This is a genomic window from Luteimonas sp. TWI662, from assembly GCF_039673825.1.
Classification (GTDB): Bacteria; Pseudomonadota; Gammaproteobacteria; order Xanthomonadales; family Xanthomonadaceae; genus Luteimonas.
Genome location: NZ_JBDJMI010000001.1, coordinates 113,574 through 335,114, shown reverse-complemented (window position 1 = coordinate 335,114; position 221,541 = coordinate 113,574). Strand labels below are relative to the sequence as shown.

Annotated in this window: 225 protein-coding genes, 6 tRNA genes and 2 pseudogenes; 160 read left to right on the top strand and 73 right to left on the bottom strand. The window is 68.4% G+C overall.

Annotation, left to right across the window (positions count from 1 at the left end):
- Positions 1-124 precede the first annotated feature (124 nt).
- A complete protein-coding gene (locus tag ABE488_RS01675; protein ID WP_346446837.1) occupies positions 125-346 on the top strand; it encodes a hypothetical protein in 222 nt (73 codons plus the stop codon).
- A 127-nt stretch (positions 347-473) separates the two neighbouring features.
- Here ABE488_RS01675 and prfA read toward each other — a convergent pair whose 3' ends face one another.
- Positions 474-1,556 (bottom strand): peptide chain release factor 1, encoded by a 1,083-nt coding sequence (gene prfA, locus ABE488_RS01670; protein ID WP_346445210.1) that lies wholly within the window; start codon positions 1,554-1,556, stop codon positions 474-476.
- Entirely contained in the window at positions 1,534-2,832 is a 1,299-nt protein-coding gene (gene hemA, locus ABE488_RS01665) for a glutamyl-tRNA reductase (RefSeq protein ID WP_346446836.1), read from the bottom strand. Before hemA ends, prfA begins: the two co-directional genes overlap by 23 nt.
- Positions 2,833-2,925: 93 nt before the next feature.
- On the opposite strand from hemA, the gene ABE488_RS01660 reads away from it, so the two are divergent.
- The 42 genes from ABE488_RS01660 (at position 2,926) to ABE488_RS01455 (ending at position 29,879) form a co-directional block, all read left to right on the top strand.
- On the top strand, positions 2,926-4,620 hold the full coding sequence (locus tag ABE488_RS01660; protein WP_346446834.1) for a tetratricopeptide repeat protein: 1,695 nt from the start codon (positions 2,926-2,928) through the stop codon (positions 4,618-4,620).
- A complete protein-coding gene (gene lolB, locus ABE488_RS01655) occupies positions 4,617-5,294 on the top strand; it encodes a lipoprotein insertase outer membrane protein LolB (protein WP_346445213.1) in 678 nt (225 codons plus the stop codon). Before ABE488_RS01660 ends, lolB begins: the two co-directional genes overlap by 4 nt.
- Entirely contained in the window at positions 5,291-6,166 is an 876-nt protein-coding gene (ispE, locus tag ABE488_RS01650) for a 4-(cytidine 5'-diphospho)-2-C-methyl-D-erythritol kinase (protein ID WP_346446833.1), read from the top strand. The genes lolB and ispE overlap by 4 nt, the downstream gene beginning before the upstream one ends.
- 69 nt (positions 6,167-6,235) lie before the next feature.
- Positions 6,236-6,311: transfer RNA gene (locus ABE488_RS01645), tRNA-Gln, on the top strand.
- 66 nt (positions 6,312-6,377) lie between these two features.
- Positions 6,378-7,337 (top strand): ribose-phosphate diphosphokinase, encoded by a 960-nt coding sequence (locus tag ABE488_RS01640; protein WP_346445215.1) that lies wholly within the window; start codon positions 6,378-6,380, stop codon positions 7,335-7,337.
- A gap of 83 nt (positions 7,338-7,420) precedes the next feature.
- Positions 7,421-8,074 carry a 50S ribosomal protein L25/general stress protein Ctc gene (locus tag ABE488_RS01635; RefSeq protein WP_346445216.1) on the top strand — a complete coding sequence of 218 codons (654 nt, stop codon included), beginning with the start codon at positions 7,421-7,423 and terminating at the stop codon, positions 8,072-8,074.
- Between the two features lie 52 nt (positions 8,075-8,126).
- Entirely contained in the window at positions 8,127-8,711 is a 585-nt protein-coding gene (gene pth, locus ABE488_RS01630; RefSeq protein ID WP_346445217.1) for an aminoacyl-tRNA hydrolase, read from the top strand.
- 85 nt (positions 8,712-8,796) lie between these two features.
- Positions 8,797-9,888: a redox-regulated ATPase YchF gene (gene ychF / locus ABE488_RS01625; protein WP_346445218.1), complete on the top strand. Its 1,092-nt coding sequence runs from the start codon at positions 8,797-8,799 to the stop codon at positions 9,886-9,888.
- A 209-nt stretch (positions 9,889-10,097) separates the two neighbouring features.
- A complete protein-coding gene (locus ABE488_RS01620; RefSeq protein ID WP_346445219.1) occupies positions 10,098-11,165 on the top strand; it encodes an isoaspartyl peptidase/L-asparaginase in 1,068 nt (355 codons plus the stop codon).
- A 139-nt stretch (positions 11,166-11,304) separates the two neighbouring features.
- A tRNA-Tyr gene (locus ABE488_RS01615) sits at positions 11,305-11,390 on the top strand.
- Positions 11,391-11,452: 62 nt separating this feature from the next.
- Positions 11,453-11,526: transfer RNA gene (locus ABE488_RS01610), tRNA-Gly, on the top strand.
- A 37-nt stretch (positions 11,527-11,563) separates the two neighbouring features.
- Positions 11,564-11,639 (top strand) — tRNA-Thr (locus ABE488_RS01605).
- 95 nt (positions 11,640-11,734) lie between these two features.
- On the top strand, positions 11,735-12,925 hold the full coding sequence (gene tuf / locus ABE488_RS01600; protein WP_346446831.1) for an elongation factor Tu: 1,191 nt from the start codon (positions 11,735-11,737) through the stop codon (positions 12,923-12,925).
- Between the two features lie 434 nt (positions 12,926-13,359).
- Positions 13,360-13,671 carry a 30S ribosomal protein S10 gene (gene rpsJ / locus ABE488_RS01595; RefSeq protein WP_047137645.1) on the top strand — a complete coding sequence of 104 codons (312 nt, stop codon included), beginning with the start codon at positions 13,360-13,362 and terminating at the stop codon, positions 13,669-13,671.
- Positions 13,672-13,682: 11 nt separating this feature from the next.
- Positions 13,683-14,336: a 50S ribosomal protein L3 gene (gene rplC, locus ABE488_RS01590; protein WP_241945547.1), complete on the top strand. Its 654-nt coding sequence runs from the start codon at positions 13,683-13,685 to the stop codon at positions 14,334-14,336.
- 11 nt (positions 14,337-14,347) lie between these two features.
- Positions 14,348-14,953, top strand: a complete 606-nt coding sequence (gene rplD, locus ABE488_RS01585; RefSeq protein WP_346443300.1) for a 50S ribosomal protein L4 — start codon at positions 14,348-14,350, stop codon at positions 14,951-14,953.
- Positions 14,950-15,249 carry a 50S ribosomal protein L23 gene (gene rplW, locus ABE488_RS01580; RefSeq protein WP_183426252.1) on the top strand — a complete coding sequence of 100 codons (300 nt, stop codon included), beginning with the start codon at positions 14,950-14,952 and terminating at the stop codon, positions 15,247-15,249. Before rplD ends, rplW begins: the two co-directional genes overlap by 4 nt.
- 10 nt (positions 15,250-15,259) lie before the next feature.
- Positions 15,260-16,087 (top strand): 50S ribosomal protein L2, encoded by an 828-nt coding sequence (gene rplB / locus ABE488_RS01575; protein ID WP_047137641.1) that lies wholly within the window; start codon positions 15,260-15,262, stop codon positions 16,085-16,087.
- 6 nt (positions 16,088-16,093) lie between these two features.
- Positions 16,094-16,366 (top strand): 30S ribosomal protein S19, encoded by a 273-nt coding sequence (gene rpsS / locus ABE488_RS01570; protein ID WP_047137640.1) that lies wholly within the window; start codon positions 16,094-16,096, stop codon positions 16,364-16,366.
- A 10-nt stretch (positions 16,367-16,376) separates the two neighbouring features.
- Positions 16,377-16,769 carry a 50S ribosomal protein L22 gene (rplV, locus tag ABE488_RS01565; RefSeq protein WP_047137639.1) on the top strand — a complete coding sequence of 131 codons (393 nt, stop codon included), beginning with the start codon at positions 16,377-16,379 and terminating at the stop codon, positions 16,767-16,769.
- The gene (rpsC, locus tag ABE488_RS01560) at positions 16,770-17,507 is read left to right on the top strand and encodes a 30S ribosomal protein S3 (RefSeq protein WP_047137638.1); all 738 of its coding nucleotides are present in this window, start codon (positions 16,770-16,772) and stop codon (positions 17,505-17,507) included. It begins immediately after the preceding gene.
- A 2-nt stretch (positions 17,508-17,509) separates the two neighbouring features.
- Positions 17,510-17,923, top strand: a complete 414-nt coding sequence (gene rplP / locus ABE488_RS01555; RefSeq protein WP_183426251.1) for a 50S ribosomal protein L16 — start codon at positions 17,510-17,512, stop codon at positions 17,921-17,923.
- Positions 17,923-18,111 carry a 50S ribosomal protein L29 gene (gene rpmC / locus ABE488_RS01550; protein WP_047137636.1) on the top strand — a complete coding sequence of 63 codons (189 nt, stop codon included), beginning with the start codon at positions 17,923-17,925 and terminating at the stop codon, positions 18,109-18,111. The genes rplP and rpmC overlap by 1 nt, the downstream gene beginning before the upstream one ends.
- Before the next feature lie 10 nt (positions 18,112-18,121).
- On the top strand, positions 18,122-18,382 hold the full coding sequence (gene rpsQ, locus ABE488_RS01545) for a 30S ribosomal protein S17 (RefSeq protein WP_047137635.1): 261 nt from the start codon (positions 18,122-18,124) through the stop codon (positions 18,380-18,382).
- A gap of 13 nt (positions 18,383-18,395) precedes the next feature.
- Positions 18,396-18,764 (top strand): 50S ribosomal protein L14, encoded by a 369-nt coding sequence (gene rplN / locus ABE488_RS01540; RefSeq protein WP_047137634.1) that lies wholly within the window; start codon positions 18,396-18,398, stop codon positions 18,762-18,764.
- Between the two features lie 17 nt (positions 18,765-18,781).
- The gene (gene rplX, locus ABE488_RS01535) at positions 18,782-19,099 is read left to right on the top strand and encodes a 50S ribosomal protein L24 (protein WP_047137633.1); all 318 of its coding nucleotides are present in this window, start codon (positions 18,782-18,784) and stop codon (positions 19,097-19,099) included.
- A gap of 11 nt (positions 19,100-19,110) precedes the next feature.
- Positions 19,111-19,653 (top strand): 50S ribosomal protein L5, encoded by a 543-nt coding sequence (gene rplE / locus ABE488_RS01530; protein ID WP_346443295.1) that lies wholly within the window; start codon positions 19,111-19,113, stop codon positions 19,651-19,653.
- Between the two features lie 9 nt (positions 19,654-19,662).
- On the top strand, positions 19,663-19,968 hold the full coding sequence (rpsN, locus tag ABE488_RS01525; protein ID WP_346443294.1) for a 30S ribosomal protein S14: 306 nt from the start codon (positions 19,663-19,665) through the stop codon (positions 19,966-19,968).
- A gap of 144 nt (positions 19,969-20,112) precedes the next feature.
- A complete protein-coding gene (rpsH, locus tag ABE488_RS01520) occupies positions 20,113-20,508 on the top strand; it encodes a 30S ribosomal protein S8 (RefSeq protein ID WP_183426249.1) in 396 nt (131 codons plus the stop codon).
- 15 nt (positions 20,509-20,523) lie between these two features.
- Positions 20,524-21,051, top strand: a complete 528-nt coding sequence (gene rplF / locus ABE488_RS01515; RefSeq protein ID WP_183426248.1) for a 50S ribosomal protein L6 — start codon at positions 20,524-20,526, stop codon at positions 21,049-21,051.
- 134 nt (positions 21,052-21,185) lie between these two features.
- Positions 21,186-21,542 (top strand): 50S ribosomal protein L18, encoded by a 357-nt coding sequence (gene rplR / locus ABE488_RS01510; protein WP_183426247.1) that lies wholly within the window; start codon positions 21,186-21,188, stop codon positions 21,540-21,542.
- Between the two features lie 165 nt (positions 21,543-21,707).
- Positions 21,708-22,247 (top strand): 30S ribosomal protein S5, encoded by a 540-nt coding sequence (gene rpsE / locus ABE488_RS01505; protein ID WP_346443292.1) that lies wholly within the window; start codon positions 21,708-21,710, stop codon positions 22,245-22,247.
- A complete protein-coding gene (gene rpmD, locus ABE488_RS01500) occupies positions 22,240-22,437 on the top strand; it encodes a 50S ribosomal protein L30 (RefSeq protein WP_346443290.1) in 198 nt (65 codons plus the stop codon). The genes rpsE and rpmD overlap by 8 nt, the downstream gene beginning before the upstream one ends.
- 4 nt (positions 22,438-22,441) lie before the next feature.
- A complete protein-coding gene (rplO, locus tag ABE488_RS01495; protein WP_183426245.1) occupies positions 22,442-22,876 on the top strand; it encodes a 50S ribosomal protein L15 in 435 nt (144 codons plus the stop codon).
- Between the two features lie 6 nt (positions 22,877-22,882).
- On the top strand, positions 22,883-24,232 hold the full coding sequence (gene secY / locus ABE488_RS01490; protein WP_241945554.1) for a preprotein translocase subunit SecY: 1,350 nt from the start codon (positions 22,883-22,885) through the stop codon (positions 24,230-24,232).
- Positions 24,233-24,709: 477 nt separating this feature from the next.
- Positions 24,710-25,066: a 30S ribosomal protein S13 gene (gene rpsM, locus ABE488_RS01485; RefSeq protein WP_346443288.1), complete on the top strand. Its 357-nt coding sequence runs from the start codon at positions 24,710-24,712 to the stop codon at positions 25,064-25,066.
- Between the two features lie 12 nt (positions 25,067-25,078).
- Positions 25,079-25,471: a 30S ribosomal protein S11 gene (gene rpsK / locus ABE488_RS01480; RefSeq protein WP_047137623.1), complete on the top strand. Its 393-nt coding sequence runs from the start codon at positions 25,079-25,081 to the stop codon at positions 25,469-25,471.
- A 15-nt stretch (positions 25,472-25,486) separates the two neighbouring features.
- The gene (gene rpsD / locus ABE488_RS01475; RefSeq protein WP_183426242.1) at positions 25,487-26,119 is read left to right on the top strand and encodes a 30S ribosomal protein S4; all 633 of its coding nucleotides are present in this window, start codon (positions 25,487-25,489) and stop codon (positions 26,117-26,119) included.
- Between the two features lie 55 nt (positions 26,120-26,174).
- The gene (rpoA, locus tag ABE488_RS01470) at positions 26,175-27,173 is read left to right on the top strand and encodes a DNA-directed RNA polymerase subunit alpha (RefSeq protein ID WP_047137621.1); all 999 of its coding nucleotides are present in this window, start codon (positions 26,175-26,177) and stop codon (positions 27,171-27,173) included.
- A gap of 185 nt (positions 27,174-27,358) precedes the next feature.
- Positions 27,359-27,736 (top strand): 50S ribosomal protein L17, encoded by a 378-nt coding sequence (gene rplQ / locus ABE488_RS01465; RefSeq protein ID WP_183426241.1) that lies wholly within the window; start codon positions 27,359-27,361, stop codon positions 27,734-27,736.
- Positions 27,737-27,911: 175 nt separating this feature from the next.
- Positions 27,912-28,436, top strand: coding sequence for a disulfide bond formation protein B (locus ABE488_RS01460; RefSeq protein ID WP_346443285.1), 525 nt, complete (start codon positions 27,912-27,914; stop codon positions 28,434-28,436).
- 48 nt (positions 28,437-28,484) lie between these two features.
- Positions 28,485-29,879: a 3-deoxy-7-phosphoheptulonate synthase class II gene (locus ABE488_RS01455; RefSeq protein ID WP_346443283.1), complete on the top strand. Its 1,395-nt coding sequence runs from the start codon at positions 28,485-28,487 to the stop codon at positions 29,877-29,879.
- A 642-nt stretch (positions 29,880-30,521) separates the two neighbouring features.
- Here ABE488_RS01455 and ABE488_RS01450 read toward each other — a convergent pair.
- Genes ABE488_RS01450 through typA form a run of 3 tightly spaced genes read right to left on the bottom strand, consistent with a single transcriptional unit; the run spans position 30,522 to position 33,390 of the window.
- Positions 30,522-30,980: a DUF2127 domain-containing protein gene (locus tag ABE488_RS01450; RefSeq protein WP_346443282.1), complete on the bottom strand. Its 459-nt coding sequence runs from the start codon at positions 30,978-30,980 to the stop codon at positions 30,522-30,524.
- Positions 30,980-31,564 carry a 2'-5' RNA ligase family protein gene (locus tag ABE488_RS01445; RefSeq protein ID WP_346443280.1) on the bottom strand — a complete coding sequence of 195 codons (585 nt, stop codon included), beginning with the start codon at positions 31,562-31,564 and terminating at the stop codon, positions 30,980-30,982. Before ABE488_RS01445 ends, ABE488_RS01450 begins: the two co-directional genes overlap by 1 nt.
- Complete coding sequence (gene typA, locus ABE488_RS01440; RefSeq protein WP_346443278.1) at positions 31,561-33,390, bottom strand: translational GTPase TypA; 1,830 nt, start codon at positions 33,388-33,390, stop codon at positions 31,561-31,563. The genes ABE488_RS01445 and typA overlap by 4 nt, the downstream gene beginning before the upstream one ends.
- A gap of 153 nt (positions 33,391-33,543) precedes the next feature.
- Between typA and ABE488_RS01435 the strand changes: the two genes are divergently transcribed.
- From ABE488_RS01435 to prpE, 6 genes are all read left to right on the top strand, one after another.
- Positions 33,544-34,038 carry a peptidylprolyl isomerase gene (locus tag ABE488_RS01435; RefSeq protein WP_346446830.1) on the top strand — a complete coding sequence of 165 codons (495 nt, stop codon included), beginning with the start codon at positions 33,544-33,546 and terminating at the stop codon, positions 34,036-34,038.
- A 50-nt stretch (positions 34,039-34,088) separates the two neighbouring features.
- Positions 34,089-34,496, top strand: coding sequence for a hypothetical protein (locus ABE488_RS01430; protein WP_346443274.1), 408 nt, complete (start codon positions 34,089-34,091; stop codon positions 34,494-34,496).
- Positions 34,454-34,870 (top strand): hypothetical protein, encoded by a 417-nt coding sequence (locus tag ABE488_RS01425; RefSeq protein ID WP_346443273.1) that lies wholly within the window; start codon positions 34,454-34,456, stop codon positions 34,868-34,870. Before ABE488_RS01430 ends, ABE488_RS01425 begins: the two co-directional genes overlap by 43 nt.
- Positions 34,871-35,015: 145 nt before the next feature.
- Complete coding sequence (locus ABE488_RS01420; protein ID WP_346446829.1) at positions 35,016-36,215, top strand: aminotransferase class I/II-fold pyridoxal phosphate-dependent enzyme; 1,200 nt, start codon at positions 35,016-35,018, stop codon at positions 36,213-36,215.
- A 69-nt stretch (positions 36,216-36,284) separates the two neighbouring features.
- Positions 36,285-37,271, top strand: coding sequence for a malate dehydrogenase (locus ABE488_RS01415; RefSeq protein ID WP_346446828.1), 987 nt, complete (start codon positions 36,285-36,287; stop codon positions 37,269-37,271).
- 176 nt (positions 37,272-37,447) lie between these two features.
- Positions 37,448-39,349 carry a propionate--CoA ligase gene (gene prpE / locus ABE488_RS01410; protein WP_346446827.1) on the top strand — a complete coding sequence of 634 codons (1,902 nt, stop codon included), beginning with the start codon at positions 37,448-37,450 and terminating at the stop codon, positions 39,347-39,349.
- Positions 39,350-39,424: 75 nt separating this feature from the next.
- Here the strand turns inward: prpE and ABE488_RS01405 are convergent, their stop codons facing one another.
- Entirely contained in the window at positions 39,425-40,615 is a 1,191-nt protein-coding gene (locus ABE488_RS01405) for a citrate synthase family protein (protein ID WP_346446825.1), read from the bottom strand.
- Between the two features lie 128 nt (positions 40,616-40,743).
- Between ABE488_RS01405 and prpB the strand changes: the two genes are divergently transcribed.
- The 5 genes from prpB (at position 40,744) to prpF (ending at position 47,247) form a co-directional block, all read left to right on the top strand.
- Positions 40,744-41,628: a methylisocitrate lyase gene (gene prpB, locus ABE488_RS01400; RefSeq protein ID WP_346446823.1), complete on the top strand. Its 885-nt coding sequence runs from the start codon at positions 40,744-40,746 to the stop codon at positions 41,626-41,628.
- Positions 41,629-41,728: 100 nt separating this feature from the next.
- The gene (gene prpC, locus ABE488_RS01395) at positions 41,729-42,892 is read left to right on the top strand and encodes a 2-methylcitrate synthase (protein WP_346446822.1); all 1,164 of its coding nucleotides are present in this window, start codon (positions 41,729-41,731) and stop codon (positions 42,890-42,892) included.
- 49 nt (positions 42,893-42,941) lie between these two features.
- Complete coding sequence (gene acnD / locus ABE488_RS01390; RefSeq protein ID WP_346446821.1) at positions 42,942-45,554, top strand: Fe/S-dependent 2-methylisocitrate dehydratase AcnD; 2,613 nt, start codon at positions 42,942-42,944, stop codon at positions 45,552-45,554.
- 65 nt (positions 45,555-45,619) lie between these two features.
- On the top strand, positions 45,620-46,048 hold the full coding sequence (locus ABE488_RS01385) for a DUF559 domain-containing protein (protein ID WP_346446820.1): 429 nt from the start codon (positions 45,620-45,622) through the stop codon (positions 46,046-46,048).
- A 5-nt stretch (positions 46,049-46,053) separates the two neighbouring features.
- Positions 46,054-47,247 carry a 2-methylaconitate cis-trans isomerase PrpF gene (prpF, locus tag ABE488_RS01380; protein WP_346446819.1) on the top strand — a complete coding sequence of 398 codons (1,194 nt, stop codon included), beginning with the start codon at positions 46,054-46,056 and terminating at the stop codon, positions 47,245-47,247.
- A 24-nt stretch (positions 47,248-47,271) separates the two neighbouring features.
- Here prpF and ABE488_RS01375 read toward each other — a convergent pair whose 3' ends face one another.
- The 6 genes and pseudogenes from ABE488_RS01375 to ABE488_RS01350 all read right to left on the bottom strand — a co-directional run bounded on the left by ABE488_RS01375 (position 47,272) and on the right by ABE488_RS01350 (position 53,744).
- Positions 47,272-47,886 carry a glutathione S-transferase N-terminal domain-containing protein gene (locus ABE488_RS01375; RefSeq protein WP_346446818.1) on the bottom strand — a complete coding sequence of 205 codons (615 nt, stop codon included), beginning with the start codon at positions 47,884-47,886 and terminating at the stop codon, positions 47,272-47,274.
- 59 nt (positions 47,887-47,945) lie between these two features.
- On the bottom strand, positions 47,946-48,431 hold the full coding sequence (locus ABE488_RS01370; RefSeq protein ID WP_346443255.1) for a cell wall hydrolase: 486 nt from the start codon (positions 48,429-48,431) through the stop codon (positions 47,946-47,948).
- Between the two features lie 485 nt (positions 48,432-48,916).
- Positions 48,917-50,953: an NADPH-dependent 2,4-dienoyl-CoA reductase gene (locus tag ABE488_RS01365; RefSeq protein WP_346446816.1), complete on the bottom strand. Its 2,037-nt coding sequence runs from the start codon at positions 50,951-50,953 to the stop codon at positions 48,917-48,919.
- A 157-nt stretch (positions 50,954-51,110) separates the two neighbouring features.
- Positions 51,111-52,130 (bottom strand): zinc-binding alcohol dehydrogenase family protein, encoded by a 1,020-nt coding sequence (locus ABE488_RS01360; RefSeq protein WP_346446815.1) that lies wholly within the window; start codon positions 52,128-52,130, stop codon positions 51,111-51,113.
- Positions 52,127-52,519, bottom strand: a pseudogene (locus tag ABE488_RS01355) (aldo/keto reductase); the annotation flags it as partial. The pseudogene ABE488_RS01355 and the gene ABE488_RS01360, both read right to left, overlap by 4 nt.
- A gap of 28 nt (positions 52,520-52,547) precedes the next feature.
- A complete protein-coding gene (locus tag ABE488_RS01350) occupies positions 52,548-53,744 on the bottom strand; it encodes an MFS transporter (protein WP_346446813.1) in 1,197 nt (398 codons plus the stop codon).
- A 99-nt stretch (positions 53,745-53,843) separates the two neighbouring features.
- Here ABE488_RS01350 and ABE488_RS01345 point away from each other — a divergent pair, with 99 nt between their 5' ends.
- The 4 genes from ABE488_RS01345 to ABE488_RS01330 all read left to right on the top strand — a co-directional run bounded on the left by ABE488_RS01345 (position 53,844) and on the right by ABE488_RS01330 (position 57,785).
- Entirely contained in the window at positions 53,844-54,788 is a 945-nt protein-coding gene (locus ABE488_RS01345; RefSeq protein ID WP_346446812.1) for a LysR family transcriptional regulator, read from the top strand.
- A 245-nt stretch (positions 54,789-55,033) separates the two neighbouring features.
- A complete protein-coding gene (locus ABE488_RS01340; protein ID WP_346443245.1) occupies positions 55,034-56,107 on the top strand; it encodes an OmpA family protein in 1,074 nt (357 codons plus the stop codon).
- Positions 56,108-56,452: 345 nt separating this feature from the next.
- Positions 56,453-56,938, top strand: coding sequence for a hypothetical protein (locus ABE488_RS01335; protein ID WP_346446811.1), 486 nt, complete (start codon positions 56,453-56,455; stop codon positions 56,936-56,938).
- A 73-nt stretch (positions 56,939-57,011) separates the two neighbouring features.
- Entirely contained in the window at positions 57,012-57,785 is a 774-nt protein-coding gene (locus ABE488_RS01330) for a pseudouridine synthase (RefSeq protein ID WP_346446810.1), read from the top strand.
- A 30-nt stretch (positions 57,786-57,815) separates the two neighbouring features.
- Here ABE488_RS01330 and kbl read toward each other — a convergent pair whose 3' ends face one another.
- The 3 genes from kbl to tdh form a co-directional block, all read right to left on the bottom strand.
- On the bottom strand, positions 57,816-59,009 hold the full coding sequence (kbl, locus tag ABE488_RS01325) for a glycine C-acetyltransferase (RefSeq protein WP_346443239.1): 1,194 nt from the start codon (positions 59,007-59,009) through the stop codon (positions 57,816-57,818).
- A 31-nt stretch (positions 59,010-59,040) separates the two neighbouring features.
- Positions 59,041-59,601: a hypothetical protein gene (locus ABE488_RS01320; protein ID WP_346446808.1), complete on the bottom strand. Its 561-nt coding sequence runs from the start codon at positions 59,599-59,601 to the stop codon at positions 59,041-59,043.
- A 131-nt stretch (positions 59,602-59,732) separates the two neighbouring features.
- Positions 59,733-60,767, bottom strand: a complete 1,035-nt coding sequence (gene tdh / locus ABE488_RS01315) for an L-threonine 3-dehydrogenase (protein ID WP_346446806.1) — start codon at positions 60,765-60,767, stop codon at positions 59,733-59,735.
- A gap of 167 nt (positions 60,768-60,934) precedes the next feature.
- Between tdh and ABE488_RS01310 the strand changes: the two genes are divergently transcribed.
- From ABE488_RS01310 to ABE488_RS01270, 9 genes are all read left to right on the top strand, one after another.
- Complete coding sequence (locus tag ABE488_RS01310) at positions 60,935-63,097, top strand: S46 family peptidase (RefSeq protein ID WP_346446805.1); 2,163 nt, start codon at positions 60,935-60,937, stop codon at positions 63,095-63,097.
- A 124-nt stretch (positions 63,098-63,221) separates the two neighbouring features.
- Positions 63,222-63,875, top strand: a complete 654-nt coding sequence (locus tag ABE488_RS01305; protein WP_346446804.1) for a hypothetical protein — start codon at positions 63,222-63,224, stop codon at positions 63,873-63,875.
- Positions 63,876-64,014: 139 nt separating this feature from the next.
- Complete coding sequence (locus ABE488_RS01300; protein WP_346446802.1) at positions 64,015-64,659, top strand: histidine phosphatase family protein; 645 nt, start codon at positions 64,015-64,017, stop codon at positions 64,657-64,659.
- Positions 64,656-65,930: a bifunctional tetrahydrofolate synthase/dihydrofolate synthase gene (gene folC, locus ABE488_RS01295; protein WP_346446800.1), complete on the top strand. Its 1,275-nt coding sequence runs from the start codon at positions 64,656-64,658 to the stop codon at positions 65,928-65,930. Before ABE488_RS01300 ends, folC begins: the two co-directional genes overlap by 4 nt.
- Positions 65,931-65,987: 57 nt before the next feature.
- A complete protein-coding gene (locus tag ABE488_RS01290; protein WP_346446798.1) occupies positions 65,988-66,959 on the top strand; it encodes an SPOR domain-containing protein in 972 nt (323 codons plus the stop codon).
- 79 nt (positions 66,960-67,038) lie between these two features.
- The gene (gene purF / locus ABE488_RS01285) at positions 67,039-68,505 is read left to right on the top strand and encodes an amidophosphoribosyltransferase (protein ID WP_346443227.1); all 1,467 of its coding nucleotides are present in this window, start codon (positions 67,039-67,041) and stop codon (positions 68,503-68,505) included.
- An 8-nt stretch (positions 68,506-68,513) separates the two neighbouring features.
- Positions 68,514-69,329 carry a ferritin-like domain-containing protein gene (locus ABE488_RS01280; RefSeq protein WP_346446796.1) on the top strand — a complete coding sequence of 272 codons (816 nt, stop codon included), beginning with the start codon at positions 68,514-68,516 and terminating at the stop codon, positions 69,327-69,329.
- A gap of 308 nt (positions 69,330-69,637) precedes the next feature.
- Complete coding sequence (locus tag ABE488_RS01275; RefSeq protein WP_346446794.1) at positions 69,638-69,826, top strand: DUF6229 family protein; 189 nt, start codon at positions 69,638-69,640, stop codon at positions 69,824-69,826.
- Positions 69,827-69,991: 165 nt separating this feature from the next.
- Positions 69,992-72,895 (top strand): type 2 lanthipeptide synthetase LanM family protein, encoded by a 2,904-nt coding sequence (locus ABE488_RS01270; protein WP_346446792.1) that lies wholly within the window; start codon positions 69,992-69,994, stop codon positions 72,893-72,895.
- Between the two features lie 70 nt (positions 72,896-72,965).
- Here the strand turns inward: ABE488_RS01270 and lpxH are convergent, their stop codons facing one another.
- Positions 72,966-73,700: a UDP-2,3-diacylglucosamine diphosphatase gene (gene lpxH / locus ABE488_RS01265; protein ID WP_346446790.1), complete on the bottom strand. Its 735-nt coding sequence runs from the start codon at positions 73,698-73,700 to the stop codon at positions 72,966-72,968.
- Between the two features lie 95 nt (positions 73,701-73,795).
- On the opposite strand from lpxH, the gene gltX reads away from it, so the two are divergent.
- Together gltX and ABE488_RS01255 are read left to right on the top strand one after the other, a co-directional pair.
- Positions 73,796-75,199, top strand: coding sequence for a glutamate--tRNA ligase (gene gltX / locus ABE488_RS01260; RefSeq protein WP_346446788.1), 1,404 nt, complete (start codon positions 73,796-73,798; stop codon positions 75,197-75,199).
- A gap of 136 nt (positions 75,200-75,335) precedes the next feature.
- Positions 75,336-75,833, top strand: coding sequence for a transcriptional repressor (locus ABE488_RS01255; RefSeq protein WP_346443221.1), 498 nt, complete (start codon positions 75,336-75,338; stop codon positions 75,831-75,833).
- A 142-nt stretch (positions 75,834-75,975) separates the two neighbouring features.
- Here the strand turns inward: ABE488_RS01255 and ABE488_RS01250 are convergent, their stop codons facing one another.
- The gene (locus tag ABE488_RS01250) at positions 75,976-78,216 is read right to left on the bottom strand and encodes a TonB-dependent receptor (RefSeq protein WP_346446786.1); all 2,241 of its coding nucleotides are present in this window, start codon (positions 78,214-78,216) and stop codon (positions 75,976-75,978) included.
- A 73-nt stretch (positions 78,217-78,289) separates the two neighbouring features.
- On the opposite strand from ABE488_RS01250, the gene ABE488_RS01245 reads away from it, so the two are divergent.
- Positions 78,290-78,685: a MerC domain-containing protein gene (locus tag ABE488_RS01245; RefSeq protein WP_346443217.1), complete on the top strand. Its 396-nt coding sequence runs from the start codon at positions 78,290-78,292 to the stop codon at positions 78,683-78,685.
- 109 nt (positions 78,686-78,794) lie between these two features.
- Positions 78,795-78,977 (top strand): 30S ribosomal protein THX, encoded by a 183-nt coding sequence (locus ABE488_RS01240; RefSeq protein ID WP_346446784.1) that lies wholly within the window; start codon positions 78,795-78,797, stop codon positions 78,975-78,977.
- Between the two features lie 131 nt (positions 78,978-79,108).
- Here ABE488_RS01240 and ABE488_RS01235 read toward each other — a convergent pair whose 3' ends face one another.
- Complete coding sequence (locus tag ABE488_RS01235; protein ID WP_346446783.1) at positions 79,109-80,329, bottom strand: dipeptidase; 1,221 nt, start codon at positions 80,327-80,329, stop codon at positions 79,109-79,111.
- A 23-nt stretch (positions 80,330-80,352) separates the two neighbouring features.
- Positions 80,353-81,576: an imidazolonepropionase gene (hutI, locus tag ABE488_RS01230; RefSeq protein WP_346446782.1), complete on the bottom strand. Its 1,224-nt coding sequence runs from the start codon at positions 81,574-81,576 to the stop codon at positions 80,353-80,355.
- Positions 81,577-81,785: 209 nt separating this feature from the next.
- Between hutI and ABE488_RS01225 the strand changes: the two genes are divergently transcribed.
- Positions 81,786-83,033, top strand: a complete 1,248-nt coding sequence (locus ABE488_RS01225) for a formimidoylglutamate deiminase (RefSeq protein ID WP_346446781.1) — start codon at positions 81,786-81,788, stop codon at positions 83,031-83,033.
- Positions 83,034-83,130: 97 nt separating this feature from the next.
- A complete protein-coding gene (ubiM, locus tag ABE488_RS01220; protein WP_346446780.1) occupies positions 83,131-84,315 on the top strand; it encodes a 5-demethoxyubiquinol-8 5-hydroxylase UbiM in 1,185 nt (394 codons plus the stop codon).
- 64 nt (positions 84,316-84,379) lie between these two features.
- Here the strand turns inward: ubiM and ABE488_RS01215 are convergent, their stop codons facing one another.
- The 3 genes from ABE488_RS01215 to ABE488_RS01205 all read right to left on the bottom strand — a co-directional run bounded on the left by ABE488_RS01215 (position 84,380) and on the right by ABE488_RS01205 (position 87,799).
- The gene (locus ABE488_RS01215; protein ID WP_346443207.1) at positions 84,380-84,916 is read right to left on the bottom strand and encodes a methylated-DNA--[protein]-cysteine S-methyltransferase; all 537 of its coding nucleotides are present in this window, start codon (positions 84,914-84,916) and stop codon (positions 84,380-84,382) included.
- A complete protein-coding gene (locus tag ABE488_RS01210) occupies positions 84,913-86,433 on the bottom strand; it encodes an AlkA N-terminal domain-containing protein (RefSeq protein ID WP_346446779.1) in 1,521 nt (506 codons plus the stop codon). Before ABE488_RS01210 ends, ABE488_RS01215 begins: the two co-directional genes overlap by 4 nt.
- A gap of 88 nt (positions 86,434-86,521) precedes the next feature.
- Positions 86,522-87,799: an ectonucleotide pyrophosphatase/phosphodiesterase gene (locus tag ABE488_RS01205; protein ID WP_346443203.1), complete on the bottom strand. Its 1,278-nt coding sequence runs from the start codon at positions 87,797-87,799 to the stop codon at positions 86,522-86,524.
- 214 nt (positions 87,800-88,013) lie between these two features.
- Here ABE488_RS01205 and ABE488_RS01200 point away from each other — a divergent pair, with 214 nt between their 5' ends.
- The gene (locus ABE488_RS01200; RefSeq protein ID WP_346443201.1) at positions 88,014-88,331 is read left to right on the top strand and encodes a hypothetical protein; all 318 of its coding nucleotides are present in this window, start codon (positions 88,014-88,016) and stop codon (positions 88,329-88,331) included.
- A 63-nt stretch (positions 88,332-88,394) separates the two neighbouring features.
- On the opposite strand, the pseudogene ABE488_RS01195 reads toward ABE488_RS01200, so the two are convergent.
- Positions 88,395-89,039, bottom strand: a pseudogene (locus ABE488_RS01195) (ThuA domain-containing protein).
- 219 nt (positions 89,040-89,258) lie between these two features.
- Here ABE488_RS01195 and hutU point away from each other — a divergent pair.
- From hutU to ABE488_RS01155, 8 genes are all read left to right on the top strand, one after another.
- Entirely contained in the window at positions 89,259-90,932 is a 1,674-nt protein-coding gene (gene hutU / locus ABE488_RS01190; RefSeq protein ID WP_346443197.1) for a urocanate hydratase, read from the top strand.
- A 139-nt stretch (positions 90,933-91,071) separates the two neighbouring features.
- On the top strand, positions 91,072-92,784 hold the full coding sequence (locus tag ABE488_RS01185; protein WP_346446778.1) for a leucine-rich repeat domain-containing protein: 1,713 nt from the start codon (positions 91,072-91,074) through the stop codon (positions 92,782-92,784).
- A gap of 127 nt (positions 92,785-92,911) precedes the next feature.
- Positions 92,912-93,376, top strand: coding sequence for a peptide-methionine (R)-S-oxide reductase MsrB (msrB, locus tag ABE488_RS01180; protein WP_346443194.1), 465 nt, complete (start codon positions 92,912-92,914; stop codon positions 93,374-93,376).
- A gap of 127 nt (positions 93,377-93,503) precedes the next feature.
- Positions 93,504-94,877, top strand: coding sequence for an MFS transporter (locus ABE488_RS01175; protein WP_346443192.1), 1,374 nt, complete (start codon positions 93,504-93,506; stop codon positions 94,875-94,877).
- A gap of 148 nt (positions 94,878-95,025) precedes the next feature.
- Positions 95,026-95,394: a hypothetical protein gene (locus ABE488_RS01170; protein ID WP_346446777.1), complete on the top strand. Its 369-nt coding sequence runs from the start codon at positions 95,026-95,028 to the stop codon at positions 95,392-95,394.
- Positions 95,395-95,708: 314 nt separating this feature from the next.
- The gene (locus ABE488_RS01165) at positions 95,709-96,224 is read left to right on the top strand and encodes an MgtC/SapB family protein (protein ID WP_346446776.1); all 516 of its coding nucleotides are present in this window, start codon (positions 95,709-95,711) and stop codon (positions 96,222-96,224) included.
- A 91-nt stretch (positions 96,225-96,315) separates the two neighbouring features.
- Positions 96,316-97,131, top strand: coding sequence for a hypothetical protein (locus tag ABE488_RS01160; RefSeq protein ID WP_346446775.1), 816 nt, complete (start codon positions 96,316-96,318; stop codon positions 97,129-97,131).
- A 272-nt stretch (positions 97,132-97,403) separates the two neighbouring features.
- Positions 97,404-97,640, top strand: a complete 237-nt coding sequence (locus ABE488_RS01155) for a hypothetical protein (protein ID WP_241945614.1) — start codon at positions 97,404-97,406, stop codon at positions 97,638-97,640.
- 54 nt (positions 97,641-97,694) lie between these two features.
- Here the strand turns inward: ABE488_RS01155 and ABE488_RS01150 are convergent, their stop codons facing one another.
- The 4 genes from ABE488_RS01150 to ABE488_RS01135 form a co-directional block, all read right to left on the bottom strand.
- The gene (locus ABE488_RS01150) at positions 97,695-97,958 is read right to left on the bottom strand and encodes a hypothetical protein (RefSeq protein ID WP_346443185.1); all 264 of its coding nucleotides are present in this window, start codon (positions 97,956-97,958) and stop codon (positions 97,695-97,697) included.
- Between the two features lie 153 nt (positions 97,959-98,111).
- Positions 98,112-98,360, bottom strand: a complete 249-nt coding sequence (locus tag ABE488_RS01145) for a hypothetical protein (protein ID WP_346446774.1) — start codon at positions 98,358-98,360, stop codon at positions 98,112-98,114.
- A gap of 98 nt (positions 98,361-98,458) precedes the next feature.
- Positions 98,459-98,854, bottom strand: coding sequence for an MAPEG family protein (locus ABE488_RS01140; protein ID WP_346446773.1), 396 nt, complete (start codon positions 98,852-98,854; stop codon positions 98,459-98,461).
- 23 nt (positions 98,855-98,877) lie between these two features.
- On the bottom strand, positions 98,878-99,417 hold the full coding sequence (locus ABE488_RS01135) for a type 1 glutamine amidotransferase domain-containing protein (RefSeq protein WP_346446771.1): 540 nt from the start codon (positions 99,415-99,417) through the stop codon (positions 98,878-98,880).
- A 178-nt stretch (positions 99,418-99,595) separates the two neighbouring features.
- Between ABE488_RS01135 and ABE488_RS01130 the strand changes: the two genes are divergently transcribed.
- The 6 genes from ABE488_RS01130 (at position 99,596) to ABE488_RS01105 (ending at position 107,838) form a co-directional block, all read left to right on the top strand.
- On the top strand, positions 99,596-101,983 hold the full coding sequence (locus ABE488_RS01130; RefSeq protein ID WP_346446986.1) for a DEAD/DEAH box helicase: 2,388 nt from the start codon (positions 99,596-99,598) through the stop codon (positions 101,981-101,983).
- Between the two features lie 10 nt (positions 101,984-101,993).
- The gene (locus ABE488_RS01125; RefSeq protein ID WP_346446769.1) at positions 101,994-102,866 is read left to right on the top strand and encodes a ribonuclease H-like domain-containing protein; all 873 of its coding nucleotides are present in this window, start codon (positions 101,994-101,996) and stop codon (positions 102,864-102,866) included.
- Between the two features lie 452 nt (positions 102,867-103,318).
- Positions 103,319-104,650, top strand: a complete 1,332-nt coding sequence (locus ABE488_RS01120; protein WP_346446768.1) for an amino acid permease — start codon at positions 103,319-103,321, stop codon at positions 104,648-104,650.
- Positions 104,647-105,336, top strand: a complete 690-nt coding sequence (locus tag ABE488_RS01115) for a class I SAM-dependent methyltransferase (protein WP_346446767.1) — start codon at positions 104,647-104,649, stop codon at positions 105,334-105,336. Before ABE488_RS01120 ends, ABE488_RS01115 begins: the two co-directional genes overlap by 4 nt.
- Before the next feature lie 73 nt (positions 105,337-105,409).
- Positions 105,410-106,423, top strand: coding sequence for an alpha/beta hydrolase (locus ABE488_RS01110; protein ID WP_346446766.1), 1,014 nt, complete (start codon positions 105,410-105,412; stop codon positions 106,421-106,423).
- Positions 106,424-106,536: 113 nt separating this feature from the next.
- The gene (locus ABE488_RS01105; RefSeq protein ID WP_346446765.1) at positions 106,537-107,838 is read left to right on the top strand and encodes a hypothetical protein; all 1,302 of its coding nucleotides are present in this window, start codon (positions 106,537-106,539) and stop codon (positions 107,836-107,838) included.
- A 30-nt stretch (positions 107,839-107,868) separates the two neighbouring features.
- On the opposite strand, the gene ABE488_RS01100 is transcribed toward ABE488_RS01105, so the two are convergent.
- Positions 107,869-109,707, bottom strand: coding sequence for an ABC transporter ATP-binding protein (locus ABE488_RS01100; protein WP_346443169.1), 1,839 nt, complete (start codon positions 109,705-109,707; stop codon positions 107,869-107,871).
- 129 nt (positions 109,708-109,836) lie between these two features.
- The gene (locus ABE488_RS01095) at positions 109,837-110,865 is read right to left on the bottom strand and encodes an NADP-dependent oxidoreductase (protein WP_346446763.1); all 1,029 of its coding nucleotides are present in this window, start codon (positions 110,863-110,865) and stop codon (positions 109,837-109,839) included.
- Between the two features lie 77 nt (positions 110,866-110,942).
- Here ABE488_RS01095 and soxR point away from each other — a divergent pair, with 77 nt between their 5' ends.
- Positions 110,943-111,398, top strand: a complete 456-nt coding sequence (gene soxR, locus ABE488_RS01090) for a redox-sensitive transcriptional activator SoxR (RefSeq protein WP_346446761.1) — start codon at positions 110,943-110,945, stop codon at positions 111,396-111,398.
- Between the two features lie 60 nt (positions 111,399-111,458).
- Here soxR and ABE488_RS01085 read toward each other — a convergent pair whose 3' ends face one another.
- The gene (locus ABE488_RS01085) at positions 111,459-113,138 is read right to left on the bottom strand and encodes a DUF2207 domain-containing protein (RefSeq protein WP_346446759.1); all 1,680 of its coding nucleotides are present in this window, start codon (positions 113,136-113,138) and stop codon (positions 111,459-111,461) included.
- A gap of 284 nt (positions 113,139-113,422) precedes the next feature.
- On the opposite strand from ABE488_RS01085, the gene ABE488_RS01080 reads away from it, so the two are divergent.
- Positions 113,423-113,935, top strand: coding sequence for a DUF4019 domain-containing protein (locus ABE488_RS01080; protein ID WP_346446757.1), 513 nt, complete (start codon positions 113,423-113,425; stop codon positions 113,933-113,935).
- Between the two features lie 55 nt (positions 113,936-113,990).
- Here ABE488_RS01080 and ABE488_RS01075 read toward each other — a convergent pair whose 3' ends face one another.
- Positions 113,991-114,212, bottom strand: a complete 222-nt coding sequence (locus ABE488_RS01075) for an RNA-binding S4 domain-containing protein (protein WP_346443160.1) — start codon at positions 114,210-114,212, stop codon at positions 113,991-113,993.
- 195 nt (positions 114,213-114,407) lie between these two features.
- Here ABE488_RS01075 and ABE488_RS01070 point away from each other — a divergent pair, with 195 nt between their 5' ends.
- A complete protein-coding gene (locus ABE488_RS01070; protein WP_346446756.1) occupies positions 114,408-115,499 on the top strand; it encodes a sensor domain-containing diguanylate cyclase in 1,092 nt (363 codons plus the stop codon).
- Here the strand turns inward: ABE488_RS01070 and ABE488_RS01065 are convergent.
- On the bottom strand, positions 115,489-116,430 hold the full coding sequence (locus tag ABE488_RS01065; protein ID WP_346443157.1) for a DMT family transporter: 942 nt from the start codon (positions 116,428-116,430) through the stop codon (positions 115,489-115,491). The two genes, ABE488_RS01070 and ABE488_RS01065, sit on opposite strands and share 11 nt — an antisense overlap.
- 76 nt (positions 116,431-116,506) lie before the next feature.
- Entirely contained in the window at positions 116,507-117,097 is a 591-nt protein-coding gene (locus tag ABE488_RS01060; protein ID WP_346446754.1) for a Fe-Mn family superoxide dismutase, read from the bottom strand.
- A gap of 116 nt (positions 117,098-117,213) precedes the next feature.
- Between ABE488_RS01060 and grxD the strand changes: the two genes are divergently transcribed.
- The 5 genes from grxD (at position 117,214) to ppnN (ending at position 123,909) form a co-directional block, all read left to right on the top strand.
- Positions 117,214-117,534: a Grx4 family monothiol glutaredoxin gene (gene grxD, locus ABE488_RS01055; RefSeq protein WP_241945631.1), complete on the top strand. Its 321-nt coding sequence runs from the start codon at positions 117,214-117,216 to the stop codon at positions 117,532-117,534.
- Positions 117,531-118,289: an SDR family NAD(P)-dependent oxidoreductase gene (locus ABE488_RS01050; protein ID WP_346446752.1), complete on the top strand. Its 759-nt coding sequence runs from the start codon at positions 117,531-117,533 to the stop codon at positions 118,287-118,289. Before grxD ends, ABE488_RS01050 begins: the two co-directional genes overlap by 4 nt.
- Positions 118,286-118,885: a YhgN family NAAT transporter gene (locus ABE488_RS01045; protein ID WP_183426170.1), complete on the top strand. Its 600-nt coding sequence runs from the start codon at positions 118,286-118,288 to the stop codon at positions 118,883-118,885. The genes ABE488_RS01050 and ABE488_RS01045 overlap by 4 nt, the downstream gene beginning before the upstream one ends.
- Before the next feature lie 259 nt (positions 118,886-119,144).
- On the top strand, positions 119,145-122,405 hold the full coding sequence (locus tag ABE488_RS01040) for a TonB-dependent receptor (RefSeq protein ID WP_346443150.1): 3,261 nt from the start codon (positions 119,145-119,147) through the stop codon (positions 122,403-122,405).
- Positions 122,406-122,520: 115 nt separating this feature from the next.
- On the top strand, positions 122,521-123,909 hold the full coding sequence (ppnN, locus tag ABE488_RS01035; RefSeq protein WP_346446751.1) for a nucleotide 5'-monophosphate nucleosidase PpnN: 1,389 nt from the start codon (positions 122,521-122,523) through the stop codon (positions 123,907-123,909).
- Between the two features lie 24 nt (positions 123,910-123,933).
- Here ppnN and ABE488_RS01030 read toward each other — a convergent pair whose 3' ends face one another.
- A complete protein-coding gene (locus ABE488_RS01030; protein WP_346446749.1) occupies positions 123,934-124,953 on the bottom strand; it encodes a histidine kinase in 1,020 nt (339 codons plus the stop codon).
- A 136-nt stretch (positions 124,954-125,089) separates the two neighbouring features.
- Between ABE488_RS01030 and ABE488_RS01025 the strand changes: the two genes are divergently transcribed.
- The 6 genes from ABE488_RS01025 to ABE488_RS01000 are packed head-to-tail and all read left to right on the top strand — an operon-like array spanning position 125,090 to position 131,684.
- The gene (locus ABE488_RS01025; RefSeq protein WP_346446747.1) at positions 125,090-125,629 is read left to right on the top strand and encodes a GspH/FimT family pseudopilin; all 540 of its coding nucleotides are present in this window, start codon (positions 125,090-125,092) and stop codon (positions 125,627-125,629) included.
- Positions 125,620-126,123: a type IV pilus modification protein PilV gene (gene pilV, locus ABE488_RS01020; RefSeq protein WP_346446745.1), complete on the top strand. Its 504-nt coding sequence runs from the start codon at positions 125,620-125,622 to the stop codon at positions 126,121-126,123. Before ABE488_RS01025 ends, pilV begins: the two co-directional genes overlap by 10 nt.
- A complete protein-coding gene (locus ABE488_RS01015) occupies positions 126,120-126,974 on the top strand; it encodes a prepilin-type N-terminal cleavage/methylation domain-containing protein (RefSeq protein ID WP_346446743.1) in 855 nt (284 codons plus the stop codon). Before pilV ends, ABE488_RS01015 begins: the two co-directional genes overlap by 4 nt.
- Positions 126,975-126,991: 17 nt before the next feature.
- Entirely contained in the window at positions 126,992-127,537 is a 546-nt protein-coding gene (locus ABE488_RS01010; protein WP_346446741.1) for a PilX N-terminal domain-containing pilus assembly protein, read from the top strand.
- A gap of 17 nt (positions 127,538-127,554) precedes the next feature.
- On the top strand, positions 127,555-131,253 hold the full coding sequence (locus tag ABE488_RS01005) for a PilC/PilY family type IV pilus protein (RefSeq protein WP_346446740.1): 3,699 nt from the start codon (positions 127,555-127,557) through the stop codon (positions 131,251-131,253).
- Between the two features lie 2 nt (positions 131,254-131,255).
- Positions 131,256-131,684 carry a type IV pilin protein gene (locus ABE488_RS01000; RefSeq protein WP_346443137.1) on the top strand — a complete coding sequence of 143 codons (429 nt, stop codon included), beginning with the start codon at positions 131,256-131,258 and terminating at the stop codon, positions 131,682-131,684.
- Positions 131,685-131,860: 176 nt separating this feature from the next.
- On the opposite strand, the gene ABE488_RS00995 is transcribed toward ABE488_RS01000, so the two are convergent.
- Both ABE488_RS00995 and ABE488_RS00990 read right to left on the bottom strand, forming a co-directional pair.
- Positions 131,861-131,937: transfer RNA gene (locus tag ABE488_RS00995), tRNA-Asn, on the bottom strand.
- A 91-nt stretch (positions 131,938-132,028) separates the two neighbouring features.
- On the bottom strand, positions 132,029-132,556 hold the full coding sequence (locus tag ABE488_RS00990; RefSeq protein WP_346446738.1) for a GspH/FimT family pseudopilin: 528 nt from the start codon (positions 132,554-132,556) through the stop codon (positions 132,029-132,031).
- Positions 132,557-132,735: 179 nt separating this feature from the next.
- Between ABE488_RS00990 and uvrB the strand changes: the two genes are divergently transcribed.
- The 6 genes from uvrB (at position 132,736) to nadS (ending at position 145,054) form a co-directional block, all read left to right on the top strand.
- The gene (gene uvrB, locus ABE488_RS00985) at positions 132,736-134,769 is read left to right on the top strand and encodes an excinuclease ABC subunit UvrB (RefSeq protein WP_346446736.1); all 2,034 of its coding nucleotides are present in this window, start codon (positions 132,736-132,738) and stop codon (positions 134,767-134,769) included.
- Positions 134,770-135,090: 321 nt separating this feature from the next.
- The gene (locus ABE488_RS00980; RefSeq protein ID WP_346446984.1) at positions 135,091-143,703 is read left to right on the top strand and encodes a glucoamylase family protein; all 8,613 of its coding nucleotides are present in this window, start codon (positions 135,091-135,093) and stop codon (positions 143,701-143,703) included.
- Positions 143,700-143,957 carry a hypothetical protein gene (locus tag ABE488_RS00975; protein WP_346443131.1) on the top strand — a complete coding sequence of 86 codons (258 nt, stop codon included), beginning with the start codon at positions 143,700-143,702 and terminating at the stop codon, positions 143,955-143,957. Before ABE488_RS00980 ends, ABE488_RS00975 begins: the two co-directional genes overlap by 4 nt.
- Before the next feature lie 2 nt (positions 143,958-143,959).
- Complete coding sequence (locus ABE488_RS00970; RefSeq protein WP_346443129.1) at positions 143,960-144,301, top strand: hypothetical protein; 342 nt, start codon at positions 143,960-143,962, stop codon at positions 144,299-144,301.
- Between the two features lie 148 nt (positions 144,302-144,449).
- Complete coding sequence (locus ABE488_RS00965; RefSeq protein ID WP_346443127.1) at positions 144,450-144,764, top strand: hypothetical protein; 315 nt, start codon at positions 144,450-144,452, stop codon at positions 144,762-144,764.
- The gene (gene nadS, locus ABE488_RS00960; protein WP_346443126.1) at positions 144,764-145,054 is read left to right on the top strand and encodes a NadS family protein; all 291 of its coding nucleotides are present in this window, start codon (positions 144,764-144,766) and stop codon (positions 145,052-145,054) included. The genes ABE488_RS00965 and nadS overlap by 1 nt, the downstream gene beginning before the upstream one ends.
- Positions 145,055-145,354: 300 nt before the next feature.
- On the opposite strand, the gene ABE488_RS00955 is transcribed toward nadS, so the two are convergent.
- The 20 genes from ABE488_RS00955 to ABE488_RS00860 all read right to left on the bottom strand — a co-directional run bounded on the left by ABE488_RS00955 (position 145,355) and on the right by ABE488_RS00860 (position 155,494).
- Positions 145,355-145,789 (bottom strand): hypothetical protein, encoded by a 435-nt coding sequence (locus ABE488_RS00955; RefSeq protein WP_346446734.1) that lies wholly within the window; start codon positions 145,787-145,789, stop codon positions 145,355-145,357.
- The gene (locus ABE488_RS00950) at positions 145,789-146,940 is read right to left on the bottom strand and encodes a tyrosine-type recombinase/integrase (protein WP_346446733.1); all 1,152 of its coding nucleotides are present in this window, start codon (positions 146,938-146,940) and stop codon (positions 145,789-145,791) included. Before ABE488_RS00950 ends, ABE488_RS00955 begins: the two co-directional genes overlap by 1 nt.
- 165 nt (positions 146,941-147,105) lie before the next feature.
- Positions 147,106-147,330: a hypothetical protein gene (locus ABE488_RS00945; RefSeq protein WP_346446731.1), complete on the bottom strand. Its 225-nt coding sequence runs from the start codon at positions 147,328-147,330 to the stop codon at positions 147,106-147,108.
- Positions 147,331-147,477: 147 nt separating this feature from the next.
- Complete coding sequence (locus ABE488_RS00940) at positions 147,478-147,693, bottom strand: hypothetical protein (protein WP_346446729.1); 216 nt, start codon at positions 147,691-147,693, stop codon at positions 147,478-147,480.
- A 1-nt stretch (position 147,694) separates the two neighbouring features.
- The gene (locus ABE488_RS00935; protein ID WP_346446728.1) at positions 147,695-148,027 is read right to left on the bottom strand and encodes a Lar family restriction alleviation protein; all 333 of its coding nucleotides are present in this window, start codon (positions 148,025-148,027) and stop codon (positions 147,695-147,697) included.
- Entirely contained in the window at positions 148,020-149,225 is a 1,206-nt protein-coding gene (locus ABE488_RS00930) for a hypothetical protein (RefSeq protein ID WP_346446726.1), read from the bottom strand. The genes ABE488_RS00935 and ABE488_RS00930 overlap by 8 nt, the downstream gene beginning before the upstream one ends.
- A complete protein-coding gene (locus ABE488_RS00925) occupies positions 149,222-149,836 on the bottom strand; it encodes a 3'-5' exonuclease (RefSeq protein ID WP_346446725.1) in 615 nt (204 codons plus the stop codon). The genes ABE488_RS00930 and ABE488_RS00925 overlap by 4 nt, the downstream gene beginning before the upstream one ends.
- Positions 149,837-149,853: 17 nt before the next feature.
- On the bottom strand, positions 149,854-150,330 hold the full coding sequence (gene ssb / locus ABE488_RS00920) for a single-stranded DNA-binding protein (protein ID WP_346446723.1): 477 nt from the start codon (positions 150,328-150,330) through the stop codon (positions 149,854-149,856).
- Positions 150,314-150,718 (bottom strand): HNH endonuclease signature motif containing protein, encoded by a 405-nt coding sequence (locus ABE488_RS00915; protein WP_346446721.1) that lies wholly within the window; start codon positions 150,716-150,718, stop codon positions 150,314-150,316. The genes ssb and ABE488_RS00915 overlap by 17 nt, the downstream gene beginning before the upstream one ends.
- Positions 150,718-151,305 (bottom strand): lambda exonuclease family protein, encoded by a 588-nt coding sequence (locus ABE488_RS00910; RefSeq protein WP_346446716.1) that lies wholly within the window; start codon positions 151,303-151,305, stop codon positions 150,718-150,720. Before ABE488_RS00910 ends, ABE488_RS00915 begins: the two co-directional genes overlap by 1 nt.
- 95 nt (positions 151,306-151,400) lie before the next feature.
- A complete protein-coding gene (locus ABE488_RS00905) occupies positions 151,401-152,207 on the bottom strand; it encodes an ERF family protein (RefSeq protein WP_346446714.1) in 807 nt (268 codons plus the stop codon).
- Entirely contained in the window at positions 152,204-152,419 is a 216-nt protein-coding gene (locus tag ABE488_RS00900; protein WP_346446713.1) for a hypothetical protein, read from the bottom strand. The genes ABE488_RS00905 and ABE488_RS00900 overlap by 4 nt, the downstream gene beginning before the upstream one ends.
- Positions 152,416-153,408, bottom strand: coding sequence for a hypothetical protein (locus ABE488_RS00895; protein ID WP_346446712.1), 993 nt, complete (start codon positions 153,406-153,408; stop codon positions 152,416-152,418). Before ABE488_RS00895 ends, ABE488_RS00900 begins: the two co-directional genes overlap by 4 nt.
- A 245-nt stretch (positions 153,409-153,653) precedes the next feature.
- Positions 153,654-153,833 (bottom strand): hypothetical protein, encoded by a 180-nt coding sequence (locus tag ABE488_RS00890; RefSeq protein WP_346446711.1) that lies wholly within the window; start codon positions 153,831-153,833, stop codon positions 153,654-153,656.
- A 12-nt stretch (positions 153,834-153,845) separates the two neighbouring features.
- Positions 153,846-154,025: a hypothetical protein gene (locus ABE488_RS00885; RefSeq protein ID WP_346446709.1), complete on the bottom strand. Its 180-nt coding sequence runs from the start codon at positions 154,023-154,025 to the stop codon at positions 153,846-153,848.
- Positions 154,016-154,207 (bottom strand): hypothetical protein, encoded by a 192-nt coding sequence (locus ABE488_RS00880; RefSeq protein ID WP_346446707.1) that lies wholly within the window; start codon positions 154,205-154,207, stop codon positions 154,016-154,018. Before ABE488_RS00880 ends, ABE488_RS00885 begins: the two co-directional genes overlap by 10 nt.
- Positions 154,197-154,451, bottom strand: coding sequence for a hypothetical protein (locus tag ABE488_RS00875; protein WP_346446706.1), 255 nt, complete (start codon positions 154,449-154,451; stop codon positions 154,197-154,199). The genes ABE488_RS00880 and ABE488_RS00875 overlap by 11 nt, the downstream gene beginning before the upstream one ends.
- Positions 154,452-154,548: 97 nt before the next feature.
- Entirely contained in the window at positions 154,549-154,851 is a 303-nt protein-coding gene (locus ABE488_RS00870) for a hypothetical protein (protein WP_346446704.1), read from the bottom strand.
- A complete protein-coding gene (locus tag ABE488_RS00865; protein WP_346446702.1) occupies positions 154,848-155,174 on the bottom strand; it encodes a hypothetical protein in 327 nt (108 codons plus the stop codon). The genes ABE488_RS00870 and ABE488_RS00865 overlap by 4 nt, the downstream gene beginning before the upstream one ends.
- Positions 155,171-155,494, bottom strand: a complete 324-nt coding sequence (locus ABE488_RS00860; protein ID WP_346446700.1) for an HNH endonuclease signature motif containing protein — start codon at positions 155,492-155,494, stop codon at positions 155,171-155,173. Before ABE488_RS00860 ends, ABE488_RS00865 begins: the two co-directional genes overlap by 4 nt.
- A 700-nt stretch (positions 155,495-156,194) precedes the next feature.
- On the opposite strand from ABE488_RS00860, the gene ABE488_RS00855 reads away from it, so the two are divergent.
- Positions 156,195-156,611 carry a DUF4760 domain-containing protein gene (locus ABE488_RS00855; protein WP_346446698.1) on the top strand — a complete coding sequence of 139 codons (417 nt, stop codon included), beginning with the start codon at positions 156,195-156,197 and terminating at the stop codon, positions 156,609-156,611.
- Between the two features lie 283 nt (positions 156,612-156,894).
- On the opposite strand, the gene ABE488_RS00850 is transcribed toward ABE488_RS00855, so the two are convergent.
- A complete protein-coding gene (locus tag ABE488_RS00850) occupies positions 156,895-157,575 on the bottom strand; it encodes a S24 family peptidase (protein WP_346446696.1) in 681 nt (226 codons plus the stop codon).
- 82 nt (positions 157,576-157,657) lie between these two features.
- Between ABE488_RS00850 and ABE488_RS00845 the strand changes: the two genes are divergently transcribed.
- The gene (locus ABE488_RS00845) at positions 157,658-157,894 is read left to right on the top strand and encodes a hypothetical protein (RefSeq protein WP_346446695.1); all 237 of its coding nucleotides are present in this window, start codon (positions 157,658-157,660) and stop codon (positions 157,892-157,894) included.
- Positions 157,895-158,064: 170 nt separating this feature from the next.
- Here the strand turns inward: ABE488_RS00845 and ABE488_RS00840 are convergent, their stop codons facing one another.
- Together ABE488_RS00840 and ABE488_RS00835 are read right to left on the bottom strand one after the other, a co-directional pair.
- The gene (locus ABE488_RS00840; protein WP_346446693.1) at positions 158,065-158,286 is read right to left on the bottom strand and encodes a hypothetical protein; all 222 of its coding nucleotides are present in this window, start codon (positions 158,284-158,286) and stop codon (positions 158,065-158,067) included.
- Between the two features lie 64 nt (positions 158,287-158,350).
- Positions 158,351-158,482 (bottom strand): hypothetical protein, encoded by a 132-nt coding sequence (locus ABE488_RS00835; RefSeq protein WP_346446692.1) that lies wholly within the window; start codon positions 158,480-158,482, stop codon positions 158,351-158,353.
- A gap of 93 nt (positions 158,483-158,575) precedes the next feature.
- Between ABE488_RS00835 and ABE488_RS00830 the strand changes: the two genes are divergently transcribed.
- The 9 genes from ABE488_RS00830 to ABE488_RS00790 are packed head-to-tail and all read left to right on the top strand — an operon-like array spanning position 158,576 to position 162,706.
- Positions 158,576-158,956, top strand: coding sequence for a hypothetical protein (locus tag ABE488_RS00830; RefSeq protein WP_346446691.1), 381 nt, complete (start codon positions 158,576-158,578; stop codon positions 158,954-158,956).
- Positions 158,953-159,303: a hypothetical protein gene (locus ABE488_RS00825; protein ID WP_346446690.1), complete on the top strand. Its 351-nt coding sequence runs from the start codon at positions 158,953-158,955 to the stop codon at positions 159,301-159,303. Before ABE488_RS00830 ends, ABE488_RS00825 begins: the two co-directional genes overlap by 4 nt.
- Positions 159,300-160,328: a hypothetical protein gene (locus ABE488_RS00820; protein ID WP_346446688.1), complete on the top strand. Its 1,029-nt coding sequence runs from the start codon at positions 159,300-159,302 to the stop codon at positions 160,326-160,328. Before ABE488_RS00825 ends, ABE488_RS00820 begins: the two co-directional genes overlap by 4 nt.
- Positions 160,291-160,566 (top strand): hypothetical protein, encoded by a 276-nt coding sequence (locus ABE488_RS00815; protein ID WP_346446687.1) that lies wholly within the window; start codon positions 160,291-160,293, stop codon positions 160,564-160,566. Before ABE488_RS00820 ends, ABE488_RS00815 begins: the two co-directional genes overlap by 38 nt.
- Complete coding sequence (locus ABE488_RS00810) at positions 160,563-160,694, top strand: hypothetical protein (RefSeq protein ID WP_346446686.1); 132 nt, start codon at positions 160,563-160,565, stop codon at positions 160,692-160,694. The genes ABE488_RS00815 and ABE488_RS00810 overlap by 4 nt, the downstream gene beginning before the upstream one ends.
- Positions 160,691-161,122 (top strand): recombination protein NinB, encoded by a 432-nt coding sequence (locus ABE488_RS00805; protein WP_346446685.1) that lies wholly within the window; start codon positions 160,691-160,693, stop codon positions 161,120-161,122. Before ABE488_RS00810 ends, ABE488_RS00805 begins: the two co-directional genes overlap by 4 nt.
- Positions 161,119-162,060, top strand: a complete 942-nt coding sequence (locus tag ABE488_RS00800) for a site-specific DNA-methyltransferase (RefSeq protein WP_346446684.1) — start codon at positions 161,119-161,121, stop codon at positions 162,058-162,060. The genes ABE488_RS00805 and ABE488_RS00800 overlap by 4 nt, the downstream gene beginning before the upstream one ends.
- Positions 162,057-162,425, top strand: coding sequence for a Ref family recombination enhancement nuclease (locus ABE488_RS00795; RefSeq protein ID WP_346446683.1), 369 nt, complete (start codon positions 162,057-162,059; stop codon positions 162,423-162,425). The genes ABE488_RS00800 and ABE488_RS00795 overlap by 4 nt, the downstream gene beginning before the upstream one ends.
- Positions 162,422-162,706: a hypothetical protein gene (locus tag ABE488_RS00790; RefSeq protein ID WP_346446682.1), complete on the top strand. Its 285-nt coding sequence runs from the start codon at positions 162,422-162,424 to the stop codon at positions 162,704-162,706. Before ABE488_RS00795 ends, ABE488_RS00790 begins: the two co-directional genes overlap by 4 nt.
- Here the strand turns inward: ABE488_RS00790 and ABE488_RS00785 are convergent, their stop codons facing one another.
- From ABE488_RS00785 to ABE488_RS00775, 3 genes are all read right to left on the bottom strand, one after another.
- Complete coding sequence (locus ABE488_RS00785) at positions 162,707-162,916, bottom strand: hypothetical protein (RefSeq protein ID WP_346446681.1); 210 nt, start codon at positions 162,914-162,916, stop codon at positions 162,707-162,709.
- Positions 162,917-163,020: 104 nt separating this feature from the next.
- Positions 163,021-163,335, bottom strand: a complete 315-nt coding sequence (locus ABE488_RS00780; RefSeq protein ID WP_346446680.1) for a hypothetical protein — start codon at positions 163,333-163,335, stop codon at positions 163,021-163,023.
- 3 nt (positions 163,336-163,338) lie between these two features.
- On the bottom strand, positions 163,339-163,611 hold the full coding sequence (locus tag ABE488_RS00775; RefSeq protein ID WP_346446679.1) for a hypothetical protein: 273 nt from the start codon (positions 163,609-163,611) through the stop codon (positions 163,339-163,341).
- A 316-nt stretch (positions 163,612-163,927) separates the two neighbouring features.
- Between ABE488_RS00775 and ABE488_RS00770 the strand changes: the two genes are divergently transcribed.
- The 18 genes from ABE488_RS00770 (at position 163,928) to ABE488_RS00685 (ending at position 182,529) form a co-directional block, all read left to right on the top strand.
- Positions 163,928-164,320, top strand: a complete 393-nt coding sequence (locus ABE488_RS00770; protein ID WP_346446677.1) for a hypothetical protein — start codon at positions 163,928-163,930, stop codon at positions 164,318-164,320.
- A 4-nt stretch (positions 164,321-164,324) separates the two neighbouring features.
- Positions 164,325-164,525 carry a hypothetical protein gene (locus ABE488_RS00765; RefSeq protein WP_346446675.1) on the top strand — a complete coding sequence of 67 codons (201 nt, stop codon included), beginning with the start codon at positions 164,325-164,327 and terminating at the stop codon, positions 164,523-164,525.
- 3 nt (positions 164,526-164,528) lie between these two features.
- Positions 164,529-165,011 carry a hypothetical protein gene (locus ABE488_RS00760; protein ID WP_346446673.1) on the top strand — a complete coding sequence of 161 codons (483 nt, stop codon included), beginning with the start codon at positions 164,529-164,531 and terminating at the stop codon, positions 165,009-165,011.
- A complete protein-coding gene (locus ABE488_RS00755; protein ID WP_346446671.1) occupies positions 164,998-166,602 on the top strand; it encodes a hypothetical protein in 1,605 nt (534 codons plus the stop codon). Before ABE488_RS00760 ends, ABE488_RS00755 begins: the two co-directional genes overlap by 14 nt.
- A gap of 31 nt (positions 166,603-166,633) precedes the next feature.
- Positions 166,634-168,883, top strand: coding sequence for a hypothetical protein (locus ABE488_RS00750; RefSeq protein WP_346446669.1), 2,250 nt, complete (start codon positions 166,634-166,636; stop codon positions 168,881-168,883).
- A gap of 22 nt (positions 168,884-168,905) precedes the next feature.
- Positions 168,906-170,060 carry a hypothetical protein gene (locus ABE488_RS00745; RefSeq protein WP_346446667.1) on the top strand — a complete coding sequence of 385 codons (1,155 nt, stop codon included), beginning with the start codon at positions 168,906-168,908 and terminating at the stop codon, positions 170,058-170,060.
- A 152-nt stretch (positions 170,061-170,212) separates the two neighbouring features.
- Positions 170,213-171,256, top strand: a complete 1,044-nt coding sequence (locus tag ABE488_RS00740; protein ID WP_346446665.1) for a phage major capsid protein — start codon at positions 170,213-170,215, stop codon at positions 171,254-171,256.
- 44 nt (positions 171,257-171,300) lie between these two features.
- Positions 171,301-171,555 (top strand): hypothetical protein, encoded by a 255-nt coding sequence (locus ABE488_RS00735; protein ID WP_346446664.1) that lies wholly within the window; start codon positions 171,301-171,303, stop codon positions 171,553-171,555.
- A gap of 11 nt (positions 171,556-171,566) precedes the next feature.
- Positions 171,567-172,091: a hypothetical protein gene (locus tag ABE488_RS00730; RefSeq protein ID WP_346446662.1), complete on the top strand. Its 525-nt coding sequence runs from the start codon at positions 171,567-171,569 to the stop codon at positions 172,089-172,091.
- A 72-nt stretch (positions 172,092-172,163) separates the two neighbouring features.
- Entirely contained in the window at positions 172,164-172,751 is a 588-nt protein-coding gene (locus tag ABE488_RS00725; protein ID WP_346446661.1) for an Ig-like domain-containing protein, read from the top strand.
- Entirely contained in the window at positions 172,751-173,869 is a 1,119-nt protein-coding gene (locus tag ABE488_RS00720) for a hypothetical protein (RefSeq protein ID WP_346446660.1), read from the top strand. The genes ABE488_RS00725 and ABE488_RS00720 overlap by 1 nt, the downstream gene beginning before the upstream one ends.
- Positions 173,869-174,654 (top strand): hypothetical protein, encoded by a 786-nt coding sequence (locus ABE488_RS00715; protein WP_346446659.1) that lies wholly within the window; start codon positions 173,869-173,871, stop codon positions 174,652-174,654. The genes ABE488_RS00720 and ABE488_RS00715 overlap by 1 nt, the downstream gene beginning before the upstream one ends.
- Positions 174,651-176,468 (top strand): hypothetical protein, encoded by a 1,818-nt coding sequence (locus ABE488_RS00710; RefSeq protein ID WP_346446657.1) that lies wholly within the window; start codon positions 174,651-174,653, stop codon positions 176,466-176,468. Before ABE488_RS00715 ends, ABE488_RS00710 begins: the two co-directional genes overlap by 4 nt.
- Before the next feature lie 14 nt (positions 176,469-176,482).
- Positions 176,483-176,971, top strand: coding sequence for a hypothetical protein (locus tag ABE488_RS00705; RefSeq protein ID WP_346446656.1), 489 nt, complete (start codon positions 176,483-176,485; stop codon positions 176,969-176,971).
- Between the two features lie 2 nt (positions 176,972-176,973).
- Positions 176,974-177,594: a hypothetical protein gene (locus tag ABE488_RS00700; protein ID WP_346446655.1), complete on the top strand. Its 621-nt coding sequence runs from the start codon at positions 176,974-176,976 to the stop codon at positions 177,592-177,594.
- Complete coding sequence (locus tag ABE488_RS00695) at positions 177,594-178,262, top strand: hypothetical protein (RefSeq protein WP_346446654.1); 669 nt, start codon at positions 177,594-177,596, stop codon at positions 178,260-178,262. Before ABE488_RS00700 ends, ABE488_RS00695 begins: the two co-directional genes overlap by 1 nt.
- Positions 178,262-179,587, top strand: a complete 1,326-nt coding sequence (locus tag ABE488_RS00690) for a hypothetical protein (protein WP_346446653.1) — start codon at positions 178,262-178,264, stop codon at positions 179,585-179,587. The genes ABE488_RS00695 and ABE488_RS00690 overlap by 1 nt, the downstream gene beginning before the upstream one ends.
- A complete protein-coding gene (locus tag ABE488_RS00685; RefSeq protein ID WP_346446652.1) occupies positions 179,587-182,529 on the top strand; it encodes a hypothetical protein in 2,943 nt (980 codons plus the stop codon). The genes ABE488_RS00690 and ABE488_RS00685 overlap by 1 nt, the downstream gene beginning before the upstream one ends.
- Here ABE488_RS00685 and ABE488_RS00680 read toward each other — a convergent pair.
- A complete protein-coding gene (locus tag ABE488_RS00680; RefSeq protein ID WP_346446651.1) occupies positions 182,467-182,679 on the bottom strand; it encodes a hypothetical protein in 213 nt (70 codons plus the stop codon). The two genes, ABE488_RS00685 and ABE488_RS00680, sit on opposite strands and share 63 nt — an antisense overlap.
- 59 nt (positions 182,680-182,738) lie before the next feature.
- On the opposite strand from ABE488_RS00680, the gene ABE488_RS00675 reads away from it, so the two are divergent.
- From ABE488_RS00675 to ABE488_RS00650, 6 genes are all read left to right on the top strand, one after another.
- Complete coding sequence (locus ABE488_RS00675; RefSeq protein ID WP_346446650.1) at positions 182,739-183,272, top strand: hypothetical protein; 534 nt, start codon at positions 182,739-182,741, stop codon at positions 183,270-183,272.
- Entirely contained in the window at positions 183,269-183,595 is a 327-nt protein-coding gene (locus tag ABE488_RS00670) for a hypothetical protein (protein WP_346446649.1), read from the top strand. The genes ABE488_RS00675 and ABE488_RS00670 overlap by 4 nt, the downstream gene beginning before the upstream one ends.
- Positions 183,592-184,089 (top strand): lysis system i-spanin subunit Rz, encoded by a 498-nt coding sequence (locus ABE488_RS00665; protein WP_346446648.1) that lies wholly within the window; start codon positions 183,592-183,594, stop codon positions 184,087-184,089. Before ABE488_RS00670 ends, ABE488_RS00665 begins: the two co-directional genes overlap by 4 nt.
- Positions 184,090-184,242: 153 nt before the next feature.
- Positions 184,243-184,992 (top strand): hypothetical protein, encoded by a 750-nt coding sequence (locus tag ABE488_RS00660; RefSeq protein WP_346446647.1) that lies wholly within the window; start codon positions 184,243-184,245, stop codon positions 184,990-184,992.
- A complete protein-coding gene (locus ABE488_RS00655) occupies positions 184,989-186,779 on the top strand; it encodes a hypothetical protein (RefSeq protein ID WP_346446646.1) in 1,791 nt (596 codons plus the stop codon). The genes ABE488_RS00660 and ABE488_RS00655 overlap by 4 nt, the downstream gene beginning before the upstream one ends.
- Positions 186,780-186,963: 184 nt before the next feature.
- On the top strand, positions 186,964-187,302 hold the full coding sequence (locus ABE488_RS00650) for a hypothetical protein (protein WP_346446645.1): 339 nt from the start codon (positions 186,964-186,966) through the stop codon (positions 187,300-187,302).
- 131 nt (positions 187,303-187,433) lie between these two features.
- On the opposite strand, the gene ABE488_RS00645 is transcribed toward ABE488_RS00650, so the two are convergent.
- Positions 187,434-187,508, bottom strand: a tRNA-Val gene (locus tag ABE488_RS00645).
- Between the two features lie 144 nt (positions 187,509-187,652).
- A complete protein-coding gene (locus tag ABE488_RS00640) occupies positions 187,653-190,373 on the bottom strand; it encodes a TonB-dependent receptor (RefSeq protein ID WP_346446644.1) in 2,721 nt (906 codons plus the stop codon).
- A gap of 214 nt (positions 190,374-190,587) precedes the next feature.
- Between ABE488_RS00640 and ABE488_RS00635 the strand changes: the two genes are divergently transcribed.
- Both ABE488_RS00635 and ABE488_RS00630 read left to right on the top strand, forming a co-directional pair.
- A complete protein-coding gene (locus tag ABE488_RS00635; protein WP_346446642.1) occupies positions 190,588-193,191 on the top strand; it encodes an alpha-amylase family glycosyl hydrolase in 2,604 nt (867 codons plus the stop codon).
- A gap of 192 nt (positions 193,192-193,383) precedes the next feature.
- Complete coding sequence (locus ABE488_RS00630; protein WP_346446641.1) at positions 193,384-194,481, top strand: YncE family protein; 1,098 nt, start codon at positions 193,384-193,386, stop codon at positions 194,479-194,481.
- 93 nt (positions 194,482-194,574) lie between these two features.
- On the opposite strand, the gene ABE488_RS00625 is transcribed toward ABE488_RS00630, so the two are convergent.
- Positions 194,575-196,779 (bottom strand): TonB-dependent siderophore receptor, encoded by a 2,205-nt coding sequence (locus tag ABE488_RS00625; protein ID WP_346446640.1) that lies wholly within the window; start codon positions 196,777-196,779, stop codon positions 194,575-194,577.
- A gap of 174 nt (positions 196,780-196,953) precedes the next feature.
- Between ABE488_RS00625 and ABE488_RS00620 the strand changes: the two genes are divergently transcribed.
- A complete protein-coding gene (locus ABE488_RS00620) occupies positions 196,954-197,883 on the top strand; it encodes an oxygenase MpaB family protein (RefSeq protein ID WP_346446638.1) in 930 nt (309 codons plus the stop codon).
- A 24-nt stretch (positions 197,884-197,907) separates the two neighbouring features.
- Here the strand turns inward: ABE488_RS00620 and upp are convergent, their stop codons facing one another.
- Positions 197,908-198,540, bottom strand: a complete 633-nt coding sequence (upp, locus tag ABE488_RS00615) for a uracil phosphoribosyltransferase (protein WP_346446982.1) — start codon at positions 198,538-198,540, stop codon at positions 197,908-197,910.
- A gap of 115 nt (positions 198,541-198,655) precedes the next feature.
- Positions 198,656-201,469, bottom strand: a complete 2,814-nt coding sequence (locus ABE488_RS00610; protein ID WP_346446637.1) for a TonB-dependent receptor — start codon at positions 201,467-201,469, stop codon at positions 198,656-198,658.
- Between the two features lie 262 nt (positions 201,470-201,731).
- Here ABE488_RS00610 and ABE488_RS00605 point away from each other — a divergent pair, with 262 nt between their 5' ends.
- The 3 genes from ABE488_RS00605 to ABE488_RS00595 are packed head-to-tail and all read left to right on the top strand — an operon-like array spanning position 201,732 to position 204,906.
- On the top strand, positions 201,732-202,871 hold the full coding sequence (locus tag ABE488_RS00605) for a phytase (protein WP_346446635.1): 1,140 nt from the start codon (positions 201,732-201,734) through the stop codon (positions 202,869-202,871).
- Positions 202,872-202,891: 20 nt separating this feature from the next.
- Positions 202,892-204,277, top strand: coding sequence for a metallophosphoesterase family protein (locus ABE488_RS00600; RefSeq protein WP_346446633.1), 1,386 nt, complete (start codon positions 202,892-202,894; stop codon positions 204,275-204,277).
- Positions 204,274-204,906: an inorganic diphosphatase gene (locus tag ABE488_RS00595; protein WP_346446632.1), complete on the top strand. Its 633-nt coding sequence runs from the start codon at positions 204,274-204,276 to the stop codon at positions 204,904-204,906. Before ABE488_RS00600 ends, ABE488_RS00595 begins: the two co-directional genes overlap by 4 nt.
- Positions 204,907-205,014: 108 nt before the next feature.
- Here the strand turns inward: ABE488_RS00595 and ABE488_RS00590 are convergent, their stop codons facing one another.
- Positions 205,015-206,445, bottom strand: coding sequence for an amidohydrolase family protein (locus ABE488_RS00590; protein WP_346446630.1), 1,431 nt, complete (start codon positions 206,443-206,445; stop codon positions 205,015-205,017).
- 139 nt (positions 206,446-206,584) lie between these two features.
- A complete protein-coding gene (locus tag ABE488_RS00585) occupies positions 206,585-208,084 on the bottom strand; it encodes an aminotransferase class III-fold pyridoxal phosphate-dependent enzyme (protein ID WP_346446628.1) in 1,500 nt (499 codons plus the stop codon).
- A gap of 180 nt (positions 208,085-208,264) precedes the next feature.
- Between ABE488_RS00585 and ABE488_RS00580 the strand changes: the two genes are divergently transcribed.
- The 6 genes from ABE488_RS00580 to secF all read left to right on the top strand — a co-directional run bounded on the left by ABE488_RS00580 (position 208,265) and on the right by secF (position 214,541).
- Positions 208,265-208,696, top strand: a complete 432-nt coding sequence (locus ABE488_RS00580; RefSeq protein ID WP_346443303.1) for an Lrp/AsnC family transcriptional regulator — start codon at positions 208,265-208,267, stop codon at positions 208,694-208,696.
- Positions 208,697-208,791: 95 nt separating this feature from the next.
- Complete coding sequence (queA, locus tag ABE488_RS00575) at positions 208,792-209,841, top strand: tRNA preQ1(34) S-adenosylmethionine ribosyltransferase-isomerase QueA (RefSeq protein ID WP_346446626.1); 1,050 nt, start codon at positions 208,792-208,794, stop codon at positions 209,839-209,841.
- Positions 209,842-210,018: 177 nt separating this feature from the next.
- On the top strand, positions 210,019-211,155 hold the full coding sequence (tgt, locus tag ABE488_RS00570; protein ID WP_346446624.1) for a tRNA guanosine(34) transglycosylase Tgt: 1,137 nt from the start codon (positions 210,019-210,021) through the stop codon (positions 211,153-211,155).
- A gap of 116 nt (positions 211,156-211,271) precedes the next feature.
- Positions 211,272-211,610: a preprotein translocase subunit YajC gene (gene yajC, locus ABE488_RS00565; RefSeq protein WP_183426274.1), complete on the top strand. Its 339-nt coding sequence runs from the start codon at positions 211,272-211,274 to the stop codon at positions 211,608-211,610.
- A gap of 71 nt (positions 211,611-211,681) precedes the next feature.
- The gene (gene secD, locus ABE488_RS00560; protein ID WP_346443100.1) at positions 211,682-213,565 is read left to right on the top strand and encodes a protein translocase subunit SecD; all 1,884 of its coding nucleotides are present in this window, start codon (positions 211,682-211,684) and stop codon (positions 213,563-213,565) included.
- Between the two features lie 13 nt (positions 213,566-213,578).
- Entirely contained in the window at positions 213,579-214,541 is a 963-nt protein-coding gene (gene secF, locus ABE488_RS00555) for a protein translocase subunit SecF (protein ID WP_346446622.1), read from the top strand.
- A gap of 186 nt (positions 214,542-214,727) precedes the next feature.
- Here secF and ABE488_RS00550 read toward each other — a convergent pair whose 3' ends face one another.
- Positions 214,728-215,558, bottom strand: coding sequence for an inositol monophosphatase family protein (locus tag ABE488_RS00550; protein WP_346446620.1), 831 nt, complete (start codon positions 215,556-215,558; stop codon positions 214,728-214,730).
- An 86-nt stretch (positions 215,559-215,644) separates the two neighbouring features.
- On the opposite strand from ABE488_RS00550, the gene ABE488_RS00545 reads away from it, so the two are divergent.
- Positions 215,645-216,433: an RNA methyltransferase gene (locus ABE488_RS00545; protein ID WP_346446618.1), complete on the top strand. Its 789-nt coding sequence runs from the start codon at positions 215,645-215,647 to the stop codon at positions 216,431-216,433.
- Between the two features lie 21 nt (positions 216,434-216,454).
- On the opposite strand, the gene ABE488_RS00540 is transcribed toward ABE488_RS00545, so the two are convergent.
- On the bottom strand, positions 216,455-217,072 hold the full coding sequence (locus ABE488_RS00540; protein ID WP_346446616.1) for an exopolysaccharide biosynthesis protein: 618 nt from the start codon (positions 217,070-217,072) through the stop codon (positions 216,455-216,457).
- 10 nt (positions 217,073-217,082) lie between these two features.
- Positions 217,083-218,390 (bottom strand): hemolysin family protein, encoded by a 1,308-nt coding sequence (locus tag ABE488_RS00535; protein WP_346446614.1) that lies wholly within the window; start codon positions 218,388-218,390, stop codon positions 217,083-217,085.
- A 249-nt stretch (positions 218,391-218,639) separates the two neighbouring features.
- Here ABE488_RS00535 and ABE488_RS00530 point away from each other — a divergent pair, with 249 nt between their 5' ends.
- The 4 genes from ABE488_RS00530 to ABE488_RS00515 all read left to right on the top strand — a co-directional run bounded on the left by ABE488_RS00530 (position 218,640) and on the right by ABE488_RS00515 (position 221,508).
- Positions 218,640-219,266, top strand: coding sequence for a DUF47 family protein (locus ABE488_RS00530; protein ID WP_183426139.1), 627 nt, complete (start codon positions 218,640-218,642; stop codon positions 219,264-219,266).
- A 13-nt stretch (positions 219,267-219,279) separates the two neighbouring features.
- Positions 219,280-220,407, top strand: a complete 1,128-nt coding sequence (locus tag ABE488_RS00525) for an inorganic phosphate transporter (RefSeq protein WP_346446613.1) — start codon at positions 219,280-219,282, stop codon at positions 220,405-220,407.
- Positions 220,408-220,490: 83 nt separating this feature from the next.
- A complete protein-coding gene (locus ABE488_RS00520) occupies positions 220,491-220,802 on the top strand; it encodes an MGMT family protein (protein ID WP_346446981.1) in 312 nt (103 codons plus the stop codon).
- Between the two features lie 58 nt (positions 220,803-220,860).
- Complete coding sequence (locus ABE488_RS00515) at positions 220,861-221,508, top strand: rhomboid family intramembrane serine protease (protein ID WP_346443850.1); 648 nt, start codon at positions 220,861-220,863, stop codon at positions 221,506-221,508.
- Positions 221,509-221,541 lie beyond the last annotated feature (33 nt).

The window sequence follows — 221,541 nt, the reverse complement described above, 5'->3', positions numbered from 1 at the left end:
GCCGAGGCCACGGGCGTCAGTATTTTCCTACGGGCAGTGAAGGAGAAATCTGACAGCGCATGTGCGTTGCATCCGCGATGGTTGACTTGGCGAGCCATCCGGTTCGTTTGCATGGAGGAGCATCATGAAGAGACTGGGTCTGCGATTGGCTCTCGTGTGTGCGGTCGCTGCGGTCGCCTCGGGCAATGCCAGCGCGATCGAGGGCACGCCCTGCACAGCTGGGCAGGAGAACGCATACGTGCAGACGGGGCCATACGGTTACAAGGTGTACCAGTGCCTGGGTGTGTGGACCTACCTGTACGAATGCGATGAGTCTGGCTATTGCTTCATCGCCAATCCTGGCTGATCCGCGGCGCGGCATTCGGGCTCTGACTTGGTCAGGGCCCCGTCGCTCGGGCGTGCGGACGTAGCTGGCGCCGCAAGTCGCAACTCCGGGTCGTCGAAATGTGCACGCTAAGGCGGCTCGCTCAGGCTCACTGCGCGGTCAGCTGCGCCAGCGCGTCGGCCTGGTGTTCCTGCGACAAGCGGTCGACGAGGGGTTCGAGCTGGCCCTCGAGCACGTTGGGCAGGTCGTAGAGGGTGAGGCCGTCGACCCGATGGTCGGTGATCCGGCCCTGCGGGTAGTTGTAGGTGCGGATGCGCTGGCTGCGGTCTCCGCTGCCGACCTGCAGTCGGCGGATCTGCGCCGTCGCGGCCGCGCGGCGTTCGGCCTCGGCCTCGGCCAGCATCGCGCGCAGCCGCTTCATCGCCTTGTCGCGGTTGGCGTGCTGGCTGCGTTCGGTCTGCGACTCGACCACGGTGCCGGTGGGCACGTGGGTGATGCGGATCGCCGAGTCGGTCTTGTTGACGTGCTGTCCACCCGCGCCCGAGGAGCGGAAGGTATCGACCTTCAGGTCGGCCGGGTTGAGCACGATATCGGTGGCCTCGTCCTCGATCGGAATGATCGCCACGGTTGCCGCCGAGGTGTGGATCCGCCCTTGCGATTCGGTCTCGGGCACGCGCTGCACACGGTGGGTGCCCGACTCGAACTTCAGCCGCGCGTAGGCGCCGGCGCCCTCCACGCTGGCAACGATCTCGCGAAAGCCGCCGTGCTCGCCGGGGCTGGCCGATTCGACCTCGACCCGCCAGCCGCTGCGCTCGGCGAAACGCTGGTACATCCGGAACAGATCGCCGGCGAAGATCGCGGCCTCGTCGCCGCCGGTGCCGGCGCGGATCTCCAGGTACAGGCCGCCCTCGTCGCGGGCGTCGCGAGGGACCAGCAGCGCGAGCAGTTCGGCCTCGAGCGCCTCGAGCCGCGCGGTCGCCGCAGCGATCTCCTCTTCTGCGAGTTCGCGCAGGTCCGCGTCGTCGAGCATCGCGCGCGCAGCCGCAAGGTCGGCATGGGCGGCCCGTTCCTGCGCCAGCGCCACCGACAGCGGTTCGAGCTGGGCGAACTCGCGCGACAGCGCACGGTAGCGGGCCTGGTCGGCGACCGTGGCCGGATCGGAGAGCAGGCGTTCGACCTCGTCGCGACGCTCGGCCAGGGCCTCGAGCTTAGCGCGCAGGGTCGGCAGCATCGGCATCGGTCCGGGCGGGGGCAGGCGGCAGCAGCCGGTCGAGGCTGTCGGCCAGTGCGTCGTCGCCGCGCAACGCGGCTTCGCGCAGCGCGGCGGTAGGCAGGTGCAGCAGCCGGTTGGTCAGGGTGTGGGCAAGCAGCTCGAGCACCGCCTCGGGGGGCTGCCCGGCTGCCAGTTGTTGGCGCGCGCGCGCCAGCGAATCGCTGCGGATCGCGTCGCCGTGCGCGCGCAGCCGCTTGACCGGAGCCAGCCGCGCGCTCGCCGCACGGGTTTCGCCGTAACGGCTGACCTGCAGGTCGATGATCGCCTCGGCATCGTTCGCGGCCTCGCGCCGGCTGCGCCGGTTGTCGTCGAGCGTGCGTTCGAGGTCGTCAACCGTGTACAGGAACACGTCGCGCAGATCGGCGACATCGGGTGCGATGTCGCGTGGCACGGCGAGATCCATCAGCAGCATCGGGCGGTGCTTGCGCGCGGCCAGTGCGGCGGCGACCTGTGGCCGGGTCAGCACCGGCTCGCGGCTTGCGGTGGCCGAGAACACGATATCGGCCAGAAACAGGTGGCGGTCGATCTCGTCGAGCGGCAGCGCGATGCCGCCGTGCCGTGCCGCCAGTTCCTGGGCGTGGGCATAGGTCCGGTTGGCGACCAGCAGCCGTTTGACCTTGGCCTGCGCCAGATGCCGTGCCGCCAGTTCGATGGTCTCGCCGGCGCCGACCAGCAACACCGCCGAATCGGACGGCCGCGAGAACGATTCCTGCGCCAGCCGCACGGCGAGCGAGGCGACCGACACCGGGCTGTTGCCGATCCGGGTTTCGCTGCGCGCGCGCTTGGCGGTCACGAACGCATGCTGGAACACGCGGTCGAGCTCGCCGCCCAGCGTGCCGGCGCTGCGTGCGGTGGCCCAGGCCTGCTTGACTTGGCCGAGGATCTGCGGCTCGCCGAGCACCAGTGAGTCCAGCCCGGTCGCGACCCGGAACAGGTGGCGCACCGCATCGTCGTCGCGATGGCGGTAGAGATAGGCGTCGAGCGAACCGCCGCCGGTGCCGCCGTCCTGGTCGGGATGGGCGCCCAGCCAGTGGGCCAGCGCGCTGCCGTCGTCGTCGGCCACCGCGTAGAGCTCGGTGCGGTTGCAGGTCGACAGCAGCGCGACCTCGCGCACCAGGGGCAGCGATTTGAGTTCGGTCAGCGCCGTCTGCAGCGCGTCCCCGGAGAACGCGACACGCTCGCGCAAGGCGACCGGCGCGGTCTGGTGGTTGATGCCGAGGGCGTACAGACTCATGGGCTGGCGGGCTCTCCGGGGATGGCGCATCCCGTTCAGGCGCTTGCGATAAGCTTCCGGTGAAGCGCCCATTTTACGGCCCGGTTGCCCCAGATGCCCGTTTTCGATTCCATTCCGGTCGCCCGATTGCGTGCGGCCCTGCTGGTGCCGTTGCTTGGCCTGGCCTGCGTGGCACAGGCGCAACGCCCGTCCGAGACCGCCGACCCGCTCAGGCGCGACGTGCTGGGCGCCACGCTGGCCGGTGAGTTCGCGGTCCAGGCCGGGCGTCTGGACGAGGCCGCCAATTGGTATCTGGACGCAGCCCGCCACTCGGATGGCGATGCCGGGCTGGCCGAGCGGGCGACCCGCATCGCGCTGCTCGCTGGCGATGACCGTCGCGCTGGTCAGGCGCTGGATCTGTGGCGTCGTCATGCGCCTCAGTCGCTGCCGATGCGGGCTGCCGAGGCGACGCTGTCGCTGCGTAATGGGCGCGACCGCGCTGCGCGACGCCAGCTCGAAGCCTTGTTGCGCAGTGGTGATCCCACCGGCTGGCGCCATGCCTTTACGGTGTTGTCGGGCGGCGGCCGCGACCCGCAGCAGGCGGCGCGGTTGCTTGAGCGGATCGTCGCCGACGGCGCGATTCCCGATGAGTTGCAGGCATGGATGGCGTTCGGCGGTTTGGCCCAGCGCCTCGATCGTCCCGACTTGACCGAACGTGTTCTCGACAACATCGTCGCGCGCTTCCCTGGCGAGCCGCGGGTCGCACTGCTGCGGGCCAGCCAACTACGCGAATCCGGTCGTACCGACGAGGCCCGCGCGGCGCTGGCGGCGATGGCCGAGGCGGCGCTGGCCGCGCCCGACCTGCGTCTGGCGATCGCAAGCGAGTACGAGGCGATGGGCGATCTCGACGCCGCCGAAGCCACGCTGGCCAACGGGCCGCAGGACGGGCGCACCTATGTGCTGCGGGCCTCGCTGCTCGCCCGCGCCCAGGACAAGACGCGGCTGGGGGCGCTGTACGAGGAGGTCAAGGCCGTGGCGCTGGCGCCCAATCCCGCGCAGCGCCTGCTGCTGGGGCAGATGGCCGAGTACCTCGAACAGTACGATCAGGCGCTGGAGTGGTACGACGCGGTGCCGGGCGGCGAAGAACGCTTCCAGGCCAGGCTGCGCGGCGCCCGGGTATTGCACGAGTTGGGGCGCCGGGACGAAGCCTGGGCGCGCTTGCGCGCGCTGCAGGCCGACGGCGCTGCCGATGACGAGTTCCGCCGCAGCGCCTACCTGCTGGAAGCCGAGCTGCGCCAGTCGGCCGACGATCCGGCCGAGCTCGATGCCTACAACCGCGGGCTGTCGGCGATGCCCGACGACCCGGCCCTGCTTTACGCACGCGCCCTGATGTGGGAGCGCCGAGACGACATTCCGCGCGCCGAGGCCGACCTGCGCCGGTTGCTGGTGGCCGAGCCGGAGAACGTGGCCGCGCTCAATGCGCTGGGTTACACGCTGGCCGACCGCACCACCCGTTACACCGAGGCGCTGGAACTGATCGACCGCGCGCGCGTGGCCGAGCCCGACAACGCCGCGATCGTCGACAGCTACGGCTGGGTGCTGCACCGGCTGGGGCGCAATGCCGAGGCGCTGGTGGAGCTGCGCCGGGCCTATTCGATGATGAAGGACGCGGAAGTCGCTGCGCATATCGCCCAGGTGTTGTGGGCGAAGGGGCGCCGCGATGAGGCCCGCAAGTACTTCGAGGAGGCGCGCGCCATCGACCCGGAGAACCGGTCGCTGCTGCGTGCGCTGGAAGTCACCGGCGCATGAGGCGCTGGCGTGGGATGGCGATGCTCGCGGCGATGGTCGCGCTGTCGGCCTGCACCAGCGTTCCGGTCCGGCCGCCCGCCGAGGTCGTGCGGCTCGACGCCGACGCGCGGGCGGCGGCCGATGCCCGGCTCGCCGCGCGTGAGGCGGCAGTGCGCGCCCTGTCCGAGTTCGGCTTCGCCGGGCGCGTCGCGATGTCCAACGGTCGCGATGGCGGCAGTGGCCGCATCGAGTGGCAGCAGCAGGGCGCGCGCTATCGCGTCGTGCTCAGTGCGCCGGTCACGCGCCAGAGCTGGCAACTGCAGGGCGGGCCGGAAGGCGCGCGGATCGACGGCCTGGACGGCGGCCCGCACGAACGTGCCGATGTCGGGCAACTGCTGTGGGAGACCACCGGCTTCGAGATCCCGGTGGCGGCAATGGCCGCCTGGGCGGCCGGCGCGCGCGCTGACGCCGCACTGTCGGGCGAGGCCCAGGTCGACTACGACGCCGCGGGGCGGCTGGCACGGCTGCACCAGGACGGCTGGACGATCGACTACCTGGAATGGCAACCCGAGACTGCCGGGGCGCTGGCGCTGCCGACCCGCGTGAATGCCGCGCGCGGCACTGCGCGGGTGCGGCTGGTGGTCGATGCCTGGACGCTTCCCGACGTCGCGCCGGCAGCGCCCGTGACGCCATGACCCCGCGGGACGAGGCCGGCTGGTCCAGTTGGCCGGCTCCGGCCAAGCTCAATCTGTTCCTGCGGATCACCGCCCGGCGCGCAGACGGCTACCACGCCTTGCAGACGGTGTTCCGGATGCTCGACTGGGGCGACACGGTGCGCCTGCGGCTGCGAGACGATGGCCAGGTCCGCCGGATCGGTGCCTCGGTCCCGGGTCTGTCGGAGGACGATGATCTCGTTGTGCGCGCGGCGCGATCGCTACAACGTGCGGCCAATTGCACGCAAGGCGTCGATATCGCCGTCGAAAAGCAAATCCCCACGGGTGCAGGGCTGGGCGGCGGATCGTCCGATGCAGCGACTGTGCTGCGTGCGCTCGACCGGCTGTGGGACACCGGCGTGGGCGAGGATCGGCTGGCCGCGCTGGGGCTGGCGCTGGGGGCCGACGTGCCGGTCTTCGTCCGCGGGCGCAATGCCTGGGCCGAGGGGGTGGGTGAGACGTTGACGCCGGTGGCGCTCGAGCCAGCCTGGTATCTGCTCGCCGACCCCGGCGTGCACGTGAACACCGCGGGTCTGTTCCAGGCCCCTGAATTGACGCGAAATGCCCAGCCCGCGACAATGGTCGACTTCGTTTCAGGTGCATCGCTCGGCAACGCGTTCGAGCCGGTCCTGCGGCGCCGCGAACCTGCCGTCGAGGCGGTGTTTGCTGCGCTCGCAACGATCGGCACGCCGCGCCTGACCGGGACGGGCAGCGGCTGCTTCGTCGAATTCGCGACCCGCGAATCCGCCGAGGCCGCCCAGGCGCAGGTCGCATCGCGGGTTCAGACCCGCGTCGTCGCCGGTGCCGCCCGCTCGCCGCTGCTCGACGCACTGGAAATGGAGATCCGGAGTTAGGGATTGGAGATCTGGAGGGCCTGGTGCCTGCCCGATTCCTGATCCCCGATCTCCAGTCCTGTTCGCCATAGGGGCGTCGCCAAGTGGTTAAGGCACCGGGTTTTGATCCCGGCATTCGCAGGTTCGAATCCTGCCGCCCCTGCCATGCCCGTGCGCGCGTGCGTGCGCGGTCCTTCCATCCGCTCGGTCAGAGCGACGCGGAATCTCCGACATGAAAGAAGAACGCAATCTCCTGATCTTCTCGGGCAACGCCAATCGCCCGCTCGCCAAGTCCGTCTGTCGCGAGTTGGGCGTGCGCCAGGGGCGGGCGCTGGTGTCCACGTTCTCCGACGGCGAGGTGCAGGTCGAGATCGAGGAAACCGTGCGCCGCCAGGACGTGTTCGTCCTGCAGCCCACCTGCGCACCCTCGGCCGAGAACCTGATGGAGCTGCTGGTGCTCATCGACGCGCTCAAGCGCGCATCGGTCTCGAGCGTCACCGCGGTGATTCCGTACTTCGGCTACTCGCGCCAGGACCGCCGGCTGCGTTCGAGCCGTGTGCCGATCACTGCCAAGGTCGCCGCGCGCATCATCACCGCTGCCGGCGCCGATCGCGTGCTGACGGTCGACCTGCACGCCGACCAGATCCAGGGGTTTTTCGACATCCCGGTCGACAACGTCTATGCCTCGCCGTTGCTGCTGGCCGACATCTGGCGCGCACACGGCACCGACAACCTGATCGTCGTGTCCCCGGACGTCGGGGGCGTGGTGCGCGCGCGCGCGATCGCCAAGCGCCTGGACGATGCGGAGCTGGCGATCATCGACAAGCGCCGTCCGCGTGCGAACGTCGCCACGGTGATGAACATCATCGGCGACGTGCAGGGCAAGACCTGCGTGCTGGTCGACGACATCGTCGATACCGCCGGTACGCTGTGCGCCGCCGCCGCCGCGCTCAAGGCGCAGGGGGCCATCAAGGTCGTCGCCTACTGCACGCACGCGGTGCTGTCGGGGGCTGCGATCGACAACATCAACAAGTCCCAACTCGACGAAATGGTCGTCACCGACACCATTCCGCTGTCGGAGGCTGCGCGCAACTGCGCGCGCATCCGCCAGCTCAGCGTCGCCGAACTGCTCGCCGAGACGATCCGCCGGATCGCGTTCGGCGAGTCGGTCAGTTCGCTCTACGTCGACTGACCTGCTGCAACGTCTCGTCTGGTCGCGGACGAGACGCATCACCGCCGCGAGGCGGTTCCAACCTAGAAAAAGTGAACACCAACATGGCTACCACGCATGAAATCAAGGTGCAGCGCCGCGAGGACGAGGGGAAGGGTGCGAGCCGCCGCCTCCGTCACGCCGGTGAAGTGCCTGCCGTCGTCTACGGCGGCGACCTCGCACCGGTGAGCATCAAGCTCAGCCACAACGATGTCTGGCTCGCCAGCCAGCACGAGTGGTTCTACGCGTCGATCCTCGACCTGAGCCTCAACGGCGACGTCCAGAAGGTGCTGCTGCGCGACATGCAGCGTCACCCGTTCAAGCAGCAGATCCTGCACCTGGACTTCCAGCGCGTGAACGACAACGAGGTGATCAAGACGGCGGTGCAGCTGCACTTCCTCAACGAGGAGACCTCGCCGGCCGGCAAGGCGGCCGACGTGATCGTCATGCACGAGCTCACCGAAGTCACCGTGACCTGCCTGCCCAAGGACCTGCCGTCCTCGATCGAGGTCGACCTGGCCGATCTGGCTGTCGGCGACATCATCCACCTCTCGGCGCTGAAGCTGCCCAAGGGTGTGGAGATTCCCGAGCTGGCGCTGGGTCCCGATCACGATGTGGCCGTCGTCGTCGCCAAGCACGGTCGCGTCGAAGCCGAGCCGGAAGAGGGCGAGGGCGCATCGGCCGACGTGCCGGCGACCAAGGCCGCGAAGGACGAGTGATTCCGTCCAGGACGCGTGCGCCCGTCGGCGCGCGCGTCCAGGCGGCGTTGCAATGACGACCGGTCTGCAATTGATCGTGGGGCTGGGCAATCCCGGTCCCGAGTACGCGCGGACCCGGCACAACGCCGGGTTCCGCGTCGTCGACGAGCTCGCCGCACGTGCCGGCGAGGCCTTCGGCATCGATGCCAAGCTGTTCGGCGAGACCGCGCGGGTGCGGATCGGCGGTCATGACGTGCGGCTGCTGAAGCCGGCGACCTTCATGAACCTGAGCGGCAAATCGGTGCTGGCCGCGCAGCGCTTCTGGAAGATCGATCCCGAGTGCACGCTGATCGCCCATGACGAACTCGATCTGCCGCCCGGTGTGGCCCGGCTCAAGTTCGACGGCGGGCATGGTGGCCAGAACGGCCTGCGCGACACGATGCGGCTGCTGGGGCACGGTCGGTTCCATCGCCTGCGTATCGGCATCGGCCATCCCGGCCACCGCGACAAGGTCACGCCCTGGGTGCTGGGCCGACCGAGCGTCGAGGACGACATCCTGATCGGCCGCGCCGTGGACGACGCGATCGACGCACTGCCGCTCGCGCTGGCGGGCAATGTCATGGACGCGATGACGCGGCTGCATACGGCGAAGCCGTAATTGGTGATTGGCGATTCGTCGCGGCATGCGCCGGCTTGTTCGAATCCCCAATCACGAATTACGAATCACGAATCACGGACGCGCCATGGGCATCAAATGCGGCATCGTCGGCCTGCCGAACGTCGGCAAGTCGACTCTCTTCAATGCGCTGACCAAGGCGGGTATCGCTGCGGCCAACTTTCCGTTCTGCACGATCGAGCCGAACGTCGGCATCGTGCCGGTACCGGATCTGCGCCTGAACGCGCTGGCGACGATCGTCAAGCCGCAGAAGGTGCTGCCAACGGCGGTCGAGTTTGTCGACATCGCCGGGCTGGTCGCCGGCGCGGCCAGCGGCGAGGGCCTGGGCAACAAGTTCCTGTCGCACATCCGCGAGGTCGATGCGATCACGCACGTCGTGCGCTGCTTCGAGAACCCGGACGTCATCCACGTCAACAACAAGGTCGATCCGATCGCCGACATCGAGACGATCGATACCGAACTGGCGCTGGCCGATCTCGATTCGGTCGAGCGCGCGCTGCAGCGCGCCGAGCGTTCGGCCAAGACCGGCGACAAGGAGGCGAAGGTCCGCGCCGAGGTGCTCGGCCGCGTGCACAAGGGGCTGGCCGACGGTCAGCCGGTACGGTCGCTCAAGCTGTCGGACGACGACCGCGCAGCGATCCGCGATCTGTTCCTGCTCACGGCCAAGCCGGTGCTGTACATCGCCAACGTGCTCGAGGATGGCTTCGAGAACAATCCGCACCTCGACGCGGTGCGCGCGCGCGCGGTGGGCGAGGGCGCCGAGGTTGTGCCGGTGTCGGCAGCGATCGAAGAGGAGCTGTCGCAGCTCGACGACGCCGACCGTGATGCGTTCCTGGCCGATCTCGGGCTCGACGAGCCAGGCCTGAACCGGGTGATCCGCGCCGCCTACGGCCTGCTGGCGTTGCAGACCTACTTCACTGCCGGCGTCAAGGAAGTGCGGGCCTGGACGGTGAAGATCGGTGCGACCGCGCCGCAGGCCGCGGCGGTCATCCATACCGACTTCGAGAAAGGCTTCATCCGCGCCGAGGTCGTCGGCTACGACGACTTCATCCGCTACGGCGGCGAATCGGGTGCCAAGGAGGCCGGCAAGTGGCGCCTGGAAGGCAAGGAGTACATCGTCAAGGATGGCGATGTGATGCACTTCCGCTTCAATGTGTGATCGCTGCTGCGTGGGCTCTCGCGTGTGAACTCCACGATGTGAGTCCGCGGCGGCGATCTCGCCAAAGGCGTCCTTCGGGGCGCCTTTGGCGCTTCTGGCGTCGCGGCGCGTCCGAGCGCGAGGGCCGCGCCGCGTCGCATGTCGGCTCGGTACGTCCCGGCGGCGTGTCGCGCCTACACTCGGGGTTTCGTCACACCACCGGAATCCCAATGCGCGCACTTGCCCTGTCCGCCTGCCTCCTGCTGTCGAGCGCGGCCATCGCCCCCTCCCTGGCCGCCGCGTCCGACGCGGCCCCGGCCCCTGCTGTCGCCGGTCCGGTGCTGGCGATCCACGGCGGCGCCGGCGTCGTGCGCGGCAACCTGACGCCCGAGGAAGAAGCGTCGGCGCGCGCGGCGTTGACCCTGGCGCTGCGCACCGGCCACGCCTTGCTGCGCGAGGGGCGGCCGGCGCTCGATGCGGTGGTCGCGGCGGTCACCGTGCTCGAGGACGATCCGGCGTTCAACGCCGGCCGTGGCGCGGTGTTCACCCACGAGGGGCGCAACGAGCTCGACGCCTCGCTGATGGACGGTGCCACGCGCGCCGCGGGCGCGGTCGCGGGCGTGCGACGGATCCGCAATCCGATCCAGCTCGCGCGTCGGGTCATGGAGGACTCGCCACACGTGATGCTGATCGGCGAAGGCGCCGAAGCGTTCGCGCAGTCGCAGGGCGTCGAACTGATCGATCCGGCCTGGTTCCGGACCGAGAAGCGCTGGCAGCAGTTGCAGAAGGCCCGCGCCGAAGGGGCGGCGGCCGAGCGCGCGGCGAGCGTCGTCGCCGATGACCCGCTGCGCTACTTCGGAACCGTCGGCGCGGTCGCGCTCGACGCGCGCGGTGCGCTGGCCGCGGCGACCTCGACCGGCGGCATGACCGACAAGCGCTGGGGGCGGGTGGGCGATGCGCCGGTGATCGGTGCCGGGACCTGGGCCGATGCGCGGTGTGCGGTCTCGGGCACCGGCTGGGGCGAGTTCTACATCCGCAGCGCCGCCGCGCATGCGATCTGCAGTCGCGTCGGGCTGTTGGGCGAGAGCATCGACGAGGCGGCCGCCGCGGTGATCGACCGGGAGATCCCGGCGATGGGCGGCAATGGCGGTGCGATCGCGCTCGATGCCACCGGCCACGTCGTCATGCCGTTCAATACCGAAGGCATGTATCGGGGCTGGATCGGTGCCGATGGCGTGCCGCATGTCGCGATCGGGCGCGACGATGTGGCCGTAGAGGATGGCGCGCCGGCGCGTTGACCGGTACTATGCGCGCCCCGCCATCGCGTACCGCAGGTACCGGGGCGGGGCAGCCTGGCTCCATCGCATCGCGACGTTGACAGGAAGGGAAACTGGCCCCAAAATCGCGGGCTGTTTTCACCGGCAACGCGAAATCGCCGGAGGGATACCCAAGCGGCCAACGGGGGCAGACTGTAAATCTGCTGGCTTACGCCTTCGGTGGTTCGAATCCACCTCCCTCCACCATCTTGCAGTCCGGTGGAACGAACAAGCAGTGCGACAGGTTGTGCGGCAGGCTGGATCCCGGTGCGGGAGTAGTTCAATGGTAGAACCTCAGCCTTCCAAGCTGATGGTGCGGGTTCGATCCCCGTCTCCCGCTCCATTGACGGCTCCGGCCGCATCCAGAGGTTGAAATCGTTGCTCACGTAGCTCAGTCGGTAGAGCACCTCCTTGGTAAGGAGGAGGTCGAAGGTTCGATTCCTTTCGTGAGCACCATATATGCGGATCCTTCCGCGAAGAGCCCGGCCATTCATGGCCGGACTTTTCATTAAGGCAGTCAATTCACAAACGTTCAGCGAGACAAGGCAGCCATGGCAAAGGGTAAGTTCGAGCGCACCAAGCCGCACGTCAATGTCGGCACGATTGGTCACGTCGACCACGGCAAGACGACGCTGACGGCGGCGCTGACGAAGATCGGCGCCGAGCGTTTCGGCGGCGAGTTCAAGGATTACTCCTCGATCGATGCGGCGCCCGAAGAGAAGGCGCGCGGCATCACGATCTCGACCGCGCACGTGGAATACGAGAGCCCGACGCGCCACTACGCGCACGTCGACTGCCCGGGCCACGCGGACTACGTCAAGAACATGATCACCGGTGCGGCGCAGATGGACGGCGCGATCCTGGTGTGCTCGGCCGCTGACGGCCCGATGCCGCAGACGCGCGAGCACATCCTGCTGTCGCGTCAGGTCGGCGTGCCGTACATCGTCGTGTTCCTGAACAAGGCCGACATGGTGGACGACGCCGAGTTGCTCGAGCTGGTCGAGATGGAAGTGCGCGAGCTGCTGAGCAAGTACGAGTTCCCGGGCGACGACACCCCGATCATCTCGGGTTCGGCGCGCCTGGCGCTGGAAGGCGACCAGTCGGAGATCGGCGTGCCTGCGATCCTGAAGCTGGTCGAGGCGCTGGACACCTGGATTCCGGAGCCGGAGCGCGACATCGACAAGGCGTTCCTGATGCCGGTCGAGGACGTGTTCTCGATCTCGGGTCGCGGCACGGTGGTCACGGGCCGTATCGAGCGCGGCATCATCAAGGTCGGCGACGAAATCGAGATCGTCGGTATCCGTCCGGTGCAGAAGACGACCGTCACGGGCGTGGAGATGTTCCGCAAGCTGCTCGATCAGGGCCAGGCGGGCGACAATGCCGGTCTGCTGCTGCGCGGCACCAAGCGTGACGACGTCGAGCGTGGCCAGGTGCTGGCCAAGCCGGGTTCGATCAAGCCGCACACCGACTTCGAGGCCGAGGTGTACGTGCTGTCGAAGGACGAAGGCGGCCGTCACACGCCGTTCTTCAAGGGCTACCGTCCGCAGTTCTACTTCCGCACCACCGACATCACCGGTGCGGTCGAGCTGCCGGAAGGCACCGAGATGGTGATGCCGGGCGACAACGTGAAGATGGTGGTCACGCTGATCAACCCGGTGGCGATGGACGAAGGCCTGCGCTTCGCGATCCGCGAAGGCGGCCGGACCGTCGGCGCCGGTGTCGTGGCCAAGATCATCAAGTAAGCCGATAGCCCACGCGTTGGGCTTGGACGCAAGCGAGCGGACCGGTCCTCCGGTCCGTTCCGGTTTTCGCAGGGCAGGGGCTTGCGCCGGCCCTGCGGTACCCGCTAGAATGCAAGACCCTCGCGGGTTGGCTGATCCACGCCAGCCCGCGACATTGCGAAATGAGGTGCAGGATGCCCTCGTCTTCGCCAGACACGGAAATGTCGCGAGGCTGCGCTCCACCCGTTCCGAAGGTCTTCGGAGCACGATGGGATGGAGCGGGTTATTGCGTCTGCAATTCCAGGTCTGGGCGGATCGGGCGACCGATCTGCCTTTCGTTTTTCCAGGGAAAGGCCCCGGGGCGCGGGTGAATGCTCCGGTCAGCCACGATTTCACAGGGGTTCCGCGCACCCAGCCGCGGGCCCGTCGCTCTTTTAACGAAGGATATTTCCGTCATGACGGACCAAAAGATCCGGATCCGCCTCAAGGCGTTCGATCATCGTCTGATCGACCGTTCGGCCAGCGAGATCGTCGAAACCGCGAAGCGGACAGGCGCCCAGGTGCGCGGCCCCATCCCGCTGCCGACCAAGATCGAGCGTTACACCATCCTCACGTCGCCGCACGTCGACAAGGATGCGCGTGACCAGTACGAGACCCGCACGCACAAGCGCGTGCTCGATATCGTCGACCCCAACGACAAGACCGTGGACGCGCTGATGAAGCTCGAGCTCGCGGCTGGCGTCGACGTCCAGATCAAGCTGACCTGAGGGCCGCCACCATGACCGCGAAGATTCATTCGTTGGGCATCGTCGGCCGTAAGGCCGGCATGAGCCGCGTGTTCACCGAAGACGGCAAGTCCGTGCCGGTGACGCTGATCGAAGCCACCCCCAACCGTATCACCCAGGTGAAGACCCCCGAGACCGACGGCTACAGCGCCGTGCAGGTCACCGCCGGCAGCAAGCGTGCCGTGCTGGTCAACAAGCCCGAAACCGGTCACCTCGCCAAGGCGAAGGTCGAAGCCGGCCGTGGCCTGTGGGAGCTGCGCGTGGCCGACGACAAGATCGCCGACTTCAGCGTCGGCGGCGAGATCCGCGCCGACATCTTCGAAGTGGGCCAGCTCGTCGACGTCCAGGGCGTCACCAAGGGCAAGGGCTTCCAGGGCACGATCAAGCGCTGGAACTTCAAGATGGGCGACGCCACGCACGGTAACTCGCTGTCGCACCGCCAGCCCGGTTCGCTGGGCCAGCGCCAGACGCCGGGCCGCGTGTTCCCGGGCAAGAAGATGTCGGGCCACATGGGTGCCGACGTCCAGACGACGCAGCGCCTGCAGATCGTCAAGGTCGACGCCGAGCGCGGCCTGATCGCGGTCAAGGGCGCCGTGCCGGGCGCGCCGGGCGGCGACGTGATCGTGCGTCCGTCGAGCAAGGCATAAGGAGTAGCACGATGGAACTCGCAATCAACAACAGCAGCAGCAAGCTGTCGGTCTCCGACGCCGTGTTCGGCCGCGATTTCAGCGAGGATCTGGTTCACCAGGTCGTCGTCGCCTATCGCAACGCCGGCCGCGCCGGCACCAAGGCCCAGAAGACCCGTTCGGAAGTCAGCGGCACGACCAAGAAGTCGAAGAAGCAGAAGGGCGGCGGTGCACGTCACGGCGCCCTGACCGCTCCGATCTTCGTCGGCGGTGGCGTGACCTTCGCGGCCAAGCCGCGCAGCTTCGAGCAGAAGGTCAACCGCAAGATGTACCGCGCGGCGATGTCGGCGATCCTGTCCGAGCTCAACCGTCAAGGCCGTCTGACGATCGTCGAGACGTTCGACCTGACCGAGACCAAGACCAGCGGCATGATCGCCAAGCTCAAGGAATTCGACCTGGGCAAGCGTCCGCTGATCGTGACCGAAGACGCGTCCGAGCACCTGTACCTGTCGGCACGCAACCTGCCGTACGTCGAGATCCGCGACGTGCAGGGCCTGGATCCGGTCGCGCTGGTCGGCGCCGATTCCGTGCTGATCACCACCGATGCGGTGAAGAAGATCGAGGAGTGGCTGGCATGAACGACGCCAAGCTCTATGAAGTGATCCGTGCGCCGCGCGTGTCCGAGAAGACCGCGCGCCTGCAGGAACTGTCCAACCAGTACGCGTTCGAAGTGTCGACGGTCGCCACCAAGGCCGACATCAAGGCCGCGGTCGAGAAGCTGTTCGACGTCAAGGTCGAGGCGGTCAACGTCGTCAACGTGAAGGGCAAGAACAAGTCCTTCCGTCAGCGCCAGGGCAGCCGCGGCGACTGGCGCAAGGCCTACGTGAAGCTGGCCGATGGCCAGTCGATCGACGTCATGAACGCGAAGGTCTGAGGAAGCCCCGATGCCATTGATGAAATTCAAGCCCACGTCCGCCGGTCGCCGCTCCGCGGTCCGCGTCGTGCACCCCGAGCTGCACAAGGGTGCGCCGCACGCCGCGCTGGTCGAGAAGAAGAGCAAGTCGGGTGGTCGCAACCACCACGGCCGGATCACCACCCGCCACATCGGCGGCGGTCACAAGCAGCACTACCGCATCGTTGACTTCAAGCGCGACAAGGAAGGCATTCCGGCGCGCGTGGAGCGCATCGAGTACGACCCCAACCGCACCGCGCACATCGCGCTGCTGGTGTACGTCGACGGTGAGCGCCGCTACATCATCGCCCCCAAGGGCCTGAAGGCCGGCGATCAGGTGATCGCGGGTTCCGACGCGCCGATCAAGACCGGCAACACGCTGCCGCTGCGCAACATCCCGGTCGGCTCGACGATCCACTGCATCGAGATGAAGCCCGGCAAGGGCGCGCAGATCGCGCGTGCCGCCGGTGCTGCCGTCCAGCTGATCGCCCGTGAGGGCGTCTACGCGACGGTGCGCCTGCGTTCGGGCGAAGTGCGTCGGGTGCCGTCGGAGTGCCGCGCCACGATCGGCGAGGTCAGCAACGACGAGCACAGCCTCGAGAAGCTCGGCAAGGCCGGCGCCAAGCGCTGGCGCGGCGTCAAGCCCACCGTCCGCGGTGCGGCGATGAACCCGGTCGACCATCCGCACGGCGGTGGTGAGGCCCGCGCCGGACAAGGCAACCCGCACCCGGTCACCCCGTGGGGCGTGCCGACCAAGGGTTACAAGACCCGCCATAACAAGCGGACGCAGCAGTTCATCGTGCGCGACCGTAGGAGCTGATAGACCATGGCACGTTCACTCAAGAAGGGTCCGTTCGTCGACCACCACCTCATCAAGAAGGTCGAGGCCGCCGGCACCAACACCAAGAAGCCGATCAAGACCTGGTCGCGCCGCTCGATGGTCCTGCCGGAAATGGTCGGCTTCACGATCGCCATCCACAACGGCAAGAACCACATTCCGGTGCTCGTCAACGAGAACATGGTTGGCCACAAGCTCGGCGAGTTCGCCCTGACCCGGACGTTCAAGGGTCACGGCGGCGACAAGAAGTCGGGCAGGTAAGGAGCGCACAATGGACAAGGCAACGAAAGCCCGCCTCGAAGAGCAGAAGCGCGCTCGCACCGAGGTCAACAAGCGCACCGCGATCCTGCGGACCGCGCGCATCTCGCCCCAGAAGGCCCGCCTGGTCGCCGACCAGGTCCGCGGTCTGCCGGTCGAGCGCGCCGTCGGCCTGCTGAAGTTCTCGGACAAGAAGGCCGCGCACCTGATCAAGAAGGTCGTCGAGTCGGCCATCGCCAACGCCGAGAACAATGCCGGCGCCGATGTCGACGAGCTGAAGATCGCCACCATCACGGTCGACGAAGGTCCGACGCTGAAGCGCTTCATGGCGCGCGCAAAGGGACGCGGTACCCGCATCCTCAAGCGCACCAGCCACATCACCGTCGTCGTGGGAGAGGGCAAGTAAATGGGTCATAAAGTTCATCCCACCGGTATCCGCCTGGGCATCGCCAAGGACTGGAACTCCAAGTGGTACGCCGGCAAGAAGGAATACGCCGAGTACCTGGCCGCCGACCTGAAGGTCCGCGAGATGCTGCGCAAGCGCCTGGCGCAGGCCGGCATCAGCAAGATCCTGATCGAGCGTCCGGCCAAGACCGCGCGCGTGACGATCCACACCGCCCGTCCGGGCGTGGTGATCGGCAAGCGCGGCGAGGACATCGAGAAGCTGCGCAAGGACGTGAGCCAGATGATGGGCGTTCCGGCGCACATCAACGTGACCGAGGTCCGCAAGCCGGAGCTCGACGCGCAGCTGGTCGCCGAGTCGATCGCGCAGCAGCTCGAGCGCCGCATCATGTTCCGTCGCGCGATGAAGCGTGCGGTCGGCAATGCGATGCGCCTGGGTGCGCTGGGCATCAAGGTCAACGTCGCCGGCCGCCTCAACGGCGCCGAGATCGCACGTTCGGAGTGGTACCGCGAAGGTCGCGTGCCGCTGCACACGCTGCGCGCCGACGTCGACTACGGCTTCGCCGAGGCCAAGACGACCTACGGGATCATCGGCATCAAGACCTGGATCTACAAGGGCGAGATCTTCGATTTCTCCCAGGTCGGCCAGGAGAAGCAGGACGACACGCCGCGCGGCGAGCGTGGTGACCGCGGAGACCGCGAGCGCCGTGGTCCGCGTCGTGAACGCGAGGCGAGGGACTAATCATGCTGCAACCCAAGCGAACCAAATACCGCAAGATGCACAAGGGCCGTAACGAAGGCCTGTCGTGGAGCGGCAACGCCGTCAGCTTCGGCGAGTACGGCCTGCGGGCCACCGCGACCGGCCAGCTGACCGCGCGTCAGATCGAAGCCGGTCGCCGGACCATCAGCCGTCACGTCAAGCGCGGCGGCAAGATGTGGATCCGCGTGTTCCCGGACAAGCCGATCACAAAGAAGCCGATCGAAGTCCGAATGGGCTCGGGCAAGGGCGGCGTGGAGTACTGGGTCGCCCAGATCCAGCCCGGCCGCATGATCTACGAGATCGAGGGCGTCGAGGAGACGGTGGCACGCGAAGCGTTCCGCCTGGCTGCCGCCAAGCTTTCGGTCACCACCCAATTCGTGACCCGGACGGTGCGCTGATGGCTACGACCAAGGAACTCCGCGAGAAGTCGGCAGAAGAGCTGCAGTCGCATCTGCTCGAGCTGCACAAGGAGCGTTTCTCGCTCCGCATGCAGAAGGCGACCGGTCAGCTGACCAAGACGCACGAAGCCCGTCGGGTGCGCCGCGAGATTGCGCGCGTCAACACCCTGATCGGCCAGAAGAAGTAAGGACCCGACCATGAATACCGAGAAGAAGCAGCGCACGGTCCAGGGCCGCGTGGTCAGCAACAAGATGGACAAGACCGTCACGGTGCTGGTCGAGCGTCAGGTCAAGCACGCCCTGTACGGCAAGTACATCAAGCGTTCGACCAAGCTCCACGCCCACGACGCCGAGAACGCCTGCCAGGAAGGCGATCTGGTGAAGGTCGTCGAGATCGCGCCGATGTCCAAGACCAAGAACTGGCGTGTGACGGAAATCGTCGCGCGCGCGGCCGAATAACGAGGAGCTCGAAATGATCCAGATGCAGAGCCACCTCGATGTGGCCGACAACAGCGGTGCCAAGGAAGTGATGTGCATCAAGGTGCTCGGCGGCTCCAAGCGCCGCTACGCCGCGATCGGCGACATCATCAAGGTGTCCGTGAAGGAAGCGATTCCGCGCGGCAAGGTCAAGAAGGGCGAAGTCTACGACGCCGTCGTGGTGCGTACCCGCAAGGGTGTGCGCCGTCCCGACGGTTCGCTGATCCGCTTCGATGGCAACGCCGCGGTGTTGCTCAACAACAAGCAGGAGCCGATCGGCACCCGCATCTTCGGGCCCGTGACCCGTGAGCTTCGTTCCGAGAAGTTCATGAAGATCGTGTCGCTCGCTCCCGAAGTGCTCTGAGCGGAGAGAACACGAACATGGCCAATCGAATCAAGAAGGGCGACCACGTCATCGTGATCGCCGGCAAGGACAAGGGCAAGCGCGGCGATGTGGTGCGCGTGGTCGGCGACAAGGTCGTCGTCTCCAACGTCAACCTCGTCAAGCGTCACACCAAGCCCAATCCGCAAGCCGGCCAGGCCGGTGGCGTGATCGAGCGCGAAGCTCCGATCCACGCTTCGAACGTGATGCCGTTCAACCCTGCCACCGGCAAGGGCGAGCGCATCGGAACCAAGAAGCTCGAGGATGGACGCACGCTGCGCGTGTTCCGCTCGAGCGGTGAGGCGCTCGACGCCTGAGGATGCTCAAAATGACGACCCGTCTGGAACAGTTCTACAAGGATGAAGTGGTGCCGAAGCTCATGGAGCAGTTCGGTTACGACAACATCATGCAGGTCCCGCGCCTGACCAAGATCACGCTCAACATGGGCGTGGGCGAAGCGGCCGCGAACAAGAAGGTGCTCGAGAACGCCACTGCCGACATGGCCAAGATCAGCGGCCAGAAGCCGCTGGTGACCAAGTCGCGCGTGTCGGTCGCCTCGTTCAAGATCCGCGACGGCTGGCCGATCGGTTGCAAGGTCACGCTGCGCCGCAACCGGATGTACGAGTTCCTCGACCGTCTGGTGAACGTCTCGCTGCCGCGCGTGCGCGACTTCCGTGGCGTGTCGGGCCGTTCGTTCGATGGCCGCGGCAACTACAACATGGGCGTGAAGGAACAGATCATCTTCCCGGAAATCGACTTCGACCAGGTCGACGCGATCCGCGGCATGGATATCGCCATCACCACCACCGCACGCACCAACGAAGAAGCCAAGGCACTGCTCGAAGCCTTCCGCTTCCCGTTCCGCAACTGAGGAAAGCACATGGCAAAGACGTCCATGGTCAACCGCGAGGTCAAGCGGACCAAGCTGGCCAAGCAGCATGCCGAGAAGCGTGCGGCGCTGAAGAAGATCATCAGCAGCCAGACCGCGAGCTACGAGGAGAAGATCGAGGCCGCGACCAAGCTGCAGAAGCTGCCGCGCGACTCCTCGCCCTCGCGCCAGGTCAACCGTTGCGCCCTCACGGGCCGCCCGCGTGGCGTGTACAGCAAGTTCGGCCTGGGCCGCAACAAGCTGCGCGAAGCCACGATGCGCGGCGACGTGCCGGGCCTGCGCAAGGCCAGCTGGTAATCGAGCGGGCGGGGTACGGGTCTGGCGTTCCGGCGCCGGGCCTGTACAATACCGCCCCTCACGCTGTACCCCGGCCGGGCCACCGGTCGGTTCAAAACTAGAATTCGCGAAAGCGGATATCGGTGCACTCAGAAGGTAATCATCATGAGCATGACTGATCCCATCGCCGACATGCTGGTCCGCATCAAGAATGCGGCAGCGGTCGGCAAGCAGACGGTGAAGATGCCGTCGTCCAAGATCAAGGTCGCCATTGCCACCGTCCTCAAGGACGAGGGGTATATCGGCGATTTCCGCGTGACCGAGAACGGCGCCAAGGCCGAGCTCGAGATCGTCCTCAAGTACTACGAAGGCCGCCCGGTGATCGAGCGCCTGCAGCGCTTCTCGCGTTCGGGCCTGCGTCAGTACCGCGGCAAGGATGCGCTGCCCAAGGTCCTCAACGGGCTCGGCATCGCCATCATCTCCACCTCGAAGGGCATCATGACCGATGCGCAGGCGCGCCAGCAGGGCGTCGGCGGTGAAGTCCTGTGCTTCGTGGCCTAAGGGAGTAAGCGCACAATGTCCCGCGTCGCCAAGAAGCCCATCGCCCTGCCCAAGGGCGTCGAACTCAACATCCAGCCCGAGCTGGTCAGCGTCAAGGGCCCGAAGGGCACACTGTCGCTCGCCAAGCCGGCGTCCATCGAGGTCAAGGTCGAAGACGGCACTGCGCTGCTGTCGGCCGCCGACCCGTCGCAGATCGCCCTGACCGGGACCCTGCGCGCGATCGTCGCCAACATGGTCCACGGCGTGTCCGAAGGTTTCGAGCGCAAGCTCGAGCTCGTCGGCGTCGGTTACCGTGCCGCGGTCCAGGGCAAGGACCTGAACCTCTCGCTCGGGTTCTCGCATCCGGTCGTGTTCCAGGCGCCCGAAGGCATCACCCTCAGCACCCCCACCCAGACCGAGATCCTGGTCCAGGGCGCGGACAAGCAGATGGTCGGCCAGGTCGCGGCGAAGATCCGTGGATTCCGTCCGCCGGAGCCCTACAAGGGCAAGGGTGTGAAGTACTCCGACGAAACCATCATCCGTAAGGAAGCCAAGAAGGCGTAAAGGCCGGGAATCGGTATGGGAAAATCCGGCTGCACGCCAGGCACCGTCAGGTGCGCGCCTGCCCCGCCGCGTTTTCCCACGCCCCAAGCCCGACTTCTGTGTCCAGGCCGATCCGCTTCCACGAGGTCACCATCATGAGCATCAAGAACACCGCCCGCCTGCGTCGCGCCAAGTCGACCCGTGCGCGCATCCGCGAACTGGGCGTGCCGCGCCTGTCGGTGCTGCGCACCGGCCAGCACATCTACGCCCAGCTGTTCAATTCGGACGGCTCGAAGGTCCTGGCTTCGGCCAGCACGACCCAGAGCGATGTCCGCGAGGGTCTGAAGAACGGCAAGAACGCCGACGCTGCAGCCAAGGTCGGCCGTGCCATCGCCGAGAAGGCCAAGGCTGCGGGCATCGAGCGCGTCGCGTTCGATCGTTCGGGCTACCGCTACCACGGTCGCATCAAGGCGCTGGCCGATGCTGCGCGCGAGGGCGGCCTGCAGTTCTGATCCAAGCTGTCGGCGCCGCGCCTGATGCGCGGCGTCGCCTGACGCGCCGGCACGCGATGTGTCGGACGCCCGCGGCCTTCTGTGCCGCGTCCGCGTTCCACCGCACCAGACCACAACGCCAAGCGGCCTAAGCCGTACATCATTTCTCCAATACAGGCATCCAAGATGGCAAACGAAAGGGATAACCGCGGGCGCGACCGTAATCGCGACCGCGAAGAGCTCGACGACGGCATGATCGAGAAGCTGATCACGGTCAACCGCGTCAGCAAGACCGTCAAGGGCGGTCGCCAGTTCACGTTCACCGCGCTGACGGTCGTCGGCGACGGCAACGGCAAGGTCGGTTTTGGCTACGGCAAGGCGCGCGAAGTGCCGGTCGCGATCCAGAAGTCGATGGAGCAGGCCCGCAAGAACCAGAAGTCGGTCGATCTCAACGGCAGCACGCTGTGGCACACGGTCAAGTCGCGCCACGGTGCGGCGAACGTGTTCATGCAGCCTGCCTCCGAGGGTACCGGCGTGATCGCCGGTGGCGCGATGCGCGCCGTGCTCGAGGCGGTCGGCGTGAAGGACGTGCTGGCCAAGGCGGTGGGTTCGCGCAATCCGATCAACCTGGTGCGCGCGACGATTCGCGGCCTGTCGGAGATGCATTCGCCGGCGCAGATCGCGGCCAAGCGCGGCAAGAAGCTGGAGGACATCACCCATGGCTAAGAACGAAGCCGCTGGCGGCACCGTCAAGGTGCGCCTGGTGAAGGGGCTGCGCGGCTCGCAGGCCAAGCACCGTCTGTCGGTCAAGGCGCTGGGCCTGAGCAAGCTCAACGACGTGCGCGAACTGAAGGACAGCCCGCAGGTCCGTGGCCTGATCAACAAGGTCCACTATCTGGTTCGGGTCGAGGAGTAATCACATGAAGCTCAACACTCTCAAGCCCGCACCGGGCGCCCGCACCGAGCGCACCCGCGTCGGTCGCGGTATCGGCTCGGGCCTCGGCAAGACCGCCGGCCGCGGCCACAAGGGTTCGTTCGCGCGTTCGGGCAAGGGCAAGATCAAGGCCGGCTTCGAAGGCGGCCAGATGCCGCTGCGCAAGCGCCTGCCGAAGGTCGGCTTCCGTTCGCGCCTGAAGAACGACACCGCCGAGGTCTTCCTGTACCAGCTCGAAAAGCTCGAAGGTACGGTCGATTTCGCCGCGCTGCGTGCCGCCAAGCTGGTGCCGGCGACCGCCAAGCGCGCCAAGATCGTCAAGAACGGCGAGATCGGCAAGGCGCTGACCTTCAAGGGCCTGCTGGCCACCGCTGGCGCCCGTGCGGCGATCGAAGCGGCTGGCGGCAAGGTCGAGGAGTAATCGCCGATGTCGCGGAGCGGCAGCGCAATGGGCGGGGTTGGCGCCGGGCTCGGTAAGTTCACCGAGCTCCGCCAGCGCCTGCTGTTCGTGCTCGGGGCCCTGATCGTCTATCGCATCGGGTGCTTCATCCCGGTCCCGGGCGTCAATCCCGAGGCCATGCTGCAGCTGATGGAGCAGCAGGAAGGCACGATCGTGGACATGTTCAACATGTTCTCCGGTGGTGCGCTGTCGCGCTTCAGCCTGTTCGCGCTGAACGTGATCCCGTACATCTCCGCGTCCATCGTCATGCAGCTGCTGGTGCAGGTGGTGCCGAGCCTGAAGGCCATCCAGAAGGAAGGCGAGTCGGGCCGTCGCCGCATCACCCAGTGGTCGCGCATCGGTGCAATCCCGCTGGCGATCTTCCAGTCGGCGGGTATTGCGGTGGCGTTGCAGAGCTCGGGCGCCAACAACGGCATCCCGGTCGTCTACTCCCCGGGCATGGGCTTTGTGCTGACCGCGATCGTCGCGCTCACCGCCGGTACCATGTTCCTGGTCTGGCTGGGCGAGCAGGTCACCGAGCGCGGTATCGGCAACGGCGTGTCGCTGATCATCTTCGCGGGCATCGTTGCCGGCCTGCCGGGTGCGGTGTTCGGCACGATCGAGTCGCTGCGCAATGGCGACATGAGCCCGATCGCGGCGATCCTGCTGGTGGCGGTCGTGCTGGCGGCGACGTTCTTCGTGGTGTTCGTCGAGCGTGGCCAGCGCCGGATCACGGTCAACTACGCGCGCCGCCAGGGCGGTCGCAATGCGTATATGAACCAGACCTCGTTCCTGCCGCTCAAGCTGAACATGGCGGGCGTGATCCCGGCGATCTTCGCCTCCTCGATCATCATGTTCCCGGCGACGGTTTCGACCTGGTTCGGCGAGGCGGGCTCCGCGACCTGGCTGCAGCGCCTGGCGCAGGCGATGTCACCCGGCGAGCCGCTGTACGTGCTGCTGTTCGGCGGCCTGATCGCCGGTTTCGCGTTCTTCTATACCGCGCTGGTGTTCAACTCGCAGGAAACGGCCGACAACCTGAAGAAGTCCGGCGCGCTGATTCCCGGGATCCGACCGGGCAAGGCGACGGCCGACTACATCGACGGCGTGTTGACCCGTTTGACCGCGGTCGGCGCGGCCTATCTGGTGCTGGTCTGTCTGCTGCCGGAGTTCATGCGCGCCGAGTTCGGCAGTTCGTTCCACTTCGGCGGGACGTCGCTGCTGATCGTCGTGGTCGTGGTGATGGATTTCATTGCCCAGGTCCAGTCGCATCTGATGTCGCACCAGTACGAAAGCCTGCTCAAGAAGGCCAACCTCAAGGGTGGCTCGCGCCCCCGTTGAGGTCTGGAAGTCCGGTGTCGCCCCGCAGGCTGGGGCGGCATGGGACCCCGGCCCCGCCGCCTGCGTGCGGTGGGCGCCGGTTGGTGGTATGCTGCTTGGCTGCCGCCGGCGCTTCGTGCGCTGGCACAGATTCTTCGCGGTCCGGGACTCTCCCCGGCATCGCACGTCTCGCCCGGCAGGGCGGGGCACGGGTTCCGGACACACGCGCCGGGACCCAGGATGGGCGACTCGCGCGGCGGTCTCGGGCGCGAGTGGTGCAGGGTGATCCGCACGCCAGAGTAGCGCGCGGGGCAGTTCGGGGAGTCGTCCCCGGTTGCCGCCCCGGTACCGTCGCCGGAGCATGGGCACACTCCCCATGCCGGGTCGAGCCGCTGTGTCGGGGCGCGACTTCAAGAAGGTCCGAGGCCTTGCTATCATTTCATGTTCCCTTTTGTCGGGATTGAACCCCCGGCAGCCCCAACAGTTGGAGATCCGCGCATGGCGCGTATTGCAGGCGTGAACCTGCCTGCCCAGAAGCATGTCTGGGTCGGGCTTCAGAGCATCTACGGCATCGGCCGTACCCGGTCGAAGAAGGTCTGCGAATCCGCGGGCGTCGAGGCCACCACCAAGATCCGCGACCTGTCGGAGCCGGAAGTCGAGCGCCTGCGCGCCGAGGTCGGCAAGTACGTGGTCGAGGGCGATCTGCGTCGTGAGATCGGTATCGCGATCAAGCGTCTGATGGACCTGTCGTGCTACCGCGGCCTGCGCCATCGTCGCGGCCTGCCGCTGCGCGGCCAGCGCACCCGGACCAATGCCCGTACCCGCAAGGGTCCGCGCAAGGCCATCAAGAAGTAAGGAATCCTATTCATGGCCAAGCCCTCCGCAACCAAGACCAAGAAGAAGATCAAGCGCGTCGTCACTGACGGCATCGCGCATGTCCACGCTTCGTTCAACAACACGATCGTCACGATCACCGACCGCCAGGGCAACGCGCTCTCGTGGGCGACCTCCGGCGGTGCCGGCTTCCGCGGTTCGCGCAAGTCGACCCCGTTCGCAGCCCAGGTGGCTGCCGAGAAGGCCGGTAAGGCCGCGCTCGACTACGGCGTCAAGTCGCTGGAAGTTCGCATCAAGGGCCCGGGTCCGGGTCGTGAGTCGGCCGTGCGTTCGCTCAACAACGTGGGCTACAAGATCATCAACATCATCGACGTGACGCCAATCCCGCACAACGGGTGCCGTCCGCCGAAGAAGCGTCGCGTCTAAAGGAGCGATCAAGAAATGGCTCGTTATATCGGTCCTACCTGTAAGCTCGCGCGCCGCGAAGGCGCCGACCTGTCGCTCAAGAGCCCGACGCGTGCGTTGGATTCCAAGTGCAAGCTCGAGCAGAAGCCCGGCCAGCACGGCGCCGGCAACACCCGTCGCGGCAAGCTGTCCGACTACGCCACCCAGCTGCGCGAGAAGCAGAAGGTCAAGCGCATCTACGGCCTGCTGGAGCGTCAGTTCCGCAACTACTACAAGAAGGCCTCGACCAAGAAGGGCAACACGGGTGAAAACCTGCTGCAGCTCCTCGAGACCCGCCTGGACAATGTCGTCTACCGCATGGGCTTCGCCGTCACCCGCCCGGCCGCGCGCCAGCTGGTGTCGCACCGCGGCGTCACGGTCAACGGCCAGCCGGTCAATCTGCCGTCGTACCAGGTCAAGGCCGGCGACGCGATCGCGCTGTCGGAGAAGGCCCAGAAGCAGCTCCGCGTCCAGGAAGCACTGACGGTGTCCTCGTCGATGGACCTGTCGCCGTCGTGGGTCGAGGTCGACTCGAAGAAGTTCAGCGGCGTGTTCAAGGCCGTGCCGGACCGTGGCGACCTGCCGGCAGACATCAACGAAGCGCTGATCGTCGAGCTGTACTCGAAGTAATTCATTCAGGCCTCCGCGCCCCCCGGCGCGGACGGTCTCCAGGAGACACACAAACATGACGGCTACCGCCAACCAGGTACTGCGTCCCCGTGGCCCGCAGATCGAACGCCTTGCCGGCAACCGTGCAAAGGTCGTGATCGAGCCGCTGGAGCGCGGTTACGGGCACACGCTGGGCAACGCCCTGCGTCGCGTGCTGCTGTCGTCGATTCCGGGCTTCGCGATCACCGAAGTCGAGATCGACGGCGTGCTGCACGAGTACAGCACCATCGAGGGCCTGCAGGAGGACGTGCTCGAAGTCCTGTTGAACCTGAAGGACGTCGCGATCCGCATGGGCACCGGCGAGAGCGCGACGCTGTCGCTGTCGAAGTCGGGCCCGGGTGTGGTGACCGCCGCCGACATCAAGACCGACCACAACGTCGAGATCCTCAACGGCGAGCACGTGATCTGCCATCTGACCAAGGATGCGTCGATCAACATGCGCCTGAAGATCGAGCGCGGTTTCGGCTACCAGCCGGCCGCCGCCCGTCGTCGTCCCGACGAGGAGACCCGCGCGATCGGTCGCCTGATGCTCGATGCGTCGTTCTCGCCGGTCCGCCGCGTCGCCTATGAGGTCGAGGCCGCCCGCGTCGAGCAGCGCACCGACCTCGACAAGCTGGTCATCGACATCGAGACCAACGGCACGATCGATGCCGAGGAAGCCGTGCGCACCGCCGCCGACATCCTCACCGAGCAGCTGTCGGTGTTCGGCGACTTCACGCACCGCGACCGCGGTGCCGCCAAGCCGCAGACCCCGGGCGTCGATCCGATCCTGCTGCGCCCGATCGACGATCTGGAGCTGACGGTGCGTTCGGCCAACTGCCTCAAGGCCGAGAGCATCTACTACATCGGCGACCTGATCCAGAAGACCGAGGTCGAGCTGCTCAAGACGCCGAACCTGGGCAAGAAGTCGCTCACCGAGATCAAGGAAGTGCTCGCGCAGCGCGGCCTGGCCCTGGGCATGAAGCTCGAGAACTGGCCGCCGGCCGGCGTCTCCAGCCACGGCATGCTTGGCTGATGCAACACGCGAAAAGGCGCGTCCTCGAAGGACGCGCCTTTTCGCACATCGCCAGACGGGCTTCGAGGCCCGCGGCGATCGCCGGTGACGGATTGCCGGCTTCGGACCATCCGCAGTCCAAGTCACAACGCCAGGATGGCGACAACGATGTCCAACGACCCACCATTGACTGAAGGATCCATCCCATGCGCCACCAGAAAGCCGGTCGCAAGTTCAACCGTACCAGCGCCCATCGCGAAGCGATGTTCCGCAACATGGCCGCCTCGCTGATCAAGAACGAGCTGATCAAGACCACGCTGCCCAAGGCCAAGGAACTGCGTCGCGTTGCAGAGCCGCTGATCACGCTGGCCAAGGTCGACGGCGTCGCCAACCGCCGCCTCGCGTTCGCGCGTCTGCGCGACAAGGAAGCGGTCGGCACCCTGTTCACGACGCTGGGCCCGCGGTATCAGTCGCGTCCGGGTGGCTACCTGCGCATCCTGAAGGCGGGTTTCCGCGCCGGCGACAACGCGCCGATGGCCTACGTCGAGCTGGTCGATCGCCCGCAGGCCGACGCCGCCGAGTAAGGCTGGCCGATCGGGCATCGCCCGGTCCTTGCCGTTTGGAAAGCCCCGGCCATGCCGGGGTTTTCTGCGTTTTGGGCGCGCTCGCGCGGCGACGGCCCGTCGCTTTGCGCAGCAGGCCTTTGGCTTTCGCCGCTGCGGCGGGATAATCGCCGACGTCCCTTCCTGGCCCATCTCCATGAATCCACTGCGCTGGTCGTTCCGCACCCTGATGCTCGCCGGCGGTGTTGCCTGCTTTGCGCTGATCGGCTTTGCGATCTACTCGCAGCTGCAGTGGGGATTGCAGCCGTGTCCGTTGTGCATCTTCCAGCGCATCGCGTTCGCGGCGCTGGGCCTGGTGCTGCTGGTCGCCGGGGCGCATGCGCCCAAGGGGCAGGGCGGACGCCGCATCTACGGCCTGCTGGGCCTGGCGGCGGCCGCGGTCGGTATCGGCATCGCCGGGCGCCATGTCTGGCTGCAGATGCATCCGCCGGGCTTCGTGACCTGCGGTGCGCCGTTTGCCTTCATGCGCCAGACCATGGACACGCCGACGCTGATCCAGAAAGTGCTGACCGGCAGCGGCGATTGCGGCACGATCGACTGGACGTTCCTCGGTCTGTCGATGCCCGCCTGGAGCCTGCTGTGGTTCGTATTGCTGGGTGCGGTCGCGGTGTATGCCGCATGGCGCCCGCGCCGCGGCGCCCATGCGCGCGGCCGAAATTGACGCGGCGCAGCAAACTGCGATGATGTGCGCTCGCACGAGGATGTTCCCATGCCCGCTTCCGCCGAACGCAGCCTGCGCCCTGTGACCCTGCCCGACGAATGGGCCCCCGAAAGCTGGCGCAGCCGTCCCGCTGCGCAGCTGCCCGTTTATCCCGATGCCGAGGCGCTGGGCGAAGTGCAGGCCGAACTGCGGGCGTTGCCACCGCTGGTGACCTCCTGGGAGATCCTGAGCCTGAAGCAGCAGTTGGCCGAAGCGCAGGACGGCCAGCGCTTCGTGCTGCAGGGGGGCGATTGCGCCGAGCACTTCGGCGACTGCACCTCGGAGATCATCTCCAACCGCCTGAAGGTGCTGCTGCAGATGAGTCTGGTGCTCGTGCACGGGATGCGTCTGCCGGTGGTGCGGGTCGGGCGGTTCGCGGGCCAGTACGCCAAACCGCGCTCGGCCGATACCGAGGTGCGCGATGGCGTCGCCCTGCCGAGCTATCGCGGCGACGTGGTCAACGCGCCGGCATTCACTGCGCAGGCGCGCACGCCCGATCCGCGCCGCATGATCAAGGCGCATGCGCGCTCGGCGATGACGATGAACTTCGTTCGCTCGTTGATCGACGGCGGTTTCGCCGACCTGCATCACCCCGAGTACTGGGGGCTGGATTGGGTGGGGCATTCGCCGCTGGCCGAGGAGTACCAGCGCATGGTCTCGGGGCTGGGCGATGCGGTGCGTTTCATGGAAACGCTGGCCGGTACCCAGGTGCACACGCTCAAGCGCGTCGATTTCTACACCTCGCACGAAGCGCTGCTGCTGCCCTACGAGGAGGCGCAGACGCGCCAGGTCCCGCGCCAGCGGGGCTGGTTCAATCTCAGCACGCATTTTCCGTGGATCGGCGTGCGCACCGCAGCGCTCGACGGCGCGCACGTCGAGTACTTCCGCGGTTTGCGCAATCCGATCGGGGTCAAGGTCGGCCCGACCTCGACGCCGGACGAGCTGTTGCGCCTGATCGACCTGCTCAATCCCGACGACGAGCCGGGGCGCCTGAGCCTGATCCACCGCATGGGCGCGACCAAGATCGCCGAGCGCTTGCCGGCGTTGCTGGACGCGGTCCAGCGCTCCGGCCGCCGCGTGCTGTGGATCTGCGACCCGATGCACGGCAATACCGAGTCGACCCGCAACGGCTTCAAGACCCGGCGGTTCGACAACATCCGCAGCGAGATCGAGCAGGCGTTCGATCTGCACGCCGCGGCCGGCACCCGCTTGGGCGGCGTGCATCTGGAGTTGACCGGTGAGGACGTCACCGAGTGCATGGGCGGTGCGCGTGCGCTGACCGAGATCGATCTGGAGCGCGCCTACAAGAGCCAGGTCGATCCGAGACTCAACTACGAGCAGGCGTTGGAGACGGCGATGCTGATCGTGCGCAAGCGCGCACAGGTCGGCCGCGCGGTGGGGTGAGTCGCGTTGGCGGCTGCGTGAGTGCAGTATCCGCGTAGAGCGGCATCCCTAAAGGAGAGGCGGTTGCCGTCCGAAGAGCACCTCGGGCGTCATCGTCAGTCGCCCTGAGGGGCGTGCTCAATGACGAGAAATCGGATTCGACTTCGACGAAGTCGTAGACACTCGCGGCAACTGCCGACCAGCAGGCTCGGCTCTGGACGGGCATCGGCCTGCCGGCCGGAAGCCGTTTTTCCCTCGGTCAAGGCCGCTTTGCGGCCCGGCCCGGCGCAGCGCGCCGTGCGTTCGTGCGGGCGCGCGGCAGTGCCGCGCAAGTAATCCCCACTCACCCTGCCTTGACTCGGGCGCGCGCCATCCATGGCGCGCTCGGCGCGACCACCGGCCGCCAGTCCGCTGCCGACGGCTTTCAGATCGTGCTTTCGTCAAGAACGAGCGCATTGCTTGCTTGAAAGAAGGGATGATCCCCGAGCCGCAGTGCGTTGTGCCGGCTGGGGGTTGCGCAGAGCGGGCCATGGATGGCCCGCGGCGGCGAGTCAGCCATGGATGGCTGCCGAGCCGAGGAGTAACCCCCGGCCGGCGCAACGCTGTTTCCGAAGTCGAGTGCGAGACGCGGCCGCAGCAATCAGTCCGCGCTGCGAGGTTGCTTCAGCCGCCCGCGCGTCGCCGGTACAGATCGCGCGCCAGTACAAGCACGATCAGCAGATTGAGCAGGAACACGCCCCAGGTCATCCAGTCGGGGTGGTGCCAGAGCGCGTAGATCTCGAACGGCAGATACGCGGCGGCGCCGATGACGCCCAGCCACGACGCCCAGGCGCGGTGCCACCACAGGCCCCAGCCTTCGAGCAGGCGCATGGCCGCGTAGATCAAAGCGACGGCAATCGCGATATGCAGTGTCTGCGGTGTGATTGCATCGAGCAGATCCATGCCGAAGCGATCGGCATCCGCGCCGAAGCGCGCGAGCACGCGTTCGACCTGGTGCTGCAGCGCGTCGGGCCCGATCGCCGCGAGGCCGGCGGCGATGACCAGGGCGATGGTGCCCTTGCCGGCCTCGAACAGGGCGATCGCACGCAGGCCGTTGTGGGGAGGTGTGATGTCGTCGGCCATCAAAACAGCGCGTCCTGGCGAGGCGGCGGGGGCAGGGAGGCGCCGGTCAGCGGCCAGCCGCCGAGCGCTTCGTAGCGACCGCCGGGATTGAACAGCAGTTCGAAGGTGTCGACCGTCAACGAGCCGATGTCGCAGTCTACGGCGTCGAGCCAGGGCTGCGCGTCGAGTCCCTTCGGCAGATAGGCCATCGTCACGTGCGGCTGGGTCGTCACCTGCGCCGGCGTGATGCCGCAGCGGCGGATCGCATCACGCGTCGCATCGCACAGCGCCTGCACGGCCAAGCAGCGGTGCGGCAAGGCCACGACGGCGCCGGACTGGCGCCAGTAGACGAGCCGCTGGAGGGTGAGCGTGTGCGGCGGGATGCGGGCTGCGGCAGCTGCGAACGCGTCCAGCAGTGCCGGCGTCGCAAGATGGCCTACGTCGTGGCCGATGAAGCAGAGCGTGGCATGCCACTGGTCGGCGCGCCGCAGTTGCAAAGAAGGCGCGCCCGATGGGCGCGCCTCCTGCAGGCGTTGCGACAGCGTCGCGAGCGCCGCCCGACCGCCGGCGCCGGGCCGCCACCCCGGGAACAGCGCCTGGCTCACGCGGCGCGGGAGGCGCGCTTGCGGTCGCTCTCGGTCAGCAGCTTCTTGCGCAGCCGGATTTCCTTCGGGGTGACTTCGACCAGCTCGTCGTCCTCGATGAAATCCAGAGCCTGCTCGAGCGAGTACTTCAGCGCCGGGGTCAGCTTGATCGCGTCGTCCTTGCCCGAGGCGCGGACGTTGGTCAGCGGCTTGCCCTTGATGACGTTGACCGTCAGGTCGTTGTCCTTGGAGTGGATGCCGACCAACTGGCCCTCGTAGACATTGTCGCCTTCGGCCGCGAACAGCCGGCCGCGTTCTTCCAGCGGGCCGAGCGAGTAGGCCGGCGTCATGCCCGGCGCATTGGCGATCATCACACCGTTGTTGCGCTTGGCGATCGGGCCGGTCTCCTTCGGGCCGTAGTGGTCGAAGACGTGGAACAGCAGGCCCGAGCCCTGGGTCAGGGTCTTGAACTCGTTCTGGAAACCGATCAGGCCGCGCGCCGGGATCATGTAGTCCAGGCGCACGCGGCCCTTGCCGTCGGGCTCCATGTTCTTGAGCTGGGCCTTGCGAGTGCCGAGCTTTTCCATCACGCCGCCCTGGTGCTGCTCCTCGATGTCCACCACGAGCTGCTCGACCGGCTCCATCAGCTGGCCGTCGATCTCCTTGATGATCACTTCCGGGCGCGACACGGCCAGCTCGTAGCCTTCGCGGCGCATGTTCTCGATCAGCACCGACAGGTGCAATTCGCCGCGGCCCGAGACCAGGAACTTGTCGGCGTCGGCAGTCTCCTCGACCTTCAGCGCGACGTTGTGCAGCGTCTCGCGCTCCAGGCGCTCGCGGATCTGGCGGCTGGTGATGAACTTGCCGCCGCTATGCTCCTTGCTGCCGGCGAACGGCGAGTTGTTGACCTGGAAGGTCATCGAAATCGTCGGTTCGTCGACGGTCAGCGCCGGCAGCGCCTCGGGGGTGTCGAGCGCGCAGACGGTGTCGGAGATCGACAGGTCCTGCACGCCGGCGATCGCGACGATGTCGCCGGCCTGCGCCTCCTCGACCTCCACGCGCTCCAGGCCCAGGAAGCCCAGCACCTGCACGACCTTGCCCTGGCGCTTCTTGCCTTCGCGGTCGACGACGCTCACCGGCATGTTCTTCTTCAGCTTGCCGCGTTGGATGCGGCCGATGCCGATCAGGCCCACGAAGTTGTTGTAGTCGAGCTGACTGATGCGCATCTGGAACGCGCCGTCGATGTCGACATCGGGGGCCGGCACGTGCTGCATGATCGCCTCGTAGAGCGGGGTCATGTCGCCCGAGCGGACGCTGTCGTCCAGGCTGGCGTAGCCGTGCAGCGCCGAGGCGTAGACGATCGGGAAGTCGAGCTGCTCGTTGGTCGCGCCGAGCTTGTCGAACAGGTCGAACACCTGGTCGATGACCCAGTCGGGGCGTGCGCCGGGGCGGTCGATCTTGTTGACGACGACGATCGGCTTGAAGCCCATCGCGAACGCCTTCTGGGTCACGAAGCGCGTCTGCGGCATCGGCCCGTCCATCGCGTCGACCAGGATCAGCACCGAGTCGACCATCGACAGCACGCGCTCGACCTCGCCGCCAAAATCGGCGTGCCCGGGGGTGTCGACGATGTTGATGCGGTTGCCCTGCCAGTTGATGGCGGTGTTCTTGGCCAGGATCGTGATGCCACGCTCCTTTTCCTGGTCGTTGCTGTCCATCACGCGCTCGGCGAGCACGGTGCGTTCGGACAGGGTGCCCGACTGCTTGAGCAGCTGGTCGACGAGGGTGGTCTTGCCGTGGTCGACGTGGGCGACGATGGCGATGTTGCGCAGGCGTTCGAGAGACATGGGCAAGGCCGCACCTGGCTTGGACCTGGCGCGCTAGGGCAGTGGAGGAAGCCGGCTATCATACCTTGTCGCGCGCCGCGCGCGACAGGCGGCTTGAAATCGGCCATTGGGGCCGCATCCAGCCTGTCGGACCACCCCAACCCAGGATTCCCGATGTCCCTGCACGCCGTATTCGATACCGACCGTGGCCAGATCCAGGTCGAGCTGTTCGCCGACAAGGCCCCGCTGACCGTCGCCAACTTCGTCAACCTGGCCAAGCGCGGCTTCTACGACGGGCTGAACTTCCACCGCGTCATCGCCGATTTCATGGTCCAGGGCGGCTGCCCCGAGGGTTCGGGCCGCGGCGGTCCGGGGTATCGTTTCGAAGATGAAACGAAAAACGGCGTCAAGCATGAACGCGGCGTGCTGTCGATGGCCAATGCTGGGCCCAACACCAACGGCAGCCAGTTCTTCATCACCCACATCAAGACCGACTGGCTGGACGGCAAGCACACCGTGTTCGGCAAGGTGACCCAGGGCCTGGACGTGGTGGACGCGATCAAGCAGGGCGACGTCATCAAGTCGGTGAAGATCGAAGGCGACGCCGAGGCCGCGCTGGCCGCCAAGGCCGATCGCGTCGCGGAGTGGAACAAGACCCTCGCGGCGTGATGCAATCGGCAGGCCGGCGCATCGCCGGCCTGCCTGCTGCGAGGGACGCCATGACATCGTCTGTCCGCCTGCGATCCCTCGCGCTGCTGCCGGCCCTGCTGCTGGGCCTGGTCGCATGCGACCGCCCGTCCGACGGCGCGCAACTGGCCCCGTCCACCGGGTCTCCGGTGGCGCCGCAGCCTCAGGACCCGGCCTTCGAGCAGAGCCTGGAGGGCATCTGGCGTACCGGCAGTGCGCAGGGCGATGATGCGCAGACGGTCTACGCCATCGAGTACCAGGCGGGCTCCGGCCTGCGGATCCTGCGCGACGGTGCCTGGCTCGACGGCACCGTCGAGGACGTGGATCTCGACAATCAGACACTGGCCTTCCACATCGCGCGCGCATCCGGGCCAGCGAGACCGCCACGCTGCGCAAAGTGCGCGATCCGGCCGCCGGCGACGGCTTCACGCTGCGCCTGACCTGGGCGCAGGGGCAGACCGAGGAGCTGGGCTTCGTGCGCCGCCTCACCCCGCGCGATCGCCAGGAGATCACGCTCGCCGTCTCGCAGGCCGACCAGGTCCCGGCAGTGGCCTGCGAGACCGACGCCGCGCAGGGCAGCCTGCGCGCGACGCTCGTCTGCAACCACGACGAATTCGCCGCGCTCGACCGCAACCTGCATGCGCAACTGGTCGAACTGTCGGCGCGCTACCCCGACGGCGACCGCACCGCGGCGGTGGTGGTCCAGCAACTCGACGCTTGCACCACGCCGGCCTGCCTGCGCGAGGTCTATGCGACGTGGCAGGCCTACTTCGACGAGAACTACGACCTGGGCGACGTGCTGGACTACCTGTAGGCGCCAACAGTCTCCCTCCCGACGCCCGCGCGCCTTGGTCAGAGCGGCGACGTGGCGCGGCCGGGACGGGGCGCCGTGATACCATTTCGCGCCGGAAAAACCGCTCTCCAGCCGCCGGCCAGCCCTCCCCGAACGAGGTTGTGCGATGCTCCAGCTCGCTGCGCGCACCGGTCGCGCCAAGCCCAGCGCCATCATGCAGGTCGCCGAGAAGGCCAAGCGTCTGAAGGCCGAGGGACGGGACATCATCAGTTTCTCGATCGGCGTGCCGAACTTCCTGCCCGGCCCGCACGTTTACGCCGCCGCGCGCGACGCGCTCGACCGCGACAGCGGCCAGTACGGCAGCAACCGCGGCGGCGATGCGCTGCTCGATGCCTTCATCGGCCACCTCGACCGGATCGGCCTGCCGGGCTATACGCGCGCCCATTGCGCCAGCGGCATCGGCGCCAAGCACATCCTCTACACGCTGGCCGAAGTGCTGCTGGACGAAGGCGATGGTTTCGCGTTCGCCACGCCGTACTGGACGACCTATCTCGACATCGCGCAGATCGTCGGCGCCGACATCCGGCTGCTGCCGTGCCCGCCGGAGCAGGACTACAAGCTGACCCCGGCCCAGCTCGACGCCGCGCTGGCGCAGCGGCCCAAGGTCTTCCTGTTCAACAACCCATCCAATCCGACCGGCATGGTCTACAGCCAGGCCGAGATCGCCGCGCTGGCGGACGTGCTCGCACGCCATCCCGACACCTGGATCGTCACCGACGACATCTACAACGCGATGGTGTTCGACGGTATCGGCTATCACCACTTCGTGCAGGCCCGTCCCGAGCTGCGCGAGCGCACGATCTTCGTCGATTCGTTGTCCAAGACCTACGGCATGCCGGGCTGGCGCGTCGGCCTGCTGGCCGGCCCCGAGCGCGTGGCGACCGCCTTTGCGACGATGAACTCCAACCACATCACCAACGTGCCGGAGGTCGTGACCGCGGCCGCGGTCGCCGCGCTGTCCGGCCCTCAGGATGTGCCGACGGCCAAGTGCGCCGAATTCCAGGCGCGCCGCGACGTGGTGATGGCCGCGCTGGCGCAGATTCCGGGCGTCGTGTGCCCCAAGCCTGCCGGGGCGTTCTACGTGTTTCCCGATGTCAGCGTCGCGTTCGGCAAGTCGCATGGCGACTCGCGCATCGAGAACGATGTCGACCTGTGCAATGCGCTGCTCCAGGCCAAGGGCGTGGCCTGCGTGCCCGGCTCGGCCTTCGGCGAGCCGCGGGCGTTGCGTATCAGCTATACCTGCCCGGAGGCGCAACTGGTGCCCGGGCTGACCCGCATCCGCGAGTTCTTCGCGGAATTGACCTGAGCCGACGGCGCCGCCGCCCGGTTCGTCCCCACCCACGTGACCGTTCGATTTGATACGAGAGGAATGACGATGAAGAAGCCCGTCCGTGTTGCCGTGACCGGCGCAGCCGGCCAGATCGGCTATGCGCTGCTGTTCCGGATCGCCGCCGGCGAGATGCTGGGCAAGGACCAGCCGGTGATCCTGCAGCTGCTCGAACTGCCGATCGACAAGGCGCAGGCCGCGCTCAAGGGCGTGATCATGGAGCTGGAGGACTGCGCGTTCCCGCTGCTGGCCGGTACCGTCGGGACCGACGATCCGGAGGTCGCGTTCAAGGACGCCGACATCGCGCTGCTGGTCGGTGCGCGTCCGCGCGGCCCGGGCATGGAGCGCAAGGACCTGCTGCTGGAAAACGCCAAGATCTTCACCGCGCAGGGCGCCGCGCTGAACAAGGTCGCCTCGCGCGACGTCAAGGTGCTGGTCGTCGGCAACCCGGCCAACACCAACGCCTATATCGCGATGAAGTCCGCCCCCGACCTGCCGGCCAAGAACTTCACCGCGATGCTGCGCCTGGACCACAACCGCGCGCTGAGCCAGCTCGCCACCAAGGCCGGCGTGGCCGTGGGCGAGATCGAGAAGCTGATCGTCTGGGGCAACCACAGCCCGACCATGTACCCCGACTACCGCTTCGCGACCGTCGGCGGCGCCTCGCTGAAGGACAAGATCGGCGACGATGCCTGGAACGCCGACACCTTCATCCCGCAGGTCGGCAAGCGCGGCGCGGCGATCATCGAGGCGCGTGGCCTGTCGTCGGCCGCGTCGGCCGCCAATGCCGCCATCGACCACGTGCGCGACTGGGTGCTCGGCTCGAACGGCGAGTGGACCACGATGGGCATCCCGTCGGACGGCTCGTACGGCATACCCGAGGGCGTGATCTTCGGCTTCCCGGTGACCACCGAGAACGGCGCGTACACGATCGTTCGCGACCTGCCGATCGACGACTTCAGCCAGAAGGCCATCGACAAGACCCTGGCCGAGCTCGAGGAAGAGCGTTCGGGCGTTGCGCACCTGCTGGGCTGACCGGCACCGCGTTCGCCTCGCAAGGCCGGCCCTCGGGCCGGCCTTGTCGTCTCCGCCGCAGCGCGAGCCAGACGGCCGCCAGGCCCTGATGCGCGCGCGTACTAGACCAACGTCGTAGCGCGGTCGGTGCACCGCACGGACTAGCCTTCAGGCTCCTCCCATCCGAAGGCAGGGCCATGCGTTACGACGAGTTCCATCGCCGCTCCATCGAAGATCCTGAAGGGTTCTGGGGCGAGCAGGCGCAGGCGATCCACTGGCACAAGGCGCCCGAGCGGATCCTCGACGATTCCAAGCCGCCGTTTCGCAAGTGGTTCGTCGGTGGCCTGACCAATCTCTGCTACAACGCGGTCGACCGCCATCTCGAGACCGGCGGCGACCGCCTCGCGCTGGTCGCGATCTCGAGCGAGACGGGGCAAACGCGCGAGCTCAGCTATCGCCAGTTGCATCGCGAGGTCGTCGACTTCGCCGCGGTCCTGGTCGCACTCGGCGTCGGGCGCGGCGACCGCGTGGTGATCTACATGCCCAACATGGCCGAGGCGGTGTTCGCGATGCTCGCCTGCGCGCGGATCGGCGCGGTGCATTCGGTGGTCTTCGGCGGCTTCGCCGCGCACAACCTGGCGCTGCGCATCGACGACGCCAAGCCCGCGCTGCTGATCGCGGCCGATGCCGGCAGCCGCGGTGGCAAGGTCATCCCCTACAAGCCATTGGTGGATGCGGCGCTGGCGCAAGCGACCTCGCCGCCGCCGCGCGTGCTGATCGTCCACCGCGGGCTTGCGCCCGGCGGGTCGCGGGTCGAGGGACGCGACGTCGACTACGCCACGCTGCGCGCCGCGCATGCCGGCAGCGACGTGCCGGTCGAATGGCTGGAGTCCAGCGACCCCAGTTACCTGCTCTACACCTCGGGCACGACCGGCAAGCCCAAGGGCGTGCAGCGCGACGTCGGCGGCTACGCGGTTGCGATGGCGCTGTCGATGTGGGCGATCTACGACGTGCGTCCGGGCCAGGCGATGTTCTCGACCTCCGACGTCGGCTGGGCGGTCGGCCACTCCTACAACGTCTATGGCCCGCTGATCGCAGGTGCCACCGCGATCCTCTACGAAGGCCTGCCGACGGCACCCGATGCCGGCATCTGGTGGAAGATCTGCGCCGACTATGGCGTGCGCACGATGTTCTCCTCGCCGACCGCGATCCGCGTGCTGAAAAAGCAGGACCCGAAGTTCCTGCGCCAGTACGACCTGTCGGCGCTGCGGTATCTGTTTCTGGCCGGCGAGCCGCTCGACGAGCCGACCGCGACCTGGATCAACGCAGGCCTGGGCGACACGACGATCATCGACAACTACTGGCAGACCGAGACTGGCTGGCCGGTTCTGGCGCTGATGCCCGGGGTCGAGATGAAGCCGGTGAAATTCGGCTCGCCCGGACTGCCGACACCGGGCTACGACCTGCGCGTGATCGACGAGGCGACCGGCGAGCGCGTGCCGCCGGGCACCAAGGGCGTGCTGGTGATCCAGCCGCCGTTGCCGCCGGGCTGCATGACCACGGTGTGGAACGACGATGCGCGGTTTTTGTCGAGCTACTTCTCGCACTTCAAGGCGCTGGTCTACAGCTCGTTGGACTGGGCGAGCCAGGACGAGGACGGCTACACCTTCATCCTCGGGCGCACCGACGACGTCATCAACGTCGCCGGCCATCGCCTGGGCACGCGCGAGATCGAGGAGTCGGTGGCCAGCCATCCGGCCGTCGCCGAGGCTGCGGTGATCGGCGTGGCCGACGAGATCAAGGGGCAGGTGCCGATCGTGTTCGCGACGCTCAAGCAGGCCGCGTCCGACCCCCAGGCCCAGCATGCCACCGCCGGAGAGATGATGCGCACGGTCGCCGATCAGCTCGGCGCGGTGGCGCGGCCCGCACGGGTGTACGTGGTCGGTGCGCTGCCGAAGACGCGTTCGGGCAAGCTGCTGCGGCGCTCGTTGCAGGCCCTGGCCGAATCACGCGACCCCGGCGACCTGTCGACGCTGGACGACCCGAACGCGCTGGAGGAGGTGCGCCGGGTGCTCGCGCGCGGCGCCGATGCCGGATAAGCGTGGCCGCGTCCTTGCGTTGACGTCGACGCGACCCGTGGCGCGCGGCCGTGGCCAGCCCCGGCTGCCGCGCGCTCACTCCGGCTCGACGCCGGTGTAGCGCGCGCGGGGCCGGATCAGCCGGCCCAGCGCCTGCTGTTCCAGCGCGTGCGCCAGCCAGCCCGATAGCCGCCCGGCCGCGAACATCGCCAGCGCCGGCGTCGCCGGCAGGTCGTGGACGAAGCAGATCGCCGCCAGCATGCCGTCGATATTGGGCGGTCGGCCGCTGGTCTCGGCGGCCGCGGCGATGACGGTCTCGACCTGACGCATCCGCGGCGTGTCGCCGAGCGTGGCGCGCAGTCGCGCCAGCACATGCGCCGCGCGCGGGTCGCCCTCGGGATAGAGCACGTGGTGGAAGCCGGGCAGGTCGTCGCCGCGCTGCCAGCGCTCGGCGATGTAGCCGGCGGGCGAGGGCGCATCGCAGGCTTCCCGAATCAGCGCATGCGCACGCGCGGTCGCGCCGCCATGGCGCGGTCCCGACAGGGCGGCCAGACCCGCGCAGACCGTCGCGTGCAGGTGCGCGCCGGTGGACGCGACCACGCGCGCGGCGAAGGCCGAGACGTTGAGTTCGTGATCTGCGCACAGCACCAGGGTGGTCCGGACCAGATCCGCGAAGGCCGCATCGCCCGGGCGCCAGGCCTCGGCGAGCACCACGTGGACGGGCCGCGCATCGGGCGGGCCTGCGACCAGCAGCGCCGCATTCTGTCGCAGCAGCGTCGCCGCGATGCCACGTTTGGCGGCAGGCGCGGCGCTCAGGGAGTGGCGCAGGTCGGGCGCGAGCAGTGGCAGGACCGCCATCGCGCGTTCGATCGGCGGCAGGGTGGCATCGCCGGCGATCGTCGCGACCCGCGCCGGCCAGGGGTCGACGGCGGCATCGAACGGATCGCTGTCGCCGCAGTCCCACAGCAGCCGCGCCGTGTCCTCGAGCGTCGCCCCGGCCTCGACCATCGCCACCGCCGAACGCCCGCGGTAGTAGGGGCTGTCGGGCCGGATCAGCGAGATCCGCGTCTCCATGACCGGCAGGCCGCGGTCGAGGCTCTGTGCCGCGCCGCGGGCCGCGCCGCGCCCGGCGCGCTTGCGCTGGCGCAGGCGCTCCACGTCCTGGCGCAGATAGACGCGGCTGCGATGGTCCGGCCCCGGACGCGATTCCAGCAGGCCGCGGCTGACGTAGGCGTACAGGGTCGCGGTGCTGATGCCGAGTGCCGCGCAGGCCTCGGCGGCGGACATCAGATCGCCATCGTTCGCATTCACTGTGAATTCCGATGTATTGATTGATTCGATCAAGATTGATCAACCATTCGTACAGTGACACATTGCGCGTCATCGCGGTACACCGCAGTCCCGGAGTCGCATCGATGAGCACCCTGTCCGCTGGCGCCCGGTTCCGCGCCGCCCTCGCCGCCGAGTCGCCGTTGCAGGTGATCGGCGCGATCAACGCCAACCATGCGCTGCTCGCCCAGCGCGCCGGGTTCCAGGCGATCTATCTGTCGGGCGGCGGCGTCGCCGCCGGTTCGCTGGGACTGCCGGACCTGGGCATCAACACGCTCGAGGACGTGCTGATCGACGTGCGCCGGATCACCGACGTCTGCGATCTGCCGTTGCTCGTCGACATCGACACCGGGTTCGGGCCGAGCGCCTTCAACATCGAGCGCACGGTCAAGTCGCTGATCAAGGCTGGCGCTGCGGCCTGCCATATCGAGGACCAGGTGGGCGCCAAGCGCTGCGGCCATCGGCCGGGCAAGGAGATCGTGTCGCAGGGCGAAATGGTCGATCGGGTCAAGGCGGCGGCCGATGCCAAGACCGATCCCGATTTCTTCCTGATCGCGCGCACCGATGCGATCCAGGTCGACGGCGTGGATGCCGCGATCGAACGCGCAATCGCCTGCGTGGAGGCTGGCGCCGATGGCATCTTCGCCGAGGCGGCCTATGACCTCGACACCTACCGCCGGTTCGTCGATGCGGTGCAGGTGCCGGTGCTGGCCAATATCACCGAGTTCGGCAAGACGCCGCTGTTCACCCGCGACGAGTTGGCATCGGCGGGGGTGGCGATCCAGTTGTTCCCGCTGTCGGCGTTCCGCGCCGCCAACAAGGCGGCCGAGCTGGTCTATACCGCCGTGCGCCGTGATGGCCACCAGCAGAATGTCGTCGATGCGATGCAGACCCGCGAGGAGCTTTACGAGCGCATCGGTTACCACGCCTTCGAACAAAGGCTCGACGCGCTGTTCGCGGCAAATAAGTAGGTACCTGCCCAATGTCCTGCTGCGCTTGCCGGCTGGCGCGCGCAACAGGCGTTGAACAGGTTCCACGCGACTCCATCCAGGCATTCACCGGAGATCCCAGATGAGCGAGACCACTGCCACCACCGCCCCCGGCTTCAAGCCGAAGAAGTCCGTCGCGTTGAGCGGCACCGCCGCCGGCAATACCGCGCTGTGCACCGTCGGCCGCAGCGGCAACGACCTGCACTACCGCGGCTACGACATTCTCGATCTCGCGCGCACCAGCGAGTTCGAAGAGATCGCCTATCTGCTGGTCCACGGCAAGCTGCCCAACGAGGCCGAGCTGCGCGGCTACAAGGCCAAGCTCAAGTCGCTGCGCGGCCTGCCGGCGGCGGTCAAGGCGGCGCTGGAAGAGCTGCCGCCCTCCGCGCATCCGATGGATGTCATGCGCACCGGCGTGTCGGTGCTCGGTTGCGTGCTGCCCGAATCGGCAGACCACAACCATCCGGGCGCGCGCGACATCGCCGACAAGCTGATGGCCAGCCTCGGCTCGATGCTGCTGTACTGGTACCACTGGAGCCACAACGGCCGGGTCATCGACGTGGAGACCGATGACGACTCGATCGGCGGGCACTTCCTGCATCTGCTGCACGGCGTCCCGCCGCGCGAGTCGTGGGTCCGGGCGATGCACACCTCGCTGATCCTCTACGCCGAGCACGAATTCAATGCCTCGACGTTCGCCAGCCGCGTGATCGCAGGCACCGGCAGCGACCTGTATTCGTGCATCGCCGGCGGCATCGGCGCGCTGCGCGGTCCCAAGCACGGCGGTGCCAACGAAGTCGCCTTCGAAGTGCAGAAGCGCTACGACACGCCCGACGAGGCCGAGGCCGACATCCGCACGCGCGTGGAGAAGAAGGAAGTGATCATCGGCTTCGGCCACCCGGTCTACACCGTCAGCGATCCGCGCAACGTGGTCATCAAGGACGTCGCGCGGGAACTGTCCGACGAGGTCGGCAGCCGCAAGATGTACGACATCGCCGAGCGCCTGGAGACGGTGATGTGGGACATCAAGAAGATGTTCCCCAACCTCGACTGGTTCAGCGCGGTGAGCTACCACATGATGGGCGTGCCGACGGCGATGTTCACCCCGCTGTTCGTCATCGCCCGCACCGCCGGCTGGAGTGCGCACGTCATCGAACAGCGCATCGACGGCAAGATCATCCGCCCCAGCGCCAACTACACCGGTCCGGAGGACCAGCCGTTCGTGCCGCTGGCCGAGCGCAAGTAAGCGCCCATCCGCCTTCGGCATCAAACGTCCTTCTTCGAAGTAGCCAGCCATGAACAGCCAGCACCGCAAGCCCCTTCCCGGTACCGACCTCGACTGGTTCGACGCGCGCGAGGCGGTCGAGGCGCTGTCGCCCGGCGCCTACGCCCGCATGTCCTACACCGCTCGGGTACATGCCGAGAACCTCGTGCGGCGCTGCGATCCGGCGCTGCTCGACGATGCGCTGCGGCAGCTGATCGAACTGCGCCGCGACCTCGACTTCCCGTGGTATCCGGCGCGCGTGGTCTGTCACGACATCCTCGGCCAGACCGCGCTGGTGGACCTGGCCGGTCTGCGCGATGCGATCGCCGAGCAGGGCGGCGACCCGGCCAAGGTCAATCCGGTGGTGCCGGTGCAATTGATCGTCGACCACTCGCTGGCAGTGGAATGCGGCGGCTTCGATCCCGATGCGTTCGCCAAGAACCGGGCGATCGAGGATCGGCGCAATGCCGACCGCTTCGACTTCATCGACTGGACCAAGCGCGCGTTCCGCAACGTCGAGGTGATTCCGCCGGGCAACGGGATCATGCACCAGATCAACCTGGAGAAGATGTCGCCGGTGATCTACACCCAGCATGCGGCGGATGGGCGTGGCGTCGCGTTTCCCGACACCTGCGTCGGCACCGACAGCCACACCCCGCATGTCGACGCGCTGGGAGTCATCGCGATCGGTGTCGGCGGCCTGGAGGCGGAGAACGTGATGCTCGGGCGCGCGTCGTGGATGCGCACGCCCGAGATCGTCGGCGTGGAGCTGGCGGGTCGGCCCGGTCCGGGCATCACCGCGACCGACGTGGTGCTGGCGCTGACCGAGTTCCTGCGCAAGTCGAAGGTGGTCGGCGCGTATCTGGAGTTCCGCGGCCCGGGCGCGGCCGCATTGACCATCGGCGATCGCGCGACGATCTCCAACATGGCACCCGAGTACGGCGCAACCGCGGCGATGTTCTTCATCGATGACAACACGCTCGACTATCTGCGCCTGACCGGCCGCGACGACGCCCAGGTGCAGTTGGTGGAGACCTATGCCAAGGCAGCTGGCCTTTGGGCCGATGCGCTCGACGGCGCGCAGTACGAGCGTACGCTGCACTTCGACCTGACGAGCGTCGTGCGCAACATGGCCGGCCCTTCGAATCCGCACAAGCGGGTCGCGACCCGCGACCTCGTCGCCAGCGGCATCGCCGGCGCGTGGGAGATGCCCTCCGACGGCACGATGCCCGATGGCGCGGTGATCATCGCCGCGATCACCAGTTGCACCAACACCTCCAACCCGCGCAACGTGATCGCCGCCGGCCTGCTGGCGCGCAACGCGAGCGCGCGCGGTCTGCTGCGCAAGCCGTGGGTCAAGACGTCGCTGGCGCCCGGGTCGAAGGCGGTCGAGCTGTATCTGCGCGAGAGTGGCCTGCTGCCCGAACTCGAGCAACTGGGCTTTGGCATCGTCGCGTTCGCCTGCACCACCTGCAACGGCATGAGCGGCGCGCTGGACCCGGCGATCCAGCAGGAGATCATCGACCGCGATCTCTACGCCACGGCGGTGCTCAGCGGCAACCGCAACTTCGACGGCCGCATCCATCCCTACGCCAAGCAGGCGTTCCTGGCCTCGCCGCCGTTGGTGATCGCCTATGCGATCGCCGGTACGGTGCGCTTCGACATCGAGCAGGACGTGCTGGGGATCGATGCCGACGGCAACGCGGTCACGCTCAAGGACATCTGGCCCTCCGATGCGGAGATCGACGCGGTGGTCAAGGCCAGCGTCAAGCCCGAGCAGTTCCGCAGCGTCTACGGCCCGATGTTCAAGCTGCACGTCGATACCGGCGAGCGCGTCGCGCCGCTGTACGACTGGCGGCCGATGAGCACCTACATCCGGCGCCCGCCGTACTGGGAAGGCGCATTGGCCGGCGAGCGCACGCTGCGCGGCATGCGTCCGCTCGCAGTGCTGGGCGACAACATCACCACCGATCACCTGTCGCCGTCCAACGCCATCCTGGCCAGCAGTGCGGCCGGCGAGTACCTGGCGAAGATGGGCGTGCCGGAGGAGGACTTCAATTCCTACGCCACCCACCGCGGCGATCACCTGACCGCACAGCGGGCGACCTTCGCCAATCCCAAGCTGGTCAACGAGATGGCCGTCGTCGATGGCCAGGTCAAGCAGGGCTCGCTGGCGCGGATCGAACCCGAGGGCCAGGTCGTGCGCATGTGGGAGGCGATCGAGACCTACATGGCGCGGCGCCAGCCGCTGATCATCGTGGCCGGCGCCGACTACGGTCAGGGCAGCTCGCGCGACTGGGCCGCCAAGGGCGTCCGCCTGGCCGGTGTGGAGGCGATCGTGGCCGAAGGCTTCGAGCGCATCCACCGCACCAACCTGATCGGCATGGGCGTGCTGCCGTTGGAATTCGAGCCCGGGACCACGCGCCTGACGCTGGGCATCGATGGCACCGAGACCTTCGATGTGATCGGCGAGCGCACCCCGCGCGCGATGCTGACCCTGGCGATCCACCGCAAGGACGGCACGCAGCTCGCGGTCCCGGTGATCTGTCGTCTCGACACCGCCGAAGAAGTCTCGATCTACGAGGCCGGCGGCGTGCTGCAGCGCTTCGCGCAGGATTTCTTGGAGTCGTCAAAGGTCGCATGATCTGAGCCCCTCTCCCCTGGCGGGACTACGTGCCCGCCGGGGTAGAGGGGTTGGGGAGCGGGGGAGTGGATCAACGCGCATTTGCCAAGACGCTGCGTCGAAACATGACCGGAGCCGAGCTCGTGCTCTGGCGTCATCTGCGCGCCCACCGATTCGATGGACAGAAGGTCAGACGCCAGCAGCCGATCGGTCCTTACGTTGTCGACTTCGTGCATTTCGGTGCGCGTCCGATCATCGAGGCCGATGGCGGACAGCACGTCGAATCACCGAAGGACGCAGTTCGCGACGCGTGGTTGAATGAGCAGGGCTTCCAGGTGCTGCGCTTCTGGAATGACGACATCCTCAAGCGTCCGAGTCGGTGTTCGAAGCGATTTGGAATGCGTTGCGGGACGCCCCCCTCTCCCCGGCTCCTCTCCCACAAGGGGAGAGGGGAGACAAGCGCAATCCGATTCCTTTCCCGTGAGCGGGCGAGGCAACAGAAGCAGAGCGAGTGAATGACATGACCGATGCCCCGCAACTCCGCATTCCCGCCACCTACATGCGCGGCGGCACGTCCAAGGGCGTGTTCTTCCGGCTCCAGGACCTGCCGGCCGCGGCGCAGGTGCCGGGCGCGGCGCGCGATGCGCTGCTGATGCGCGTGATCGGGTCTCCCGATCCGTATGCCAAGCACACCGACGGCATGGGCGGCGCCACGTCGTCGACCAGCAAGTGCGTGATCATCGCCAAGTCCACGCAGCCCGGTCATGACGTCGACTATCTGTACGGCCAGGTGGCGATCGACACTGCGTTCGTCGACTGGAGCGGCAACTGCGGCAATCTGAGCACGGCGGTCGGTCCGTTCGCGATCGCCAACGGCTTCGTCGATCCTGCGCGCATCCCCCAGGACGGTACCGTCGCGGTGCGCGTGTGGCAGGCCAACATCGGCAAGACCATCGTGGTCCACGTGCCGGTGGCAGGGGGCCAGGTGCAGGAGACCGGCGATTTCGAACTCGACGGGGTGACGTTCCCGGCCGCGGAGATCGTGCTGGAGTTCGTCGATCCTGCCGACGAAGGCGACGGCGGCGGTGCGATGTTCCCGACCGGCCACCTCGTCGACGACCTCGAAGTGCCAGGTGTCGGGACGCTGCGCGCGACGATGATCAATGTCGGTATCCCGACGATCTTCATCGACGCCGCGGCGATCGGCTACACCGGCAGCGAACTGCAGGACGCGATCAACGGCGACGCGCAGGCGCTGGCGATGTTCGAGACGATCCGCGCGCACGGCGCGCTGCGCATGGGGCTCATCGGCGATCTCGCCGAGGCGTCCAAGCGCCAGCACACGCCGAAGGTCGCATTCGTGGCGCCGCCGCACGATCACGTGGTGTCGAGCGGCAAGGCGATCGCCACGGGGGACATCGACCTGCTGGTGCGCGCGCTGTCGATGGGCAAGCTGCATCACGCGATGATGGGCACGGCCGCCGTCGCCATCGCCACGGCGGCCGCGATTCCCGGCACGCTGGTCAGCGACGCGGCCGGCGGCGGGGCGCGCACGTCGGTGCGCTTCGGACATCCGTCGGGCACGCTGCGGGTCGGTGCCGAAGCGGTGCAGGTCGACGGCCGCTGGACGGTGGCCCGGGCGATCATGTCGCGCTCGGCGCGCGTGTTGATGGAAGGCGCGGTCCGCGTGCCTGCCGACACGCTGCCCGGCTGAGGCCGGGCAGCGCCGTGCCGGGGGCTAGAGGATGCCTTCGGCTGCCATCGCTGCGCGCACGCCCGGATCGGCCAGCATCCGCGCATCGAAAGCGTGCAGATGGTCGAGGCCGCCCAGGTCCAGTTTCAGGCGCTTGGCCCACTGCAGGGTCACGAACAGGTAGGGGTCGGCGATCGAGCGAGCGCCGACGAGGAAGTCGCGGCCTGCCAGCTGCGCGTCGAGGCGTTCATACAGGCCGCGGACCTTCCCCATGGCCTGCTTGCGCGTGCGGTCGATCGCGTCGGGATCTTCGAGGTACTTGGTACTGCCGAACAGCGGGTGGAACGCAGGATGCAGGTCGGCATTGAGCAGCCCGAGCCAGCGATTGACCTCGGCCCGTCCTTCTGGCGTGCCATCTCCACCCAGCCCGGCTTGCGGAAAGCGGTCGGCCAGATAGTTCAGGATCGCCGCGTTCTGGGTCAGCGCCCAGTCGCCGTCGACCAGCACCGGGACCGCACCGGCGGGATTGAGCGCCAGGAACGGCGGCGCTTTCATTGTCGTCGCGTCGACGACACGTACCTCGAACGGTGCACCGATCCAGCGCAGCGCGATGTGGTCGGCCAGCGAACAGGCGCCGGGCTTGGTGTAGAGCGTGAGCATGCAGCCTCCGGACTCGGGACGGGCGGCCATCATGCGCCCGGCGCGAGCTGCCGAACACCTCAGCCGCGTGCGGTCGTCGTCACGGGAGCGGCAGGCTGGGGACGCAGCCGCTGCACGCGCAGGAACGTGTGGTCGCCGATCGTCGCCACCGGCGGCGCGTGGCGCCATGCCGGGGCGGCGATGCCGTGCGCCATGAAATGGCTCGCACCGGGCACGATCTCGCGGCGCTCGGCGCGCGGCAGCGACCAGTTGCGCTCCGAGGCGAGGGCGACGTTGACCGCACGGGTCCACGCGCTGGTGTTCGCCAGCCGGGTCTGGGGCGAGAGGATGGTCGGTGCGAACTGCTTGCGCGCGGTGACGACCTCGCACATCGACTCGCCCCACAGCCCGCTTTCCTGGCGGCGCAGTGCGACTTCGGCGACGGCTTCCTGTCCGCGGACCGACTGGTCGCGGGCTTCGAGATAGACCGTCGTGCTCAGACAGAGCGAATCGGCGGCCGGCGGTGGCAGCACGGAGGCCAGCCACATCACCCATTCCAGTTTCATCGTTGACTCCTTGCTCCGTTGCGCCGTGTCGCGCCGTCTGATGCCCGAAGGCAGGAGCGGCGGCGACGTCGGCATGGCGTCTTGGGGAGGGCGGCGACTCTATGGCGCTTTCGCCCGGGCTCCGAACCGCGGGATCGCGGCCGGGCCGGTGTTCCGCCAAGGCGGGCGGAACGAGTTGGCGGCACGGTATCGGTGGTTTTTCGAATCGAACGTGAATACGCGGCACTGGTGCCGATCGCCGATCTGTGGCTGGACAGGGCGGAAACGGGGCCGTATTCAGCTTCAAGCACCGCCGGAAGCGGTATTGCTTGTGATCCATATTCCTGAACTTTCGTTCAGGTTCGCCAGGGGGCGTCGTGCGGAACAGGCCCGCATTCAGTCCGCTCACGGGTGCCCATCCCGCAGCAACCACCCACCGCGCAGTCGAGCATCGGCGATTGGGAGGCGTCGAGGGCGCATGTCGGCGCCCCGCGCACCAAGGGCCGCTACAGACGCGCTGCCAACGCGCTCGCCTGGGCGATCGCGCGCTTGGCGTCGAGCTCGGCGGCCACGTCCGCGCCGCCCACCAGGTGCACGACACGGCCGGCCGCCTGCAGCGCGTCGAGCAGGTCCCGTCGCGGCTCCTGGCCCGCGCACACCACCACGTGGTCGACCGGCAGCAACTGCTCGGTGCCGTCCACTCGGATGCGCAGGCCGTCGTCATCGACGCCCAGATACGCGACGCCGCCCAGCATCCGCACGCCCTTGGCCTTGAGCGTACTGCGGTGGATCCAGCCGGTGGTCTTGCCGAGTCGGGCGCCCGGGCGGCCAGGACTGCGCTGCAGCAACCAGACGTCGCGCGCCGGCGGCGACGGCGCGGCCGGGACCAGCCCGCCTGGTTGCTCGAAGCTCGGGTCCACGCCCCATTCGCGCATCCACGCCGCCGGATCGAGGCTGGGCGGCGTGCCGTTGCCCTCGACCAGGAACTCGCCGACATCGAAGCCGATGCCACCAGCGCCGATGATCGCCACCCGCGCGCCCGGCACGATCCGACCTTCGAGCACGTCGACATAGCCGGCGACCTTGGGATGGTCGTGTCCGGGGATGTCGATCGCGCGCGGGCGTACGCCGGTCGCGAGCACGACGACATCGAAGCCGGCGAGGTCGCTCGCCGTCACCGGGGTCGAGAGCCGCAGGTCGACCCCGGTCTCGGCGATGCGCTGGCCGAAGTAGCGCAGCGTCTCGTTGAACTCCTCCTTGCCGGGAATGCGCCGTGCCAGGTTGAACTGGCCGCCGATCGCCTCGGCCGCATCGAACAGCACCACGCGATGGCCACGCTGGGCGGCGACGGTCGCGCAGGCCAGCCCGGCCGGGCCGGCGCCGACTACCGCGATGCGCAGCGGCGTGGCCGCCGGGACGTAGTTGAGCTCGGTCTCCGCGCACGCCCGCGGATTGACCAGGCAGCTGGCGGTGCGGTTCGCGAACACGTGGTCCAGGCAGGCCTGATTGCAGGCGATGCAGGTATTGATGCGCGCAGGCGTGCCGGCGCGCGCCTTGGCGACCCAGTGCGGATCGGCCAGCAGCGGCCGTGCCATCGAGACCATGTCCGCGCCGCCGGCCGCGAGCACGCGCTCGGCGACATCGGGCATGTTGATGCGGTTGGTCGCGACCAGCGGCAGCTTCACATACGGGCGCAGCTTGGCGGTCACCCCGGCGAAGGCCGCGCGCGGGACCGAGGTGGCGATCGTCGGCACCCGTGCCTCGTGCCAGCCGATCCCGGTGTTGAGCAGCGTTGCCCCGGCAGCCTCGATCGCGCGGGCCTGCTGCACGATCTCGTCCCAGCCCGACCCCTCGGGTACCAGTTCGAGCATCGACAGGCGGTAGATCAGGATGAAGTCGTGCCCGGCGGCCTCGCGCACGCGGCGCACGATCTCGGTCGCAAAGCGCATGCGCTGCAGCACATCGCCGCCCCAACGGTCCCGGCGGCGATTGGTGCGTGCGCTCAGGAACTGGTTGATCAGGTAGCCCTCGCTGCCCATGATCTCGACGCCGTCGTAGCCGGCCTCGCGCGCGAGCTTGGCGGCGTGGGCGTAGGCATCGATCGTGCGTTCGACCCCGCGTGCGCTCAGCGCCCGGGGCGTGAACGGGTTGATCGGGGCTTTCAGGCGGCTCGGCGCGACCTGCAGCGGGTGGTAGGCGTAGCGGCCGGCATGCAGCAGCTGCAGGCAGATCTTCGCGTCATGGGCGTGCACCGCGTCGGTGACCGGGCGATGGCGCCGCGTTTCCCATCGCCACGACAGCTTGCCGCCGAACGGCTTGAGCCAGCCGGGGATGTCGGGCGAGAAGCCGCCGGTGACGATCAGCGCCACGCCGCCCTCGGCACGCTCGGCGAAGTAGCGCGCCAGCTTCGGGAAGTCGGCGGCGCGATCCTCCAGCCCGGTGTGCATCGAGCCCATCAGCACCCGGTTGCGCAGCGTCGTAAAGCCCAGGTCGAGCGGGGCGAGCAGGTGCGGATAGAGCGTGGAGTCGGCGGGCTGGCCCATGACTGGCGGCATGACATGGATACGCTGGCGTATGGATGCCGCAGGGTGCCGCGACCGGCGCCGCGGCGCAAGCGCCGCGGCGTCTCGGTTGCACGCCGAGCAGGCCGGACAAGGCCGGCCGGTCACTGGCGCCTGCGGCGTGGCGCGAGGCCTGCGATCAGCGCCAGCCGGCGACGGCGACCTTGCCGATGGTCGCGCCCGATTCGAGCAGCCGGTGCGCTTCGCGCAACGTGTCGGCACCGATCGGCGAGAGCGTGCGGCCGAGGGTGCCGCGCAGTCGGCCAGCATCGACGAGCGCGGCGACGCGCGCCAGGATGCGCCCGTGCGCATCCATGTCGGCAGTGCGGAAGCGCGGCCGCGCGAACATGAATTCCCAATGGATGCCGATGCACTTGGCTTTGTAGGGGTCGCCGATCTTCAGCGCGCCCGCTGGTTCGACGATCAGGCCGACGTGCCCCTGCGGCGCAAGCAGCTCGCCCAACGCATCCCAGTAGCGATCGGTATCGGCGAGGTTGAGCGCCGCGTCGACCTGGGTGTGGCCGAGCGCCTGCAACTGCGGCGCCAGCGGCTGGCGGTGATCGATCACGTGGTCGGCGCCGAGGTCCCGGCACCAGGCGATGCTGTCCTCGCGCGAGGCCGTGGCGATCACGGTGAAACCGGCCAACTTGGCCAGCTGGATCGCGATCGAACCCACGCCGCCGGCGCCGGCGATCACCAGCAGCGTCCTGCCGGCGCCGCCGTCTTCGAATGCATAGGGCATGCGTTCGAACAGCAGCTCCCAGGCGGTGATCGCGGTCAGCGGCAGGGCTGCGGCCTGCGCGAAGTCCAGCGTGCCGGGCTTGCGCGCCACCAGCCGCGCATCGACCACTTGGAACTGCGCGTTGCTGCCCGGTCGGGTGACATCGCCGGCGTAATAGACCGCGTCGCCGATCGAGAATCCGGTCACCTGATCGCCGATCGCCTCGACCACGCCGGCCGCGTCGTAGCCCAGCACGCGATGCGGTGCACCTTCCGGCAGCGGGGCCCGACGCAGCTTGGTGTCGACCGGATTGACCGCAACTGCTTCGATGCGCACGCGCAGGTCCTGCGGGCCGGGCGCTGGCAGCTCGAGGTCGAGTTCGACCAGCGCGTGCGGATCGTCGATCGGCAGCGGACGGGTGGTGGCGATGGCTTTCATGCGGGACTCTCCTGATCGGGGGCGGGGACTGGCGCCGGGCTGCGCTCGGCGAACTGCCCGTTCCAGTAAGGGTAGTAGGGATAGGGCGCCGGCACCGCGCTCGCGGCGTCCAGCCGGGCGACGTGCATCGGGTCCAGCGACCAGCCGGCTGCGCCCAGGTTCTCGCGCAGTTGCGCCTCGTTGCGCGCGCCCAGCCGCGCCGTCGAGACCCCGGGGCGCTGCAGCGGGCCGTTCAGCGCGATCTGGGGCACGCTGCGACCGGCGTCGGCGGCAACCGCGTCGAGCGCGTCGACGATCCGGTACCGCCGCGCGTCATCGACCGGTGGGGCGAATGCGGGGGTCGCATGCAGCCGACTGCCGGCCGGCAGCGGCTGGCCGCGACGGATCCGCAGCACGAGGGGCGATGTTGCGGGGGCATCAGCACGGCTGGATGGCGGCTGAGCGTGCACGTCGGAGCGCGATTGCCGACACGGCGACACCGGCCAGCGTGACCAGCGCCCCGGCCGTGCCCAACCGCTCCAGACCCCCGCCATGGCCGACGACGAGGCCGCCGAGCCAGGCGCCCGCCGCGTTGCCGAGGTTGAACGCGCCGATGTTGAGGCTCGAGGCCAGGTTGCGGCCTTCGTCGCCGGCGCGCTGCAGCACCCAGGCCTGCAGGGGCGCGACGGTCGCGAATGCGGCGACACCGAGCAGGCCGGTGGCGACCACCATCGCCGGGGCCTGATGCATCGCGGCGCCGAGAAGCGCGAGCACGGCGGCGAGCGCGAGCAGCGTGGCCGGGATCGCCGCCGCCGGTGCGCGGTCGGCGAAGCGGCCGCCGAGCAGGTTGCCGGCGATCATCCCGACCCCGAACACCAGCAGCACCGGCGAGACCGCGCGATCGGACAAGCCGCTCACCTGCACCAGGACCGGTTGGATGAAGGTGTAGACCGTGAACACGCCGGCATACCCCAGCGTCGTCGTCAGCAGGCCGAGCACCACCGGCGGCCGCGACACCGCCGCGAGCGCACGACGGACGCTGCCGGACGCAACGGTCGCGCGGTCGGCTGGCACCAGCGCCGCGATCACGAGCGTCGCCAGTCCGCCGATCGCGGCGACCGCCCAGAACGTGGCGCGCCATCCCGCATGCAGGCCCAGCCACGCGCCGGCCGGCACGCCGAGCAGGGTGGCGACAGTCAGGCCGGTGAACATCACCGAGATCGCGCGGGCGCGCCGCTCCGCCGGCACCAGGCCTGCGGCGACCACCGCGCCGACGCCGAAGAAGGTGCCATGGGCGAGCGAGGTGATCACGCGCGCGGCCATCAGCCAGCCGTAGTCGGGCGCCAGCGCGCAGGCCAGGTTGCCGAGCGTGAACACCGCCATCAGGCCGACCAGCACCGCCTTGCGCGGCAGCCGGTCAGTCGCGAGCGTGAGCAGCGGTGCGCCGACGAACACCCCCAGCGCATAACCGGAGATCAGCAGTCCAGCCGCGGGCAGGCTCACCTGCAGATCGGCCGCGACCTGGCGCAGCAGGCCCATGATCACGAACTCGGTGGTGCCGATGCCGAATGCGCCTGCGGTCAGTGCATACAGGGCCGCTGGCGTGCGGGAGGAGGGAGCGGAGGAGCGGGGCATGGTCGCGATCGGTGCGGGGGAGCGGCCATTCTCGAAAGCGACGATCCGGTGGAACAGGTTTAGGATCGACAAGTACTTTCAATCGGAAATTGAAGATCGATGGCGCGGCTCGACGACATCGCCCTGTTCCTGCGCGTGCTCGATCTGGGGTCGATCAGCGCGGCCGCGCGCGCCCTGGACCTGTCGCCGGCCGTGGCCAGCCAGCGCCTGAAACGCCTGGAGAGCACGCTCGGCGTGCGGCTGCTGCATCGGACCACACGCCGGCTCCACCCCACTGCCGAGGGCCGCGCACTGGCTTCGCGCGGGCGCGCGCTGGTCGACGACCTCGACAGCCTCGCCGCCGGCCTGCGCGAGAGTGGCGGGCGGGGCATTGCCGGCACGTTGCGGGTGACGATGTCGGCTTCGTTCGGACGCCAGCACGTCTCGCCGCTGCTGCCGCGATTTCTGGCCCGGCATCCCGAGCTGCGGCTGAGCGTGCACATGAGCGACCAATTGGTGGACCTGGTCCGGGCGGGCTTCGACCTGGCGATCCGGATCGGCGAACTGGACGACTCCCGACTGGTCGCACGCCCGATCGCTGCCAACGATCGCGTGCTCGTCGCCTCGCCCGACTACCTGCACCGGCGCGGACACCCGCACATGCCTGCCGACCTGGTCGATCACGACTGCCTGCTGCTGGTCGGCAGCCGCGGGCGCCAGGACCGGTGGCCGTTGCTCGACCGCGACGGCGTCCGCACCGAGGTCGCGGTGTCAGGGCGCATGGAAAGCACGCTCGGCGAGATCCTGCGCGATGCCGCGCTCGCAGGCGAGGGCATCGCGATGCATTCGGTGTGGCATGTCGCCGATGATCTGCGTGCGGGGCGACTGATCCGCGTGCTGCCGGGATACGCTCCGCCCGCGACCGGTATCCATGCCGTCATGCCCGAGCGCCGGCTCGTCCCGCCGCGCACCCGCGCATTCGTGGATTTCCTGGTCGAGGAACTGGGCCGCTCGCCGCCCTGGGCGGCAGCTGCCGAACACGCCGCCGCGCTCGAGGCCAGGTAAGCGTTAAGGACGTCTTGACGCCACGCCGACACCGAATCCAGACAATGCGCGCCGTTGGAAGTTCCCGCAGTAGCCCAAGGCTGGATGAACGGTAAGGCGTTGTTCCGTTGGAATCTTTCAACCGTTAGGTTAGTGTTAACGACGCCTTCACACAGCTGACTTTAGGCTATGTACCAAGGCGTGTGCGTTTGACGCCTCAAACCGATGCCATGACGCATTCCCCCTAGAACAGGAGCTGATACAACATGAATAAGAAACTCCTCTGCGCCGCGCTGCTCGGCGGCCTCGGCTTGGTGCAGGCCGCCAATGCCCAGGAGTTCGACGACCGCTGGTATCTGACCGGCTCCGTCGGCTACAACTTCCAGGCCGAAGATCGCCGCACCGACGACACCCCGTTCGTTACCCTCGGTTTCGGTCGTTTCATCAGCCCGAACTGGTCGATCGACGGTGAACTGAACTATCAGAACCCCGGTTTCGACAGCAGCGTCGAGGGTGCGAACCCCGACCTGAATTGGAGCCAGTACGGCGCCTCGATCGACTTCCGCTACCACTTCATCTCCGAGGGCCGTGGCTGGAACCCCTACCTGCTGGCCGGCGTCGGCTATCAGCGTTCGGAAGAGGAGTTCAACGCGTTCCCGAGCCCGAACTCGCCCGGCGAGCGTAAGGACGGCAACTTCGCTGCCAAGGTCGGTGCCGGTCTGCAGACCACCTTCGACAAGCGCGTCGCCGTGCGCGCCGAAATCGCCTACCGCGCTGATTTCAACGACAGCAGCATCGCCGCCAACGGTCCGCGTGACTGGGCCGGCTACCCGCACAACGCCAACGAGAGCTACTTCGGCGACGTGCTGGCCTCGGTCGGTGTCGTGGTGCCGCTCGGCCCGCCGCCGGCGCCTCCGGCTCCCCCGGCTCCGCCGCCGCCGCCGCCGGCTCCCGCCCCGGCTCCGCCGCCGCCGGCTCCGATCACCATCGATCTGAACGGCGTGAACTTCGACTTCGATCGTTCGACGCTGCGTCCTGACGCGGTGGCGATCCTGAACGAGGCCGTCGAGATCCTGCGTCGCTACCCCGAACTGCGCGTCGAGGTTGCAGGCCACACCGACTCGAAGGGTACGGACGCCTACAACCAGCGCCTGTCGGAGCGCCGTGCGAAGGCCGTGTACGACTTCCTGACCAGCAACGGCATCACTGCCGATCGCCTGGTCGGTCCGGTCGGCTACGGCGAGAGCCGTCCGATTGCGCCGAACACCAACCCGGATGGTTCGGACAATCCGGAAGGTCGCGCGCGCAACCGTCGCACCGAGCTGAACGTCCAGAACTAAGTCTGGCGCCAGCGAAGCAATACGAAGAAGCCCGGCTGATGCCGGGCTTCTTTTTGTCTCTTTTCCCACTGCGGAATGGGAAGAACTCGCGCGCCACTGCCGCGCGATGCACGTGTGTTGCGGGCTGCCGATCCGGTCCTCGACGGCGAAATGGAGGGTCGGCGCCGCACGCGCCCATGCGCCGAACGTTTTGATCGAGTGCACAGACGTCCCGGTCCTGCGGCGCGATCGCTGTAGGTGGGGCAGACACTCACCGAAGTGAATGCGCGAAAGCAGAATTTCCCTTGTCGGGCCGTAACTTGGCGCATATACTTCAGGCCAATTCGACTCCGGGGACCTCTGCCCATGCGCGCCATCGTGTTGACGACCCTGCTGGCCCTTCCGTTCGCCGGCCACGCGGCGGACTGCGCCGATCTCGATACGCGTGCTGCGCGCCCGTTGCAGACGACCGCACTGATGCCGCTGTCGCCGGAACTGGCGGCGCCCAGTTATCGACTCGGCACGACCGCGGTGCTGTCGCGTGCCTACGACGACGCGCAGTCGGTCGATCAGGTGCTGCTGCGCATGGAGATCGAGCGCTGCCAGAATGTCGCGATGGCCGCCGCAGCGGCGGGCGTGGTGAAGCCGGGCGATCCGTCGGCCTACGTCAAGCAGACCGAGTTCGACAATACGCCGTACCGGTTCAACATGACCCAAGGCGGCAAGCGCATGACCGCCGACGACTTCGACGCCTGGCTCAAGGCCAATGGCTACAGTGTCGGGCGTCGCGCGGACCCGAACGCACCGGTCGAAGCGGCGGCCGCCCCGGCAACCCCGACGCCGAGCGAGTGAGTGTCGCGCACCCCGATGCATCGATGACGACGGCCCGCGCGAGCGGGCCGTTCGTCCATGCGGCCGCAGGGCGATGAGCAGCCGGCCATTGCGCGGCCACGCAACGCCTCGTTACGGCATTGCGCGCATCCTGTCCAAGCGCGGCCTGTGCTCGCGCAGTGAGGCCGAACGCTGGGTGCGCGACGGGCGCGTCCGCATTGGCGGGCGTGTGGTCCGAGATCCCGAGTATCCGGTTGCACTCGACGAGGCACGCGTCGTCATCGATGGCGTGACCATGTCCGGTGTTGTGCACCGCTACCTGATGCTCAACAAGCCGCGCGGTCTGGTGACGACGGCTCGCGACGAACGCGGACGCGACACGGTCTACCGTTGTTTCGATACTGCGTCGCTGGGATGGATTGCCCCGGTCGGGCGGCTCGACAAGGCCAGCGAGGGCCTGCTGTTGTTCACCAGCGATCCGGCATGGGCGGCTGCGATCGCCGACCCCGAGCGCGGTCCCAGCAAGACCTATCACGTGCAGATCGATACGCGACCCGACGCCGCGCTGCTCGCCGGCCTGCATGCCGGCGTCGAGGATGCCGGCCAGCAGTTGCGCGCCGCATCCGCCCGTGTGCTGCGCGAAGGCGCGCGTAACGCATGGCTGGAGATCGTGCTCGACGAAGGCCGCAATCGGCAGATCCGTCGTCTGCTGGGCGCACACGAGGTCGGCGTGCTGCGTCTGGTGCGCGTTGCGATCGGGCGCGTGGGCCTGGGGGAACTGGCCAAGGGGGCCTGGCGCGATCTTGCGCCCCACGAAGTCGAACGTCTGGCGCCGCGTTCGGCGCCAGCCGCCGTCAAGCCGGACTAGCGTCGGCTCGACCTATACGCGCGCCGCGGCTCAGCCCGGCAACACGCCCAGTTCGCGGCCGATGCGGGTGAACGCGTCGATCGCCTGGTCCAGATGGTCGCGCGTGTGCGCGGCGCTGATCTGGGTACGGATCCGGGCCTGGTCCTTGGGCACCACCGGGAAGAAGAATCCGATCGCGTAGATCCCTTCCTCGAGCAAGCGCTCGGCGAAGCGCTGCGCCAGCTTGGCGTCGTAAAGCATGACCGGGCTGATCGGGTGAGTGCCGGGGCGCACGTCGAAGCCGGCCGCGGTCATCCGCTCGCGGAAGTAGCGGGTGTTCTCGACCAGCCGTTCGCGCAGTTCACCGGCCGCATCCAGCATCTCGAAGGCCTTGATGCCGGCGGCGACCACATGCGGCGGCAGCGAGTTGGAGAACAGATAGGGGCGCGAGCGCTGGCGCAGCAATTCGATGACGTCGGCCTTGGCGGTCGTGAAGCCGCCCAGCGCACCCCCCATCGCCTTGCCGAGCGTGCCGGTGATGATGTCGATCTTCTCCAGCACGCCCTTGACCTCGGCCGAGCCGCGGCCGGTGGCGCCGAGGAAGCCGGTCGCATGACACTCGTCGATGTGCACCAGCGCGTCGTACTTGTGCGCCAGGGCGGTGATCTCGTCGAGCGGCGCGATGAAGCCGTCCATCGAGAACACGCCGTCGGTGGTGATCAGGATCGTCTTCGCGCCGTCGGCGCGCGCCTGCTTGAGTTGCGCCTCCAGGTCGGCCATGTCGCAGTTGGCGTAGCGATAGCGCTTGGCCTTGCACAGCCGCACGCCGTCGATGATCGACGCATGGTTGAGCGCGTCGCTGATGATCGCGTCGTCCTCGCCGAGCAGCGGCTCGAAGAGCCCGCCATTGGCGTCGAAACAGGCCGCGTAGAGAATCGTGTCCTGCTTGCCGAAGAAGTCGGCGATGGTCTTTTCGAGCTGCTTGTGCAGGTCCTGCGTGCCGCAGATGAAGCGCACCGAGGCCATGCCGAAGCCATGGGTGTCGAGCGCGTCCTTGGCAGCGGCGATGATATCCGCGTGATCGGCCAGGCCCAGGTAGTTGTTGGCGCAGAAGTTCAGCACCGTGCGCCCGTCGGCGAGCGTGATCTGCGCGGACTGCGGGCCGGTGATCACGCGCTCGGACTTGAACAGGCCGGCGTCGCGGATCTCGTCGAGGGTGGCGGCGTAGCGGTCGGTCAGGGACATCGGGCGATCCGGAAGAGACGATGCGCGCAGTTTACCCGGCAGGCGCGTGCGCGCCGCCCGGGTGTGTCGTGCACCACGTGTCCCAGGCCGTCTGCAAGGCAGCGATATCGCTCGGCAGCCCATGGGCCGCGCCGGTGTCGGCAAGCCAGGATTCGAAATCCACGCCCCCCGCGATCGCCTCGCTGATGGTGCCGAGGATGTGAGGCTTGCGGCTCGTCTGCTCGAGGAAATCGGCAAACAGCATCGATTGCGCGTAGAACAGGCTGGCGGAGAGCGCGCCGTCGCCGGACATCGTCATCACCTGAATGCCGGACTGGGTCTGGACGCGGCTCGATTGCATCAGCGCCTGCCGTTGCGCCACGACCGGGTGCGTCTGTGTCAGAAACTGCGCGAGTGGAAGGATGGCCGGTGACGCTGTCCGGAGGGCGGCGAAGAAGCTGCGTTCGTACTGGGCACGGGCGGCCTGACCTTCCATGCGCACAGCGGCGGCTTCATCCAGCCAATCGGGCGCGGGCGTGCCGTACTGGCCGTCGACGGGCTCGGCGTCGGGCCAGTAGGCGGCGCGGTACTGCGCATGGCCGAGCTCGTCCATGTCGCATGCGCCACCTCCCGTGGTGATCTCGATTCCAGCGAGCCTGCAAAGAATCGAAGATACCCGGATGTGCCAGAGGTCATGCAGCGGCTGTGCGCCCGGACTTGCCGGACGCGCGCCTCAGACGCCGCTCAAGTCCAGTTGAGGACGACCTTGCCCGACTTGCCCGATTCCATCAGGTCGAAGCCCTTCTGGAACTCGTCGACCGGCAACTGGTGGCTCAGCACCTTGCCCAGCGGGAAGCCCGAGAGCACCAATTGGGTCATCTTGTACCAGGTCTCGTACATCTTCCGGCCGTAGATGCCCTGGACGGTCAGGCCCTTGAAGATGATCCGATCCCAGTCGATGCCCGCGCCCTTGGGCAGCAGGCCGAGCAGGGCGACCTTGCCGCCGTGGTACATGCAGTCGAGCATGTCGTTGAACGCGCGCGGGTTGCCGCTCATCTCCAGGCCGACGTCGAAGCCTTCCATGTGCAGGTCGGCCATGACCTCCTTGAGCGAGGTCTTGCTGACGTTGACCACGCGCGTGGCGCCCATGTCGGCGGCCAGCTTGAGGCGGTAGTCGTTGACGTCGGTGACCACGACGTTGCGCGCGCCGATGTGCTTGCAGATGCCTGCCGCCATCACGCCGATCGGGCCGGCGCCGGTGATCAGCACGTCCTCGCCGACGACGTCGAACTCCAGTGCGCAGTGCGCGGCGTTGCCGTAGGGGTCGAAGAAGGCCGCCAGCTCGGACGGGATCTGGTCGGGGATCGGCCACAGGTTGGTCGCCGGCATCGCGATGTACTCGGCGAACGCGCCGTCGCGGGTCACGCCGATGCCGACGGTGTTCGGGCACAGGTGCGGCTTGCCGGCGCGGCAGTTGCGGCAATGCCCGCAGACCAGGTGGCCCTCGGCCGACACGCGCTGGCCGACCGTGTAGCCGGTGACCGCCGAGCCCAGCTCGACGATGCGGCCGACGAACTCGTGGCCGATGACCAGCCCGGGCTTGATCGTGCGCTGGCTCCACTCGTCCCACAGGTAGATGTGCAGATCGGTGCCGCAGATCGCGGTCTTCTCCAACTTGATGAGCACATCGTTCGGGCCCGGGGTCGGCACTGGCACCTCGTCCATCCAGATGCCTTTGGTGGCTTCGCGCTTGACCAGCGCCTTCATCGTCCGGGTCATCGTCGTCGTGCCTGCAGGCAGAAAAAGAGCGGCGATTATACGGGCCGCGGGATGACGGCCCCTGCTGCACCGCACCGTCGCCGCACGCGGCGACGGGTGCCGGGGGTTGGCCGCTCGACGGTGGCACGTTCTAGACTTGGCGCCCCGAAACGACCGACAGGACCACCATGCGCCATCCGCTTCTGGCCGCGACGCTGCTGGGCGTCTTCCTCAGCTGCAGTCATTCGTCCGTCGCCGGGGAGGGGATGTGGGTCCCGCAACAACTGCCGGAGATCTCGCCTGCGCTGCGCAAGGCGGGTCTTCGGCTCGACGCCAGCCAGCTGGCCGACCTGACCGGCGACCCGCTGGGCGCGGTGGTCTCGCTGGGCGGCTGTACGGCCAGCTTCGTTTCCCCGCAGGGGCTGGCGATCACCAATCACCACTGTGCCTACGGCGCGATCCAGCTCAACTCCACGCCCGAGAAGAACCTGATGCGCGACGGCTTCAACGCCGCAGCGCTCGGCGACGAGATTTCGGCCGGCCCCAACGCCCGCATTTACGCGCTCGACAGCATCCAGGACGTTACCGCCGAGGTGCGCGCGGCGATCGACGCAGCCGCCGACGGGCTGGGGCGGACCGCGGCGCTGGATGCGATCGAGAAGTCGCTCGTGGCCCGCTGCGAGGCCGATCCAGGCTATCGCTGCCGGCTCTACAGCTTCCTGGGCGGCAACAGCTACCGATTGTTCCGCAACCTCGAGATCCGCGACGTACGGCTGGTCTACGCGCCGGCCGGCGGCATCGGCAGCTTTGGCGGCGACGTCGACAACTGGATGTGGCCGCGCCACACCGGCGATTTCGCGTTCTACCGCGCCTACGTCGGCCGCGACGGTCGCCCGGCCGAGTACGCCCCCGATAACGTGCCTTACACCCCGCGGCGGTTCCTGCGACTGGCCGACAAGGCGCTGCGCGAGGGCGATTTCGTGATGGTGGCCGGGTACCCGGGGCGCACCAGCCGGTACGCATCGGCGGGCGAGTTCGCCGAGACGGTCGCCTGGCGTTACCCGCAGGTCAGCCGCCACTACCGTGCGCTCATCGACCTGGTCGAGGCGCAGGGCAAGCAGGACCCCGAGATCGAGGTGCGCTACGCCAGCGCGGTGCGCGGCTGGCAGAACACCCTGAAGAACTACGAGGGCCAACTGCAGGGCTTCGAGCGCATCGGTGCGCTTGCTCGCAAGCAGGAGGAAGCGGCGGCGGTGCAGGCCTGGCTGCAGGGCCGCGGGGAGGCAGGGCAGCCGGCGCTCGAGGCCCAGGCGCGCATCGCCGCGCTCGAGGCCCAGGCGCAGGCCACGCGTGAGCGCGACCTGGTGCTGTCGCTGCTCGACAACAGCGGCGTGCTGTCCACCGCGGTGCGCCTGTACCGGCTGGCGATCGAGAAGGAGCGGCCCGACGCGATGCGCGAGCAGGGCTATCAGCAGCGCGATCTGCCGGTGATCGAGGGCAGCCTGCGGCAGATGGACCGGCGCTATGTGCCGGCGATGGACCGCGCGCTGACCCGCTATGCCTTGCAGCAGTACGTGCAGTTGCCGGACGGCCAGCGGGTCGCGGCAATCGATCAGTTCCTGGGCGGCAGCGACGCGGCGGCGATCGAGCGCGCGCTCGACCGGCTCGAGCGCAGCCGCCTGGGTGACAGCGACGAGCGCCTGAAGTGGTTCACCGCCGACCGCCATGCGTTCCTGCGCAGCACCGACCCCGCGCTGCAGTACGCGGCCGGTGTCGTGCCGGAGTTGGTGCGGATCGAACAGGAGGCCAAGGCCCGCGCCGGCGACCTGTTGGTGCTCCAGCCGACTGTGCTGCAGGCGGTCGCCGACTATCGCGCCAGTCGCGGCGAAGCGGTCTACCCGGACGCCAATTCCTCGCTGCGCATCACCTTCGGCAACGTCACCGGCTATACCGATCGCACGGGCCGCACGCAGACCCCGTTCACCCGGCTCGAAGAGATTCCGGCCAAGGCGACAGGGGCCGAGCCGTTCGACGCGCCCAAGACCCAGCTCGACGCGATTGCAGCCGGTCGCCATGCTGGCCTGGCCGACCGGCGCCTGCGCTCGGTGCCGGTGAACTTTCTGGCCGATCTCGACGTGACCGGCGGCAATTCCGGATCGCCGGTGCTCGACGCCGACGGCCGCCTGACCGGGCTGCTGTTCGACATGACCTGGGACGCGGTGGTGTCGAACTGGGTGTTCGACCCGACGATGACGCGCACGATCTCGGTCGATCAGCGCTACATTCGCTGGGTGATGCAGGAGGTCGATCCGGCGCCGCGGCTGCTCCGGGAGATGGGCGCAGCGCGCTGAGCGCGCGGGCCTCGTGACGCCGGATGCTCCGCCGGTCCGCTGAGCGATCGGCCGAGCCGGCGACGCCGACCGTCTGCGCCGGCGTCCCACCTGGGGTGCGGGCGCGTGCGTCAGCACGCGACCGGTGAGGCAGCCGCGCGATCTGCTTGGAAGCGCAAGGAAACGAATGCAGCAATCGTCTTCGGCCATTCCCGTCAAGGTCTTCACCCGCTGGCACCAGTGGTCGACGCCGCTGGGCATCGTGCTGGCATCGACGGCCTTCATCGGCATCGTGTTCGGGTTGAACCAGCCGCTGTTGGCGATCGGGGTTGCGGTCGTCGCGCTCGTGGTCCCGCCGCTGGTCGCCTTTCTGGGCTTCCCTATCCGCGATGAAGCGCGGATCGAGCCGGAGGGCATCGTCTTCGCGCGTCGCGCGGCCGTGCGTTTCGCCGACATCGCACAGTGGGGCACGGACGATTACTTGACGCTGGTCCGACGCGGTGCCCCCACCGTCCTGGTGAGCGCTCTCGACGGACCGGGCCGGGCGCGCCTGCTCCGGGAGTTCCAGGCTGCGTTCGAGGCCTGGCAGGCGCGCCGACCCGTGGTCGAACGACCGGCCGCGCGCACCCATTTTCACGGCGGTGCGCGGGGGCGGCTCGTGGGGCTGCTGATCCTGGCGCTGGGCATCACCTGCGGGGTGATGGCGTTGCGCCTGCGCGAACCGAGCGTCGCGCTTGCGTTCACGGGCGGGCTGGGCGGCCTGTTCGGCCTGGTCATGATGCTCGGACGACGGGCCTGAGCACTGCGCGTCGCCGCGCAGTTCGGCACGATCGCTCGCGGATTCCGAGCGCCGGGCGTGCGCGTGGTGCGGGCCTCGACAGGTAGACTGTCGCGCCGCGCCCAGCTGTGCAGGCGCGCCGCATTGTCGAGGACCGCGCATGAGAATCCTGCTTGCCCGCCATGGCGAAACGCCGTGGAACGCCGAAGGCCGCTACCAGGGACAGGAGGACATCCCGCTATCGCCGGTCGGTGAGCGCCAGGCGACCTTGCTCGGTGCGCGGCTGGCGGACGTGCGCATCGACCGGGCGGTCAGCTCGCCGCTGTCGCGTGCGCACCGCACCGCGCGCCTGGCCCTGGGCGTGGACCGCGAAGCCCTGCTGACCACCGATCCCGGCCTGGCCGAGATCGCGCACGGTACCTGGGAAGGCCTGCTTGCGGCCGAGATCGGCGAGCGCGACCCCGAGCGCCTGGCGGCGTGGCGCGACGCGCCCGACACCGTGCAGATGCCGGGCGGCGAATCGTTGCAGCAGGTGCTCGATCGCGCGTGGCCGGCCTTTGCGCGTGCGCTTGCAGGCCTGGGGCCGGACGACACGGCGCTGATCGTCGCGCACGACGCAGTCAATCGCGTGATCCTGTGCCGCGTGCTCGGTCTGCCGCTCGCGCGGCTGTGGACCTTTCGCCAGGCGCCGACCACGCTCAATCTGCTCGAAGGGCCCGATGTCGATCGCCTCGACGTGGTCCGCCTGAACGATTGCGCGCACCACACTGCGTTCTTCGGCGAGGCGGTCCACCGCGCGCTATGACCGCATCCGCATCGCTCGCGGACTGGCTGGCGCGCCTCGAGGCGCGGCATCCGGTCGAAGTGGAGCTGGGGTTGGATCGCGTTGCCGCGGTCCACGCACGGCTCGACTGCGGCCGGCCCGCCACCCGCGTCATCACCGTGGCCGGCACCAATGGCAAGGGCTCGACGGTGGCCCTGATCGAGGCCGCGGCGCGCGCCGCCGGCTGGCGCGTGGGCGCCTACACCTCGCCGCATCTGCTGGCCTACAACGAACGCGTGCGCATCGACGGCGTCGATGCCGACGATGCCGCGCTGGTGGCAGCGTTCGAGGCAATCGAGGCCGTGCGCGGCGATACACCGCTGACCTATTTCGAGACCGGCACCCTGGCCGCGCTGTGGCTGTTCGCGCGCGCGGAGCTGAACCTGGCGATCCTCGAGGTCGGACTCGGCGGCCGTCTGGATGCGGTCAATCTGGTCGACGCCGATGTCGCGGTCGTCACCACGGTCGATCTCGATCACCAGGACTGGCTGGGTAACGACCGCGAAGCGATCGGCCTGGAGAAGGCCGGCATCGCGCGCCCGTGGCGGCCGCTGGTGCTTGGCGACGACGACCCGCCGGCGAGCGTGCTGCGGCATGCCTACCGCATCGGCGCGGTCGCGATCCGCGCCGGCAGCGATTTCCTGTTCGCGCCTGCGCGCGAGGGGCGCTGGATCTGGCGCGAGGTCGGCTATGAGGTCGACCTGCCGCTGCCCGCGCTGGCCGCGCCTGTGCAACTGCGCAACGCCGCGGTCGCAGTGGCGGCGCTGCGTGCGCTCGACGCCGACGTGCCCGATGCCGCTCTTGCGGCGGGCATCGCCGACGCACATGCCGCTGCGCGGCTGCAGCGGTTCGAGCGCGGCGAGGTCGAGCTCGTCGTCGATGTCGCACACAACCCGCAGGCCGCCCAGGCGCTGGCGCAGTGGCTGGGCGCCGCGCCCGCGCAAGGCAGGACATGGGCGGTCTATGCCGCCCTGGCCGACAAGGATGCGATCGGCGTCGTCGCGGCGCTGGCGCCCGCAGTCGACGGCTGGTGGCTGGCGGGGCTGGCCGATGGCGGCGCGCGCAGCCAGTCGGCCGATGCGCTGCGGACGCGGTTGGCGGGCACCGCCGCTGGGTACGCCCCGGTGGCGGCCGACGTGGGCGGCGCGCTGGATGCGGTGCTGGCGCAGGCGCGGCCGGGCGACCGGGTTCTGGTGTTCGGCTCTTTCCATACCGCTGCCGCCGCGCTCGCGCGGTTGCAGGGTCCGGGTTAAGGCCCCGGTGGCCCCGGTGCGTATAATCGCTGCGTTCCCTCCGCCTGCGCCCTCTGCATGACGCCTGGACTCAAACAGCGCCTGATCGGTGCCGCCGTGTTGATCGCGCTGGCGGTGATCTTCTTGCCGATGCTGGTCAAGGGCCCGGCGCCCGCGAGTGGCCTGCCCGACATGCCGCTCGAGCTGCCGGATGCGCCGAACGGGCAGTACAAGACCGTCGATCTGCCGCTGGTCGCGCCATCGCCCGCTCCGGCAGGCGGCGTCCTTGCCGAAGGGACCCCGCGGACCCCCGCTGCGCCGGCATCCGCCGCTACGCCGAGCACGGGCGATGCGCTGCCGACCGTGGAGACAGGCGCGCAGAGCGAACCGCTGCCGCCGACCACGGCCGGTGGCGGCTACGCGGTGCACTACGGCGCGTTCGCCAGCCAGGCCGATGCCGAGGCGATCCTGCGCCAGCTCCGCCAGGCGTCGCTGACCGGCTATCGCGAAGCGTTCACGCTCAACGGCCGGCCGGCGCAGCGCGTGCGGCTGGGGCCGTATGCGAGCCGTGCCGAGGCCGAGATCGTGCGGTTGCGCGCGGCCCAGGTGCGCGACGACGTCAATCCGCGTGTGGTCGCGCTCGACGCCACCGCGACGCCGACACAGACGCAGCCGCCTGCACCGGCGCCGGCCCGGCCCACGCCGGCAACGCCACCGGCCGAGCCGACGCGCACCGCGCAGACGCCGCCTCCGGCGCCCAAGCCGGCGCCCGCCGCGACACCTGCCCCTGCGCCGGCGCCCGCGCGCACCGCCGAAGTGGGTTTCGTGGTGCAGCTTGGCGCCTTCAGCCAGGCCGCCGAGGCCGAACGGCTGCGCGATCGCCTGCGCAGCGCCGGCATCACCGCCTTCACCGACAGCGTCACGACCGACAAGGGGCGCCTGACTCGGGTCAAGGCTGGCCCGGTCGCCAGCCGCGGCGAGGCCGACCAGCTCAAGGCGCAGGTGCGCGCCAAGGTGGGCGTCGACGGTCTGGTGCGGTCGCATCCCTGAGGCCAGGGCCGAACGGGGCTTGCCCCTCTACTCTCTATTCAATGGCGCGCACCGCGCGCCCAGCAGGACTGGAATCGCCATGTGCGGGATCGTCGGGATCGTCGGAACCTCCGAAGTCGCGGGTGCGCTGTATGACGGCCTGACCGTTTTGCAGCACCGCGGGCAGGATGCGGCAGGCATCGCCACCGCCAATGGCACTGCGCTGCGCGTGCAGAAGGGCAACGGCCTGGTGCGCGACGTGTTCGATGCCAAGACGATGGCGCTGTTGCGCGGTCGCGTCGGCATCGCCCATTGCCGCTATCCGACCGCGGGCAGCGAGGGCAGCGACGAGGCCCAGCCGTTCTACGTCAATTCGCCGTTCGGTATCGCGCTCGCGCACAACGGCAACCTGGTCAACACCGACCAGTTGCGCCAGCAGGTGTTCGAGACCGATCGCCGCAACGTCAATACCGAGTCCGACTCGGAAGTGCTGCTCAACGTGTTCGCGCACGAGCTCGACCGCGAGAAGGCCTTGACCCCCGAGGCTGCGTTCCGCGCGATCGAGGGCGTCAACCGCCGTGCCCGCGGCGGCTACGCGGTCGTGGCGACCGTGCTGGGCCTGGGGCTGGTCGCGTTCCGCGATCCGCACGGCATCCGTCCGCTGGTGCTCGGCCGCCGGCAGAGCGAGGAGGGCACCGAGTATGCGGTGGCGTCCGAATCGGTCGCGCTCGACATCCTCGGCTTCGAGCGGCTGCGCGACGTCGAGCCTGGCGAGGGCATCGTCGTCACCGCGCGTGGCGAACTGCACCATCGCCAGTGCGCGCCGCGGCAGGCGCACGCGCCGTGCATCTTCGAGTACGTGTACTTCGCGCGTCCCGATTCGATGATCGAGAACATCTCGGTGCACAAGGCGCGCATGCGCATGGGCGTGACCCTGGGCGAGAAGATCCTGCGGCTGCGCCCCGACCACGACATCGACACGGTGATCCCGATCCCCGACACCTCGCGCGACTCCGCGCTGGAGATCGCCAACGTGCTGGGCGTGAAGTACCGCGAGGGCTTCATCAAGAACCGCTACGTGGGCCGCACCTTCATCATGCCGGGGCAGGGCGAACGCGCGAAGTCGGTCAAGCGCAAGCTCAATCCGATTCCGCTCGAGTTCCGCAACCGGGTCGTGCTGCTGGTCGACGATTCGATCGTGCGCGGCACCACGTCCAAGCAGATCGTGCAGATGGCGCGCGATGCCGGCGCCAAGAAGGTCTACCTGGCCTCCGCCGCCCCGCCGGTCCGTCACCCCAACATCTATGGCATCGACATGCCGTCGGTCGATGAACTGGTTGCGCATAACCGCACCGAGGCCGAGATCGAGTCGTTCCTGGGCTGCGACTGGTTGATCTACCAGGACTTGGCCGATCTCGAGGCGGCGGTCGCCGGGCCCAAGTTCCCCGACCTGCGCTTCGACAGTTCGTGCTTCAGCGGCGAATACGTCACCGGCATCGAGCCGGGCTACTTCGAGCGCCTGCGCCAGCTGCGCTCCGACGAGGCCAAGAACAAGCGCCGCGCGTGAGCGCGGCGGTGTCCGACGCGCCCGACCTGCTGGCCGCGGCGCGCCAGTGCCTGGACGCATGCGACCTCGACCTCAAGGTCGCATTGACCCGCCAGCACGCCGCGCGGCACCGCGATGGTAGGCTGCCGCTGCCCCTCGATCCGCCGCCGCCCGACCCCATCCGCATGCCCGGTCGGCCGCCGCGTCCGCGACTGGTGCATCCACGCGAATTGCCGCGGCGAGGGCTGGGCAGCGACGAGGGGCGCGCGGCGTTCCTGCACGCGATTGCCCACATCGAGCTCAATGCGATCGACCTGGCTTGGGACGCGGTCTACCGCTTTCGCGGCCTGCCTGATGCGTTCTACGCCGACTGGGTCGCAATCGCCGACGACGAGGCCCGACATTTCGTGCTGCTGCGCGATCGCCTGCGTGCGTTCGGCCGCGACTACGGCGATTTCGACGCGCACAACGGGCTGTGGGAAATGTGCGAGAAGACCGCACATGACGGCCTGGCGCGCATGGCGCTGGTGCCACGCGTGCTCGAAGCCCGCGGTCTCGACGTGACCCCCGGCATGATCGTCAAGCTGCGCGCGCTCGGCGACGATGCGACCGCCGACATCCTCGAGATCATCCTGCGCGAGGAAATCCCACACGTCGCGGCCGGCAGCCGCTGGTTCCGCTGGTACTGCGCCCGCGACGGCATCGCCCCCGAGCCCAGGTTCCGCGCACTGCTGGCCGATTACGCGCGTACGGTGCTGCACGGCCCGTTCAATCTCGACGCCCGCGCCGCCGCCGGATTCAGCGCCGAGGAACTCGCGGCCTTGCAGGCGGTGGCGCAAGGGTAGGGCGGCAAGTCTGCGTGCCGGGCGGGCACGCCGCGGGACAAGCGAGGCTGTCAGCCGCCTCGCAATGACGCGCCGCCACTCGCCGTGTCGCCGCAGGACGTGGGATGGACTGTGACGCGCATCAAGGACAGCCTGTCCGCCCGAGGCCAGTATCTCGCTGGGGCAGGATCGTCTGTAGGCCGCACTGCGACAACGCCGACGCCCCGTCCAGGTACCGCGTGTACGTTCGACCGGAGTGTCGAGCTTTGTATTCTGGCGGACGTGCAAGCGGCATTTGCAAGTTGATGCAATCGACAAGGAGAGACGACATGCAGTACGAAGACATCGTGGGTGGTTGGCTCAATGGTGAGGACAGCGTGGACGGCCATGAGAACCCGGCCGGCTCGTTGTACGCCGAGGGCGTAGCGGTCACGGAAGCGGCGATGACCGACAAGAACTTCTTCCTGCTGACGCAATGCAGTTCCTGTACGGCGTCGATCCCGGCGCACTGCTGCTGATTGGGCGCGGAAGCGGGTTCGCCCAGCGCGGACCCGCTTCCGCGGCAAGGCCGATCGCGGTCGTCGTCTCGCCGGAATGATTCTGGGACACGACTTGGAAGTGACGACGCGCGTCATGCAGATCGGGATGCGTTGGCCATCGTGCGCGCGGGAATGGAGACCGGCATGGATGACAGAGTGGCAGGGACAGAGTTCGACCGCGCAATCGGCGCGATCATTTCGGATGCGCGCAAGGATTTGGACGCTCGGCTCGCATCCGTCTCGCAGGGGCTCGCAGCGGAGGAATGCGACGTCGTGTTCGCTGCGGCGCATCGCACGTTGTTGGCGAACGCACGGCGCAAGCTCAATCGGGTGCTGCTGCTGGAACTGCACGCGGCGCAACTGGCCGGTCAGCTGCACCACGAGGGAGAGCGCGAGCGCTTCGATGCGTTCGTCCAGCGCGCCAGCGACCCGGCATTCGTAGCGCATCTCGCACGGCGATATCCTGCACTGGGCCCGCGACTGGAGCGCACATTGGGCCAGCAGGCATCCGCGCTGGCCTCGATGGTGCAGCGACTGGGCAACGACCGTGCTCAGGTGCGCGCGCTCATCGGGGGGCCAGAGGGCACGCTGCGCGCTCTTCATCTTGGTCAGGGGGACGTGCATAACGGCGGGCAGGCGGTCGCGCATCTGGAGTTCGAAGGCGGCAGTGTCATGTACAAGCCGCGTTCGGTGGCGATCGACCTGGCGCTGGAGCGCTTTCTCGAGCGCGTGCTCGGAAGCGACCCCCTGCGTATCCGCGTGCCTGCGTCGCTGATGCGGGCAGGCTACGGGTGGTCGGCATTCGCCGTGCACCGCTACTGCGGCGATAAAGAGGAGTTGGCCACCTTCTATCGCAACATCGGCCATTGGCTGGCCACGATGCGCCTTCTGGGTGGCACCGACCTGCATCATGAGAACATCATCGCGGTCGGGCCGGTGCCGGTGGCCGTGGACGTCGAAAGTCTGTTCGCACCCGAGGTCGACGCGCCGTCGACGGGGCTGGGTGCGGCAATGGATGCGGCGAGTCGGCTGATCACCACCTCGGTACTGCGTACAGGCTTGGTGCCATTTCGCGCCCCGATGCTCGGCCTGCACGGGGTGGATATTTCGGCAGCGGGCGCCCTTCCCGACGAACAGCCAAAGATTCGGGTCCCGCTGATCGTCGACGCTGGTACGACCTCGGCCCGCATGCAGGTGGCAGATGTCGAGCTTCCCCCCGCACGCAATCATCCTTGCGTCCGCCCGGACATTTCCCTGCACTGGAATCACGTCGTCGATGGCTTCTCCGAGTTGACCGCACGTTTCCAGGCTCTCGACCGCGATAAGGAACTGCGCCCTTTGCTCGCGCCCTTCATCGGTTGTGAGGCCAGGCGGATCCGGCGTCCGACGCAAGCCTACTCGGAAGTGATGCGCATGCTCTGGCATCCCGCATCGCTGCATAACGAACCTCCGGCGCTCGAGCGCGCCCGGGATATCCTGCAACGCAATGCGGCCGTGTTGCCGGTCGCGCCGCGCGACTTGGATACGATCTCAGGTGAAGTCGAGGACATGCGCTACGGCGACATTCCCGTTTTTTTCGAGACGCTTTCTGCCGTCGACATCGACGCGGCCTTGGACAGCTGGCGCGGCATGCGTCTTGAGATGGAAGAGCTGACGATCCGGGGTGCGTTGGTGACGGCCTATCTCAATGGCAAGCTCGCCAATCGCGAGAGTGCGCCGCGCGACGTCGTTGCTCGCCGTCCGCATGCCGACGACCTGGATCGGCGGCGCCGACGACTAGCGAGGGAGACGGTCGAGAAGCTGCTGCGACTGTCGGTGTCCGGCGATGATGGAACGTCGGCATGGATCAGTCCCGTACTTGGTGCGGAAGGCTGGACGATGCGCACGCTCCAGTCCGATCTCTACATCGGGCTGGGAGGGATCGCCATCGCATTGGCGGGCTACCGGCATGAAGTCAGGCGGGGACGGGCTGATGCGGTGGAGGGCTTGGATAGCGCCATCACGGGGGCGATCCGGGTCGCGGAGATGCTCGAACTGCAAGAGCCGATCGATGCGGTCGGCGCGTTCATCGGCCTGTCATCGCAGGTACTGACCTGGATGACCCTGTACCGTTTGGACGGCGATCCCGCGATGCTCGAGCGCGCGCGCCGCAGCGCGGCGACGCTGGCGCGGCGAGGGTTCCGCCCAGACGACAATCTGGACCTGCTCGAAGGGGTCAGTGGCGCGATCGTGCCGTTGCTGCAACTGGCTGACCTGGACGGAGACGACGGGTGGCGAGAGGTGGCCGCCGACGCTGGGCGCCATCTGGAAGCGACGGCGATCGTCGATGCCCAGGGAGCGCGATGGCCGAGTGCCATCTTCGATCGGCCGCTGGGCGGGTTCGCGCACGGCGCCACGGGCAGCGGATGGGCGCTCGCAAGGCTCGCATTGAGTCGCGCGGGGACGCAGCAGGAGCGCGATCGGTGGGCGGCGTTGGCCGAGCAGGCCTTCGTGTTCGAAGACGGACTCTACGATCATGCAGCAGGCGATTGGATCGATGTCCGCAAGCCGGAATCCAAGGATTTTCCCGATACGTGGTGCCACGGCAGCGTCGGCATCGGGCTGGCGGCCTGCGACCTCTATGCCCGCACCGGCGGAGCGCGTTATCTCGACACCTTGCGGCGGGCGGTTCGCGCGGCCGAGCGACGCGGCTGGGGGATCAGTCATACGCTATGCCATGGCGATCTGAGCCTGTGGGAGCTGCTCGAGCGCGCAGCAGTGCTGGATCCGGGCACGCGACACGATGAGGGATTGTCGGCCGGCGCGCGTATCGTCTCGGCGATGGAGGAATGCAGCGGCGCAGTCGGCGGGCTGGCGCGCGATACCTACACACCGGGGCTGATGAGCGGCGTGTCGGGATCGCTCCACTTCCTCAACCGCTTGCATCCCGACTGCCGACTGCCTTCGCCCCTGCTGCTGGAGTGCGGGTTCGACACACCGATGTCGGCGCCACGTCCGGAGTCTGATCGCGCGGACACGGCAGCGGAGGCGGAGGCCACGCCGGGCTAGGCTGGTGCACCGGGGGTGGCGTTAGGCCTCCCACGCCACTGCGGTGGGCAACGCCTGCGGCGCCGGCTGTCTACAGCGCCGAAAGCTCGAAGCGGCCGTCGGCGCTCGCGCGCAGCACCGAGCCCTGCTCGAACCAGTCGCCGAGCACGATGCGACGGCAGGCGCGGCCGGCGACCTGCAGGTCGTGGATCGCGGGGCGGTGGGTGTGGCCGTGGATCATCGTGTCGATGCCGTAGCGGACGAACCACTCGGCGACGGTGGCCGGCGCGACATCGGTCACCGTCTCCATCGTGCCGGCCTCGCGCAACGCGGCCGCACGCGCCTGGCTGGCCGTGCGCGCCTGCTGCGCGAACGCCAGCCGCGCGGCCAGCGGCTGGGCGAGCATCTGCGCCTGCCAGCGCGGGTCGCGGGTTTGGGCGCGGATCGCCTGGTACTCGACATCGTCGGTGCACAGCAGGTCGCCGTGGGTCAGCAGCACCGGCCGGCCATGGAGCAGAATCACCGCCGGGTCGGGCAGGATCCGCAGGCCCGCGCGCCGCGCCCAGGCGTTGCCGACGAGGAAGTCGCGGTTGCCGTGCATGAAGGCCACCGGCACGCCCGCATCCGACAGCGCGCGCAGACGGTCGGCGACCAGTGCGCCAGCCTCGGACGGATCGTCGTCGCCGACCCACGACTCGAACAGGTCGCCGAGTATGTACAGCGCCTCGGCCTGTCGTGCCTCGCCATCGAGGAACGCGGCGAACAACTCGGTGATCGCCGGGCGCGCCGGGTCGAGGTGCAGGTCGGACAGGAAGTAGGTCGTCATCGCGCCATTGTAGAAGCCACTCCGCCCCGCGGTGCGTCCCGGTGACGGGGGCGGCGCGGGTAGAATGCGCGGTTTCCCTGTTCCGAGCGTTCCGCATGAGCTGCCGTACCCGCTTCGCGCCCAGTCCCACCGGCTACCTGCACATCGGCGGCGCACGCACCGCGCTGTACTGCTGGCTGGAAGCGCGCCGCCGCGGCGGGCAGTTCGTGCTGCGCATCGAGGACACCGATCGCGAGCGCAGCACGCAGGCCGCGATCGACGCGATCCTCGAGGCGATGGACTGGCTCGGCCTGGATTACGACGAAGGCCCGATCTACCAGACCCACCGCCTCGACCGCTATCGCGAGGTCGCCGAGCAACTCGTCGCCGACGGCAAGGCCTACTACGCCTACGAGTCGAAGGACGAGCTCGATGCCATGCGCGAGGCGGCGATGGCCCGTGGCGACAAGCCGCGCTACGACGGTGCCTATCGCGAGCGTGGCGAAGCGCGCCGCGAAGACCCGAACCGGGTGATCCGGCTGAAGAACCCGCTCGAAGGCACGGTCGTGTGGGAGGACAAGGTCAAGGGGCGCATCGAGATCGCCAACAGCGAACTCGACGACTTGGTGCTGTTCCGCCCGGACGGCTACGCGACCTACAACTTCGCCGTCGTCGTCGACGATCTCGACATGGGCATCACCGATGTCGTGCGCGGCGACGACCACGTCAACAACACCCCGCGGCAGATCAACATCTACCGCGCACTCGGCGCCGAGCCGCCGGCGTTCTCGCACCTGCCGATGATCCTCGACGAGCACGGCGCCAAACTGTCCAAGCGCACCGGCGCGGCGGATGTGATGCAGTACCGCGATGCCGGCTACCTGCCGCATGCGCTGCTCAACTACCTGGTGCGGCTGGGCTGGTCGCATGGCGACCAGGAGATCTTCTCGATCGACGAGATGCGCGCATTGTTCGATCTCAAGGACGTCAACGCCAAGGCCTCGCGTCTGGATCCGGCCAAGCTCGGCTGGCTCAACCAGCAGTACCTCAAGTCCGATGATCCGGCCGCAGTCGCCGCGCATCTGGTCTGGCACCTGCGCAACGATGGCTACGACCTGTCGACCGGCCCGGCGCCGGCCGATGTGGTGATCGCGCTGCGCGACCGGGTGCAGACGCTCAAGGAAATGTCCGAGCGCGCGGCGGTCTGGTACCGGCCATTGACCGACTACGACGACAAGGCCGTCGCCAAGCATTTGAAGGCCGAAGCGCGGGCGCCGTTGGCCGACGCGCGTGCGCGGCTGCTGGCGCTGCCCGACTGGACGGCCGAGGCGATCGGCGTGGCGTTGCACCAGACCGCGGAGACGCTCGGGCTGGGCATGGGCAAGGTGGCCCAGCCGATGCGGGTGGCCATCACCGGCACCCAGGTCAGCCCGGACATCGGGCACACCGTCTATCTGGCCGGCCGCGAGGAAGCCTTGCGCCGGATCGAGGCCGCGATCGCGATGATCCCCGACGCCTGAACGCGCGCGGCGGTCGCCGCGGCGCTGCATGCGACGCGGAGCGCAGCACCTCCCGGGCCTCGTCGCGGCAGTAGGGGCGACGCGCGCTGCCAGGGCACGGCTTGAGTCCCCGCGCCGGCGCCTCCATCATCTAGGAATGGGAACGATCAACGCCTGCACGGATCCGCATCATCACGTCGACGACGCAGCCGGGTTCGTCCGTGCGGTCGAACGTGCCTGCAGCGAGCGGGGGCTGCGCCTGACGCCGATCCGGGGCCACGTGCTGGGCCTGATCGCCAAGGCCGGCAAGCCGCTGAAGGCCTACGACCTGCTCGACCAGGTCCGCGATGGTGGGGGGCCGGGCGCGGCGGCGCCGCCGACCGTCTACCGAGCGCTGGACTTTCTATTGGCCAACGGCTTCATCCACAAGTTGCAGTCGGTCAACGCGTTCGTTGCCTGTCACCATCCCAGCACCGCGCAGCATTCGGTGCCGTTTTTGATCTGCGATCACTGCCACAGTGCGGTGGAGCTGGAAGACGAAGCGGTGGTCGCCTCGCTCGATGCGCGCGCCCGCACGCTGGGCTTCGTGCCGCAGGCGCAGACGCTGGAAGTGCACGGCCTGTGCGCGCAGTGCGTGGACGTGGGCACCCTCTGAGCCGCGGCGGATCGGCCTGCATGCGCTGCGCAGGCGCAGGCCCGATGCAGGGCGTGCATGCAATGCCACGGCGCGGCGATGTCCCGCCCCGGCGAGCCGGGGCGGGAGGTGGGCACGCGGTGCCGGGCGGATCAGGGCGAGGTCAGAAGTACACGCGGATGCCGCCTGCGATCGTGCGGCCGGGCAATGGAGCGTAGTTGCGCAGCAGCGAGGTATGGGCGCGTGCCTCCTGGTTGGTCAGGTTGCGACCGTCCAGGAACAGTTCCCACTGCGTGCCGTCGGCCTCGCCCAGGCGCCAGGCGACACCGGCGTTGACCAGGGTGTAGCCCGGGCTCGGGTCCTCGAGCGCGGCGACGCGATCCTGCTTCTGGTAGCGCACTGCGCCGACATTCGCGCGCCAGCCGCCCAGGCTCCAGTTGAGGTCGGCGCCGATGCGCGCCGGTGCGATGCGTGGCAGGTTGCCGCCGAGCGGGATGTCGGCGTGGTAGTGGTGGGCGTGGTCGCCATGCGGCACGTCGAAGTGCACGTGTCGGGTCCCGCTGCCGTCGAGCTCGGCGCGCACGAGGTCGCCGAATACGCGCAGGTCGAAGTCGCCCGCGTCCGATTCGACCAGGTGGAACTTCGCCTCGGCCTCGGCGCCGCGGAATGTCGCATCGCCCTGCGTCCACAAGCGCACCGGGAAGCCTTGCTCGGCGACGCCGGTGTCGGCCAGGTAGGTGTAGCGGTCGAACCGGGTCTGGTAGACGGCGGCCTTGAACTCGACGCGGTCGGTATGCGCATGCAGGCCGACTTCCAGGCGCTGGCCGCGTTCGGTGCCAAGCTCCGCGTCGCCGATCTCGATCGAGCGGGTGGCGATGTGCGGGCCAGCCGCAAACAGTTCCTCGTTGGTCGGTGCGCGCTCGGACACGTCCGCGCCCAGGCGCAGGTCGAAGACCTCCGACAGATGCCAGATCGCGGCGCCCGACAGGCTGCTGGCGTCGAACTTGCGCGATGCGCCTGCCGCCGGATCGATCTCCACACGTTCGTGGCGGCCGCCGAACTCGAGTTTCACCGGCCCCCATTCCTTCTCCTGCACGACGAACAGGCCCAGCGTATCGGTCACGCTCGGCGGCACGAACGCTTCCTCGCCCACGGCACTGAAATCGACGTGACCGACCTGCAGGCCGAATGCGCCGCGCCAGCCTGCGACCTCGTTTTGCACCGCTTCCAGGCGCGCCTCGGTGCCCTTGTTGGTGAAGCGCGTGGCTGCCAGCCCGCCCTCGAGCTCGACGTGTTCGTAATCGTTATAGGCCGCGCGCAGGTTCAATGCGCTCAGGAACGGCAGCGGATCGTAGATGCCGCCTTTGAGGTCGATCCGGTTCTGCACCATGTCGATGCGCACCGAGCCGTGGTCGTGGCCCTCTTCGCCATGGTCGTGATCGTGATGGCCGTGGTCATGGTCATGGTCATGATCGTGGCCGTCGTCGTCGTGCCCATGGCCGTGATCGTCCTCGGCATGCACGTGCGCGCCATCGGGCAGCCCGTAGTTGGTGCGATAGGTGCTGACCGCGAGTCCCAAGTGGCCGCGCGTGCCGAACCAGGTCGCGCCGAGCGCGCCGGCGCGCGTGCGGATCGAACTGTTGGGCAGTCGTCCGTAGGCGTTCTCGGCCTCGTGGTCGTGATCATGGTCGTGATCGCCGTGATCGTGGTCGTCGGGCAGTTGGGCGTAGCCGGGGATGTCGAAGTCGCCGGTATTGCGGACCAGGCCGTCGACATGCAGCACCAGGTTGTCGCCGTTGACGCCATCGAGCCGGAACATCCCGCTGCGCTCGCCATTGCCGCTGGCCGCGCGCAGTTCTGCGCGGCCGCTGAGTGGACGGTCGGGGACGGCGCGCGCGATGCGGCCGTCGACGACGTTGACCGCGCCGCCGACCGCGCCGCTGCCGTAGAGCAGGTTGGCCGGCCCCTTGAGCACCTCGATCTGGTCGGCGAGGAAGGGCTCGATGCTGACCGCGTGGTCGGCGCTGACAGTCGAGGCATCCATGCTGCCGATGCCGCCGGAGAGAATCTGCACGCGCGGCCCTTCCTGGCCGCGGATGATCGGCCGACCGACGCCGGTGCCGAAGAAGCCGCTCTGCACGCCGGGCAGCGCCGAGACGGTGTCGCCCAGGTTGCCGGACTTGCGATCGTCGAGCGCGTCGCCATACAGCACTTCAATGGGATGGGCGAGATCCTCGGCATCGCCGCCCAGCGGAGTGGCGGTCACCTGGACACGGTCGAGCGTGGTCGGGTGGGCGTGGGTCTGATTCTGTGCAAGCGCCGCGGTGGCGGGCAGCAACAGGGCGATGGCGACGGTCAGCCGGGCGCGGCGCGGCGGGCGGGAGGGGGTGGGGAGGTTGTTCATGCGGATGGGGTACACTGGTGGTCAAGACGCGGATGTTATAATGTTACGACAACCTTCGTATCCCCCAAAAGACATGCCTGCACACGATTCCGCCCTCCGACGGGCCGACCGCGTCGGTTTCGCTGCCTCGTTCCTTTGTGCGATCCATTGCGCCTTGTTGCCGCTGGCGCTGGCGTTGCTGCCTGCGCTGGGGCTCAACCTGGGCGGCTGGGTCGACATCGACCAGGCATTCGTCATATTCGCCACCTTGCTGGGCCTGACCACATTGACGCTCGGCTACCGCCGGCATCGCGCGTTCCGCGCCTGGTTCCTGCTGTTGCCCGGCCTGGCGCTGGTCTGGGCGGGCGCGTTCACCCATCTGCATGACCACACGCTCACCCATGCGGTGGTGATGACGATCGGCGGGCTGTTGTTGGCCGGGGCGCACCTGCTGAACCTGCGCCTGAGCCATCTTCACGGCACGCGCTGACGCATCGCGCGGCGCTGGCCGCATGCTAGAATTCGCGGTCTTGTGCGCCCGCCGGGCGCGCATTCGCGTCTACCGCATTCAATACACGCAGGACATCAGGAGCAGATTCATGGGCAAGGGCGACCGCAGGACCCTCAAGGGCAAGCGCTACAACGCGAGCTACGGCAATTCCCGTTCGAAGGGCGTCGTCAAGGCCGCAGGCACCGCGACCGCACCGGTCGCCAAGAAGACCGGCACCAAAACCGTGGCCAAGGCCCCGGTCAAGAAGGCGGTCGCCAAGAAGGCCTCCTGACGCCCGGTTCCGGGTCCGGCGCTTGGCGCCTGGGCCGGGCCAACTGCAGGACGCGACCGGTGGCAACGCCGGTCATGCCGAAAGCCCCGCCCAGGCGGGGCTTTCGCGTATCTGCGTGCAGGGCTGCCGGCTCAGCGGCCGGCGCCCGCCTCGACCTCGGCCCACACCCGCAGCAGGTTGCCGCCGAGGATCTTGCGGATGTCGGCCTCGGCATAGCCGCGCGCCTGCAGGCCGGCCACAAGGTTGGGGAAGTCGGACACATCGCGCAGGCCCTGGGCCAGCGCGCCGTCGACGCCGTCGAAGTCCGAACCGATGCCCACGTGGTCGACGCCCAGCAGGCGCACGCCGTGGTCGATCTGCTGCAGCACCGATTCGAGCGGTGTCTGACGGGCGGGGTGCGCGGCGGCCCAGTCGCGTTGGAACTGTGCGGCATCGAGCGTGGGTTGTCCGGCGTCGGCGCGCTTGGCGTTGTCGGCGTCGAAGGCTGCGACCGCGTCGAACCAGGCCTGGGTGTCGGCAGCGGTCTGCGCATCGACGAACGCGGTGCCGAAGGGGATCTGCACCACGCCGCCCTTGGCGGCGATCGCACGGGCGAGCGCATCGCTGATGTTGCGCTCGAAGCCTGGCGTGAAGTGCCGGAATGCCGAGTGGCTGGCGATCACCGGGACCGTGCTCAGCGCGATCGCCTGCTCGGCCGCCGCGTCGGAGACGTGCGAGACATCGACCATGATTCCGAGGCGGTTCATCTGGGCAATGACTTGGCGCCCGAACGGGCTCAGCCCGTTCCAGCGGCGCGCTTTGCCGTAGGAGGCGTCGGCGACCCGGTTGGCTGCGCTGTGCGCGAGCGTGATGTAGCGCACGCCGCGGTCGAAGAAGATCGTGAGCTGCGACAGGTCGTCACCGATCGGCGCGGCGTTCTCCATGCCCAGCGGCAACAGCACGCGTTGGCGACCGTCCGCTGCGATGCGCAGGCGGTCGACGTCGCGTGGCGAGCGCAGGATCGCGAAGCGGTCGGGATGGCGCGCGGTCAGCGCCTCGACTGCGTCGATCTGCCGATGCGCGATCTCGCGCGCGGTGCCGGCCGTGTCCTGCGCGGCCGAGGTGTAGATCGACATGAAGGCCACATCCAGGCCGCCGGCGCGCGCACGCGGGTAGTCGAACTCGCGGTCGGGCGCGGCCTCGCCCAGGTCGGCCCAGCGGTCGAGCAGCACGCCGGGGGCATCGATGTGGGTGTCGACGATGATCGCGTCCTGGGCGAGCTGGCGTGCGGCCTCATCGGCCTGGGCATGCGTCTGGGCGGCGGCCACGCTCAGTAGCGGGGCAAGGGCGAGGGCGAGCGGGAGCAGGCGCATGCGGATGGATTCCTTGATGAGAGTCAGGGCAGACGACGGCCGGCGGCGAAGGCCATCTCGCGCATCGGGCCGCCGAGCCAATAGACGAGTTCGGCCGGCTGCGCGAGGCGCCAGCAGGCGAAGTCGGCGCGCTGGCCGGGCACCAGGCGCCCGCGATCGCGCAGTCCCAGTGCTTGCGCCGCATGCACGGTCGCCCCGCGCAGCGCCTCTTCGGGGGTGAGCCGGAAATGGGTGACCGCCAATTGCATGGCCTGGCGCAACGACAGCAGCGGCGAGGTGCCGGGATTGCAGTCGGTCGCCACGGCCATCGGCACGCCGGCGGCGCGGAATGCGTCGAGCGGCGGCAGCCGGGTCTCGCGCAGCACGTGGAAGGCGCCGGGCAACAGCACCGCGACCGTGCCGGCCGCCGCCATCGCGTCGACGCCGGCTTGGGAGGTGTGCTCGACATGGTCGGCCGACAGGCCGTCGAACGCGGCCACCAGCGCGGCGCCATCGCCGTCGCTGAGTTGGTCGGCGTGCAGCTTGACCGGCAGGCCGAGTGCGCGTGCGACCTCGAACACCCGGCGTGTCTGCGCCGCATCGAAGGCGATGCGCTCGGCGAATGCGTCGACCGCGTCGACCAGGTCCTCCGCGTGCAGCCGCGGCAGCCACTCGCAGACCGCGTCGATGTAGGCGTCGCTGCGCCCGGCGTACTCGGGCGGCAGGGCATGCGCGCCGAGGAACGTCGTACGCACGGTGATGCCCAGGGCCTGGCCGATGCGCCGGGCGACGCGCAGCATCTTGCGTTCATGGGCGAAGTCCAGGCCGTAGCCGGACTTGATCTCCAGCGTCGTGGCCCCGTCGGCCAGCAGCGCGCGCGCGCGCGGCAACGACTGCGCGAGCAGCGCGTCCTCGTCGGCGGCGCGGGTCGCGCGCACGGTGGAGACGATGCCGCCGCCGCTGCGCGCGATCGCCTCGTAGCTGGCGCCCTGCAGCCGCTGCTCGAACTCTGCGGCGCGGTCGCCGCCGAACACCAGATGGGTGTGACAGTCGATGAGGCCCGGGGTCAGCAGGCCATCGGCCTCGATCACCCGGTCGGCCAACTGCGCCGCCGGCGCAGGCAGCGCGGTGCGGGGACCGACGTGCACGATCGTGCCGTCGCGCCAGCCCAGCGCGCCGTCCTCGATCAGCCCGTAGCCGGTGTCCTCGGCCAGTGTGACCAGGGTCGGCCCGACGATCAGCCCATCCCAGCGTTCAGTCGCCCCCATCATCGCCTCCATCGTTGTCGCCGGGCCAGTCGACGCCATCGCCATCGTTCGCGCCCGGCCGTTGCGCCGCCGGACACGCCTGTGCCACTACCACGAGAACGCGCAGCACGCGGCGCACACGAGCCGCAGCGAGCCCCAAGAATCGTGCATGCGATGCTCCCCCAGGGCAGACAGGCTAGCCTACCGCACTCGTTTCCGGAGTCACCCCGATGCCAGACCTGCCAACGGTTCCGATCCAGCGCATGCCCGCAGGCTGGCGCCTGCCGGGCATCGCCAACTTGCATTCGCACGCGTTCCAGCGGGCGATGGCGGGCCTGGCCGAGGTGCAGACCGATCCGGCCGATTCGTTCTGGACCTGGCGCGAGACGATGTACCGGATGGCCGCGCGCTTCGCCCCGGACACGCTGCGCGACGTCGCCACCCAGCTCTACGTCGAGATGCTCGAGGCCGGCTACACCGCCGTGTGCGAGTTCCACTATGTCCATCACGCCCCCGACGGCCAGCCGTATGCGCCGGCATCGGCGATGGCCGACGCCCTGATCGAGGCGGCCGAAACGACCGGCATCCGATTGACCCTGCTGCCGGTGCTGTACATGGCCGGCGGCTTCGACGGGCGGCCACTGGGGCCGCATCAGCGGCGTTTCGGCCACGACGTCGACGGCTATCTGCGGCTGTTCACCGATCTGTACGCGCGCCAGGGTGCGGGCCTGCGCGTGGGCTGCGCGCTGCACAGCCTGCGCGCGGTGCCGGCCGATGCGATGGACGCGGTGCTGGGCGCGCTGCCGCAGCAGGCGCGCGTGCACATCCACATCGCCGAACAGACCGCCGAGGTCGACGACTGCGTCGCGGTGCGCGGGGCACGCCCGGTGGCCTGGCTGCTCGACCACGCGCCGGTCGATGCCCGCTGGACGCTGGTCCACGCCACCCATCTGGATGCGGACGAGGTCGCCGGCATCGCGCGCAGCGGCGCGACCGTCGCGCTGTGTCCGACGACCGAGGCCAATCTCGGCGACGGTCTGTTCCCGCTGCGTGCCTATCTCGATGCCGGCGGTGCCTGGGGCATCGGCTCCGACTCGCACATCTCGGTGTCGCCGGTCGAGGAACTGCGCTGGCTGGAGTATGGCCAGCGCCTGGCCAAGCGCCGGCGCAATATCGCGGTCGGACCGCACACGCCGAGCGTGGGCGCGACCCTGCTCGCCGGCGCCTGGGCCAGCGCCGCGGCCGCGACCGGGTTCGCGCAGCGCGACGATGCCGTCGTGCTCGATGCCGATGCGCCGTTGCTCGCCGGCGCGACGTCGGCCGACGTCGCCGACCGCTGGCTGTTCGCCGGCAACCGGCCGCTGGTGCGCGAGGTCGAGGTCGCCGGCCAGCGGCTGGTCGTCGACGGACGCCACCGGCTGCACACGCAGGCGGCGCATGGTCACGCCGAGGCGATGCGTCGGTTGCTGGCGCAGTAATGCCCGGCCGCTGCCGCACGATTTGATTCAGGTCAACGCCGGGCGCCGGCCGGCGTCGGTATCCTGCCGGCATCGTTCTTGTGCTGGAGTCGTGCGCATGCAGGTCGACATCGCCATCGTCGGGGTCGGGCCGGCCGGGTTGTGCTTCGCCCGCGCGCTGGCCGGCACGGGGCTGAAGATCGTGCTGATCGAGCGCCAGTCGCGCGAGGCGATCGCCAAGCCTGCGTTCGACGGTCGCGAGATCGCGCTGACCCATGGCTCGCGCCGGATCATGGAGACGCTGGGCCTGTGGGCCCGGCTCGATCCGGCGCAGATCTTCGACCTGCGCGATGCGCGCATCCTCAACGGCGATGCCCAGGCCGGCCTGACGATCACCGCCGGCGACGGCAACGGCCGCCAACTCGGCTGGCTGGTGCCCAATCACCAGATCCGGCAGGCGGCCTTCGACGCCGTCGAGGGCCTGGCGGAGGTCGAGCTGGTCTGCGACACCGCGGTGCGCGGCGTCACCCATCGCAGCGACGGCGTCGAGCTCGCGCTCGATGGCGGCAAGACCGTGTCGGCGCGCCTGTTGGTCGCCGCCGACAGCCGGTTCTCGGACGTGCGTCGCATGCTCGGCATCGGGGCGCGTATGCGCGATTTCGGCAAGCGCATGCTGGTGTGCCGCGTCGCCCACGAGCGCCCGCACGACCACGTCGCCTGGGAGTGGTTCGGACATGGCCAGACGATGGCGCTGCTGCCGCTCGACGCCGGCCGGGCATCGGTGGTGCTGACCCTGGCGCCGGAGGCGATGGCCCAGGTCGAAGCGATGGGTGACGCCGCCTTCGCGGCCGATATCCAGCGGCGGTTTCTCGACCGACTGGGCACGATGACCACGGTCGGCACGCGCCACGTCTATCCGCTGGTCGGCGTCTATGCCGACCGCTTCGTCGCCGAGCGCGCGGCACTGATCGGCGATGCCGCTGTCGGCATGCATCCGGTCACCGCCCACGGCTTCAACCTCGGCCTGCAGGGGGCCGAGCGCCTGGCCGACGGGATCCGCCGGGCGCAGGACGCGGGCCGCGACATCGCCGGCCGGGCGGTGCTCGCACGTTTCCAGCGCCAGCATCGGGTGGCGACCTGGCCGCTGTTCGCCGCGACCGGCATCGTCGCCAGCCTCTACACCGACGACCGCGCACCGGCGCGATTGGTCCGCAGCACCACGCTGCGCATCGCGCAGCGGCTCACGCCGTTCCGGCGGCTGATCGCCGCGCACCTCACCCAGGAGCGGCCGGCCCTGCGCTGAGCTGATCGCGGCCGCGAACAACCGGTTTTCCCACGCTGCGTCGGGCCGATTCCGGGCAGGCCGGCTACGCGGCCGGCGCCACCGCGTGCGCGGCGAACAGGCCGTCGACGGCGGGCAGCGCGCCTTCGAGTGCGAGCAGGAACTGTTTGGTCGGCACGCCCCCGGCGAAGCCGGTCAGCGCGCCACTGGCGCCGATCACCCGGTGGCAGGGCACGACGATCGGGATCGGGTTGCGCCCGTTCGCGGCGCCGACCGCGCGGCTGGCAGTCGGCCGACCGAGGCCGCGTGCCAGCGCGACGTAGCTGGTGGTGGTGCCGTAGGGAATGCGTGAGAGTGCCTGCCAGACCGCATGCTGGAACGCGGTGCCATCGGCGGCGAGCGGTAGGTCGAAGTGGCGCAGCCGCCTGGCGAAGTAGGCGCGCAGTTGCGCCGCGGTTTCGCGCAGCAGCGCGTGATCGCCGGCCTGCCAGTGCGCGCGTCCGCGCAGCAGCGGTCGCGCTTGCGGGAAATCGATCGCGTGCAAGCCAGCATCGGAGGCGGCGAGCCGTAGTGGGCCGATCGGGGTGTCGAGCGAGGTCGTGAAGACGGGTGAGGGGCTCATCGGGGACTCCGGGGGCGGGCGGCGGCGGGCGGGGCCGATAGCGCGGCATCGCGCCACAGGTGGAAGACCGCGTAGCCACGCCAGGGCCGCCAGGCCTGCGCGCGTGCTTGCAGCGCGCGCGCGTCGAGCCGGCTGCCATCGGTGGGCACGGCCTTCTGCAGCACGAGGTCCTGCGCGGGAAACGCGTCGGGATGGCCCAGCGCGCGCAGCGCGATGTACTGCGCCGTCCAGGGCCCGATGCCGGGCAATGCGGTCCAGCGGGCGACGGTGTCGTCGAGCGTGCGCGCCGGGTCGAAATCCACACGGCCCTCGAGCAGGGCCGCGGCGATCGCACGGATCGTCGCGATGCGGCTGCCGATCAGGCCGAGGCCATCGAAGTCGCCGTCGACCAGCGCCTCGGGGGTCGGGAAGAGGTGGGCGAATCCATGGGCGGCCAGCGTCTCGGGCAACCGATGGCCGAAGCGCTGCGACAACCGGGCGGTCAGCGTACGCGCGGCGGCCACACTGACCTGCTGGCCGATCACCGCGCGCACCGCGATCTCGAAACCATCCCAGCCGCTGGGCAGGCGCAGGCCCGGACGGGCCTGCAGCAGGGGGGCCAGCCGTGGATCCTGCGCCAGGTGCGTGGCGATCGCGGTCGGTTCGGCGTCGAGATCGAACATCCGCCGCACGCGCCGCACGGTGTCCTGCAACTGGGCCGGTGCGATGCCGTGCAGTTCGAGCCGCAACGCATGCGCCGGCCCGGCCACCGTGGCCGGCCAATGCGAGACACGCAGCCAACCCGCCGCCAATGCGTCGCCCACGACCCGGGTGTAGCCGGCCTCGTCGATGCGTTCGATGCCTGGCAGCGCGCGGCTGCGCAGGAAATCCAGCATCGCGGCGAAGTCGTACGGCGGGCGGTAGCCGAGCCGGAGCACCAGCCCATCGCCGGCAACGGACGCCGAGGGCTGCCGACGCAGATCGCGCGGCGCCATGCGATAGGCCTCGCGGAATGCGGTGTTGAACCGGCGCAGGCTGGCAAAGCCGGCGGCCAGCGCGACTTCGGTGATCGGCAGTGCGGTTTCGGTCAGCAACTGCTTGGCGAACAGCAGGCGGCGCGTCCCGCGCACGCCGATCGGCGGCGCGCCCAGGCGCTCGACGAACAACCGCCGCAGTTGGCGTTCGCCCAGATGCAACTGCGCTGCCAGCGACGCCAGCGGCGCATCGTCGAGCGCACCGCGATCGATCAGCGCCAGCGCTCGCGCCACGACATCGTCGCCGCGGTGCCAGTGCCCGTCGCCGGGCGCCAGCTCCGGGCGGCAGCGCAGGCAGGGCCGGAAGCCGTCAGCCTGGGCCGCGGCCGCATTGGCGTAGTAGGTCACGTTCCCGGCCCGCGGCGGTGGCGCCGGACAGACCGGACGGCAGTAGATGCCGGTGGTGCGGACCGCGGTGAAGAACAGCCCATCGAAGCGCGCGTCGCGGCTCAGGCGGGCCTGCTCGCAGACGGCGGGATCGGGCAGGGCGGGGGGCGACGACATGCCCGCAGGCTAGCACCGCGCCCGGCGCGGGACTGGCCGTTTTCGGACACGAATGCGACGCGCCGCGCAGCGAGCGCGGTCGTCGCAACTAACGGCGATCGTCGGATCGCAGCGCAGGCAGCAGCGTCGCTGCGTCGCCGTCGTGCTCGGCCGGCGCCACGCCGATCAGCCGGGCCAGCAACGGGTAGACGTCGACGTTGTCGAAGCCATTCAGGACGATGCCGTGTCGGAACGACGGCCCGTGCGCGATGAACACCGCGCGCATCGAGGGCAGTGCCGGATCGAAGCCATGCGAGCCACGCGGCCCGACATCGCGCGTGGCGACGGTTTCGCGCGGCAGCGCGTCCCAGCCTTCGTGCATCTGGCAGACGATGGGCGGCACGCGTCGATGGCGGCCGTAGGCCCAGCGCGCCGGCAACGCCTCCTTGCGCCAGCAGTCGTAGCGCGGATGCGCGCCGAGCAGGCGCGCGGCGACCGTGGCCTCGTGACCGGGATGGGGCGCGATGCCCACGACCTGGCCGATCGAGACCACGCGCGCCTCCTCGGGCGCCACCATGTCCTCGACCGCGATGGCGTGCCCGGGCGCGACCTCGGCCATGCCGTGATCGGACACGACGACGATGTTCGTGCGATCGAACGCGCCGTGTGCGCGCAGACCGGCGACGAGTCGGCCGATCGCCGCATCGACCTGGCGCAAGGCCGCATGCGTCTGCGGGGCGTTGGGGCCATGGTCGTGGCCGGCCGAGTCCACATGCTCGAAGTACAGCGTCGCCAGCCGCGGGCGCGTGGCATCGGGTTCGGACAGCCAACCGAGCACCGTGTCCACGCGTGCGTCGAGTGGGCGGGTCTTGTCGAACGGTAGCCAGCGCGTCGGCCGCACGCCGCGCACTGCGGCCTCGCTGCCGGGCCACGACAGCGTGGCGGTCGCCAGCCCGGCGTTCTCGGACGTCACCCACAACGGCTCGCCGTCGTTCCACCAGGCCGCGTTCTCGACGGCCGCGCGGTCGGACAGCTTGAAGTCGCCGAGCGTGGCGTCGTGCATCGAGTTGTGGACGATGCCGTGGCGGTCGGGGCGCAGCCCGGTGACCAGCGTGTAGTGATTAGGAAAGGTCAGCGACGGATACGACGGCCGCATCCAGCCCTGCACGCCCCCGCGCGCGAGCGCGTCGAGATGCGGCGTTTCACCGCGCCCCAGCGAGTCGGGGCGCACGCCGTCGAGCGAAATCAGCAGTAGCGTGGGCCGCGGATCCGCGGCCGCGGGCGACGCGGCGCGGCTCGCGCAGCCAACCAGCACGAGCAAACTGCAAAGCACCACGGAAACCAGAACAGACGGCGCCATTCGGCGCACCAATGCGATATCGATCATCCCCACAGGATACCGAGCCCAAGTGACAGTCCAAAGCCAAAACCGGGGTCAGAGTGCAATTTCCTCAGCAACCCGGATCAGCGCGCATGTCCACTGAAATTGCACTCTGACCCCGGTTTTTGGGGCGAGGAATCTGAACGTTCAGCGGGCGCAGACCACGGGATCGAGTGGGGGGCGTATCGTGCGCAGCAGGACCAGCAACCGGGAGTGCGCAATGAACAACAGATGGTGGATGGCGGCGCTGTGCGCCGGTCTGGCGCTGGGCGCGGTGTCGCATGGCGCTCTGGCGCAGCAGCAGGAGGAAGAGGAAGAGGCGGTGCGCGAGCGTGGCCAGCGTGCCAGCCCGTCGGATCGTTTCTGCATTCGCGAGACCGGGTCGCGGGTGACCGCGGCGCGCAACGCGCGTTCCAAGCGTGCCGAGCAGGAATGCGTCGACGGGGGCGGCCGGGTCTACACCCGCAGCGACATCGAGCGCACCGGCTCGGTCGACATCAAGGACGCGCTGCGCCGGCTGGATCCGTCGGTGTTCTGACGATACCGGCGGCACCGCAGTGCGCGAAACGCCCGGCATGTCCGGGCGTTTCTGCGTTCGGGCTCAGCAGTCGTCGGCGTGGCCGGTCGTCCAGCGCAGTCCCTGCAGCAGATGCGCGCGGAACACCGGATCGGCATACAGCGCAGGGTCGTGGCCGAGCCCGGTGTACCAGGCGCGGCCGCCGGCGCGGGTGTGGCATCACGCGATGGGATGGTCGTCGCCCATACCGCCGGCGGCATGCGAGTGCGGATCGACCGACGCGATCACCCGCACATCCGCACGCGGGTTTCGGCGGTAGTCGTAGATCTCGTCGACGACCCGCCAGTCGCGTCGGCCCAGCGGCGCCGGGTCCTGTTCGAACACCACACGCACCGTCTGCAGTCCCTCGGGGTGGCGTGCGAACCAGGCGCCGACCAGCGCGCCGTACCACGGCCAGGTGTAGCCGCTGTCGGCGGCGGCGTGGATGCCCAGGTAGCCACCGCCGTGGGCGACATACCGTTCGAAGGCCGCCTGCTGGGGCGCCTCGAGTACCTCGCGCGTGGTGTGCGCGAACACGACCGCGCGGTAGCCGGCCAGTGTCGCGTCGTCGAACCGTGTCGGGTCTTCGCTCGCTTCGATCTCGATGCCCGCCTGCGCCCCGAGCGCGCGCAAGGTCTCGATCGTCGTGGGGATCGCGTCGTGGCGGTAACCGGCGGTGCGGGTGAACACCAGCACGCGCGGGACGTCGGGCTCGGCAGTGGCGGCACGGACGGGCAATGACGATGCGCCCATGGACGCGGACGCAGCAAGCAGGGCGAGGATGACGGGCGACGCGGAGCGCATGCGCGCGAGCATAGCGGCCGGCGGCCGCGGCATTCACGCCGCAGCGCGTCAGGCCGTCCGGTGCGCCGGTGCGATAATCGGCTCATCGCCCCATCGAGTGCCGCCATGACAGACGCCTCGCGCCACGACCCGTCCCGCACCATCCGCGCGCCCCGCGGCAGCGCCCTGACCTGCCGCTCGTGGCTGACCGAGGCGCCGTTCCGGATGCTGCAGAACAACCTCGATCCCGAGGTCGCCGAGCGCCCGGAGGATCTCGTCGTCTACGGCGGCATCGGCCGCGCCGCACGCGACTGGGCCTGCTTCGATGCGATCCTCGAGACGCTCAAGACGCTCGAGGACGACCAGACGCTGCTGGTGCAGTCGGGCAAGCCGGTCGGGGTGTTCCGCACCCATATCGACGCGCCCCGGGTGCTGATCGCCAATTCCAATCTCGTGCCGCACTGGGCGACGTGGGAGCACTTCCACGAGCTTGACCGCAAGGGCCTGGCGATGTACGGCCAGATGACCGCCGGCAGCTGGATCTACATCGGCAGCCAGGGCATCGTGCAGGGCACCTTTGAGACCTTCGTCGAGATGGGCCGCCAGCACTACGGCGGCGACCTGACCGGCAAGTGGATCCTGACCGCAGGCCTGGGCGGCATGGGCGGGGCGCAGCCGCTGGCCGCGAGCCTGGCCGGTGCGTGTTCGCTGACGGTCGAATGCCAGCAGAGCCGGATCGACTTCCGGCTCAAGACCCGCTACGTCGACGAGCAGGCCGCCGACCTGGACGACGCGCTGGCGCGCATCGCGCGCTACACCCAGGCAGGCGAGGCGAAATCGATCGCGCTGCTGGGCAACGCCGCCGAGGTCCTGCCCGAACTGGTGCGGCGCGGCGTGCGTCCGGACTGCGTCACCGACCAGACCAGCGCGCACGACCCGGTGCATGGGTACCTGCCGATCGGCTGGACGGTCGAGCGCTGGCTGGCCGAGCAGTCCGCCCATCCCGACGCGGTACGCGACGCGGCCAAGGCCTCGATGCGCGTCCATGTCGAGGCGATGCTGGCCTTCCACGCGCAGGGCATCCCGACCGTCGACTACGGCAACAACATCCGTCAGATGGCCAAGGACGAGGGGCTGGAGAACGCCTTCGATTTTCCCGGCTTCGTGCCCGCCTACGTGCGTCCGCTGTTCTGTCGCGGCATCGGCCCGTTCCGTTGGGTCGCGCTCAGCGGCGATCCGGAGGACATCGCCAGGACCGATGCCAAGGTCAAGGCGCTGATTCCCGACGACCCGCACCTGCATCGCTGGCTGGACATGGCCGCCGAGCGCATCGCCTTCCAGGGCCTGCCGGCGCGGATCTGCTGGGTCGGGCTGGGCCTGCGCCACAAGCTGGGCCTGGCGTTCAACGAGATGGTGCGCAATGGCGAACTCAAGGCGCCGATCGTGATCGGCCGCGATCACCTCGACTCGGGCTCGGTCGCGTCCCCGAACCGCGAGACCGAGGCGATGCGCGACGGCAGCGACGCGGTCAGCGACTGGCCGCTGCTCAACGCGATGCTCAATGTCGCCGGTGGGGCGACCTGGGTCTCGCTGCATCACGGTGGCGGCGTCGGCATGGGCTACTCCCAGCACTCGGGCGTGGTGATCGTTTGCGACGGCAGCGAGGCGGCCGATCGACGCATCGAACGCGTGCTGTGGAACGATCCGGCGACCGGCGTGATGCGGCATGCGGATGCCGGCTACGCCATCGCCGCCGATTGCGCGAAAGCGCAGGGTCTCGATCTGCCGATGCTCGCCTGACTGTGTCACTCTGGCGCGCAGGGCGCGCCGCGCTGGCAAAGACTGCGCAGCGATCGGGGGCGGGCGCATGGTGCATTGTGCGTGCGGCGGGTCTGGACACCAGGTCAGGCGCTAAGGTCCGACAATGGGGAGCGCGGCAATGAAGCGAATCGAGTGTCTGGCCGCATGCGCGGCGTGGCTGGTGGGCGTGGTGCCGGTGGCCCTGGCGGCGCCGGTCGAGCGCGGGACGTTCGTGCAAGTCTGTAACGCCGCCAGCCCCTACACCCACCTGCGCGATGGACCGAGCGCACGCCAGTATCCGGCGACGGCACGGATGCCCAACGGGCAACGCCTGCGCGTCGAGGACACCCTCCTCACGCCGGAGGGGTATGGCTACCATCGCGTGAGCCTGCTGGACGCACGCGGCGGCACCCTGCGCAGCGGCTATGTGCACGACCAGACGGTCCGCGCCAGATGTGACCTGCCGGCAGCGCCGGATGCGGCGCTCGCGCGGCTCGCGGCCGCTCTGGCGGCCGACAATCCCGGTATCGACGCCGCCGACATCATGGCGGTCAATGCCGGCTTCGACGGCAAGACGCTCGATCTGATGCAACTGCCGCAGTTGCGTGATCTGTCCGCGCTCGCGGCCTTCGACGGACTCGAGTCGATCGACCTCAGCCGGTCTGGCGTGGTCGATGTCGCGCCGCTGGCGGGCCTGCGCTCGCTCAAGACCCTCAGCCTGTACGAGACCGCGGTGCACGACATCGCGCCGCTCTCGGCGCTGCGCACCCTGGAAACGCTCAACCTGCATGGCACGCGAATCGGCGACCTGGACGCGCTGTCGGGCCTGCCCGCGCTGCGCACGCTGTACCTGACGAGCAGTCTGGTGCGCGACATCTCCGCGCTCGCCACATTGCCCGATCTGCGGGTGCTGACGCTGTCGGAAACCGAAGTCCAGGATCTTTCGCCGATTGCCGCGCTCGGCGAACTGCGCCTGCTCAACCTCGCCAGCGCAGGCGTGCGCGACATCGGGTTCCTGCGCGACAAGCCCGCGCTCAGGACGCTGGATCTGGGGAACAACGCGATCGACGACCTGTCGCCGATCGCTGAACTTCCCGCGCTCGAAAGCGCCCTGTTCCACAGCAATCCGTTCACCGACATCACGCCGTTGGCGAGACTCAAGACGCTCAAGGTCTTGTCGCTGGCCAACAGCCAGGTCGCGGATTACCGGCCGCTGACCGGACTGACCGGATTGACCGAACTCGGGCTTGCCGGCAGCACGATCGCCGACCTCAGGCCGCTGGCCGGGATGCGACGACTCGAATGGCTGGCGCTGGGGGCGACCCGGGTCGCGCGCATCGATGTCGTTGCCGGGATGCCGGCCCTGCGACTGTTGCATCTGCACGATACCCAGGTCGCGGCGCTCGCGCCGGTCGCGGGCCTGCGCCGGCTCGAACGGCTGTCGCTGACCAACGCACCGGTGCAGGACCTCTCGGCGCTGGCCGGCCATGCCCACCTCATCGACCTGGGCCTGCGCGGAACGTCGGTGACCGATTTCTCGGTCATCGCGGAATTGACGGCGCTCCAGACCCTGGACCTGGCCGACACCACGTTCGACGACATGGCAGCGCTCGCCCCGTTGCGGCTGCTCGAAACACTGGACCTGTCGCGCACGCCTGTCGAGGACGTTACGGTGCTGGCCGGGCTGCCCAGCCTGCGCTGGCTGACGATGGAGGAAACGCGGGTGCACGATGTGTCGCCGCTGCGCGCCATGCACGGGCTGCGCACGGTGCGGCTGGCGAAGTCGCCGGTCGAAGATGTCGGGGTGCTTAAACCGCTGGTGGACGCAGGGCTCGACCTGCGGACGGAGTAGCCCGCCGCACGCGTCACGTGGGCCTGCGTGGGCCGCCGAGCGGCGGGACGCGGCGCACGGGCCGGGGCTTGCAATGCGGTCTGTGCATCGCCAGCTTCTTGAGGGTCGATCGCCACCGGAGCATGCCGTGTCCTCGTTTGATCTGCGTCCGCCCAGCACCGCCGAGCGCACCGCCCTGGAAGCGGACCTGTCCGCCGACGAGCGCCGCGTGCTGCTGCACCACGGCACCGAGGCGCCGTTCTGCGGCGTGTTCCTCGACAACAAGCGCGAAGGCACCTACTGCTGTCGGCTGTGCGGCCTGCCGTTGTTCCGCTCAAGCGCCAAATTCGACTCGGGTACCGGCTGGCCGAGCTTCTTCGCACCGATCGACGAAGCGCACATCGGCCGCATCCGCGACACCAGCCACGGCATGATCCGCGTCGAGGAGGTCTGCGCGCGCTGCGGCAGCCATCTGGGGCACGTGTTCCCCGACGGGCCGCCGCCGACCTACGAGCGGCATTGCCTCAACTCGGTGTCGCTGTCGTTCGTGGCGACCGGCGAATCGCTGCCCGACCCGCTGGCACGCGGCGGCGCGGAGGCATCGCCGGCCTGATCGCTCACGTGCAGGCGAGGGCGCCGGGCACGCAGCGGTGCCCGGCCTGGGCACGTCGCGATCGCCGACATGCCTTTCCGCCCTGGACCTCTATACTCGCCCGCCCCCGACCCGGCGAGCCTTGCCCATGCGTGTGTCCAGCGATTCCGCGTCTTCCGCCGCGCCCAGCGCGACACCGCCCGGCAGTCTGCGCCGGTCGGTGTCGAATACGCTGAAGGGGTCTGCCGGCAACCTCGTCGAATGGTTCGACGTCTATGTCTACTCGGTGTTCGCGGCGTACTTCGAGTCGCAATTCTTCTCGCCCGAGGACAAGAACGCCACGCTCTACGTCTGGGGCATCTTCGCGATGACCTTCCTGATGCGTCCGATCGGCGCCTGGTACTTCGGCCGCTTCGCCGACCGCTACGGCCGGCGCCTGGCGCTGACGGTCTCGGTGTCGATGATGGCCGGCTGTTCGTTCGTCATCGCGATCACGCCGACGGTCGCCACGATCGGTATCGCCGCGCCGATCATCCTGCTGCTCGCGCGCCTGGTGCAGGGCTTCGCGACGGGCGGCGAGTACGGCGCCAGCGCGACCTACATGTCCGAGGCCGCGATTCCTGGCCGCCGCGGCTTCCTGTCCTCGTTCCATTACGTGACGCTGGTCGGCGGCCATGTGCTGGCGCAGGCCACGCTGCTGGCGATGCTGCTGTCGCTCGACACCGCGCAGATTGCCGAGTGGGGCTGGCGCCTGGCCTTCGCCCTGGGCGGCGTCGCGGCGATCGTGGTGTTCTGGCTGCGGCGCACGATGGACGAGTCGCTGGAGACCGAATCGATCGAGGCCGCCAAGACCGGCGGCGCACGCGCCTCGGGGTCGCTGCGCGAACTGTTCGTCAACCAGTGGCGTCCGCTGCTGCTGTGCTTTTTGATCACCGCTGGCGGCACGATCGCGTTCTACACCTATTCGGTCAACGGCCCGAAGATGATCCAGACCGCGTTCGCCGGCGGCGATGCGATCACCGGCACCTGGATCAACCTGGCGCTGCTGGCCTTCCTGATGGTGCTGCAGCCGGTCGGCGGCTGGCTGTCGGACATCATCGGGCGCAAGTCGCTGCTGGTGTTCTTCGGCATCGGCGGCGTGCTCTACACCGGCTACATGGTGACCGCGCTGCCGCAGCAGACCAGCGCACTGTCGGCGTTCCTGATCCTGGGCGTGGGCTTTGTGATCCTGACCGGCTATACGTCGATCAACGCGGTGGTGAAGGCCGAACTGTTCCCCACCCACGTACGCGCGCTGGGCGTCGGCCTGGGCTACGCGCTGGCCAACTCGGCCTTCGGCGGGACCGCGCCGGTGCTTTACCAGGCCGCGCTCAAGTCCGACCAAGTGACCGCGTTCGTGGTCTACGCGACCACGGTGATCGCGGTGTCGTTGGTGGTCTACGTGTTCTTCCTCAAGAACAAGAGCGCGAACTGGCTCGACGATGCGGAGGCCATGCGCGACCGCGGGCAGGGCGTGCGCTGAGGCGATTCGCTGAGGCGATGGCCAGCCCCCACCCCAGCCCTCCCCCGCAGGCGGGGGAGGGAGCAGGGCAAGGCGGCGGGCGTTCTGCTGCGGGATTCACATCGTCGGTTCTAGACTCGGCCTTCCTTCGTCTGGCGAGAGCCCACCCATGTTCAAGCGCATCGTTCCCGTCCTGCTCATCGCCCTGCTGGCCGCCTGCAGCGCGCCGGCCGAGCGCGACACCGTCCAGCCCAAGGCCGGTCCGGCGGTGGCGTCGGTGACCAACGAGGCCGACTGTCTGCGACGCGGCGGCGAGTGGAAGCAGCTAGGACGGGCGCCGGTGCCGCAGTGTCTGCTGCAGACCGTCGATGCCGGCAAGGCCTGCACCGACAGCCAGCAGTGCCAGGGCCAGTGCCTGGCGCCGGAAGGCACGGTCGACAGTGCGCGCGTGCAAGGCCAGTGCAGCGTCGACACCAACCCGTTCGGCTGCCAGCAGCGGGTGCGCGACGGCGTGGCGTGGACGATCTGCGTCGACTGATCCGGCGCGACCGGATCGACGCGATCTGACCCGCGGGGATGGCGCAGGCCGTCCCCGTTTTGCATTCCCACCGCCGCGACCGGGGCGCGGCCGGCAGGGGGGGGGCGATCGCTGACCGTTCAAGGCTTCGAGGCGGGCGGTGGCGCGCCGGCCCGGTGGTGGACGTGCGACCTGGGCCGCGAGGCGCGACAGCGACCATCACCGCGGTCAGACCCGACGCGCGCTAGCGTCCGGCGCACCCCCCCCCTACGGAGTGCCCCGATGCCGATCGCGACCCGCCTCATTCGTCCTGCCGTGCCTGGAGGCCATGTGCGATGAGCGTGTTCGCTCAAGTGCTCGATGCCGTGGCCCGCGAACTGGCGTTGCCCGATCCCGACACCCTGACCACCATCGTGGTCCGCGTGCTGGTGGCCGCGCTGCTCGGTGGCATGGTCGGCTGGGAGCGTGAAAACAAGGGCCGCGCGGCGGGACTGAAGACACACATCCTGGTCTCGATCGGTTCGGCGCTGTTCGTGCTCGCGCCATTGCTGTCGGACATCGACGGCGCCGAGGTGACCCGGGTGATGCAGGGCATCGTGTCGGGTATCGGGTTTTTGGGAGCGGGCGCGATCCTCAAGCTGGACAAGGGCGAGCGCATCGAAGGCCTGACGACCGCGGCCGGCGTCTGGATGACTGCGGCCATCGGCATGGCGGCAGGCATGGGGCAGGAGATGGTGGCACTGGCGACCACGCTTGTGGCGTTGCTGGTGGTCGGCGCGCTGCCTCGTCTGCAACGTTCGCGTGCGACGGCGGACCGACGCCCTGCGGACATGGCCGGGCGTGACAGCTGAACGCAACGGCCGCGCATTCCGGATTTCGCCACGGCGGCTTCATCCCCGGACCCGCACGGTGATCGCACATTCGAGCAACGGAGCCAAGCACATGACCAAGCAGGACGACATTCGCGACGGTGGCCGCGATCTCAATCGCGATCCGATCACCAAGACGCCCGGCGCTCATCCCGTCGGTGTCGGTGTGGGCGGCGCTGCGGGCGGCATGGCCGCCGGTGCTGCGGCCGGTACCGTGTTCGGGCCGGTCGGGACCTTGATCGGGGCGGCGGTGGGCGTGGTCGCCGGGGCGGCGATCGGCAAGGGCGTGGCCGAGCGGATCGATCCGACCGGCGAAGTGGAGTACTGGCGCCAAGCGCATGGCGACCGGCCTTACGTCAAACCTGGGCATGACTACGACCGCGATTACGCTCCGGCCTACGGCTTCGGCCTGCAGGCCCGCGAGGCCGATCGGACCCGCGGTTGGGACGAGTCGGAGGCGCAACTGCGCCGCGATTGGGAATCGGCCAGGGCCGAATCGAAGCTGGAATGGGAAGACGCGCAGCCGGCGGTGCGCGATGCCTGGGAGCGCACGGATCGGACGTACGCTCTGTACCAGCGCAGCGATGACTACTACGCCAAGGCGTTCGAGAATGCGCCCTACCGCAACGCCGACGACCGCTACGAGGATTACCAGCCGGCCTATCGTTATGGCGCCTACGCGCGTTCGCGTCATGCCGATCGTGAGTGGGACGACGCGCTTGCAGGCGAGCTTGCGCGAGACTGGGCATCGCGTCGCGGCAATTCACGCCTGGAATGGGATCGCGCCAAGGCTGCGGTGGAGGATGCCTACGTGTCGCATGACCGCTATACCAGCGGCGAGTACACCGGCAGCGGCCGCGACGACAACGACCGCTTCCGCGTCGGCTGACGCCTCCGATCGCCAGTGATTCCGCCACGGGCGCATCCTTCCAGGATGCGCCCGTCGTCGGTGCGCCCATGTCTGCAGGCCACGGTGTCGCTCCCACTGCGCGGCAGATGCGCGCGGGCATCGCGCTGCCAGCATTCGCCAGTATGCTGGACAGGTCGGTTGCCGGCCTTGATGGCGCGCCTGTCGTCGAGGCAACGGTATGGCGCATTCACATCACGCCGCGCCCTCGTCGCGGACCATCGCAGTCATTCCAACGCGCAGGAGATCGTTCCATGAGTGGACAGGGTTCGGCCGGCAATGTGATCGCCGCCATCTGCAGTTTCATCGTGCCCGGCCTCGGGCAACTGGTGCAGGGTCGGCTGCTATCGGCCGTGCTGTGGTTTCTGGCTGGCTGCATCGCATTCGCGATCACCTGGCTGCTGACGGTCTCGTTGCTGCCGTTCGGTTGGTTCATCGTCAGCGTGTTCTCGTGCATCAACGCGGCGTTGTACCGCCGTCCTGGGGTCTGACCACGCGTCACGCAACGCGCCCGGGGCCGAAGACGGCCCCGGGCACAGGCACGCTCACTTCGGCTCGCCGTTCTCCACACCGGTATCGCTGCGCACGTCGTCGGCGAACGAATGGCCATCGGCATTGCGATCGCCGATCTGGTCATCGAGTTCGGGGTCCAGCAGGTCGGCCTGGTCGTCGAGGCCGATGTTGTCGATCGCCGACTGCGAGCGCGGATCCTTCAGTGCCGGTCCGCGCGTCGGCGGCAGGTCCTCGCGGTCGCGCAGCGACGATTCGTCGCTCGGGGCGTTGGGGCGGGTGGGGTTGGCCTTGCTCATGGCGATCTCCGGTCTGCGGTGCGGACACTATCGGGGCGACCGCGTCATGCGGGCGGCAAGAGCATGACGTCGTGCTGTAGCCGGGGCCTGCCTGCATCGCGAGCCGATCGTGATGTCGCGATTCCTCCCGTCGGGAGATGGTGCGAACGGGTGTCAGACCGCGCGGCTGACCTGATCAATCGTGGCGCCGCGACGGCGATCGCGACGCGGGCGCGTGTCATGCGCCTGCCAGGCTGCCTGCACTTGCGCGCGGACGTCATGCCAGGCGCGCAGCCGGCCATCGAATTCCCAGACCCGCCGCAGCACCGGTTCGATCTCCTCCCAGGGGCGCTCGGGATACGAGGCGCGTCCATTGCGACCCAGCGAGAGCACCAACATGTGATCGGATTCGGAACGGGCCATCGGGATGTTGCCAGGAACTTGGGAGTGCGCAGGCTAAGGCGCGGATCGTCTGTTTTCCGTGAATCCAATGTTGGATTTCGATGACAGGACGGCCGCGTTCACAACAGCCCTGCAAGCACCATGACCAGCCCCACGGTCGCGACTGCCCAGATGGCGCTGCGCAGGTAGGGAATGCCGACGCCGTAGACCGGCAGATAGGCCACGCGCGCCCACAGATAGAGCTGCGCGCCCAGTGCGGTGGTGGCGTCGTGGCGACCGGCCAGCACCACCGCCAGCACCGCGGCGGCGAAGAACGGAAAGGTCTCGAGAAAGTTGCGGCTCGCCGCCGACAGTCGCTGCGCGGCGCCGGTCAGCGGTGGCACATGGCCGTCGCGATTGCCGGCATTCCACGCCATGCCGCGTTGCGCGGTGGAAAACCCGGCGGCGACCAGGACGTGGACCAAGCCGAGGACGATCGACCCGGCCAACATCTGCAATTCGATCGTCATCGGCATGGTCTCCAGCGCAGTGTGCGGATTCAGCCTGCGACGGCCTTGACGATCGCGGCGTTGAAGGCCGGGATGTCGTCGGGCTCGCGGCTGGTGATCAGGTTGCCGTCGACGACGACCTCCGCGTCCTGCCAATCCGCGCCGGCATTGACCAGGTCGGTCTTGATCGATGCCCAGGATGTGACCTTGCGGCCCTTCGCCAGGCCGCTCTCGACCAGAAGCCACGGACCGTGGCAGATCGCGGCGACCGGCTTGCCACTGCGGCCGAAGGTGCGCACGAACGCGACCGCGTCGGCGTCCTTGCGCAGGTTGTCGGGGTTGATCTGCCCGCCGGGCAGCACCAGCGCGTCGTAGCGGCCGGGATCGGCCTTGGACAGCGGCACGTCGACATCGACGCTGCGGCCCCAGTCCTTCTGGTCCCAGCCCTTGATCGAGGTCGCATCGCCAGGCGACACGACATCGACGTGGGCGCCGGCCTCGCGCAAGGCCTGTAGCGGTTTCTCGAGCTCCGACTGCTCGAAGCCGTCGGTGGCGAGAATGGCGATCGTCTTGCCGTCCAGGGTCTGCATCGGGGTCTCCAAGCGGGGGATCAGGAGCGCCCGATGCTAGGGCGCGGGCGGTCCTGCGCCCGTGAACGAAAGGCGCCTGCGGCCGCCGTCTCGCGTCGTGAGACGACGCACGGGCACGCTCGCGCCCCGCCTGCCGCCCGGAGCGTGCTGTCTGAACGCGATCCTCAAACCCGACTCGCTGCCTGCGACCACGGCCGGCACCGCGCCCGGCACTGCGCTTGCGACCAAGTTGTCGGCCAAGTACCCCGGGCGCATCACCGGCAGCCTGCTGTTGCCCGGCCAGCCGGGCCGCTACGCGCCGATGCCGGGCGAGGTGCCCGAAGCGCTGGCGCGCGCGCTGCGCAGCCGCGGCATCGACCGGCTCTACAGCCATCAGGCCCAGGCCTGGGCCGCGACCCAGGCCGGCCGCCACGTCGTGGTCGCCACGCCGACCGCGTCGGGCAAGTCGCTGTGCTACACGCTGCCGGTGCTGTCGGCGGCGATCGCCGCGCGCAGCAAGGCGCTGTACCTGTTCCCGACCAAGGCGCTGGCACAGGATCAGGTCGCCGAATTGCTGGAACTCAATGCCGCCGGCGAGCTCGGCCTGCGCGCGGCGACCTTCGACGGCGACACGCCCGGGGACGCGCGCCAGGCGATCCGCATCAATAGCGACATCGTCGTCAGCAATCCCGACATGCTGCATCAGGCGATCCTGCCGCATCACACCAAGTGGGCGCAGTTCTTCGAGAATCTGCGCTACGTGGTGATCGACGAGATCCACACCTACCGTGGCGTGTTCGGTTCGCACGTGGCCAATGTGATCCGCCGGCTCAAGCGGGTGTGCGCGTTCTACGGCGTGACCCCGCAGTTCATCCTGTGCTCGGCCACGATCGGCAATGCCCGCGAGCACGGGCGCGCGCTCATTGAGGTCGACGACGCGCAGCTCGAGGCGATCGACGACGGCGGCGCGCCGCGCGGCGACAAGCACGTGCTGCTGTGGAACCCGCCGGTGGTGAATCCGGACCTGGGCCTGCGCGCGTCCGCGCGCTCGCAGTCCAACCGCATCGCACGGCTGGCGATCCGCTCCGGCCTCAAGACACTGGTGTTCTGCCAGACCCGGCTGATGGTCGAGGTGCTGACCAAGTACCTCAAGGAAGTCTTCGACCACGACCCGCGCAAGCCGCGCCGGATCCGCGCCTACCGCGGCGGCTACCTGCCGACCGAACGCCGCGCGGCCGAGCGCGAGATGCGCGCGGGCAGCATCGACGGCATCGTCAGCACCTCGGCCCTGGAACTGGGGGTCGACATCGGCAGCCTCGACGTGGTCGTGCTCAACGGCTATCCGGGCAGCATTTCGGCGACCTGGCAGCGCTTCGGTCGTGCCGGCCGCCGGCAGCAGCCCTCGGTCGGCGTTCTGGTCGCCAGCTCCGAACCGATGGACCAGTACGTCGTGCGCCATCCGGAGTTCTTCGCGCAGGCCAACCCCGAGCACGCCCGGATCGAGCCCGACCAGCCGCTGATCCTGCTCGACCACATCCGCTGCGCCGCGTTCGAACTGCCGTTCGTCGATGGCGACATGTTCGGCCCGGTCGCGCCACTGCCGTGGCTGGAGGTGCTGGCCGAGTCGGGCGTGTTGCATCACGAGGGCGATCGCTGGGAATGGATCGCCGACAGCTATCCGGCGCAGGCGGTGAACCTGCGCTCGGTCGCCGACGGCAACTTCGTGGTCGTCGATCGGACCGACGGTCGGCAGACGATCATCGCCGAGGTCGACTATTCGGCCGCCGCGCTCACGCTCTACGAGGGCGCGATCCACATGATCCAGTCCGAGCCGTTCCAGGTCGAACGCCTGGATTGGGAGGGCCGCAAGGCCTACGTGCAGCGCACCCACGTCGACTACTACACCGATGCGATCGACTACACCAAGCTCAAGGTGCTCGACGATGCCGAGCAGGCGGACGCAGGGCAGGGCAGCGCGCATCTGGGCGAGGTGCATGTGGTACGGCGGGTGTCGGGCTACAAGAAGATCCGTTTCCACACCCACGAGAACATCGGCTACGGGCCGGTCAACCTGCCCGATCAGGAACTGCACACCAGCGCGGTGTGGTGGCAGTTGCCGCAGCGCGCGCTCGATGCCGCGTTCGATGCGCGGCACGAGGCGCTCGACGGGTTTCTGGGCGCCTCGTACGCACTGCATCTGGTCGCGCAGGTCGCGGTGATGGCCGAGAGCCGCGACCTGCAGAAAGCCGTGGGCAGCGGCGATGGCACGTGGTTTGCGACCGCCGACCAGCGCGGTCGCGGGCAACTGCGCGACGGCGAGGGCGCGGCACTCGACATCGCCGGGATCGGTCGTTTCGCGCCGACGCTCTATCTCTACGACAACTATCCAGGCGGCGTCGGTCTGTCCTCACCGCTGTTCGAGCGCCGCGACGAACTGCTGGCGCAGGCCGCGGCGCTGATCGATGGCTGCGGTTGCCGTGCCGGCTGCCCGGCCTGCGTCGGGCCGATCCTCGCGTCCGAGGAGGACACCGAGCGCACGCCGCGGCAGCTGGCCGCGCGCGTGGTCGACCTGCTGGTGAGCGCATGACGGGGCGCCCATGAGCGCGCTGGCCAAGCGGCTGGGGCTGCTGCGCAGCCAGGCCGGGACCGCGCTGCCGAGCGTCGCGCCGGCCCGGCCGATGGCGCCCGTGCTGCCGCCGCGCGCGCAGTGGCCGCGCGCCGATGCGCAACGGTCGCCAGAGGCGGTCGCCGAGCAGTTACGCAAGCTGATGAAGCTGCGCGCCCCGGCCGTGGCATCGCGTCCGGACGCGACGGTCGATCGCACGCTACCTGGCGAAGAGATCGCGCCGGGCCTGCGCTATCTGGAACAGATGGCCCCGTGGCCGCATGACGACGCCGAGTTGGCGCTTCATGACATCCGCCATGACACCGTGCAGCGCGGCGACCTGCTTGCGTTCGATACCGAGACCACCGGCCTGGCCGGCGGCACCGGCACCCGTGCGTTCATGATCGGCGCGGCGGACGTCATCGATGGCCGGCTGCGGATTCGCCAGCTGTGCATCACCACGCTCGGCGCCGAGCGCGAGATGCTGAAGGTCTTCGCCGGCTGGCTGCGGCGCGAGACTGTCCTTGTGAGCTACAACGGACGCTGCTACGACCGTCCGTTGCTGACCACGCGCTACCGCCTGGCGCGGATGCGCGACCCGCTGATCGACCTGCGCCATGTCGACCTGCTGCACCCAGTGCGGCGCCGCTATCGCGGTGTCTGGGCCAATTGCCGCTTGGCGACCGTCGAGCGCGAGTTGCTCGGTGTGCTGCGCGAAGACGACCTGCCGGGCAGCGAAGCGCCGGCCGCGTGGCTGCGCTATCTGCGCGGCGGCAGCGCCGACAAGCTGCGTCGCGTCGGTCTGCATAACGCGCAGGATCTGCGCAGTCTGTTGGGCGTGCTCGAGGCGATGCGCGACCGCTGACGCCATGCGCGCCGTCGGCGGCGGGGGGGGGCCCCCCCCCCCCCCCCCCCCCCCCCCGGGGGGGGGGGGCGCCCCCCCCCCCGCGGCGGCGGCGCGGGCGCCCGCCCCCGCCAGCGGGGGAGGGGGAGCCGCACACCGACCTGGAAGCGGTCTTCAGTCCGCCGCCACAGTGCGCGAGTCTGCTGCCGCAGTGCGGGTCGCCCTCCCCAGTGCGCGCCGCTGCCACAGCGCGCGGCGGCGCTACCGCGGGCGGCCACTTGTGCGTGGGATCGCGCGTCGCGCCTTGCTGTGCACGCGTCCGTACAAGCGTGCGATGCTGCGGACGCGTTCACATGTCTGCCATCGCGGCAGTGCTTGAATCGGACGGCCCAGCAGTCCCGCGCCGCCGGTTCGCCGACGGCGACCCTCCGTCACTCTGGACCCTCATGGACGCAAGCGAACGCCGGCCCGCGATGGCCGACCCTGCGCCCCCGCGTGCCACATTGCGTGCGCGCGATGCGTTCGCGATCACGATCGGTATCGTCGTCGGCGCGGGCATCTTCCGCACGCCGTCGCTCGTTGCCGGCGCATCGAGCAGCGAAGTGGCACTGCTGCTCGCCTGGGCCGCAGGCGGCGTGCTGTCGATCGTCGGTGCGCTGTGCTACGCCGAACTGGCCACGACCTACCCGCAGGCCGGTGGCGACTACGCCTACCTGCGGCGCGCCTATGGACCGCGCATGGCCTTCCTGTTCGCGTGGGCGCGGATGGCCGTGATCCAGACCGGTTCGATCGCGCTGCTGTGCTTCATCGTCGGCGACTACTTGGCGCAGTTGTTCGACCGCGGCGGTGGGGCATCGGCGCTGTACGCGGCCGCGGCCGTGATTGCGCTGTCGGCGATCAACTGGATCGGCACGCGCCACAGTGCGGCGGTGCAGACGTGGCTGACGATCGCCGAGATCGCTGGCGTGCTGGTGATCGTCGTGGCGGGGCTGGCGTTTGCGCCGACCGACATCGCAGCGGTGCCGGGCAGCGGCGGTGACAGCGCGATCGGCCTGGTCCTGGTGTTCGTGCTGCTGACCTACGGCGGCTGGAACGAGGCGGTCTACATCACCGCCGAGGTCCGCGATGCCCGGCGCTGGATGCCGCGCGTGCTGGTGCTCAGCCTGATCGCGATCGCTGCACTGTACGTGCTGGTCAACCTGGCCTATCTGCGCGTGCTCGGCCTGGGCGGCATGGCCGAGCACAACGCCGTCGCGGCCGAGGTGATGGGCCGGGTGTTCGGGCCGAGCGGCGCGGCATTGATGAGTGCGATCGTGGTCGCTGCGGCGCTGACCTCGGCCAACGCGACGCTGATCACCGGTGCGCGCAGCGTGTACGCCGTCGGGCGCGATTTCCCGGCGCTGAGCGCCATCGGCCGCTGGGATGCGCGCAGCGGCGCGCCGCGTGCAGCGATCCTGGCTCAGGGCGTGCTGGCGTTGGCGCTGGTCGGGCTGGGCGCGTTCGCACGCGATGGCTTCGAGGTCGCGGTGGAGTACACCGCGCCGGTGTTCTGGCTGTTCTTCCTGCTGGTGGGCATCGCGCTGTTCGTGCTGCGCCGGCGCGACCCCCAGCGTCCGCGCCCGTTCCGGGTGCCGTTGTATCCCGCACTGCCGTTGCTGTTCTGCGCGACCAGCGGCTACCTGCTGTACGCGAGCCTGGCCTACACCGGACGCGGTGCGCTGGTCGGCGTGGTCGTGCTCGCGGTCGGCGGGCTGCTGTTGCTCTGGCTTCGACCGTCCACCTGCCTCGAGGAGACCTCGCGATGATCCGATCGACCCCGTCCCGTTCCATGCGCGCGCTCTGCGTGCTGGTGCCCGCCTTCATGATCGCGTGCGCGCAGGATCCGCAGCCGCCGCAGGCCACGGCCGATACCGCTGCCGGCCTGCCCGCAGCGACGGGCGCAGGCGGCGTGCCGACCGCGGTGCCGACCGTCACCGCCCAGATCGGCCCGGACTCGCCGTTCGCCGAAGGCGCGCCGCGACCGTCGCGCGAGCCCGACGTGATCTACGTGCCGACGCCCGAGCCGGTGGTCGATGCCATGCTCAATCTGGCCAAGGTCCGCGAAGGCGACGTGCTCTACGACCTGGGCTCGGGCGATGGCCGCATCCCGATCGCCGCGGCACAACGTTTTGGCGTGCGCGCGGTCGGCATCGACATCAACCCGGTACGCGTGCGCGAGGCGAACGCGAATGCCGAGGCGGCCGGTGTCACCGATCTGGTGACGTTCAAGGAGGCCGACCTGTTCCAAGAGGACATCAGCCAGGCCAGCGTGGTCACGTTGTATCTGCTGCAGAGCCTAAATGTGAAACTGCGCCCGAAACTGCTCGCCGAGCTCAAGCCCGGCACGCGGATCGTCAGCCACGCCTTCGACATGGCCGACCAGTGGACGCCCGAGGCCACGCAGGAGGTGGACGGCACCCGCATCTATCTGTGGACCGTGCCCGCACGCTGAGCCGGGCCCCACGCGGTGCCCGGTCGATCGCGCCTGGCAGGATCGCGCCATCCCGCTGTATGAGGCTGTTCGCATGTCCCGCTCGTTGACCTTCGCGCTGTCGCTCGCCGCACTGTCGGGGGTGTCCGCTGCCGCCTTTGCGTCCAACGCCACCTCGCCCGACCGCGGCGGGCAGCAGGGCCTGGATGCGGCGTACCCGAGCCAGACGCATGCGCTGAGCTCGCAGGGCCAGGCGCTGTCGATGGCCTATCTGGACGTGCAGCCAGCGGGCACGGGCAACGGGCGCACGGCCGTGCTGCTGCACGGCAAGAACTTCTGCGCTGCGACCTGGGAGGACACGATCGCCGTGCTGGTCGCCGACGGCTGGCGGGTGATCGCGCCCGATCAGGTCGGATTCTGTGGGTCGAGCAAGCCGCGCGGCTACCAGTTCTCGTTCGCCCAGCTGGCCGCCAACACCCACGGGCTGTTGCAGCCGCTGGGCGTCGAGCGCCCGGTGCTGATCGGCCACTCGATGGGCGGCATGCTGGCGACCCGCTACGCGCTGCAGTATCCGGACGCGGTCGCGCAGCTGGTGCTGGTCAATCCGATCGGGCTCGAGGACTGGCAGGCCGAAGGCGTGCCGTACGCGACGGTCGACCAGTTGATGGAAGACGAGCGCAGGACGAGCGCCGAGCGCATCCGGGCCTATCAGCGCAAGGTCTATTACGACGGTCGCTGGGACCCGCGCTACGACCGCTGGGTCGAGATGCTGGCCGGCCTGTACGCCGGTCCCGACGGCGAGATCGTGGCCTGGAACCAGGCGCAGACCTCGGAGATGGTGTTCACCCAGCCGGTGGTGCACGAGTTTGCGAAGCTGCGCGTGCCGACGCTGCTGATGATCGGCGGCAAGGATCGCACCGCGCCCGGCGCCCATCGCGCGCCGCCGCCCATCGCCGCGCGGTTGGGCGACTATCCGGTGCTGGGGCGACGCGCGGCTCAGGCGATCCCCGATGCCGAACTGGTCGAGTTCCCGGCGCTCGGCCACGCGCCGCAGGTCGAGGCGCCCGCCCCGTTCCACGCGGCGCTGCTGCCACGGCTGGCCCGCTGAGCACGTTGGGCGCGGGCTGTCCGGCTGCATTCACATCGCATTCGAACGGTCGCCGGCCAAGTCCCTACACTGGGCGGATCATCTCGCGCCCCTAGCCGGAGTCCGTTGCCTCCATGTCGTCCTGGCGTTCGTGCCTGCCGTTGATCCTGTGCCTGGCCGTGGTCGGCTGCCAGCGCGCGCCTGCGCCCGCCGATGAGGCAGTGGAGACCGTCGAGGTGTCCAGCCCGGAGGAGGGCGGCGCGGTCAGCACGGCGCCGCTGGCGACCGAGGACCTGCCCGATGTGGCGCCGCTGCCCGCCGACACCGCCGATCCGGCCGAGGTCGACTGGTCGCCGATGACGCTTGAGGGCGCGACTGCGTCGGTGAGTTGCGAACTGGACTATGCCAACGCTGGCGATGGCGACGTGCTGAAGGCGTTCGACCGCGCGGCGCTGCGCGAGGCGATGGCGCCCTGCGCCGAGCGCGGGGTATTCCGGCTGCGCTTCAAGGGGCGCGTGACCCAGGATTTCACCCGGCTGATGCAACGCCTGGCTGCGGTCGCCGACGAGTTGAAGATCGACAAGCGGGTGCTCGATCTCGACTCGAGCGGCGGCATGGTCGAAGAAGCGATCCGCGCCGGCGACGTGATCGCCGAGTCGCGCTGGACGATCTGGGTGCGCGAAGGCGCGGCCTGCCACAGTTCCTGCGTGTTCCTGCTCGCCGGCGGCGACACCCGGCTGATCGGCGGCCGGGTCGGCATCCACCGGATCATCCGCATGAGCTCGAGCGCGTCGACGCGGGCCGAGCTCAACCGGGAACTGCGGGCGGTCTACGGCCGGGTCCGCGATTATCTGGAGCGCAACGGTGCCGCCGTCGCGGTCGCCGACCTGATGATGGCCGTGCCCAATCGCAGCCTGCGCATCCTCACCCCCGACGAGCTCAAGCTCTATGGCCTGGATGGGGTGAATCCGGCGCAGGACGATCTCGACCGGCTGCGACTGATGCGCAAGTGCGGCCAGGACTTCGTCGCGCGCCGCGACTCCTACATCCGCGCCTTCGATGCGACCTGCAATGCACCCGATCGCGATGTCGAGGCGATGACCGCCTGCGGTCTTGAGCTGCGCGGACGCTTCGGCTTCCCGGACGCGCAGTGCCCGTCGGAGAGCCCGCTGTCGGAGTTCGACCTCGTCGGGGAGATGACCGCGGCCGCAGGCATCGCCAGCCGGCTGCGCATCCTGGGCGTGCCCAGCGGGACGCCCCGCCGCGCCGCCGAGCCGGCCCCCGCCGCGCCCGCGCCGCGCGAGGCGCGCACGCCGACGGCGCAGGGCGGCGATACGCCCGCCCGGCCGTCCGAGGCCTCGGCCGACGACAGCGAGGCGGCTGCGCCGACCGACGGCGCCGATCGTACCCAGACCCCGGCGCCAACGCCGGGGTGAGCGACGGGCGCGGCCCGTCGCGTCGTGAACTCAGGGCGCGTCGTCCTGCAGGAAACCGCCCGACTGCCGCCGCCACAACTGCGCGTAGATGCCGTCGGCCGCGATCAGCGCCTCGTGCGTGCCTTGCTCGACGATCCGGCCGCGCTCCATGACGATCAGCCGGTCCATCGCCGCGATCGTCGAGAGCCGGTGGGCGATCGCGATCACCGTCTTGCCTTCCATCAGCCGGTAGAGGTTCTCCTGGATCGCGGCTTCGGCTTCGGAGTCGAGCGCCGAGGTGGCCTCGTCGAGCACCAGGATCGGGGCGTTCTTCAGCAGCACGCGCGCGATCGCGATGCGCTGGCGCTGGCCGCCCGAGAGCTTGACGCCGCGCTCGCCGACCTGGGCGTCGTAGCCGGTGCGCCCCTTGGCATCGCTGAGGCCGAGGATGAATTCGTGCGCCTCGGCGCGCCGTGCGGCCTCGATCATCTCCGCCTCGCTGGCATCCGGACGGCCGTAGAGGATGTTCTCGCGCACCGAGCGGTGCAGCAACGAAGTGTCCTGGGTCACCATGCCGATCTGCGCACGCAGCGAGTCCTGGGTGACGGTGGCGATGTCGACACCGTCGATGCGGATCGTGCCGGCCTCGCGGTCGTAGAAGCGCAGCAGCAGATTGACCAGAGTCGACTTGCCCGCGCCCGACCGTCCGACCAGGCCGATCTTCTCGCCGGGGCGCACGTGCAGGTCCAGGCCCTCGATGACGCTGCGCTCGGCCTGGCCGTAGTGGAAATCGACGCTTTCGAAGCGGATGTCGCCGCGCACCGGCGGCAGCACCTGCGCGGCGGGCGCATCGTCCACGGTCGGCGCCAGCGAGATCGAGTTGATGCCGTCGCGCACCGTGCCGATGTTCTCGAACAGCGCCGAGAGTTCCCACATGATCCATTGCGACATGCCCAGCATCCGCAGCGCCAGCGCGATCGCCACCGCGATCGCGCCGGTGCTGATCGCCCCGCCATGCCACAGCCACAGGCCGAGCCCGCCGACCGAAGCGACCAGCAGCATGTTGAGCACGTAATTGCAGACGTTGATGATCGTCACCAGGCGCATCTGCCGATGCACGGTGTCGAGAAAGCCGTCCATCGCCTCGTAGGCGTAGGACTGCTCGCGCGAGGAATGCGAGAACAGCTTGACCGTGGCGATGTTGGTGTAGCTGTCGACGATGCGTCCGGTCATCACCGCGCGGGCGTCGGCCTGCTTCTCGGAGATCTTGCTCAGCCGCGGCACGAAAACGCGCATCAGCGCCGCGTAGCAGAGCACCCAACCCAGGAACGGCAGCATCATCCGCCAGTCGGCCGAGGCCGCGACCACCAGCGCGCCGGTCAGGTAGACCAGCACGTAGTTGCCGACATCCAGCAGTTTGATGACTGTCTCGCGCACCGCCAGCGAGGTCTGCATCAGCTTGGTGGCGATGCGGCCGGCGAACTCTTCCTGGAAGTAGGTCATCGACTGCCGCAGCAGGTAGCGATGCACGTTCCAGCGGATCCGCATCGGGAAGTTGCCCAGCAGCGTCTGGTGGATGATCAACGAGCTGAACAAGGTCATCACCGGCAGGCCGATGAGAACCAGCACCGCCATCGCCGCAAGTCGCCCGCCCTCGGCATCGAGGAACGAGGCGGGCGTGTGCGCCGCCAGGCGATCGACCAGCGAGCCGACATAGGCATAGAGCACGACCTCGGCGATGGCGATGGCCGCGGTGAACAGCGCCATCAGCAGCAGCCAGCGGCCGCTGCCGCGCACGTAGTGCATGCAGAACGCGAACAGCGTCCGCGGCGGCTGTTCGGGCGGGGCGGACGGGAAGGGGGCGATGCGGTTTTCGAACCAGCGGAGCATGGGCGGTCCAGTGCGGCGCGCGCGTGCGCGCCGGTCTTCGTCGGGGGAGAGCGGGCATTGTCCGCGATGCGCCTGCGGCTGTCGCGGCGCCGTCGTCAGCCGGGCCGTGCAGCGTCGACGGCGCGCCCTCTAGGGAATGTCGAGCACCACACGCCCCAGGTGATGCGCGGTGAGCAAGCGCTCGGCATCGGCGATCCGCGACAGCGGCAGGCGGGCCCCGACGTGCAGGTGGAACGGTCCGCGTTCGATCGCGCGGCAGGCCGCCTGCATCGAGGTCGCGCCGGCATGCGCACCGAAGCCGGTCGCGGCGATGTCTGCGCGCGCCGGTGGCGGCGTCACGCCGTGCGGCCAGGCGATGCGGCCGCCGGGCCGCAGCGCATCGACTGCGATCCGGGCGATGCCGGCATCGCTCGCGGTCAGCAACGAAGCTGTCGGGCCCTCAGGCGCGAAGATCCGCAGGGCCGCGGCGAGATCCTGACGGCGCCCGTCGATCGCCATGTCCGCGCCGAGCCGCTCGGCCAGCGCGATGCCATCGGCGCCCGACACCACGGCCAGCACCCGCGCGCCGCGCTGGCGGGCGAACTGCAGCGCCATGTGCCCGATGCCGCCGCTCGCGCCCAACAGCAGCAGCGTGTCGCCTGCGCCCAGGCCCAGCACGTGGGCCACGGCGTGCATCGCCAGGCCGCCATCGACCGGCAGCGCGGCGGCGTGGTGCAGCGGCAGGCGGGCGGGGATGCGCCAAGCGCGGTCGGCATCGACGAGCGCGAACTGGGCATGGAAGCCGTAGCGCGGGGCGCAAGGCAGCGCCAGGCCGCAGACGCGATCGCCCTCGCGCAGCCGTTGCACGTGGGCGCCGACCTCGACCACCGTGCCGGCGCCCTCCGCGCCGCCGATCCAGGGGGCGGACGCGTGCACGAGGGTGCCGGGCAAGCGCCCGTCGCGCTCGAGGACGTCCCAGTGGCCGAAGCCCGCTGACAGCACGCGGATCAGCACCTGCTCAGGGCCCGGCAACGGAATCGGCGTTTCCACCGGGATCCATGCGCCGCGTGTGCCCGGTGCGCAGGCGATCGCCTGCATCGTCTCCGGCCCGGCTTCGGCATGCGACCACGCGCAGGCCGGCGCCTGGATCGAGGGCGAAGAGCGGGGCTGGAGAGTCATTCGGGCTCCTGTCGGATTGCGGGGGGGATGCCGGGCAGGGTAAAACCTCAACAAATGTTGAGGTCAAGGGGCGGCTGATGAGTCGGGACGGATTGGGAACCCACGAGACGTTGTCGGTCGGCGAACTGGCTGCACGCAGCGGCGTGGCGGTCTCGGCCCTGCACTTCTACGAACGCCAGGGGCTGCTGTCCAGTACGCGCAATGCAGGCAACCAGCGCCGTTATCGGCGCGACGCGCTGCGGCGGGTGGCGGTCATCCGGGTCGCGCAGCGGGCCGGGATCCCGCTGGCGGCGATCGGCGAGGCGCTGGCGACCCTCCCCGACGGGCGGACGCCGACCCAGGTCGACTGGACGCGCCTGTCGCGTCACTGGCGGGCCGACCTCGATGCCCGCATCGCACAGCTCACGCGACTGCGCGACCAACTCGACGGCTGCATCGGCTGCGGATGCCTGTCGCTGCGGACTTGTCCGCTGCGCAACCCGGACGATGTCGCCGGCGCGCGCGGTCCCGGGGCGCCGTATCTGGAACGGTGATCCGGTGCCTGGCGCCTGCTGTGATGCGTCGGCCACCAGGCCCGTGGGTCGCCGCTGCGATCAGCGCGGCGCGTCGCCTTTGGCACCATGGCGACGGCGCTTGGCTCGTCGCGCGCTCGGCGTGCGTGCGGCGGCGATGCGACGGGCCAGGCCTTGGCCGACGGAGCGGCAGAAGCGATCCAGATCGGTGACGGCCACGCCCCGGTACCAGGGCAGACCGGCGACCGATGCGCTCGCGGCCGCAGGCCCGGCCGCCGCGGCGAACCTGCGGGTCCAAGCCGCTTCGACGTCGAGTGCGACGGCGTAGGGCAGCAGGAACGCGTAGTGGTGGACATCGTGCAGCGGCGGCGCAGCCTGGGCGTCGGATGCCCCGGGGCCGCCGGCGCCGGTCAGATAGCGGCGCAGGCCCTGGGCGTGCGCGAGCAGGCGACGGCCTTCGGCGGTGGGCGCACGCGCCCGCACCGCGAAGGCGATCAGGACCAGTCCCATCGCCGCGACGATCGCAAGCGTCGGTACCCAGGTGCCGGCATCGGCGGACAGCCACAGTGCGGCCGCGCCTGTGACCAGCGCAATCGCGAGCGCGGCGAGCAGATGGCCGCCGCGGGCGCTGAACAACGCAGGCTGGAAGCGGCGGCGCAGGGCGAGTTCATGCGCCCGCCAGGTCGCGCCGATGGCATCAGCCTGTGCCGGCTCGAGCACGATCGCGTCCTGCGGGCCGGCCAGCAGTGCGGTCAGCAGCGCGCGCTGTTCCAGGGTAGGCAGACGGTGTGCGCCGGTGCGGCTGCGCCGGACGCGCCAATGCATGCCCGCGCTCGCGCGCTCGCGCAGCAGGTGCACATGCTCGTCGACCGCAGCCGCAAGCAGATCCGAAGACAGGCAGCGCGCGTCGTAGCGCATGCGCAGCAGGTAGCGCAGCCCGCCCGGTGAGACACCTGGCGGAGGCACATCACGGAGCGTGGTGGCCTCCGCCGCAGGGCTGCGGCGGTGGCGGCGCTGCAGCACGAACAGGACGAGCAGGGTCGCCAGCCCGGCCAGTGCGATCAGCGGTCCGCGGTGGTCGTGCAGCCACCAGGCCAGGCGCTGCTGCCGGCTGGGCGGCGCGATCAGGCCCTTGGGGAAGGCCAGCGAGACCGTCCAGCCCGCCTCCGGCGGCAGCGGCCGCGCCAGCGTCCAGCGCGCGGTCCCGGCGGCCGACAGCGCCACGTGGAAGTCCCGGCCCGGCGCGTCCGCAGTGCCGGTGGCGCCATCGGCGTCCAGCGTCTCCAGCGGCACCGCGTCCGGCAACACGATGGTGATGCTGCCGCGCTCGATCGCCACATCCCGTGCGGGGGCGAGCGCCGGCAGATACACCGCGTCGTGATCGTCGAAGAACCCGAGCTGGCGTGCGGTCCGGTAACGCAAGGTGTAGACCGGCGTGGATGGGGTCGGCAGACGGCGGGCATCGCCCACGCGCACGCGCATGCGGTTGCCGCTGCGCTCTGCGGTCCAGGGCGCCGGTCGGCCATCGCGCAGCACCTCGTACACGTCCAGGTCGACGACGATACGGGCCCCTGCCGGGTCGTGGTAACGGACCGGAATGTCGCGCACGATGCCGTGGCGGAAGATCCGCCCCTCAGCGCGGATCGCGATGCGTTCGGTGACGTCGAGGCGGCCGTCGGGCAGGACCCGGACCTCGATGTCGTCGGCCAGGATGCGTTCCTGCGCCCAGGCCGTGGGCACCGCGAGCAGCCATGCCAGCAACTGCCACCGCAGCGCCCGGCCCCACCAGCGTCTGCGCGGGCGGCTGGCGGACGGCGCAGGCCCTGTCGCCCGGTCGCTCGCGCAGGCAGCGTCGCGATGCTGGCGAGCGGGCGGCATCGCGTCGTGGTCGGGGCACGGTCGGCGGGCGCTGCGGGGCATGGCGGGCAGAGGGCTCAAAACCCCGAGCATACCCGCGCCACGCGTCGCCCCGCCCGCTTGCCGGCCCCAGCCCGAGGCGTACACTCGAGACCTTCGACCCGTCTGCCGCCTGGAGCGTCATGCCCATGAACAAGCTGCGCCTGTCCCTGTCGATCGCCATGCTCGCCGCGGCCGTGTCTGCCGCCCACGCCCAGCAGCCCGCCCCGGCGGCGCCGCCGGCAGCGGCGCAACAGCCCGCGCAGCAGCCGGCCCTCACCGCCGAGCAGCAGGCGCAGATCGCGCGGCAGGATGCCGAGATCAGCGCCGCCGCGCTGCAGATCATGCAGATGATCGATGCCAACCGCGCCGGCGAAGTCTGGGACGGCGCGTCGGCGACGATGAAGGGTCTGGTGACGCGCGAGGACTTCGTGCGCCAGGTCGCCGCCGACCGCAGCCGGTTGGGTGCACCGGCTTCGCGCGACCGTCCGGTGGTGAGCCGGTCGCGGTTCGGCGCCGGCGAGTCCGTGCCCGAAGGGATCTATCTCAACGTCGCCTCGCCGACCAAGTTCGCCAACCACGCCCAGCCGATCCGCGAACTGGTGTCGTTCCGCTTCGACGACGACCGTACCTGGCGCGTATCGGGCTACAGCGTGCGCTGAGCGCGGAGACCCGCGCCGGCGACGGCGCGGGTGCTGCGTGGTCGATCGCGTGCGATCAGGCCGCGATCACGCGGATCGTGTGTTCGCCTACCCGCACCGTCTGGCCTGCGCGGATCTTGCAGGTCTTGCGCAGCTCGACCGCGCCGTCCACGCGCACCGCGCCGCTGGCGACCAGGGCCTTGCCCGCGCCGCCGCTCTCGCACAGCCCCTCGAGCTTGAGCAACTGGTTGAGTTCGACGTGCTCGCCTTCGAGCTGGAATTCGACGGGTGCGGGCATCTTGATCCTCCGGGCGGGCGGCCATTATCTCGGTCGGTGCGTCCTCCTGCGAGTGCCGGGTTCCGTGCGGGCGGTCACATCGTCGTCAGCCGTCGACATCGGCGTGCGCGGCCTGCGCTAGGGTGCTGGCACCGCAACGCTGGAGTCCCTGATGTCCGTTGCTCGCGTCCACTGCGCCAGGCCAACTGCACGATAATGCGCCCCGACCGGCCGGTGAACGAGGCCGAGCGCCAGGCGGCGCTCGATGCCTATCGCATTCTCGATACGCCGCGCGAGGCGGCCTACGACGACCTGGTGCGGGTCGCCGCGGCGATCTGTGACGCGCCGATCGCTGCGATCACCCTGGTCGACCGGGATCGGCAGTGGGTCAAGGCGGTCACCGGCTTCGACGCGGTCGAGACCCCGCGTGACGAGTCTTTCTGCGCGCAGACGATCCTGACGCCCGACCAGACCCTGGTGGTGGAGGACGCGACACGGGATGTGCGGTTTCGCCACCTGCCGATGGTCACCGGCGCCCCGGGCGTGCGCTTCTATGCCGGCGCGCCGTTGCGTTCGGCCGACGGACATGCGCTGGGGGCGCTGTGCATCGTCGATTCCCATCCGCGGCAGCTCGACGACACCCAGCGCGAAGCGCTCGAGGCGCTCTCGCGCCAGGCGTCGCGGTTGATGGAACTGCACCGCGTCAGCGGTGCGCTGCATCTGCAACTCCAGGAGCGGGCCTGGTACGAGCAGCAATTGCTGCAGTACCAGCAGGCGCTGGAACTGCAGAATGCAGACCTGGCCGAGCAATCGACCACCGACCCGCTGACCGGGCTGGCCAATCGGCGCGGCTTCTCCTGCACGCTCGAACAGGCGATCGGGCAGGCGCGTGCGCAGCGCGCGCCACTGTCGATCGCAGTTGTGGACATCGACCATTTCAAGGCGATCAACGATGCGCACGGCCATGCGGAGGGCGATCGCGTGCTGCAACTGCTCGGCGCGCTGCTGCGCGAAACCGAGGCGGCGCGCGGTCGCATCGCACGGCTCGGCGGCGAGGAGTTCGTCCGCCTGCTGCCCGGATGCAGCCTGAGCCAGGCGGTCGAAGTCTGCGACGCGATGCGCGCCTCGGTCGCGGCGATGCGGTCTCCGTTCGCCCTGACGGTCAGCATCGGTGTGGCCGATCTCGCGGCCGCCGACGATGCCGCCGCGCTGTTGTCGCGCGCCGATGCTGCGCTGTATCAGGCCAAGCGCAGCGGCCGCAACCGGGTCTGCGCACGCCCGGCCGGCGCAGGCGCACTCAGCGGGTGATCGATTTCGCCTCGCCGGTGCCGATGTTCTCGGCATGCACGATCCGCCGCGGGCGCGCGAGGACCGGATACACCAGCACGGCCGCCAGAATGATCGCGACCCCGGCGTAGAAGCCCGGCGCGAGCTCGCGTTGTTCGCCCAGCAGCACGATCGCCAGCGCGATCGCATAGACCGGCTCGAGATTGACCGCCAGTTGCGCGGCAAACGCGCTCATGTGGCGCAGTGCGACCAGCGACAGCGCGAACGGCAGCAGGGTGCAGGCGAAGGCCAGCAGCAGCAGCCAGGCCCCGTCGCGGGCGCCGGGCAGGGTCAGCAGGCTGCCGGCGAACGCCGGAAACAGCAGCGGCATCAGCGGCGCGAGGACGGTCAGCGTCAACGTGCCGGCGCCCAGTTCGAGTGCGGTGACCGTGAGCGGGTCGGCGCGTTCGACCAGGCGCTTGTTCATCGCGCCAAAGCACGCCACGAACAGTGCCGACAGGGCGCCGACCGCGATGCCCATCCGCATGCCGTCCGGCACGCCGCCCACGACGAGCGCCACGCCGGGCAGCACCGCCAGGCCCAGAGCCAGCTCGCGCCAGGAAAAGCGGCTGCGCGCCACCAGCGGTTCGATCAGTGCCACGAACACCGTCGCCAATGCCATGCAGGTGGCCGCGACCGACGCGTTCGCCAGCTTGACCGCGCCGTAGAAGGTCAGCCAATGCAGCGCGACCAGCGCGCCGACGCCCGAATAAGCCAGCAGCAGGCGGCCGGGCAGCGCGCGCAGCCCGCGCCAGACCCGGGGCAGCAACAGCAAGGTGCCGGCAACCAGCAGCATCCGCCACCACACCAGCGGCAGTGCGGGCAGGCTGATCAGCTTGCCGAGGATCGCGGTGAAGCCCCACAGCAACACACACAGGTGGATCTGCCACTGGGCTCTGGCGGTGGGTGTCATCGGGGCGTCTCGGCAAGGAGGCGCATTATCCGCGAGTTGTCCGCGAGCGGAAGGCGTTGGCGGCGGGGTGGTGTGGCTAGCCGCGCAATCGCGCCGCGACACTGTCCCAGCTGACGAGCTGCCAGAACGCGTCGAGATAGCGCTGGCGGTTGTCGCGGTAATCGAGATACCAGGCGTGTTCCCACAGCGAGGCGGCCAGCAGCGGCGTGTCGTCGCCGGTGAGCGGCGTCGCCGCATTGGCGGTGACCGCCAGCCCCAGCCGGCCGTCGCGGCGCTGGAGCAGCCACGCCCAGCCGGCACCGAAGTGGCGCTGGGCCAGGGTGTCGAAGCGACTGCGCAGCGTGGCGACATCGCCGAAGTCGCGGGCGATCGCCTCGGCCAGCTTGCCCTTGGGCGCGCCGCCGCCGCCGGCTGCTGCGGGCTTGAGCGAATGCCAGTAGAAGGCGTTGTTCCACGCCTGGGCGGCATGGTCGAACAGCTCGCCATGCGCCTTGCGCACGATCGCCTCCAAGGAGGCCTCGGCCAGATCGGTGCCCGCCACCAGTGCGTTGACGCGCTCGATGTGCGCGAGTTGATGCCGGCCATGATGCTGGTCCAGCGTCTCGCCGGACAGGTGCGGTTCGAGCGCGGTGCGATCGTAGGGCAGTGCGGCGAGTTCGACAGGCATGGGGCGCGGAAATCTCCGTGGGGCGATGGCGTCGGGTGCGACGCGATAGAATGAGCGGATTCTAACCCCGACCGTCGCTGCCACCGCTGGCGACGCGCCCCTTTCGGAGTCGCCTCGTGTCGATCCTCGAACGCATCCAGGCCGAAATCGACGGCCATGCCGTCGTGCTGTTCATGAAAGGGACCCCGCAGTTCCCGATGTGCGGCCATTCTGCGCGCACGGCCGAGGCCCTGGCCGCGGCCGGGGCGCGCGATTTCCGCACCATCAACGTGCTCGAGGAGCCGGAGATCCGCGCCAACCTGCCCCGGTTCTCGAACTGGCCGACATTCCCGCAACTGTTCGTCCACGGCGAGCTGATCGGCGGCTGTGACATCACCCTGGAACTGCACGAATCGGGCGAACTGGCCCGCATCCTGGCCGAGGTGCTGAAGCCGTGACCGCGCCGGTGCTGGATATTTCGGTGCGCCCGGCCGGGCTCGCCGGGCGCACGATCCTGATCGTCGGCGCCCACGGCGGCCTGGGCGAGGCCGCGGCGACGGCATGCGCCCAGGCCGGGGCTTCGCTGGTGCTGCTCGGGCGCAAGGTGCCGCGGCTGAACCGGGTGCACGACCGGCTGCAGGCGCATGGTCAGCCGCCGGCGCTGTATCCGCTCGATCTCGAGGGCGCGGGGCCCGACGACTATGCGCAGATGGCCGAGCGCATCGAGGCCGACACCGGTCGCCTGGACGGCGTGCTGCACGTGGCGGCCCAGTTCTCGGGCCTGACCCCGCTCGAGCATACCGATCCGGCGGCGTTCGCGCGCGCGCTGCACGTCAACCTGACCGCGCGCTGGTGGCTGACCCAGGCCTGCCTGCCGTTGCTGCGCCGGGCGGCCGACAGCGCGGTGGTGTTCGCGATCGACCCGCCGGCCCGCACGGGCGGCGCCTACTGGGGCGGCTACGGCGTCGCCCAGGCCGGACTGGAGACGCTGGTGCGCATGCTCCATGCCGAGCTCGCCAATTCTGCAGTGCGTGTCAGCGGCCTGTCTCCGCCGCCGATGCGCACCGGCCTGCGCAGCCGCGCGCACGTCGAGGAAGACGACCGGCTGGCGCAGGATCCGGCGCGGGTTGCGCCACATTGCGTCACCTTGTTGTCGGCGGTCGGCGCCACCCATCGCGGTCAGGTCTGGTCGCCCGACGGAGTCGCGGCATGACCGTCGCTTCGGCCGCGCTGTTGTTGTTCCTGATTCTCGATCCGCTGGGCAACATCCCGGTGTTTTTGAGCATGCTGCGGCGGCTCACGCCGCAGCGCCAGCGCGTGGTGCTCGCGCGCGAACTGCTGATCGCGCTGCTGGTGCTGATGCTGTTCCTGTGGGGCGGCAAGTACGCGCTGGAGATCATGCACCTGCGCCAGGAGTCGGTCGCGATCGCCGGCGGTATCGTGCTGTTCCTGATCGGCATCCGCATGATCTTCCCGCCCACCGGCGGGCTGATGGGCGAGATCCCCGATGGCGAACCCTTCATCGTGCCGATGGCGATCCCGCTGGTCGCCGGCCCCTCGGGCATGGCCGCGGTGATGCTGATGGGCAGCAATGAGCCCGACCGGCTGGGCGAATGGAGCCTGGCGCTGTTGATCGCCTGGGGCGCGACCGCCGCGATCCTGTTCTCGGCCACCTACCTCTACAAGCTGCTCGGCGCCCGCGCGCTGACCGCCCTGGAGCGGCTGATGGGCATGCTGCTGGTGGCGATCTCGGTGCAGATGCTGCTCGACGGCATCGTCGGCTTCCTGCGCGACGCGCCGGCAGTCTGAGGCATCGGCGATGTGACCGGATCGCGACGGGCGGTCCGGTGCGTCGCACAGTGCCCGGAGAAAAGCCAACGGATTCAGCTGGTTGCGCGGCGCGTCCGGTGTCATGGCACTGTCACCGAACCCGACTACCGTGTTAACCTGTTCTTAACCACTCGCGCGGTAGCGCGCGCCGTGGCAGGGGACCCCACTCGCTTACCGACCTGACCGTCGCCGCGCCGCAAGGTGCGCGCCGCTATCCACGCATCGAGGCTAACCACCCATGAAACACCCGAATCGCGCCCGACTTTCGAAACTGTCGCTTGGCCTGATCGTCGCACTTGCCGCCGCCCCTGCGTTCGCGCAGAGCACCTCCGCCGGCGTCGGCGGACAGGTCACGGGCGCCGGCGGCCAGCCCGTCACGGGCGCCGAAGTGACCATCGTCCACACCGAGTCGGGCACGGTCAGCCGCGCCACCACCGATGCCAGCGGCCGCTACAACGCGCGCGGCCTGCGCGTCGGCGGTCCGTACACGATCACGATCACCAAGGCGGGCGAGGGCACCAAGACCGAAGAGAACGTGTACCTGTCGCTGAGCCAGATCAGCACGGTCAACGCCTCGCTCGACAACGACGTGACGACGCTCGGCACGGTCGTCGCCACGGCAATCGGCGGCGGCTCGGAAGTCTTCAGCGCCACCAAGATGGGCACCGGCACCAACGTCAATCGCGACGTCATCGAGGCGCTGCCGTCGGTCGGCGGCAACATCCAGGACTACATCCGCCTCGACCCGCGCGTCGCGCAGGTCAACAAGGCCGATGGCCAGATCTCGGTGGGCGGCCAGAACCCGCGCTACAACGCGATCCGCGTCGATGGCGTGTCGGTCAGCGACACCTTCGGCCTGGAGGACAACAACCTGCCGACGCGCCGCCAGCCCGTCGCCATGGATGCGCTCGAAGCGATCAACGTCGATATCTCCAACTACGATGTCACCATCAGTGGCGCCACCGGTGCGGTAATCGATGCGGTCACCAAGTCGGGCACCAACGAGTTCAGCGGCTCGGTCTACGGCGCTTACCGTGACGGTGACTGGTTCGGCAAGGATCCCGAAGGCTTCAAGTTCGACGGCTTCGAGAAGGAGCAGACCTACGGTGTGACGTTCGGCGGCCCGATCCTGAAGGATCGCCTGTTTTTCTTCGCCAACTACGAGAAGCAGGAGTGGAAGGCGCCCGGTTCGAGCCTGGCCGACAGCGCCGTGGGCACCGGCGCGATTTCGCAGGCGCAGGTCGACGAGGCGGTCCGCATCGCCCGCGACGTGCACGGCTTCGACGCCGGCGGCCTGGGCGACACCGACGGCAGCACGACGATGGAAGAGCGTGCGGTCAAGATCGACTGGAACATCACCGACAACCATCGCGCCAGCTTCCGCTACAGCGAGGTCGACCAGAGCCAGCTGCGGACGCCGTCGACGAGCGGCACGATCATCAATCTGAGCTCGACGCACTACCAGCAGGAAAAGTCGATCAAGAACTACGTCGCGCAGATGTTCAGCGACTGGAGCGAGAGCTTCTCGACCGAGTTCAAGGTCTCCTACCGCGATTACGCGTCCCAGCGCGTGAGCCCGAACACGCTGGCCAACATCAAGATCTACTTCGAGGGTGACGACGCCAACCCGACCGGGCGCTTCATCCAGATGGGCCAGGACATCAGCACCCCGCTGAACCTGCTCACGACCGAGACCTGGACCGGCTACGGCGCCGGCGTGTTCTCGTTCGCCGATCACGAAGTGAAGTTCGGCGTCGACTACAGCACCAACGACGTCTACAACATGTTCGTCCAGAACGCCTACGGCACCTACGCATTCTACGAGAGCGGCCTGCTCGCCGAAGGCAACTTCGCCAGCGGTCGCTGGAGCAGCTACCAGTTGCATGCGCCGCAGCCGGGCGCGGGGATCAACTCGATCGCCGCGTCGTTCAAGTACAAGGAGCTGGGCCTGTTCGTGCAGGACACCTGGTTCGTCAACAATAACCTGACCCTGACCTTCGGCCTGCGCGCCGACAAGCCCAGCGTCGGCGGTCGTCCCAGCTTCAACCAGGCCGCGTTCGATGCCTTCGGCTACGACAACAGCTACGCGCTGGGCAAGGACGAGTGGCTGGTGCAGCCCCGCTTCGGCTTCAACTACACCTTCGACAGCGAGCGTCCCACGCAGTTGCGCGGCGGCCTCGGCCTGTTCCGCGGCACCTCGCCGCAGGTGTGGTTCGGCAACGCCTACAGCAACACCGGCCTGAACTACGTCCGCTACGATCTCGAGCTCGGCGACGCGGTCGACTGGCGCACGCTGCCGTTCGAGCCCAACGGCCTCGACCAGACGCGTCCCACGGGTGCGGGGGCGGGTGGCGAGATGAACGTCAACTTCGTCGGCCCCGATTTCGAGCAGCCCTCGGTGTGGAAGGCGAACCTGGCCATCGACCACGAACTGCCGTGGTACGGGCTGGTGGCGTCGGCCGAACTGCTGGCCACCCAGGTCAAGAGCGCGCTGTTCTACCGCAGCATCAATATCGGCGAGTCGGTCTTCAAGGGGCCCGACGGGCGCGACATGTACTACAACCCGGCACGCATCGGACGCAGCTGGACCTCGTCGGCGAACCGCTATCGTCGCAACACCGATTTCGGTCAGGTGTTCTTCCTGGACAATACCGACAAGGGCGAGAGCCAGCAGTTCACCCTCTCGCTGGAAAAGCCCTGGTCGCCCGACGGCCACTGGTCGTGGAACGTGGGCTACACGTTCACCAACTCCAATTCGGTCAGCGACATGACCAGCTCGACCGCCGGCTCGACCTGGAACTACAACTACATCTTCAATGCCAACGAAGACGTGGCCTCGACCTCGCGCTACGAGATCCGTGACCGCTTCTCGGCGTCGCTGAACTGGCGTCACAACTTCTTTGGCGACTACAAGACCTCGGTGGGCGTGTTCTACGAGGGTCGTACCGGTCGTCCCTTCAGCTACGTCTTCACCAACGACGCCAATGGCGACGGTCGCAGCGGCAACGACCTGTTCTATGTCCCCAACGCACCGGGCGACGTGCTGTTCGGCAGCCTGAGCCCGTCGGGCGTGTTCACGCCGGATCCGGCGATGGAAAGCCGGTTCTTCGAGTGGCTCGATCAGAACCAGGACCTGCAGCGCTACCGCGGCGGTCACGTCGACAAGAACGGCGGTCGCGCCAGCTGGGTGAACAGCTTCGACATCCGCGTGAGCCAGGAGCTGCCCGGCTTCTTCGATGGCCACAAGTCGGAGATCTGGCTGGACATCATGAACGTTGGCAACCTGATCAATTCCGATTGGGGTCATATCTACGACTACGGCTTCTTCGCCAACCGTCGTGTGCTGACCGCCGCCGGGATCTACGACGGCAAGTACGTCTACAGCAATTTCAATCCCAGTCGCGTCGAATCGGCGACCATCGCCAATAACTCCAACAGCATCGGCAACACCGGCGTATCGCAGTGGTCGCTGCAGTTGGGCTTCCGCTACAAATTCTGATCGGACGCCTTTGCTGAAGCGTCGGGAAACGGCCGGGGAAACCCGGCCGTTTCCGTTTGTCCGGGCGGCTGCGCTACAGTGCCGCACCCCTGAAAAAAAGCCGAAGAAGAAGCAGATGAGCGAGACGAATGTGGCGGCGACGGCGCTGCCGGTGGTGAATGCCTACGTGTACCCGCGCGGTGGGCTGGATGTGCTGTCGCGCGACGAGGTCGCGCGCCTGAAGGACGCCTCCAGCGGCGGCATGCACGACCTGCTGCGGCGCTGCGCCCTGGCGGTGCTGACCAGCGGCAGCGCCTCCGACGACCCGCGCGCGGCGCAGGAGCTGTACCCCGATTTCGACATCCAGGTGCTGCAGCAGGACCGCGGCATCCGGATCGAGCTGATCAACGCGCCCGGGATGGCCTTCGTCGACGGCCAGATCATCCTCGGCGTGGCCGAGCTGCTGTTTGCGGTGGTCCGCGACCTAGCCTACACCGCAATCGAGCTCGGGCCCGAGTACGCGGCCGATCTCGAGTCGTCATCGGGCATCACCAACGCGGTGTTCGGCCTGCTGCGCAATGCGCGCCTGCTGCAGCCCGGCGACCCGAACATGGTGGTGTGCTGGGGCGGCCACTCGATCAGCCGCGCCGAGTACGACTACACCAAGCTGGTTGGCTACCAGCTCGGCCTGCGCGGCATGGACATCTGCACCGGCTGCGGCCCGGGCGCGATGAAAGGGCCGATGAAGGGCGCCAACGTCGCCCACGCCAAACAGCGCCAGTACCCGGCGCGCTACATCGGCATCACCGAGCCGGGCATCATCGCCGCCGAGTCGCCCAATCCGATCGTCAACCAGCTGGTGATCATGCCCGACATCGAGAAGCGCCTCGAGTCGTTCGTGCGCCTGGGCCACGGCATCATCGTGTTCCCCGGCGGCGTGGGCACCGCCGAAGAGATCCTCTACCTGCTGGGCCTGCTGCTGCAGGAAGAGAACCGCGATATCCCGTTCCCGTTCATCCTGACCGGGCCGACGGCGTCGGCGCCGTACTTCGAGCAGATCGATCAGTTCATCCGCCTGACGCTGGGCGAAGAGGCCGCGTCGCGCTACGAGATCATCGTCGCCGACCCCGAGAAGGTCGCCAAGCGCATGTCGGCCGGCATCCGCAAGGTCAAGGAGTACCGGGTCGCGCACAAGGACTCGTTCTACTTCAACTGGTCGCTGACGATTCCGCTGGACCTGCAGCGTCCGTTCGTGCCGACCCACGAGGCGATGGCCGCGCTCGACCTGCACCACGGCCGGTGCCCGCATGAGCTGGCGGCGGACCTGCGCCGCGCGTTCTCAGGGATCGTCGCCGGCAACGTCAAGGAAGACGGCCTGCGCCGGGTCGAAGAGTACGGCCCCTTCCAGATCCACGGCGACCGCGACATCATGCAGTCGCTCGACGCGCTGCTGCGCGCGTTCGTCGAGCAGCGGCGCATGAAGATCTCCGGCGAGTACCGCCCCTGCTACGAAGTCATCGCCTGATCCCGGCGGCTGCCGACCGGCGCCTCAGGTGCCGGTCGGCAGCGTGACCGTCGCACTGAAGCCGTCGGCCTCGGGGCGGGTCACCAGCGAGGCTCCGGGTGTGAGCGCGGTGAGCCGCGCGCGCACTGCGTCCAGCCCGATCCCGTGGCCGCTCGATGCGGCCTGTGTCTGCGCTGCGAGCGGATTGCCGATCCGGATCGTGACCCGGCCCGGCTGTATCGACACCGTGATCTCGACCGTGCCGCCTTCCAGGCGCGGCTCGACGCCGTGCTTGATCGCGTTCTCCACCAGCGGCTGGATTGCCAGCACCGGGACGGGGGTGGCCGCAACCATGTCCATCGCCTCGGGCAGCGTCCAGCGCACCTCCAGCCGGTTGCCGAAGCGCAGCGACTCGATCTCCAGATAGCGCCGCACGAGCGCCAGTTCTTCCGAGAGCGGGATCACACCCGGGCCGCTGAAGGCCGCGCGGAACAGGTCGGCCAGATCGAGCAGCAGGCGCTCGGCTTCCTCCGGGCGGTCGTGGACCAGCGCGGCGCCGGTGTTGAGGGTGTTGAACAGGAAATGCGGATGCAGACGTGCGCGCAGCAGTTCGAGCTCGGCGGCATCGGCGCGGGCCGACGACTGCAGCGCCCGCCAATAGTTCTGGTAGATCAGCAGCGCCAGCAGCCCCGCGATCGCCGCCAGTGCCACAACCCGCGCCAGAAACCGCAGAGGCGACTCGGACGCCATCGGTCCGCCGGCGAGCTGCCAGCCCGCCCAGGCGACAGTCGAGGCGACCGCCACCAGCAGCGCGAGCATCGCCCAGGACCAGGCCTGGGGCGGCAGACGCAGCAACAGCTGGCGTGCGAGCCGTACCGTGCCGAGCAGCACCAGCACAATCCACAACACCGCCAACGACGTGAGCCCGAACCGGATCGGCCAGTCGGCATCCAGCGGCCGGGCGAGGCTGAGCATCGCCGCCAGCGCCTGGCTCGACAGCACCACGGCGATCAGCACGGGCGCGGTGAACAGGGCGAGCAGTGGGTGGAGCCGGGGCGCAGGCATGGCGTCTGAGGGGGAGGGGCGGGACCGCCATCGTGCCGCAAACGGCGCCGACGCGACCGTTCGGGGCGCAGCAGTGACCATCCGTCGGCCGCCGCTGGCATCCAGACCTGACGCCCTTTAGTGTGCGGCCGATCGGATGGGGGATGCTATGCGCAGTGGTGGACGCCGCCCGCAGGGGCGCATCGGAGCGGGCGGGTTCTCGCTGGTCGAACTGATGGTGACGGTCGCGGTGCTCGCGATCCTGTCGGCCGTCGCCGTGCCGTCGATGACCGGCCTGATCAATGCCAACCGGCTGTCGAGCGCATCGAGCGAGCTGGTGGCCGCCGTGCAGTTCGCGCGCTCGGAGGCTGTCCGCCGCAATGTCCGGGTCAAGCTGTGCGGCACTGCCGACGGGGCGACCTGCACCAAGGCCGCGGCGTGGTCCGGCTGGCTCGTCATCGACGAAAGCGGCGCGAAGCCCGAGGTGCTGCGCACGCTGGTCGCGCCGGAGAGCCTCCAGATCAGCGGCCCGGCCAATGGCGTCGTGTTCCGCCCCTCGGGGCTGCTGGCGGCGGCATCGTCGCTGACTGTGTGCATGCCGACCACGAATCCCTCGAGCAACCAGCGCGTGATCACTATCAACATCAGCGGAAGCGCCCGCAGCAGCAGCAAGGATGGGAGGGGACAATGCGCCTGACCGGATACCCACGACGCATCCTGACGCCGCCACGCGGCCAGCGCGGTGTGAGCCTGATCGAGGTGCTGGTCGCCGTTGTCGTGCTGGGCATCGGCTTGCTCGGTACCGCGGCGCTGCAGGCGGTCGCGATGCGGGCGGGCCAGAGCTCGCTGGAGAGCAGCATGGCGGTGGTGCAGACCAATTCCATCATCGAGGCGATGCGCGCGAATGTCGCGCAAGCCAGTAGCTACAACATGGCGATGACGTGCAAGGTCCCGCCCGAAACCGGCACATTGGCCGGGTACGACCTTCACCATTGGATGATCGCCCTCAAGACCACGGTCGGTGCCGGTGCGGGCAGTGCCGTCGGCGGCGCAGCGGCCGCGGCGCTGGATACAACCACCTGCGCCAGTATCGACGGTTGCCCAGGCGCCTGCTCGGTCATCGTGCAGTGGGACGACACGCGCGCCGGTGGCAATGCACAGCGTCAGGTCAAAACGGTGACACGGCTATGACCGGCGCCGGTTTCCAGGCGCGCAACCGCGCCGCGGGTATGGCGCTGGTCGAGCTGATGATCGCCATGGTGCTGGGCTTGCTGGTCGTCGGTGCCGCGTTCGCCATCTTCCTGTCCAACCAGCGCAGCTACACCGCCAACGAGGATCTGAACCGGATCCAGGAGAATGCGCGGATCGCGCTGGACCTGATCGCACGCGATATCCGTGCCGCCGGGGGGGCGGCCTGTTCGAGCGCATCGGAAATCACCAGCTCCAACAGCAACGCGCTGTTGTTCCGCGACACGCCGATCACGGGCAGTGCCAGCACGTTGCGGGTCGCATCGGGTGAGGATGCTGCGTACAAGATTGCGTCCGCGTCGGCCACGGGCCTGACCTTGGCGCCCGGCCAGCTTTCGAAAGCCTCCAATGTGTTCAGCGTGGGTGATGTGCTGCTGCTGTGCAACGCGCGCAAGACCTTCTTAGTCACCGCGACCGCCGTCGGCGACCAAACCATCAGCTTTGCCGCGCTGCCGTCCGGATATGATCCCGCGGCCGACCCCTATGCGTCGCTCGCGACGGTGGCGCTGGCCCGGTTTCGTGACGCGACTTGGTCTGTCGCCAACAATGCCAACGGCAAGTCGTCTCTGTTCGTCAAGCGTGGCGCTGCCGCCGCCGAGGAAGTGATTGAGGGCGTGCAATCGGTCAACTTCTCGTATCTCGATAGCAACACCGGTCCATACAAGACAAACCCGAATTTCGCGAATGTAGTCGCAGTTCGGGTGGAACTCGTGCTCGAGGGCGCGGCCGTGGATGGCAGTCCGCTGGTACGGCGCGCATCGAGCGTGATCAGCGTGCGCGGGAGAGCCCTATGACAGTTTCAGGACGATGGATGCCGCCAGGTGTCCGCCTTGCGTCCGGCCGCGCTTCCGAGCGTGGCATTTCTCTGATCGTGGTGATGGTGCTGTTGGTCATCACCGCGCTGTTGGGCATCGCGATCCTGCGCAGCGCCACGCTGCAGGAGCGCATGAGCGCGAATACCCGCGACCGCGGGCTCGCGTTCGAGGCGGCCGAGGCGGCCCTGCGCTACGCGCAGGAGGAGGTGCTAGCCGCCGGCGATTGGGATGTGGATGTGCCCGCACCTGGTGATGCATGCACCGCTGACGGCGTGTGCCCGACCGATGCAAAAGGGGCGTGGATCCCGGTGCCGGTCGCCTCCTACAACTTCCAGAAGGCTGGATTAGCAAAAGCGCCTGAGTACTGGATCGAGTACATAGGTACCGGGCCGGCTCGGATCGGTAATTGCGAGTCTACGACCGTGACGCTCGATTGCCAAAGTCCGATCTACCGGGTGACCGTTCGTAGTCAGGCCGCTGGTCGTGCGGAGGTCGTCCTGCAATCTAATGTAATGAGCAGATTGCCTGAGCCGGGGGCTTGAGCATGAGAGAGACTGAAATGGTCAAGGTTCGCCGCTGGCGTGCTGCCAGTCTTGTAAAAGAGAGGCTTGCGGCTGGTGTCGCAGCATTCTTGACCACGATGCTGGCGTTTCCTTTGAACGCGGCGATTGAAATTCCTCCTGATCCGTTGATCACCGGGAGCCGCGTCCCGCCAAATGTGCTGTTCATTTTGGATGACTCGGGATCGATGGCGTGGCGATATATGTATAGTCAATCGATCAGGCAGATCAGTGGCGAAGGCTTTGAGAGCGGCCCGACAGGGAACAATGCTGGTACTGATAATAAATATACGTCCAGTAGCAATTTGACTGCTGCAGCTTACGATCAAAATTATATTACTAATACGATCTACTACAATCCTTCCATCGACTACAAGGCTTGGGTTCAAGCTGATGGCAGCAGGATGGGAGAGGGGCTGGCCTACAAGGCTGCATACTCGGATGCGCAACAGGCCAGCGGCTCTGTAAATCTTGGCAGTAATTCACACTATTTCTATGTTCCCAAAGGAGAGCCAGGAGAGGATCTATCCCTGATCTCGAGCTACTACCGCTACGAGCTGCAAAGTGATGCGCTTGGGGGTAAGGTCATCCGTAGCGAATGGGGGCGTCCTGTCGAAACTCGAGCCGAGATTGCTCGATGGAATGGTTTAAGCGGAAATGGAGGTATGGAGAACGTTGAATCCTTCGTCGTTCCCCCAGGTGCATCCTCAATTAGAGTCGTTTCAAGTGGTGGGACGTTCGGCTGGAATGATGGCGGAAATGACGGGTCGGGTAGTGGAGCTGATCTTTATGTGAGGCGTGGTTCGCAGCCAAGCACGGGGCAGAACAACTGCGCGCGCACAGGGTCTGGTAACGCCCATGTCTGTGAGATAAGCAACCCGCAGCCCGGGACTTGGTACTTGGGTCTAAATGCTCCGACCGACTACTATTTATTTTTTTTTCCTCGGCAGGCGCGCTATCGGAGCGTACAAGTCGCCGTTGAGTTGACTGGTAACAGCGGTTGTAGTGGGACTTCAACGCGCGGGTGGATTAATTGCGTAGAAAGACGTCCGACAGGTCGTACGGTTGAGCAGGAGCGCGCAAACTTTGCCGCTTGGTATTCTTATCATCGAACCCGCATGAAAGCAGCGAAGGCGGGGGCGGGTGAAGCCTTTGCATTGCAGGATGGGAAGATCAGGGTGGGCTTTCGGTCTATCTGGGATCGAGATAACTTTGATATTCCTGTCAATGACGGTAATGATGGCTTGTTTGTAGACAATCAGCCTAATGTTGGTGGGGCGGCAGGTAGGACGACCAGTCGCTCGACTTGGTATAAGCGTCTCTACGCTGCTAATGGCAGCGGTGGAACGCCATTGCGAACGGCTCTAAATAGTGCTGGCGAGTATTTCAGCAGCACTGGTAGTAAGGGCCCCTATGGTCCTCAATCTAAGCAGGATCAATATACATGCCGTCAGAATTTTGCGATTTTGACCACGGATGGCTACTGGAATTCAGGCGGTGCCGACGTCGGGGACGTGGATGGTAAGGAAGGGTCGGTAATTGAGGGTCCAAACAATCAGCGCTATCAGTACTCGCCTGTCGGGCCTTACAAGGATGGCTATGCTGACACGTTGGCCGATGTCGCCATGCAGTATTGGAAGAACGACCTGCGGCCTGATATGACTAACAATGTGCCGTTTTCGAGTCGTAATCCTGCCTTTTGGCAGCACATGGTGACCTTCGGTATCTCCATCGGTCTTACGGGGACCCGCGGCTGGGCAAGTGTCGACGACGTGCCGCAGGATGCAAATTGGCCTGAGCCTGCAAGCGATAGTCCGAATAATATTGATGATTTGCTGCATGCAGCAGTTAATAGTCGCGGGGCCTTTGTGGCTGCATCCAATCCCGCTGAATTCGCCAGAGGGCTTGACAGTGCGCTTCGAGAGATCGGCGAGCGTCAGGCTTCTTTCTCAAATGTGGCGGTGAGTTCCGTATCCCTTGAGACCGGGTCTCGGGTTTTTGATGCGAGCTATAAATCAGGTATCTGGACCGGGGCCGTGTCCGCTCGGGCAGTGAGCCGTGATGGGATATCTGGCAAGCTGCTCTGGACCTCATCTTTGCCTGCCTGGGACTCGCGCCGTATCTTTACGCGGAGTGATTCGGGCCTCTTGGTTTCTTTTCCGACAGATAATCAGATTGCGTCGCTTCGGCGCGATGGTGGCGTTGCTAACTACGAAATTGATGGTCTGAAGAATGCCAACTACATCAAGGGTGATCGCTCCCTAGAGAGCCTAGAGCCCTCAAAAGGAGGGATGAGGAAGCGGGTGGATGTGCTGGGGGATATAGTGAATTCTTCGCCCGTCTATGTCGCTGATACTGATACGCTGTACGTCGGCGCCAACGACGGGATGCTCCATGCCTTTGATGTGACGACTGGCCGTGAAGTATTTGCGTACGTGCCAAAAATCATCGACTTCTCGAATCTCGGCACGCTTAGTCGCCCTGATTACGCGCACCGATTCTTCGTGGATGGGCCTTTGATTGCAAGTCCTCGCAGCTTGACGCCGGGCAAGACCATGCTCGTCGGAACGTTGGGGCGTGGCGGGCGTGGGCTCTATGCCTTGGATGTGACATCTCCTGCTGAGTTCGGAAGAACCCCCGCGGCGGGGCCGAGTGGAGGGTGGGAACGAAACGCCACCGACGGGGGGCATATGGGGCAGATCCTTGGTCGGCCCGTCATGGCGAAAGTCAGAGGCGGACGAGCAGCCGTCATCGTCGGGAATGGCGTGAACAGCCGCGAGAATCGGGCGGCATTGGTCGTAATGGATATCGATTCGGGTGAAGTTATAAGCGAAATCGATACTCGCGTAGGAACTGCGGATCTGCCCAATGGTCTCTCGGCGCCAACTGGGGTCTACTCCGGAGATGGTGCGACGCTGGATTATGTCTATGCGGGCGACATGCTGGGCAACGTTTGGAAGTTCGACCTAACTTCCAGTAATTCTGCAGAATGGAAGGCTACGCTACTCTTCTCCGCCGTAGACAGTGAAGGAAAGGCTCAACCGATTACGGCTGCTGTTGCCGTCGCCACGCATCCTACAACACGGGCGCGCTGGATCTTCGTTGGAACGGGTCGCTATCTCGTTTTGGAAGATGCGGACCCGACGCGAGCGACAACACAGAGTATGTACGCCTTCATTGATAGTGGAGAAAAAATCGCACGTGCAGATCTGCAGCCCCGAAAGGTTGAACTGTCGGGAGCATCCCTTGATGGTTATTCCGTTCGAGCTTTCGAAAAGTCGGCGCCATTGCCCTCCACGAAGAAAGGCTGGTTTCTTGATCTGCCCGGTGATGGTGAGCGCATCGTCCAAGACGTGCAACTCGTATCGAGCATGCTCGTGACCGCAAGCATGATGCCGACCGGAAATGCCTGCGAGGCTGACGGGTCGGGCTTCATCAACGCGTTGAGCGCATTCACTGGGACAAGTGCGGCGGGCTCCTACTTCGATCTGGACGGGGATGGCTCGATTGATGATTCGATTGTCGGATCCAAGCGTCTTCCGGTCGGCTCGGTGAACGTGAGGACAGGAATGCCAACGCTTCCGAATCTTCAACGCGGGCAGTTGGTGGTAGGCGGGTCCTCGGGAACGCTTTCGCCCTTGGGGACAGTCCGTCCCCGCTGGGATCGCGTATCGTGGCGCGAGATCCGAGGAGACTAACGATGACGCACGCGTTCTTCGTCCGCTGGCACGCCCACCGTCGCGCGCAAACCGGTTTCTCGCTGATCGAGCTGATGATCGTGGTCGCGATCATCGGCATCCTGGCTGCGATCGCCTATCCGAGCTACCTGCAGCACATCGTCAAGACCCGCCGCGCGGCGGGCACTGCATGTCTGATGCAGGCAGTGCAGCAGATGGAGCGTTTTTACACGACCAACCTAACGTACACGGGCTCTCCGTCCAGCTTTCCCTGCGACAACGAGGCGGCGACGTACTACACCGTGAGCCAGGTGACGGGCTCCGCTGGTGCCAGAACCTACAAGCTCAGCGCGGCGCCCAAAGGGGGGCAGGAAAATCAGGACAAGACGTGTGGCACGTTGACCATCGACCACAAGGGCGAGCGTACGCCCACGACGTCCGGTTGTTGGTGAGGGCGCTGCACGACGCCAGCGTCATGTCGTACTGAGACGAGTTTGGGGTGCGTGCGATGGCGACGCCGGCGACGTCTCACGGGGCAGTTCGGCCAGTCGCAGATGACCGTCGTATTGGACGGCCGCAATAGTATTGGACACAAAAAAGGCCCGCATCGCTGCGGACCTCTTGAATTTGGCGCCCGAAGTTGGACTCGAACCAACGACCCCCTGATTAACAGTCAAGTGCTCTAACCGGCTGAGCTATTCGGGCGGGGACGCGTAGTTTAAGGGTTCGTCGCGGGAGGTCAAGCGCTCCCGAGGAGGCGTGGCACAGCCGGGACGGGTGCGGGAGGACGAGGTCGTCAGCCCATGCCGCATGGGACCGCGTCCGGGCGGCGCTCGGTCCGCACGCGCCCGGCGTTGTTGACGATGAGCCGGCGCTGGACGCGGCCGGCGCTGCAGACGGCGACGGTGAGGTTGGTCCCGACGCTGCGGCCGTCGGGCCGGTAGCGCACGAAGGGGCGGTTGGCATCGAAGGCGAGGGCGCCGGTCGCCAGCCCCGGCGGCCTGGCGATGCGCAGCAGGTCGTGGTCGGCGTCGGCGGCGAGATTGCGGTCCGGGTCCCGCAACACCACCCAGCCCAGTGTCCAGATGCCGTCGTCGCGGCATCGGTTGTCCTCGGTGCGCGGGCAGACGACGACGCTCTTGCCGCCGGTGACGGCGGCACTGCGGGCCAGGGCCAGGTCGGCCCTGAGGTGCTCGGCAGCCGATATCGCGCGATAGGCCGCCACTGCCTGTGCAAGGGCGGGAACTCCGATCAGCGTGAACAGCAGCAGCACGCCGACAGCGCACATCAGTTCGAGCAAGGTGACGCCGCGTTCGCGGTGCATGGCCGATCCTCCTGAACGGGAGCGATCAGCATGGGCAGTCCGGGTTGCGGCTTCGCTCGGTGCAGGCCGCCTCCACGGGTCGGAAACCTCCGGCTGCTATCGTCGGAGGTTCCCGTGGTGACGGTTGTCGCCAGCGGTGGTCGCCCCCATTTCAAGTGCTCCTTCGCATCGCAGACGCCATGAACGACGCCATCCAACCCGCCGGCTTCCAGCTCGTCTCGCCGTACCAGCCGGCGGGCGACCAGCCGCATGCGATCGAGCAACTGGTCGAGGGCTTCGAGGCCGGTTTGGCGCATCAGACGCTGCTTGGCGTGACCGGCTCGGGCAAGACCTACACCATTGCCAACGTGATCCAGCGGGTGCAGAAGCCGACCCTGGTGATGGCGCCCAACAAGACGCTGGCGGCGCAGCTCTACGGCGAGTTCAAATCGTTCTTCCCGCACAACGCGGTCGAGTACTTCGTCAGCTATTACGACTACTACCAGCCCGAAGCCTACGTGCCGTCGTCGGACACCTACATCGAGAAGGACAGCTCGGTGAACGAGCACATCGAGCAGATGCGGCTGTCGGCGACCAAGGCGCTGCTCGAGCGTCGCGATGCGATCATCGTGTGCACGGTCTCGGCGATCTACGGCCTGGGCGATCCGAACGAGTACTTCCGGATGGTGCTGCACATGGTGCGCGGCGAGCGCATCGACCAGCGCGAGCTGATCCGGCGGCTGACCGAGATGCAGTACAGCCGCAACGACCACGAGCTGCGCCGCGGCACCTACCGCGTGCGCGGCGAGACGATCGACGTGCACCCGGCCGAGTCCGATGCCGAGGCATTGCGCATCGAGTTGTTCGACGGCGAGATCGAACGCATCACCCAGTTCGACCCGCTGACCGGCGAGACCCGGCGCACTCTGCAGCGCTACACGATCTATCCCAAGTCGCACTACGTGACCACGCGGCGCACGACGCTCGACGCGATCGAGGCGATCAAGGCCGAGTTGCCGCCGCGGTTGGAGCAGTTCTACGCTGAGAACAAGCTGGTGGAGGCGCAGCGGTTGCAGCAGCGCACCCAGTTCGACCTGGAGATGATGGCCGAGGTCGGCTACTGCAATGGCGTGGAGAACTACTCGCGCCATCTGACCGGGCGCATGCCCGGCGAGGCGCCGCCGTGCCTGTTCGACTACTTGCCGCCCGATGCGCTGCTGGTCATCGACGAGTCGCATGTCACCGTCCCGCAGATCGGGGCGATGTACAAGGGCGACCGTTCGCGCAAGGAGACCTTGGTGAACTTCGGTTTCCGGCTGCCCTCGGCGTTGGACAACCGGCCGCTGAAGTTCGAGGAGTGGGAAGGGCGCTCGCCGCGGGCGATCTTCGTCTCGGCCACGCCCGGCAGCTACGAGATGGAGAAGTCGCAAGGCCAGGTGGTGGAACTGGTCGTGCGCCCGACTGGCCTGATCGACCCAGTGGTCGAGATCCGGCCGGTCGCGACCCAGGTCGACGACGTGCTCGGCGAGATCCGCGAGCGCGTGGCGATGGGCGACCGGGTGCTGATCACGACGCTGACCAAGCGCATGGCTGAGAACCTGACCGAGTACCTGAGCGAACACGACGTCAAGGTGCGCTATCTGCACTCGGACATCGACACTGTCGAGCGGGTGGAGATCATCCGCGATCTGCGGTTGGGCAAGTTCGACGTGCTGGTGGGCATCAACCTTTTGCGCGAGGGCCTGGACATGCCCGAGGTGTCGCTGGTCGCGATCCTCGATGCCGACAAGGAGGGCTTCCTGCGTTCGGGCGGCTCGCTGATCCAGACGATCGGCCGCGCCGCCCGTAACCTGCGCGGCAAGGCCATCCTGTATGCCGATCGCATCACCAACTCGATGCAGACCGCACTCGACGAGACCGACCGCCGACGCCAGAAGCAGGTCGAGTACAACGCCGAGCACGGCATCACGCCGCGCTCGGTCGCCCGCGCGATCGTCGATATCATGGAAGGCGCACGCGCCGAACCCGAGCTCGAGAAGAAGGGCCGCGGCAAGAGCCGCAAGGTCGCCGAACCTGTCGAGCACTACGCGGCGCTGTCGCCCGACAAGCTCGCAGCCAAGCTCAAGTCGCTCGAGCAGCAGATGTACCAGCATGCGCGCGACCTCGAGTTCGAGGAGGCCGGGCGCATCCGCGACCAGATCCAGAAGATCAAGGCCGCCAGCCTGATCCAGTGAGCCGCCTGCGGGTCCGCTGTGCGGCTGCCGAACCGGTGGCTGGCGCCGCCCCATCGGGCGCGTCGGTCGCGGGGCTGCGCAGCGGGGGAAGCCCCTCGGCGCCGGCGACACGTCGATCCATCGTCACGCCCGGATCTTGGGTGGGTGCAATGATGGAGACGAGGGCCGTCGGGCCCGACGGGTTCTTCTATGGTCGCTGCTTCAAGGATGTTCCGCCGTTGGTGGCGCCTACGCAGGAGCGCGCGGTTGGGGCACGCCGCGCTTCCCGCCGACGCCGGGACGGAAGCGCCGCTGCGCGCGCAGCTGTTGAGTGCCGAACAGATGGAACTGCACGGCAGGGCGCTGGCGCTGGGCCATGCGATCCAGTCCCGCCGCGTCCCTGACCGCCTGCTGGCGCGACTGAGCGAGAACGCGGCGCTGCTCGAGGATGCACGGACCTTCTTGTCGCTGATGGTGCGCGACGAAATCCGTATCACGCCCGCGGGCGAGTGGTTGCTCGACAACTATCATCTGATCGAGGAGCAGGTGCGGCTGGCGCGCCGGCACCTGCCCAAGGGCTACAGCCGCGAACTGCCCGCACTCTCTCACGGGGCATTGGCTGGCCTGCCGCGGGTCTACGATCTGGCGATGGAGGCAGTGGCGCATGGCGACGGCCAGGTCGATGCGACGACGTTGAGCCGGTTCGTCGCCGCCTACCAGTCGGTGACCCCGTTGACGCTCGGCGAGCTGTGGGCGATCCCGATCATGCTGCGCCTGGCTGTGCTCGAGAACCTGCGCCGCATGGCGGTGCGGGTGATGCGCGACGGCGAGGATCACCGTCTCGCACGCCGCTGGGCCGAGCGACTCAATGCGACTGCGGCGCGGTCGCCGCGCGACGTGGTGCTGGTCGTCGCCGACCTGGCGCGCAGTACCCCGCCGGCGACCGGGGCCTTCGTCGCGGAACTCACCCGCGGCTTGCATGGGCGGGGAGCGCTGCTGTCGATGCCGCTGACGTGGGTCGAACAATGGCTGGCCGAGGTGGGGCTGCGCATCGATGCGCTGGTCCATGCCGAGAGCCAGCAGCAGGCCGCCGACCAGGTGTCGATCGGCAACAGCATCGGCAGCCTGCGCTTCCTGGCGACGATGGACTGGCGCGAGTACGTCGAGACCATGAGCCTGGTCGACGCGGTGTTGCGCGAGGATCCCGCCGCGACCTATGCCCTGATGGACTTCGGCACACGCGACCACTATCGCCATGCCGTCGAGCGGATGGCGCGGCGTGCGGGCGTCGATGAGGTCGAGGTTGCGCGGGCCACGCTGCGCCTGGCACGGACCCATCCCGCCGAGGCGATCGAGGCGCACGTGGGCTACTACCTCGTCGACGACGGGGTCGGGCAGACGGTCGCCGCGCTGGCGTCGGTGCGCGGACGCGCGCCGATCCGGATCGTGCCTCGCACCGTCCCGCTGCCGGTCTATCTCGCGCTGATCGCCGTCGTCGTCGCGCTCGCGGCCAGCGGCCTGCTGGGGCAGTCCGGCGCGCGCGAAGTTGCCTGGGCGCCGGTGTGGCTGCTCGCCGTGTTGGGCGTGCTGGCGTTCAGCGAACTCGGCATCGCGCTGACCAACTGGCTGGCGACGGTGGTGGTACCGCCCAGACCGCTGCCGCGGCTCGATTTTTCGGAAGGCATCCCCGCCGCGTCGCGCACACTGGTGGTGGTGCCGTGCATGTTCGGCGACATCGGCACAGTCGATGCGCTGGTCGAGGGGCTCGAGGTGCGGTTCCTCGCCAACCGCGATGCGCATCTGCATTTCGCCCTGCTCAGCGACTATCTCGATGCCGACCACGCGCAGTTGCCCGGCGATGCCGACGTGCTGGCGCATGCGGCGGCGGCGATCGCGGGCCTCAATCAGCGTTATCGGGGCGACAGCCCGGCACCGGGCGGCGACCGCTTCTTCCTGCTTCACCGGCCGCGCAAGTGGAATGCCGGCGAAGGTCGCTGGATCGGCGAGGAGCGCAAGCGCGGAAAGCTTGCCGCGTTGAACGGGCTGCTGCGCGGCGCCGGCACCAGCGCGTTCGAGCAGGTCGTCGGCCGGGTCGATGTGCTGGCGAACGTGCGGTACGTGATCACGCTCGACACCGACACCCGGTTGCCGCGCGATGCGGCACGTGCGTTCGTCGGCACGCTCGCGCATCCGCTGAATCGCGCCCGCTTCGACCCGCAGCGCCAGTTGGTCACGCGCGGCTACGGCATCCTGCAGCCGAGCGTGGGCAGCAGCTTCAGCGGTCGCCGGATCAGCCGTTACGCGCGCATGTACGGCAGCGAGCCGGGCATCGATCCGTACACGCGCACGGTGTCGGACGTCTATCAGGACCTGTTCGGCGAGGGCTCCTTCGTCGGCAAGGGCATCTACGATGTCGATGCGTTCGAGCAGGCGCTGCACGGGCGCCTGCCCGACAATCGCATTCTCAGCCACGATCTGCTCGAGGGCTGCTACGCGCGGGCCGGCCTGGTCAGCGACGTGCGGCTCTACGAGGATTACCCGTCGCGCTATGCCGCCGACGTCAAGCGCCGTCACCGTTGGATCCGCGGCGATTGGCAGCTGCTGCCCTGGCTGCTGCCGTGGGTGCCGAGTGCGCGCGGCCTCGTGCGCAATCCGTTGTCGACGCTCTCTCGCGGCAAGCTGCTCGACAACCTGCGTCGCAGTCTGGTGCCGGTCTCGGCGCTGGCGCTGCTGCTGTTCGGCTGGCTGACGCAACCCGCGCCACTGCCCTGGACGCTGTGGCTGCTGGCGGTGTTCTTCGCGCCGGTGCTGGTGCCCGCCCTGCGCGACCTGCTGTCGAAGCCGGCGGACATGCGCCTGGACACGCACCTGCTGCAGGTCGGCGATGCGACCGGCCGCGGGCTGTTGCGCGCGCTGGTCAACGTGGCGTGCCTGCCGTACGAGGCGATGTTCAGCCTGTCGGCGATCGCGCTGACGCTGTGGCGGACGCTGGTCAGCGGTCGCCACTTGCTGCAATGGAATCCGTCGAGCGAAGTCGAGCGGACGCTGGGCAGCGGCATGGCGGCGGAACTGCGCACGATGTGGCCCGCATCGCTGCTGTCGCTGGTCACGGCCGTGACGTTGTGGCGCCTGCAGCCGGGGGCGCTCTGGGTCGCTGGCCCAGTGCTGGCGCTGTGGGCCGCGTCCCCGCTGCTGATGGCCTGGCTGGGCCGCGCGCCACCGCAGCGCAGCGCCGAACTGTCCGCGGCCCAGCGGGCCTTTCTCGGCCGGCTGGCCCGGCGCACCTGGGGGTTCTTCGAGGTCAACATCCGCGCCGAGGATCACTGGCTGCCGCCGGACAACATCCAGGAGCATCCCACGCTGGTGGTCGCGCGGCGCACCTCGCCGACCAATATCGGACTGTCGCTGCTGGCGCATCTCGCTGCATGGGACTTCGGGTATCTGCAGGCCCCGGCCCTCATGCGGCGCACCGGGCAGATGTTCGCGACGCTCGACCGGCTGCCGCGCCATCGCGGCCACTTCTACAACTGGTACGACACCGAAACGCTTGCGCCGTTGCCGCCGCGCTACATCTCGACCGTCGACAGCGGCAACTTGGCTGGACATCTGCTGACGCTGCGGCAGGGGCTGCTGGGACTGATCGATGCCCCGGTGCTCGCGCCGCAGACATACGCCGGCCTGGCCGACACGCTCGGGGTGCTGGTGCAGGCGGCCAACGCGCAGGCACGCGCGACCGGCTCCTGGACCGCCGCGGCCGGTGCGCTGGAAGCGGCGCTGACCCGCGCGATCGGCTCGCCGCCATCCACGATGGCCTCGGCCCTGTCCACGCTCGAGGCGCTGCGCGCACTGGCCGCGCCGCTGGCGGAGATGACGCCTGCAGCCGACGACCCGGCCGCGGCCGACGACGAGGTCGCGCAGTGGGCAGAGCGCCTGCGGACCGCGTGCGACGAGGCGCGCGACGCGCTGTCGGACTGGCTGCCCGCGGCCGAGGCAGTCGCCGGCCGGGACGACGGGCCGGCGACCGCGGGCGCGATCCCGTCGCTGCGTGCCCTGTGCGCCCCGGGCAACGATCCGGTGGTGCGCAAGCGCGCTCGCACCCGGGTGCGCGAGCTCGAGCGTCTGGCGCACGTGGCGGGCCAGTTCTCGCTGATGGAGTACGGCTTCCTCTATGACCGGGCGCGGCAACTGCTGTCGATCGGCTACGACGTCGACAACCGACGTCTCGACCAGGGCCATTACGACCTGCTGGCCTCGGAAGCGCGGTTGTGCAGTTTCGTTGCGATTGCGCAGGGCCAACTGCCGCAGGACACCTGGTTCGCACTCGGCCGGCTGCTGACCGAGGTCGACGGCGATGCGACGCTGATGTCGTGGAGCGGCTCGATGTTCGAGTATCTGATGCCGCAACTGGTGATGCCCAGCTATCCGGACACACTGCTCGACCAGACCGCCCGACATGCGGTCAATGCGCAGATCGCCTATGGCCGCCAGCACGAGGTGCCGTGGGGGATTTCCGAGTCGGGCTACAACACCGTCGATACGCGGATGAACTACCAGTACCGCGCGTTCGGCGTGCCCGGGCTCGGGCTCAAGCGTGGACTGGGCGAGGATCTGGTGATCGCCCCCTACGCAACGATGATGGCGCTGATGGTCGCGCCCGAGGCGGCCACCCAGAACCTGCAGCGGCTCGATGCCGCGGGCTTCTCCGGGCGCTTGGGCATGTTCGAGGCAATCGACTACACGCCTTCCAGGCTCCCGCGCGGTCAGACCCATGCGGTCGTGCGTTCGTTCATGGCCCACCACCAGGGCATGGGATTCCTGGCGCTCGATCACCTGCTGCGCGAACAGCCGATGCAGCGCCGCTTTGTCGCCGATGCGGAGTTCCAGGCGACGTTGTTGCTGCTGCAAGAGCGCGTGCCACGCACCGGTGTGGTCCGTCCGCACGCGTTGGAGTCGGTCGGGGTGCGCGGTACTGCGTCGGTCGGCGAGACGCGTCTGCGGGTGTTCCGCACCCCCGACGCCTCGCGGCCTGCCGTGCAGATGCTGTCGAACGGCCGCTTCCACGCCTTGCTTACCGGAGCCGGCGGCGGCTACCTGCGTCGGCACGACATGGCCGTCACCCGCTGGCGTGAGGACGGCACGCGCGACCACTGGGGCGCGTTCTGCTATCTGCGCGATGTCGAGGACGGCGACGTGTGGTCGGCTGCCTACCAACCGACCTGCGTACCGGTCGAACACTACGAGGCGATCTTCTCCGATGCCAAGGCCGAGTTCCGCGGGCGCAGGCGGGGCCTGGAGACGCACCTGGAGATCGCCGTTTCGGCCGAGGACGATATCGAGCTGCGGCGGCTGCGTCTGAGCAATCGCTCGCGCCACGCGCGTACGATCGAAGTCACCACCTATGCCGAGGTGGTGCTGGCACCTGCGATCGTCGACGAACTCCATCCCGCCTTCGGCAACCTGTTCGTGCAGACCGAGATCGTGCGCGAGAAGCAGGCGCTGCTGTGCACGCGGCGTCCGCGCGCGCGCGACGAAATGCCGCCGTGGATGTTCCACCTGCTCGCTGCGCACGGCGCCGATATCGTCGGGATCTCCTACGAGACCGACCGCGCGCGCTTCCTCGGACGCGGCAACACACCCCGCGAGCCGCAGGCCATGCGCGTTCCCGGTGCGCTGTCGGACACCGCAGGCTCGGTGCTCGATCCGATTGTCTCGATCCGGGTCCGGATCACGCTGGCGCCGGAGCAGACCGCGGTGCTCGATCTGGTCACCGGCGTCGGCGATGACCGTGACGCCTGTGCGGCGCTGATCGACAAATACCGCGACCGCCGGCTCGCCGATCGCGTGTTCGACCTGGCCTGGACCCACAGCCAGGTCGTGCGCCGACAGATCAACGCGTCGCAGGCCGATGCGCAACTCTACGAGCGCATCGCCGGGTTGATGGTGTTCGCCCATCCGTTCCTGCGCGCCGACAGCGCAGTGCTGCTGCAGAACCGGCGTGGGCAGTCCGGCCTGTGGGGGCACTCGATTTCCGGCGACCTGCCGATCGTGCTGGTGCAGATCGCCGATGCCGAGAACATCGAGCTGGTGCGGCAGATGGTTCAGGCGCACGCCTACTGGCGGCTCAAAGGGCTCAATGTCGATCTGGTGATCTGGAACGAGGACCAGGCCAGCTACCGCCAGCAGTTGCAGGAACAGATCCTGGGCCTGGTGTCCGCAGGGCCGGAGGGCAACGTGCTCGACCGGCCTGGCGGGATCTTCGTGCGGCCGGCGCAGCAGATCTCCCAGGAAGACCGCATCCTGGTGCAGTCGGTCGCCCGGGTGATCGTGAGCGACCAGCACGGCACGCTGGAAGCGCAGGTCGGGCGCCATACGACGCCCGAGCGCGAGGAGCCGCTGTTGGTGGCGGATGCGGACAGCTTCGCGACCGTGGACGAGCAGGGCATCGACGCCGGCCGCCATGGACTGCCGCCGCCAGGCGCGCCGCCCGGTCCGGCCGAAGACCCGTGGCCGTTCGAGGCGGTGGCCGAGGCCGCACTGTTCGACAACGGCACCGGTGCGTTCGCCGCTGACGGCCGTGAGTACGTCGTCGTGCTCGACGAGGGCGCCAGCACGCCGGCGCCTTGGTCCAACGTCATGGCCAATCCCAGGCTCGGCACGGTGGTCAGCGAGAGCGGCCCGGGCTACACCTGGTTCGAGAACGCGCACGAGTTCCGGCTGACGCCTTGGCATAACGATCCGGTGTCCGATGCGGCGGGGGAAGCCTTCTATCTGCGCGACGAGGACAGCGGTCATGTCTGGTCGCCGATGCCGCTGCCGCGGCGCGGGCGCGGTGCCTACCGGACCCGGCACGGCTTCGGCTACAGCGTCTACGAGCACGTCGAGGACGGTATCGCCAGCGAACTGTGGATCTATACGGCGCTGCGCGATCCGGTGAAGTTCTCGGTGCTCAAGCTGCGTAATCTCTCCGATCGTGCGCGGCGGCTGTCGGCGACCGGCTACGCCGAATGGGTCCTCGGCGACCTGCGGGTGAAGACGCAGATGCACGTCGTCAGCGAACAGGACCCAGCGAGCGGTGTACTGACCGCGCGCAATCCCTACAACACCGAGTTCGCCGGGCGCGTCGCGTTCTTCGACGTCGACGGCGATCGCCGCAGTTTCACCGGCGACCGGACCGAGTTCCTCGGTCGCAACGGCAGCCTGCGCAATCCTGACGCGATGCGCCGGACGCGGTTGTCCGGCCGGCTCGGCGCGGGACTCGACCCGTGCGCCGCGATCCAGGTGCAGGTGGACCTGGGGCCGGGCCAGGCGGCCGAGACCGTGTTCCGGCTCGGCATCGAGGACGATATGCCCGCCGCCCTGCAACTTGCGCAGCGGCTGCGCGGTTCGGCGCCGGCCCATGACGCGCTCGATGCGGTGCGTTTGCACTGGCTGCAGACGCTCGGCAAGGTGCGTGTGGAGACGCCGGACCCGGCCACGGACCTGATGGTCAACGGCTGGCTGATCTACCAGACGCTGGCGTGCCGCTATGTCGCGCGCAGCGGGTACTACCAGTCCGGCGGCGCGTTCGGGTTCCGTGACCAGCTCCAGGACACGATGGCGACGGTGCATGCGGTGCCGGCGCTGACGCGCGCGCATCTTCTGCTCAGCGCCGCGCACCAATTCCCGCAGGGCGACGTGCTGCACTGGTGGCACCCGCCGGCCGACCGCGGCGTACGCACGCGCTGCTCGGACGACTACCTGTGGCTGCCGTTGGCGGCGTGCCGCTATCTCGAGGCGACCGGCGACGACAGCGTGCTCGACGAGCGCGTCGGTTACATCGAGGGCAGGCTGGTCAATGCCGACGAGGAGTCCTACTACGACCTGCCGGTGGCCTCCGGGCGCGTGCAGTCGCTCTACGACCACTGCGTGAGTGCGCTTGTGCGCGGGATGGCCCTGCTCGGCGAGCGCGGACTGCCGCTGATGGGAACTGGCGACTGGAACGACGGCATGAACCGGGTCGGCGAGGGCGGACGCGGCGAAAGCGTGTGGCTGGGCTTCTTCCTGTTCGACGTCCTGCAACGTTTTTCCAGCGTCGCCGAGGCGCGCGGCGACGCGGCGTTCGCCACCACCTGCGCGGACGCGGCGACGCGGCTGCAGCGCGATCTCGAAGCCCACGCCTGGGATGGCGGCTGGTACCGGCGGGCGTGGTTCGACGACGGGACCCCGATCGGCTCGCGGGACAGCGACGAATGCCGGATCGATTCGATCTCCCAGAGCTGGGCGGTGCTGTCGGGCGCAGCCGATCTCGAACGTGCACGGTTGGCGATGGCCGCGCTCGAGACCCACCTGGTCAAGCGTGAGGCCGGCCTGATCCAACTGCTCGATCCCCCGTTCGACCGGACCGCGCACGACCCGGGCTACATCCGCGGCTATGTGCCTGGTGTGCGCGAGAACGGCGGCCAGTACACGCACGCCGCGGTGTGGTCGGCGATGGCATTCGCGGCGCTCGGCGACCGCGAGCGCGCATGGGACCTGGCGCGGATGATCAATCCCATCCACCACGCCGCGGACGCGGCCGGCGCGGCCGTCTACAAGGTCGAACCCTACGTGATGGCGGCCGATGTCTACGGCGTCGCGCCGCATGTCGGCCGCGGCGGTTGGACCTGGTACACCGGCTCGGCTGGCTGGATGTATCGGTTGCTGACCGAATCGCTGCTCGGTTTGCGGATCCGTGGACAGACGCTCGAGATCGCGCCGTGCGTGCCCGAGGCGTGGCCGGGCTACCGGATGCAGTTCCGAAATGGTGACGCGTTGTACCGAATCGAGATCGTCCAGACCGATATCGGGCCAGCATCGTTGACGCTCGATGGCGTGCCCCAGGACGGCCTGCGGATCCAGCTCGAGCGTGCCGCCGTGCGGCGCGAACTCGTCCTGCAATGGCCACGCGGCGAAGCCGGCGGGGCGGCGACCGCATGAGTCCCGGTTTGCCCGACGAACTGGAAGCGGCGTTGGACGAATTGGCCGGCATGCTGCCGGTCTGGCTGGAGAAGCTGCGCGTGCGCGAGGCGTTCGACCCTCAGTTCGAAGCCCTCGCGCAGCGCATCCTCGTCAAGGCCAGGACCGACGACGAACGGCGCTGTGTACAGCGCCGGCTCGATGCGATGCTGGCCCGGCACGGCATCGTGCGTCGCAGTTGGCGGTTGTCGAGGCATCCAGGCCCAAACCGCTGACCTTGGGCGACTTCATCGCGGAGCAAGACGCGTCATGGGCGAAGGCGAATCAGAAGTCCGTCCAGGCTAGCGTGGATGCGATCGAAGCCACGTTCGCGAAGTCGGTCAATCAGGCTAAGGGCGCTGACGATAGCGGTGTGCGCTACCTGACGCCCGACGAGGAGAGGCGGTTGCGCAAGGCACTGACGAAGCGCGAGGGCGCGCGTAGAGCCAGAATGCCTGGCGCGTCGAGCGTGGCACCGAGGGCCATCCGCGATTTGGCCGACTTCCGGTGTCATGACTTGCGCCACGCGTTCGCAGAGCGCCTGGTCGTGGCGGACGTGGACCTGAATACCGTGCGCTAACTGGGGGGCACCTCGATATCAAGATGACGCTGCGCTATGCGCATCTGGCCCCGGACAAGCTCGCCGAAGCGGTCGCCAGATTGGCCTCCTGAACTGCCCAGGTATACGCCATTGACGTACTGTCGGCCGCTGGCGTAAATTCGCATCCATGATCTTCATCGAAACTCCCATCTTCACAGGGCTTCTGTGCGAGTTGCTGACGGATGATGAATATTCGAGCTTCCAGCAATGCCTGATAGGCAACCCGCATGCGGGGGATGTCATCAAGGGCACAGGGGGCCTTCGCAAGGTGCGCTGGGCAGCTGGGGGCAAAGGTAAGCGCGGTGGCGTGCGGGTGATCTATTACTTCGTGGACGAGGCCGACCAGATTCGGCTGCTGCTGATCTACAAAAAGGGCGTTCAGGACGATCTGACCGCAGTGCAACGCAAGCAACTCAAAGCGATCAAAGACGGGTGGACATGATGGATAACAATCTCTTTGCGCAGCTCTTGGAGAGCATGGAGCAGATGGGCGAGATCACGCGCGGTGAGCGCGCTCCGTCCCGCGAGTTCCACGTTGATGCCGTACAGGTCAAGAAGGTCCGTGCATTGACTGGCCTTTCACAGTCCAAGTTTGCCAAGGTGATCGACGTTCCTGTCGGCACCCTGCGCAACTGGGAACAAGGCCGCCGTGATCCGACTGGGCCAGCAAAGGTGTTGCTGCGTGCAATCCATAACGATCCCAAGCACGTCTTGGAAGCGCTGACAGCCTGACCTTTTCAAGCGTCGCCGCCGATACAACAGACCCCGCCATGTGCGGGGTTTTTCGTGTGGGCGAGAGGGCCGAGGCGGCGGCGAAGCTCGGCGGTACTGCAAACGAATCGGGCTGTCTTCCTTGGTCGCTGGTGGATTTGCCGGTCGTGCCACCCGCGACAAAACACCGGTAGCCGGAGCGGGGCATACATCCTCGACGCGGGGGGCTCCTGGCCATCCTTTGGCCCCGTGATCCGGCAACCGCCCCCCGCGTTCGGGGCATCGGCCTCCGCCATGGGCGATCCTGGCGGGGCCTTCTTGTCAAAGCGTCGTTTCGACGAGGATCTCGTTCAGTTCCTGCTCGCTGAGTGTCCCGGATTGCTGCAGTGTCGAGATGAGCGTCCCGAGAACCTTCGCATGGGCGTAGACCGATCGCGCAACGTCTCGCGGCGCTTCGTCGGCACCGAAGCCGATCACATGCAGCACACGGCTCGGGGTGTCGAGATGCGGGTAGGTGCGTTGCTCAACGAACTCTTCGAAGTGCGGTATGCCGACCTTCCTTGGTTGCAGATGGCAGTGTAGCGACCTGCGGCAACAGCGATTTGCGCATACCTTGCACTTACGAAAAACCCGGCTCGATGGCCGGGTTTGTCTGATTCCACGAAAGCGTCTGTCTTCCAGCTGTTTCGTGGTGGGCGGTACAGGGTTCGAACCTGTGACCCCTACCATGTCAAGGTCGGTGAAGATCAGGCGCATCAGCTACTTAGCTTGTCGCTCGCTATCTTACGACGCCTCGAAATATCAGGCACTTGGCTATCGGCTGGGGTCAGTTTGGGGTCACCCCCTGCGAGCGCCTGCAGCCGCGGCACGCGTGCGGTCAGCTCGTCCAGAATCTCGCCGAGCACGCGCCGCGCATCGCCCAGGTAGGCCGGGTCGAACTTCGCGTAGCCGTCCGTCGTGCCGCCCGCATGGTGGCCGAGTAGGCCCGACACCTCCCACGCCGGCACGCCGCGCTGCCGCAGCCATGTCGCGATCGAGTGGCGGATCACCTTCGGCACCCACCACGCCGGCAGCCGAGCGGCGACTCGCAACTTGCGCCACGTCGTCTTGATCGAGCCCACGCGTCGACCGTGCCAGTTGACCAGGTGCGCTGCCGGATCGGCCTGCGCGACGTAGCGCGCGAGCAGCGGCTGCAGCGGCACGATCGCCCTGTACTTCTTCGTCTGGCGCCGCCCGGCCGGATTGAGCCGCACCAGGCGCGCGTCAACATCGATCTGAAACGGCTGGAGATCGAGCGCGGCATCGCCGCGGCACGCCGTGCACAGTCTCACCAGCGTGTACGCCCAGACGTGCTCAGGCATGGGCGTGTTGAGCCACTTCACCATCTGGTCGATGGTCGCGTAGTGGGGGTAGGCTTCGCCGCCGGTAGGCAACTGCACGAACGGAACCTGCGTGATCTCGCCGCGCTTCCATGCTCGATTCAGTGCCGATTTGCCGACGCCCAGAACCCGGCGCGCGTAGCCTTCGCTGTACTGCCCGCGCAGCCAGTCCAGGAACTCTTCCTGAGCGCCCACGGTCACATCGGCTACCGTCGCATCGACCGGCCACCACTTGCGCCACAAGGCGACGCCCCGCTTGGCACTGTCGCTACTGGCGATCCGCGTGCCGTGCTGCGCAAGGTAGCGCGTCAGAACGGTGTCGAGCATGACATCGGCCGGGGCTTGGTCGCGGACTTCCGCGTTCTCGACAAACCAGCGCGCTAGCTCGACCTTTGCCTGTTCAAAATCTCGTGTGCCGAGCGAAGCGCGATGCTTGGATCCGCTGGCGTCGAGCCACGCCCTGTACCAGACGGTCGATCCCTTGCGTTGCTCGATCCAGTAGGCGCCGAGGCGGAAGCGGGCTGACACGTCTGGTGCTCCAGGTAATCGAGAAGGTGTTGTTCGGTGTACCGCGCTCGACGCGCGATCAGCGTGTGGCCGATCGCGCCTCGCTTCCTGATTCTGGCCATCGTGACCTCGGAGACGCCGAGATAGTCCGCGGCTTCGGCCTCGCTGTAGAGCTGGGGTAGTCGCTCAGCCGCGCCCATCGTCCACCTCCGGTACCAGCCGCACGCGGCGGCCCTCCAAGCCTTCGGGCACGCTTTCCCAAATGTGTTCGGATGCCAGGACGACAGGCGCATCCTCGATGCGCCGCGCAAGGGCTGCGGCTTCGCGAATCAGCGCGACGTTATGCCGGTCGCTTCCGTACACAGTGGGCCACGCCGCCGCATGCGCTTCCAATCTCTCGCTCAACCTCATAGCTCACTCCCTTCTCGCGTCGGCCACGGCCTCGGCAGCTCGTCGTGTCGGGGCAGGGGTTGGGGCTTCTCGGGCGGGGTCGTGCCGGCCAACTGCTCGGCGAAGTCGCGCTCCAGGCGGCCCCACGGTGATGTCGGCGTCTCCACGTCAGCCATGGTCGCGGCCCTCCCCATCAGCGCGCATGAAGGCAAGCACCTGGCCGCCCCAAGATGCGGTCTCCTTGATTTCTTCGACGATAGCAACGGCGTGCTCGTCGGATATGGCGTAGAAGTAGGTGCTGAAACGACCTTCCGCGGTTTTGAAGTCGAGGGTGTGCAGATTCCAAACCCGACCCTCGACGATGGTAGATAAGGGCAGTTCCATGTCAGCCCTCCCCATCAGCGCGCACCGCCGTATCCCACCCCCTGCGGGCGAAGTCGATCGCGGCGCGGATTTCTTCGGGCAGTCTTTCGTCCTGCGCGAGGTTGAACGCGATGTTGGACAGCAGCGTGCCCGCCGTGCGCAGCTGTTTATCCACCCCGCCGTCCGCGCGCGCTGCGGCCCGGCGGTTCCATAGTTCGCGCGCCTCAGGTCTGCTGCCGACGCAGCTGGTGCTTGCTTCGCATTCAAGGCACTGGATGTAGTGATCCGCCTGCACCTCCTGCATTTCGATGTCCTCGGCGTTGCCGCAGAACGGGCACGGTTTCAGGTCAGCCATTGCGCACCTCCTGCGCATCGGGCGCTGCCGGCTGGGACGCGGACAACTCATCAATGGCGACCGCGATTTCGTCGGCCAGCCACTCCCGGGCCCGGTCAATGTCCTGGTCGCCCTTCGCCGTGGCGATCAGATCGAACAGGGAGATGCAGCCATCGCCGTCCGCAATCCCAAATGACGCGGGGCTACCGATCTTTTCGGCGATGCGGATTCCCAACCCCGCCGTCACCTGCGATGCGCGGTCTTGCGCGAGCCATTCGTCGAGGGCGGCCAATGCTTCTTCAGCGCGCACGCTGTTCGGCACGTACTCGCTGTGCCCGTAGCGGTCTTCCCCGACGAAAGTGTAGTGGCCGGACGCCTTCGCCGCTTTCTCTGCGGACCAGCCTTCTTCGTTCCAGGCGACACACAGCGACGGGTCGCTCGCGTACCACTCCAGCACCTCGCGCACGATGCTCGGGAGCGAGGCAGCCTCACCGTCCGCCGGGGCGGGCGCGGCAGCGGCTGCGATGAATTCCTCACCGCATGACGGGCACTGGCAGCCGACGAACGGCTTGCCCGGCGGCGGCATGTCGGGCGTGGCAGGCGCGGCGGACAGGGCGGTGACGGCCTCGCCGTAGGCTGCTTCTGCGTCCTTGGCCTGATCCGCCTCCCAGATGAATTCCGCGCAATCGAGCGCAGACCGCAGCCAATCCAAGGCAGTCCGCACCGCATCCCCGGCGACGGCGACAGGCTGCGGCCGGTTGTGGAGGGGTTCGTACTCCGACCCCTCGTAACGCTTCGGGTTATCGTTGCTCAAAAGCCATTTGTGGAATCCGCCCTCGCCGTTCGGGTGACGACGACGCCACGCCACCGGCTGCTGTTCACTAGCGGCAGCTGGCTGTGGGTGGGCGTAGAGCTTCCGCGTCATCCCCGGGTAGACGATCGTTTCGCCTCGTACAAAGTTCCCGGGATCTGAATGAACGAGATGGTATTCCTGTGCGGTTATATCGTGCCAACACCCATTTTCCCGCCACTGGTAGACCGCCTGCTGCTCACCCTGCGCCGCCTCACCACGCAGGCGGGCGGCGGCACGCTTCAGCACCTCGCGCACGTCATGTGGAAAGCCGATGCACTCGCAGCCGTGGCTGTCGTAACTGGCGGCCTGAATCTGATCCAGCGAGTCGGCCAACGCGCGCGCATCCGTCATCGTCTCGTTGCTCATGCCGCCACCGCCTGCCCGGCGTGCCGGGTAAGGTAGCGATGCACCCGCACGAGGCCGCGCACGTCAGCCATGGCGCTGTGTGCGTCGCGCAGGGGCTCGCCGATCAGCAGTTCGTGGGCCTCGGACAACTTCGGGGTCTTGAAGTTGCTGCGGCCGGTGGCGCGCATGCGCTCCGACGGCGGCATCTTGCACACCGGCGTCGCCATGCGCGCGGCGCATTCGGCATCGCCGCCCGACCAGGTGTCGGCGTCGGCCTGCTGGAGGAAGCGCAGCGCGGCGATGCGGACGAGGCGGGCGTCGAACTGCTCGTTGTAACCGATGCGGCGATCGGCGCAGCGCCAGAGCTCGAGTGCGATGTCGAGCATCCGCGCCTCACTGACGCCGCAGTCGGCGGCGCGCTCGTTCGTGATGCCGTGGATCGCTGCGGCCTCGGCCGGGATCTCCCAGCCGTCCGGGCGCACCAGCAGGTCGATGCTCGCGACCTCGGCATCGGCCTCGGTATCCCACAGCACGGCCGCGAACTGCACGATGTGCGGCTGTGTGGGGTCGCTGGACGGCAGCCGGAAAGCGGGCAGGCCGGTAGTTTCGGTGTCGTAGTAGAACAGGCGCATTGGTAGGCCCTCGGGAATCAGAATGGGATGTCGTCGTCGGCGAAGTCGTCTAGCGGAGCCGACCGTTCGGCCGGCCGCTGGGCGGGTTCGCGCTGGGTGTTCGTGCCGCGGCCGCTGCCGCGCTGCTGGCCGTAGCCGCTGTGCTGCTGCCCGCCGTCGGGCCGGCCGCCGAGCATCTGCAGTTCGTTGGCGATGATGTCGGTCGAATACTTCTCGACCCCGTCTTGGCCGGTGTACTTCTCGTAGCGTAGCGAGCCCTCGATGTAGACCTGGCTGCCCTTGCGCAAATACTCGCCCGCGATCTCGCCGAGCTTCCCGAAGAACACGACGCGGTGCCATTCGGTGCGCTCCTGCTGGTTGCCGTCGCGGTCCTTCCGGACGCTGGTGGTCGCAAGGCTCACGCGCGTGATCGCCATGCCGCCCTGGGTGTACTTGGTGGAGGGGTCGTCGCCGAGGTTTCCGACGAGAGTCACTCGGTTAACGCCGCGTGCCATGCTGAATTTCCTTTGCAGATTTCGGGCCTGCGCCATGGAAACCAGGGGCGCCAGGGCGAAGGTTGAGGAGGGATTTCTTGTTGTTCCGCCCCTTGCTCCACATGTCCGCGGAGTTTTCGGCCTGCGTGCCTAGGAACAGGTGATCGGGGTTCACGCAGCCCGGGTTATCGCATCGGTGGCACACGACCATGTCGTCGTCGATCGGACCATTTCGGAGCTCCCAGGAAACGCGATGCGCCTTCGCTGGCGCGTAGCCGCGATGCGTAGAGAGCTGGCCGTAGCCGCCGCCGTCCTTCGCGCCGGTCCATTCCCAGCATCCACCGTCACGCTTGGACACCCGCCGCCAGAAGCGCAGATGGATCGGGGTTGCGGGCAGGGGGCGAGCCATCAGCCTTCGCCCCCCATGAGTTGGCGATATGCCTCCTGCACCTCAGCCCACGCGCTCAGGCAGTCGCGCTTGATGAGGCCGATATAGGCGTTGTCCCGGTGCACGCGCTGCACGTACAGCTGCAGGTGCTCAGGGAACAGGGGGTTGTAGGAAATGAAGTCCCACCACAGCCGGCCGGTGACCCACAGCCCGCCCTGGATCTGCTCGATGTGCTCGGGCGGCAGGCCGCGCCGGAGCGTCGCCGCGTGCACGACGATCGACATCGGGCACTTGATCTCGCCGCCGCCGTCGTCGTCGATCAGCAGGTCGGGCGACGCGCCGATGAAGTCGAACTCCGGGTGCCGCATGAAGCCGACCTGTTCGACGAGCCGGCCGGTCTGGCGTTCGTAGGCCGCGATGGCCTCAGGCTCCATTTCGTGGCCCCATTCGAGCGATTTCGCGCTCGCCTGTTCCTTCGGGCGGCCGGTCAGCAGTTCGGCGAGGATCTGGTCGATGTACGACTGGCGCGTCAGCGGCGGCGGCTTGATCTCGCCGCGGCGGGGGCCGGACTTGAAGACCTCGCCCGGCTCCCAGCGCAGGTCGGCCATGCGTGAGGCGGTGATGCATCCCGCGCGGTCGGCGTGCCATTCCTCGGTGCCTTGCAGGTCCGTCGCGTCGTCATCGTGGTTCGGGAGGTCGAGCATCAGCGCACCTCGCCGTCGCGGATTTGGCGCAGGCGCGCGGTGTAGGTCTGGCGGACCTTGGCGCGCAGGCGCGGCGGCAGGCTGGAGCCGGCGATCTTCTCGCCGACCGGGCGCAGTTCCGTCTCGGTGCGAGCGCCCATGATGGCCGCCTCGAACTCGGCCTTCTCGGCCATCGCCTCGTCGGTCTTGCCCGGGTCGGCGAACTTCTGGCCGTCGTCGTCCTCGTCGTAGCTGGTGATGTTCAGCAGGGCCGATGCGGTCGTGCGCTTGCCGTAGCTGATCGCCGAGACGACCGCCTGCGGCGCGTTCTTGTTGCCGGTGGTGTCCGGGGCCAGAAGGATCTGCGTGGTCTCCTGGTGCCCTGCGCGGTGCGACAGGACGCAGGTGATCGTGATCGCATTGCCTTCCTGCTGGACGCGGAAACTCAACGCGAACCCGTGGTCGCGCAGCACCGGGCCGATGGCCTCGTTGATGTGCTCCCACTTCGCATAGGTGCTCTGCACCTGGTTCGCGTTGTTCTTGATCTTGCCGGTGCGCTTGACCGGGGGGATGTTCGACTGCATCGCCGACAGCGCCTCGACGAAGTCGGCGCGCGCCTGCTCGGCGCGAATCTCTTTCTGCATCGCCCACAGGCGCTCGGCCCGCTCGATGTCGAAGTTGGGCGCGGTGAGCACGCGCTCGAGCATCGAGACGACCTGCGCCGCCTGCTGCTGGGCGGCAGGAAGGGACGCGGCCTGCGGCTTCTCGACGAGCGTCACGGCAGCCGCGCGCGTCCGTGCCGCCTTCTTCGCTGCGCGGGCGGTCATGCCGCACCGTCCTTCGCCAGTTCGGCGAGGAGGCAGTCCGCGTGCGCTACCGAGTAACGAGCGAGCGAGTCGGTGGGGTAGTCGTCATCACCGTGCTTAGCGAGCAGCCCCTGCATCGCCATTGCCGCGAACAACTCGCGCTTGGTCAAGCCAGTGTCGCGGCACTTGCTGGCATCGTGGGGGTATGCGGCCTGTTCGCCTTTGGTTTTCATGCAATCTCCTCGCGGGCCAGGGCGGCGGCCAGCTTCCGGGTGGTCAGATGGGTGGGGGCCACAACCTCGAGGAGCGTCAGCGCTTCCTTGGCGGCCGAGCGCACAGTCGCGGCCTCGATCGCCTCGGCTTCGGCACGTTGGCGTTCCCGCTCCCGCTCCTCGGCGGCCTGCTGCTGGCGCTCGCGCTCCTCGGCCTCCAGACGCGCGGCCTCTTCGCGGCGCTGCTGCTCGGCCTTTTCCTCGGCCTCGCGCTGGGCTGCCGCCTGCCGGTCGAGCTCCTGCTGGCGGGCGGCCTGTTCGGCCTGGATGCGCTCGCGCTCGACGCGGTCGCGCTCGGCCTGTTCGGCGCGCTGCCGGTCTTCCTCGGCTTGGCGGGCGCGGCGCTCGGCGTCCTCGCGCTCCTGCTGCTCGCGGCGCGCGGCGTCCTCCTTCTCCTGCTGCACGCGGCGCGCCTCGGCGGCCTCCGCATCGCGGGCGGCCTGCTCTGCGCGTTGGCGCTCGAGCTCGGCGCGCTCGACGGCCAGGCGCTCGGCCTCGGCGTCAGCGGCGACGCGGGCCGTGAGCATTTCTTCCAGCTTCTGCAGCGACGCGGTGCGCGCGGCCTCGGCGGTGGGGCGGTGCACCTCGTCGAAGTCGCTCAGCGCGTCGTCGCGCAGCGTGCCGATGGCGTCGCGCAGTTCCTCGGCCGTAGCGTTGAGGCAGTCCAGCGGCAGGCGCTGGATGTTGGCGATCTCGTCGTTGATCCGGCGCAGGCGCTCGGCCTCCTGCCGCTCGCGCTCCGCGCGGGCGTCCTCGATCTCCTGCTCGCGGCGCTTGATCTGGACGTCGATGGGTTCCTCCAACTCGACGATGCCGGCCGTGATCCGCTTCGCCTCGGCATCGATCTGGCGGCAGCGCTCCAGGGCCGGCGCCTTGATCTCGACGCGCATCTTTTCCAAATCGACGCGCAGCGTGCGCAGTTCGGCGCGATCCTTCTTCGCCTCGGTCATGCCCTTGGTGTTGGATAGGTCGTAGACGCGGTTTGCGAGCCGCGAGCGGATCTCGGCGAGGCCGCGCTCGGTGGCGGTGTATTCCGCGATCGCGGTCGACGGCTCGTCGGCGGCGGCTGCGGAAGCAACTTTGTCGTTCATCGTGTTCTTCCTTGCTGGTGGTGGGTGTGCGGCCCGCCGGCCCGGATCGGGGGACGGGGCGGGCGCTGCCGGCGAGGCGCCGGCACGGCGGGCCGCGTGGACGGTTACGAGAGGGCCGCCTCGATGCGGGCCGCCTCGGCGATGTAGTTGTCGTGCCGCCGCTTCTGTTCGGCAGGGCGCCAGTGCGGGTCGTGCAGCGCGATCTCGGCCGCTGTGCGGTAGGCCAAAGCCAGCCGGGCGGGGTCGTCGCGGTACAGGTCGAGCTGGGTGTCATCCGAGCGCATGGCGGGTCTCGATCAGCGGGCGCCGAGCCAGAAAGCGGCGGCCACGAGAAGAAGGAATGCGAGGCGGAGGGCGGCGGCCATCCGGCGGCGCGTGCGATAGGGCGCGCGCGTCACCGGCCGTTCGGTCGGCTCAGTCGTCGTCGCGATGTGCGACGCAATCAGGCAGGCGGCTGTGCGGATTCTCAGAGCCATGTCTGCAGGCCCAGGTAGATGCCGACCGCGCCGATCGCGTAGAAGAGACGGAATGCGCGGCGCTCGGTGAGCCAGCGGCGGCAGGGTGCCGGCTGCTGCCAGCGAAGACGTGCGCGCTCGGCGGCCGTCAGCGGCGTGGGCCGCGCGCCGCGGATGATGCAGCGGTTGCCGTCAGCGGCCATCGGCGGCCCCCTTCGCGAGTTCGTCCACCGCGCACTGCTGCCAGCCGAGCATCACCAGCAGCGCGGAGAGGTGACGCACCTGCACGCGGGCCTCGTGGCGAAGCTCGTCGTCTGCGTCCTCGTCGGCGGCGTCTTCGGCGTTCTCTCGCAGCGCGTCGGACACCGCGTAGCGCAGCGCACGTGCCTGTTCCTCCGTCAGCGTCAGCGTGCCGCCGGCGCCCATGCGGATCTGCTGGCCGCTCATGCGTCACCGCCTTGGCGCAGGCCGAGCGCGAAGAACCTGACAGCGAGCGCAACCAGTTGCCCGACGACGATGCCGAGCGCGAACGCGAGCCAGGGGTTCATGCCGCACCTCCCAGCACGCGGATTACCCATGCCGGCTTCCAGTGGGCATCGGAGTTCAGGCGCGTTCGCAATTCGCGAAGCGCGATTCCGGCGTTGCTGGCGACGCGCTCCAGCATGGCGGGGTCTGCAGCCGCCACGAGGCCCCTGGCCTTAACACGCAGGGCTTTCGTCTCTACTGCGTCGGCCTTGGCCCTCGCGCGGGCGTCGCGCGTCTGGTTGGCCTTGTATGCGTCGAGCTGCGCATCGATGTTGCCGCGCTTGGCGAGCGGCACGTTGAGGATTCCGTGGTCGAGACTCATGCCGCCCACCCGTTGAGCACGTCGTGCTCGCGGTCCACGCGCTTGGCCAGGGCCTGGGCGTGGCGCTCGAGCGCCTGCCACTCAATCCGCATCGCGGCCGGGATCACGACCTCGCGGCCGATCCAGGCGAGCAGGGCGCGGGCGTTCGCCACGTCTTCGACGAGCTCGCCGACCTCGTCGTCCTCGGCCATGCGCTTCGCGACGTTGCCCGCCGCGTCGTCACGGCCGAATGCCGGCTCCACGTAATCCGGTGAACCGGGGTGGCTGCTGTCGCCCGGCAGGTCGCCGAAACCCGGCATGCGGTGGTAGGCGAGGGCGGTCATGCCGACACCGCCCGACGACGCAGTGACGGCCGGCGGCCCTTGCGGTAGGCATCACGCAGGTTCTCGGAACGCGTGCCAAGGAACAGATGATCCGGGTTTACGCAGCTCGGCGTGTCGCAGCGATGGCAAACACACAGGCCGTCCGGAATCTGGCCTTTGAACGCGATGAAAGAGGACCGGTGGGCCTCGACGTATGAGTGCTTCCCGGTCGAGTCGCGTCCATAACCGTTGCTCCCCACGGAGCGGGTCCACAACCAGCATCCGGCTTCGGGGACAGGAATGCTGCGTTCTTGGATTCGCAGCTGGTGTTCGGTCTGCACTGTGGGGTCCTCCCTGCCCGGGCGTCGGGCTTGGGAGAGAAGTTACCCATAGGTAAGTATAGAGTCAATACCCAAAGGTAAGAAAATTATGAACAGGAGATCGCGCAGAAAAAAGCCCGCCGGAGCGGGGCGGCTGGTGCCACTCGTCACGCGTTTCGCGCAGTTGCTTGCGGGTGACGGGTGCCAATAGGAGGCGCAAAGTCAAGAGTGTTCGGTCTGTCCCACGGGAGATGCGCACAAGTTGTCAACATATGACAACATGGCAACTACATGTTGTGGTCATACCGTTATCTGATAGGGGGACACAATGCGTTGTGTCCATGTTGACGAAATTTCACCTTGACGGAGTTGTTAGGTTGTAAAATTTCTCCACTGAAAGCGCTCTACAGGTGAACTTGGCGCTTTCAGGTCCGACGCTCATTGCGGTATGAGTTAGCTGCAGAGCGCAGTGCAACGAGGAACTTCGTAGTGTTGCTGTTGTCCAACTAGGCATGCCCATCCAGGAGAGTTGTTATGCGTGATACCACGGGCGGTTTCTAATACGAAACGACATCAACACTACCCGCCATCTTGGCGGGTAGTTTTTTTGGGGGCAGGGAAGGCGATCAGGGGGGGGCGGATGATAGGGAACGTAGCAACTTTGCTTGCTTCGGAATGTTTCCGAGGCTTTGTGCTTTGCTTGGGTGTTGTGGTAGCCGTTGTGTCTGTTCTGACGGCACGATCCATTGCTCGAAAAAAGCAAACTGCTGATCTACTTTTCGCGACTCGCAGCGACGCGAAACTCCAAGAGGGATACAACTACATCAGCGAATACAGCACGACGACGACTAAGAACATCATCGCGCTGGCTGAGGCAAATGCGGAATCAAGTCATGCCGAGGCTGTTCGCTACGTGCTGAACCACCTTGAGGGCGTGGAAGTCGGCATTGCTGCAGGAATCTACGACGAAGTAATGCTGAAGCGTATGTGGTGTTCGATCGTGCTTCAGACTTTTGAGCGGACACAGCCTCTGATTGCCGCCATTCGCCGAAAGCAGGCAAAGGAAACGATCTTGCAGGAGTTCGAGTGCTTAGCTCAGAGATGGAAGAAGAACCCGTTAATCAAGCGCAGCGCTTGAAGAAAGAGCCCCTCTCCGGAGGGGTTTTCCATTTGTGCGTCAACCTCAATCCGAGTAGTGGAATCGAGCATCTATTCGCGAGAAAACTACTCCCGGCCCAAGCATGATGAAAGCGGTGAAGGCCGCCCACTCGACCCATCCGGCGTCTGACGCGCGCGCGCCGAACCAAAGCCCGATCGCCATTCCAAACAGGATGCCTGCACTCAGCGTGGCATGCAGGTGCTTACGCCTAGCCTTCGGGTCCATCGATCCTCCTTGATCTGCACGCAGTGGATCCTGCTTGTCAGTTGAACCGCTCCACGCGTGCGCGCAGATAGACCTTCCCTCCAACGACGGCCCCCTTAGGGAACGGGAAAGGCGGGTAGAGTTCGTTCGCACTGACCACGTACACCGCATCGCCGCGGTCCTGCAGCGACTTGATCTGCTGACCGTTGCCGGAGTTGATCAGGTAGAGGCCGTCGCCCTCATACGACTGGCAGCCGATGTCGACGATCACCGAGTCGCCGGGCTGGATCACGGGCACCATCGAGTTGCCGCGCCCGGTGACCAGCACCAGACGACCAGGCGGTGGCAGGAAACCGACGACGGACCGAATGTAGTCCGCTGGGAACTCCGCCGCCCGAAGCACCTCGGGGTAGTCCTCGTTGATCCGCCCATCTCCCATGTCCGCCTCTCCTTCGATCAGATCGATGCGGAAAGAGTCGGCGGGACGCGTCTCAATCTCCGAGATGCGTGAGACTGCCGTGGGGGCGACTTGCGGATCAAGTTCCGGGAAGGCGCCAACGAGCTTGTCCCACAGATCCTCGCCGATGCGCTTCCGCCCCGGCTTTCCTTCTGGGTACCGCATCCGACTCACGTAGCTCGGGTCAATCCCTGCCTTCGACGAGACCTCGGCCACGGCACCGTGACCGAGCCGCTTTGTCAGCTCGATCAAGGAATGGCGCCGGCGCTCGAACTTATCCATGCCGACAGGATCGCAGGTTGTTACCCCTAAGTAATTGACCTTGGGGTATTGACTTGATCTTACCTAAGGGTAAGATTGGCGTATGATCACTCTCCGCAAGTACCTCGCGACACTCAGCCCGGACGATCAAGCGGCGTATGCCGAACGCGCCGGAACGACCATTGGCTACCTCCGGAAAGCTTTGAGCAAGAGACAGCGCTTCGACGGCGCACTGGCGCGTCGCCTGGATGAGGAGAGCGGCGGGGCCGTCTGCCGCCATGACCTCCGCCCCGACGTTTTCGGCCCAGCACCCAAGCGCCCGAAGGCGAAGGCGGCCTGAGGTGGATGGCCGTAAACGCCACCGCGAGCAGCAAGACCCGGACCGGATCCGGGTCGACGACTTCATCCCTCGGGGCGGTCGAGAGATGGACAGCCCCGTCCTGAGCCGCGCTCCGATCCTCGCGCAGATGCGTGCCCGTGAAGCGCGCGCGATCCGGCTGTGGCTGTTCCTCAGGAGCCGGGAATCACGTTGGAGGCGAGTTGCGCGAAAGCTTTCTGTGTGCCTGACGGTCCGTCGTATGAAGCGGCGGTACGGAGTTCCGCGAGCAGTGCTGTCGCGTCTGAGGATTCCGCGATGAGTCTGGCTGCCAGCAGCGTCAACAGCCGTTCTTGCGCCTGGATCTGGGCCTCTGCCGCGCGCAGGCGCAGGTCGAGCTTCTTCTCTTCGTACATGTCCGTCTCCGGTAGCGATTGGGTGTCTCAGCAACACCAATCCTACCGGCTGACGGGCACCCATCTACCGCACCCCCAGGCGTCGCAGCACGCGCCATTCCTGCCTGCCATCGCGCCATCGAACGGCGAACCACACCGCACCCATGCGCACCAGCGCAGTGACGCGGTCGCTTTGCACTTGACGCAGTAACTCCATGGCCGGGCCTCCGTTTCGGACCCGGCCATGTTCCGACCCACGCAGGGGAATCCCGGGGAACACCCCGTCCCCTGAATTCCCAAGGTGACCACGATGCGGCAGTTGAGCATCACATTCGAGAAGGGTATCGCCGAGCGCTCCCGCACGCTGCGCGAGCACATGGCGGTGCGCGTGTACGGCCGCGGGCTGGTCGAGACCGCCGGCAGGCTCGACCTCTCGCCGTCGAAGCTGACCGAGAAGCTGGCCGGCTCGGACAGCGGTGGCAAGCCGCGCGGCATGACGATCGACGAGCTCGAGACCTACATCCAGCGCACCGGCGATGTCAGCCCTGTGCACTACCTGGTCGAGAAGTTCCTCGGCGACCCGGAGGTCGCGCGCGACGAGGCGCTGGCGAAGCTGGCATCCATGGTCGAGCAGTTGGCGCCCCTGATGGCGGCGGCGGGGCTCAACCCGGCGGCGAGGAAGCGGCGATGAGCACGCAACCCGACCTCGCATTCGGCGACCCCGTCGACGCTCTGCTGCGGGAGCACGCGGCCTCGTTCCGCCCCGGCTTCGCGACGTGGATGCGGGAGAACCGCCACATTTGGCGCGCCTTCTGCCGGGAGGCTGACCGTGCCTGGCGCCGGGGCCGGCAGCACTACAGCGCCCGCACGATCGTCGAATACCTGCGGCACGAGACCTCGATGTCGGACTCGGGCTGCATGTTCAAGATCGACGGGAACTGCGTGCCGGACCTCGCCCGGCTCTACCTGCTGTGGCATCCGGCCCGCGCCGGTCTGTTCGAGCTCCGGGCCGCGCCCGGTCGTGAGCGCGCCGCGTGAGCAGCTTTGCAAAGCTCGACGGCGGAATCGTCGACTCCACACTCTGGATGCAGCCGCACGACGTTCTGCGGGTCTGGATCGCGCTCATGGCGAAGGCGGACGCCTCGGGTTATGTGCGCGCGTCGGTGCCGTCGCTGGCGCACCTGTGCATGGTCCCGATCGAACGGCTCGAGCAGATCCTTGCGATCCTGACCTCGCCCGACCCGTACTCGCGCACGCCGACCGACGAGGGTCGCCGCCTGCGCGCCGTCGAGGGCGGCTGGGAGCTTGTGAACTACATCCCGTACCGCAACTCCCGAGACGAGGACGCCGACCGCGCCCGGAAGCGCGAATGGGACCGGAAGAATCGCCCGAGCGGGCACGCGCGCAAGCGGGGCGGCGAGGGCAATGGCTCCGAGGACGCGGAGGGCGCAGAGGGTTCATCCGACGATGGTCCGACGGAGTCCGACGACAGTCCGACAGTCCGACAACAGTCCGACGAGGTCCGACAGAGTCCGACCCAAGCAGAGGCAGAAGCAGAAGCAGATAAAGCTCCTTCGCTTCGCTCAGGAGGAGGAGCGCGCAAGCGCGCACCGGCCCCCAAGGCGATCACGTCGATCAAGGGGGTTGCGGTTCCTGCCAGGCCGGACGGCGTCGAGCCGCAGACGTGGGCCGACTGGCTCGGCTTGCGAAAGGCCAAGAGCGCCCCGGTGACGCAGACCGTCGTGTGCTCTGCCGAGGCCGAGGCGGCCAAGGCCGGCATGACGCTCGAGCGGTTCCTCCGCATCTGGTGCGCCCGCGGCTCGCAGGGCCTGCAAGCCGACTGGCTCAAGCCGAACGAGCGCGCCGGGCCCGGCGTAGCCGCTGCCGCCGCACCGAGCAAGACCCGCACCGCAATCGAAACCCTGCAGGGGATGAAGAATGCAAACCGACACGGACTGGATCCACGACGAAATTCTGGACGGCCTGAGCAAGCTGCTCTGCCTGAGCCTGGACCGCACGCCGGCCATGGACATGATCCCGGGGACGGCTATGGCGTGGCATGAGGCCGTGACGCTCGGCAAGAGCTGGGACCGGAAGCTCGACGGGCCGCGCTTCCGGCAGGCGTTCGTCGCGCTCGCCGCGCGTCGCAAGGCGTGGCCGGCGCCGGCGGACTTCCTCGAGCACATGCCGCCGCGCAAGCAGTTGGCGCTGACGAAGCAGTACATCCCCGCGAACGCGGCCCATGCGCAGCAGAAGATGGCCGAGATCGCTGCATCGCTCGGGCGGAGGCTGCGCGCATGACCGCCGCCCAGATCGCGCACGACGCGCGCAAGGAAATGCAGCTGATCGCACAGCTGCGCGCCGCCCACGGTTTCAGCGAGATCGAGGCCCGCGACTACATCCGCTTCTGCCGCGCGGTGCCGGCATGAAGCGCTCGTTCGTCGTTCGGCGCGACAACCCCAGGCGCGCCACGGTCTGCGAGGCCGCGATCCAGCACATGCGCGAGCGCTACGGCCTGGGCCAGGACTTCGATATCGAGATCCGCGACCCGCGCCGGACGCTGCCGGAGAACGCGCTGCTGCACGCGCTGATCGCCGAGCTCGCCCGGAAGCTGGAGTGGGCCGGCGCGCGGCGTGAGGCCGAGGTTTGGAAGCGCCTGCTGGTCGCCGCCTGGTGCCGCGTCAACGGGCAGGGCGTTGAGGTGCTGCCAGCCCTCGACGGTCACGGCGTGGACATCGTCCCGGCGCGCACCAGCCGCCTGAGCAAGCGCGACTGCGCCGACCTCATCGAATTCATCTACGCCTGGGGCGCTGAGCAGGGCGTGCGCTGGGACGAGCACCGGGAGATTGCAGCGTGATCCATATCGGGAACTGCCTCGACATCCTGCCCACCCTCGCGGAGCGGTCGGTGCAGACGTGCGTCACGTCGCCGCCGTACTTCGGGCTGCGGGACTACGGCCATGATGGGCAGATCGGCCTGGAGCCGACGCCCGACGAGTTCGTTGCCGCGCTGGTGGCCGTGTTCCGAGAAGTGCGCCGCGTGCTGCGCGACGACGGCACGCTGTGGTTGAACCTCGGCGACAGCTACGCGCGCTCCGGCGGTGTCGGCCCGCAGGGTGGCACGGAATTCTCGACTCGTGCGCGCGGGCAGGATGCCGTGTGCAAGTCGATCAAGAACGTCCCAGTGGGGTTGAAGGAAAAAGACCTGATTGGCATACCGTGGCGCGTCGCCTTCGCCCTGCAGGCAGACGGCTGGTACCTGCGCCAGGACATCATCTGGCACAAGCCGAACCCGATGCCGGAGAGCGTGCGCGACCGCTGCACGAAGGCGCACGAGTACCTGTTCCTGCTGTCGAAGTCGGCCCGTTACCGGTTCGATTACGAAGCTATCGCCGAAAAGGCGATGGGTGGGAAGCCGGGTAACACGCGAGCAACAAAGGGCGGCCGGGCGTATGAGGGAGGCGCCAGTGAGCACCGGACTGCTGCGAATCTCCACAACATTGGCGCGAGGGAGACGCGCAGCAAGCGCAGCGTCTGGACCGTGCCCACGATGCCGTTCCGCGAGGCGCACTTTGCGACGTTCCCCGAGGCGTTGATTGAGCCGTGCATCTTGGCCGGTACGCCGGCGGGCGGCGTAGTGCTCGACCCTTTCATGGGCGCTGGCACAACGGCAGTGGTGGCCGAGCGCCTGGGCCGACAGTGGATCGGCTGCGAACTGAACCCCGAGTACGCCGAGATCGCGAGCCGGCGACTGCGGGGCGTCCAGAAGCCACTGTTTGGCGAGGCCGCAGCATGAAGCGCGGTCGCTCCACAGGCACGCCGAACATGGCGCAGCAGATGCGGTTCGCGATCATCCAGGACATCGGGTGCGTCGTGGCCCGGGCGCGTGGCCTCGGCTATGTGCCCTGCGAGATCCATCACCTCACTGTCGGCGGGCGCCACGGCCAGAAGCGCCGCGGCCACGACTTCACGGTCGGGCTCAACCCGTGGTCGCACCGCGGCGTGCCGTTCGGCGGCTGGTCGGCGGCGGAGTGCGCGGCCATGTTCGGCCCGTCCTACGCCCGGGCGCCACGCCGCTTTCGCGAGGAGATCGGCGACGACGATGCGCTGATGAAGCTGCAGGCCGACCTGATCGGCCAGCAGCAGGGCCAGGCCGCATGAACCCGTTTGCCTTCGAGGACTACCGCGCCGGCCGCATCGGCCCGCGCTCGCTGACGGGCGTGGCCGAAGCGGCCGCGGTGTGGCTGGCCGGCCAGGACGAGCCGATGGCGGTCTGCCTGTCGCCGACCCGGGCGGTAACGGTCGAGCTGGCCGACGAGGCCGCCGACGAGGACTTGGTCGGCGTCTACTCGCCCGGCCTGGGCGTCCTCGAGCTCTACCGGCGCATCCGGGACGACCTGCGCGCCGAGATCGAGGACCGGGCGGGGAGGGCGGCCGCGTGATTACCCTGCGAGCGATTCCAACGCGAACTGCACCGTGTACGGCGCAGGCCGGTGATCCGCGCCCGTGTCGGCGAGGTAGTACCGCATCATCCGCTCGGAAATTCCGAGCCGGCGCGCGGCCTCACGCTGCGACACGCCGGCTCGTTCGAGCAACGCCCGGAGGTATTGCGGGCGCGGGTCGTGCTTGCTGGCGTCGGGGGATTGCGTCATGTGGATGGACTCGGTATTTTTTCGTTGCTGGACCCGTTCCCCGCCCTGCGGGGATGACCCATCATATGGGGGCGGGAAAGCAATGTTCCCCGCCCATGCGGGGATTACGCCAGACCCAGGGCGCCCCGTTCGTTGATGCGAAATTTGACGGCGGCGCCCTGGGTCACCAACGCGTACAGTCCCGGTTCGCACCGGCGGACCTTGCACTCACCGTGGGCGGTCTCGTCGTCGGCCGAAGCGGGGCCGCGCATGAACGTAAAATCGGCAACCGCGCCTTCCGGGTAGACATTGTCTGTGTTGTAGGGGGTGATCCCGGTGGGGCAGAAATCCGGCCCAGCGTAGGACCGCGCATCCATCAGCGCCTCCTGCGGAGTCGCGCCAACACCGTAAATCGTGCCGTCATTGTAGATGGCGTACATGGTTCAGCCCCCCTTGCCGGATTTTTCCCAGATCCGCATGGCCAAGTCATATGGGTTGTGCACATCGTAGCCGGCGGCGCGATACGCAGAGAGCCATGCTCGATCGATTGCAATGGCCTCTGTGGTCTGAACCAGGCCGCCGCCCTCTGTGAGTTTTATTCCCTGGTAGGCCAACTCAATAGCCTCGTCCACGTGGCGGGCGAAGGTCATCGCATCGTTGAAACTCGGGGCGTCCAATTCGAATTGGCGGATTGCCTCGACGGTTGCGGCTGCCATCTCGATCTCCTTTCTTCGCCTCGCCGGGATGGCTGGCATGGGTGTGAGTATAGGCAACAATTGCCTAGTGTCAAGCGCTCTGGCGAAATAAATCTGCGGAGGGCGCCCGCATGGTGAGCGCGCCAAATCGCACGAGCCGAGACGCCCGCATACACCCGGCCGGCATCTGCGCCATCTGCAAGGAGCGGGACGGCCGGCTGCACCACGGCGCGGCCCACTGCCGGGGCAATTGGCGCCGACAGCACCCCACATGCACCCACGACGGCCGCCGGCCTCGCTTCTCCCCCGACATCCCCGCAATCCAGGCAATCACCCCATGACCGCCACCGCGTCCAAGACCCCATTTCGGCAGTGCTGGGCGGCCGTGCCGATCGGCGCCATCCCAGCCGACGGCTTGATGCCGTGCGCAGCCTTGGCCCTGGCCCGGATCCAGAAAATCCGCAAGGCGCGCTCCTGCGGCGCATACCTGTTCGCCGACCCGGCGACCGGAGCGATCTATGTGATCTCCGAGGAGTCGTCGCCGGCACAGCGGATGCTCATCGACCGGTCGGCATGGCTCGTCGGCTACTACCGCGAGCCGTCACTCCGGCGCGATGCCGTCCCGGTGCTCGGCCTCGAGGAGCTGGTCGGCGACATCGAGGCGCACCTCCTCGCAGCCCCACCCACCACGCCCGCGCCGTTGATGCATCGGGCCCCCACGGCAGCATGACCCCATGACCGACCGAATCGTTACCGGCACCCGCTACCTGGCCTCGGAGTTCAGCGCCACGCGGCAGGAATTCCGCACCGACAACCAACCCGACGGCGACGAACTGCTCGACGGGCTGCTTTCGCACGGGTACGCGATCGAGCGCGACGGCCGGATCGCGGCCAGCCGGGTGGGGCTGCGGATGCTGGAAGACCGGGAGGGCTGAACAGTGGGGCGGCCCAGCACCTTCAACCCCGAAGTCGCCGAGCGCGTGTTGGCCCGGATAGCCGAGGGCATGTCTGTTCGCGCGGCCTGCAAGCTCGACGACCTGCCGCACTGGCGCACCTTCCTGCGCTGGCTCGCGACCGCCGATCCTGAACAGCCGGACGGCGAGGAGAAGGTGGTGGGTCCGTTCGACCGATTGCGGCAGCACTACGCGCGCGCCCGCGAACTACGCGCCGATGCCCGCTTCGAGTCCGCCGACCACGTCATGTACCTGCTGCGGACGAAGAAGGTCGACGCCCAGGCGGCCCGGGTGATGCTCGATGCCATCAAGTGGCAGACCGGAATCGAGAACGCGCGCCGGTACGGAAACGCGGTCACTCTCCGCGGCGACAAGGAGAACCCGGTCGAGATCCGCCGCACGCCGCGCGACCTGAGCGACGAGGAACTGGCGGCGATCGCGCAGGGCGGTCTGCGTGGCACTGAATGACCTGACGCCGGAGGCCGCTGCGGCCGAACTGCTGCGGCGTCGGCGTGCCCGGACTTCACTTGCGGCCTTCGCGCTGTCGGTTGCGATTCCCGGCGCGCCTGTCGACGACGAAGACCCGGCAAGCTGGGTCTGCCAGCCGTCGGAGTTCCTGCCGCTCGCCGCGCATCACCGCCTGATCCTCGACGCGGTGCAGCGCTGCCTGGAGCGACCGATGGGGCGCCTGATGCTGTTCTTCCCACCCGGCTCCGCGAAGTCCACCTATGCCGGCGTGCTGGCTCCGGCGTGGGCCATGGGCCGGTGGCCGGGCTACAAGGTCATCTCCACCAGCTACGCCGCGAAGCCGGCCTATCGGTCGTCGAAGCGCACGCGCGCCATCTGCGGCAGCCCGGAGTACGCGGCCATCTGGCCGGACCGCACCACGATCCTTGCGGGCTCGGCCGCTGTGGACGAATGGAGCCTGACGAACGACTCGACCCTGCTCGCAGCCGGGCTGCTGGGTGGCATCACGTCCGCACGCGCTGATGCCGCGATCATCGACGATCCGGTAGCCGGTCGCAGCGAGGCCGACAGTCCGACCGTACAGGCCAGCACGCGCGCGGCCTACGACGACGACCTTCTGACGCGACTCAAGCCGGGCGGGTCAGTCATCCTGATCCAGACGCGCTGGAACCCGTCAGACCTCGCCGGCAGCATCCTTCCGGAGAACTGGGACGGTGAGTCCGGGATGATCCCGTGCCGCGACGGCCAAACGTGGGAGGTAATCTGTGTGCCGGCGCAGGCTGACCGCGAGGATGACCCGCTCGGGCGCAAGATCGGCGACTACCTTTGGCCCGAGTGGTTCCCGGTCGAACACTGGCAGCAGTACAAGGCGAAGGCGCGCACCTGGAACAGCCTCTATCAGGGCAAGCCGAAGCCCGAGTCGGGAAACCAGATCGAGCGCGACTGGATCATCTGGTACGAACCGGAAGAACTCCCCAAGCGCCTGCGGTACTACGGTGCCAGCGACTTTGCAGTCACCGAGAAGGATCTCGAGAAGCGGGATGAGCCCGACTTCACCGAGCACGGGATCGTCGGCATGGACGAAGACCGAGTGATGTGGCTCGTCGACTGGTGGTTTGGGCAGGTCGAGCTGGACGCCAGCGTGCGCGAACAGCTGGCGATGATCAGGCAGTGGAAGCCACTGTGGTGGTACGGCGAGAAGGGCACGCAGGAAAACGCAGTCCGGCCGATCCGTCGGCTGCTGGCCCGTGAGGGGGACACCTTCGCCAACTACGAGTACCTGCCGCACATCGGGGACAAGGTGGCGAAGTTCCAAGCCTTCCGGGCGATGGTGAGGGAGGGACGGGTGCGCTTCCCGCGTAAGCCCTGGGCGGTCCGGCTCGTCGAGTTGCTGATCAACTTCCCTCGCGCGCGTTTCGATGACGGCCCCGATGTCTGTGGCCTGCTCGGTCGCGGTGTCGACGACATGCTGCCGGCGCCGCCTCCTCCGGTGGCGAAGCGGTTGCCCAAGCCGTTCACCGAGGAGTGGTTCACCGCACGCGAGCGAGCGGACGCAGCGGACGCCAAGGCCCGGGCCAGCTACTACCGTTGATGCTCCCTGCGGATTGGGCAGGGTGGCCCGCATGATCGAGCCCAGCCAGACGACCGCCGCCGAAGATCCGCTCGGCGCCGATGCCCCGGACTTCGCCCACGAGCAGGAGCGGGCGCGCGAGAAGGAGCGGGCCGACGTTGAGCGGTGGCGCAAGCGCATCGCCCAGGGCCGCAAGTTCGACGAGCCGGCGCGAGAGGAGTACGCCAAGAACCGGCGCTACGCGCGCGGCGATTCGGGGTTCGAGGTCGGCGCGAACATCATCGGGACGAACATCGACATCCTCGAGTCGTTTCTCTACGCGCGCGACCCCGATTTCGATGTCAAGCCGGGCCCAGCGGTGCGCCCGCCCGACGCACTGGCGATGAGGGACGCGATCGAGGACCAGGTACGCGAGTCGCCCGAGGTCATCCAGGCCGGCGCTCAGGCGGCGGCAGCCGCGGTCGCGATGGGCACGCCGCCCGATCTGGCGTTCGGCATCGGGCAGCAGGCGCAAGAAGCGGCCGTCGAGGCGCAGATCACGCAGCAGGTCAACGACCTGCGCAAGCGCTACGTGCGCAGGAACCGCGACATCAAGGCGTTCGCCGAGACCTCCGAGATTGTCGGCGTGCGCATGTGGCAGGACGCGCAGCTGCGCCGACGCGGGCGGCCGTGGGTCCGCTCGGCGCTGACGATCGGGCTCGGCATCATCAAGGCCAGCTGGCAGCAGCGCACCGAGCAGTGCCCGCAGACGGCCCAGGCCATCAACGACCTGCAGGACAACCTGACGAAGGCCCGGGCGCTGCAGGCCGAGTTGGCAGGCGGTGGCCTGGTCGCGCGCGCGACCGACGGCATCAAGGGCCTGTTCGGCGCAGACCGTGACTCCCAGGTCGCCGAGCTTGAGCGCCAGCTCGAGACCCTGCAGTCGCAGGTCGAACGCGTGGTCTCCCGCGGGTACGTGATCGACGTGGTCGCCGGCGAGGACTTCCAAGTCGCGCCCGGATTCACGATCGCCAACCACCTCGACGCGCCGTGGAACGCGCACCGGTCGTTCCTGCGCTTCGACGATGCGGTGGCGCAGTTCCGCGAGCACCTGTCGCAGTACGGCGATCCCGAGCAGCTGCTGCGCCAAGCGACGCGCTTTCGTGCCCGCAAGCCGGTGATGGTGCAGGGCGAGACCGCGGCCGTCGACACCGTCCGCGCCAAGGATGCGGACGCATACGTGACGGGCGGGGAGACCGACGGCGACGAGGGCGAAGACTTCGTCGCGCTGTGGGAGTTGTGGTCGCGGGATAGCGGCACCGTGCTGACGCTGATCGAGGGCGTGCGCTATTGGGTCAAGCCGCAGTGGAAGCCGCCGGCCACGACGCGGTTCTACCCGATCTTCCTTGTGACGACCTCCGAGGTCGACGGCCAGCGCCACCCGCAGAGCCTGGTCACGCGCACGGCGAAGTTGGTCGACGAGTACGAGCGCATCGGCTCGGCCGAGGCGCGACACCGGCGTCGGATCGTGCCAAAGACGGCGTTCAACCGCAGCGCGATGTCGCCCGATGACGCCGAGAAGCTGGCGACGGCCGGCACGCAGGAAATGGTCGGGATCAACCCGACCGACCCCCGGCAGCCGCTGACCGAGATTCTGTACCCCGTCACCTACGCCGCAATCGACGTGGCGCTCTATGACCGCACCCGCATCGTGCAGGAGATCGAACGCATCTGGGGCGTGCAGGAAGCGCTCGGCGGATCGATCAACACGCCGAAGACCGCGACCGAGGCCGACATCCAGCAGCAGGGGTTCACGGCGCGCACCAGCGGCCGGCGTGATCTGCTCGAGGGCGCGCTGTCCGAGCTGGCGCAGTACACGATCGAGATCGCCCGCGTGTACATGACCGCGGACGACGTGCGGCAGATCGCCGGACCCGACGCCATGTGGCCGGAGTACCTGGGCCCGGACGACGTGACCCGGATGGTGAACATCGAGATCCGCGGCGGCTCGTCCGGCAAGCCGAACACGGCAGCCGAGCGCGAGGCGTGGGGCGTGATGCTCCCGCTGCTGCAGCAGGGCATCACGCAGATTGGCCAGCTGCGTGGCTCCAGCCCGGCAGCCATCGCGGATTCGCTCGAGCACCTGTTGCGCCTGACCGCCGAGAAGTCCGGCGACCGCATCGACATCGACCAGCTGATCCCGCAGGCCGACGGCGCCGCCCCGCAGCTGCCGGTGATGGGCGGGCCACAGACACCCGGCGCACCGCCGCCGCCCGAAGCACCGCCCGGCGGCGATCCCGCTGCCGATCCGCTGATGCCCTGACCATCCCTGACGAGAACCCACCATGCACGCACCTGCTGACCCGAACACCGACCCCAACAGCGCGCCGAGCGCCGACGATGTCGCCGGCCTCGACGCCGCAATCGCTGGCGATGCCGCGCCCGCCGAGAACACCGACGCCGCGCTCGGCGAATCGCTCGACCGCGCGATCAGCGAGGACGACACGCCGCCCGCCGATGCGCCCGTAGACGAGCCGGCGGCCGTTGATCCACCCGCAGCCGACCCGGTGCCCGGTTCGCCCGAGGCCGCCGCCGCAGAAGCCGCTGCCGCCGCCGATCCGAACGCGCCGCCCGCCGGCGATCCCGCCGTGCCTGCGCCTGACGCCGAGGTCGAGGCGGAGATCACCGCGCTTGGCCTCAAGGAGAAGTCGGCCGCGCGGTTCCGAGAGCTCACCGCCGAGGTGAAGGAGCTGGCGCCGATCCGCGAGCAGCTGACCGCGGCCGGCATCAAGGATCTGGCCGATCTGCCGCGCGTGATCCAGCGCAGCCGCGACGCCGACGACCTGATCTCGATGGTGCAGGAGACCGGCGCCACGCCCGAGCAGTACGGGATGACGCTCGACTACCTGCGCGTGGTCAATGCGGCGCAGAACGGCGACCCGCAGGCCGCCGAGCGTGCGCTCGAAATGATCATGTCGGAGGCGCAGGCTCTGGCCCAGGCGTTGGGCCGGGAGATTCCCGGTGTGCACGACCCGATCGCCGCGCACCAGGACTTGGTAGACGCGGTCAAAGCTGGCGAAGTGGACCGGGCACGCGCGCTCGAGGTCGCGAACGCGCGCACGCAATCGCGCGCGCTCGCGGATCGACAGCGAAGCCAGGTCAGCGAACAGCAGACGCAGCAGGTCGCCGAGAACGCGCGCCAGCAGCTGATCGCCTACGACCAGCAAATGCAGGCGGACCCGCAGTACGTCGCGAAGCGGCCGATGCTCGACGCGCTGGTGAGCCAGATCCGGCAGGCGCTGCCGCCCCAGCAGTGGCTTGCGGCCACGCAGCGCGCCTACGCGAGCATCCCGGCGCCGCCCGCTCCACCCGCGCCGCCAGCAGCACCGGCCGTCCCTGCTGCCAGCCCTATGCGCGCCACCGGGCCGCGCGCCCCCATGACGCCAACGACCTTCGACACCGTCGAGGACGCGCTCGAAGCCGCCCTGAGCGGCCGTTGACGCTTTCCTGCAAGCGTGCATCCTGCGTGTGCCGGCGAGTTGCCGGCACCACGCAAGCAGTACGCCGGTGTCGCGCCCGGTAGGGCAGTAAGAGGATTCGCCCGCCTCGAACGTGGATGGAAATCACCCCATCACCCTTCGAGGTTACGCCCATGGCATTCACGCAGGCACAGTTCATCCGCGGGATGAACTATTCGCTCGAGACCTTCGAGAAGAAGGAGCCGATCGACCAGATCAATCCGAAGTACCGGATGCTCGCCTGGTTGATCGCGAACAAGGAGGAGACCGTTTTCGGTAACGGCGTCTTCCGTGAGCCGCTGTTCGTCGACAACGGCTCCAACGCGCAGAACTACTTCGGCGCCGACCAGGTCACCTACAACGAGCGCGACCCGGCAGTCTGGACCCGCTGGCAGTATTACAACGTGCACGACGGCTTCTGGTTCGATGAAGACCGCCTGCTCGCGGCCGGCATTCGCATCAGCGACGACGGCGACGAGGCTCCGACGCAGTCCGAGAAGACCTCGCTGATCAACCTGCTCAAGCAGTCGAAGCGCGGCTTGGACAAGGGCATGCAGCGCCATCTGGCGTTCGAGTTCATGCTGGACGGCAGCCAGTCGGCGAAGGCCGCGCCGGGCGTGAGCCACATCATCAGCACCACGCCGGCCGTGGGCACGGTGGGCGGCGTCAATGCGGCGACGCGGCCGTACTGGCGGAACAACATCAACCTCAACGTGCCGCAGTCCGGCCTGGTCGATGCGTTCGAAGATACCTGGTCCGACAACACGCGCTACGGCGGTGCGGTGACCGATGCGATCTTCGCCGGCGACCAGATGTACAACGCGTTCCGCAAGGCCGCTAACGCCGTGACGAGCCGTCACGTCAACGAAGGTGGCAACAACCGCGGCGGCGTGTCGCTCGACCCGTCCACAAACAACCTGTACTTCCACGGCGTCGAGGTGATCAAGGATCCGACGTTCGAGGAACTGGATGCGGAGCTTGGCGGCGACACGTTCTCGAAGCGCGCCTACTTCGTGAGCAAGGCGAACCTCAAGCTGCGCCCGGTCAAGGGCGAGTGGATGCGCAACCGCAAGCCCGAGCGCCTGCCGGACCGCTACGTCCACTACTGGGCGAAGACCGCCAAGTACGGCCTGACCACCGATCAGCGTAACGGCCTCGCCGTGGTGACGCTGGCCTGACCCATGCGCCCCGGCTTCGGCCGGGGCCTTTCGGAGACCCCGCAATGCGCATGATCAAGCTCACCAACACCGCCCTCGAAGTCGGCACCAGTCCGTTCTTCACCGGCGGCGAGGCGATCGTCCACAACCCGACCGGCGGCTCGCTGATCGTCCAGGGAAGCCTCGACGGCACCGGAACCGGTGACGGCGCCTGGTCGACGCTCGCCACCGTTCCCGCGGGCGACATGCTCCAGATCGAGGAGTTGCCGCCCTTCATCCGCGTTTCGACGGCAGCCACCGTCAACGTGCTGGCCGGCTGAGGAGGCTGCCCATGTCCACCATCGTTCTTCCCCTCGTCCTGGTCACCATCGACCGCGGCGAGGAAGTCATCACCACCAAGGTGCCCGAGCACGAGATTCCGATCCTCAAGGTCGTCCACGGCGATGACGCGATCAGCGTCGAAGACGAGGAGACGCCCGAGGAGATCGAACTCGACGAGAACGCCGACACCGAGTTCAAGCGCCTGCAGCGCAAGTACCGCCGCATCAACGCGCCGGACCTGGTCGTGCGCGCGTTCCCGACCGGCCCGGGCGAGCTCAAGCATGCCGGCTTCAAGAGCGGCGGCAGGAGCTCCAACGCTACCAGCGGCCCGGCGCAGTCCGCCTCGCGCGTGCGTCCGCCCGCCAGCAAGGCCAAGGGCGGCGCGAAGCCGCCGGAGAAGCAGGACGACGAGAAGGCCGATCTGCAGGCCAAGCTCGAGAAGCTGGGCGTGCAGTACGACGGTCGCTCCGGCGTCGAGACGCTGCGCGAACAGCTGGCCGACGCCGAGAAGAAGGCCAAGGGCGGCGCGAAGTAATCCCACCTCGTCAGGGGGATAACCGGGGCCGGCTGAGGCGACTTGGCCGGCCCCTTTTGATGGAGAAGGACGGTGGCCGAGCTGGTGGCGAACAACGATGAGGCGAGCACTCCCGATGGCGAAGCGGTAACGGTCGACGTACTCGCCAACGACACGCTCGACGGCGCGCCTGTGCAGCTACGGGATCTGCTAGGGCTGCCGGTGATCGTGTCCGGGCCGTCGTCGGGGTCCGCGACTGTCAATTCCGACGGATCAATCACGTACGTGCCCGAGCGGGACTTCAGCGGCGTGGTCGTGATTGAGTATGAGATCGCGGCTAGCGACCCTGGAAGCGAGACAGTCGGCTCGGATACTTCCGAGGGTCAGGGGCTGGTCTTCTCGGTGCAGCCGCCGTGGTGGAGTGAGGTTCTCGCGCAAGAGCAGCAGAGCCCCGGATCCGTCGGTATTGTTGTGGCGAATCAATATCCGTTCCAAGAGCCCGGCCCAGATGCTTGGGGAGTTCTCTACCAATTTCAGCCGGACGGAAAGTTGAAGTGGATTGATCAGTCCGGCGAAGTTCCCTTCAGCGAGGAAGTCGAAGCCGACATCTATGCCGTGTGGGACAGCTTGGGGACGCAAGAGCGGTCGTCGCCAATCCGCTACTTCTACGCGAGGTACTGATGGCAACGTCGCGCGCGATCCTCACGATCACCGTTCTGCCGCCGAAGCCGGATCCGGAACCGGACAAGCCGCTACCCAACTGCGACTGCGACGACGACACGAGCGGCTACAGCACGCTGGGTGCGCTGCGAACCGAGCTGCTTTACCGCCTCGGTTTCGCCGATCCGATCGAGTCTGCGGAGCTTCGCACGCTCGGCGCCATGCGCCGCGATCTGATGGCGAGGCTGGGCTACGCTGCGCAGGCGGGCAACCCGCCGCCGGGCATGCTCGACCTGCTCGACAGCCTCGTCAACGAGTCTGAGCAGATGCTCTGGCGCCGCCTGGAGCTGGACCGGGGCGGACAGCCACTGCCGCCACGGATGGTCGCGCCGGATCAGATGACTACGCTCGACGCGCCGCTGGTGTTCGCGCTGGCGCTGGCATCGGCGAAGTCGCACTACAACCAGCCCGACGCGAAGCTCTACGTTGACATGGCGGAGCGCGCGCTCGCCGACTATGTGCGCCGCCGGCCGCCCGGCATCATCGCGACGCTCACGTCGTTCCTGCACGAGGCGCAGGAGCAGCTGTACCGCCGATACGACGTGCTGCGAACGGAGCGTTACTTCTCGTGGCCGATCACGGCCGGCGTGCGGATGTACGACATCCCGGGCAATCAGGAGGCGTGCTCGAAGCGGCTCGACCCTCGGAAGGTGACGTGGGTCGGCGTCGAGGTCGACGGCGCTTGGTCTCCGCTCGAGTGCGGCATCCCGCCAGAGACCTACTCGCGCGACGAGACCGGGCGACCGCAGCGCTACGAGATCCGCCAGTGCATCGAACTGTCGCCGGTCCCTGACGAGACGCGCGGGCGGCTCATCATTCGCGGCCGGTTCGGCCTTGAGCCGTTCGAGACGCCCGACGACCGGACCACGATCGACGACCGCCTCGTGTTCCTCATGGCGCTCGCGAACGCGAAGGCGCATTTCCAGCAGCAGGACGGGCAGAACTACATCGCCCAGCTTGAGACCATGCTGCGCGGGATGGTAGCCGGCGCGCACCACACGCGCCGCTATGTGCCCGGGCAGCCGCGCCGCGTCGATGCGGTCTACGCGATCCCGAGGCCAACGGAGCCGTTCCGCTGATGGCGCGCTTCCAGCTCAATGCGGCGTCGGGCGGCATCAACCGGCAGCGGGTGAAGGGCGGACCAAAGCCGGACAACCTCTACGACATCCTCAACGGGTACGTCGACGCCAGCGGCGCGGTGCTCAGCCGCCCGGGCACAAGCGAGCATCGGCGCTTGCCGCCGGGCACCGTCGGCATGTGCGCATTCGACGGTGGCCTGGTGGTTTTCTCGCACCAGGTTGTGAATGGACTGCCGCGCGGCGTGCGTTGCGAGGTGCTGACGCACCCCGATGACCGGACCCTGCCGCTTTCCGTCATCCACTATGCTGGCCCCTTCCTCGGGGCGCTATTTGTGACTGTGGAGTTCGTGAATGGCGACGTGTTCGACTTCTGGCTTCAACGTGCTGACAACTGGCGCGCCAGTGCGATCTACCAGTCATCTGATCGGGCTCAGCCCAGCAATCCGAACGGTTTCGTGTACGAGCCGACCCGGGCGGGCGCGCCTGGTGTGGTGTGGCAACCAGGCGTCGAGCGCAGGGTCGGTGATGTCGTAGAGCCTCCTGTGGCAAATGGCTATGAGTACGTGGTTGTCGAGGCGATCGGGGCGCCGCCGCGTAGCGGCCAGGCTGAGCCCGCCTGGATCGCCCAGGAAGGGGCCGCGGTGATCGAGCAGGCCGATGTGCCAGTACAGATGCCCCCTGGGCAGACCCAGCCGCAACCGGGCGTGCCGCCTCGGTACAGCAACCCGGGAGGCAGCACGCCGCGCGACTCCGGTAGCGGCAATACCTATGAGCAACTTCGATGAGTAGTGCATGGCAGCCGGGCCGCCTGTACCCGCCGGGTGCATTGGTCGTGCCGCGCACGCAACAGCCGATCGGCCCAATCCAGATCCCAAATCCCAGCTTCGAGGCTGGCCTCACAGACTGGGTTCTGGGCGGCACGGCTCAATTGTCGGCGTCAGGCGGGTTCAGCGGTCCGGCCTGCGTTGTGAGTGCAGGTGCCGGCGAGCAATTCGATGGCAGCGCCTCGGGAGCGACGCGTTACCCAGTCCGCCCTGGGCAGCAGATCACACTGACCGCGATGGGGCGGATCGAGAGCGGGACGGCGGGGACTAGTTTCTCGGTCGTACTGTTGTGGTTTGACGGCAGCGGGCAGCTGATAGGCCAGAGCGGCGGCGCCGAAGTCACGATGAAGCAGGCCGGCACGGCGTGGCGTCAGGCAATCGTGTCGGCGCTTGCGCCGGCGAATGCCGCCAGCGTTCAGTACGCCGGCGTCATGAACACTTCGGCGTCATCTACGGTTTCGCGGATCTGCATGGACGCGTTCTCGTGGAACTACACCAGCCCGATCGCCGCCTCGCTGCAATACCGCGCTGTGCAGCCCGCTGCGGGTGTCAGCGGCAGCGCCGAACCAGCCTGGCCCGGAGTTCTGGGCCAGAGGGTGACCGACAACGAGGTCATCTGGGAGGCAGTTTCGGTCTCGCGCGTGGTCTGGGAGGCGCGGCCGATCATGCGATCGGGACCAAGCGAGCCCACGTGGCCGCAAGTGGATGGTGCGCGAGTGATCGATGGCACAATCTCGTGGGTTGCTCGCACGCGTCGTGTGACTGATTCCAACTGTCCGCGCACCCCGGTGACCACGATCGGCGCGTCGAAGGTGTTCAAGGCGGACGGGGACATCGTCCGGTTCAGCGCCACGGCAAACCCACTCGACTGGACGACGACCCAGGACGCCGGCTACCTCCCGACGGGCCTGCAGCAGGCCAACGCGAACGATATGGCCGTGCTCGGCATGTACCGCGGCAACCTCGTCGCGTTCAACGCGAGCAGCTTCCAGATGTGGCAGATCGACCCCGACCCGGAGGCGATGGCGATCCTGGACCAGATGGACGGCATCGGGTCGTCGTGGCCGCAGGCGGCCCAGGCGGTCAGCAACGACCTGTTCTACCTGTCGCAGCTCGGCGTGCGCACTGTCGGAATCGCGAACGCGGCTGAGAATCTGGCCGCCGGCGATGTCGGCATGCCGATCGATGAGCTTGTGCGTGCTGATATCGCCGCCGGTGGCCGGGTGCTCTCGACCTACTACCCCGGGGCCGGTCAATTCTGGCTCGCGTTCGCGCGCGACGGCCGCACGTCGGTCCACGTCTACTCCATGGCGCGCGCCGGGCAGATGGGCGCGTGGAGCCGCTACGAGTTCCCATTCGCCGTTGAAGCGTTCGCGCAGCTTGGCGACGATCTCTACGTCCGGCACGGCGATCAGATTTCCGTCGTTTCCGAGGCGGCCACGCACGACGAGGTCGCCGGCGTGGCGCTCCGCTTCCCGGGCGTCGTGTGGTGGCCGTGGCTCGACTTCGGTACGCCGGGAGTGACCAAGATGCTCGAGGGCTTCGACTACGTGGGAACCGGCCAGGGGCCGAGCATCAGCATCGGCTACGACCAGCGCAGCGATCAGGCGTTCACGCCACCCTATGAAGTCCCCAACGACACGTTGCCGGGCGGTCTGGTGCCGCTGCCGGTCTCGGCGCCGACGCTGTCCGTGCGCCTGACTTTCGCCGGTGGCGAGCGCTGGAACGTGCAGAGCGTGCTGCTGGAACTGAGCCCGATGCAGGGTGGGCCGTGATGGCTGATGGATCCATGCCACCGCCGGCTATCCGCCTCGGCCATCCGATCGTCGAGGACTTCGCCTACCTGGCGCGCCGCATGCGGCCGGACGAGATCGAGCAGTTCCTCGCATTCGGTGGACTGCACGAATACGACGCGGATATCGCCGCGCGCGCGTTCGCGGCTACCCCGGGTCCGAGCTACGTGTTTGTGGGCGCCGACGGGCTGCCATTCCTGGCTGGCGGCTTCCAGCCGTTGCGGCCGGGGGTATTCGACGGGTGGCTGGTTGGCACGCTGGCGGGCTGGGAGGCGCACGGCTTCGCGATCACGCGGATCTGTCGGCGGGTGATCGACCAGATGCTTGTCGATGGCGCGCATCGGGTACAGATCGCCGCGCTTGCGAGCCGGACGGCTGCGCACGACTGGTACGAGCGCGGGCTCGGGCTGCAGCGCGAAGGCGTGCTGCGCGCGTACTGCGCCGACGGGAGCGATGCAGTGATGTTCGCAAAGGTACGGAGGTAACGATGTCCGGCGGAAGTAACAAAGCGGCGAACGAAGCGAATCGCATGGAGCAGCAGCGCCAGGCGCGGATCGCCTCGACTCAGGCCCGTGTGAACCAGGTCTTCAACAACCCGTCGCGCGCGGCTGACATCGCCGACTATGTGGGCGCGGTGCGTGAGTTCCACACCGATGACTTGAATCGGCAGAAGTCGGACGCCGATCGGAATCTGCGCTTCGCGCTCGCCCGTGGCGGGCTGGTCGGCGGCAGCACGCAGCGCGACCAGCAGCAGCGGTTCGGCGAGGACTACAGCCGCGGCGTGCTGGATGTCGAGCGGCGCGCGCTTGGCGCCGGCTCCGAGCTTGAGGCCGCGGACCAGGACGCGCGTGCGCGCCTGATCCAGTTGGCGACATCCGGTCTCGATACCACAACAGCGGCCCAGCAGGCTGGCGCAGCACTGCGCACGAACCTCGAAGCCGGGAGGTCTACGGCAATGGCCCAGGGCCTGGGCGATATGTTCGGCGGAATGAAGTCGTTCGCGGACGCGGCGCGCACAGCTTCCGAGCGTCGTCGAGGGCTCAGGGACAGCGGCTACAGCCCCTATCAACCGACCGCCGTCACCGGCGGCTACTACGGAGGACGGTAATGGGCCAGGCCATCCCTTACATCATCATGGCGGCCGCAGCGGGCGCCCAGCAGTACAACACGACGCGGACGGCCAACCGTCAGGATGCACAAGCTGCTGCTGGCATCCGTCAGCAGGGTGTACGACAACAGGAAGCCGACAATCGGGTGCACGAGCAGGTCGCCGCCATGGAAGGGAGCACGGCAGCCGATGAGCGTGCGCAGCGTCTGGACGAGTACCTGACCGGACTGAGGCGCAACCGACCGTCCATCGAATCCGGCCTTACTCCGAACGTCGGCTCCGCGGCGTTCCGTGGAGATTCTGCTCGCGCCGCAGGCGATGTGCAGGACTACGCCACGCGCGCCGCAGGCTTGTTGTCGCGGATCGACGCGCCGGCCATGCAGAGGCAGGGTGAGGCGTTCGACTATGGCCGCTTGGCGACCGATATCGGGCTGATTGGCCGGCAGTCCGCCGGTGATCAGTTCATCAGCGATCTGAGGCTGCGCGCGATTCGACGCAATCCGTGGATCGATGCGGCGTCGCAGGTCGCCGGGGCCTACGGCGGGAGCCTCGCGATGTCTGGCGCCGGCACCGGCGCGGCGTCCGCGCAGTACACGCCCGCGCAGTACGGCGGGAGTGCCGTCTACAGCAGCGCCCGGACCGCTCCGGGCATCTACGGAGTGGCGTGATGGCTGGCATGAACGGCTGGGCCGCATTGGGCGAAACGCTCGCGGGACGCATCGGCACGCCCGGCGCCTACGAAGACGGGATGCTGACCGGGCACAAGCTCGAGCTCGCCATGCAGCAGGCGCGGCGCGAGCGAGCAAACGCGATCATCGATGGCGTCCGCGCGGACAACTACCAGCGCCTGCCGACGATGGGCCGCGAGCTCGGTATCTCCGATGCGGAAGCCTCGCTGATGGCGGCCGGCGGCGGAAACGCGCAGCAGTTGATGGCCGCACGCGGCACCGCGCTCGGGGACGGCTACCGCGCGGCTGCGGCCGATGCCGCTGCGCGTCGATATGGGCCGGACAACCCGAACGCGGCTCTGTTCGGGCTGGCCGATGGACCGGTCGCGCTCGGCGACATCAAGGACGGCATGGCGATCGGTGACCGGTATGCCGACGGCGGTGGCGGCCTGACCGTGACCCCGCTTGGCGAGGCCACCATCCGGCAGCGCAACGCGTCCGCGGCCAGCTCCTACGCCACGGCGAACAACGCCAACGTGCGGTCGGGTATCGCGCAGCAGCAGTTCGCGCTGCAGCGAGCAGGCCAATGGAACCCGGGCGGCCGCTCTGGCGGCGCCGCAGCGACGCCGGAAAGCCGTGCGGCGCTGGCGGATTCCTATGGTCTCCAAGGTGAGGCGCGCACGCGGTTCGCGCTCACGGGACAACTACCGGCGAGCATGAGCCTCACTCCGCCGGCCCCGGGGTCCGGTGGTATCGCCGCGTCCTTCAACGACCGTCAACGCGCCGGGGCCGCGATGCAGCGCGAGGCGCTGTTGAACCAGGTCGCGACCCAGACGGGCACGCCTCGCGACGAGGTCGATCTCCTCCTGCAGCGGGGCGACCCTGTAAAGGGGCTCAGCGGCCCGCAAGCAGTGGCCGAGCTCCTGCGCCAAAAGGGGCGGCGGTTCTTCCAGGGGCCGGTTCTCGGCGAGATCCCCTTCATCGCAGAGCGGGCGAATCGCGACATCACGCCATTCGGCGAATCGGCGGCTCGTGGACAGGCAATGATCAACGACCCGGCCGGCCCCATCACCAACCCTGACGTCGAAGGCGCGCGTTCGATGGTGCCCAGCATCCGGCAGCCCATCGGCGTCCAGGCGAACCTGGTCGAGACGATGCTGCGGCTATCCGGCAGCGGCGCCGGCAGGCCCGAGGGTTTGCCGGCGCGCGCCAGGCCGGAGCCGAGCCCGCGTGCCGTGCAGGCGCTGATGAACAATCCCGGCCTTTCGGCCGACTTCGATGCCAAGTACGGCGACGGCGCCGCGGCGGCCTATCTGGGGCAGTGATGGCGAACTTCTTCGACCAATTCGACAACGACCCACCGGCGCCGCCGCGCGGGCAGTTGGCGGCCGGCAACATCGATCTCAACAGCCGGCCGGTGGTGCGCAACGCTGACGGGACGATCTCCACAGTGCGTTCGATGTCGACGAACATCGACGGCCGCGAGGTGCTGATTCCGACGGTCAGCGACGACGGGCGCGTCCTGGGCGACGACGAGGCCGTCGACACGTATATGCGCACCGGGCGACACCTCGGCCAGTTTGCAACGCCGGAGGACGCGACCTCCTACGCGCAACAGCTGCACGTGCAGCAGGAGCGCCGGTACGGCGGCAACTTCTTCGACCAGTTCGACGACGACCCGCAGGCACCCCCGCTCGAGATCGACATCGTCGGCGGAACGCCTGTTGCCGCAGCCGAGTATGCGGCGGGGGAACTCGGTGCGCCCAAGTCGAAGGGCCCCGCGCTCGGCGACCGGGTCCGGGGTGAACTGCGCGGGCTCGGGCTCGGCGCACGGTCCGTGCTGCAGGGCGCCGGCGGCCTGTTCGGCGCCCTGGGCGGCGACTTCGTCAACGCCGCCCTGATCCCGGGCGAGCAGGCAAGCTACCGCGACGCGGCGGGCGGTCTGGCCGATTTCCTCGGCCTGCCGTCGCCCCAGGACGGCCGGGAGCGCGTGCTCGGCGATGTCGGCGAGGCATTGACAGGCACCGGGCTGACGCTTGGCGTCGGCGGGATCGCGAATGCGGGGCGCAGCGCGGTCGCGGCGCCGTCGATGCGCGCGGCCCTGGGCGATTTGCTCACGGCCCAGCCGGCGCTGCAGACGGTGAGCGCAGCCACCGGTGCGGCAGCGTCTGGCGCGACGCGCGAGGGAGGGGGCGGGGCTGGTGCGCAGATTGCTGCGGGGCTGGCGGGCGGCCTGGCGCCGAGCGCCGCTCTGTACGGGACGCCCATGGCGATCCGTGGTGCAGTTCGGGGCGGAGAGTCGAATCGGCGCGCTCTGGAATCGGCGATCGAGGATTTCGCGGCTCTCGGTGATGCGACGCCCACGATCGGGCAGGGCACGGGCAGCCGTATGCGCCAAGCCGCCGAGAATCTGCTTGGCAGTGGCCCCACGTCGGCGGGTGTCATGGCGCGCGCCGGCGAGTTGCAGGGTCAGCGGATTGGCAGCGGACTGGACTCGGTCGCTCGTAGGCTCTCGGCTGACCCCACCCCGGAGGGGGCGGGTGCTTCAATCCAGCGGGGTGTCGCGCAGTTCAACGAGCGCACGCGCGAGACCGGCCGGAGCCTTTACCGAGCCGTCGACGAAGCGGTCCCATCTGGCGAGCGAGTCACCGTGTCGAACACGCAGGCCGCCCTCTCGGAGCTCAACGAGGCGATCGAAGGCGCGCCGAACGTCGGTCGCTTCTTCCAGAACGCCCGGATTCAGGGTATCGAGCGAGCGCTGCTCGATGACACCGACGGCACCCTGGCTGCGCTGACGCGGCCCGAGGTCCGCCGGGAGGCCGAGGCCATTCGGCAGCGGCTGCAGGATCAGGCCAACCTTCGACGGGCGGAAATTGCCGAGCAGTCCAGCGAAATGCGTCAGGAGCTGTTGACGCAGAATGCGGAGCGGCGAACGGCGCTGACGGCCGAGGCAGACCGCCTGCGCAACCGGATCCATGATGCCGTCGAGAATCGCCGGAACCAGCTGTATCGCGAGGCTGACGAGCTCGAGCTGCGGCTGCGATCCGAGCAGCGGGCCGCCATCGAGGAGAACCGCCGCCGTGCGGCATTCCCCGAGACTCGCAGTCAGGTGACGCGCGTCATCACCGACGAGGAGATCGCGCGCCAAGTGCCGACGCGCGCCCAGATCGATGCTCAGTTGCCCAAGCAGGCGGATATCGATGCACAGGTGCCGACGGCGCGCGATATCGACAACCAACTGCTCAGCGAAGGCGAGATCAACCGGCGCGTGCCGACCGAGGCGACATGGTCGGATCCCAAGTTCGGCTCGGATTACATCGAGAAGGAGGTGAACCGCTACCTCCAGAGCCAGGTCGACGGGAAGCTGCCATATGAAGCGCTCACCAAGCTCCGCACGCTCGTCGGCAACGAGATCGACAACTACTCGCTGGTCGACAACGTCCCCCGCTCGAAGTGGAAAGCGCTGTACGGGGCCCTGACGCGCGACATGGAGGCCGCGGCGAACACGCCTGAAGCGCAGCGCGCTTGGCGGCTGGCGAACCGCTATCACCGGATTCGGATTCGCCACCTCGAGCAGATCGAGCACGTCGTCGACAAGAACGGAGGCCCCGAGCGGGTATTTCAGGCCGCCATGCAGGGGACGCGGGAGGGGGCCACGGTTCTCCGCTCGGTCATGCGGGCACTGCCCGAGGATGCGCAGCGAGACGTGACCGGTGCAGTGATCAAGCGCATGGGGCGCGCGAATCCTGGGATGCAGGGCGCCGGTGGCGACGCGTTCTCCGCCGCTACCTTCCTGACGAACTGGAACAAGCTCAGCCCCGAGGCGCGCGCCACACTGTTCAACCGCTTCGGCCCGGACATCAGCGAGGATATCGACCGAATCGCGCGCGTGGCAGGGACCATCAAGGAAGGAACCGGCGTTCTACGAAATCCGTCTGGCACCGGCGCGCAGGTTGCCGCTTTTGGCTACGGCGGCACGCTTGCAACATCTGCGATGACGGGCAACTTTTCGCTGTTCAGCCAAGCGCTGGCATCAGGCGCCATCGCTAACGCCTTCGCCAGGGCGATGACGAACCGCTACTTTGTGCGGTGGTTTGCTCGAACCACGGAAATGCCTGTTGGCGCACTGCCAGCGCAGTTGAATGTGCTCAAGCGCATGGCTGCGGAAAACGATGACGAGGACATCGCCACGGTCGCAGAGGCGCTAGAGGCGAACGCTACCCCACAGGCTGAAGAACAGCGCAACCAGAACGAACGGGGCCAGTAGGGCGATCAAGCAGAACAGGGCAATCTTCACCCGCTGCCCAACCGTGGCTGGCTTCTCGCGGTCCTCGCGCTCCCGGCGCGCCTCAGCCCGCCACCGGCGCACCAGCGCCTTGGCTTCGGGGGTGACCTCGTGGCGGTCCCAGGTAGGCATGGGAGCATCCTAGCATCATGCACCGTTGAAGCCTTGTCCCGGCTGCTCACCATGCCGGCATGAGCATCGACCGCGCACGAGAGATCAACAGGACCGCGGTGGGCCCGGCGCTTGCGCTGCTGCCTGCCGCGATGGACACGCCGCAGGCGCGGGTGATGCTGCTGGCGATCGCCGGCCAGGAGGCGGACTTCCGCCACCGGCGCCAGATCCTGGGCAGCGGGTCCCCGGGGCCGGCGGCGTCGCTCTGGCAGGGCGAGCAGGGCGGGGGCATGGTGGCCGGTGTCCGGACGCACCCGGCGACGCGCGAGTACGCGGCGGCCCTGTACCGAGATCGAGGCGTCGAGCCGACCAATGCCGCCATCTGGCGGGCCATCGAGCGCGACGACGTGCTGGCCGCCGGACTTGCCCGGCTGCTGCTGTGGAGTGACCCGCGCGCTCTGCCGGCAGTGACCGATGTCGAGGGCGCATGGCAGCTGTACCTGCGGACCTGGCGCCCCGGCGCGTACGCGCGAGGCACACCGGCCTATCGATCCCGCCTGCGGGCGAAGTGGTCCGGGTACCACGCCACCGCACGGGAGGCGCTGGCCCAATGAGCGACGGATCGGACATCGCGCCTTGGTGGGTTGCCGGCGGCGCGGCCGCGCTCTGGATCGCGCGCGAGTTCATCGGCGCCGTGCTCAACCGTAAGCAGGACAAGGCGGAGACCGACGGCAATGTCGCTCTGCTCTCCGGCCTGACCTCCCGAATCGAGGCCCTGGAGGCGTCACAGCTCAAGATGGGCCAGCAGCTCGCAGACGAGGTGAAGCTGCGCATGGCCGCGCAGGAGGAAGCGCATCGCCTCCGGCTCCGCGTGCTGACGCTCGAAGCGTCGCTGCGCGGCTTGGGCGCGGTGATCCCGCCGGAGACGCCGGCATGAACCGCATGCTGATCGCCTTGGCTGCTGCGCTGGTGTGGTCCGCTGGCGCGTTCTGGGCCGGGTGGGAGTGGCGCGATCGATCCGCCGACCTGGCGGAGGCGCGGCAGGCGACCAAGGCGGCCGGCGACCAGGTGGCGGCGTCCGAAGGCGCGCGCCGCGACGAGCATCAAGCCGGCCAGGCCCTGGCCGACATCGGAGCGAAACATGAGGAAGATCGGAAGGCGGCCGAGGCCGTCCCTGACGCTGTTGTGGCTGACCTGCGCGCTGGTGTTCTCCGGCTGCGCGACGACCTCGCGACCTGCCACACCGATCGTTTGTCCTCAGCTGCCGCCGGCGCCTTCGAACGTGATGCGCCCGCCCAGCTACGAGCAGAGATTGCGGGCGCTGCTGTTCGAATCGCCCGCGACGCCGACGACCAGCTCCGCGCCTGCCAAGCCGTAGTCGCTGCCGACCGCGAGGCGGTTCAGGGCCGCGCGGCGACCGAGGCTCGGTGATGGACGTGAGCAGCTGCCAGATTCGGAGGCAGTCAAGGATGAGGCTTGCGAATAAAGCGAGGGAGGTAAGCATCTGGCGATGGCTGCTTTCGGCAATGAAGGTGCCGACAGCTTCTTTCGCCGGGTGGGCCGCTTCTACTTCCGGGATTTCCGGTGGTGGCCTGGGGGCGGGTGGTGGCTAAGTCGCGCGTTCCGCTCTACGGCAAGCCGCAGGGCTTCGTGACGGTCGACACCGACGCGACCGCCGGCGCGACGGTCGGGCGTGACCTGCGCTGGCCGAGCGGCGCGGTGGTAACCGAAGCCGAACTGCGCGCCGCCGCAACGCCGCCCGGGCAGGGCGACTACCCGGTCACGTACTGGCGTCTGATCCAAGAGATCCCGCCGAACGTCGTCGCGCTGGCGCAGACGACCGCAGCCGGCCTGTACGTCGTGACCGGCGCCGGTACCAGCGCGACGCGCGCTATCCAGGCGCGGCCCGGGCAGTTGGTGGTCGCCGATGGCGACGGGGTGGACGGCGACCCGACGCTCGGCCTTGCCGCGGTCGAGGATGCCGGCACCGGCGCGCTGCTGGCGCTCGAGCGCGACGGCTTCGGCCGGGTCACCGGCACGCGCGCGCCGACGACCGACGACCTGCCCGAGGGCGAAGACAACCTCTACTTCACCGACGAGCGTGCCGCAGCGGCGGCACCGATTCAGGACGTGATGGAGGGCGAGGGCGTCCAGATCGATAAGACGGACCCGCGCCGGCCGGTGATCTCGTCCACGGCTGTCGCGGTGTCTCTGCTGCTTCCGTTCTTCCTGACTGACGGCAGCTACGCGCCGATCGCGCTGACCTCCACCTATGCGCTGCCTTTCTTCATGAGCGACGGCACGCGCTCCGATATCCAGACGGTGACTGCATGACGGATCAAATTCCACTGAAGCGGCGCGGAGACGCGCTTGGGCAGTTCGAAGCTGGGGATGCAACGCCGATTGCATTCGGAGGAACGGGGGCGAATGACGCGGCCGGCGCACGCCAGAACCTGGGCGCGATCACGCAGGCTCAGGCAAATTCGGGCGCAGACTCACGGATCGCGGCTCAGAAGGGCCAGCCAAACGGGCTGGCGGACCTAGATGCAGACGGGAAGCTCCCGCGCGGCCGGTTGCCGGCCATCGCGACGACGGAGACGTTCGTCGTCGCGAGCGAGGCGGAAATGCTCGCGCTGGACGCACAGGACGGCGACGTGGCCGTCCGCACAGACTTGGGCCGGACCTTCATTCTCGTCACCGAACCGGCCTCGACGCTCGCGAACTGGCAGCAGATCATCACGCCCGCCAGCCCGGTGCAGAGCGTCAACGGGCAGACCGGGCCGGTGGTGCTCGAAGCGGCCGACGTTGGCGCCGCTACCGCAGCGCAAGGCGCGCTCGCCGATACCGCAGTCCAGCCCGGCGACCTCGCGACGGTCGCCACGTCGGGGCAGTACAGCGACCTCGCCGGTCGCCCGACGCTAGGGAGCGCCGCCGCAGCCAACGCGACGGACTTCGCCACGGCTGCCCAAGGTGCCAAGGCCGACAGCGCCGTGCAGCCCGGCCAGCTCTCCGCAGTCGCCACCAGCGGCAATTACCTCGACCTCAACAACCGGCCCACTCTCGGCACCATGGCGTCTCGGAACTCTGAGGACTTCGCCACGGCGGCACAGGGCGAGAAGGCTGACACAGCGGTGCAGCCGGGGCAGCTCGCGACGGTGGCGACCTCCGGCTCTTACAACGACCTATCGAACCGCCCGACGATCCCCAGCCAGCCTAGTGATATTGGAGCACAGCCATCGGACGCACTGTTGTCGGCAATCGCGGCACTCTCCACTGCTGCTGATCAGATTATAGTTGCCGCAGGCAGTGACGAAGTGGCGATGTTTCAACTCGGGGCCACCGGGAAATCCGTCATGGCGGCAACGTCGCCGGGGACAGCTCGCTCCTCAATACAAGCTGTAGGTCTTGTGGGGAATGAGTCTATCTCTGGCACAAAAACATTTCAGGGCACCGCAGCGGGTAACACTCCTGTGGTTCTGACTACTCCGGGCGCCACGCTGCTGGCCCTAAAGCGCGTCGGACGGGCTGGGAACTTCGGAAACAGTGCCGTTGAGTACAGCATGGAGTTCACTAATGGGAATGTTGCAACGATCTATTTCGGGCTAACCGCCAACAACTTCATACCTGCATTCGCGGTCGGCTCGTCGCCAGCGCTCACGGATGACGCAACGACGTTTTTTAGGGCGTCTAACTCTGAATTTCGGGTGCTTTCCCCAATTCTCAATGCTCCCGCTGCCACAATAAATGGACCACTACTGATCCAGACAGGGGCCGGATTGAGGCAGGCAGGTCTGATCGATAATCCTCCCAATATCCAGAACACCAGTTACACGTTCGGCCTCGCTGATCGCGGCATGTGCGTCCAGAAGGACACGCCAGGGGGGGGCGACTACACGATTCCTCCCGACGCGTCGGTCCCGATGCCGATAGGCGCACGCATCGGCATCGCTGTCACCGACCCCGCAGGATCGGTGACTATCCAGCCAGCGGCGGGGGTGACGCTGTACCTCGCCGGTTCTCGATCGACGACTGGAGCGCGCACGCTCTCCCCCGGGGCGCTCGCCGAGCTACGCAAGGTCAGCACCAATCTTTGGTGCATCGGCGGGCCGGGAGTCAGCTGACCGGGTAGGGAATTTCCTACCCGCGCACGCGTCGGCGCCCGACAGACCGGCCGCGCCGTCGGCGCGACACTGGCCTCGCAGCAACGCCCGTGCCATCGGCCATCCAGCGGGCGGGCCCGCGCAGGGATGCTCGGGCCGCTGCACAGTCTCGGCCCATGAGACTGGCCCGCGTAGCATCGGCGGCATGGAACACCCGCCTCCCGAATGGCACGTCTTCGACGATTACCACGACCTGCGCTACCGTGAGATGCCGATTGCTCGCATCTACCTGCGAGACGGCGGGATCGAGGTCAATACGCGCTGCTACAGCGAGGGATTCACCCGCACGCACCGGTTGGGTACGGTCGAGGGCGCCAAGCTCTTCGTCGACGCGTGGCTGAGGAAATGGGGTGCGCAAGCTATGCGCGAGGTCGACAACAAGCACCACGCCAACGAAGTCCAGGCGGCATATCGCGCGTCACTGCCACCGGTCGAGATCAAGCCGGATCTGAGGAAGCGGCGACGCGGGAAGAAGGCATGGTGAGCTTGCGGCCTGGGCGCCGGACACAAAAATGCCGGCTCACGGGCCGGCATCTTTGGGGTCAGTGCGGGGTCAGTGCTTCTACGCCGCGCTAATTGTTGATCACGAAAAGCCTTCAAATTTAGGCGTTTACGTGGTGGGCGGTACAGGGTTCGAACCTGTGACCCCTACCATGTCAAGGTAGTGCTCTACCGCTGAGCTAACCGCCCGGTGTTGCTGTCCCGCCGCTCGGGCGAGGTCGCGCATTCTAGCCCAGTCATCGGAGGCGCACAAGCATGTCCCGGGGGGGATCGCCTGTGCCCGACGTCCCCGCCCTCCGGTCGCGCGGGGAGGCGCCGCGCGGCCGGTCCGGGTCAGAAGCGGTAGTTGACGCCCATCAGGTACGTGCGGCCGTAGTCGTAGAACTGGTTGGGGCGCTCCTGCAGGCTGTCGAAGGTCGAGCGGAAGGGCTCGTTCTCCAGGTTGTTGACTTGCAGCAGCAGCGACAGGCCCGCCAGGCGTCCGCTTTCGAAGGCGTAGCCCAATTGCAGATCGGTCACGGTCTCGCCGGTGAACATCACCTTGGTGCGATCGCCGCCGGCGCCCTGGACTTCGCCCAGGAAGTCGGAGCGGCTGCGCTGCGACACGCGGGCCGAGAAGCCGTAGCGCTCGTAGTACAGCGCGACGTTGGAGACGTACTTCGACAGGCCGGGCAGGGGCTCGGAGCTGTCGGGGCCATTGGGCGCGATGTCGCTCTGGGTATCGGAGTAGTTGCCCATGAAGCCGAAGCCTTCCAGCGGCGCCCACAGCAGCCCCAGCGGGAGCGACACGGCGAACTCCCAGCCCTTGATCGTGCCGCCCTCGCCATTGACCGGCTGGCTGTACTCGCCGATCCAAGACGGCGGCAGGTTGCCGGGCAGTTCGGCAGGCAGCGGCAACTGGCTGAAGTCGAACGCGGTGGTCTGCCGATAGATGTAGGTCTTGAGGTCCTTGTAGAAGTACGCCGCACTGACGTAGCCGCGTCCGATCGACTCGTTGCCGAAGTACTTCTCGTACGAGAGGTCGTAGGCATTGGCCAGCCAAGGATCGAGCTCGGGGTTGCCGCCGCTGCCGGTCCAGCGGTCGCGGCTGCGGTCGATGCTGTAGCTGCCGCCGGCGGTCAGTTCGTCCATGCGCGGGCGCGCCATCTGGCGTGAGGCGCCCACGCGCACGAACTGCTCGGCCGGCAGGCCGAACGACAGGTTCATGCTCGGCAGGTAGTGCACATGGTCGGCGCCGCGCTCGCTCGGCGCTTCCAGTGCGATGCCTTCGAACGTCGCCACGCCGGTCGAGCGCTGGCTGGCGTTGACCACCTGCACGCCGACGTTGCCCTTGAGCGGCACCGGGCCGAGGTCGGTGTCGATGTCGGCCTGGACGTAGAGCGTGCCGATCTCTTCGTGGATGTCCCAGTTCTTGTCGTTGATCGCTGCATCGTCCTTGCGCCATGGGCGGTAGATGCCGGCGGCGAGCATCGCGCGCTCGTCCAGGTCGAGGAGCGAGGGAATGCCGGCGAAGCCGAATGCGCTGTTGCGCACGTACTGGCCGGGAATCGCGACGCTGAGATCGCCGGTACAGGCGTCGGTGACGCACAGCGTGTATTCGGTCGATGCGCGGCTCTTGCGACGGTCGGTGATGTTGCCGCCCAAGCGCAGGGCAGACAGGAATCCGCTGTCGAAGCGACGCTCGAGGTCGATCCGGAACGCACTGATCTGGTCGCGGACCTCGAAGTTCTTCAGGTAGCCGGCCTGGTCGCGCTCGCCGCCCCAGCGGTCGGGGTCGCGCAGGACGAAACCGCCCGGCGCGCCCAGGTCGTAGTCCAGGTCGATGTCGTACCAGCCTTCGGGATTGAACACGTAGCGGCCCGAGCTGGTGACGCCGGCCGGCGGCGTGGCGTAGATCTCGAACAGCTGCTCGGCGCGGCGCGCGCGCGAATGGCTGACGTCGGTGGTCAGCGTCCAGTTCGCGTTGACCTCCAGTTCGGTGTTCCAGCCGAACGACAGCAGGCGGTCGTCCATCGTGTTGCTGTCGTTGCGCAGTACGATCGGCGCGATCTGCGACCAGGTCGAATCGATCGTGGTGCCGTCGGGGCTCAACGTGGCCTCGTCGAGAGTCGCCCGACCATAGGCCAGGCCGGTCTGCAGGCCGTACTTGTTCTCTTGCCGATCGAACTGCGAGTAGAACAGGTCGATGGTCGAGTGCAGGCGTTCGTTGGGCTGGAACTCGAGCACCGCCATGTAGCCGTCGCGGCGGTTGCTGCCTTCGATCGCGTAGGCCGCGGTGCCGCCGAGCACGGCGTTGCCCTCGTAGCCTGCGTACTCCTTGTTGAAGTTCCACGACTCGAACTGGTGGCCAAGGTTCGGGCTGTCGAGGCGAGCATAGCCAAGGGCGATGCCGACGGTGTTGTCGGCGAACTGATCGATGTACGAGATGCTGGCGCGGCTGCCGTATTCCTTGTCGTCGCCGAGCTTGTTCATATCGCCGCGCACGTTCACCGCGATCGCGCGCTCGCCGAACGACAACGGGCGGACGGTCTTCATGTTGACCGTGCCCGACAGGCCCTGACCGACCAGCTGCGCGTTGGTGGTCTTGTGCACCACGACCTGGCTGATCAGTTCGGACGGGTACTGGTCGAACTCCACTCCGCGGTTGTTGCCGAAGCTCACCTGCTCGCGGCCGTTGAGCAGTGCGGTGGAGAAGTCACCGGCGAAGCCGCGGATGTTGAGTTCCTGCGGGCGGCCGCCGAAGCGCTGCGCCGAGATGCCGGGCAGGCGCGCCAGCGAGTCGGCGATGCTGGTGTCGGGCAGCTTGCCGATGTCCTCGGCCGAGATCGCCTCGACGATGGTGTCCTCGGCCTGCTTGGTGTCCATCGACCGTTCGATGCCGCGGCGGATGCCGGTGACGCGCACGCTGTCGAGCTGCACGGCGTCGCCGGCTTGCGTCGAGGCGTCGTCGGTCGCGTCGGTGGATGGGGTGGTCTGCGCGTGTGCGCCGGTTGCGAGCATCAGCAGTGCGGACGACAGCGCAACGCTGAGCAGGTTGCGATCGAGCTTCGACATCTCCCCTCCCAAGGGTGTCCAGCAGGCAGGTGTTCGGGGCGTGCCGTCCGCTTTGGAACAGGATCGATCGGCCACGCTCCGCGATTGGCGGCCATGGTAGTGCCGGGGTTCGGACGCGGCGGCGCACTGCATACGTATTCATGGCGCATCGCGGTGGCGCTCGTCGACGATGTGGCATCGATGGCACTGGGAGGTGGCGATGGAAAACGGTGACATGCAACGGCGCACACGCGCGTGCGTGCGGGGCATCGCGCTCGCGTGTCTGTCCTTGATTGCCGGTGCGGCGAGCGCGGGCGATCTGCACGTGCCGTCGCCCGATTGGCGCGACCAGATCGTCTACTTCCTGATGATCGACCGCTTCGACGACGGCGATCCGTCCAACAACGACCAGGGCACCGGCGAATACGATCCCAAGGACCCGGCGCGCTACAGCGGCGGCGACCTGGCCGGTGTGACCCGTCGGCTCGACTACGTGCAGGGATTGGGCGCGACGGCGGTGTGGATCACCCCGCCGGTGGCGCACCAGTGGTGGAACGAGGCGACACGCTACGGTGGCTATCACGGCTACTGGGCGGACGACTTCTCCGCCATCGATCCGCACTTCGGCACGCGCGAGGACTACCGCGCCCTGTCGCGCGGTCTGCACGGCCGCGGCATGTACCTGATCCAGGACATCGTGGTGAACCACACCGCGAACTACTTCGGTTATTCGGGTGGCTGGCGCGCGGACGATCCGGCGGCGGGATTCGTGCGCTTCACTGATGCGCGCGGGCGCCAGGCGCCAGTGCAGCCGCCGTTCGACCGCAACGACGCGCGCGATCCGGCGCAGCGCCGCGATGCGATCTACCACTGGACGCCCGATATCGTCGATTTCACCGACCGCACGCAGGAGTTGACCTATCAGCTCGCCGGCCTCGACGACCTCAACACCGAGCACCCCGAGGTCCGCCGCGCGCTGCGGCGCAGTTACGGCGATTGGATCCGCGATGTCGGCGTCGACGCGTTTCGTGTCGACACCGCGTTGCATGTGCCGGCGGATTTTTTCGACGATTTCCTGCATGCCGACGATCGCGATGCGCCGGGGATCTTTGCGATGGCGCGCGCGACCGGCCGCGAGGATTTCCACGTCTTCGGCGAGGGCTTTGCGATCGACAAGCCGTTCGAGGACAGCCAGGCGCGCCGGCTCGAGGCCTATATGCGCACCGAGTCCGGCGGCGAGCGCTTGCCCGGCATGATCAACTTCCCGCTCTACGGCAGCCTCGGCGACGTGTTCGCGCGCGGCGAGCCGACCGCGGTGCTCGGCCACCGCATCGCCAGCATGGTCGCGCTGCATCCGCGCCTGCACTGGATGCCGAGCTTCGTCGACAACCATGACGTCGACCGGTTCCTGGCCGGCGCCGACACGCGTGCGCTGCGCCAGGCGTTGCTGGCGATGATGACCCTGCCGGGCATTCCCACGCTGTACGCTGGCACCGAGCAGGGGTTCACGGGGCGCCGCACGGCGATGTTCGCCGGCGGCGTCGGCGCGCAGGGCGATGCGTTCGACACCGCCGCACCGCTGTATCGCGAGATCGCCGCGATGTCGGCATTGCGGCTCGACGATCGGCTGTTCTCGCGCGGCGTGCCCGAGGTGTTGCGCGACAGCGGCGGCGGGCCGGGCGCGTTGGTGTGGGTCACCCGCCACGACGACGCGCTCGCGCTGGTCGCGTTCAACACGGCCGATGCGCCGGTGTTGGTCGATGCGCTGGAGACCGGGCTGCCGGCCGGGACGCGGCTGGAGGGCGTGTTCGGGCTCGATGGCGATCCTGCGCCGATGACCGTCGCCGCCGATGGCCGGCTGACGCTGGTGCTGCCGCCGCGTGCGGGCCTGGTCTGGCGGCAGCGCGGCAGCGAGGCGCCGCCGGAGGCACCGCAGGGTACGGCGCCGAAGATCGAAACCTTGCCGCCGACCCCGTGGCGCGACGACGTGGTGCTGCGCGGACGCGCCGCGCCCGGTGACGTGTTGCAGGTCGTGGTCGACGGCGATCTGCAGCGTGCCCCGCGGGTCGTGGCCGGTGCCGATGGTCGCTGGACGACGACGCTGCGCACCGACAGCTGGATCGATCCGGCACGCACGCATCGCCTGGTGCTGTGGCGCGAGACCGACCGGACTGTCTCGACAGCGCAGCCGTTCCGGGTCGAGCGCCGATGGCGGGCGGCTGCGCGCACGGACGATCCGGCCGGCGACGATCACGGCCTGGACGGGCGCGTGGTCTATCCCCTCGGCGGCCAGTGGCGGACGCAGCGGCAGGGCGACCTGCGCGCGATGGACGTGGAGACCAGTGGCGGTGCGTTGCGCGTGACCCTGCGCATGGCCAGCGTCACCCAGGGCTGGAATCCGCCCAACGGCTTCGACCATGTCGCGCCGGTGGTGTTCATCGAACTGCCCGATCGCGCACGCGGCAGCGAGTTGATGCCCCAGCAGAATGCGCGCCTGCCCGACGGGATGCGCTGGCATTACCGCATCCGCGCGCACGGCTGGTCGAACGCGCTGTTCTCGGCGCAGGGCGCTGACGCCGACGCCGAAGGCACGCCCCAGGCGCAGCCGGCACGTATCGAGGTCGACCCGAAGGCGGCGACGATCCGGTTCACGCTGCCGGCCTCGTCGCTCGGCGATCCGGTCACGCTCACCGGCGCACGCGTGCACGCGGTGACCTGGGACTACGACGACGGCTTCCGTCCGCTACGGCCGGAGGCGAGTGCGTCGGCTTTCGGGGGTGGCGACGGCCGCCACGATGCCCGCGTCCTCGATGCGGTCGGGCCGCTGCGGCTGCGGTGATCGCCACCGGGATGGACAAGGTCGGGGTTCATTGAGAGAATGAGAATCGTTCCCGACAAGGGGCGTCGTGATCCGAAGCCGGTCAACGATGCATACGGTCCCGGCCGATCGCCGGGGCATGCTTCCGGCGACTCGATGCCGGCCGGAGGCCCCGAGCGGGCGCCGTCCTCCTGCCCAGCCGAGTCCATGCCCATGATGCCGTCCTCCCGTCCCCGTTCCCTGCTGACCGCCGCGACTGTGCTCGCGCTCGGCCTGTCGTCGCTTGCGCATGCCCAGCAGGCGCCGGCAGTCGCAACGCCTGCCGCGACCGCGACGGCGCTGCCCGATGGCGCGCTGCGTCGCGATCTCGCGCGCGGTGTCTACGAAGCGCGTTATAGCCAAGCCGCGAACGCCCTGTTCGTGGCGTCCGCGGAAGCCGCGCCCGACACCAAGGGCGGGGTGATCTACCGGCTCGATCCGGTCACGCTGGAGACGCGCGGCAAGACCCATACGGACCTGCGCAACTTCGCCATCGCGACCGATGCCAAGGGCGAGACGCTGTACGTGACCAACAGTGTCGAGCGCGGTCTCACTGCGATCGATGCGGCCAGCGGCGAGGTCAAGGGCCGGCTGCGCTTCGAGGACAAGGCGTCCGATGGCACGTACTACGGGCCGCGGCAGGTGATCCTCGACGAGGCCAGCGGCACGCTGTATGTCGGCGGCGTCGGCGCGCCGGGGCTGATCTGGGTGGTGGACGCGGCCACGTTGACGCTGCGCGCCACGATCGGCGATGCCGGCAAGTGGGTCACCGGGCTGCTGCTCGATCCGGCGGCCGGCCGGCTGTACTCCGCCAACGGGGACGGCGAGGTGCTGGTGATCGACACGGCGACCCACACCATCCAGCACCGCTGGACGCCCGGCGACGGGAAAGAGTACCTGCTGCTCAACCTTGCCCACGACCCGGCCACCCACCGCCTGTTCGTCACCGACCACTCGAAGGGCGCCACGGTGCTGGTGTTCGACACGCGCACCGGCCGGGTCGAGCGCAGTCTGCCGGTCGGCGATTCGATGGGCATCAAGCTCCATCCTGCGCGCAGGGCGCTCTATGTGACCCATCGCGACCAGGGCACGGTCAGCGAGCTCGACGCCGACAGCTATGCCGTGCGTCGGACCTGGACGCTGCCGCCCAATCCCAACAGCCTGGAGGTCGCGCCCGACGGCAAGGCGCTGTACGTGACGGTCAAGGCGCCCTTCAACAAGGATTACACCGCCAGCGCACTGGAAAGCGTGGTCCGCATTCCGCTCGAGTGATCCCGCGTCGTCGGCGGCGTCCCGGTCGCAGGACGCCGCCGCCGTTCGCAGGACATCCGAAGGGACGCCGCGGCGTCCCTTCGTCGTTCGGCATTACAGCGCGAGCGAGACCGACAACGTGACCGTGCGCGGCGCCGCCAGCACCAGGTAGTTCGCACCCGAGGTGCCGCCGGTCGAAGCCCAATAGGCGCGGTCGAAGACGTTGTCCACGCGCGCGCGCAGCGTCCAGTCGCGGCCACCGGCCTCGAACGCGTAGCGCGTGCCCAGGTCGAACCGCGTCCAGGACGGCAGTTCCAGCGCGTTGTCTGCGCGCGCCGCCTGGCGGCCGGTGTGCACGGCACGCGCATCGAGCGTGAGCCCATCCACGCCGGGAACATCCCAATCGATGCCGGCGTTGGCCTGCACGTCGGGCACGCCGATCACGTCGTTGCCCTCGTTGATGCCGCCTTGGGTGCGGCGCAGTGTGGCGTCGAGCCAGGTCAGCCCGCCGAGCACGCGCAGGCCGTCGGCCGGCTGGCCGTAGACACTCAGCTCCAGACCCTGGTTGCGTTGTTCGCCGTCGGCTCGGACCCGGTAGTCCTGCTCGATTGCATTCGGCTTGGCGATGCGGAACACCGCGGCGCTCGCACCCCAGCCGCCGGCGTCGTACTTGGCGCCGACCTCGTACTGCTTGGAACGGAACGGGTCGAGGATCTCGCCGGCGTTGACGATCGGGGTACCGTCGGCGCTGGTCTGCGCGACGGTCTGGCCGGGCAGCAGCGCTTCGGCATAGTTGGCGTACAGCGAGACCTGGCGGCCGAGCTTGAACACGACCGCTGCCACCGGCGTGACCGCGCTGTCGTCGTACCGGTCGAGGGGGGCGCCGGTGGTGTGGTCGTAGCTCGACTGGCGCAGCGTCTGCCGGCGCGCGCCCAGCGTCAGCAGCACGCGCTCGTCGGCCAGGCGCAGCGTGTCGGCGATCGCATAACTCGCGGTCTGGGTGCGGCTGGTGGTCAGCGGATCGGCCATGTCGCCGACTGCGGGGCGCGTCGGCGGCAGCGGCGTCGCGACGGGCGCATACAGCGAGCCCACCGGGCGGCGTGTGCCGGTCGCGAACGCATTCTGCGAGTCGAGATCGAAGAACGCGCCGGTGATGCTGACGCGGTGGCCGACCGCGCCGGTCCGGAACTCGGTGCGCAGGCCGACCTCGCCGGTGCGCAGCAGGTCCTCGCGGACATTGTCGAAGCGCGATGCGGTCAGGGCGCCTGCGGTGTCTACCCGCGGGTTGGCCAGCACGTTGTGCTCGCGGCTGTCGCGGATGCCGACCGCGGCCCAGGCCGTCGTGGTTTTGCTGAAGTCGACCTCGCCGCGGACCACGCCAAACAGGTCCTCCTCGTCGGTGAAGGTCCACGGCTGGGCGAAGTTCACGTCGGCTGCGGGCGCCTTCGGGATCAAGCCGGTGGGCGTGACGCTGGGCCGTGGGGCGTCGATGCGGTGGTCCTGCCAGCCCAGGTCGGCCGAGAAGCGCGCGCGTTCGCCGCGGTAGTCGACGCCAAGCGCCAGCACGCTGAGCTCGCGGGCTTCGTCGAGCACGGTGTCGCCGTCGCGGCGCACGGCGTTGGCGCGCACGCCCCAGGCGCGGTCGGCGCCGAAGCGACGCGACACGTCGGCCGCGGCATAGCCCTGGCCGTTGCTCTCGTAGCCGAGGGTCAGCCGGGTCAGATCGTCGTCGCCGGCGCGCTTGGGCACCAGGTTGAACGCGCCGCCGATACCGCTGCCGCCAGGCGCCGCGCCGTTGATGAAGCTGTTGGCGCCGCGAAACACCTCTACCCGCTCCAGGAACTCGGCGGCGACGTACTGTCGCGGCAGCAGCCCGTACAGGCCGTTGTAGCTCATGTCGTCGGAGTACACGGGTAGGCCGCGCACGATGTACAACTCCTGGAAATTGCCGAAGCCGCGCGCGACCCGCACCGCGGGGTCGTTCTGCACGACGTCGGCGACGCTGCGCGCCTGCTGGTCGCGCATCAGCTCGGCGGTGAAGTTGAGGCTGTTGAACGGCGTATCCATCAGGTCCAGGTTGCCGAACAGGCCGACCCGCCCGCCGGTGGCGACCTGGCCGCCGGCGTAAGCGGGCGGCAGCTCGACCTGCGAGCCGTCGGCGGTCACCAGCACGGTGTCGAGCGTGCGCGTCGGCGTGTCGGGCGTAGCGTCCTGGGCGAGTGCGGGCACCACGGCGATGCAGGCCAGCAGTGCGAGCGCGAGCGGGGCACGGCGCGCGCGCAACGACGCGGCCGGGGCGGGAAACGGAAGAGCGGGCATGGCGAAGCGGTCCTGTCGGCAAGGGGAGGCGGCATGGCTGGCTGAGGGCCGGGGCCCCTGGCTGACGGAGCGGCGCGGACGGGCGTGGACGCGTCGGCGACGTATGTGAATTGTCGCATGCGGCATGATCGGCATCGACGCTGTCGTCGACGCTGGCTCGATAGCCTGTCGGGCATGGACGCATCCCGCCCTGGCTTTGCCGCACCGCTGACCGCCGCACTCCGTCGTTGGGTGCTGGGCGTGTTCCCGCGCGGGCAGAGCGGGATCGACTACGACACGCCGGCAGGCGACCCGGGCCTGTTCGGTCCAGACACGGTCACCTGGCGAATCCATGCCGATTTTCCGGGCATGCTCGCCGGCGGTCTGTGCGCGCTGCTGCTGCAGACGCTGCATCCGCGCGCGCTGGCCGGTGTGTGGGACCACTCCGAGTTCCGCACCGATCTCATCGGGCGGTTGCGCCGCACCACCGCCTTCGTCGCGGGCACCACGTATGCCGGCACCGCGCAGGCGCATCGGCTGATTGCGCGGGTGTCGGCGATTCACCACCAGGTGCGCGGCACCACCGCCGATGGTGCGCCGTACGCGGCCGATGATCCCGCGCTGCTGACCTGGGTGCATGCGACCGAAGCCTATGCGTTCCTGCAGGGGTTTCGCGCCTACGCCGGACTGCCCACGCCCGACGGGATCGACGACCGCTACTACGACGAGTCGCGCCGCGTGGCCGAGGCGCTGGGTGCACGCAAGGTGCCGACCAGCGGCGCGGCGATGGTCGAGTACTTCGCCCAAGTGCGCCCGGCACTGCGATTGGACGCGCGTTCGCGCGAGGTGCTGGCGGTGCTGCGCGGGATCCGCCTGCCAGTGCCGGGCGGAGCGCTGTTGCGCGGGGTGTTCATCGGCGCCGGTGCCGCGCTGCTGCCGCGCTGGGCCGAGGCGTTGCTGGAGATCACACCGCTGCAGCGGCTCCACAACCGCGTCTGTGCATGCGTGCTGCGCGGCCTGGCGCCGCTGTTGCGCATGGCGCTGCCCGACGGCATCGCCCCGCGTGCGTGCCGGCGCGTCGCTGTGTCGCCAGACATCCTCCGGCACTGGCCGGAGGAGGGCTGAGGGCGCCGACGCGCGGCGCGCCGTTCAGTCGATGCGGGTGCCGAAGATCTTGTCGCCGGCATCGCCAAGCCCGGGCAGGATGTAGCCGCGTTCGTCCAGGCGCTGGTCGATCGAGGCGGTGTAGACCTCGACATCGGGATGGGCGGCCTCGAGTGCGCGCAGCCCCTCGGGCGCGGCGACCAGGAACAGGCCCTTGATGCGGCTGGCGCCAGCCGCCTTGAGCATCGCCACAGTGGCGATCAGCGTGCCGCCGGTGGCGAGCATCGGGTCGAGGATCAACGCGGTGCGGTCGGCCATGTCGCCGACGAGGTTCTCGTAGTAGGGCACCGCCTGCAGCGAGGCCTCGTCGCGCTTGATGCCGACGACGCTGACCTTGGCCGCCGGGATGAGTTCGAGCACGCCGGGCAGCATGCCGATGCCTGCGCGCAGGATCGGCACCAGGGTGATCTTGCGGCCCTTGATGCGCCGGACCTGCACTGCGCCGGCCCAGCCGTCGGCGGTGGCGTCCTCGGTTTCCAGGTCCGAGGTGGCCTCGTAGGTCAGCAACGTGGCCACTTCGGCGGACAGTTCGCGGAAGGTCTTGGTGCTGTTGTCGGCGCGGCGCATCAGTCCGAGTTTGTGCTGGACCAGCGGGTGGCGGACTTCGACGATCTTCATGGGCATCGGGAACGAGCGGGCGATGCCGACAGGATAGGGCACGCGCGGCGCCGGGTCCGCCCCGAGAGCCGGCGCGGGTCCGGTCCCAGGGCGACGCCGCGGCCGCGCCGGACGATCAGAACTGGTAGCGCACGCCCGCCAGCCACGACCGGCCGAACCCCTCCATCTCCAGCACCCGGTTGCGCTGGCCCTGGAAGCGGACCTGACGCGTGTCGCGCAGGTTGTTGATCTCGCCGAACACGCGCCAGCCCGCGCCGAGCGCCAGGCTCGCCGAGAAATCCAGGCTCGCGCGGTCGTCCCAGTAGATGTTCAGTTCGGGATTGCTGATGTCGAACGCCTGGATGAAGCGTGAGCGCTTGTTGTACGCCAGGCGTGCATCCAGACCCGCGCGCGCGTAGGTCAATGCGATGTTGTAGTTGTCGCGCGAGGTGCCCGGCAGTTCGGTTTCCCCCAGGTCGAACGGCAACTGCGCCTCGGACTTGGCGTAGGTGTAGTTGGTGTAGACGCCCAGACCCGCGAGCGCGCCGGGCAACTGGTCGAAGGTCTGCTGCCAAGTCAGTTCCGCGCCGTAGATCCGGCCGCGCTTGCCGTTCTCGGCGCGGGTGATGCGCAGCGTCTGGCCGCCGCTGGTGGCCTCGTCGTGTGAGGCGAGGAACAGCGGGTCTTCGATGCGCTTGTAGAACAGCGCAGTCGAGACCAGGCCCAGGGGACGCAGATAGTGCTCGAATGACAGGTCGAGGTTGTGCGCATAGGCCTCGCGCACCAGTGGGTTGCCTTCTTCGATGGCGATGACGTTGCGGTCGTCGGCCTCGCCGAGGATGCGGTAGGGCGCGGTGTGCATGAAGTCCGGGCGGTTGAGCGCGGTCGAGTACGAGGCGCGCACGATGTGGTCTGGGCCGAGCTCGTAGCGCAGGTGCACGCTGGGCAGGAGGTTGCCGTAGCGGCGGCCGGCCGAGACCGGCGTGGCCACCCCGGTGTCCTCGTCGAATGCGGTCGCCATGCCTGTGGTCTCGGTGCGCTCGTAGCGCACGCCGGCGACCATCGTCAGCGCGTTCCAGGTGGCGTCCAGGCGCGCGTAGCCTGCGTACACGTTTTCTTCGGCGCGGTAGTCGCCGGTCAGCGAATCGGGAATCAGGCGCTTGTAGGCATCGCTGTCCTTCAGTGGCCCGGCGTAGCGATCGAAGATGTCGCGGCAGAAGCGCCGGCCGGTCAGGAAGTAACCGAAGTTGTTGGACAGGCTGTCGCAGAGCATGTCCGAGTAGGCGATCCCCAGCGCGTCGAAGTCGTCGCGCTTGCCATTGCGGTAGCGCTCGTCGTCGAACTGCTTGTCGCGCAGTCGGGCGCGCACGCCGATGCGCAGGTCGCCGGTTTCGCCGACGAACGACTGGGGCCGCGCCAGGTCCAGCCGCAGGCCGGTCTCGGCCTCTTCGCTGGACTCGAAGCGGTCATTGAAGCGGCGAAACGCATACCAGTCCTCGGGCAGGTTCACGCCGGTGGCAGGCGCGTCGTCGCGGCCGCGGATCGTCCAGACCGGGAAGTCGGGATTGGCGTAGTCGTAATCGAGCTGCGGCCGCACGGTGGCGCGAAAGATGTACTGCTGACGCGGATCGGTGACCTTGGTGGCTTCGCTGCGCGAGGCTTGCCAGTCGAGCTTCCAGGTCTCGCCCAGATAATGCTCACCGCCCAGGTTGTAGGTCCGGATCGTCTTGTCGTAGGTGCGTTCGCGCAGTTCCTTGTCGAAGGTCGCGCGCGCGGTGCCGGCGGTTTCGTCCGAGCCCGCGGTGTGCCGGTCGAGCGCGATCGTCAGGTTGTCGCGGAACTCGCGATCGACGAAGTTCGCATCGGAGGCCACCAGGTAGACCAGGTTGTCGGGATCGATGCGGATGTCGAAGCGTCCGGTCAGGCCCTTGCGGATACGCGTGCCTTCGTAGTCCTTGATCTGGATCTCGGTGGGTGCGAAGCCCGCGTCGACGCGCTCGTACAGGCTCTCGACGTTGTCGGTGAAGCGGCCCTGCTTGCTGAGCGAGCCGGAGATCAGCACGCCGATGTTGCGGTCGGCGCCGAAGCGGTTGCCGATCGTCGCGTTGTAGCGCGCGTTATCGCCATCGCCCAGTTGGTACGCGCCGCCGGCGACTGAAGCGCGCAGGGTCAGTCCGTCGCGGTCGAGCGCGCTCTGGGTGCGGATGTTGATGTTGCCGGCGATGGCGTCGCCGTCCATGTCCGGTGTCAGTGCCTTGGTGACCTCGAGCGCGGAAATCACGTCGGACGGGATGGTGTCCAATTCCACGCCGCGGCTGCCGGCATCGGGGTTGGCCAACTGCACGCCGTCGATCGAGACGGTGGTGAATTCCTTTGGCGCGCCGCGCACGCTGACGTAACGGCCTTCGCCCTGGTCGCGCTCGATCGACACGCCGGAAATGCGCTGGGTGGACTCGGCGATGTTGTTGTCGGGGAACTGGCCCAGCAGGTCGGCCGAGACGACATTGACGTAGTGAGTGGACGTGCGCTGCTGGTTGAGCGCGCGCGCCTGGGCATCGCGGCTGGCGCGGACCTCGACGACGCCCAAGTCGGTCGCGCCGGCAGCGCTGGTCAGCGCGATCTCGATACGCGCGCCGCGGCTGTCGCCGACCGTGACCTCGGTCTGGTAGGCGCCGTAGCCCAGATAATCCACACGCAACGTGTGGCGGCCCGCGGGCAGGCCGACGACACGGAACAGGCCTTCGCCATCGGTGCTGGCCTGACGGCCGCCGACGGTGACGAGTGCGCCTTCCAGCGCGATGCCGCGCGAGGCCTCGCGGACCTGACCGACGAGCGTGCCGGCCATCGCGGCGACGCCGTCGGCGGCGGTCTGTGCATGGGCGGCGGACGGGGTGGCTGCGAACAGCGCGGCGGCGATCGCCACGGCGATCGCGGTCTGGGTCGATGTCATCGAAACTCCGGGAAGTGGCAAGGGCGCGTCGGCCTGCGCCCCCCTTTGGCGTGGTGCAGGCCGGTGTTCACGAGCGCCTCGGGAACGTTTCGAAAAGTCTGGGTCGGTTGTGTTGCCGATTCATGATGGCGATGCTGCATGTGCGCCATCGCAGTGACATGCCGGTGTCATCGTCCGTCCACACAATCCGCGGTCGCCGCAATACGGCATGACCGTCGCGTGACCGTTGCGCGTCCCCGATGACACGACTTCCTGGTGATCCATGACAAGGCTTCCCTTCGTCCCTTTCCGAACGTGGGCGATCGCATCGCTTGCGCTGTGCATCGCAGGCTGTTCTGCGTCCGCGCCCGACATCGCCGGCCAGCCGAGCGCCGAGGCCCCTGCGACGCCGGCAACGCCCGGACGCGACCTGCCGATCGTCGAGGAAGCGTTCGTCAGTGCGCTGACCCCCGAGGACAACATCGACTCGCCGGCGGCATGGGCCGCGCCCGATGGCCGGGTGCTGGTGATCGCGACGGCGAAGTCCACCGACCGTCTGGTCGTCTACGACGGGGCGAGCGGCGAGACGCTGCGCACGTTCGGCGCTTCGGGCAGTGGGGCCGGTCAGTTCCGGCGTCCCAACGGCATCGCGGCGATCGACGACCTCGTGTTCGTCGTCGAGCGCGACAACCACCGCGTGCAGGTGTTGCGGCTGCCGGACTTCGCGCCAGTGCTCGCGTTCGCCGCGCAGGACCTGGTCAAGCCGTACGGGCTGTGGATCGACCGCGCCGGCGAGGGGTATACGGTCTATGTCACCGACGCCTATGACGATGGCGAAGATGCGCAGGGCCACGATGTGCTGCCGCCGCTCGACAAGCTCGACCGGCGCGTGCACCGCTATGCGCTGCGCCCCGATCGCGGGACGTTCGCGGTGGAGGCGCTGGGCGCCTTCGGCGACACCACGGCCGACGGCGCACTGCGGGTGGTCGAGTCGATCTGGGGCGACCCGGCGAACGATCGCCTGCTGATCGCCGAGGAGGACGAGACCTATGCCAACGAACTGAAGGTCTACGACCTGGCCGGCCGCTACGCCGGGCGCACGGTCGGCCGCGATGTGTTCCAGGCGCAGGCCGAGGGCATCATGCTCAAGACCTGCGCCGATGGCGGCGGCTGGTGGATCACGACCGAGCAGGGCAAGGGCCGGACCGCGTTCCACTTGTTCGACCGGCGCTCGCTTGCGCACGTCGGCGCCGTGGTCGGAAAGACGGTCGCCAACACCGATGGCATCTGGCTGCACGACGCACCGTCGGCGAACTTCCCCGGCGGCGCGCTCTATGCGGTTCACGATGACCAGGGGTTGGTCGCGTTCGACTGGCGCGCGATCGCGCAGGCGCTGTCGCTGCCCGCGTGCGGGCGGTCCTGATCATGGGAGCAAGCCTCGTCATGTCTCTGTGTTGGCGTACAGCGCTGCTCACGCTGGCTTTGCTTGCGCCTGCGGTTCACGCCGAGGCGCCGCGACAGCCTGAGCCCAACACCCGCGTGCCCGAGGGCGATCGCGGGCATGCCGCGAGCGCGTATCCGGACCGCATCGTCGCCTCGCCGGCGCAGGACGCAGCGACCGGCTTCGCGGTGGCCTGGCGGACCGACGCGCGCGTGCGTGCGCCGCAATTGCAGATCGCGCCGGCCGACGACACGCCGGACATCGCGGGTGGGCGCGCACGCACGATCGTCGCCGCCACCCAGTCGCTGGACACGCGCAACGGCGTCGCGCACCAGCACCGCGCCGATGTCGACGGCCTGACGCCCGATACGCTGTATGCCTGGCGCGTGCAGGGCCACGGCACATGGAGTCCCTGGTTCCACTTTCGCACCGCGGCCGCAGAGGCCGCGCCGCTGACGGTGCTGTACTTCGGTGACACCCAGAACCAGAACACTGCGCTGGTGACCCGGGTGATCCGCGAGTCGCGGCGCTGGGCGCCGGACGCGAAGCTGGCGCTGTTCGCCGGCGATCTGGTGTCGGGCGGTGGGGCCGGGCAGGGCGCCGACGACGACGAGTGGGCCGAGTGGTTCGAGGCCGCCAGCGGCCTGCCCGAAGACATCGCAACCGCGCCGGCGGCAGGCAACCACGAGTTCCACGACGAGCACGAGGACACACCGCAGGAACGCCGGGTGCTGTCGCCACACTGGCCGGTGACGTTCGCATTGCCGCGCAACGGCGCGCCCGGCGTGGAAGCGACGACGTACTGGTTCGACTACCAGGGCGTGCGCTTCGTCGTGCTCGACGGCACCTCGATCCTGGATCTGGGGACCGGTCCGGCGCAGGCGCAGTGGCTGGACCGCGTGCTGGCCGACAACCCGCACCGCTGGAGCGTGGTGCAGATCCACCAGCCGCTGTACGCACTGCGCGCGGACCGCGACTACGCGTCGCTGCGCGCACACCTCGCCCCGGTGCTGCGCAGGCACCGCGTGGACCTGGTGCTGCAGGGGCACGACCACGGCTACGGCCGCCGCGCGCTGGATGCGAACGGCGATACGCCACAACTCCTGGTCAGCGTGGCCGGCGCCAAGCAGTACCGCCTGGGGCCGCAGGCGCTGGCGACGATGGCACCGATCGCCGAGGACACCCAACTGTTCCAGGTGCTGCGCGTCGATGGCCCGGTGCTGCGCTACGAGGCGCGCACGGCGACCGGTCGGCTGTACGACGCGTTCGAACTGCACGACGACGATGGCCGCAAGCGGCTGGTCGAACGGGAGGGTGGCAGGATCGACATGCGGCGCTGCACGCGCGAGGGCTCGCTGAAGGGTCGCGCCGACCGGTGCTGGGAATGAGCGCGATGCACGGCACGCGCTTCGGCATGGCGGTGGTCACGCTGATGCTGGGGGCAGGGCTGAGCCTGGCGGGGGCAGCGACCTGGGCGGCCGGCCCCGCGGCTCATCCCTTCCACGCGCGCCAGCCCGACCCGTCGACGCATGACGCACTGCTGGTGGTGGAAATCCCCGCCGGCGGCATGGTCAAGTACGAGATCGGCGCCGAGGACGGCCTGCTGCACGTCGATCGTTTCGTGTCGATGCCTGTCGTGTATCCGGCGAACTATGGCGCGATGCCAGGCACACGTGCCGGCGATGGCGATCCGCTCGATGCGCTGGTGCTCACGCGTGCGCCGGTGCATCCCGGCGCGCTGCTCCGGTTCCGGCCGCTGGGCGTGCTGCGCATGCGCGACGGCGGACAGGCCGACGAGAAGATCGTCGGCGTGCCGGTCGACGACGTCGACCCGACCTATGCCGGGGTGCGCGATCTCGCCGATCTGCCGGCCGCCGAACGCGCGCGCATCGAGGCGTTCTTCCGCGTCTACAAGGACCTGCCCGAGGGCAGCAGCGCTGTGACCCTGCACGGCTGGGGCGACGCCGCCGCCGCGCGCGCGCTGATCGGTGACGCGATCGAGGCTGCGGGGCGCTGAGGCGACCAGTCGAGGGCCGGGGCCGCGCGGCGCGGCAGAGAACAGGCGGGGCCGTTGATGGCCCCGCTGCGAATCGGGACGCCTTGTCGGCCAGCGTGGTCTACCGGCTCAGCCCTCGGCGTCTGCGGCGTGGGCCTCGCGCGCGAGGCGCAACGCAGCCTCGACCGATGCCCATGCCTGGGGCAGGTCGACCTGCGCGCCGTCGGCCCAGACCGCCTGGATGGTGCGGGTGGCGCGGATGTCGGCCAGTGGGTCGCCGCTGACGACGAGCACGTCGGCGCGCGCACCGGCTTCGAGCCGGCCGAGATCGGAACGGCCCAGGATGTCGGCGGCCACATGGGTCGCCGCCTGCAGTGCCTGCACCGGGGTCAGGCCCATGCGTACCAGGGCCTCGAGTTCCTGGTGCAGCGCCGGACCGGGCAGCATGTAGGGCGCAGCGGGCAGGTCGGAGCCTGCCCCGACGCGGACCCCGGCCGCCAGCAGGCGCGGCAACAGGGCGGCCATCAGGGCCTGGTCGGCACGTGCACGGGCCTGCACTCGAGGCTCGGCGAGGATGCCCGACAGCGCCGACCAGTGCTCGGCGACGTCGACGGCCAGGCGGTCTGCACCGGGCAGGTCGTCGCGCGTCAGGCTGTCGGGCGTCGCGAACTGGATGCCGTTGGCCGTCGTCGGCACCAGGGCGACGACGGACTGCGCGAGCTCGGCGACGATCCGGTCGAGCAGGACCGGATCCAGCGTGTCGGCGGCCGGATCGCCGCCCAGTCGCTGGTACGCCAGCGCGGCGCCGCCGAGATGTTCCAGCGTGCCGACGCCGGCGGTGGCGGCCTGCAGCGCATCGACATGGGCGCCCGACAGCCCGCGCGTCAGAACCGTGCCGAGATCGGCCATGACCGGCAGGCCGTGACGCGCGGCGGCCTGTGTCGCGGCGTCGAAGACTGCGGGAGGCAGTTGCTCGTAGAGCTTGATCCAGTCCACGCCGGCCGCGGCCAGGGCGTCGACGACTGTGGCGGCGTCGTCAGGCGAGGTCAGTGTGATCGCGGGCTGGGTGCCCAGGGCCGCCGCATCGAACGGCGCAGGGCCATCGGGGGTCAGGACACTGACCGCGCCGTCGAGCAGCGGGCCGGTCGCGAACAGGCGCGGCGCACCCGGCGTCGCGCGCAGGTCGGCGAGCATGTCGAGGGTGTTGCCGGCATCGCGGATCGTGGTGACGCCCGACGGCACGAAGGCGCCGATGAAATGCGGCCGTGCATGCACGTGCAGGTCGATCAGTCCGGGCAACAGCAGGGCGTCGCCGTAATCGTGTTGCGCGGCCGTGTCGTCCCAGGCGCAGGTGTGGCGCGCGCCGGCACAGCGAACGCGCGCACCGGCGATCACCACGACGCCCTGTTCGAGCACCGTGCCGGCACGCGCGTCGAACAGACGGCCGAGCAGGACGGCATCGGCCGGCGGTTCCACAGCCGGCGCGGCGCTGTCGTGGCCGCAGGCCGAGAGAAGAAGCGCCGCGCACGGCAGCGCGAGCAGGACGGAACGTCGAATCATGGTCACCACGCTGTCGGAAGCAAAGCGCGCGGATCGATAGCGACGGCGCACGTCCTCCGGGCGCATCGGACGGCTCGGTGGCCGCGTCTGCGCCCGGGCGGACGCAGACCGGTGCCGGCCGCGCGGGGCGCCGACCTTATCAGGCCGCGGCGGCGTCCGTCTGGCGGGGGCCTTCGCGCAGCGCCTTGCCGACCATGTCCACCAGCAGCGCAAGTTCGTCGTCGCCGATCGCGAAGTGCGGGGTGAAACGCAGCGAGTTCGCGCCGCCGTGGATCACGCCGATGCCGCGCTCGCGCAGCCATTCCTCGGTCGAGCCGGCGCCGTAGCACTTGTACCGGGGATCGAGCTCGCAAGAGAACAACAGGCCGGTGCCCTGGACCTGGGTGATCGCGCCGCCCGCTTCGGCGCGCAGCGCTTCCAGCCGCTCGATGGCACGGCGCCCGGCCTGACGGATGTTGGCGCGGATCTCGGGCGTGAGCTGCTCGAGCACCGCGCAGGCCACGTCGAGCGCGCGGGGATTGGCGGTCATCGTGTTGCCGTAGACGCCGCTGCGGTACAACTGCGCGGCGTCTTGCGAGACCGCGAGCACCGACAGCGGGTACTGGCCGGCGTTGAGTGCCTTGGAATAGGTCTCCATGTCCGGCGCGTCGAGGCCTTCGAACCCGGGATAGTCGACGACCGACAGCACGCCGTGCGCGCGCAGGCCGGCCTGGATCGAGTCGACCAGCAGCAGGCTGCCGTGGGCGCGGGTGAGCTCGCGCGCGGCGGCGTAGAACGCGGGCGGCAGCGCACGGCCGGGATCGCCTTCGCCCATCACCGGCTCCAGGAACACGGCCTCGACGAACCACCCGTTCGCGTCCGCATCGGCGAACGCCTGCCGCAGCGCGTCGGCGTCATAGGGCGGGATGGTGATCAGCGAGTTCTCGTCGCGGAAGCTGGCCAGGTACTTCTTGTAGGTCGCGCGCGAGGAGTCGGAGTACAGCGCCGGGCGCTCGGTGCGGCCATGGAAGCTGCCCTTGACCACGATGCGCTTGATCGTGCGCCCCGCATGGCGGCCGCCCGGATCGGTCTGGACGCGGGTGTTGATGTCGGCGATGCGTGCGGCCAGGCCCACCGATTCTGAGCCGGAATTCAGGCACAGGAAGTGGCTGTACGGGCAGCCGCCGTCGCGGGTGTGGCCGATCTCGCGGCGCAGCGCGCGGTCGAGCCGCAATTGCGACAGGTGCGGGGTCATGATGTTGGCCATCGGCACCGGCCGCGCCATCGCCTCGAGCACCGTCGCGGGGGTGTGGCCGAAGCCGAGCATGCCGTAGCCGCCCGAGTCATGCAGCACCGCCCCCTTGAGGGTGACGATCCACGGGCCGCGTGCGGCCAGCGCGACGTAGGGGTTCACTGCGTCGCCGGGGTAGAAGTTGACGTAGCCAGCCTGCACCGTGCGGGCTTGGGCGTCCTCGTCGAGGTCGAGCAGGTCGGCGAACTCGCCGCCGATCCGGGCGTACTCGTCCGCGGCGGCCTGCAGCGCCTCGACGAGTGCGGGGTGGCGCGCGGCGTAGGTCTCGACGACATCGTCGGGCAGGCCGGTCGTGCGGCGTGCGCCGCCATGGGCACGCAGGGGGGCGAGGATACGGGTCACGGACATACGGTGGACTCCCAGGTCGGCAGGCGGGCCGGTGGGCGGGCGCGGGCTCGCGACGATAGGCGAGACCGGCTCCCCAGCCGGTACGTCCCTTCTATTATCTGGACGATTCCGTCGGCCGGTAGCGACGGATCGCCGAATCGCTGCTAGGATTTCGGCGCATCGCCGAATCTATTCGTGAAAATGTCCAGCGAGCCTGCCGACGTCCGCCTGCTGATGCTGTTGCGCGAGAACGCACGGCTGTCGACCGCCGAGATCGCGCGACGACTCGGGCTGTCGCGCACGACGGTGCAGAGCCGGATCGAGCGGCTCGAGCGCGACGGCGTCATCAACGGCTACACCGTGCGGGTGCGCGACGACTTCGAGCAGGGGCACATCCGCGCGCAGATCATGATCAGCGTCCGGCCCCGGCAGATGACCCCGGTGGTGACCGCGCTGCGCGCGATCGATGCGGTGCGCACGCTGCATTCGGTCAGCGGGCCCTACGACCTGATCGCGCTCGGCGTGGTGCCGACCGTCGCCGACATGGACGTGCTGACCGACCGGATCGGCTGCCTGGAGGGCGTCGAGCGCACGACCTCGTCGATCATTCTGTCGACCAAGTTCGAACGGTAGACGTCCCACGCCTGCCGCTCCACCCGGCGCCCATGGCGCCACCGCGCCCGTCGCCTCGACCTACAATGGCCGCCCCTTCCGATCGTCGGCGCCTCTTGAAGAAGTCCGATTTCCATTTCGACCTGCCGGACGCGCTGATCGCGCAGGCGCCGCTGGCCGAGCGTTCGGCCAGCCGGCTGCTGGTCGTGCCGCCTGCCGACGGCGCGTTCGACGATCGTCACGTGCGCGACCTGCCCGAGCTGCTGCAGCCGGGCGACCTTCTGGTGTTCAACGACACCCGGGTGATCCCGGCGCGGCTGTTCGGGCACAAGGACAGCGGCGGCCGTGTGGAGATCCTGATCGAGCGCCTGCTGCCCGGCAACGAGGCGCGTGCGCAGATCGGCGCCAGCAAGGCGCCCAAGGCGGGGGGGCGGATCGTGCTCGACGGTGGCGGCAGCGCCGAGGTGCTGTCGCGCGATGAGGGCTTCTACCACCTGCGCTTCGAGGTCGGCGACGCGCTCGAATCCTGGTTGCTTCAGGCCGGACGCATGCCGCTGCCGCCCTATATTCGGCGCGAGCCGGGGCGCGACGACGCCGAGCGCTACCAGACGGTGTTCGCGCGCGAGGTCGGCGCGGTCGCGGCGCCGACCGCGGGCCTGCATTTCGACGATGCCTTGCTCGAGCGGCTGCGTGCGCGGGGCGTGGCCTTCGGTCACGTGACCCTGCATGTGGGCGCCGGCACCTTCCAGCCGATGCGGGTGGACGATATCCGCCAGCACCGCATGCACAGCGAGTGGCTCAACGTCGGTGCCGAACTGGTCGCGCAGATCCGGCGCACCCGCCAGGCCGGTGGCCGCGTGATCGCGGTCGGCACGACGGTCGTGCGTGCGCTCGAGAGCGCGAGCGTCGAGGGCGAACTGCACCAGTTCTCGGGCGAGACGCGGATCTTCATCTTCCCCGGTTACCGCATCCGCAGCGCCGATGCGATGGTGACCAACTTCCACCTGCCCGAATCGACGTTGTTGATGCTGGTCTCGGCCTTCGCCGGCCGCGAGCGCATCCTCGCCGCCTACGCGCATGCGGTCGCGGCGCGCTACCGGTTCTTCTCCTACGGCGATGCGATGCTGCTATGGAGCGCCGAGGCGTCTGCGCAGCCGGCCGACTGAGCGGGCGGGCCTCGCCGGGCCGCACGCGGCGGCCCGGGGGCTGCGGAGGATCGCGCCCAGATTGCCGGTGCGCCTGTCGGCCAGGCGTCCCAGGCCTCGCCTTCGCCATCCGGCCAACGGGCGGCGGCGATCCATGGCGTCAGGGTCGGGCGCGGACGGACCGGTCATACTAGCGGGATGTCCAGAATGTCCTTCCAGCTGCTCGGCAGCGACGGCGCGGCGCGGCGCGGCCGTATCGATTTCCCCCGCGGCACCATCGAAACCCCCGCCTTCATGCCGGTCGGCACCTACGGCACGGTCAAGGGCGTGCTGCCGCATCAGATCCGCGCGCTGGGCGCGCAGATCATCCTGGGCAACACCTTCCATCTGTATCTGCGCCCGGGCCTGGAGGTCATCGAGGCGCACGGCGGCCTGCATGGCTTTGCGCGCTGGGACGGGCCGATCCTGACCGATTCGGGCGGTTTCCAGGTGTTCTCGCTGGCGCACAAGCGCAAGATCACCGAGGAAGGCGTGACGTTTTCGGCGCCGACCGACGGTTCGCGGGTGTTCTTGGGGCCCGAGGAGAGCATGCGCATCCAGAAGACGCTCGACTCGGACATCGTGATGATCTTCGACGAGTGCCCGCCAGTGCAGATCGACGGCAAGCCGGTCGACCCGCGCGTGGTCGAGCGCTCGATGGAACTGTCGCTGCGCTGGGCGGCGCGCTCCAAGCGTGCGCACGAAGGCAACGACGCCGCGCTGTTTGGCATCGTGCAGGGGGGCGTGCACCACGACCTGCGCACCCGCTCGGCGCAAGGACTCCAGGCCATCGGCTTCGACGGCTATGCGATCGGCGGGCTGGCGGTCGGCGAAACCGAGGCCGAGCGCAACGCGATGCTCGACCACACCTGTCCGCAATTGCCGGGCGACCGTCCGCGCTATCTGATGGGGGTGGGGCGCCCGGAGGATCTGGTGGAGGCGGTCGCCCGCGGGGTGGACATGTTCGACTGCGTGATGCCGACCCGCAACGCCCGCAACGGGCATTTCTTCACCTCCACCGGCACGATCCGCATCCGTAACGCGAAGTTCGAGAAGGATCTGCGCCCGATCGAGGAAGGCTGTGGCTGCGAGGCCTGCGCCGGCGGCTACACCCGCGCCTATCTGCGCCACCTGGACCGCTGTGGGGAGATGCTGGGGCCGATGCTGGGCACGCTGCACAACCTCTGGTATTACCAGCGCCTGATGGCGGACATGCGTGCCGCGATCGAGTCGGGAACCTTCGCCGCGTTCCGGGCGTCTTTCTATCGCGCCCGGACCGGGAATCCGGACGCCTGAGCCGGGCCTGACGGCTCGGATCGCCCGATTTTCACCCCCGTCCACGCCCCGGCCTGCGCCTCCGGCCGGCCGTGGCATAATCGCCTGCTGCCTTTTCGACCCTGATGGATGCCCAGATGAATCTGCTGGACCTGCTGATCGCCCCCGCCCACGCCGCCGCCGGGGCGCCCGCCGCGCCGAGCATGCTGTCGACGCTGGCTTTCCCGATCATCCTGATCGCGATCATGTACTTCTTGATGATCCGCCCGCAGATGAAGCGGACCAAGGAACACCGCGCGATGCTCGACAAGCTGTCGGTCGGCGATGAGGTGATCACCAATGGCGGCATCGCCGGCGTCGTGCGCGCCATCGGCGAGAGCTTCATCACCGTCGAGATCGCCGAGCGCGTCGAGATCCGGGTCCAGAAGGGCGCGGTCGGCAACGTGCTGCCCAAGGGCACCCTGAAGTCGGCCTGATTTCCTGATTCTGCCGGGGCTTGCCCCGGCAACTCTCCCGGCGCCGTCTGCGCGGCGCCCGAGGCAAGCCAATGCTCGAATTCCCGCGCTGGAAATACGTCCTGATCCTGCTGGTGCTGGTGCTGGCCGCGCTGTACGCGCTGCCCAACGCCTACCAGAAGAATCCGTCGATACAGATCACCCCGAGCACCAGCGAGGCGCGCATCGACGATGCGCTGCGCCAGCAGGTGGACGGCCTGCTCAAGGACGCGGGCGTGACGCCGGTCGGCACCGAGGTCGACGACAGCCACCTGCTGGTGCGCCTGCACGATGCCGATGCGCAGACCGCGGCCGCCGACACGCTTCGTCCGGCGCTGGGGGAGAACTATTCGGTCGCCCTGAACCTGGCCTCGACCGTCCCCGACTGGCTGTCGCGCTTCGGCGCCCGACCGATGTCGCTGGGTCTGGACCTGCAGGGCGGCGTGCACTTCGTGATGCAGGTCGACCAGGCCGCCGCGCTGCAGAAGCGCGTCGACGGCTACGCCGACGGCATCCGCACCGTGCTGCGCGACAACCGCATCGGCTATTCGAGCGTCGAGCGGCGGGCCGACAACAGCATCGGCGTCGTGCTCAACGAGGGTGCCAACGTCGCCCAGGCACGCCAGCACATCGCCACCAGCCTGGCGAGTGCGTCGGGGCAGGGGGTGGCCGGCAGTGGCCCGCAGATCGCCGTCGACGGCAACCGCATCACCGTGCGCCTGTCGCAGAGCGAGATCGCCCGCATCGCCACCGACGCGGTCGAGCAGAACCGCACCGTGATCTCCAACCGCATCAACTCGATCGGCGTCGCCGAGCCGGTGCTGCAGCGCCAGGGCGAGGACCGCCTGGTCATCCAGCTGCCCGGCCTGCAGGACACCGCCGAGGCCAAGCGCCTGATCGGCGCGACCGCGACGCTGGAGTTTCGCGCGGTGACCGGCGATGAGAACCAGGCCGCCGCTGCGGTGGCCTCGGGCAGCGTCCCGGCCGATTCGCGCGTGTACTACGACGAGAACAACCGCCCGCTGCTGCTCTCGCGGCGCATCCTCGTCTCGGGCGACCAGCTGATCAACGCCAATCCGCGGACCGACCAGCAGACCGGCATGCCGTCGGTCAGCATCACGCTCAACAGCGCGGGCGGCAAGCGCATGCTCGACCACACGCTGGAGAACGTCGGCCAGCGCCTGGGCATCGTCTACGTCGAGCGCATCCCGACGGTGCGCGTCGTCAATGGCGAGGAAGTCCGTTCGGCACGGACCGTCGAGCGCGTGATCAGTTCCTCGACGATCCGCGGCGTGTTCGGACGCGAGTTCCAGACCACCGGTCTGAGCCGCGACGAGGCCAACGACCTGGCCCGCCAGCTCAAGGCCGGCGCACTGGCCGCACCGATGGACTTCGTCGAAGAGCGCGTCGTGGGCCCGAGCCTGGGCGCGGAGAACGTCGAGCGCGGCGTGACCGCGGTGCTCTACGCGTTCGTGTTCACGCTGATCTTCTTCATGCTGTACTACCGCATGTTCGGCATCGTCACCTGCCTGGCGCTGATCCTGAACCTGCTGATCGTGGTCGCGGTGATGTCGCTGTTCGGCGCCACGATGTCGCTGCCCGGCTTCGCCGGTCTGGCGTTGTCGATCGGCCTGTCGGTGGACGCCAACGTGCTGATCAACGAGCGCATTCGAGAGGAGCTCAGGGCCGGGATGCCGCCCAAGGCGGCGATCGTGACCGGCTACGAGAAGGCCTCCGATACGATCTTCGACTCCAACCTGACCGGCATCATCGCGGGTATCGCGCTGTACGCCTTCGGCACCGGCCCGCTGCAGGGCTTCGCGGTCACGCTGGTGATCGGCATCATCGCCTCGATGTTCACCGCGATCGTCGTCTCGCGCGCGCTGGTCACGCTGATCTACGCGCCGCGCAAGAAACTCAAGTCCCTGGCGATCTGACGGGAGAGACCCCATGAAAATTTTCCCGTTGACCCTCGTTCCCAGCGATACCCGCATCGACTTCATGCGGCTGCGCCATGTCTGGGTTTCGATGTTCGCCCTGCTGTTCGTGGCCTCGATCGCGGTGATCGGTCTGAAGGGCTTCAACTTCGCGCTCGACTTCACCGGCGGTACCGCGGTGAACGTGCGCTTCGAGCAACCGGTGAGCGTCGATGAGGTGCGCGAGCGGCTCGAGACCGCCGGCATCGCCAATGCCCAGGTGCAGACCTTCGGCAGCGGCAACGACCTGCTGATCCGCGTGCGCGGCGACGAGCAGGCGAGCGTGGACGGCAACACGCAGTTGGCGCAGCAGGTGCTGGCGGCCGCGACGAGCGACAGCAATCCCGGTCGGATCCTGAGCACAGAAGCGATCGGTTCGCAGGTCTCGGGCGACCTGCGCAAGAACGCGATCTACGCGGCGATCTTCGTGCTGGTGGGCTTCCTGCTCTACATCAGCGTGCGCTTCGAGTGGAAGTTCGCGGTCGTGGCCAGTGTGACCACGCTGTTCGACGTGCTGGTGGTCGCCGCGCTGTTCTCGCTGACCGGTCGCGAGTTCGATCTGACCGTGCTTGCGGGTCTGCTGTCGGTGATGGGCTTCTCGATCAACGACACCATCGTGGTGTTCGACCGCGTGCGCGAGAACTTCCGCGGCGTGCGGGCCGAGCCGCTGGAGATCTTCAACCGCTCGATCAACCAGACGCTCTCGCGCACGATTATCACCTCGCTGGTGTTCTTCCTGTCGGTGCTGGCGCTGTTTCTCTACGGCGGCGGCTCGCTCGAAGGTCTGGCGCTGACGCAGATGATGGGCGCGGTCGTGGGCACCTTGTCGTCGATCTTCATCGCCTGTCCGCTGCTGACCTACGGCGTGCTGCGCGTCACCAAGCAGGACCTGTTGCCCAAGGCCAAGGACGAAGCGGCCCTGGCACGCCGGCCGTAAGGCCGGCGGCCGGGTCAAAACCGGGGTGAGAGTGCAATTTTAGCCGGGCGAAAATGCACGCAGACCCCGGATTTTGACCCCGGTTCTTGTCCGGGCCGGGACGAAGAAAAAGCCACGCAATGCGTGGCTTTTCTGTTTCCGGGGGCTGGGATCCGCGTCTGCGGATCCTGCGACTGGCCCGATGGGTCAGTCGAATTCCTTTGCGTACCCCGACGACACCAGCACCTGCTGCAGCGGTTCGATCAGGCGCACATTGGCGGCAAGGATCGGGCGGCCGCCGGCAAAGGCGACATTGAGCGGCCCGGTGGCGCGGCCCTTGAAGTCGCTGACGCGACCGCCAGCCTCACGAACCAGCAGCACGCCGGCCGCGATGTCCCAGGGGTGCACGCCGGCCTCGAAGTAGGCGTCGCAGCGGCCGGCGGCGACGTAGGCCAGGTCCAGCGCGGCCGAGCCGGCGCGGCGGACGTCTTCGGCGGACTCGAGCAGAGCGTCGACCGCGCGCAGCTGCGCACCGGCACGCTTGCGCTCGCGCGGGGCGAAGCCGGTGGCGATCATCGCGCCCGACAGGTCCTTGCGGTCGGCGATGCGGATGCGGCGTTCGTTGAGCTGGGCGCCGGCGCCGCGCGTGGCGGTGAACAGTTCGTTGCGCAGCGGATCGAAGATCACGCCGTGCAGCGGCTCGCCGCCCTCGACCAGCGCGATCGACACGCACCAGTGGGGGAAGCCGCGCAGGTAATTGCTGGTGCCGTCCAGCGGATCGATGACCCAGGTGTAGCGGCTCGCACCGCCTCGGCCGGGCTTGGCACCGCCTTCCTCGCCGAGGATGGCGTAATCGGGGTGCGCCCGGCGCAGTTCCTTGACGATCGCCTCTTCGGCCAGGCCGTCGACCTCGCTCGCGTAGTCCAGCCGTGCCTTCTCGACGACGTTGAGCGCGTCGAGCTTGTGCATGTTGCGGAGCAGGACGTTGCCGCCGGCACGCGCCGCCTTGACCATGATGTTGACAGCAGGTTGAAGCATCGCGGACGACTCCGGGCGCGGGCGGGTTCGAGGGGAAAAAGAGCAGTGCCGGCGCTTGGCCGGTCGGGCAGTTTACCATTCGCGGCATGCAAGCGCCCCTCAATCCTGACTCTTCGCCCGACACGATCGCTGCGCGCCTGCGCATCGTGCTCGTCGGCACCCAGCATCCCGGCAACATCGGCTCGGCCGCACGCGCGCTCAAGACGATGGGACTGCAGCGTCTGGTGCTGGTCGCGCCGCAGAAGTTCCCCCATACCGACGCCGAGGCGATGGCTGCCGGCGCCGACGACGTGCTGGCCTCGGCCGCGCGCTTCGACACCTTGGCCGAGGCGGTCGCCGACTGCCGGTTCGTGCTCGGCTGCACCGCGCGCAGCCGTCGGGTGCAATTGCGCGAGCTGCGTCCGCACGAGGCGGCGGCTGCGGCGCACGCGCAGGCGCTGGCCGGCGGCGAGGTCGCGCTGGTGTTCGGTCGCGAGCGCACGGGGCTTGAGAATTCGGAGTTGCAGCTGTGCCATGCGGCCGTGCACATCCCCGCCAATCCCGACTACAGCTCGCTGAACCTCGCGGCCGCGGTGCAGGTGCTCAGCTACGAGCTGCGGCTGGCGCTGCTGGGCGAGGCCTCCGCTCCTCAGGCGGTCGTGCCGGCGTCGGCAGACGCCGTGCCGCACGCGCAGCTCGAAGGCTTCTTCGCCCAGTTGGCCGACACGCTCGAGGCGATCGATTTCCACAAGGGGCGGGCGCCGGACTCGGCGATGCGCAAGCTGCGCCGGCTGTTCGTGCGCACCGGGCTCGACGAGAAGGAAGTCCGGCTGCTGCGCGGCATCCTGGCCGACGCTCAGCGCATGGCGCAGCTCGCTGGCGAGCGCGGCCGCTGATCGGCTGGCCGCGTTGCCGGGCTAGGTGAGCCGCGAGATCCAGTCTGTCGCAGCGGCGGCCAGCGCGCCGCTGAGCACACCGAACACGCCGATCGCCAGCAGGCCGGCGGCCCAGGCGACCAGCAGCAGGGCGCCGTCGCGTTCGAGCAGCGCCAGTGCATAGGCCAGCAGCAGCACGGCGAAGACATAGTTGGTGAACGGGATCGGCAGCGCCAGCAAGATTCCCAGCAGCACCAGCAGCAGACCGGTGAACATGGTCGCTGCGCGATGGTCGAGGACGCCCGGCAGCCGCGGGCGACTGACCCGCTCCAGGCGTCGGAACCAGGGCTCGAGCACGGTCTCGAACCGCTGCACGGCGCTGCGGTGCGGGCCGCGCTCGGCGATGAAGCTGGGCAGCCACGGCTTGCGCAGCCCGATCAGCAGCTGCAGCCCGACGAAGATCACCAGCGGGCCGCCGACCGCGCCGCCGACCCCAGGGATCGGGATGAAGGCCGGCAGCGTGGCGACGAACAGCATCATGCCGAACACGCGCTTGTCCAGGCCGGCCAGCAGGTCGCGGAAGCGCAACTGGTCGCCAGGATCGCCCGCCGCCATCGCCGCGAGCAGTTCCCGGGTCGAGGCTTCCTCGCGCGAACGCATCGCAGGCCCGTCAGGCCGCATTGTCGGCCTCGGCCTCGGGCAGGCGCTGCAGCAGCAGCTTGTCCACGCGCGGCCCGTCCAGGTCGACGATCTCCACCCGCCAGCCGTTGGCGTCGAAGTGCTCGCCGACGTTGGGGATGCGTCCGAACTGGGCGATGGTCATGCCGGCCGCGGTGTGGAACAGGTGTTCGTCCTCACCCGGCAGCGTGCCGCCGCCGAGCAGCTCGCGGACCGCCTCGACCGACAGGCTGCCGTCGACCAGCAGCGAGCCGTCAGCGCGTGTGACGACCAGCGGCGAGGCGTCCACGCCACTGCTCTGGGTGCGGCCGATCACCGCTTCCATGACGTCGTTGACGGTGACCATGCCGGTGATGTCGCCGTACTCGTCGACCACCAGCGCCAGCGATTGCTGGTTTTCGCGCAGGATCTCCAGCAGCTTCATCGCCGGCGTCGACTCGGACACGAACAGCGGCTCGCGCAGGTACTTGAACAGGTCGAACGCCCCCGCATCGAGCCGGTCGATCAGCGATTTGATCTCCAGCACCCCGACCACGTCGGCATCGTTGCCGCGCAGCACGGGGTAGCGCGAGTAGGGCGTGTCGCGCATCCGCGCCAGGTTCTCTTCGAAGCTGGCCGACACGTCGAGCCAGGCGATCCGGGTGCGCGGCGTCATCAGCGTCTCGGCATCGCGGTCGCCCAGCGTGAGCACGCGATTGACCATGTTGCGTTCGTCGGCGTCGATCACGCCCTGCTCGTGGCTCTCGCTCACCAGCATGCGGATCTCTTCTTCGGTCACCTGGGCCGCTTCGGTGTCGTTGAGCCGCAGCAGCCGCAGCAGGCCGCGCACGGAGGCGCTGAGCAGCCACACGGCCGGGGTTGCGATCCGCGACAGCCAATGCATCGGCAGCGCGACCACGCTGGCCACCCGCTCGGGCGCCAGCAGTGCCAGCCGCTTGGGCAGCAGTTCGCCCAACACGATGGTCAGGAAGGTGATCAGGCCAACGGCCAGCACCGTGCCGGCGGTGGCCGCATAGGCGCCCAGCGCCGGCAGCCTCGACGCCAGCCAACTGCCGATGGCGCTGCCCAGCGCGTCGCCGCCGAGCATGCCGGTCAGTACGCCGATCAGCGTGATGCCGACCTGGACGGTCGACAGGAAGCGCTCGGGGTGCTGGGCCAGCTCGAGGGCCGTGCGCGCGCCGCGCCGCTCGGCCATTTGCTTCAGGCGCGGCTTGCGGGACGTCACGACCGACATTTCCGACAGCGCGAAGAACGCGTTGCAGGCGATCAGCGCCAGGACGATGAGGATCAGCTCAATCATCGACGGCGCCCGTGTTCAGGCCGTGGCCGGTGGTGAAGGCCGGCGGGCGCGGGCATCGGCGGGCGAAGGGCGGTCTAGGGTCGTCGTCCATGGGGGGCGGGCAGCGCAGGAGGGCGCGGGCCGGACTATAACAGGTGGCCGCGTGACGACCCCGGGCACGTCCGGGGTGGTCGCAGGCGTCACGGAGCCGTCATAATTCGCCCTTGCGCAAGCGCCCGGCCCCGCGGGTGCGCGGACAAAGGCGTCGGCATGTTCTCCCTGCAAACCATCTTCGGCCAAGGCAACCAGTTCTACACCCTGCTCGAGGAGGCGGCGGTCGCCGCGCACGACAGCGCCATCGCGTTGCACGCGATGCTCAAGGAGGCCGACCGGCAGCCCGCGCTCGATGCCTTCAAGCTGGCGCGCATGCGCGAGCGCGAGGCCTCCGACAAGATCAGCCAGGCACTGGTCGACAGCTTCATCACCCCGATCGAACGCGAGGACATCGAGGCGCTCGGTTCGGCGCTGTACAAGATTCCCAAGCAGATCGAGAAGTTCGCCGATCGCTACTCGCTGGCCACCCAGCACCTGGAACACATCGACTTCGCGCCGCGCGCGGCGATGCTCGAACAGGCATCGGCGGTGGTGGTGAAGATGGTCAAGACTTTGCGCAGCATGAAGCTCGAGCCGATGAAGGCGCTCAACGACGAGCTGCGTGCGCTGGAGAACGAGGCCGATCGGCTGATGCTCGAGCTCTACCGCGACATCTACTCGGGCAAGCTCGATCCGCTGCAGATGTTCCTGCTCAAGGAGTTCTTCGAGATCCTCGAGAAGGCCATCGACCGCTGCCGCGAGGCGGGTGTCGTGGCCTACGAGATCGTGCTCAAGAACTCCTGACGGGCTGCCGACCATGCTGACCCTCGTGCTGATCGTGGTCGCGACCGCGCTGGTGTTCGAATACATCAACGGGTTTCACGACACCGCCAACTCGATCGCGACGGTCGTCGCCACCAAGGTGCTCTCGCCGATGCAGGCGGTCGGGCTGGCGGCGTCGATGAACCTGATCGGCGCGCTGATGGGGACCGCGGTCGCCAAGACGATCTCCTCGGGCCTGATCAACGCCGGGGTGATCGACGTCGGCTCGCAGCTGATCCTGTGCGCGCTGCTGGGCGGCATCATCTGGAACCTGATCACCTGGTGGTGGGGCCTGCCGTCGTCGTCCTCGCATGCGCTGATCGGCGGCCTGATCGGCGCCGCGCTGGCCGCGGCCTCCAACAACTTCGACGTGGTCGTGTGGTCGGAGCCGGCGACGCCGTTCTGGCAGAGCGCCGGCGTGCTGTGGAAAGTGGTCGTGCCGATGGTCAGCTCGCCGGTGCTGGGCTTTGCGGCCGGCTTTCTGATGATGGGCGTGCTGTTTTTCGTGATCTCGATGATGGCGCGCAGTGGCGGCGTGCTGGCGCGCATCGCGCGGCCGCGCTGGGTCAATGCGTTCTTCGGCAAGAGCCAGATCGTCTCGGCCGCCGGCATGGGCTTCGCGCACGGCATGAACGATGCGCAGAAGACGATGGGCATCGTCGCGTTGACCCTGGTCAGCGCGCAGAGCGTGGGCACGCTGGACAACCTGCCGGGCTGGCTGGCGTTCCTGCATCCCTCCGACGCCGCGCTCAACGATGGCGACATCGACCTGTGGATCAAGATCTCCTGTGCGCTGGTCATGGCCGCGGGCACCGCCGCGGGCGGCTGGCGGATCATCAAGACGCTGGGCCACAAGCTGGTCAAGCTGCACCCGATCCACGGCTTCGCGGCCGAGACCAGCGCTGCGTCGGTGATCCTCGCCGCGTCGTCGCTGGGCATTCCGGTCTCCACCACCCACAACATCTCCTCGGCGATCATGGGCGTGGGCACCGCCAAGCGGCTGAATGCGATCAAGTGGTCGGTGGTCAACAAGATGATCTGGGCCTGGATCCTGACGATCCCGATGTCGGGCGGCATCGCCTACGGCCTGTTCCGGGTGTTCCACCACTTCGGCTGGGTGTGACGGCCGGCCGCCGGGCGAAAACCGCGCGGGCCGAGCGGCCCGCATCGCCGTCGAAGGCGCCCGACCCGTATCCGCACGCCCGCATCGTGGATGCGATCCGCGCGGTGACCGCCGGGCGGGTCGCCGGCTATGGCCACATCGCCCGTCGCGCCGGATTGCCGGGCCGGGCACGGCTGGTCGCGCGGGTGTTGCGCGACCACGACGGGCCGGCGCTGCCCTGGCACCGCATCGTCCGCAGCGATGGGCGCATCGCGTTTCCTGAGGGCTCGCCCGGCTTCGAGGCGCAGGTCCGCCTGTTGCGCGCCGAAGGCGTGGCGGTCGTGCGAGGGCGCGTGCGCATGCCGGCCGACGATGGGCTCGATGCGGCGTTGTGGGGACCGGACGCGCGCGACTGAAGGCGACGCAGTCGACACGGCGCGCCGGTATCATGGGCGCGCATAACGAGGAGTGCCGATGTTCCCGAGGTTGCCGCAGGCCGTCAAAGTGATTCTGGCCATCAATGTCGTGGTGTTCCTGCTGCAACTGGTGATCGGCGGCCTGCTCGCGCCGTTCATGCTCTGGCCGCTGGGCGGTGCCGACGCCGGTGGGCTGGGCTTCCAGCCGTGGCAGCTGTTGTCCTACGGCTTCATGCACGATCCACGCAATCTCGCGCATCTGGTGTTCAACATGCTGGCGCTGGTGATGTTCGGCTCCCAGCTCGAGTACACCTGGGGCACGCGCCGCTTCGTGACCTACTACCTGGTGTGCGTGGTCGGTGCCGGGTTGTGCCAGCTCGCCGTGGTGACGTGGTCGCTGACCCAAGGGGCGTTTCCCTATCCCACGCTCGGCGCGTCGGGCGGGGTGTTCGGCCTGCTGCTGGCCTACGGCATGCTGTTTCCGAATCAGCGGATCATGCTGCTGTTTCCGCCGATCCCGATGCGGGCGCGCACGTTGGTCATCGTCTACGGCCTGGTCGAGCTGGTACTCGGCATCACCGGCACGCGCTCGGGCGTGGCGCACTTCGCGCACCTGGGCGGCATGCTGTTCGGTTGGCTGCTGATCCAGAACTGGCGCGGTCGCCCGCCGTTCAACCGCAGTCGCCGTCACGTGCGGCGGCTGTGAGCGGGGAGGCAGTCTCGGAAGTCGTGATTGAGG

Excerpts from the sequence above, each read along its gene's own strand:
- ABE488_RS00815 (WP_346446687.1), top strand. The coding sequence starts at position 160,291 with ATGGACATGATCCCGGGGACGGCTATGGCGTGGCATGAGGCCGTGACG.
- ABE488_RS00750 (WP_346446669.1), top strand. The coding sequence starts at position 166,634 with ATGATCGAGCCCAGCCAGACGACCGCCGCCGAAGATCCGCTCGGCGCC.
- rplW (WP_183426252.1), top strand. The coding sequence starts at position 14,950 with ATGAACGACGCCAAGCTCTATGAAGTGATCCGTGCGCCGCGCGTGTCC.
- ABE488_RS01165 (WP_346446776.1), top strand. The coding sequence starts at position 95,709 with ATGAGCGTGTTCGCTCAAGTGCTCGATGCCGTGGCCCGCGAACTGGCG.
- ABE488_RS01620 (WP_346445219.1), top strand. The coding sequence starts at position 10,098 with ATGCGCGCACTTGCCCTGTCCGCCTGCCTCCTGCTGTCGAGCGCGGCC.
- rpmC (WP_047137636.1), top strand. The coding sequence starts at position 17,923 with ATGGCTACGACCAAGGAACTCCGCGAGAAGTCGGCAGAAGAGCTGCAG.
- ABE488_RS00605 (WP_346446635.1), top strand. The coding sequence starts at position 201,732 with ATGACAAGGCTTCCCTTCGTCCCTTTCCGAACGTGGGCGATCGCATCG.
- ABE488_RS01010 (WP_346446741.1), top strand. The coding sequence starts at position 126,992 with ATGCCGCCAGGTGTCCGCCTTGCGTCCGGCCGCGCTTCCGAGCGTGGC.
- secY (WP_241945554.1), top strand. The coding sequence starts at position 22,883 with ATGTCGCGGAGCGGCAGCGCAATGGGCGGGGTTGGCGCCGGGCTCGGT.
- ABE488_RS01225 (WP_346446781.1), top strand. The coding sequence starts at position 81,786 with ATGCCAGACCTGCCAACGGTTCCGATCCAGCGCATGCCCGCAGGCTGG.
- ABE488_RS01125 (WP_346446769.1), top strand. The coding sequence starts at position 101,994 with ATGAGCGCGCTGGCCAAGCGGCTGGGGCTGCTGCGCAGCCAGGCCGGG.
- ABE488_RS01185 (WP_346446778.1), top strand. The coding sequence starts at position 91,072 with ATGAAGCGAATCGAGTGTCTGGCCGCATGCGCGGCGTGGCTGGTGGGC.
- ABE488_RS00990 (WP_346446738.1), bottom strand. The coding sequence starts at position 132,556 with ATGCACCGCGAACGCGGCGTCACCTTGCTCGAACTGATGTGCGCTGTC.
- ABE488_RS00595 (WP_346446632.1), top strand. The coding sequence starts at position 204,274 with ATGAGCGCGATGCACGGCACGCGCTTCGGCATGGCGGTGGTCACGCTG.
- rplE (WP_346443295.1), top strand. The coding sequence starts at position 19,111 with ATGACGACCCGTCTGGAACAGTTCTACAAGGATGAAGTGGTGCCGAAG.
- ABE488_RS01365 (WP_346446816.1), bottom strand. The coding sequence starts at position 50,953 with ATGGGCCAGCCCGCCGACTCCACGCTCTATCCGCACCTGCTCGCCCCG.
- ABE488_RS00770 (WP_346446677.1), top strand. The coding sequence starts at position 163,928 with ATGACCGCCACCGCGTCCAAGACCCCATTTCGGCAGTGCTGGGCGGCC.
- ABE488_RS00865 (WP_346446702.1), bottom strand. The coding sequence starts at position 155,174 with ATGACCGCCCTCGCCTACCACCGCATGCCGGGTTTCGGCGACCTGCCG.
- kbl (WP_346443239.1), bottom strand. The coding sequence starts at position 59,009 with ATGTCCCTGACCGACCGCTACGCCGCCACCCTCGACGAGATCCGCGAC.
- ABE488_RS01415 (WP_346446828.1), top strand. The coding sequence starts at position 36,285 with ATGAAGAAGCCCGTCCGTGTTGCCGTGACCGGCGCAGCCGGCCAGATC.
- ABE488_RS00940 (WP_346446729.1), bottom strand. The coding sequence starts at position 147,693 with ATGGAACTGCCCTTATCTACCATCGTCGAGGGTCGGGTTTGGAATCTG.
- pth (WP_346445217.1), top strand. The coding sequence starts at position 8,127 with ATGACGACCGGTCTGCAATTGATCGTGGGGCTGGGCAATCCCGGTCCC.
- rpsC (WP_047137638.1), top strand. The coding sequence starts at position 16,770 with ATGGGTCATAAAGTTCATCCCACCGGTATCCGCCTGGGCATCGCCAAG.
- ABE488_RS01040 (WP_346443150.1), top strand. The coding sequence starts at position 119,145 with ATGAAACACCCGAATCGCGCCCGACTTTCGAAACTGTCGCTTGGCCTG.
- rplB (WP_047137641.1), top strand. The coding sequence starts at position 15,260 with ATGCCATTGATGAAATTCAAGCCCACGTCCGCCGGTCGCCGCTCCGCG.
- prpC (WP_346446822.1), top strand. The coding sequence starts at position 41,729 with ATGAGCGAGACCACTGCCACCACCGCCCCCGGCTTCAAGCCGAAGAAG.
- ABE488_RS01110 (WP_346446766.1), top strand. The coding sequence starts at position 105,410 with ATGTCCCGCTCGTTGACCTTCGCGCTGTCGCTCGCCGCACTGTCGGGG.
- ABE488_RS01640 (WP_346445215.1), top strand. The coding sequence starts at position 6,378 with ATGAAAGAAGAACGCAATCTCCTGATCTTCTCGGGCAACGCCAATCGC.
- ABE488_RS00700 (WP_346446655.1), top strand. The coding sequence starts at position 176,974 with ATGTCCGGCGGAAGTAACAAAGCGGCGAACGAAGCGAATCGCATGGAG.
- hemA (WP_346446836.1), bottom strand. The coding sequence starts at position 2,832 with ATGAGTCTGTACGCCCTCGGCATCAACCACCAGACCGCGCCGGTCGCC.
- ABE488_RS00730 (WP_346446662.1), top strand. The coding sequence starts at position 171,567 with ATGTCCACCATCGTTCTTCCCCTCGTCCTGGTCACCATCGACCGCGGC.
- lpxH (WP_346446790.1), bottom strand. The coding sequence starts at position 73,700 with ATGACGACCTACTTCCTGTCCGACCTGCACCTCGACCCGGCGCGCCCG.
- ABE488_RS00850 (WP_346446696.1), bottom strand. The coding sequence starts at position 157,575 with ATGGATAAGTTCGAGCGCCGGCGCCATTCCTTGATCGAGCTGACAAAG.
- ABE488_RS00590 (WP_346446630.1), bottom strand. The coding sequence starts at position 206,445 with ATGATTCGACGTTCCGTCCTGCTCGCGCTGCCGTGCGCGGCGCTTCTT.
- ABE488_RS00685 (WP_346446652.1), top strand. The coding sequence starts at position 179,587 with ATGGCGAACTTCTTCGACCAATTCGACAACGACCCACCGGCGCCGCCG.
- ABE488_RS00780 (WP_346446680.1), bottom strand. The coding sequence starts at position 163,335 with ATGTACGCCATCTACAATGACGGCACGATTTACGGTGTTGGCGCGACT.
- ABE488_RS01435 (WP_346446830.1), top strand. The coding sequence starts at position 33,544 with ATGTCCCTGCACGCCGTATTCGATACCGACCGTGGCCAGATCCAGGTC.
- ubiM (WP_346446780.1), top strand. The coding sequence starts at position 83,131 with ATGCAGGTCGACATCGCCATCGTCGGGGTCGGGCCGGCCGGGTTGTGC.
- ABE488_RS01455 (WP_346443283.1), top strand. The coding sequence starts at position 28,485 with ATGCCCGCTTCCGCCGAACGCAGCCTGCGCCCTGTGACCCTGCCCGAC.
- ABE488_RS00640 (WP_346446644.1), bottom strand. The coding sequence starts at position 190,373 with ATGTCGAAGCTCGATCGCAACCTGCTCAGCGTTGCGCTGTCGTCCGCA.
- prpF (WP_346446819.1), top strand. The coding sequence starts at position 46,054 with ATGACCGATGCCCCGCAACTCCGCATTCCCGCCACCTACATGCGCGGC.
- ABE488_RS01420 (WP_346446829.1), top strand. The coding sequence starts at position 35,016 with ATGCTCCAGCTCGCTGCGCGCACCGGTCGCGCCAAGCCCAGCGCCATC.
- ABE488_RS00910 (WP_346446716.1), bottom strand. The coding sequence starts at position 151,305 with ATGGCCGACCTGCGCTGGGAGCCGGGCGAGGTCTTCAAGTCCGGCCCC.
- ABE488_RS00900 (WP_346446713.1), bottom strand. The coding sequence starts at position 152,419 with ATGAAAACCAAAGGCGAACAGGCCGCATACCCCCACGATGCCAGCAAG.
- lolB (WP_346445213.1), top strand. The coding sequence starts at position 4,617 with ATGAGGCGCTGGCGTGGGATGGCGATGCTCGCGGCGATGGTCGCGCTG.
- ABE488_RS00810 (WP_346446686.1), top strand. The coding sequence starts at position 160,563 with ATGACCGCCGCCCAGATCGCGCACGACGCGCGCAAGGAAATGCAGCTG.
- ABE488_RS01095 (WP_346446763.1), bottom strand. The coding sequence starts at position 110,865 with ATGACTCTCCAGCCCCGCTCTTCGCCCTCGATCCAGGCGCCGGCCTGC.
- ABE488_RS00670 (WP_346446649.1), top strand. The coding sequence starts at position 183,269 with ATGAGCGACGGATCGGACATCGCGCCTTGGTGGGTTGCCGGCGGCGCG.
- ABE488_RS00695 (WP_346446654.1), top strand. The coding sequence starts at position 177,594 with ATGGGCCAGGCCATCCCTTACATCATCATGGCGGCCGCAGCGGGCGCC.
- ABE488_RS00840 (WP_346446693.1), bottom strand. The coding sequence starts at position 158,286 with ATGTACGAAGAGAAGAAGCTCGACCTGCGCCTGCGCGCGGCAGAGGCC.
- ABE488_RS01100 (WP_346443169.1), bottom strand. The coding sequence starts at position 109,707 with ATGCTCCGCTGGTTCGAAAACCGCATCGCCCCCTTCCCGTCCGCCCCG.
- ABE488_RS00765 (WP_346446675.1), top strand. The coding sequence starts at position 164,325 with ATGACCGACCGAATCGTTACCGGCACCCGCTACCTGGCCTCGGAGTTC.
- ABE488_RS00715 (WP_346446659.1), top strand. The coding sequence starts at position 173,869 with ATGGCGCGCTTCCAGCTCAATGCGGCGTCGGGCGGCATCAACCGGCAG.
- ABE488_RS01235 (WP_346446783.1), bottom strand. The coding sequence starts at position 80,329 with ATGCGCCTGCTCCCGCTCGCCCTCGCCCTTGCCCCGCTACTGAGCGTG.
- ABE488_RS01345 (WP_346446812.1), top strand. The coding sequence starts at position 53,844 with ATGGCGCGGCTCGACGACATCGCCCTGTTCCTGCGCGTGCTCGATCTG.
- ABE488_RS01080 (WP_346446757.1), top strand. The coding sequence starts at position 113,423 with ATGAACAAGCTGCGCCTGTCCCTGTCGATCGCCATGCTCGCCGCGGCC.
- ABE488_RS00600 (WP_346446633.1), top strand. The coding sequence starts at position 202,892 with ATGTCTCTGTGTTGGCGTACAGCGCTGCTCACGCTGGCTTTGCTTGCG.
- ABE488_RS01120 (WP_346446768.1), top strand. The coding sequence starts at position 103,319 with ATGGCCGACCCTGCGCCCCCGCGTGCCACATTGCGTGCGCGCGATGCG.
- ABE488_RS00790 (WP_346446682.1), top strand. The coding sequence starts at position 162,422 with ATGAACCCGTTTGCCTTCGAGGACTACCGCGCCGGCCGCATCGGCCCG.
- rplF (WP_183426248.1), top strand. The coding sequence starts at position 20,524 with ATGTCCCGCGTCGCCAAGAAGCCCATCGCCCTGCCCAAGGGCGTCGAA.
- ABE488_RS01060 (WP_346446754.1), bottom strand. The coding sequence starts at position 117,097 with ATGCCTGTCGAACTCGCCGCACTGCCCTACGATCGCACCGCGCTCGAA.
- ABE488_RS00845 (WP_346446695.1), top strand. The coding sequence starts at position 157,658 with ATGATCACTCTCCGCAAGTACCTCGCGACACTCAGCCCGGACGATCAA.
- ABE488_RS00550 (WP_346446620.1), bottom strand. The coding sequence starts at position 215,558 with ATGCTTCAACCTGCTGTCAACATCATGGTCAAGGCGGCGCGTGCCGGC.
- ABE488_RS01370 (WP_346443255.1), bottom strand. The coding sequence starts at position 48,431 with ATGAAACTGGAATGGGTGATGTGGCTGGCCTCCGTGCTGCCACCGCCG.
- ABE488_RS01300 (WP_346446802.1), top strand. The coding sequence starts at position 64,015 with ATGAGAATCCTGCTTGCCCGCCATGGCGAAACGCCGTGGAACGCCGAA.
- ppnN (WP_346446751.1), top strand. The coding sequence starts at position 122,521 with ATGAGCGAGACGAATGTGGCGGCGACGGCGCTGCCGGTGGTGAATGCC.
- rplR (WP_183426247.1), top strand. The coding sequence starts at position 21,186 with ATGAGCATCAAGAACACCGCCCGCCTGCGTCGCGCCAAGTCGACCCGT.
- rplO (WP_183426245.1), top strand. The coding sequence starts at position 22,442 with ATGAAGCTCAACACTCTCAAGCCCGCACCGGGCGCCCGCACCGAGCGC.
- ABE488_RS01660 (WP_346446834.1), top strand. The coding sequence starts at position 2,926 with ATGCCCGTTTTCGATTCCATTCCGGTCGCCCGATTGCGTGCGGCCCTG.
- ABE488_RS01375 (WP_346446818.1), bottom strand. The coding sequence starts at position 47,886 with ATGCTCACGCTCTACACCAAGCCCGGCGCCTGTTCGCTGGCCGACCAC.
- rpsM (WP_346443288.1), top strand. The coding sequence starts at position 24,710 with ATGGCGCGTATTGCAGGCGTGAACCTGCCTGCCCAGAAGCATGTCTGG.
- ABE488_RS01145 (WP_346446774.1), bottom strand. The coding sequence starts at position 98,360 with ATGGCCCGTTCCGAATCCGATCACATGTTGGTGCTCTCGCTGGGTCGC.
- ABE488_RS01675 (WP_346446837.1), top strand. The coding sequence starts at position 125 with ATGAAGAGACTGGGTCTGCGATTGGCTCTCGTGTGTGCGGTCGCTGCG.
- hutU (WP_346443197.1), top strand. The coding sequence starts at position 89,259 with ATGACAGACGCCTCGCGCCACGACCCGTCCCGCACCATCCGCGCGCCC.
- ABE488_RS01310 (WP_346446805.1), top strand. The coding sequence starts at position 60,935 with ATGCGCCATCCGCTTCTGGCCGCGACGCTGCTGGGCGTCTTCCTCAGC.
- ABE488_RS01160 (WP_346446775.1), top strand. The coding sequence starts at position 96,316 with ATGACCAAGCAGGACGACATTCGCGACGGTGGCCGCGATCTCAATCGC.
- ABE488_RS00625 (WP_346446640.1), bottom strand. The coding sequence starts at position 196,779 with ATGCCCGCTCTTCCGTTTCCCGCCCCGGCCGCGTCGTTGCGCGCGCGC.
- ABE488_RS01330 (WP_346446810.1), top strand. The coding sequence starts at position 57,012 with ATGAGCAGCCGGCCATTGCGCGGCCACGCAACGCCTCGTTACGGCATT.
- ABE488_RS00540 (WP_346446616.1), bottom strand. The coding sequence starts at position 217,072 with ATGCGTTCGCGCGAGGAAGCCTCGACCCGGGAACTGCTCGCGGCGATG.
- ABE488_RS00885 (WP_346446709.1), bottom strand. The coding sequence starts at position 154,025 with ATGGCTCTGAGAATCCGCACAGCCGCCTGCCTGATTGCGTCGCACATC.
- ABE488_RS00735 (WP_346446664.1), top strand. The coding sequence starts at position 171,301 with ATGCGCATGATCAAGCTCACCAACACCGCCCTCGAAGTCGGCACCAGT.
- ABE488_RS01135 (WP_346446771.1), bottom strand. The coding sequence starts at position 99,417 with ATGCAGACCCTGGACGGCAAGACGATCGCCATTCTCGCCACCGACGGC.
- ABE488_RS01450 (WP_346443282.1), bottom strand. The coding sequence starts at position 30,980 with ATGGCCGACGACATCACACCTCCCCACAACGGCCTGCGTGCGATCGCC.
- ABE488_RS00610 (WP_346446637.1), bottom strand. The coding sequence starts at position 201,469 with ATGACATCGACCCAGACCGCGATCGCCGTGGCGATCGCCGCCGCGCTG.
- ABE488_RS00720 (WP_346446660.1), top strand. The coding sequence starts at position 172,751 with ATGGCAACGTCGCGCGCGATCCTCACGATCACCGTTCTGCCGCCGAAG.
- ABE488_RS00925 (WP_346446725.1), bottom strand. The coding sequence starts at position 149,836 with ATGCGCCTGTTCTACTACGACACCGAAACTACCGGCCTGCCCGCTTTC.
- prpE (WP_346446827.1), top strand. The coding sequence starts at position 37,448 with ATGCGTTACGACGAGTTCCATCGCCGCTCCATCGAAGATCCTGAAGGG.
- rplQ (WP_183426241.1), top strand. The coding sequence starts at position 27,359 with ATGCGCCACCAGAAAGCCGGTCGCAAGTTCAACCGTACCAGCGCCCAT.
- prfA (WP_346445210.1), bottom strand. The coding sequence starts at position 1,556 with ATGCTGCCGACCCTGCGCGCTAAGCTCGAGGCCCTGGCCGAGCGTCGC.
- ABE488_RS00875 (WP_346446706.1), bottom strand. The coding sequence starts at position 154,451 with ATGAGCGGCCAGCAGATCCGCATGGGCGCCGGCGGCACGCTGACGCTG.
- gltX (WP_346446788.1), top strand. The coding sequence starts at position 73,796 with ATGAGCTGCCGTACCCGCTTCGCGCCCAGTCCCACCGGCTACCTGCAC.
- ychF (WP_346445218.1), top strand. The coding sequence starts at position 8,797 with ATGGGCATCAAATGCGGCATCGTCGGCCTGCCGAACGTCGGCAAGTCG.
- ABE488_RS00620 (WP_346446638.1), top strand. The coding sequence starts at position 196,954 with ATGGACGCATCCCGCCCTGGCTTTGCCGCACCGCTGACCGCCGCACTC.
- upp (WP_346446982.1), bottom strand. The coding sequence starts at position 198,540 with ATGAAGATCGTCGAAGTCCGCCACCCGCTGGTCCAGCACAAACTCGGA.
- ABE488_RS00650 (WP_346446645.1), top strand. The coding sequence starts at position 186,964 with ATGGAACACCCGCCTCCCGAATGGCACGTCTTCGACGATTACCACGAC.
- ABE488_RS00905 (WP_346446714.1), bottom strand. The coding sequence starts at position 152,207 with ATGACCGCCCGCGCAGCGAAGAAGGCGGCACGGACGCGCGCGGCTGCC.
- ABE488_RS01335 (WP_346446811.1), top strand. The coding sequence starts at position 56,453 with ATGCGCGCCATCGTGTTGACGACCCTGCTGGCCCTTCCGTTCGCCGGC.
- rplX (WP_047137633.1), top strand. The coding sequence starts at position 18,782 with ATGGCCAATCGAATCAAGAAGGGCGACCACGTCATCGTGATCGCCGGC.
- ABE488_RS00630 (WP_346446641.1), top strand. The coding sequence starts at position 193,384 with ATGATGCCGTCCTCCCGTCCCCGTTCCCTGCTGACCGCCGCGACTGTG.
- ABE488_RS01460 (WP_346443285.1), top strand. The coding sequence starts at position 27,912 with ATGAATCCACTGCGCTGGTCGTTCCGCACCCTGATGCTCGCCGGCGGT.
- ABE488_RS01000 (WP_346443137.1), top strand. The coding sequence starts at position 131,256 with ATGACGCACGCGTTCTTCGTCCGCTGGCACGCCCACCGTCGCGCGCAA.
- yajC (WP_183426274.1), top strand. The coding sequence starts at position 211,272 with ATGAATCTGCTGGACCTGCTGATCGCCCCCGCCCACGCCGCCGCCGGG.
- ABE488_RS00890 (WP_346446711.1), bottom strand. The coding sequence starts at position 153,833 with ATGCGCTCGGATGACACCCAGCTCGACCTGTACCGCGACGACCCCGCC.
- tdh (WP_346446806.1), bottom strand. The coding sequence starts at position 60,767 with ATGACCCGGACGATGAAGGCGCTGGTCAAGCGCGAAGCCACCAAAGGC.
- ABE488_RS00705 (WP_346446656.1), top strand. The coding sequence starts at position 176,483 with ATGCCACCGCCGGCTATCCGCCTCGGCCATCCGATCGTCGAGGACTTC.
- ABE488_RS00635 (WP_346446642.1), top strand. The coding sequence starts at position 190,588 with ATGCAACGGCGCACACGCGCGTGCGTGCGGGGCATCGCGCTCGCGTGT.
- ABE488_RS00895 (WP_346446712.1), bottom strand. The coding sequence starts at position 153,408 with ATGACCGAGGCGAAGAAGGATCGCGCCGAACTGCGCACGCTGCGCGTC.
- ABE488_RS00680 (WP_346446651.1), bottom strand. The coding sequence starts at position 182,679 with ATGCCTACCTGGGACCGCCACGAGGTCACCCCCGAAGCCAAGGCGCTG.
- ABE488_RS00580 (WP_346443303.1), top strand. The coding sequence starts at position 208,265 with ATGTCCAGCGAGCCTGCCGACGTCCGCCTGCTGATGCTGTTGCGCGAG.
- ABE488_RS01005 (WP_346446740.1), top strand. The coding sequence starts at position 127,555 with ATGGTCAAGGTTCGCCGCTGGCGTGCTGCCAGTCTTGTAAAAGAGAGG.
- uvrB (WP_346446736.1), top strand. The coding sequence starts at position 132,736 with ATGAACGACGCCATCCAACCCGCCGGCTTCCAGCTCGTCTCGCCGTAC.
- rpsD (WP_183426242.1), top strand. The coding sequence starts at position 25,487 with ATGGCTCGTTATATCGGTCCTACCTGTAAGCTCGCGCGCCGCGAAGGC.
- ABE488_RS01255 (WP_346443221.1), top strand. The coding sequence starts at position 75,336 with ATGGGAACGATCAACGCCTGCACGGATCCGCATCATCACGTCGACGAC.
- rplD (WP_346443300.1), top strand. The coding sequence starts at position 14,348 with ATGGAACTCGCAATCAACAACAGCAGCAGCAAGCTGTCGGTCTCCGAC.
- ABE488_RS00585 (WP_346446628.1), bottom strand. The coding sequence starts at position 208,084 with ATGTCCGTGACCCGTATCCTCGCCCCCCTGCGTGCCCATGGCGGCGCA.
- ABE488_RS00880 (WP_346446707.1), bottom strand. The coding sequence starts at position 154,207 with ATGGCCGCTGACGGCAACCGCTGCATCATCCGCGGCGCGCGGCCCACG.
- ABE488_RS01170 (WP_346446777.1), top strand. The coding sequence starts at position 95,026 with ATGTTCAAGCGCATCGTTCCCGTCCTGCTCATCGCCCTGCTGGCCGCC.
- rplP (WP_183426251.1), top strand. The coding sequence starts at position 17,510 with ATGCTGCAACCCAAGCGAACCAAATACCGCAAGATGCACAAGGGCCGT.
- ABE488_RS01405 (WP_346446825.1), bottom strand. The coding sequence starts at position 40,615 with ATGTCCGCCGCCGAGGCCTGCGCGGCACTCGGCATCAGCACCGCGACC.
- ABE488_RS01030 (WP_346446749.1), bottom strand. The coding sequence starts at position 124,953 with ATGCCTGCGCCCCGGCTCCACCCACTGCTCGCCCTGTTCACCGCGCCC.
- ABE488_RS00965 (WP_346443127.1), top strand. The coding sequence starts at position 144,450 with ATGATCTTCATCGAAACTCCCATCTTCACAGGGCTTCTGTGCGAGTTG.
- ABE488_RS01430 (WP_346443274.1), top strand. The coding sequence starts at position 34,089 with ATGACATCGTCTGTCCGCCTGCGATCCCTCGCGCTGCTGCCGGCCCTG.
- ABE488_RS01015 (WP_346446743.1), top strand. The coding sequence starts at position 126,120 with ATGACCGGCGCCGGTTTCCAGGCGCGCAACCGCGCCGCGGGTATGGCG.
- ABE488_RS01340 (WP_346443245.1), top strand. The coding sequence starts at position 55,034 with ATGAATAAGAAACTCCTCTGCGCCGCGCTGCTCGGCGGCCTCGGCTTG.
- ABE488_RS00945 (WP_346446731.1), bottom strand. The coding sequence starts at position 147,330 with ATGAGGTTGAGCGAGAGATTGGAAGCGCATGCGGCGGCGTGGCCCACT.
- ABE488_RS01320 (WP_346446808.1), bottom strand. The coding sequence starts at position 59,601 with ATGGACGAGCTCGGCCATGCGCAGTACCGCGCCGCCTACTGGCCCGAC.
- rplN (WP_047137634.1), top strand. The coding sequence starts at position 18,396 with ATGATCCAGATGCAGAGCCACCTCGATGTGGCCGACAACAGCGGTGCC.
- ABE488_RS01200 (WP_346443201.1), top strand. The coding sequence starts at position 88,014 with ATGAACAACAGATGGTGGATGGCGGCGCTGTGCGCCGGTCTGGCGCTG.
- acnD (WP_346446821.1), top strand. The coding sequence starts at position 42,942 with ATGAACAGCCAGCACCGCAAGCCCCTTCCCGGTACCGACCTCGACTGG.
- ABE488_RS00655 (WP_346446646.1), top strand. The coding sequence starts at position 184,989 with ATGACGGATCAAATTCCACTGAAGCGGCGCGGAGACGCGCTTGGGCAG.
- ABE488_RS00535 (WP_346446614.1), bottom strand. The coding sequence starts at position 218,390 with ATGATTGAGCTGATCCTCATCGTCCTGGCGCTGATCGCCTGCAACGCG.
- tgt (WP_346446624.1), top strand. The coding sequence starts at position 210,019 with ATGTCCAGAATGTCCTTCCAGCTGCTCGGCAGCGACGGCGCGGCGCGG.
- rplC (WP_241945547.1), top strand. The coding sequence starts at position 13,683 with ATGACCGCGAAGATTCATTCGTTGGGCATCGTCGGCCGTAAGGCCGGC.
- ABE488_RS00515 (WP_346443850.1), top strand. The coding sequence starts at position 220,861 with ATGTTCCCGAGGTTGCCGCAGGCCGTCAAAGTGATTCTGGCCATCAAT.
- secD (WP_346443100.1), top strand. The coding sequence starts at position 211,682 with ATGCTCGAATTCCCGCGCTGGAAATACGTCCTGATCCTGCTGGTGCTG.
- ABE488_RS01075 (WP_346443160.1), bottom strand. The coding sequence starts at position 114,212 with ATGCCCGCACCCGTCGAATTCCAGCTCGAAGGCGAGCACGTCGAACTC.
- ABE488_RS01025 (WP_346446747.1), top strand. The coding sequence starts at position 125,090 with ATGGGGGATGCTATGCGCAGTGGTGGACGCCGCCCGCAGGGGCGCATC.
- ABE488_RS01105 (WP_346446765.1), top strand. The coding sequence starts at position 106,537 with ATGTCGTCCTGGCGTTCGTGCCTGCCGTTGATCCTGTGCCTGGCCGTG.
- tuf (WP_346446831.1), top strand. The coding sequence starts at position 11,735 with ATGGCAAAGGGTAAGTTCGAGCGCACCAAGCCGCACGTCAATGTCGGC.
- nadS (WP_346443126.1), top strand. The coding sequence starts at position 144,764 with ATGGATAACAATCTCTTTGCGCAGCTCTTGGAGAGCATGGAGCAGATG.
- pilV (WP_346446745.1), top strand. The coding sequence starts at position 125,620 with ATGCGCCTGACCGGATACCCACGACGCATCCTGACGCCGCCACGCGGC.
- rpoA (WP_047137621.1), top strand. The coding sequence starts at position 26,175 with ATGACGGCTACCGCCAACCAGGTACTGCGTCCCCGTGGCCCGCAGATC.
- ABE488_RS01140 (WP_346446773.1), bottom strand. The coding sequence starts at position 98,854 with ATGCCGATGACGATCGAATTGCAGATGTTGGCCGGGTCGATCGTCCTC.
- secF (WP_346446622.1), top strand. The coding sequence starts at position 213,579 with ATGAAAATTTTCCCGTTGACCCTCGTTCCCAGCGATACCCGCATCGAC.
- ABE488_RS00675 (WP_346446650.1), top strand. The coding sequence starts at position 182,739 with ATGAGCATCGACCGCGCACGAGAGATCAACAGGACCGCGGTGGGCCCG.
- ABE488_RS01205 (WP_346443203.1), bottom strand. The coding sequence starts at position 87,799 with ATGATCGATATCGCATTGGTGCGCCGAATGGCGCCGTCTGTTCTGGTT.
- ABE488_RS01360 (WP_346446815.1), bottom strand. The coding sequence starts at position 52,130 with ATGAAAGCCATCGCCACCACCCGTCCGCTGCCGATCGACGATCCGCAC.
- ABE488_RS01635 (WP_346445216.1), top strand. The coding sequence starts at position 7,421 with ATGGCTACCACGCATGAAATCAAGGTGCAGCGCCGCGAGGACGAGGGG.
- ABE488_RS00830 (WP_346446691.1), top strand. The coding sequence starts at position 158,576 with ATGCGGCAGTTGAGCATCACATTCGAGAAGGGTATCGCCGAGCGCTCC.
- typA (WP_346443278.1), bottom strand. The coding sequence starts at position 33,390 with ATGTCTCTCGAACGCCTGCGCAACATCGCCATCGTCGCCCACGTCGAC.
- rpmD (WP_346443290.1), top strand. The coding sequence starts at position 22,240 with ATGGCTAAGAACGAAGCCGCTGGCGGCACCGTCAAGGTGCGCCTGGTG.
- ABE488_RS01270 (WP_346446792.1), top strand. The coding sequence starts at position 69,992 with ATGGATGACAGAGTGGCAGGGACAGAGTTCGACCGCGCAATCGGCGCG.
- rpsJ (WP_047137645.1), top strand. The coding sequence starts at position 13,360 with ATGACGGACCAAAAGATCCGGATCCGCCTCAAGGCGTTCGATCATCGT.
- ABE488_RS01155 (WP_241945614.1), top strand. The coding sequence starts at position 97,404 with ATGAGTGGACAGGGTTCGGCCGGCAATGTGATCGCCGCCATCTGCAGT.
- rpsH (WP_183426249.1), top strand. The coding sequence starts at position 20,113 with ATGAGCATGACTGATCCCATCGCCGACATGCTGGTCCGCATCAAGAAT.
- ABE488_RS01290 (WP_346446798.1), top strand. The coding sequence starts at position 65,988 with ATGACGCCTGGACTCAAACAGCGCCTGATCGGTGCCGCCGTGTTGATC.
- ssb (WP_346446723.1), bottom strand. The coding sequence starts at position 150,330 with ATGGCACGCGGCGTTAACCGAGTGACTCTCGTCGGAAACCTCGGCGAC.
- ABE488_RS00930 (WP_346446726.1), bottom strand. The coding sequence starts at position 149,225 with ATGAGCAACGAGACGATGACGGATGCGCGCGCGTTGGCCGACTCGCTG.
- rpsQ (WP_047137635.1), top strand. The coding sequence starts at position 18,122 with ATGAATACCGAGAAGAAGCAGCGCACGGTCCAGGGCCGCGTGGTCAGC.
- ABE488_RS00935 (WP_346446728.1), bottom strand. The coding sequence starts at position 148,027 with ATGGCTGACCTGAAACCGTGCCCGTTCTGCGGCAACGCCGAGGACATC.
- rplV (WP_047137639.1), top strand. The coding sequence starts at position 16,377 with ATGGACAAGGCAACGAAAGCCCGCCTCGAAGAGCAGAAGCGCGCTCGC.
- ABE488_RS01065 (WP_346443157.1), bottom strand. The coding sequence starts at position 116,430 with ATGACACCCACCGCCAGAGCCCAGTGGCAGATCCACCTGTGTGTGTTG.
- soxR (WP_346446761.1), top strand. The coding sequence starts at position 110,943 with ATGAGTCGGGACGGATTGGGAACCCACGAGACGTTGTCGGTCGGCGAA.
- rpsK (WP_047137623.1), top strand. The coding sequence starts at position 25,079 with ATGGCCAAGCCCTCCGCAACCAAGACCAAGAAGAAGATCAAGCGCGTC.
- ABE488_RS01070 (WP_346446756.1), top strand. The coding sequence starts at position 114,408 with ATGCGCCCCGACCGGCCGGTGAACGAGGCCGAGCGCCAGGCGGCGCTC.
- ABE488_RS00980 (WP_346446984.1), top strand. The coding sequence starts at position 135,091 with ATGGAACTGCACGGCAGGGCGCTGGCGCTGGGCCATGCGATCCAGTCC.
- ABE488_RS00795 (WP_346446683.1), top strand. The coding sequence starts at position 162,057 with ATGAAGCGCGGTCGCTCCACAGGCACGCCGAACATGGCGCAGCAGATG.
- rpsN (WP_346443294.1), top strand. The coding sequence starts at position 19,663 with ATGGCAAAGACGTCCATGGTCAACCGCGAGGTCAAGCGGACCAAGCTG.
- ABE488_RS00665 (WP_346446648.1), top strand. The coding sequence starts at position 183,592 with ATGAACCGCATGCTGATCGCCTTGGCTGCTGCGCTGGTGTGGTCCGCT.
- ABE488_RS00545 (WP_346446618.1), top strand. The coding sequence starts at position 215,645 with ATGCAAGCGCCCCTCAATCCTGACTCTTCGCCCGACACGATCGCTGCG.
- ABE488_RS00690 (WP_346446653.1), top strand. The coding sequence starts at position 178,262 with ATGGCTGGCATGAACGGCTGGGCCGCATTGGGCGAAACGCTCGCGGGA.
- ABE488_RS00785 (WP_346446681.1), bottom strand. The coding sequence starts at position 162,916 with ATGACGCAATCCCCCGACGCCAGCAAGCACGACCCGCGCCCGCAATAC.
- ABE488_RS01250 (WP_346446786.1), bottom strand. The coding sequence starts at position 78,216 with ATGAACAACCTCCCCACCCCCTCCCGCCCGCCGCGCCGCGCCCGGCTG.
- ABE488_RS01175 (WP_346443192.1), top strand. The coding sequence starts at position 93,504 with ATGCGTGTGTCCAGCGATTCCGCGTCTTCCGCCGCGCCCAGCGCGACA.
- ABE488_RS01210 (WP_346446779.1), bottom strand. The coding sequence starts at position 86,433 with ATGTCGTCGCCCCCCGCCCTGCCCGATCCCGCCGTCTGCGAGCAGGCC.
- ABE488_RS00745 (WP_346446667.1), top strand. The coding sequence starts at position 168,906 with ATGCACGCACCTGCTGACCCGAACACCGACCCCAACAGCGCGCCGAGC.
- ABE488_RS00805 (WP_346446685.1), top strand. The coding sequence starts at position 160,691 with ATGAAGCGCTCGTTCGTCGTTCGGCGCGACAACCCCAGGCGCGCCACG.
- rpsE (WP_346443292.1), top strand. The coding sequence starts at position 21,708 with ATGGCAAACGAAAGGGATAACCGCGGGCGCGACCGTAATCGCGACCGC.
- ABE488_RS00870 (WP_346446704.1), bottom strand. The coding sequence starts at position 154,851 with ATGAGTCTCGACCACGGAATCCTCAACGTGCCGCTCGCCAAGCGCGGC.
- ABE488_RS00775 (WP_346446679.1), bottom strand. The coding sequence starts at position 163,611 with ATGGCAGCCGCAACCGTCGAGGCAATCCGCCAATTCGAATTGGACGCC.
- ABE488_RS01045 (WP_183426170.1), top strand. The coding sequence starts at position 118,286 with ATGACCGTCGCTTCGGCCGCGCTGTTGTTGTTCCTGATTCTCGATCCG.
- ABE488_RS01150 (WP_346443185.1), bottom strand. The coding sequence starts at position 97,958 with ATGAGCAAGGCCAACCCCACCCGCCCCAACGCCCCGAGCGACGAATCG.
- ABE488_RS01240 (WP_346446784.1), top strand. The coding sequence starts at position 78,795 with ATGGGCAAGGGCGACCGCAGGACCCTCAAGGGCAAGCGCTACAACGCG.
- ABE488_RS00915 (WP_346446721.1), bottom strand. The coding sequence starts at position 150,718 with ATGGCTCGCCCCCTGCCCGCAACCCCGATCCATCTGCGCTTCTGGCGG.
- ABE488_RS01275 (WP_346446794.1), top strand. The coding sequence starts at position 69,638 with ATGCAGTACGAAGACATCGTGGGTGGTTGGCTCAATGGTGAGGACAGC.
- ABE488_RS00740 (WP_346446665.1), top strand. The coding sequence starts at position 170,213 with ATGGCATTCACGCAGGCACAGTTCATCCGCGGGATGAACTATTCGCTC.
- ispE (WP_346446833.1), top strand. The coding sequence starts at position 5,291 with ATGACCCCGCGGGACGAGGCCGGCTGGTCCAGTTGGCCGGCTCCGGCC.
- ABE488_RS01115 (WP_346446767.1), top strand. The coding sequence starts at position 104,647 with ATGATCCGATCGACCCCGTCCCGTTCCATGCGCGCGCTCTGCGTGCTG.
- ABE488_RS00955 (WP_346446734.1), bottom strand. The coding sequence starts at position 145,789 with ATGCGCCTGATCTTCACCGACCTTGACATGGTAGGGGTCACAGGTTCG.
- folC (WP_346446800.1), top strand. The coding sequence starts at position 64,656 with ATGACCGCATCCGCATCGCTCGCGGACTGGCTGGCGCGCCTCGAGGCG.
- ABE488_RS01215 (WP_346443207.1), bottom strand. The coding sequence starts at position 84,916 with ATGAGCCCCTCACCCGTCTTCACGACCTCGCTCGACACCCCGATCGGC.
- ABE488_RS01245 (WP_346443217.1), top strand. The coding sequence starts at position 78,290 with ATGCCTGCACACGATTCCGCCCTCCGACGGGCCGACCGCGTCGGTTTC.
- purF (WP_346443227.1), top strand. The coding sequence starts at position 67,039 with ATGTGCGGGATCGTCGGGATCGTCGGAACCTCCGAAGTCGCGGGTGCG.
- rpsS (WP_047137640.1), top strand. The coding sequence starts at position 16,094 with ATGGCACGTTCACTCAAGAAGGGTCCGTTCGTCGACCACCACCTCATC.
- ABE488_RS00525 (WP_346446613.1), top strand. The coding sequence starts at position 219,280 with ATGCTGACCCTCGTGCTGATCGTGGTCGCGACCGCGCTGGTGTTCGAA.
- ABE488_RS00835 (WP_346446692.1), bottom strand. The coding sequence starts at position 158,482 with ATGGAGTTACTGCGTCAAGTGCAAAGCGACCGCGTCACTGCGCTGGTG.
- ABE488_RS00825 (WP_346446690.1), top strand. The coding sequence starts at position 158,953 with ATGAGCACGCAACCCGACCTCGCATTCGGCGACCCCGTCGACGCTCTG.
- ABE488_RS00975 (WP_346443131.1), top strand. The coding sequence starts at position 143,700 with ATGAGTCCCGGTTTGCCCGACGAACTGGAAGCGGCGTTGGACGAATTG.
- ABE488_RS01350 (WP_346446813.1), bottom strand. The coding sequence starts at position 53,744 with ATGCCCCGCTCCTCCGCTCCCTCCTCCCGCACGCCAGCGGCCCTGTAT.
- ABE488_RS00530 (WP_183426139.1), top strand. The coding sequence starts at position 218,640 with ATGTTCTCCCTGCAAACCATCTTCGGCCAAGGCAACCAGTTCTACACC.
- hutI (WP_346446782.1), bottom strand. The coding sequence starts at position 81,576 with ATGGGGGCGACTGAACGCTGGGATGGGCTGATCGTCGGGCCGACCCTG.
- prpB (WP_346446823.1), top strand. The coding sequence starts at position 40,744 with ATGAGCACCCTGTCCGCTGGCGCCCGGTTCCGCGCCGCCCTCGCCGCC.
- ABE488_RS00710 (WP_346446657.1), top strand. The coding sequence starts at position 174,651 with ATGAGTAGTGCATGGCAGCCGGGCCGCCTGTACCCGCCGGGTGCATTG.